Source organism: Pseudoxanthomonas sp. UTMC 1351, assembly GCF_040948865.1.
Classification (GTDB): Bacteria; Pseudomonadota; Gammaproteobacteria; order Xanthomonadales; family Xanthomonadaceae; genus Pseudoxanthomonas_A.
The window spans coordinates 1-230,686 of sequence record NZ_JAVGJT010000009.1 but is presented as its reverse complement, the minus strand read 5'-3'; the positions used below and the strand labels follow the sequence as shown (position 1 = coordinate 230,686).

At 62.2% G+C, this 230,686-nt stretch carries 191 protein-coding genes, 1 tRNA gene and 1 pseudogene (1 of these 193 cut by a window edge); 92 read left to right on the top strand and 101 right to left on the bottom strand.

The annotated features are described in order from the left end of the window. The 11 genes from ubiB to AB6O04_RS08210 all read right to left on the bottom strand — a co-directional run. Window positions 1–1,541 carry the 5' portion of a ubiquinone biosynthesis regulatory protein kinase UbiB gene (gene ubiB / locus AB6O04_RS08260; protein WP_368563369.1) on the bottom strand. Its footprint begins 118 nt before the window's first position, so only the first 1,541 of its 1,659 coding nucleotides appear in the window; it begins with the start codon at window positions 1,539–1,541; its stop codon lies off the left edge, out of view. Next, a complete protein-coding gene (locus AB6O04_RS08255; RefSeq protein ID WP_368563368.1) occupies window positions 1,538–2,191 on the bottom strand; it encodes an SCP2 domain-containing protein in 654 nt (217 codons plus the stop codon). Before AB6O04_RS08255 ends, ubiB begins: the two co-directional genes overlap by 4 nt. A gap of 166 nt (window positions 2,192–2,357) precedes the next feature. Next, entirely contained in the window at window positions 2,358–2,519 is a 162-nt protein-coding gene (locus tag AB6O04_RS08250; protein WP_337343492.1) for a DUF1328 domain-containing protein, read from the bottom strand. Between the two features lie 57 nt (window positions 2,520–2,576). Then, a complete protein-coding gene (oleD, locus tag AB6O04_RS08245; RefSeq protein ID WP_368563367.1) occupies window positions 2,577–3,590 on the bottom strand; it encodes a 2-alkyl-3-oxoalkanoate reductase in 1,014 nt (337 codons plus the stop codon). Continuing rightward, window positions 3,587–4,045 (bottom strand): endonuclease domain-containing protein, encoded by a 459-nt coding sequence (locus AB6O04_RS08240; protein WP_368563366.1) that lies wholly within the window; start codon window positions 4,043–4,045, stop codon window positions 3,587–3,589. The genes oleD and AB6O04_RS08240 overlap by 4 nt, the downstream gene beginning before the upstream one ends. Window positions 4,046–4,173: 128 nt before the next feature. Then, entirely contained in the window at window positions 4,174–5,814 is a 1,641-nt protein-coding gene (gene oleC / locus AB6O04_RS08235) for an olefin beta-lactone synthetase (protein WP_368563365.1), read from the bottom strand. Between the two features lie 145 nt (window positions 5,815–5,959). Continuing rightward, the gene (locus tag AB6O04_RS08230; protein WP_368563364.1) at window positions 5,960–6,847 is read right to left on the bottom strand and encodes an alpha/beta fold hydrolase; all 888 of its coding nucleotides are present in this window, start codon (window positions 6,845–6,847) and stop codon (window positions 5,960–5,962) included. A 105-nt stretch (window positions 6,848–6,952) separates the two neighbouring features. Further along, window positions 6,953–8,035: a Fic family protein gene (locus AB6O04_RS08225; protein WP_368563363.1), complete on the bottom strand. Its 1,083-nt coding sequence runs from the start codon at window positions 8,033–8,035 to the stop codon at window positions 6,953–6,955. Between the two features lie 117 nt (window positions 8,036–8,152). Beyond that, the gene (locus AB6O04_RS08220; protein WP_368563362.1) at window positions 8,153–9,169 is read right to left on the bottom strand and encodes a 3-oxoacyl-ACP synthase III; all 1,017 of its coding nucleotides are present in this window, start codon (window positions 9,167–9,169) and stop codon (window positions 8,153–8,155) included. 129 nt (window positions 9,170–9,298) lie between these two features. Then, the gene (locus tag AB6O04_RS08215) at window positions 9,299–9,622 is read right to left on the bottom strand and encodes a DUF4156 domain-containing protein (protein WP_368563361.1); all 324 of its coding nucleotides are present in this window, start codon (window positions 9,620–9,622) and stop codon (window positions 9,299–9,301) included. Between the two features lie 174 nt (window positions 9,623–9,796). Beyond that, entirely contained in the window at window positions 9,797–12,667 is a 2,871-nt protein-coding gene (locus tag AB6O04_RS08210) for a M16 family metallopeptidase (RefSeq protein WP_368563360.1), read from the bottom strand. A gap of 145 nt (window positions 12,668–12,812) precedes the next feature. Here AB6O04_RS08210 and AB6O04_RS08205 point away from each other — a divergent pair, with 145 nt between their 5' ends. From AB6O04_RS08205 to trmL, 3 genes are all read left to right on the top strand, one after another. Then, on the top strand, window positions 12,813–13,517 hold the full coding sequence (locus tag AB6O04_RS08205; RefSeq protein WP_368563359.1) for an SDR family oxidoreductase: 705 nt from the start codon (window positions 12,813–12,815) through the stop codon (window positions 13,515–13,517). 739 nt (window positions 13,518–14,256) lie between these two features. Continuing rightward, window positions 14,257–14,643 carry a hypothetical protein gene (locus tag AB6O04_RS08200; RefSeq protein ID WP_368563358.1) on the top strand — a complete coding sequence of 129 codons (387 nt, stop codon included), beginning with the start codon at window positions 14,257–14,259 and terminating at the stop codon, window positions 14,641–14,643. A gap of 182 nt (window positions 14,644–14,825) precedes the next feature. Then, window positions 14,826–15,305 (top strand): tRNA (uridine(34)/cytosine(34)/5-carboxymethylaminomethyluridine(34)-2'-O)-methyltransferase TrmL, encoded by a 480-nt coding sequence (gene trmL, locus AB6O04_RS08195; RefSeq protein ID WP_368563357.1) that lies wholly within the window; start codon window positions 14,826–14,828, stop codon window positions 15,303–15,305. 108 nt (window positions 15,306–15,413) lie between these two features. Here trmL and AB6O04_RS08190 read toward each other — a convergent pair whose 3' ends face one another. From AB6O04_RS08190 to AB6O04_RS08170, 5 genes are all read right to left on the bottom strand, one after another. Further along, window positions 15,414–16,703, bottom strand: a complete 1,290-nt coding sequence (locus AB6O04_RS08190) for an NAD(P)/FAD-dependent oxidoreductase (RefSeq protein WP_368563356.1) — start codon at window positions 16,701–16,703, stop codon at window positions 15,414–15,416. Further along, window positions 16,700–17,413 (bottom strand): M15 family metallopeptidase, encoded by a 714-nt coding sequence (locus tag AB6O04_RS08185; RefSeq protein ID WP_368563355.1) that lies wholly within the window; start codon window positions 17,411–17,413, stop codon window positions 16,700–16,702. Before AB6O04_RS08185 ends, AB6O04_RS08190 begins: the two co-directional genes overlap by 4 nt. A 1-nt stretch (window position 17,414) precedes the next feature. Further along, window positions 17,415–18,962 (bottom strand): serine hydrolase, encoded by a 1,548-nt coding sequence (locus AB6O04_RS08180; RefSeq protein ID WP_368563354.1) that lies wholly within the window; start codon window positions 18,960–18,962, stop codon window positions 17,415–17,417. Between the two features lie 105 nt (window positions 18,963–19,067). Beyond that, window positions 19,068–22,091, bottom strand: coding sequence for a TonB-dependent receptor (locus AB6O04_RS08175; protein WP_368563353.1), 3,024 nt, complete (start codon window positions 22,089–22,091; stop codon window positions 19,068–19,070). Between the two features lie 42 nt (window positions 22,092–22,133). Then, entirely contained in the window at window positions 22,134–23,528 is a 1,395-nt protein-coding gene (locus AB6O04_RS08170) for a transglutaminase-like domain-containing protein (protein WP_368563352.1), read from the bottom strand. A gap of 320 nt (window positions 23,529–23,848) precedes the next feature. Here AB6O04_RS08170 and AB6O04_RS08165 point away from each other — a divergent pair, with 320 nt between their 5' ends. Next, entirely contained in the window at window positions 23,849–25,369 is a 1,521-nt protein-coding gene (locus AB6O04_RS08165) for an SH3 domain-containing protein (protein WP_368563351.1), read from the top strand. On the opposite strand, the gene AB6O04_RS08160 is transcribed toward AB6O04_RS08165, so the two are convergent. Next, window positions 25,366–25,590: a hypothetical protein gene (locus AB6O04_RS08160; RefSeq protein ID WP_368563350.1), complete on the bottom strand. Its 225-nt coding sequence runs from the start codon at window positions 25,588–25,590 to the stop codon at window positions 25,366–25,368. The two genes, AB6O04_RS08165 and AB6O04_RS08160, sit on opposite strands and share 4 nt — an antisense overlap. 20 nt (window positions 25,591–25,610) lie before the next feature. Between AB6O04_RS08160 and AB6O04_RS08155 the strand changes: the two genes are divergently transcribed. From AB6O04_RS08155 to AB6O04_RS08135, 5 genes are all read left to right on the top strand, one after another. Continuing rightward, window positions 25,611–26,708: a dipeptide epimerase gene (locus AB6O04_RS08155; protein WP_368563349.1), complete on the top strand. Its 1,098-nt coding sequence runs from the start codon at window positions 25,611–25,613 to the stop codon at window positions 26,706–26,708. A 53-nt stretch (window positions 26,709–26,761) separates the two neighbouring features. After that, window positions 26,762–27,610 carry a MurR/RpiR family transcriptional regulator gene (locus AB6O04_RS08150; RefSeq protein ID WP_368563348.1) on the top strand — a complete coding sequence of 283 codons (849 nt, stop codon included), beginning with the start codon at window positions 26,762–26,764 and terminating at the stop codon, window positions 27,608–27,610. A gap of 126 nt (window positions 27,611–27,736) precedes the next feature. After that, a complete protein-coding gene (locus AB6O04_RS08145) occupies window positions 27,737–28,477 on the top strand; it encodes a L,D-transpeptidase (protein WP_368563427.1) in 741 nt (246 codons plus the stop codon). Further along, window positions 28,474–29,781 (top strand): APC family permease, encoded by a 1,308-nt coding sequence (locus AB6O04_RS08140; RefSeq protein WP_368563347.1) that lies wholly within the window; start codon window positions 28,474–28,476, stop codon window positions 29,779–29,781. The genes AB6O04_RS08145 and AB6O04_RS08140 overlap by 4 nt, the downstream gene beginning before the upstream one ends. Window positions 29,782–29,837: 56 nt before the next feature. Beyond that, window positions 29,838–30,269: a hypothetical protein gene (locus AB6O04_RS08135; RefSeq protein ID WP_368563346.1), complete on the top strand. Its 432-nt coding sequence runs from the start codon at window positions 29,838–29,840 to the stop codon at window positions 30,267–30,269. Between the two features lie 305 nt (window positions 30,270–30,574). Here AB6O04_RS08135 and AB6O04_RS08130 read toward each other — a convergent pair whose 3' ends face one another. Further along, window positions 30,575–30,901, bottom strand: coding sequence for an F-BAR domain-containing protein (locus AB6O04_RS08130; protein ID WP_368563345.1), 327 nt, complete (start codon window positions 30,899–30,901; stop codon window positions 30,575–30,577). 305 nt (window positions 30,902–31,206) lie between these two features. Here AB6O04_RS08130 and rnk point away from each other — a divergent pair, with 305 nt between their 5' ends. From rnk to AB6O04_RS08070, 12 genes are all read left to right on the top strand, one after another. Continuing rightward, complete coding sequence (gene rnk / locus AB6O04_RS08125; RefSeq protein WP_368563344.1) at window positions 31,207–31,638, top strand: nucleoside diphosphate kinase regulator; 432 nt, start codon at window positions 31,207–31,209, stop codon at window positions 31,636–31,638. A 471-nt stretch (window positions 31,639–32,109) separates the two neighbouring features. Next, window positions 32,110–32,802, top strand: coding sequence for an aldehyde dehydrogenase iron-sulfur subunit PaoA (paoA, locus tag AB6O04_RS08120; protein WP_368563343.1), 693 nt, complete (start codon window positions 32,110–32,112; stop codon window positions 32,800–32,802). Then, window positions 32,799–33,749: a xanthine dehydrogenase family protein subunit M gene (locus AB6O04_RS08115; RefSeq protein ID WP_368563342.1), complete on the top strand. Its 951-nt coding sequence runs from the start codon at window positions 32,799–32,801 to the stop codon at window positions 33,747–33,749. Before paoA ends, AB6O04_RS08115 begins: the two co-directional genes overlap by 4 nt. Before the next feature lie 4 nt (window positions 33,750–33,753). Further along, complete coding sequence (paoC, locus tag AB6O04_RS08110) at window positions 33,754–35,967, top strand: aldehyde oxidoreductase molybdenum-binding subunit PaoC (protein ID WP_368563341.1); 2,214 nt, start codon at window positions 33,754–33,756, stop codon at window positions 35,965–35,967. Window positions 35,968–36,280: 313 nt separating this feature from the next. Beyond that, window positions 36,281–38,917, top strand: a complete 2,637-nt coding sequence (locus AB6O04_RS08105) for a TonB-dependent receptor (RefSeq protein ID WP_368563340.1) — start codon at window positions 36,281–36,283, stop codon at window positions 38,915–38,917. Between the two features lie 51 nt (window positions 38,918–38,968). After that, window positions 38,969–40,585 (top strand): alkaline phosphatase, encoded by a 1,617-nt coding sequence (locus AB6O04_RS08100; protein ID WP_368563339.1) that lies wholly within the window; start codon window positions 38,969–38,971, stop codon window positions 40,583–40,585. Between the two features lie 336 nt (window positions 40,586–40,921). Next, complete coding sequence (locus AB6O04_RS08095) at window positions 40,922–41,518, top strand: RNA polymerase sigma factor (protein ID WP_368563338.1); 597 nt, start codon at window positions 40,922–40,924, stop codon at window positions 41,516–41,518. Continuing rightward, a complete protein-coding gene (locus AB6O04_RS08090) occupies window positions 41,481–42,470 on the top strand; it encodes a FecR domain-containing protein (protein WP_368563337.1) in 990 nt (329 codons plus the stop codon). Before AB6O04_RS08095 ends, AB6O04_RS08090 begins: the two co-directional genes overlap by 38 nt. Before the next feature lie 116 nt (window positions 42,471–42,586). Continuing rightward, window positions 42,587–45,847 (top strand): outer membrane beta-barrel protein, encoded by a 3,261-nt coding sequence (locus AB6O04_RS08085; RefSeq protein ID WP_368563336.1) that lies wholly within the window; start codon window positions 42,587–42,589, stop codon window positions 45,845–45,847. A gap of 293 nt (window positions 45,848–46,140) precedes the next feature. Further along, entirely contained in the window at window positions 46,141–47,343 is a 1,203-nt protein-coding gene (locus tag AB6O04_RS08080) for a hypothetical protein (protein ID WP_368563335.1), read from the top strand. Further along, the gene (locus AB6O04_RS08075) at window positions 47,340–48,986 is read left to right on the top strand and encodes an alkaline phosphatase (protein WP_368563334.1); all 1,647 of its coding nucleotides are present in this window, start codon (window positions 47,340–47,342) and stop codon (window positions 48,984–48,986) included. The genes AB6O04_RS08080 and AB6O04_RS08075 overlap by 4 nt, the downstream gene beginning before the upstream one ends. A 61-nt stretch (window positions 48,987–49,047) precedes the next feature. Then, the gene (locus AB6O04_RS08070) at window positions 49,048–49,620 is read left to right on the top strand and encodes an alpha/beta hydrolase (protein WP_368563333.1); all 573 of its coding nucleotides are present in this window, start codon (window positions 49,048–49,050) and stop codon (window positions 49,618–49,620) included. A 47-nt stretch (window positions 49,621–49,667) separates the two neighbouring features. Here the strand turns inward: AB6O04_RS08070 and AB6O04_RS08065 are convergent, their stop codons facing one another. Continuing rightward, window positions 49,668–49,943 carry a hypothetical protein gene (locus AB6O04_RS08065; protein ID WP_368563332.1) on the bottom strand — a complete coding sequence of 92 codons (276 nt, stop codon included), beginning with the start codon at window positions 49,941–49,943 and terminating at the stop codon, window positions 49,668–49,670. Window positions 49,944–50,102: 159 nt separating this feature from the next. Further along, on the bottom strand, window positions 50,103–50,756 hold the full coding sequence (locus AB6O04_RS08060) for a glutathione S-transferase family protein (RefSeq protein ID WP_368563331.1): 654 nt from the start codon (window positions 50,754–50,756) through the stop codon (window positions 50,103–50,105). A gap of 307 nt (window positions 50,757–51,063) precedes the next feature. Here AB6O04_RS08060 and AB6O04_RS08055 point away from each other — a divergent pair, with 307 nt between their 5' ends. Continuing rightward, window positions 51,064–51,765 carry a DUF2306 domain-containing protein gene (locus AB6O04_RS08055; RefSeq protein WP_368563330.1) on the top strand — a complete coding sequence of 234 codons (702 nt, stop codon included), beginning with the start codon at window positions 51,064–51,066 and terminating at the stop codon, window positions 51,763–51,765. Window positions 51,766–51,863: 98 nt separating this feature from the next. Here the strand turns inward: AB6O04_RS08055 and AB6O04_RS08050 are convergent, their stop codons facing one another. The 4 genes from AB6O04_RS08050 to AB6O04_RS08035 form a co-directional block, all read right to left on the bottom strand. Then, window positions 51,864–52,178 (bottom strand): hypothetical protein, encoded by a 315-nt coding sequence (locus tag AB6O04_RS08050; RefSeq protein ID WP_368563329.1) that lies wholly within the window; start codon window positions 52,176–52,178, stop codon window positions 51,864–51,866. Further along, a complete protein-coding gene (locus AB6O04_RS08045) occupies window positions 52,178–52,465 on the bottom strand; it encodes a hypothetical protein (protein WP_368563328.1) in 288 nt (95 codons plus the stop codon). The genes AB6O04_RS08050 and AB6O04_RS08045 overlap by 1 nt, the downstream gene beginning before the upstream one ends. A 61-nt stretch (window positions 52,466–52,526) precedes the next feature. Continuing rightward, window positions 52,527–52,967: a hypothetical protein gene (locus tag AB6O04_RS08040; RefSeq protein WP_368563327.1), complete on the bottom strand. Its 441-nt coding sequence runs from the start codon at window positions 52,965–52,967 to the stop codon at window positions 52,527–52,529. A gap of 257 nt (window positions 52,968–53,224) precedes the next feature. Further along, a complete protein-coding gene (locus AB6O04_RS08035; protein WP_368563326.1) occupies window positions 53,225–53,905 on the bottom strand; it encodes a YitT family protein in 681 nt (226 codons plus the stop codon). A 60-nt stretch (window positions 53,906–53,965) separates the two neighbouring features. Between AB6O04_RS08035 and AB6O04_RS08030 the strand changes: the two genes are divergently transcribed. After that, window positions 53,966–55,417 carry a PLP-dependent aminotransferase family protein gene (locus AB6O04_RS08030; protein WP_368563325.1) on the top strand — a complete coding sequence of 484 codons (1,452 nt, stop codon included), beginning with the start codon at window positions 53,966–53,968 and terminating at the stop codon, window positions 55,415–55,417. 388 nt (window positions 55,418–55,805) lie between these two features. Here AB6O04_RS08030 and AB6O04_RS08025 read toward each other — a convergent pair whose 3' ends face one another. From AB6O04_RS08025 to AB6O04_RS08015, 3 genes are all read right to left on the bottom strand, one after another. Continuing rightward, on the bottom strand, window positions 55,806–57,155 hold the full coding sequence (locus tag AB6O04_RS08025) for a sensor histidine kinase (RefSeq protein WP_368563324.1): 1,350 nt from the start codon (window positions 57,153–57,155) through the stop codon (window positions 55,806–55,808). Then, a complete protein-coding gene (locus tag AB6O04_RS08020; RefSeq protein WP_368563323.1) occupies window positions 57,152–57,892 on the bottom strand; it encodes a response regulator in 741 nt (246 codons plus the stop codon). Before AB6O04_RS08020 ends, AB6O04_RS08025 begins: the two co-directional genes overlap by 4 nt. Before the next feature lie 78 nt (window positions 57,893–57,970). After that, on the bottom strand, window positions 57,971–58,786 hold the full coding sequence (locus AB6O04_RS08015) for an alpha/beta fold hydrolase (RefSeq protein WP_368563322.1): 816 nt from the start codon (window positions 58,784–58,786) through the stop codon (window positions 57,971–57,973). A gap of 280 nt (window positions 58,787–59,066) precedes the next feature. On the opposite strand from AB6O04_RS08015, the gene AB6O04_RS08010 reads away from it, so the two are divergent. The 6 genes from AB6O04_RS08010 to AB6O04_RS07985 all read left to right on the top strand — a co-directional run bounded on the left by AB6O04_RS08010 (window position 59,067) and on the right by AB6O04_RS07985 (window position 64,208). Further along, window positions 59,067–59,807, top strand: a complete 741-nt coding sequence (locus AB6O04_RS08010) for an SDR family NAD(P)-dependent oxidoreductase (RefSeq protein WP_368563321.1) — start codon at window positions 59,067–59,069, stop codon at window positions 59,805–59,807. Window positions 59,808–59,897: 90 nt separating this feature from the next. After that, window positions 59,898–61,226, top strand: coding sequence for an epoxide hydrolase family protein (locus AB6O04_RS08005; protein WP_368563320.1), 1,329 nt, complete (start codon window positions 59,898–59,900; stop codon window positions 61,224–61,226). A 36-nt stretch (window positions 61,227–61,262) separates the two neighbouring features. Then, a complete protein-coding gene (locus AB6O04_RS08000) occupies window positions 61,263–62,282 on the top strand; it encodes an alpha/beta fold hydrolase (RefSeq protein WP_368563319.1) in 1,020 nt (339 codons plus the stop codon). A gap of 104 nt (window positions 62,283–62,386) precedes the next feature. Then, window positions 62,387–62,803 (top strand): organic hydroperoxide resistance protein, encoded by a 417-nt coding sequence (locus AB6O04_RS07995; RefSeq protein ID WP_368563317.1) that lies wholly within the window; start codon window positions 62,387–62,389, stop codon window positions 62,801–62,803. Window positions 62,804–62,940: 137 nt separating this feature from the next. Beyond that, window positions 62,941–63,645, top strand: a complete 705-nt coding sequence (locus AB6O04_RS07990) for a cytochrome c biogenesis CcdA family protein (RefSeq protein WP_368563316.1) — start codon at window positions 62,941–62,943, stop codon at window positions 63,643–63,645. A gap of 2 nt (window positions 63,646–63,647) precedes the next feature. Continuing rightward, window positions 63,648–64,208 (top strand): thioredoxin family protein, encoded by a 561-nt coding sequence (locus AB6O04_RS07985; RefSeq protein ID WP_368563314.1) that lies wholly within the window; start codon window positions 63,648–63,650, stop codon window positions 64,206–64,208. Between the two features lie 143 nt (window positions 64,209–64,351). Here AB6O04_RS07985 and AB6O04_RS07980 read toward each other — a convergent pair whose 3' ends face one another. From AB6O04_RS07980 to AB6O04_RS07965, 4 genes are all read right to left on the bottom strand, one after another. Further along, window positions 64,352–65,743, bottom strand: coding sequence for a hypothetical protein (locus AB6O04_RS07980; protein ID WP_368563312.1), 1,392 nt, complete (start codon window positions 65,741–65,743; stop codon window positions 64,352–64,354). A 213-nt stretch (window positions 65,744–65,956) separates the two neighbouring features. After that, a complete protein-coding gene (locus AB6O04_RS07975; protein WP_368563310.1) occupies window positions 65,957–69,004 on the bottom strand; it encodes a TonB-dependent receptor in 3,048 nt (1,015 codons plus the stop codon). Between the two features lie 181 nt (window positions 69,005–69,185). Further along, window positions 69,186–70,316: a FecR domain-containing protein gene (locus AB6O04_RS07970; RefSeq protein ID WP_368563308.1), complete on the bottom strand. Its 1,131-nt coding sequence runs from the start codon at window positions 70,314–70,316 to the stop codon at window positions 69,186–69,188. Beyond that, the gene (locus tag AB6O04_RS07965) at window positions 70,313–70,804 is read right to left on the bottom strand and encodes an RNA polymerase sigma factor (RefSeq protein WP_368563306.1); all 492 of its coding nucleotides are present in this window, start codon (window positions 70,802–70,804) and stop codon (window positions 70,313–70,315) included. Before AB6O04_RS07965 ends, AB6O04_RS07970 begins: the two co-directional genes overlap by 4 nt. A gap of 461 nt (window positions 70,805–71,265) precedes the next feature. Between AB6O04_RS07965 and AB6O04_RS07960 the strand changes: the two genes are divergently transcribed. Beyond that, window positions 71,266–71,676 (top strand): cupin domain-containing protein, encoded by a 411-nt coding sequence (locus AB6O04_RS07960; protein ID WP_368563305.1) that lies wholly within the window; start codon window positions 71,266–71,268, stop codon window positions 71,674–71,676. Between the two features lie 162 nt (window positions 71,677–71,838). On the opposite strand, the gene AB6O04_RS07955 is transcribed toward AB6O04_RS07960, so the two are convergent. From AB6O04_RS07955 to AB6O04_RS07915, 9 genes are all read right to left on the bottom strand, one after another. Further along, complete coding sequence (locus tag AB6O04_RS07955; RefSeq protein WP_368563303.1) at window positions 71,839–72,996, bottom strand: Gfo/Idh/MocA family protein; 1,158 nt, start codon at window positions 72,994–72,996, stop codon at window positions 71,839–71,841. Beyond that, window positions 72,993–74,045, bottom strand: coding sequence for a sugar phosphate isomerase/epimerase family protein (locus AB6O04_RS07950; RefSeq protein ID WP_368563302.1), 1,053 nt, complete (start codon window positions 74,043–74,045; stop codon window positions 72,993–72,995). Before AB6O04_RS07950 ends, AB6O04_RS07955 begins: the two co-directional genes overlap by 4 nt. A 76-nt stretch (window positions 74,046–74,121) precedes the next feature. Further along, a complete protein-coding gene (locus AB6O04_RS07945; RefSeq protein WP_368563301.1) occupies window positions 74,122–74,637 on the bottom strand; it encodes an NUDIX domain-containing protein in 516 nt (171 codons plus the stop codon). Then, the gene (locus tag AB6O04_RS07940; RefSeq protein ID WP_368563300.1) at window positions 74,603–75,787 is read right to left on the bottom strand and encodes a sugar MFS transporter; all 1,185 of its coding nucleotides are present in this window, start codon (window positions 75,785–75,787) and stop codon (window positions 74,603–74,605) included. Before AB6O04_RS07940 ends, AB6O04_RS07945 begins: the two co-directional genes overlap by 35 nt. A gap of 59 nt (window positions 75,788–75,846) precedes the next feature. After that, window positions 75,847–76,503, bottom strand: coding sequence for a DUF1080 domain-containing protein (locus AB6O04_RS07935; RefSeq protein WP_368563299.1), 657 nt, complete (start codon window positions 76,501–76,503; stop codon window positions 75,847–75,849). Window positions 76,504–76,887: 384 nt separating this feature from the next. Continuing rightward, entirely contained in the window at window positions 76,888–77,715 is an 828-nt protein-coding gene (locus AB6O04_RS07930; RefSeq protein ID WP_368563298.1) for a DUF1080 domain-containing protein, read from the bottom strand. Next, on the bottom strand, window positions 77,706–79,076 hold the full coding sequence (locus AB6O04_RS07925; protein WP_368563297.1) for a Gfo/Idh/MocA family protein: 1,371 nt from the start codon (window positions 79,074–79,076) through the stop codon (window positions 77,706–77,708). The genes AB6O04_RS07930 and AB6O04_RS07925 overlap by 10 nt, the downstream gene beginning before the upstream one ends. Beyond that, window positions 79,076–79,699, bottom strand: a complete 624-nt coding sequence (locus AB6O04_RS07920; protein ID WP_368563296.1) for a gluconate 2-dehydrogenase subunit 3 family protein — start codon at window positions 79,697–79,699, stop codon at window positions 79,076–79,078. The genes AB6O04_RS07925 and AB6O04_RS07920 overlap by 1 nt, the downstream gene beginning before the upstream one ends. Next, entirely contained in the window at window positions 79,699–81,501 is a 1,803-nt protein-coding gene (locus tag AB6O04_RS07915; protein ID WP_368563295.1) for a GMC family oxidoreductase, read from the bottom strand. Before AB6O04_RS07915 ends, AB6O04_RS07920 begins: the two co-directional genes overlap by 1 nt. A gap of 339 nt (window positions 81,502–81,840) precedes the next feature. On the opposite strand from AB6O04_RS07915, the gene AB6O04_RS07910 reads away from it, so the two are divergent. Both AB6O04_RS07910 and AB6O04_RS07905 read left to right on the top strand, forming a co-directional pair. Continuing rightward, window positions 81,841–85,008, top strand: a complete 3,168-nt coding sequence (locus AB6O04_RS07910) for a TonB-dependent receptor (RefSeq protein ID WP_368563294.1) — start codon at window positions 81,841–81,843, stop codon at window positions 85,006–85,008. 61 nt (window positions 85,009–85,069) lie between these two features. After that, on the top strand, window positions 85,070–86,815 hold the full coding sequence (locus tag AB6O04_RS07905) for a glycoside hydrolase family 9 protein (RefSeq protein ID WP_368563293.1): 1,746 nt from the start codon (window positions 85,070–85,072) through the stop codon (window positions 86,813–86,815). Between the two features lie 112 nt (window positions 86,816–86,927). Here AB6O04_RS07905 and AB6O04_RS07900 read toward each other — a convergent pair whose 3' ends face one another. Beyond that, window positions 86,928–87,839, bottom strand: a complete 912-nt coding sequence (locus AB6O04_RS07900) for a sugar phosphate isomerase/epimerase family protein (RefSeq protein WP_368563292.1) — start codon at window positions 87,837–87,839, stop codon at window positions 86,928–86,930. A 174-nt stretch (window positions 87,840–88,013) separates the two neighbouring features. On the opposite strand from AB6O04_RS07900, the gene AB6O04_RS07895 reads away from it, so the two are divergent. The 3 genes from AB6O04_RS07895 to AB6O04_RS07885 all read left to right on the top strand — a co-directional run bounded on the left by AB6O04_RS07895 (window position 88,014) and on the right by AB6O04_RS07885 (window position 91,405). After that, window positions 88,014–89,699: a GMC oxidoreductase gene (locus AB6O04_RS07895; protein ID WP_368563291.1), complete on the top strand. Its 1,686-nt coding sequence runs from the start codon at window positions 88,014–88,016 to the stop codon at window positions 89,697–89,699. Next, window positions 89,696–90,343, top strand: coding sequence for a gluconate 2-dehydrogenase subunit 3 family protein (locus AB6O04_RS07890; RefSeq protein WP_368563290.1), 648 nt, complete (start codon window positions 89,696–89,698; stop codon window positions 90,341–90,343). Before AB6O04_RS07895 ends, AB6O04_RS07890 begins: the two co-directional genes overlap by 4 nt. A 153-nt stretch (window positions 90,344–90,496) precedes the next feature. Next, window positions 90,497–91,405, top strand: a complete 909-nt coding sequence (locus AB6O04_RS07885) for a DUF1080 domain-containing protein (RefSeq protein ID WP_368563289.1) — start codon at window positions 90,497–90,499, stop codon at window positions 91,403–91,405. Between the two features lie 269 nt (window positions 91,406–91,674). Here AB6O04_RS07885 and AB6O04_RS07880 read toward each other — a convergent pair whose 3' ends face one another. Then, window positions 91,675–92,586, bottom strand: a complete 912-nt coding sequence (locus AB6O04_RS07880; protein WP_368563288.1) for a LysR family transcriptional regulator — start codon at window positions 92,584–92,586, stop codon at window positions 91,675–91,677. 72 nt (window positions 92,587–92,658) lie between these two features. Between AB6O04_RS07880 and AB6O04_RS07875 the strand changes: the two genes are divergently transcribed. From AB6O04_RS07875 to AB6O04_RS07860, 4 genes are all read left to right on the top strand, one after another. After that, entirely contained in the window at window positions 92,659–93,594 is a 936-nt protein-coding gene (locus tag AB6O04_RS07875; protein ID WP_368563287.1) for an NAD(P)H-binding protein, read from the top strand. A gap of 189 nt (window positions 93,595–93,783) precedes the next feature. Beyond that, on the top strand, window positions 93,784–94,665 hold the full coding sequence (locus AB6O04_RS07870) for an alpha/beta fold hydrolase (RefSeq protein WP_368563286.1): 882 nt from the start codon (window positions 93,784–93,786) through the stop codon (window positions 94,663–94,665). Between the two features lie 52 nt (window positions 94,666–94,717). Continuing rightward, window positions 94,718–95,296 carry a DUF1579 family protein gene (locus AB6O04_RS07865; RefSeq protein WP_368563285.1) on the top strand — a complete coding sequence of 193 codons (579 nt, stop codon included), beginning with the start codon at window positions 94,718–94,720 and terminating at the stop codon, window positions 95,294–95,296. 327 nt (window positions 95,297–95,623) lie between these two features. Continuing rightward, window positions 95,624–96,499 carry an alpha/beta fold hydrolase gene (locus AB6O04_RS07860; protein ID WP_368563284.1) on the top strand — a complete coding sequence of 292 codons (876 nt, stop codon included), beginning with the start codon at window positions 95,624–95,626 and terminating at the stop codon, window positions 96,497–96,499. A 100-nt stretch (window positions 96,500–96,599) separates the two neighbouring features. Here the strand turns inward: AB6O04_RS07860 and AB6O04_RS07855 are convergent, their stop codons facing one another. Next, window positions 96,600–98,855 (bottom strand): LpqB family beta-propeller domain-containing protein, encoded by a 2,256-nt coding sequence (locus AB6O04_RS07855; protein WP_368563283.1) that lies wholly within the window; start codon window positions 98,853–98,855, stop codon window positions 96,600–96,602. Window positions 98,856–99,014: 159 nt separating this feature from the next. Between AB6O04_RS07855 and AB6O04_RS07850 the strand changes: the two genes are divergently transcribed. From AB6O04_RS07850 to AB6O04_RS07840, 3 genes are all read left to right on the top strand, one after another. Beyond that, window positions 99,015–100,499, top strand: a complete 1,485-nt coding sequence (locus tag AB6O04_RS07850) for a PQQ-dependent sugar dehydrogenase (protein ID WP_368563282.1) — start codon at window positions 99,015–99,017, stop codon at window positions 100,497–100,499. Between the two features lie 59 nt (window positions 100,500–100,558). Next, on the top strand, window positions 100,559–101,044 hold the full coding sequence (locus AB6O04_RS07845; protein WP_368563281.1) for a heme-binding protein: 486 nt from the start codon (window positions 100,559–100,561) through the stop codon (window positions 101,042–101,044). 189 nt (window positions 101,045–101,233) lie between these two features. Next, window positions 101,234–101,692 (top strand): RidA family protein, encoded by a 459-nt coding sequence (locus AB6O04_RS07840; protein WP_368563280.1) that lies wholly within the window; start codon window positions 101,234–101,236, stop codon window positions 101,690–101,692. Window positions 101,693–101,825: 133 nt separating this feature from the next. Here the strand turns inward: AB6O04_RS07840 and AB6O04_RS07835 are convergent, their stop codons facing one another. Genes AB6O04_RS07835 through AB6O04_RS07825 form a run of 3 tightly spaced genes read right to left on the bottom strand, consistent with a single transcriptional unit; the run spans window position 101,826 to window position 105,074 of the window. Beyond that, entirely contained in the window at window positions 101,826–102,794 is a 969-nt protein-coding gene (locus tag AB6O04_RS07835) for an ABC transporter ATP-binding protein (protein WP_368563279.1), read from the bottom strand. Window position 102,795: 1 nt separating this feature from the next. Then, entirely contained in the window at window positions 102,796–103,875 is a 1,080-nt protein-coding gene (locus AB6O04_RS07830; RefSeq protein ID WP_368563278.1) for a FecCD family ABC transporter permease, read from the bottom strand. Then, entirely contained in the window at window positions 103,872–105,074 is a 1,203-nt protein-coding gene (locus AB6O04_RS07825) for an ABC transporter substrate-binding protein (RefSeq protein ID WP_368563277.1), read from the bottom strand. Before AB6O04_RS07825 ends, AB6O04_RS07830 begins: the two co-directional genes overlap by 4 nt. 92 nt (window positions 105,075–105,166) lie before the next feature. Here AB6O04_RS07825 and AB6O04_RS07820 point away from each other — a divergent pair, with 92 nt between their 5' ends. Continuing rightward, window positions 105,167–107,233, top strand: coding sequence for a TonB-dependent siderophore receptor (locus AB6O04_RS07820; protein WP_368563276.1), 2,067 nt, complete (start codon window positions 105,167–105,169; stop codon window positions 107,231–107,233). Between the two features lie 482 nt (window positions 107,234–107,715). Here AB6O04_RS07820 and AB6O04_RS07815 read toward each other — a convergent pair whose 3' ends face one another. From AB6O04_RS07815 to AB6O04_RS07760, 12 genes and pseudogenes are all read right to left on the bottom strand, one after another. After that, complete coding sequence (locus tag AB6O04_RS07815) at window positions 107,716–108,342, bottom strand: class I SAM-dependent methyltransferase (RefSeq protein ID WP_368563275.1); 627 nt, start codon at window positions 108,340–108,342, stop codon at window positions 107,716–107,718. Beyond that, window positions 108,335–108,574 carry a hypothetical protein gene (locus AB6O04_RS07810; protein ID WP_368563274.1) on the bottom strand — a complete coding sequence of 80 codons (240 nt, stop codon included), beginning with the start codon at window positions 108,572–108,574 and terminating at the stop codon, window positions 108,335–108,337. Before AB6O04_RS07810 ends, AB6O04_RS07815 begins: the two co-directional genes overlap by 8 nt. 32 nt (window positions 108,575–108,606) lie before the next feature. Next, window positions 108,607–108,822 (bottom strand): hypothetical protein, encoded by a 216-nt coding sequence (locus AB6O04_RS07805; protein ID WP_368563273.1) that lies wholly within the window; start codon window positions 108,820–108,822, stop codon window positions 108,607–108,609. Window positions 108,823–108,896: 74 nt separating this feature from the next. After that, a complete protein-coding gene (locus AB6O04_RS07800; protein WP_368563272.1) occupies window positions 108,897–109,697 on the bottom strand; it encodes a MipA/OmpV family protein in 801 nt (266 codons plus the stop codon). Between the two features lie 457 nt (window positions 109,698–110,154). Then, window positions 110,155–111,462, bottom strand: a complete 1,308-nt coding sequence (locus AB6O04_RS07795; RefSeq protein ID WP_368563271.1) for an ATP-binding protein — start codon at window positions 111,460–111,462, stop codon at window positions 110,155–110,157. A gap of 31 nt (window positions 111,463–111,493) precedes the next feature. Continuing rightward, window positions 111,494–112,189 (bottom strand): response regulator transcription factor, encoded by a 696-nt coding sequence (locus AB6O04_RS07790; RefSeq protein ID WP_368563270.1) that lies wholly within the window; start codon window positions 112,187–112,189, stop codon window positions 111,494–111,496. Window positions 112,190–112,220: 31 nt separating this feature from the next. Continuing rightward, a complete protein-coding gene (locus tag AB6O04_RS07785; protein WP_368563269.1) occupies window positions 112,221–115,322 on the bottom strand; it encodes an efflux RND transporter permease subunit in 3,102 nt (1,033 codons plus the stop codon). Further along, window positions 115,319–116,488, bottom strand: coding sequence for an efflux RND transporter periplasmic adaptor subunit (locus tag AB6O04_RS07780; protein WP_368563268.1), 1,170 nt, complete (start codon window positions 116,486–116,488; stop codon window positions 115,319–115,321). Before AB6O04_RS07780 ends, AB6O04_RS07785 begins: the two co-directional genes overlap by 4 nt. A 355-nt stretch (window positions 116,489–116,843) precedes the next feature. After that, window positions 116,844–117,776: an alpha/beta hydrolase gene (locus AB6O04_RS07775; RefSeq protein WP_368563267.1), complete on the bottom strand. Its 933-nt coding sequence runs from the start codon at window positions 117,774–117,776 to the stop codon at window positions 116,844–116,846. Further along, window positions 117,773–119,686: a glycoside hydrolase family 97 protein gene (locus AB6O04_RS07770; RefSeq protein WP_368563266.1), complete on the bottom strand. Its 1,914-nt coding sequence runs from the start codon at window positions 119,684–119,686 to the stop codon at window positions 117,773–117,775. Before AB6O04_RS07770 ends, AB6O04_RS07775 begins: the two co-directional genes overlap by 4 nt. Next, window positions 119,683–121,485, bottom strand: a complete 1,803-nt coding sequence (locus AB6O04_RS07765; protein WP_368563265.1) for a glycoside hydrolase family 9 protein — start codon at window positions 121,483–121,485, stop codon at window positions 119,683–119,685. The genes AB6O04_RS07770 and AB6O04_RS07765 overlap by 4 nt, the downstream gene beginning before the upstream one ends. Window positions 121,486–121,541: 56 nt before the next feature. Next, window positions 121,542–121,703 (bottom strand): annotated as a pseudogene (locus tag AB6O04_RS07760) (hypothetical protein); the annotation flags it as partial. Here AB6O04_RS07760 and AB6O04_RS07755 point away from each other — a divergent pair. Continuing rightward, window positions 121,660–122,022, top strand: coding sequence for a hypothetical protein (locus AB6O04_RS07755; RefSeq protein WP_368563431.1), 363 nt, complete (start codon window positions 121,660–121,662; stop codon window positions 122,020–122,022). The pseudogene AB6O04_RS07760 and the gene AB6O04_RS07755 overlap by 44 nt on opposite strands. 19 nt (window positions 122,023–122,041) lie before the next feature. On the opposite strand, the gene AB6O04_RS07750 is transcribed toward AB6O04_RS07755, so the two are convergent. Both AB6O04_RS07750 and AB6O04_RS07745 read right to left on the bottom strand, forming a co-directional pair. After that, complete coding sequence (locus tag AB6O04_RS07750; protein WP_368563264.1) at window positions 122,042–124,264, bottom strand: hypothetical protein; 2,223 nt, start codon at window positions 124,262–124,264, stop codon at window positions 122,042–122,044. Between the two features lie 323 nt (window positions 124,265–124,587). Continuing rightward, a complete protein-coding gene (locus AB6O04_RS07745) occupies window positions 124,588–126,225 on the bottom strand; it encodes an alpha-L-fucosidase (protein WP_368563263.1) in 1,638 nt (545 codons plus the stop codon). A 996-nt stretch (window positions 126,226–127,221) separates the two neighbouring features. On the opposite strand from AB6O04_RS07745, the gene AB6O04_RS07740 reads away from it, so the two are divergent. Continuing rightward, on the top strand, window positions 127,222–129,657 hold the full coding sequence (locus AB6O04_RS07740; RefSeq protein ID WP_368563262.1) for a glycoside hydrolase family 2 TIM barrel-domain containing protein: 2,436 nt from the start codon (window positions 127,222–127,224) through the stop codon (window positions 129,655–129,657). 346 nt (window positions 129,658–130,003) lie between these two features. Here AB6O04_RS07740 and AB6O04_RS07735 read toward each other — a convergent pair whose 3' ends face one another. Both AB6O04_RS07735 and AB6O04_RS07730 read right to left on the bottom strand, forming a co-directional pair. Continuing rightward, window positions 130,004–130,438: an NIPSNAP family protein gene (locus AB6O04_RS07735; protein ID WP_368563261.1), complete on the bottom strand. Its 435-nt coding sequence runs from the start codon at window positions 130,436–130,438 to the stop codon at window positions 130,004–130,006. An 82-nt stretch (window positions 130,439–130,520) separates the two neighbouring features. Beyond that, on the bottom strand, window positions 130,521–130,628 hold the full coding sequence (locus tag AB6O04_RS07730) for a DUF6463 family protein (protein ID WP_368563426.1): 108 nt from the start codon (window positions 130,626–130,628) through the stop codon (window positions 130,521–130,523). A gap of 558 nt (window positions 130,629–131,186) precedes the next feature. On the opposite strand from AB6O04_RS07730, the gene AB6O04_RS07725 reads away from it, so the two are divergent. Continuing rightward, the gene (locus tag AB6O04_RS07725; protein ID WP_368563260.1) at window positions 131,187–133,727 is read left to right on the top strand and encodes a TonB-dependent receptor; all 2,541 of its coding nucleotides are present in this window, start codon (window positions 131,187–131,189) and stop codon (window positions 133,725–133,727) included. Then, complete coding sequence (locus AB6O04_RS07720) at window positions 133,727–134,860, top strand: YdcF family protein (RefSeq protein WP_368563258.1); 1,134 nt, start codon at window positions 133,727–133,729, stop codon at window positions 134,858–134,860. Before AB6O04_RS07725 ends, AB6O04_RS07720 begins: the two co-directional genes overlap by 1 nt. A 61-nt stretch (window positions 134,861–134,921) precedes the next feature. Here the strand turns inward: AB6O04_RS07720 and AB6O04_RS07715 are convergent, their stop codons facing one another. Continuing rightward, complete coding sequence (locus AB6O04_RS07715) at window positions 134,922–135,803, bottom strand: type II toxin-antitoxin system RelE/ParE family toxin (RefSeq protein WP_368563256.1); 882 nt, start codon at window positions 135,801–135,803, stop codon at window positions 134,922–134,924. 111 nt (window positions 135,804–135,914) lie between these two features. Then, window positions 135,915–136,613, bottom strand: coding sequence for an alpha/beta fold hydrolase (locus AB6O04_RS07710; RefSeq protein ID WP_368563255.1), 699 nt, complete (start codon window positions 136,611–136,613; stop codon window positions 135,915–135,917). A gap of 253 nt (window positions 136,614–136,866) precedes the next feature. On the opposite strand from AB6O04_RS07710, the gene AB6O04_RS07705 reads away from it, so the two are divergent. From AB6O04_RS07705 to AB6O04_RS07690, 4 genes are all read left to right on the top strand, one after another. Beyond that, window positions 136,867–137,928 (top strand): sensor histidine kinase, encoded by a 1,062-nt coding sequence (locus tag AB6O04_RS07705; protein WP_368563254.1) that lies wholly within the window; start codon window positions 136,867–136,869, stop codon window positions 137,926–137,928. Next, complete coding sequence (locus AB6O04_RS07700; protein WP_368563253.1) at window positions 137,925–138,659, top strand: LytR/AlgR family response regulator transcription factor; 735 nt, start codon at window positions 137,925–137,927, stop codon at window positions 138,657–138,659. The genes AB6O04_RS07705 and AB6O04_RS07700 overlap by 4 nt, the downstream gene beginning before the upstream one ends. Window positions 138,660–139,010: 351 nt before the next feature. After that, entirely contained in the window at window positions 139,011–139,970 is a 960-nt protein-coding gene (locus AB6O04_RS07695; RefSeq protein WP_368563252.1) for an alpha/beta fold hydrolase, read from the top strand. A gap of 118 nt (window positions 139,971–140,088) precedes the next feature. Beyond that, window positions 140,089–140,508 (top strand): GFA family protein, encoded by a 420-nt coding sequence (locus AB6O04_RS07690; protein ID WP_368563251.1) that lies wholly within the window; start codon window positions 140,089–140,091, stop codon window positions 140,506–140,508. Between the two features lie 75 nt (window positions 140,509–140,583). On the opposite strand, the gene AB6O04_RS07685 is transcribed toward AB6O04_RS07690, so the two are convergent. After that, the gene (locus AB6O04_RS07685) at window positions 140,584–141,459 is read right to left on the bottom strand and encodes a LysR substrate-binding domain-containing protein (RefSeq protein ID WP_368563250.1); all 876 of its coding nucleotides are present in this window, start codon (window positions 141,457–141,459) and stop codon (window positions 140,584–140,586) included. A gap of 154 nt (window positions 141,460–141,613) precedes the next feature. Here AB6O04_RS07685 and AB6O04_RS07680 point away from each other — a divergent pair, with 154 nt between their 5' ends. From AB6O04_RS07680 to AB6O04_RS07665, 4 genes are all read left to right on the top strand, one after another. Then, window positions 141,614–144,832 (top strand): S41 family peptidase, encoded by a 3,219-nt coding sequence (locus AB6O04_RS07680; RefSeq protein WP_368563249.1) that lies wholly within the window; start codon window positions 141,614–141,616, stop codon window positions 144,830–144,832. Further along, window positions 144,822–145,322 carry an SgcJ/EcaC family oxidoreductase gene (locus AB6O04_RS07675; protein ID WP_368563248.1) on the top strand — a complete coding sequence of 167 codons (501 nt, stop codon included), beginning with the start codon at window positions 144,822–144,824 and terminating at the stop codon, window positions 145,320–145,322. The genes AB6O04_RS07680 and AB6O04_RS07675 overlap by 11 nt, the downstream gene beginning before the upstream one ends. 18 nt (window positions 145,323–145,340) lie before the next feature. Beyond that, window positions 145,341–146,108 carry an SDR family NAD(P)-dependent oxidoreductase gene (locus tag AB6O04_RS07670; protein ID WP_368563247.1) on the top strand — a complete coding sequence of 256 codons (768 nt, stop codon included), beginning with the start codon at window positions 145,341–145,343 and terminating at the stop codon, window positions 146,106–146,108. A 322-nt stretch (window positions 146,109–146,430) separates the two neighbouring features. Then, a complete protein-coding gene (locus AB6O04_RS07665; RefSeq protein ID WP_368563246.1) occupies window positions 146,431–146,760 on the top strand; it encodes an HIT family protein in 330 nt (109 codons plus the stop codon). Between the two features lie 68 nt (window positions 146,761–146,828). Here the strand turns inward: AB6O04_RS07665 and AB6O04_RS07660 are convergent, their stop codons facing one another. Then, window positions 146,829–147,620, bottom strand: a complete 792-nt coding sequence (locus AB6O04_RS07660; RefSeq protein ID WP_368563425.1) for an endonuclease/exonuclease/phosphatase family protein — start codon at window positions 147,618–147,620, stop codon at window positions 146,829–146,831. 487 nt (window positions 147,621–148,107) lie between these two features. Between AB6O04_RS07660 and AB6O04_RS07655 the strand changes: the two genes are divergently transcribed. The 4 genes from AB6O04_RS07655 to AB6O04_RS07640 all read left to right on the top strand — a co-directional run bounded on the left by AB6O04_RS07655 (window position 148,108) and on the right by AB6O04_RS07640 (window position 151,428). Next, on the top strand, window positions 148,108–148,605 hold the full coding sequence (locus AB6O04_RS07655; RefSeq protein WP_368563245.1) for an SRPBCC domain-containing protein: 498 nt from the start codon (window positions 148,108–148,110) through the stop codon (window positions 148,603–148,605). Window positions 148,606–148,738: 133 nt separating this feature from the next. Then, a complete protein-coding gene (locus AB6O04_RS07650) occupies window positions 148,739–149,464 on the top strand; it encodes an SDR family NAD(P)-dependent oxidoreductase (protein ID WP_368563244.1) in 726 nt (241 codons plus the stop codon). A 644-nt stretch (window positions 149,465–150,108) separates the two neighbouring features. After that, window positions 150,109–150,960 (top strand): isochorismatase family protein, encoded by an 852-nt coding sequence (locus AB6O04_RS07645; protein ID WP_368563243.1) that lies wholly within the window; start codon window positions 150,109–150,111, stop codon window positions 150,958–150,960. A 57-nt stretch (window positions 150,961–151,017) separates the two neighbouring features. Beyond that, a complete protein-coding gene (locus AB6O04_RS07640) occupies window positions 151,018–151,428 on the top strand; it encodes an ester cyclase (protein WP_368563242.1) in 411 nt (136 codons plus the stop codon). A 267-nt stretch (window positions 151,429–151,695) separates the two neighbouring features. Here AB6O04_RS07640 and AB6O04_RS07635 read toward each other — a convergent pair whose 3' ends face one another. Continuing rightward, on the bottom strand, window positions 151,696–152,049 hold the full coding sequence (locus tag AB6O04_RS07635; protein WP_368563241.1) for a nuclear transport factor 2 family protein: 354 nt from the start codon (window positions 152,047–152,049) through the stop codon (window positions 151,696–151,698). Window positions 152,050–152,431: 382 nt separating this feature from the next. Here AB6O04_RS07635 and AB6O04_RS07630 point away from each other — a divergent pair, with 382 nt between their 5' ends. The 3 genes from AB6O04_RS07630 to AB6O04_RS07620 all read left to right on the top strand — a co-directional run bounded on the left by AB6O04_RS07630 (window position 152,432) and on the right by AB6O04_RS07620 (window position 156,572). Further along, the gene (locus AB6O04_RS07630; protein WP_368563240.1) at window positions 152,432–154,087 is read left to right on the top strand and encodes an acetolactate synthase large subunit; all 1,656 of its coding nucleotides are present in this window, start codon (window positions 152,432–152,434) and stop codon (window positions 154,085–154,087) included. A 106-nt stretch (window positions 154,088–154,193) separates the two neighbouring features. Beyond that, window positions 154,194–155,576, top strand: coding sequence for an aldehyde dehydrogenase family protein (locus AB6O04_RS07625; RefSeq protein ID WP_368563239.1), 1,383 nt, complete (start codon window positions 154,194–154,196; stop codon window positions 155,574–155,576). A gap of 105 nt (window positions 155,577–155,681) precedes the next feature. Next, on the top strand, window positions 155,682–156,572 hold the full coding sequence (locus AB6O04_RS07620) for a pseudouridine synthase (protein ID WP_368563238.1): 891 nt from the start codon (window positions 155,682–155,684) through the stop codon (window positions 156,570–156,572). A 356-nt stretch (window positions 156,573–156,928) separates the two neighbouring features. Here the strand turns inward: AB6O04_RS07620 and AB6O04_RS07615 are convergent, their stop codons facing one another. Then, window positions 156,929–158,896, bottom strand: a complete 1,968-nt coding sequence (locus tag AB6O04_RS07615; RefSeq protein WP_368563237.1) for a hypothetical protein — start codon at window positions 158,894–158,896, stop codon at window positions 156,929–156,931. Window positions 158,897–159,030: 134 nt separating this feature from the next. Here AB6O04_RS07615 and AB6O04_RS07610 point away from each other — a divergent pair, with 134 nt between their 5' ends. Together AB6O04_RS07610 and AB6O04_RS07605 are read left to right on the top strand one after the other, a co-directional pair. Next, a complete protein-coding gene (locus AB6O04_RS07610) occupies window positions 159,031–160,134 on the top strand; it encodes a sensor histidine kinase (protein ID WP_368563236.1) in 1,104 nt (367 codons plus the stop codon). Continuing rightward, window positions 160,131–160,862 (top strand): LytR/AlgR family response regulator transcription factor, encoded by a 732-nt coding sequence (locus AB6O04_RS07605; RefSeq protein WP_368563235.1) that lies wholly within the window; start codon window positions 160,131–160,133, stop codon window positions 160,860–160,862. The genes AB6O04_RS07610 and AB6O04_RS07605 overlap by 4 nt, the downstream gene beginning before the upstream one ends. Window positions 160,863–161,074: 212 nt before the next feature. Here AB6O04_RS07605 and AB6O04_RS07600 read toward each other — a convergent pair whose 3' ends face one another. From AB6O04_RS07600 to AB6O04_RS07585, 4 genes are all read right to left on the bottom strand, one after another. After that, complete coding sequence (locus AB6O04_RS07600; protein ID WP_368563234.1) at window positions 161,075–162,643, bottom strand: serine hydrolase domain-containing protein; 1,569 nt, start codon at window positions 162,641–162,643, stop codon at window positions 161,075–161,077. Between the two features lie 184 nt (window positions 162,644–162,827). Continuing rightward, the gene (locus AB6O04_RS07595; protein WP_368563233.1) at window positions 162,828–164,408 is read right to left on the bottom strand and encodes a M56 family metallopeptidase; all 1,581 of its coding nucleotides are present in this window, start codon (window positions 164,406–164,408) and stop codon (window positions 162,828–162,830) included. Continuing rightward, a complete protein-coding gene (locus tag AB6O04_RS07590) occupies window positions 164,405–164,803 on the bottom strand; it encodes a BlaI/MecI/CopY family transcriptional regulator (RefSeq protein WP_368563232.1) in 399 nt (132 codons plus the stop codon). Before AB6O04_RS07590 ends, AB6O04_RS07595 begins: the two co-directional genes overlap by 4 nt. A gap of 196 nt (window positions 164,804–164,999) precedes the next feature. Continuing rightward, window positions 165,000–165,392, bottom strand: coding sequence for a RidA family protein (locus AB6O04_RS07585; RefSeq protein ID WP_368563424.1), 393 nt, complete (start codon window positions 165,390–165,392; stop codon window positions 165,000–165,002). Window positions 165,393–165,527: 135 nt separating this feature from the next. Here AB6O04_RS07585 and AB6O04_RS07580 point away from each other — a divergent pair, with 135 nt between their 5' ends. Next, entirely contained in the window at window positions 165,528–166,451 is a 924-nt protein-coding gene (locus AB6O04_RS07580) for a LysR substrate-binding domain-containing protein (protein ID WP_368563231.1), read from the top strand. A gap of 40 nt (window positions 166,452–166,491) precedes the next feature. Here AB6O04_RS07580 and AB6O04_RS07575 read toward each other — a convergent pair whose 3' ends face one another. From AB6O04_RS07575 to AB6O04_RS07560, 4 genes are all read right to left on the bottom strand, one after another. Continuing rightward, window positions 166,492–167,214: a lysostaphin resistance A-like protein gene (locus AB6O04_RS07575; protein WP_368563230.1), complete on the bottom strand. Its 723-nt coding sequence runs from the start codon at window positions 167,212–167,214 to the stop codon at window positions 166,492–166,494. Window positions 167,215–167,282: 68 nt separating this feature from the next. Next, window positions 167,283–167,852, bottom strand: a complete 570-nt coding sequence (locus tag AB6O04_RS07570; RefSeq protein WP_368563229.1) for a cysteine hydrolase family protein — start codon at window positions 167,850–167,852, stop codon at window positions 167,283–167,285. Between the two features lie 1,304 nt (window positions 167,853–169,156). Next, window positions 169,157–170,551 carry a DUF1501 domain-containing protein gene (locus tag AB6O04_RS07565; RefSeq protein WP_368563228.1) on the bottom strand — a complete coding sequence of 465 codons (1,395 nt, stop codon included), beginning with the start codon at window positions 170,549–170,551 and terminating at the stop codon, window positions 169,157–169,159. 16 nt (window positions 170,552–170,567) lie between these two features. Further along, entirely contained in the window at window positions 170,568–172,403 is a 1,836-nt protein-coding gene (locus AB6O04_RS07560) for a DUF1800 family protein (protein ID WP_368563227.1), read from the bottom strand. Window positions 172,404–172,756: 353 nt separating this feature from the next. Between AB6O04_RS07560 and AB6O04_RS07555 the strand changes: the two genes are divergently transcribed. Beyond that, window positions 172,757–173,617, top strand: coding sequence for a hypothetical protein (locus AB6O04_RS07555; protein ID WP_368563226.1), 861 nt, complete (start codon window positions 172,757–172,759; stop codon window positions 173,615–173,617). A 155-nt stretch (window positions 173,618–173,772) separates the two neighbouring features. Here AB6O04_RS07555 and AB6O04_RS07550 read toward each other — a convergent pair whose 3' ends face one another. From AB6O04_RS07550 to AB6O04_RS07535, 4 genes are all read right to left on the bottom strand, one after another. Next, window positions 173,773–174,981 (bottom strand): nuclear transport factor 2 family protein, encoded by a 1,209-nt coding sequence (locus AB6O04_RS07550; RefSeq protein ID WP_368563225.1) that lies wholly within the window; start codon window positions 174,979–174,981, stop codon window positions 173,773–173,775. Between the two features lie 106 nt (window positions 174,982–175,087). Then, window positions 175,088–175,312, bottom strand: coding sequence for a helix-turn-helix domain-containing protein (locus tag AB6O04_RS07545; RefSeq protein WP_368563224.1), 225 nt, complete (start codon window positions 175,310–175,312; stop codon window positions 175,088–175,090). Then, complete coding sequence (locus AB6O04_RS07540; RefSeq protein WP_368563223.1) at window positions 175,309–176,130, bottom strand: hypothetical protein; 822 nt, start codon at window positions 176,128–176,130, stop codon at window positions 175,309–175,311. Before AB6O04_RS07540 ends, AB6O04_RS07545 begins: the two co-directional genes overlap by 4 nt. A gap of 138 nt (window positions 176,131–176,268) precedes the next feature. Then, the gene (locus tag AB6O04_RS07535; protein WP_368563221.1) at window positions 176,269–177,291 is read right to left on the bottom strand and encodes a hypothetical protein; all 1,023 of its coding nucleotides are present in this window, start codon (window positions 177,289–177,291) and stop codon (window positions 176,269–176,271) included. 220 nt (window positions 177,292–177,511) lie between these two features. Here AB6O04_RS07535 and AB6O04_RS07530 point away from each other — a divergent pair, with 220 nt between their 5' ends. The 3 genes from AB6O04_RS07530 (at window position 177,512) to AB6O04_RS07520 (ending at window position 180,340) form a co-directional block, all read left to right on the top strand. Then, entirely contained in the window at window positions 177,512–177,940 is a 429-nt protein-coding gene (locus AB6O04_RS07530; RefSeq protein ID WP_368563220.1) for a Dabb family protein, read from the top strand. 790 nt (window positions 177,941–178,730) lie between these two features. Next, complete coding sequence (locus AB6O04_RS07525; protein ID WP_368563219.1) at window positions 178,731–179,705, top strand: PD-(D/E)XK motif protein; 975 nt, start codon at window positions 178,731–178,733, stop codon at window positions 179,703–179,705. 266 nt (window positions 179,706–179,971) lie between these two features. Further along, a complete protein-coding gene (locus AB6O04_RS07520; protein ID WP_368563218.1) occupies window positions 179,972–180,340 on the top strand; it encodes a hypothetical protein in 369 nt (122 codons plus the stop codon). Window position 180,341: 1 nt separating this feature from the next. Here the strand turns inward: AB6O04_RS07520 and AB6O04_RS07515 are convergent. The 5 genes from AB6O04_RS07515 to dtd all read right to left on the bottom strand — a co-directional run bounded on the left by AB6O04_RS07515 (window position 180,342) and on the right by dtd (window position 186,766). Further along, a tRNA-Ile gene (locus tag AB6O04_RS07515) sits at window positions 180,342–180,417 on the bottom strand. Window positions 180,418–180,451: 34 nt separating this feature from the next. Then, window positions 180,452–182,374 carry a glucans biosynthesis glucosyltransferase MdoH gene (gene mdoH / locus AB6O04_RS07510; RefSeq protein WP_368563423.1) on the bottom strand — a complete coding sequence of 641 codons (1,923 nt, stop codon included), beginning with the start codon at window positions 182,372–182,374 and terminating at the stop codon, window positions 180,452–180,454. A gap of 5 nt (window positions 182,375–182,379) precedes the next feature. Next, complete coding sequence (locus AB6O04_RS07505) at window positions 182,380–183,924, bottom strand: glucan biosynthesis protein (RefSeq protein ID WP_368563217.1); 1,545 nt, start codon at window positions 183,922–183,924, stop codon at window positions 182,380–182,382. A gap of 430 nt (window positions 183,925–184,354) precedes the next feature. Continuing rightward, window positions 184,355–186,211 carry an RNA polymerase sigma factor RpoD gene (gene rpoD / locus AB6O04_RS07500; RefSeq protein WP_368563216.1) on the bottom strand — a complete coding sequence of 619 codons (1,857 nt, stop codon included), beginning with the start codon at window positions 186,209–186,211 and terminating at the stop codon, window positions 184,355–184,357. Window positions 186,212–186,325: 114 nt separating this feature from the next. Beyond that, window positions 186,326–186,766 carry a D-aminoacyl-tRNA deacylase gene (gene dtd, locus AB6O04_RS07495; RefSeq protein ID WP_368563215.1) on the bottom strand — a complete coding sequence of 147 codons (441 nt, stop codon included), beginning with the start codon at window positions 186,764–186,766 and terminating at the stop codon, window positions 186,326–186,328. Between the two features lie 196 nt (window positions 186,767–186,962). Between dtd and AB6O04_RS07490 the strand changes: the two genes are divergently transcribed. The 3 genes from AB6O04_RS07490 (at window position 186,963) to AB6O04_RS07480 (ending at window position 190,108) form a co-directional block, all read left to right on the top strand. Then, complete coding sequence (locus AB6O04_RS07490; protein ID WP_368563214.1) at window positions 186,963–187,862, top strand: lauroyl acyltransferase; 900 nt, start codon at window positions 186,963–186,965, stop codon at window positions 187,860–187,862. A 189-nt stretch (window positions 187,863–188,051) separates the two neighbouring features. Beyond that, on the top strand, window positions 188,052–188,591 hold the full coding sequence (locus AB6O04_RS07485) for a PH domain-containing protein (protein WP_368563213.1): 540 nt from the start codon (window positions 188,052–188,054) through the stop codon (window positions 188,589–188,591). Beyond that, on the top strand, window positions 188,591–190,108 hold the full coding sequence (locus AB6O04_RS07480) for a PH domain-containing protein (protein WP_368563212.1): 1,518 nt from the start codon (window positions 188,591–188,593) through the stop codon (window positions 190,106–190,108). Before AB6O04_RS07485 ends, AB6O04_RS07480 begins: the two co-directional genes overlap by 1 nt. Here the strand turns inward: AB6O04_RS07480 and AB6O04_RS07475 are convergent. Further along, entirely contained in the window at window positions 190,097–191,176 is a 1,080-nt protein-coding gene (locus AB6O04_RS07475) for a CDP-glycerol glycerophosphotransferase family protein (protein WP_368563422.1), read from the bottom strand. The genes AB6O04_RS07480 and AB6O04_RS07475 overlap by 12 nt on opposite strands. On the opposite strand from AB6O04_RS07475, the gene AB6O04_RS07470 reads away from it, so the two are divergent. Both AB6O04_RS07470 and asnB read left to right on the top strand, forming a co-directional pair. Beyond that, the gene (locus AB6O04_RS07470; protein ID WP_368563421.1) at window positions 191,175–192,002 is read left to right on the top strand and encodes a glycosyltransferase family 2 protein; all 828 of its coding nucleotides are present in this window, start codon (window positions 191,175–191,177) and stop codon (window positions 192,000–192,002) included. The two genes, AB6O04_RS07475 and AB6O04_RS07470, sit on opposite strands and share 2 nt — an antisense overlap. A 1-nt stretch (window position 192,003) precedes the next feature. After that, on the top strand, window positions 192,004–193,899 hold the full coding sequence (gene asnB / locus AB6O04_RS07465; RefSeq protein ID WP_368563211.1) for an asparagine synthase (glutamine-hydrolyzing): 1,896 nt from the start codon (window positions 192,004–192,006) through the stop codon (window positions 193,897–193,899). A 269-nt stretch (window positions 193,900–194,168) separates the two neighbouring features. On the opposite strand, the gene AB6O04_RS07460 is transcribed toward asnB, so the two are convergent. Further along, window positions 194,169–195,116, bottom strand: coding sequence for a glycosyltransferase family 2 protein (locus tag AB6O04_RS07460; protein ID WP_368563210.1), 948 nt, complete (start codon window positions 195,114–195,116; stop codon window positions 194,169–194,171). A gap of 113 nt (window positions 195,117–195,229) precedes the next feature. Between AB6O04_RS07460 and AB6O04_RS07455 the strand changes: the two genes are divergently transcribed. Further along, on the top strand, window positions 195,230–195,952 hold the full coding sequence (locus tag AB6O04_RS07455; protein ID WP_368563209.1) for a class I SAM-dependent methyltransferase: 723 nt from the start codon (window positions 195,230–195,232) through the stop codon (window positions 195,950–195,952). A 50-nt stretch (window positions 195,953–196,002) separates the two neighbouring features. Further along, window positions 196,003–196,983 carry a glycosyltransferase gene (locus AB6O04_RS07450; RefSeq protein WP_368563208.1) on the top strand — a complete coding sequence of 327 codons (981 nt, stop codon included), beginning with the start codon at window positions 196,003–196,005 and terminating at the stop codon, window positions 196,981–196,983. A gap of 6 nt (window positions 196,984–196,989) precedes the next feature. Here the strand turns inward: AB6O04_RS07450 and AB6O04_RS07445 are convergent, their stop codons facing one another. Beyond that, window positions 196,990–198,678, bottom strand: a complete 1,689-nt coding sequence (locus tag AB6O04_RS07445) for an ArnT family glycosyltransferase (protein WP_368563207.1) — start codon at window positions 198,676–198,678, stop codon at window positions 196,990–196,992. Between the two features lie 52 nt (window positions 198,679–198,730). Continuing rightward, window positions 198,731–199,807: an O-antigen ligase family protein gene (locus tag AB6O04_RS07440; protein ID WP_368563206.1), complete on the bottom strand. Its 1,077-nt coding sequence runs from the start codon at window positions 199,805–199,807 to the stop codon at window positions 198,731–198,733. Window positions 199,808–199,932: 125 nt separating this feature from the next. On the opposite strand from AB6O04_RS07440, the gene AB6O04_RS07435 reads away from it, so the two are divergent. After that, complete coding sequence (locus AB6O04_RS07435; protein ID WP_368563205.1) at window positions 199,933–200,241, top strand: hypothetical protein; 309 nt, start codon at window positions 199,933–199,935, stop codon at window positions 200,239–200,241. Between the two features lie 3 nt (window positions 200,242–200,244). On the opposite strand, the gene rsmB is transcribed toward AB6O04_RS07435, so the two are convergent. From rsmB to def, 3 genes are all read right to left on the bottom strand, one after another. Then, window positions 200,245–201,540: a 16S rRNA (cytosine(967)-C(5))-methyltransferase RsmB gene (rsmB, locus tag AB6O04_RS07430; protein ID WP_368563204.1), complete on the bottom strand. Its 1,296-nt coding sequence runs from the start codon at window positions 201,538–201,540 to the stop codon at window positions 200,245–200,247. Then, window positions 201,537–202,457, bottom strand: coding sequence for a methionyl-tRNA formyltransferase (gene fmt, locus AB6O04_RS07425; protein WP_368563203.1), 921 nt, complete (start codon window positions 202,455–202,457; stop codon window positions 201,537–201,539). The genes rsmB and fmt overlap by 4 nt, the downstream gene beginning before the upstream one ends. Before the next feature lie 124 nt (window positions 202,458–202,581). Further along, on the bottom strand, window positions 202,582–203,094 hold the full coding sequence (def, locus tag AB6O04_RS07420; RefSeq protein WP_368563202.1) for a peptide deformylase: 513 nt from the start codon (window positions 203,092–203,094) through the stop codon (window positions 202,582–202,584). Between the two features lie 131 nt (window positions 203,095–203,225). Here def and AB6O04_RS07415 point away from each other — a divergent pair, with 131 nt between their 5' ends. From AB6O04_RS07415 to AB6O04_RS07370, 10 genes are all read left to right on the top strand, one after another. Beyond that, a complete protein-coding gene (locus tag AB6O04_RS07415; protein WP_368563201.1) occupies window positions 203,226–204,350 on the top strand; it encodes a LysM peptidoglycan-binding domain-containing protein in 1,125 nt (374 codons plus the stop codon). 75 nt (window positions 204,351–204,425) lie between these two features. After that, window positions 204,426–205,598 carry a DNA-processing protein DprA gene (dprA, locus tag AB6O04_RS07410; RefSeq protein WP_368563200.1) on the top strand — a complete coding sequence of 391 codons (1,173 nt, stop codon included), beginning with the start codon at window positions 204,426–204,428 and terminating at the stop codon, window positions 205,596–205,598. Further along, on the top strand, window positions 205,595–206,068 hold the full coding sequence (locus tag AB6O04_RS07405; RefSeq protein WP_337343951.1) for a DUF494 family protein: 474 nt from the start codon (window positions 205,595–205,597) through the stop codon (window positions 206,066–206,068). The genes dprA and AB6O04_RS07405 overlap by 4 nt, the downstream gene beginning before the upstream one ends. 170 nt (window positions 206,069–206,238) lie before the next feature. Then, a complete protein-coding gene (locus AB6O04_RS07400; RefSeq protein WP_368563199.1) occupies window positions 206,239–206,952 on the top strand; it encodes a pilin in 714 nt (237 codons plus the stop codon). 63 nt (window positions 206,953–207,015) lie between these two features. After that, complete coding sequence (locus AB6O04_RS07395; RefSeq protein WP_368563198.1) at window positions 207,016–207,927, top strand: RDD family protein; 912 nt, start codon at window positions 207,016–207,018, stop codon at window positions 207,925–207,927. Window positions 207,928–207,979: 52 nt separating this feature from the next. Beyond that, window positions 207,980–209,035: an RDD family protein gene (locus AB6O04_RS07390; protein ID WP_368563197.1), complete on the top strand. Its 1,056-nt coding sequence runs from the start codon at window positions 207,980–207,982 to the stop codon at window positions 209,033–209,035. Window positions 209,036–209,237: 202 nt separating this feature from the next. Beyond that, window positions 209,238–211,784 carry a DNA topoisomerase I gene (locus tag AB6O04_RS07385; protein ID WP_368563196.1) on the top strand — a complete coding sequence of 849 codons (2,547 nt, stop codon included), beginning with the start codon at window positions 209,238–209,240 and terminating at the stop codon, window positions 211,782–211,784. Window positions 211,785–212,062: 278 nt separating this feature from the next. Next, window positions 212,063–212,626 carry a Sua5/YciO/YrdC/YwlC family protein gene (locus AB6O04_RS07380; RefSeq protein WP_368563195.1) on the top strand — a complete coding sequence of 188 codons (564 nt, stop codon included), beginning with the start codon at window positions 212,063–212,065 and terminating at the stop codon, window positions 212,624–212,626. Between the two features lie 98 nt (window positions 212,627–212,724). Next, window positions 212,725–213,456, top strand: coding sequence for a DUF4124 domain-containing protein (locus AB6O04_RS07375; protein ID WP_368563194.1), 732 nt, complete (start codon window positions 212,725–212,727; stop codon window positions 213,454–213,456). Between the two features lie 4 nt (window positions 213,457–213,460). Then, window positions 213,461–214,111: a DUF4124 domain-containing protein gene (locus AB6O04_RS07370; protein WP_368563193.1), complete on the top strand. Its 651-nt coding sequence runs from the start codon at window positions 213,461–213,463 to the stop codon at window positions 214,109–214,111. A gap of 425 nt (window positions 214,112–214,536) precedes the next feature. Here the strand turns inward: AB6O04_RS07370 and AB6O04_RS07365 are convergent, their stop codons facing one another. Next, entirely contained in the window at window positions 214,537–214,974 is a 438-nt protein-coding gene (locus AB6O04_RS07365; RefSeq protein ID WP_368563192.1) for a rhodanese-like domain-containing protein, read from the bottom strand. A 94-nt stretch (window positions 214,975–215,068) separates the two neighbouring features. Between AB6O04_RS07365 and ftrA the strand changes: the two genes are divergently transcribed. After that, entirely contained in the window at window positions 215,069–216,076 is a 1,008-nt protein-coding gene (gene ftrA / locus AB6O04_RS07360; RefSeq protein ID WP_368563191.1) for a transcriptional regulator FtrA, read from the top strand. Here the strand turns inward: ftrA and AB6O04_RS07355 are convergent. Further along, a complete protein-coding gene (locus AB6O04_RS07355) occupies window positions 216,064–216,840 on the bottom strand; it encodes an SDR family oxidoreductase (RefSeq protein WP_368563190.1) in 777 nt (258 codons plus the stop codon). The two genes, ftrA and AB6O04_RS07355, sit on opposite strands and share 13 nt — an antisense overlap. A gap of 65 nt (window positions 216,841–216,905) precedes the next feature. Between AB6O04_RS07355 and AB6O04_RS07350 the strand changes: the two genes are divergently transcribed. Next, window positions 216,906–217,118 carry a hypothetical protein gene (locus AB6O04_RS07350; protein WP_368563420.1) on the top strand — a complete coding sequence of 71 codons (213 nt, stop codon included), beginning with the start codon at window positions 216,906–216,908 and terminating at the stop codon, window positions 217,116–217,118. 302 nt (window positions 217,119–217,420) lie between these two features. Here AB6O04_RS07350 and sppA read toward each other — a convergent pair whose 3' ends face one another. After that, entirely contained in the window at window positions 217,421–219,319 is a 1,899-nt protein-coding gene (gene sppA / locus AB6O04_RS07345) for a signal peptide peptidase SppA (RefSeq protein WP_368563189.1), read from the bottom strand. Between the two features lie 85 nt (window positions 219,320–219,404). Beyond that, window positions 219,405–220,787, bottom strand: a complete 1,383-nt coding sequence (locus AB6O04_RS07340; RefSeq protein ID WP_368563188.1) for an MATE family efflux transporter — start codon at window positions 220,785–220,787, stop codon at window positions 219,405–219,407. 103 nt (window positions 220,788–220,890) lie between these two features. Here AB6O04_RS07340 and AB6O04_RS07335 point away from each other — a divergent pair, with 103 nt between their 5' ends. After that, window positions 220,891–222,102, top strand: a complete 1,212-nt coding sequence (locus AB6O04_RS07335; protein WP_368563187.1) for a DUF3667 domain-containing protein — start codon at window positions 220,891–220,893, stop codon at window positions 222,100–222,102. A gap of 107 nt (window positions 222,103–222,209) precedes the next feature. Here AB6O04_RS07335 and AB6O04_RS07330 read toward each other — a convergent pair whose 3' ends face one another. Both AB6O04_RS07330 and AB6O04_RS07325 read right to left on the bottom strand, forming a co-directional pair. Beyond that, window positions 222,210–222,815: a DUF3106 domain-containing protein gene (locus tag AB6O04_RS07330; protein WP_368563186.1), complete on the bottom strand. Its 606-nt coding sequence runs from the start codon at window positions 222,813–222,815 to the stop codon at window positions 222,210–222,212. Further along, entirely contained in the window at window positions 222,802–223,770 is a 969-nt protein-coding gene (locus AB6O04_RS07325; protein ID WP_368563185.1) for a hypothetical protein, read from the bottom strand. Before AB6O04_RS07325 ends, AB6O04_RS07330 begins: the two co-directional genes overlap by 14 nt. A gap of 459 nt (window positions 223,771–224,229) precedes the next feature. Here AB6O04_RS07325 and AB6O04_RS07320 point away from each other — a divergent pair, with 459 nt between their 5' ends. Both AB6O04_RS07320 and AB6O04_RS07315 read left to right on the top strand, forming a co-directional pair. After that, window positions 224,230–226,410 (top strand): primosomal protein N', encoded by a 2,181-nt coding sequence (locus AB6O04_RS07320; protein WP_368563183.1) that lies wholly within the window; start codon window positions 224,230–224,232, stop codon window positions 226,408–226,410. Window positions 226,411–226,416: 6 nt separating this feature from the next. Further along, window positions 226,417–227,718, top strand: a complete 1,302-nt coding sequence (locus tag AB6O04_RS07315) for an NAD(P)/FAD-dependent oxidoreductase (RefSeq protein WP_368563181.1) — start codon at window positions 226,417–226,419, stop codon at window positions 227,716–227,718. On the opposite strand, the gene AB6O04_RS07310 is transcribed toward AB6O04_RS07315, so the two are convergent. From AB6O04_RS07310 to AB6O04_RS07300, 3 genes are all read right to left on the bottom strand, one after another. Continuing rightward, window positions 227,691–228,158, bottom strand: a complete 468-nt coding sequence (locus AB6O04_RS07310; RefSeq protein WP_368563180.1) for a DUF1203 domain-containing protein — start codon at window positions 228,156–228,158, stop codon at window positions 227,691–227,693. The genes AB6O04_RS07315 and AB6O04_RS07310 overlap by 28 nt on opposite strands. Before the next feature lie 140 nt (window positions 228,159–228,298). Continuing rightward, the gene (gene rpoH / locus AB6O04_RS07305) at window positions 228,299–229,177 is read right to left on the bottom strand and encodes an RNA polymerase sigma factor RpoH (protein WP_368563179.1); all 879 of its coding nucleotides are present in this window, start codon (window positions 229,175–229,177) and stop codon (window positions 228,299–228,301) included. 115 nt (window positions 229,178–229,292) lie between these two features. Next, window positions 229,293–230,516, bottom strand: a complete 1,224-nt coding sequence (locus AB6O04_RS07300) for a dipeptidase (protein ID WP_368563419.1) — start codon at window positions 230,514–230,516, stop codon at window positions 229,293–229,295. Window positions 230,517–230,686: the final 170 nt, after the last annotated feature.

Below are 230,686 nucleotides of genomic sequence, written 5' to 3'. Positions count from 1 at the left end.
GCGACAATCAACAAGCCGACGCCTAGGACGGCCGCCACCATGCGACGCTGCATGCCTTTCATTATCTGTGCCAGCTCGGCCAGATCCTTCGAGCGCATCGCCAATTCGTGCTTGCCTTGCACCTGCTGGGTCAGCCAGGCGTGTACCAGACGTGGCATATCCGGCGCATGGGTCATGATTTCCGGCAGTCGTTTACGCAGCTCCTGCGCGGCGCGCTGCGGGCTGTAACGTTCCACCAGGATGCGTTCCAGCACCGGCCGGGCTACTGCCCAGATATCCAGTTGCGGGTCCAACTGGCGGCCGACGCCTTCGATATTGAGCAATGTCTTTTGCAGCAGGATGAGTTGCGGCTGCAAGGTCAGCTCATATTTCTGCGCGGTGCGGAACAGCTTCAGCAGCACTTCCGCCAGCGATATTTCCGACAGCGGCCGGGTGAAATAAGGTTCGCAGACCGAACGCGCGGCCGCTTCCAGTTCGTCTATGCGCACGTAAGCAGGCATCCAACCCGCTTCCACGTGCAGCTCGGCGATGCGCCGGTAGTCCTTGTTGAAGATGGCCATGAAATTCTCGGCCAGGTAGTACTGATCTTCCGAAGACAGCTGGCCGGTGATGCCGAAATCCAGCGCGATGAAACGCGGGTTGGATTTGCGCGCCGGGTCGCTGTCCACCCAGATATTGCCGGCATGCGCGTCGGCGTGGAAGAAGTTGTCGCGGAATACCTGGGTGTAGAACACCCGCACACCCTTCGCGGCCAAGGCCGTGCGATCGATGCCGGCCGCATCCAGCGCGGCGATGTCGTCAGACGGAATGCCGTGCACACGCTCGATCGTCAGTGCGCGTTCGGCGCTATGCGACCAGATGATCTCCGGCACGTATAGATCGGGCGAATCTTTCCAGAAGCGCCGCATCACGCTGGCATTGGCGCCTTCGCGTTGCAGATCGAGCTCGGCCGCCAAGGTGGATTCGATCTCCGCGACGATTTCGCGCGGGCGGATCTTGTCCGCGCTGGGATGCGCACGGTCGACCAGTACTGCTACCGATTTGAGCAGCGAGATGTCCGCCGCGATCTGCTTTTCGATGTCTGGGCGCAGCACCTTGACCACCACTTCGCGCCCGCCCGGCAGGACCGCGCCATGCACCTGCGCGATGGAGGCCGAAGCGAGCGGAGTGGTATCGAAGGATTCGAACGCCTCGCTGACCGGGCGCGCCAGCGCCTGCTCCACGATGCATCGCGCAGCCTCGCCATCGAAGGGTTTGACCCGGTCCTGCAGCAGCGAAAGTTCCATCGCCACGTCCGGAGGAATGAGATCGCGGCGTGTCGAAAGAATCTGGCCGAACTTGACGAAGATAGGCCCCAGCTCTTGCAGCGCCAGGCGCAATCTCGCGCCACGCGGCTGTGCGGCGATTTCGACCGAAGCGCGCGGTACGAATGGCCGCCCAAGCTTCAGCCAACGCTCGGCCGGCGTGTCATCCAACAGATCATCCAAACGGTACCTCAGCAGGACCAGACCGATACGGCCGGCGCGCAGTACCGCCCTCATGCGGCACCGTTCGGTGTTGCCAGGCGCTGGATGCGTGCCGCAATGCGCTCGACATCATCCCGCAGCGCATCGACATCATCGTGGAATGCATTGAGCTCTGCGGAGGCCACCACATCGCCCGATTCTTCGGTGACGTATTCGGCGGCGCTTTCTGCCAGGTTGCCGGCCGCCGTTCTGGCCTGCCGCAGTGCATTGCGCGCCGCGTTGGCGATCTGTACGCCCAATATTTCGCCGAACATCGCGGTGAAAGGCTGCTGCCAATCGGGGTCGAAGCGTTCGGCCAATGTCTGCAGCCGGCGGGCCAGTTCCGCGTCGCCGGAAACGCGAACGCGTCCGACTGGGGCACCCTGATCCTTGCGCAGGAACGGCAACTGCGCGAACAACCCGCCCAATGTGCTGCGCACCGCCAGGTCGGGCTCGTCGGCCATGGTGGTGGATCCAGTGCGCGCGGGACCGACCCGCAACTGCCCCGCTTCGACGCTGATCTCCATCGCCAACGCCGGTGCTTCCAGCGTTAGTGCAATGCGCTTGCCATCCAGCGGTTGCAAGGCCGCCTGGGTGTCGGGGTCCAGCGAAAGCGCACGGTTCAACGTCGCCTGGAGCGCGCGACCCGCCAGCGGTTTGAAGGCATCGAAAGGAGAAGGGCTCATAAGCCCCGCATTCTACAAGGCAAACGGCGCCGCCTTGGCTTAGCCGCACCTTGTCATCTTCAGGTGCGGCAACGTCTGGCATCTGGCGGAGTGTAGCTTCGCCGATTCCGCGGGATGCCGGTGACGTTGCCGCTATGGGCCGCTATGGGCTTCTGCCTTACCGAGGCTACGGGACGCTTCGTCCACGCAGCAGGGAAATAATGGCCAGGACCACGAATACGACGAACAGGATCCAGGCGATGTTGCTGGCGGCGCCAGCGATGCCGCTGAATCCGAGTACCGCCGCAATCAGGGCGATAACGAAGAAGATGACGGCGTAACGCAGCATGGGAACTCCCGTGAGAGCGTGCCGGATCGGCGCGATGTCATGGTGGGGAATTCCCGGTCACGGCCGGGTGACGGAGGTGTTTGCTTGAAGTGATTCCTTCAACTTGGTGAGCCCGGCGTTAAACGACACCCGGGGAACGTAGCCGAAATCACGCCGCGCGGGCGCCATGTCGTACCAATGGGAGGTGCTTAGTTGTTCGGCCAGAAAACGGGTCATTGGCGGCTCGCCTTTCAGCGGCAGCACCGTCCACAGTGTTTCGCAGACAACACCTATACGGTAGGCGGCCTTGAAGGACAGCGATTTTTCCACACGCGGTGCGCCGGCCGCATCGAGCAAAGCATTCAGCAGTTCACGCATCGGCAGCGGCTCGCCGTTGGAGATGAAGTACGCTTTGCCCGCGCACGCCGCACCCGGCGCTAGATGATCGAACGCATCGAAATGCGCTTGCGCCGCGTTGTCTATGTAAGTGGTGTCGACCAAATTATTGCCGTCGCCAACGACACGCAAGCGACCGGCCTCGGCACGCTCGACCAGGCGCGGCAGGATCTGATGATCGCCGGGTCCCCAGATAAGCCGCGGTCGCAAGGCTACCGTGGCGAGATTGGCATCGTTCGCGGCGAGCACTGCTTTTTCCGCGATAGCCTTGGTGGTCGCGTACGGCGCTTTGAAATCTTCCCCATAAGGAACGGTGTCGGCGGTGCCGCCTTCCACCGGGTGAGTGGCACGATGAGTGACGCTGGGGGTGGAGGTATAGACCAGCTTGCCGATGCCGTGCGTACGGCACGCAGCCAGCACATTTTCCGTGCCAACCACGTTCGCTTGGTGGTAGCTCTTGTAGCTGCCCCAGGCGCCCGCCTTGGCCGCATTGTGAAAAATCGCGTCGACGCCCTGCGCCGCATGCATGACCGCATGCGCATCGGCGAGATCGCCTTGCACTTGGCCCACGCCCCAATCACTCAACACCGGGTAATGGCCTCGATTGAAGCTGATGACGCGGTGGCCGCGTTCCACCAAACCGCGACAGAGTGCCTGGCCCAGGAAACCGCCACCGCCAGTGACCAGTATTTTCATGTTTTGTTGCCTTTGCTGTTGTCCCCCTCCCTTGCGCGTAGCGCAGGGGAGGGTTGGGGTGGGGTGCCGTTGCTTTGGCTTTGGCTTTGGCTTTGGCTTTGGCTTTTGCCGTCGCTGCTGATCGATATCAATGCCCCCAGAATGTCTTCAAGCACAGCCTCTGTCTGTACAAGCGCATCGTTGTTCCAATAACGCAACACGTGATAGCCATTCGCTTGCAACACACCAGTCCGGCGCTCGTCATATGCGATCTGATCATAGTGCTGTCCACCGTCGAGCTCGATGATCAACTTCGCCTCTGGGCAAAGGAAGTCGGCAATGTAACCGGCAATCGGGACTTGCCGTCGGAACTTGAAACCTGCCAGTTGCTTCAAGCGCAGGCGCTGCCACAGATGATTCTCAGCTTCCGTTGCCGCGTTACGCAGTTCTCGGGCTCTGCGGCGCAGATCATCCATGGCGTGTCGATCTCCCTTTATGGCTGCTATTGCGTTGCAAGATGGAGCAAAGGCAGAAGCAAGAGCAAGAGCACCCCTCCCCGGCCCTCCCCTGCGCTGCGCGCAAGGGAGGGAGAAGAGCGCGGTTCTTATCCATCCGTTTGCTTTTGCGCCCAGACCGCCAGTTTCTCGCGGCCAATCTTGGCATTGTGGCGAATGTCCACTGGAAAGCCCGGATGGCGAAGAAAAGTATCGATACCCACGGTATGCGAATGGCGCGCCGCATGTGCACGTAGCTCCGCTTCGATGCCGGCTTGCGCACCAACGGGAGCGCCGGCTTCAAGTTCGTAGCACAGCACAGGCCGCTGCCGGCCCGATTCGCCTACACCCACCAACGCGGTACGGCGAACATATGGCACGGTGTTGAACACCGGCTCCACCTGCTCGGTATATAGCGGGCCATCGGCGGTTTCCACCCGCTGCGTCTTGCGTCCGCAAAACCACAACCGACCTTCGCTATCGAAATAGCCCACGTCGCCCATGCGGTGGACGATGCGTTCGCTGCCGTCGGCGAGGCGTTCGCGGATCTTGGCCGCGCGGGTGGCGGCGTCGCGATTGAAGTAGCTGTCGGTGGCGGTCGGCCCGGCAACGGTGATCTCGCCGACCTCGCCTTGCGGAACCACATCATGATCCGACCAGTCAGGAATCGGCGCATCGACGATACGGATAATGCGAACCTCGTTGGACGGCACCGGCCGGCCCACACAGGTGCCGGCGCCCTGCTCGGTCGCCTGGCGCGTGCTCTGCAACTCGCGCCCTTCGATCACCGCCACCGGCAGGCATTCGGTCGCGCCGTACGGGGTCCAGAATTGCGCCGTTTCCGGCAGCAGCCTGCGCATTTTCGCCACTACCTCGGGCGGCACGGGTGCACCGGCCGAGGTCACACGCTGCACACCAGGCAGCGGCTCGCCGTGGTCGGCCAGCACTCGCATCAGGGCCGGCGAACCGAACAGCTGGGTAACGCCGAACTGGCGGATCGCGGCGTGCAGTTTGCGCGGGTCGGCACTGGCCGGCCGCGTGGGATCCATGTCGGGAATGACCGATGTCAGACCCAGCGCCGGATCGAACAGGGCGAAGGGCGGAAAGGTCGGCAAGTCCACACCGCCCGGCTGCATGCCAAAGGCTTCGCGCAGCAGTTCGATCTGCGCGACAAAATGCCGATGGCGGTACACCACACCCTTCGGCACGCCGGTCGAGCCACTGGTAAAGAGAATGCCGGCGACTTCATCGGGTTGAGTGTCGGCCAACTGCGCACGGGCACCGGCGCCATCGCGTTCGATCTGCGCCAGCGTGGTACCGCCCCAGCCGAACCTGCGGCCGACCGTCACCACTCGCTTGGCGCTACGCGCCCACCCCAGCAGCAAACGCGCGACATGAGCCAGCGGAATGCCGATGAACGCTTCCGGCTGCGCTTCATCCAGGCATTGCTTCAGCGCGCGTTTCTCGATGCCCGGGTCCACCAGCACCGGCACCGCACCTATCTTGAACAGCGCGAACATCACCAGGAAGAACTCCGCTGTGGGCCGCACCATCACCACCGTGCGTACACCGCGGGCAATGCCGTATCGGCTTAAACCCGCTGCAATCGCATCGCTGCGCGCGTCCAGCTCGGCATAGGTCAGCGCGGAGTCGTATTGACCGCTGCCGTTGGGGCAATGGATGGCGACTTGCGTCGGACGCTCCTGGGCGAGTCGCGGCAGGCTGGCGGCAATGTTGCAGGTTTCGTTCATCCCGCCATTGTCGCCGCTAGACCCCGCTTGCGTCAGCCGCGCCCCGATAGCCGCTCGGTGTGCAGAATGAAGAACGCGCCGCAGCGCGTCCGGATGGCGAACAGTAGGTTTCACTCTGGGGTACACGGTCACGATTGACGTCGTTCTACAGCGGATGCATGTCCAGGAACCGGCGAATCGCCGGCACCAGCACGTCCTGCTTGTCTTCCAGCACGTAGTGGCCGGCGTCTTCGAAAGCATGCACTTCCGCATTAGGCAAAGCCGCGCGAAAACCGGCCAGGAAGTGATGGTCGAACACGAAATCCTTCAGTCCCCACCCAATGAACGCGGGACGGTCGGCGAACTCCAGCAACCGGCGTCCGCTTTCTTCCACCAGCGCCCAGGCTTTGTCGCCCGGCGTTAGCGGAATGTCCTGCATGAAACGCAAGGTGCTGATGCGGTTGGCCCAGGTGTTGTAAGGCGATACGTAAGCGCGGCGTATGTCCGCCGGCATTTTTCTTTCGACGCCCAGGTAGGACGCACCGGAAGAGAACGCATTGAACGCGCGGATGATGAAGGCGCCGAACTTGGAGTCGCGCCCTAGCGAGAGCTGCCAAGGCATCGGTTTCGACGCGGGCAGCGGAAAAGCGGCGGTATTGAGAATCACCAGCCGTTTCACCTGTTCGGCATGCGACAGCGCCCAACCGAAGCCGATCATGCCGCCCCAATCGTGCACCGCCAGCGTCACCGGCCCGGTGATTCCCAAGTGATCGAGCAGTGTTCGTACGTCATCGACGCGCGACTGCAGCGTGTAGTCGTAGCGGCTGTCGTCCGGCTTGTCCGACAGACCCATACCGATGTGGTCGGGCACAATGCAACGATATTTATCGCTCAATCCCGACACCAGATTGCGCCAGTAATAGCTCCACGACGGATTGCCGTGCAGCATCACGACGATCTCGCCATCGCGCGGGCCTTCGTCGAGATAGCTCATCGAAAGGCCGGGGCGGATCTGGAATTTCTTGGGGGTGAAGGGATAGCCGGGAAGGTTCATCGCAAAGACTCGTCAGTGGCGCGTAGCGCCTGAGGAACACGCATTCGCAGGCACGGCGACGAACGCGTTTGTAGATGTTTTTTGACAGGCCGGCTCACAGTCGCGTCATGACCGCAGTCCCGGCGCTTCTCCACTGCCAAGCAAATCAAACAGGGGGCGGTTCACGTAGTAATTATTCCTGCCCATGCGCAGCTTCTGCAGCATGCCTCCGTCCGCAAGCGCGTTGAGATACTTTGTGGCTGTCAATCTTGAGACGCCTAGCTCCCGCTGCACGAATTCGACCCGGGTGTAGGGGTGGTTGAACAGATTGTTGATCAGGTCCTGGCTGTAGAACTTGTAGTTGTCGCGCACCTGTTGCTTGGTCGTTTGCAGCAAGGCCTTGATGCCAAGGATGGTGCTGATGGTTTCGGCCGCGGTGGAGGCCACCGCGTCGAGCATGTACAGCACCCAGTCTTCCCAGGCGTCATCATCACGTACCGCTTGCAGCAGGCGGTAATAATCCGGCTTGGTCCTGACGATGTGGCGGCTCAAGTACAGCACGGGAATATCGAGCAGCCGCTCCTTGACCAGGTACAGCACGTTCAAAATGCGTCCTGTGCGTCCGTTGCCGTCGTAGAACGGGTGGATACTTTCGAACTGATGGTGGATGAGGGCCATCTTCACCAGAGGATCGGCAGCGTACGACGGCTCGTCATGGATGAATCGCTCCAGTTCACCCATCATTCGCAGGACTTCATTCGCGTCCTGAGGCGGCTCATAGATCACACGCCCTGCTCCATCGCGCAGCGCCGTTCCTGGCAACTTGCGAAAGCCCGCCTGATTGCATTCCAGTTGCTCCTGGATATCCAGGATGGCGTTGAGGGTCAGCAATCCGGTATCGCGAACTTGTTCGAATCCGGTGCGCAACGCCTGCCTGTAACGCAGCACTTCCTTGATGGCCGTACCGGTGGCGTCGGCCGGATTCTCCTCGCGGTAGAGGTCGTCCTGCGTGGTGACGATGTTCTCGATGGCCGAACTGTCCCGTGCTTCCTGCAGGGTCAGCGTATTGATCAGGATGTTCTGATTGGGGATGCTGGCCGCGACCCCCTTCAATTCCGCCAAAACACGGCTAGCGCCGTTCAGACGTTTGAGAACATTCGCGGTTTCGAAACGCCGAAAATCCAACGCCTGAAGCGAGGGGATGGGCATCCTTGCATCCTCATGTAAAGGAATGCCTATTCTATATGCACATTGCGGGCGACATGTATATTTTTATAAGAAAAATATACATGTCGCCCGCAATGTGCTCGACTCAGCGTTGTCGTCTTACCAGACCACTTCCGCCATCGAGCAATTCAGGCCTGAGCCGATACCCAGCAGGGCGATGCGGTCGCCTTTCTTCAGGCGGCCAAGCTCCTTGAGCTTGCTCAGCACGATCGGCACGCTGGCCGGGCCGATGTTGCCGTGTTCGCCGAAGATGGTCAGCACTTTTTTGGGGTCGATGCCGAAGGCCTTGATGAAGGCGGCCGTGTGCACCTGGCTGACCTGGTGGATGACGAACTGGTCCAGTTCGTCCACGGCCCAGCCCAGCGCCAGCTTGGCGGCAACGAAGGTCTTCTGCGCCAGCTTCAGGCCTTCGATCAGCAGCATGCGGGTGTCGGTGACCATGCGGTCCAGGTTGCCGCGGCACAGCGAGTTCCACTGGGTGGCGGCCTTGGTCACGCCGCCCTTGTAACGCGGGGCATCGGGCGTCAGTTCGGTGCGCGACATCACCATGGCGGCGGCGCCGCAGCCCAGCGTCAACGTGGCCAGTTCGTTGCGGAACTGCTCCTCGGTGACGTCCGGCGCGGTCATGCGCTCCATGGTCTTCTTGTAGGCGAGATTGGCGGTTTCGCCATCCACGACCAGGGCGTAGTCGATCTCGCCACGCTCCAGCATGCGGGCCGCGATGTCCATGCCGTTGATGAAGGCCAGGCAGGCATTGGCGACGTCGAAGTTCTGGCAGTTCTCGCCCAGGCCCAGGTTGCCGCACACGATGCTGGCCGTGGACGGCTCCAGGTAATCGCGGCTGACCGACGTATTGACTAGCAGGCCGATCTTTTCCGCCGGAACCCCGGCATCGGCCAGTGCCTTTCGCGCCGCCAGCGTGGCGACGTCCGAGGCCAGCTGATCGTCATCCCACAGGCGACGGGCATGAATGCCCGCGATGTCGCCCAGCACGTCGGTCTTGATGCCGAGGCGCTGCAGGGTGGGCTTGAGCTGTTCGTTGATGTCGTGCGACGTCAGCGTATGCGGCGCATCCACGTGCGCCAGTCCCGCGATGGAGACATTCTGGAAGAGCATCGAAGTTAGCGCCAAGGCTTAGGCGAAGGGGTCGACAAGATTACCGGCTTCCGTTCTTCACCGCATCTTTAGATTTGGCGCGGAATCGACCTTGCACGGTAACAAACGTGACGCATATCACATTTAATGTCAACGGCCGCCGCAATGGTAAGCCGCAAAACGCTGTTCGCCGTCGGCGGGATCACCCAACGGCTGGATGGTGTCGGCCTGGATACCCGGCGCCTCGTTGCGGGCCAAGGTCTCCAGTTCGTCGCGGACGCGCAGCTGATTGCGCTCGTAGAAGGCCACGCTGTCCTTGACCGACACCGCTACTTCGCCGCGCTTTTCGCAGCCGGCCGGTGCCGCGCCCGCCGCGACCACCCGGACCTGCTTGGCGCCCGGTGCCAGCTGTACCCAGGTACAGCCGGACAGCGTCAGGACGAGCGCTACGGAAATCGGTATGGCAAAACGCATGGCGAGACCTGGGTGGTTGATGAGATCAGGGGCATTCTGGCCCACGCAAGATGAATGGAAATGTGCGATGACACTCCGTCTCCACGACTGCAGTCCATGGAAAGGAGTTGCAACCGGGCACCGGCGAGTCATCGCCCCGGTACGTTGCGACGCGCTCATCTCCATGACACCGGATCATTCCTCGGGGCGCGACTTGCCATCCGCGTCCAAAACACTGACCTCGCCCAGACCCAACGCGCGGACGGGCTCTTCAATCTTGCTCAGATCGCCCACCACCACCCAGGTCAGGGCACCGGGCTGCAATTTCCTGGCCGCCGCGGTCACGTCAGCCGGCTGAATGGCCTCGTTACGCGCCTTGTACTGCAGGATGTAATCGTCCGGGCGGCCGTAGCGCTGATTGCTGGCGATCTGGCCCAGCACGGACGTGGCGGTTTCGTACGCGCCCGGCAGCTCCAGCGTGTTGCTGGCGCGGATCTTGGCGATTTCCGCCGGGGTGGCGGGCGCTTCTCCCTTGGCGAAGCGGGCGATTTCCGCCTGCAGTTCCTTGGCCGATTCGGCCGTCTTGTCGCTCTGCACCGCGGCGGAGGCAAACCAGGGCCGCTGGCCGAGCGTGTTGGTTGCGTTGCTATAGGAGCCGTAGGCCCAGTGCTTGTCTTCGCGCAGGTTCATGTTGAGGCGCGAGCTGAACTGCCCGCCCAGCACACCGTTGGCGAAATCGAAGTCGATGGTGCCGGCATCCCGCGTCGACGGCACCAACTGGCCGACGTAGATGTTGGATTGGATGGCGCCTGGCTGATTGATCAGGAATACGCGCGGCTTGGCCGGCAACGCGACCGGATCCACTTCCGGCACGGCCGGCGCATCGCCCGCCGTGCGCCAGTCGCCCAGGCGCGCTTCAAGCAGCGGCACGATCTGGTCCAGCGACGTATCGCCCACGATCACGATCCGCGCCTTCTCCGGTTGCAGCCAAGTCTGGTGGAAGCTCTTCAGATCGTCGCGCGTCAGCGATGCGATGGACGCTTCGGTGCCGCTGCCGGTGAACGGAATGGCATAGGGATGGCCCTGCCCGTACAACAGCGGCGGCATGATGCGCATCGCTGCCGTTTGCGGGCGCGCCTTTTCCTGCTTGATGCCGGCGATCCAGGTCGCGCGCACGCGTTCGATCTCGCTGCCATCGAAGGTCGGGCGGCGCAGCACATCGGCGTACAGGTCCAGCGATTCGGCCAATTTATCCGTCAACGCCGACAGACTGACGGAGGCATGGTCCAGACCGGCGCCAACATTGATTTCTGCACCCAGCGCTTCTTTGCGCGCGGCCAATTCCAATGCGCTGTAGTCACCGGCGCCTTCGTCCATCATCTGCATGGCGAAGCTGGCGCGGCCTAGTTTGCCTCCCAGGTCGGTGGTGTAGCCGCCGGGGAATTCCATGCTCATCTGCACCACCGGCGTTTCGTGGCGTTCGGCCAATAGCACCTGCATGCCGTTGGAAAGCGTGGCGCGTTGCACCGCCGGGAATTCCAGATCCGGGAAGCGCTCAGTCTTGGGCACGCCCTGGCTGCGGTCGACGTCGGTCTTGACTGTCTTGAACTTGGGATCGGGCGCGGGAATCGCGGCCGGTGCTGTTGCCGGCGCCGCCAGGACGCGCTCGGGCAATGACGATGCCGGTGTTTCGCTGGGCTGCACCACCAGCGTGTGCGAACCCGTGCCCAGCCAGCGCTGCGCGGCGGTGCGGATGCTGGCCGGCGTGGCGGCGTTCAATTCCTTCAGCTCATCCTGATAGCAATCCGGCTTGCCTTGGTAGACGGCGCAGGAGGCCAGCACGTCGGATTTGCCGCCGAAACCGCCGATGCGCTCGATGCCACGCACAAAGCTGGCGCGCCACAGGGTGCGTGCCTGTTCGACTTCCTCCGTTGTGGGTCCTTCGCGGGTCAGGCGCTGGATTTCCTCATCCAGGATCTTCTCCACCTTGGCCGGATCAACGCCTTCCTTCACCGTGGCGGTGACAAAGAACGTGCCGCTGATTTCACTGCTCCAGGCATAGGCGCTGACCTGGTCGGCCAGTTTGTCCTGGTGCACCAGTCGGGCATCCAGGCGCGAGGATGAGCTGCCGCCCAGCACCTGCGCATACAGGTCCAGCAAGGTCGCATCCGTCGTTCCCATTTCGGCCACCGGCCAGGCGCGGTAGATGCGCACCTGCGGCACGCGGTCGGGCACGATTTCACGCGTGTCCTGCGTGCGCTTGGGAATGTTGGTCTTCATGTCCGCCAAGGTGGCGCTGGCGGGAATGTCGCCGAAATAGCGCGCCGCTTTTTCCTTGGCGGTCTTCAGATCTATGTCGCCCGCCAGCACCAGCACGGCGTTGTTGGGGCCGTACCAGCTGCGGAACCAGGTCTTCACGTCATCCAGCGTGGCGGCGTCCAGATCGGCCATCGAACCGATGGTCTGCCAGCTGTAGGGGTGCCCGGCCGGGTACAACGCTTCGAAGATCTTGGCGGTGATGCGGCGGCCGTAGGGCTGGTTTTCGCCCTGGCGCTTTTCGTTCTGCACCACACCGCGCTGCTCATCCAGCGCCTTTTGGTCGATCGCGCCCAGCAGGTGCCCCATGCGGTCCGATTCCATCCAGAGCGCCATGTCCAGCGCGGTGGTGGGGACGTTCTGGAAATAGTTGGTGCGGTCTTGGTTGGTGGTGCCGTTCTGATCGGTCGCGCCAACCAGTTCGAAAGGTGCGAAGAACTCGCCGTTGTGGTTTTCCGAACCCTGGAACATCAGATGTTCGAACAGGTGCGCAAAACCAGTGCGGCCAGGCTGCTCGTTCTTGCTGCCCACGTGGTACCAGAGATTCACCGCCACGATCGGCGCCTTGCGGTCGGTATGCACGATCACCCGCAAGCCGTTGGGCAGCGTGAACTCCTGGAACGGAATCTCGATTTCCGCGCCCGCGACCGGCTTGGCCTGCGCCGCTTCCGGCAGATACGAGAGGCCGCCCAGTGCGGAGGACAAGGCAATGGCGAGCAGAGCCACACGCGGCCGGCGGAATACGGTCATCAGACACCCCTTTTGCTATCTATTGAACAAGCGACCGCCGATGCTAACCGCTGCATCGGGGTCTTTACACTAGGCCACACGGCATAGCGTCGCCAAACGTCTCTCCTACAGGTTCTCCTGCATACACATATATAAGGAACGGCATATGGATCGTCGGCACTGTCTGGTTACGGGAGCCAATCGCGGCCTGGGCCTGGAGTTCGTCCGCCAGCTGCTGGCGCGGCGCCATCATGTAGTGGCCACCTGCCGCCACCCGGGCAAGGCCACGGCCTTGAATACCTTGGCCGGCGAATATCCCGGACGCCTGCATGTGTTGCCGCTGGATGTGGCGGAACCTCGTAGCCATGCGGAGCTCGCGCGGGAATTGGCGCTGGTCACCGATGGCGAGAAGCTCGACCTGCTGGTCAACAATGCCGGTGTACTGCGCGGCAGCGAACGCTTCGGCCATGTCCAGCCTGCGGATCTGGAGGCGAGTTTCCGCACCAATGCCATGGGGCCGTTTCTGCTGGTGCAGACGCTGGCCTCGCAGATCGCCGACGGCGGCACCGTCGCTAACATTTCTTCGGAAGTAGGTTCGATTGCGTTGCGGCAGGAGTTCCGCACACCCAGCTACGCGATCGGCAAAGCCGCTCAGAACATGGCGACTTCGCTTCTGGCACAGGCGCTTGAATCGCGGCGCATCAAAGTGGTCGCCCTGCATCCGGGTTGGGTGCAAACGGACATGGGCGGCGAACAAGCCGCGTTGACTGCGCAGGAATCGGTCGCCGGGCTATTGCAAGTGATCGATCACCTGGATGAAGACGATTCCGGTGGATTCCTGGATTGGCAGGGTCAGACGTTGCCCTGGTGACGTAGGCAATCGGCTGGCCCGTTGCGTCCACTCGCTCTCGTAGAGCGGAGCTTGCTCCGCTGCTTTTGCTTTTCCGCCTATCGCCCTTCACGAGGCGTGACCGAAGAGCAGCGGAGCAAGCTCCGCTCTACGAGAAGCGCCTTCACGGCTATTCGTTACCGCCCGCCGTTGCGACGGCCTCATTGCTACTGATTCGGTCATATCGCGAGGCGCAGCTCCGCTCTACGAGAGCCTTGTAAAGCCGGCTATTCGCTATCGCCTGCCGTTGCGACGGCCTCATTGCTACTGATTCGGTCCTATCGCGAGGCACAGCTCCGCTCTACGAGAGCAAACCGTGCACAGCACATACGTGCAACCGTTCCCGCCTAAACAGCATCCAAATCCTTGTGTGAGCTTTTTGACCGGAGTTCGGCGCTGGCGGCGTGTCTGAGTCACACATCGCCCAACCCAACGTCTTAGTTCCCACAAGGGCGGCAAGAAGAACGGCAACCCGCCGGACAGTCCGAACGGACAGCGGACACTCCAGATGAAACAGATTCACCTTATAAATTAAATACTTACAGTTGGCACGACTTCTGCGTTAGCCCTGGCGAAAGAAAGAAGCCCTGCCGAAACACTGAACTGCAACTGAACGAAAGAACTAGAAGCACAAGTTCTGCTTGATCTGTCTGATTAGGTGTACTACCTTACTACCACACCACCGCTCCACAACATCAAAACATCACTACAGAGGCCCGACATGAACACCAAGACCCTGCTCCCCCTGACCGCCGCTGCTGTGTTCGCTCTGTGCGCCGGTTCCATGGTCATCTCCGCCACTCACGCCGACAACAACCGCCAAGCTAGCGACGCTTCGGCCGCTACCCACATCGTCACCCTGCCCGCCGTGTCGGTGAAGCCGGACCCGGCCGATCTGGCCTACTTCCAGACCTACAAGAACGTCAAAGTGGTTGACCTGGCCGCTGTGAACGTCCGCCCCGCCGCTGAAGACATGGCTTACTACCTGGCCAACCAAGCGGTGCGCATCGTCGATATGCCGGTCGTGACCGTACGTCCTTCGGCGGAAGACATGCAGGAATTCGCTACGCAGGCCGGTGCATTGGCTGGTCGGTTCGCAGCACGCTGAGCGCTTGAGCAACACCTTCTATCGCTTCACGTTTTTTAGCTTCACGTTTCATGGCAGCGCTCAGCTTCAATGCAACCTGCTCCAATGCAACCTGCTCCAATGCAACCTGCTTCACGTAGCCTGCAGTAGATCTTTCCGCCGGATGTCGTCATGGGCGCATAGCGCCACGTAGAATCCGCGCGATGACACCCGAATTTGATATCGACGTACTGCTGTACCAGCCGGAGATTCCCCCGAACACCGGCAACGCGATCCGCCTTTGCGCAAACACCGGCGCGCGGCTGCACCTCATCGAACCACTCAGTTTCGATCTGGAAGATAAGCAGCTACGACGCGCCGGTCTGGATTACCACGAATATGCGCGACTGCAAGTGCACGCCTCGCTTGAGGCGGCACTTGCCAGCGTCAAGCCGCAGCGCCTGTTCGCCCTCAGTACCCGCGGCACCCAACGCTATGACCAGCCACTCTACCGATCCGGCGACGCGTTTTTGTTCGGTCCGGAAACCCGCGGCTTGCCACAGGACGTGCTGGGTGCGCTGCCCGCCGAGCAGCGCCTGCGTCTGCCCATGCGGCCACAGAACCGCAGCCTCAATTTGTCCAACAGCATCGCCGTGGTGGTGTTCGAGGCGTGGCGGCAGGCAGGCTTTGTGGGTGGCACGTAGCCCTTCCTTGTGGGAGCGATGTAAGTCGCGACCGTAGCTTGTCGACAGACGGGAAAGCATCATGAATCACGTCGATGACGACGGCCATATGACTTTCATCGTCGCGACTTACGTCGCTCCCACAGGGACACGTCCCGCAAACCGCGCCAATCCATATGGCGCCAACGGAATGTCCGTCGCTTCGCCCGCCATCATCTGATCGATCAACTTGCCGGTCACCGGCCCCTGCGTCAGGCCGAGGTGGCCATGGCCGGTCGCCAGGTAGATGTCCTCATCGGGCAACTTATCGATGATCGGTAACGAATCGGGCGTGCAAGGCCGGTTGCCGGCCCACTCCGCTTCGGGTTTGCCGGACAGCGCTGGAAACAACGCACGCGCTTCCGGATCCAGCCGGTGGATCAGGTGGAAATGCGGGTCGCGTCCCAGCGCTGTCAGTTCCTTGATGCTGGTCATGCGCACGCCTCGCTGCATCGGCGACAGCACCATGTAGCGCTCCGCCCACAGCGTCGGGCGCTGCACGACGTCGTCTTGATGGCGATACATCAGGTGATAACCGCGTGCGGGAATCACCGGCAGCTTTGTTCCGAACGGTGCGAGTAAGCGATTGCTCCATGCGCCGGCGGCCAGCACCACCTTGCCGGCGTGCACGCTGTCGCGGTCGGTGACGATCCTATAGCCCCCACCTTCGTTGCGTATCTCCGATGCGGTGGCGATCAACTCGCTTGCGCCTTGCGACACCAGATGGTCGAACAACTGGCGGCAGAATTCGCCCGGGTCGCGCATTGCCAGCGAGTCGCGCTGAAATACCGCATGCTGGAATCTGTTGCCAATGCCCGGTTCCAGATCACGCAGCTGCGCGCCGTCCAGCACATCGAACGCCACACCACGCTGTTGCATCAGTTCGCGTTCCCACGCGCCTTTTTCGAAAGTCGCCGCTTCGCTGTAGACATGCAGATAACCCGTGTGCGCGATCAGCGAGCTAGCGCCAATATCCTCACCAAGCTCCAACCAGGCACCACGCGACGCAGCGTTGATGGCGTGCAACGCATCGATGATGGGCAAGACTTTGCCGCGCTGACCCTGCCGCAGAAATTCCAACAGCCAACGCGCGTAAGCCGGGCTGACTCGCCAGTCCAGCTTCAGCGGCGCCAATGGATTGGCCAGCATGCGCAATGCCTTCCAGACGATGCCCGGCGTGGATTGCGGCATGACATTGCCAACGGATATCGAGCCCGCATTGCCGAACGACGTTTCTCCGGCAGGTCCTTTGGCATCGATCAATACACACGACAAGCCGCGCTTGCGTAGGTAATAGGCGGCCGAGAGTCCAACGATGCCGCAGCCGATCACCGCCACGTCGGCAACACGCGGCGGATTGTTCTGGGATGGGGAGTTCATTGCACGGGAACGTCGTAGGCGGTATGAGGCGTTGGCTCTGGCTGGAACGTGTAGTGCCACCATTCCATCGGATAGTTGCGGAAGCCATGGCGCGCCATGGCATCGACCAGCAGCCGGCGGTTGCTGCGTTGTACCTGCGTGATGTCGGAATGACCGGTGTTGGCGCGCGCGTCGAAGAAATCGAACGCGGTGCCCATGTCCAGTTCCGTGCAGTCGTTACCCACACAGCGCACAACCGTCAGATCCACGGTAGCGCCGCGGCTATGGCCGGAGCTCTCGGCGATGTAGCCACCACCCAGTAGCGAGTTCTTGTCGAGATTGGGGTAGTACATCGGCTTGGTGCGTTGATCGTCCAGGTCCGCTGCCCAGGCGACGAAATGCTTCACCGAACGCACAGGGCGATAGCAGTCGAATATCTTCAGCGCCATTCCTTGCCGACGTAGATCCTGCTCGACTTTCTGCAAGGCTTCGGCTACCGGATGCAACAGATAGCACTTGGGCGCCAGATAGCCATTAACCTTTTCGCCCACGAAATTATCGTGGCCGGCGTAGCGGATATCCAAGCGGATGTCTGGCACCAGCGTCGCGATGTCGACCAGCCCGGCCTGTTCCGGCGTAGTAGCGGGGGAAACCTGCACCGGTTTAGCGGCGATCGCACACGATGACGTCGATACAGCCAGCAGAAACAGGTAGAGCATATGGCGGGACATATTAGCGGCAGTCGCCCACGCGGGTGAAATCGAGATCGGCATAGTCGTAACTGAAGTCCGCATCGGGGTCGACATGCGACAGCTTAAGCCGGACCGGTTGCGACGACTCCACCGCCACGAAATCCAACCAAGGCTCCGCATCCACGCTGACCTCATCCCAATCCACCAACCAGCGTGAACCGACTTGTATGACGGTACCCGTCAGCATCGGCGAACGGGGAGCATGGAAACGAATCTTTCCGCTTTCGGCACAAAGCGATACTTCACCGAACCAGGGGTCCTTGTAGCGTCCGAGCCAACGCTGGAATTCGTCGAGCTTTGCGGCCTTGCGCGCCGAAGTATCCGCGATCGCTCGCTTTTCCTTCTCGGCCGCCTTCTCGCGGGCGAGCGACTCAGCGTAATGCGCCACCGAGACGGATTGCTCCGGCGCCGTGTAGTGCTTGGCCAGCACCTGCCCCAGCACGACCCGCGCCTCATCGCCTTCGCCATTGGTCAGGATCACGATGCCGACCTTGCGGTCCGGCAGCAGGATCACCGAGGAATACATGCCGGCCAGACTACCGGTATGCGCCACCTTCCATTCGCCGTCGACGTCAGAAAGCCGCCAGCCGTAGCCGTAAGCCGAAAAATGACTGTTATCCCATTCGCGCATGCGTTGGGTAACCGGCATCGGCATGTGCGGTGTCCACACGGCCTTGCGTTGTTCGGCCGACAGCCAGGCAGGTTGGCGGTCTGGCGCCAACCACATGCCTACCCACGTCAGCATGTCGTTGAGGCTGCAGCGGATGCCGCCGGCCGCCATCGAAGTGATGTTGGGAACGACATCGCCGTCCTGGCGGATGACACGGTTGCCCGCCGGAGTGCGCATGTGCGGTTGCGCGACGTTACCGACTTTGGCGCGAGTCCATTCGCCGACCTGGCAGCGATTCATTCCCAACGGTTGGAACAGCTCGCGCTTGACCAATACTTCATACGGCTCTCCCGCCGCAGCCGCAGCCACTTCTCCCGCCACAACATACAACAGGTTGTCGTAGGCATAGTGCGAGCGGAAGCTGTGCGTGGGCTTGAGATGCGCCAGCCCGGCAATGATGTCTTTCCGGGTGAAATGGTTCGGCTCCGGCCACAGCATCAGATCGCCCGCGCCCAATCCCAAACCGCTGTTGTGGATCAGCAGACCGCGCACCTGCATCTGCTGCGTGACCCACGGATCGTGCATGCGGAACTGCGGCAGGTACTTGGTGACGGGATCATTCCACTTCAACTTGCCGGCATCGACCAACCGCGCCAGCACGCCCGCTGTCATCGCCTTGCTGTTGGAGGCGATCTTGAACAGCGTGTCGGCGTTGATGTTCTCGCCGCTGCCGGCCACTGTTTCACCCGCGGTACGCGAGTAGACGACCTTGCCGTCTTCGATGATGCCGACCGCCATGCCGGGGAGCTGATAACGCGCATAGGTATCGGCGAATGCCACGTCGGCGCGAGCCGAATCCAACCCGGCGGCGGAAAAAGAAATCCCTGCCAGCAGCAGGCAGGGAAGGAGGGAAATCACGCAATGTCTTGTACTTGGCATATCGGAATCCATGCACGCCCTTCTTTCACGGGCAGTCCGACAGATGTAAGGCGGCCCGAATGTTCGGACCGCCTCATTCTCTACCTAGAAAGTCAACGAAACCACCAACTGCGCGTACCGCGGCGACTGGAAACCATACCCCTGACCGAAGAACCCGTTGTACTCCGTGTGCTGCACTCCGTTTGCATCTGGATCCGTCAAGCCAACTGTAGGCTGCAAATCTTGGTCAACGCGTACTTCCCGCTGATGATTGAGCAGGTTGTACACGGCAAACTTGACCTTGAGGTCGGCTCTTCCAAATGACCGCAGATAAGTCACGCTGGCACCAAGATCGTAGGTCCAGGGCATGCGCCCATAACCGCCTCTCGGAGAATGCTCATAGACCTCCGGGCCGTCATCATCGCCGCAGTTCTGCACGCAGATGTAGTAGCTGTGATACTTCTTTTCATCGTAAGGATTACCCACACCGAATCCGGTGATCGGACCGCCGGATGCTGCATCGAGTGTAGCCCCCACTTGCCAGTGATCATTGAGAGCGTAGGTGCCCCGCAGTTTGATCTGGTGCTCTCGGTCATTAGCCAATGGACCGTAGCCATTAAGATTGACCCAGGGGTCATCAAAGTTCTCGGTGCGGCCGGTATCTGCGAAGTTAGTGTCCGAGTTAACCGGTCCTTCCGCATTACCCTCGCTCTTCGACCAGGTATAGGAGGCGTTGAGCGCCCATTTTCCGTCCCACGCCCGGTCCAGTTGGAGTTCCACTGCCTTGTAGGTGCGCTTGGGCTTTACCCAGCCACGTTGGCCCAGATAGTTGCCCTCGGTGTCGTACATCGCCCAGCCTTCCTTGGACGTATCCACGGTCACCCAGCCATCAGCGTCGCCGTTGCAGTCGGTATCGCCCCACACCGTTACATCTTTTCCGGGATTCGCCATCACCCAGCCAATGTAGCCATCTTCGCCACAAGCGCCGGTCGCGCTGATCTCCATATCATCAATGGCATCGTGCAGGCGGCGATAGATACCGCGCACGCCCCATGACCAAGTGTCGTTGATCATCGACTGGATACCCAGAATTGCCTCGTCCTGGTAAACCGGATCCATATCGCGATCCACTTCGGATCGCAGATCCCCCACCGTGCCGTCACCTTGCGATACGTCGACGGCTCCGATTTGCGGCCCCAACCTCGGATACAAATACTGATTCCCGTTCAGCTCCCGAACTTCCCAGCCGTCAAAGGCGTAGTAGGTTCTTTCATCCAGCAATCCACCCGCTTGCTTGATATTAATGACGTTCGCGACCGGCAGGAAGTAGCGACCGACGTTGCCGAAGATCTTCGTTGTTCCGTCACCCTTCATGTCCCAGGAGAAGCCGAAGCGTGGTGCCCACATATCGTCCATTTTGATATAGGTATTCCCCTCGCCGTCCTTGTTGTCAAACGCCTCGTTGCGCAACCCAAGGTTCAAAACAAGATTGTCGGTGATTGACCAGTTGTCTTCAATATACAGCGCAGAGTTCGTGCTTTCGAAGGTTCCGAATATTTCGTTACGACGCGCACGGACATAGCCGGAGTAGCCGGGCGGAACCACGCCACCAGGAGGGTTGGGAATAGAACTTCCTGCCGCACCGGAATAGATGTTGTAGAAGAGCGCGCCTGGACCTGCGTAATACTGGGAGTGATCAGAGGTATTCACTTCATGATCGACGCCGAAACGTAATAGGTGATCACCAATATTCCATTCGAAGTCGGCACGCATCTGCTCGCGGACATCAGTACGCTCGAATACGGTCGAGTTGGAACTGCATCCCAACGATATGCCTGGCGGTCTTGGCACCGCACTCTGGGCGACAACGCGATTGCACTGCAGATCGAGCAGCGAACGATTGAACGCCTCGCGTTCGTTCTCGCCATACATCAACTTCATCGACAGGTTGTCGGTAAAGTTCGAGGTCCACGTCAGCGCCCAGTTTTCGCCACCGGTATCGCTATACACCTCGTTCCGCTTGTTCCCGATCTCGGAGTTGTCGTAGTCGTACGCGTAAACGTCGCCTAGCGTCTCGTTCTTGTTAGAGAACGCCATCAGGCTCAGGATGTTGTTGTCAGTGACATACCAATCCAACGTGCCGCCCCAGAAGCCGTTGTCGGACTGATTTTTGGTGAGCTGCGCGCCCGCGTCATCGGTGTTCCACGGCTGGTAATCGCGGGTTTCATACATCGCAAAGAAGAACAGTCGGTCCTTGATGATCGCACCTGAGGCCCAGAGATCCAGCTTCGATAGCGAATAGTTGTCGCGGCCTCTCGCCAGGTAGCGCTCGCCATTGAAGTACGCGTCATCGGCGCTGCTTTGCCATGCCCGTGGTTGAAAATCCAACTCGGCGCCGTATCTGAACTCATTGCCGCCTGTGCGGGCTAACGCGTTGACGACACCGCCTGTCGTGCGACCGAACTCCACAGAATAGCCGCCTGTTTTGACCTGGAACTCCTTGTAGAACGCGAACGGAGCCTCACTGAAACCGTTTCGATTGTAGAAGTCGGTGACATTCAGTCCATTGATGTAGAAAGAGTTCTCGGCCACTGACGCGCCGCCAAACGAAATTCCTCCGAATGAAGCATCGCCCTTGGTGACGCCCGGCGCCATCAGCGCGACTGATGTCAGATTGCGATCAATTGGAATGCGAGCGAGTTCCTCGGCAGTAATATTCATCGCCGACTCGGTAGAAGTGACGTCCACCGCGTTTAATACGCGCGCCCCGACCACCTGCACCGCTGCCATATCCACTGCGCCATCGCCACTCAGGTTTACGGTAGTGGCGTTGCCCAGCGACACCGTAACCCGTACCGGCTGCCCGACTGGCTGCCCGCCGCGATTCGCCTGCAGCGTATAGCTGCCAACTGGCAATTGAGCCATGCGGTAGTTGCCGTTGTTGTCCGCGGTGACGGTACGGGTCAGGCCCGTGTCGGTATTGGTGATGGTGATCTGATCGCCCGCGCCCGTGCGTCCCACCACGGAACCCGTAACGTTCTGTGCCGACGCCGTCATCGGCACCAGCGATGCGATGCATGTGCCCAGCGCAATACTGAGCGCCGCCTTACGTAAAACTTTACCGTTCATCCCCGCTCTCTCCTGCTAAGGTTTTGGTTGAGTCCCGCCCGTCTACCGGTTGCTGCTCTTCGATGGCAGCATCGTCCATTCGAACTTGTAGTCCCATTGATCGAAGTAGAGATTGCCGCCGCTCCACTCCGCTTCGCCGCGCTGCGAATCCACGGTTTCCGACCGGAAGTGTTGCTTGGCCGGAACCAGTTCGCGTGAATAGTCGTCGTTGAACGCGATGCGATACGCGTCCAGCCCGCCCAGGTAAAACCACTGCAGCGCGGGGTCTTCGGATTTCAGTTGACCCGTGGTCACATCCATCGGCACCCAGCCGTAAGGCGCCAGGTATAGCCAACCCCAGTCGTGCATGTTGTCGTAGCCGACGGTTTCGTCGGAGTAAGTCCAACCGGATTGCCAGCGTGCGGGAATGCCGTTGAGTCGCAACAGCGCCATCAGCAACAAGGTTTGTTGCCCGCAGTCGGCGTGGCCGGCGTGCAGCGCGTAGTCACTGATGTTGGAAAGCGTCGAGTACTCGCGCGCACCTGCCCAGGGAATGCGATCCACGGCAGCAAACAACTTCTGCGCGATGAGATAGGGATTGGTTTCTTGGCCCACGACTTCTGCGGAAAACTTGCGCAGGGCATCAGTGAAGACGATATGCGGCGGACGCTCGGCGACGTATTCGGCCAGCGCCGGGGTGATTTCCGTGCGCGTTACTTTGCTCGGGTCGATATCGAAGTGGCGACCGGAGACGGTCAGCTCATAGGTAATGGAAAACTCGGTGGGTTGGCCAGCCTTGGCCGGCTTTTCCAGGTATACGGTGCGTTGCAGCGTGGATTCCGGCGCGATTTTCGGCTGCTCCGGTGTGCTGGCGATGAAACGAACATCTTCCTGCTGGCCTGGGATGGCGCGTGGGTAGGGAATCCAGGCGCGAACGGTTTCGCCGACGGGCACTGCGTCGGCATCCACCGTCAGCGATTGGGTGACCTGCAACCGTCGCGGTGCGACGCTGGTGGCCTCTTGCGCCCGTGCCGCGGCCAGCACTTCGGCATGGTGCGGATGAAGTTGCTCGAACGGCCCCGTAGTGAACGGCCGTACCGGCGGTGCGCGGCGCGCGGCAGCCTGAGGACTCAACAGAAACAGATTGGAAACCGACCGCTTGAAGTAGCGCTTTTCGCCATCGATCTGCAGGCGTTCGATCAACCCTTGCGCATCCCAGGCTTGGAACTCTTCCGTTTTCAAATCCGGAATCTGCTCGCGCAGGCGTTGCAGCACATCGTTCTGCGTGAGGGTGAAATCGAGCCGGATGCGTCGTATTCGCTCGCGTTCGAACTCCAGCGTCCGGCGCTTGTCCACCGGCAGGCCGGGCTTGCCCAGGGCCAGTGCGATCTGGCGCTCGGCCTCGCCGAACTGGCCGTCATCCACCTGCGCGGTCACCTGCTCCAGATCGCTCGGCATCGGATCATTATTTGCATCGGCAGCGGCGAATGCCTGTCCGGCCAGGAGTAATATCGGTACCAGCAGGCAACGCCGCAGCGCAGGCCCCGCTCCCCAGCAGGTCCCGCGAAACGGTCTCGATGTCAGGTCCCTGCTGGCTTCCACGTCGCAACACCCCTAGCCGACTGGTCATGTTTGTGTAACACGGCCTGAACTTGTGGTCAATAATTTATTCTTGATTTTTTCGGCTTAAGAAGTAAATATTCCTGGCAACCGGCCGGCGGCTCTCTTCAGACTTGCCAGCTCGGTCGGTTTTTGCCGGCGGCGCGAGGGGAAAACACATGAGCGACACCATTCGGTCCTCCCGGGCCGTGGAATCCGGGAGCGGGCATCCCGCTGCCGCTACGTCAGCAGCCCGGCCTAACGCCCGCTATTGGCGCATCGCATCACGCCGACTGCGCCGATTTATTCCACTGGTGCTCCTGCTGGCGGCAGGCGCTCCCGCTCTAACCCAGCATGTACTCGCCAAGCCACCTACGGCGACCGTCGACAAGGCGCCCGCCGTCATCGGCGTGCGCGACATGCAGCTGAGTGCCGATTACTGGATCAAGCTCCAGGACAAACCGAACCGCGTCATCCTGGACGAGCAAGCGATCGCGGCGCAGAACGCTCGCCTGAAAAGCAGCGATCCTTCCGTGCACGATATCGAGGGCCTGCCGTCTGTCTTCACCGCATCGCAGGTACGCGACTGGGTCGAAAAGATTTCCACGACACCGAAGCGCACGTTGTTCGATGAAAGCGGCTCGGAAGTATCCACAAGCGCGCTGTCCGCCATCGTCGGCAACACCGCGTTGGATGCGATCGCTGCGCAGACCACGGCTCGTCACGGCCTGGTCGTGCACCGGGCCGATCTGCGCACCTTCCCTACCCGCATGCGCGTCTTCAGTACGAAGGGCGATACGGACATCGATCGCTTCCAGGAAAGCGCACTGTTTCCTGGTACACCGGTAGTGGTGATCCACGAAAGCCGTGATGGTGAATGGCTGTTCGTGATCAGCTCCCTATACGCCGCTTGGATCGAAAAGAAATACGTCGCTCTGGGCGAATCCGCCGCGGTCTTCGGCTACGGCCGCAAATCACCGTCGCTGATCGTCACCGGCGCCACCGCGCGTACGGTCTACACGCCCGAGCAACCCCAAGTGTCAGAGCTGCAACTGGACATGGGCGTGCGCGTGCCATTGCTGGCGGGTTGGCCGGCAAATCAAGCGGTAAACGGGCAGCACCCGTACACCTCGCATGTCATCGAACTTCCCATCCGGCGCGAAGACGGTTCACTCGCGCTGGTGCCGGCATTGCTACCCAGGACCGCCGATGTCGCCACCGAGTATTTATCGCTGACACCGGCCAATCTGCTGAAGCAGAGCTTCAAGTTCCTGGGCGAACGCTACGGTTGGGGCCATGCATACAACACGCGCGATTGCAGCGGTTTCGTATCGGAGGTCTATCGCAGTTTCGGCGTGCAACTGCCGCGCAACACGCGCGACCAGGGCGTCAGCCCGGCGCTCAATCGCATCGCCTTCTCTGAAAGCGACAGCCGCGAGAAGCGCCAAGCGGTGCTGAAGACATTGCAGGTTGGCGATCTGATCTACATCCCCGGACACGTGATGATGGTGATCGGCCAGGAGAACGGCGACACCTATCTGATCCACGACACCACCGGCATCACCTATCGCAGCCGCGACGGCGAGCTGGTGCGTGCGCCCTTGAACTCGGTGGCGGTGACGCCGTTGCAACCCTTGCTGGCCAACGGCGAACAGACCTTCGTCGACCGCATCTACAGCATCCAGAGAATTCGTCCCTAGAGGGTGTTATGGACTTTTGGATGAGATGCGTTGCCCGCCAGTGCCGTTGCAGCAAGACGCCCGGCGCCGTCCTTGGGTGGCGTCCAAGGCAAGCCGGGCAACGCGGCTGCGGCGGCGCTGGCGGACAACCCTTCGGGAAGGCCGCTGTTGCGGCGACATGCGGCGTTACTCGCTTCGCGTGGCACCGCAACAGTGGCCTTCGCACTCAACCAAAAGTTCATGACACCCTCCAAGGACCTCCATGAAGATTACCGACATCCAGTTGGGCATGCTGCGCGTGCCGCTGAAGACGCCGTTCAAGACCGCGCTGCGCACCGTCGATACCGTGGAGGACATCGTCGTCATCATGCATACCGACAGCGGCCATGTCGGCTATGGCGAAGCCCCGGCCACGGCGGTGATCACCGGCGACACTCACGGCTCGATCATCGAGGCGATCAGCAAGGTCATCCGCCCGCGCCTGATCGGCCAGGAAATCGCCAACCTCAATCACATCACCCAGCTGATCCAGACCTCGCTGGAACGCAACTTCAGCGCCAAGGCGGCGGTCGAGATCGCGGTGTACGACTTGTTCGGGCAGCTTTACGGTGCGCCGCTGTACAAGATCCTGGGCGGCGGCGACCCGGTCATCACCACCGACATCACCATCAGCGTGGATTACATCGACAAGATGGTGGCCGATTCGATTTCCGCCGTGGAGCGTGGTTTCGAATCGCTGAAGATCAAGGTCGGCAAGGACATCGGCCTGGATATCGAACGAGTGAAGGCGATCTATTCGGCGGTGGAAGGACGCGCGCTTCTGCGGCTGGACGCCAACCAGGGCTGGACCGCCAAGCAGGCGGTGTTCGCAATGAACAACCTGGAAGAAGCGGGCGTGGTGCTGGAACTGCTGGAACAGCCGGTGAAAGCGCAGGACATCGCGGGCCTGAAGTACGTCACCGACCGCGTGCACACGCCGGTGATGGCCGATGAAAGCGTGTTCGGCCCTACCGAAGTGATCGACCTCATCAAGATGCGCGCAGCCGACATCATCAACATCAAGCTGATGAAGACCGGCGGCATCTCCAACGCTATTCGCATTGCCGATATTGCGTCGCTGTACGGTGTGGAGTGCATGATCGGCTGCATGATCGAGACCAGCATCAGCGTGGCCGCCGCGGTGCATGTGGCGGTCGCCAAGTCCAATGTGATCACCAAGGTGGATTTGGACGGTCCGTCGCTATGCCGCTTCAATCCGGTCGAGGGCGGGGTGATCTTCAACGAATCGGAGATCTCCATTACCGATGCCCCGGGCCTGGGTATCCGCGAAATCCGCGGCCTGGAAGCGATCGCCAGCTGATGCTGGCCGGCCGCCGGTTGGTGAGATCAAGGTTTGTGAGATAAGGTCCCGACATGCCGCCCCTGGTGAAAATCCGATCCGAACGCGACCAGATGTCGGCCATCGAGCGCCGCATTGCCGACTTCATTCTGGAGAACGCGCACCTGCTGCGCGACTACTCATCGCAGCAACTGGCCGCCGCACTGGGCATCAGCCAATCCAGCGTGGTCAAGTTCAGCCAGAAGATCGGCTTCAAGGGCTACCCCGATCTCAAGTACTCGGTGGGTGCGGCAGTCGCACGCAATGGCGCTGCAGAAGAATCGGCGCCCGCGCCGGCGGCCGCCAAGGACGACTTCGAGCATCTGGCCGAAAGCCTGCGGCTCGGCAAGATCGCCGCGGAAGAAGAAACGCGGCTACTCAACTCACGCGCTTCGTTGGAGCAAGTCGCCGGCATGCTGGATGGCGCTGGCAAGGTTTTCGTGTGCGGCCTGGGTGAAGACGGTTTGTATGCGCGCGAGTTCGCGCTGCGGCTTTCCCTGCTGGGCATGATGACGGTGCACCATACCGACCCTGTCCTGATGATGGCCACTCTGTCAGCGGTCAGCAGCAGCGACACGCTGCTGGTATTTTCCGAGCACGGCACATTGCCGGCACTGTCGCAGATCAGCCGCCAGTTCCAGCACTGCCACGGCAAAGTCGTCTCGATCACCCGCCATACCGCCAATCCGCTGCGGGCACATGCGGATGCGGCGCTGGTGATCTCGGCGCACGATTCAGTCCCCTACCGCGAACAGATCCTCTACCGATCAGCGCTGCAGCATCTGCTGGACTTGGTATACGTGCTGCTTTGCCAGACCAATCACGGCAGGCGCCAGCAGCTGGATATCAACCTGGAACGCATGCAGCACATGATTCACTCCTAATCGATCCGCAGGACCTTGTCCGAAGAGAGGAATGCTTTGTCGCGCTATCACCTGCTCCATCCGGCTTTCCTCCGCAGGGCGGCTTCTCTGTCCAGGCGCTTCCAGTTCTTCGTTGTCGCTGTGTCGTTGCTCACCGCAAGCGCCGCTGCTTCCGCTTCCGCAGCCGGGCCCGTACCTAACGCATCCCGGCAGTTGGTTGTGGTCACCGTGCCGACCTGGGACAGCGCCGAAGGTCTGCTAAGAAGGTTCCAGCGCGACAGCGCGGATGGCCAATGGGTGGCAGTCGATGCTCCGACCGCCGTCACCATTGGACGTGCGGGCGCGGCCTGGGGCCGTGGCCTGCATCCGGCGCAGCCATCCGGACCACAGAAGAAAGAGGGCGACGGGCGTGCACCCGCTGGCGTGTTCGCGATTGGCGAAGCATTTGGTTATGGCGAACGTGTCGCGACTGGCCTGACCTACTCCCCGATGCAAGCGACGCAGTACTGCATCGACGTGGCGGATTCTCCGCTGTACAACCGGATCGTCGATACGCGTGCGGTGGGCGAAGCCGCCATTGAAGGCTCCACCGAGCCGATGCGGCGCGATGTGCACGTAAATGGCGACGCGCGCTACAAGCTCGGTTTCGTCATCCAGCACAACCCCGACAATGTTGCCGCCGGCGGTAGCTGCATCTTCGCGCATCTTTGGAAAGCACCCGGCGAAGCCACCGCCGGCTGCACCGCCATGGCCGAGCCGGCCATGCGTGGACTGTTGTCCTGGTTGCAGGAGGACCAGTGGCCGGTATTCGTGCTGCTGCCGGACGCGGAGTACGCACGTTGGCAGGCGGCATGGCAGCTTCCCCCACTTGAAGAGGCGCAGCCATGAGCGACCAAACCGCTTCCGCCGCGACTTCTTCCACGCAGCCGGAGCTTGTCCGCGTCGTCAGCCGCTGGCAGATCGTCGGCTTGGCCATTAACGATGTGATCGGCAGCGGTATCTACTTGCTGCCCGCCGCGACCGCCGTGCTGCTGGGACCCGCCAGCTTGTGGGCGGTGCTGCTGGCGGGACTGGCGGTGGCATTGCTGGTGCTGTGCTATGCGCAGGCGGCGAGCTACTTCGATGAACCCGGCGGCAGCTATCTGTACGCACGCGAAGCCTTCGGACCGTTCGTGGGTTTCGAGATCGGCTGGATGGTCTGGTTGACCCGCATCGCCTCGGCAGCGGCATTGAGCAACGGCCTGGCCGATGCGGTGGCGCGCTTCTGGCCGGCTGCGGCCGATGGCATCGGACGCAACGCCGTGATCGTCGGTTCACTGGGCGTGCTGACGTTGATCAACGTCATCGGCGTCAAGTCCGCCGCGCGTACCGGCGTGGCACTGGTCATCGGCAAGCTGCTGCCGTTGCTGTTGTTCATCGGCATCGGCGTGTTCTACATCGATTGGTCGTTCGCGCTTTCCGGAGAACCGCCACCGCTGCGCAACCTGGGCGAGGCGGCGTTGCTGTTGATGTTCGCTTACGCGGGCTTCGAGAATATTCCGGCCGCCGCGGGCGAGTTCAAGAATCCGCGCCGCGATGTGCCGTTCGCACTGTTGACCATGATTGCGACGGTCACGCTAATCTATGCCGCGGTGCAACTGGTGGCGCAGGGCACGCTGCCGGGGCTGGCGCAATCGGCCACGCCATTGGCGGATGCGGCTTCGCGCTTCAGTGGCGAAACCCTGGCACTGATCCTGACGGTGGGCGCGACCATTTCGATCCTGGGCACCAACAGCAACACCATGCTGTTCGGTCCACGAGTGCTGTACGCATTGGCGCAGGATGGTTTCGGCCCGCGGCTTCTGGCCAGCATCCATCCACGCTTCCGCACGCCGGCGGCGGCCATCATCACGCAGGGTACGTTGGCGCTGCTCCTGGCGCTGTCGGGTTCGTTCGTGCAGTTGGCGATGTTGTCGGTGGTGGCGCGGTTGTGCGCCTACATCGGCACGACGTTGTCGGTGCTGGTGTTGCAGAAGCGGCATGGCCGCCGCGAAGGCGCGCTGCAACTTCCGGGTGGACCGTTGATTCCGGTGTGCGCGTTGCTGCTGTCGTTGGGTTTGTTGGCCAGCGCTACGATCAATAACTTGATTGCTGGTGCGGCGGCGTTGGTGTTGGGGGCGGTTATCTATCTCTTTCAGCGCAAGCCTGCTTGAGGTTTCTGCGGATTCTCTAGCTCGTTGGCGCTGGCGCGAACAGATCATCGGAGTTGATGATCTACGCGCTTGCAGCGGGCGTCACTTTGACCAGCCATTCGGCTGTTGAAAAGCGCTTCTTGTGTGGCCAAGAGGTGCTCTTCAACAGCCGAATGGCTGGTCAAAGTAACCAAAAGAAGGCCATCCCTGGCAGCGCGCCCCTTCGGGGTGCGTGTCGCCGGTGGGAATTTTCGGAAGGCACATCCATGTACCTGCCGAAAAAGCCGCGCTTCCTGCGCGGCGCCCCAAGGGGTTGTACCCACCGGCGCCACCGCGCCTTAAAGGTGACCCAAAAAGGCAAGGGCAACAGCGAGAGCAAGAGCGAAAGGCAAGGCATCTGCATTTTTCCTTTGCTCATGGAGTTGCTTTGGCTTTGGCTTTGGCTGTGGCTGTGGCTGTGGCTTTTGATCTTCGGGGCCCCGTTTAGGCGCGGCAAGCGGGACGGGTAAAACCCTGCAGGGGCGACGCACAGGATGTGCGTCGTTTTCGGCAGGCACATGGATGTGCCTTCCGAAAATTCCCGGCCCGATTGCGGACCCCGAAGGGGCGCGCCGCCTGGGGCGTGTTTCTTTGCCTACTTTCTTTGCACGAGCAAAGAAAGTAGGGCCCCGCGGCAGGCGCGTAGATCATCCGTTTCGATGGAACATCCGCGCTAGCGCTAATAGCAAACGGCTACTAGCTAGTAGTAACCCAGCGGCTGGCAGCGGTGCCGAACGAACTCAAATATCAAGAAAACCATGAGCGACCCAACACCCTAATCGTCCCACTCCCGCTCCATCTCCCGCAACGCCTTCGCATACTCGCGATCGTGCTCGGCGCGATCTTTCAACCACTCGCGATAATCCTCGGCTTCTGCCTTGTCGCGTTCCCGCCAATACTCTTCCTCGGCCTTCGCGCTCTCACGCGCGTACTCCGCGTCGCGCTTCCTGGCTTCTCGTTCCCATTCATCCTGGCGCTTCGCATCCTCCCGCGCCCATTCGGCAAACTTCTTTTCGCGCTCGTACGGATCGTCTGCGAACGCGGGAGAAACCCACGACAACGACATGAGCAGCGTTATGGCGACTAGGGGAATTAGCTTCATGGCGATAATCCGGCCGGACTTTGAGCAGATAATCCGTCTGTTCGGCTGAATGACGCCTTGGCGTGAACTCCCATCGCGGCTATCGCCCGCCGCCCTGCCTGACGTTCACTGACGCTCGCGCTTCTACGCGGCGTGAATTTTTTGTGAGCAAATCAAACTTGCCGGTTACTCCGGCTTGTGAAAAGCGATAGCCACCCCGCTTGAACCCATTGCACACACCGGCTACGGTAGACATACCAACCTGACGGGCGACGTGGCAACGCGTCGCCCTTTTCCATGTTTCCACCGCAAAAAAAAGAGACCTCATGAACACTCAACATACCAGCGGCCTACCTCCTTCACTGATCGTGTCCAGCCGTGACTTCGATCGCCTGGAGGCTTTGTTGGAGTCGCCCGCGCTGCGCCAGCAACCCGCCGCCATCGCGTTGATGGACGAACTCAGCCGCGCCGAGGTTCGGCCGCCGGAACGGGTTCCGGACGACGTCATCACCATGCATTCCACCGTCGATTTCATCGATGAGGTGACCGGCGAGCATCATCACCTCACGTTGGTCTATCCCAACGAGGCGGATGTGGAAAAAGGCTATGTCTCGGTGCTCGCTCCCGTAGGTAGCGCCCTGCTGGGTTTGTCGCTTGGCCAGACCATTCATTGGGACGCGCCCGGCAGCCGTCACCTGCAGCTTCGTGTCACCGGGATTCGTTATCAGCCGGAAGCGGGTGGAGAGCTCCCGCGCTGACCGCGCTGATTATGGGGATCGCGGGAGTCCTGCGTTGCGATGCAGGTCTTTCGCGCACATCGCCAGGCGCGGTCTGACCTTCCTCTGCCCTTGTAGGAGCGGCGTCCCGCCGCGAGCTCTTCCATCAGAACTCCCGCGCCATGGGTCGCCTCCTATTGCCCTGCAAACAAGACGTCATGTCTGAGCGTTAACGTAAGGCGCTAGTACGCTGACTTCGGCACCCCGTAGTTCGCTTCCAATTTGACGCTGTCTTTACGATTCAGCCCGGCAGCAGGCGTCTCGGCCAGAGATGCCTCGCGTCGACACCACCCTACGCCAGGCCATGTAGGGTGCCCCGGAAGCGATCAGAAGCGATTCAGGGCTTTCTCGCTCGCGATTCGTGAATTCCATACATAACCTCTTGCGATCTACCGACTAATCTTTGCACTGAGAACGAAGTAGCACCGACCGCACTTGCGGTTCTTGACCGCGATGCCGATCCAGCCAGCCGGGGCGACCCGCCAGCCGAGGAGAGCCATAGACGTGGACAGCAACAGCAACTTCACCATCACGCGACGTGAACTACTTAAAGCGAGCGCCGCGTCAGCGGCAGCGCTGGCAGCACCTTCCGCCGCGCTGGCGCAAGGGGCGGACAGCGCTCCGCAAGCACCGATCATCTCAAAGGTCTCTTTCGAGGTGAACGGAAAAGCCGAAACCCTCGAACTGGATACCCGCACCACGCTGCTCGACGCGCTGCGGGAACATCTGCACCTCACCGGCACCAAGAAGGGCTGCGATCACGGCCAGTGCGGCGCCTGCACGGTGATGGTCGATGGGCGGAGGATCAACGCGTGCCTCACCCTGGCAGTCATGCACGAAGGCGCGCGCGTCACCACCATCGAGGGCCTGGGTACTCCCGACAAGCTGCACCCGATGCAGGCCGCCTTCATCAAACACGACGGCTATCAATGCGGCTATTGCACGCCGGGGCAGATCTGCTCTGCGGTGGCGGTGCTGGACGAAATCAAAGAAGGCATTCCCAGCCTGGCCAGCACTGAGCTCACTACCAAGCCCAAGATCACCGAAGATGAAATCCGCGAACGCATGAGCGGCAATATCTGCCGCTGCGGCGCCTACTCCAACATCATCGAGGCGATCACCGAAGTAGCCGGGAGGACCGCATGAAGGCCTTTACCTACGAGCGGGCGCGTTCGCCGGCTGAAGCCTCCGCGGCAGCGGCGCGCATGCCTGGCGCCAAGTTCATTGCCGGCGGCACCAACCTGCTGGATCTGATGAAGCTTGAAGTCGAAACGCCCCGCCACCTCATCGATGTGAATGGCCTGGCGCTCGACAAGATCGAAGCCGCTCCCGAAGGCGGGCTGCGAATCGGCGCGCTGGTGCGCAACACCGATCTGGCCGCCGACGAGCGGGTACGCCGTGACTATGGACTCGTGTCGCGAGCGTTGGTCGCCGGAGCCTCTGGACAGTTGCGCAACAAGGCGACTACCGCAGGCAACCTGCTCCAACGCACACGCTGTCCCTATTTCTACGATACGAATCAACCTTGCAACAAGCGGCTACCGGGTAGCGGGTGCGGCGCGATGGGCGGCTTCAGCCGCCAGCATGCGGTAGTCGGTGCCAGCGATGCCTGTATCGCCACTCACCCCAGCGACATGGCCGTTGCCATGCGTGCCTTGGACGCTGTCGTCGACACCGTGCGGCCGGATGGCTCTACACGGAACATCCCCATTGCCGATTTCTACCGTTTGCCTGGCAACACGCCGCACCTGGAGAACGTGCTGGACAAGGGCGAGTTGATCACCACGGTCACGCTACCCAAACCGGTAGGCGGTACGCAGATCTACCGCAAGGTCCGCGACCGCGCCTCTTATGCGTTCGCGTTGGTATCGATAGGCGCGGTGATCCAGCGCGACGGAACCGGGCGCGTGGCCGTGGGCGGCGTCGCGCATAAACCATGGCGGGTGGAAGAAGCGGAAGCGGAGCTGCCGCGTGGCGCGAAAGCAGTGACGGATCGCCTGTTCGCCGATGCCACGCCATCGCCGCAGAACGAGTTCAAGCTGCTGCTCGCACAGCGCACGCTTAGCGCGGTTCTGCTTGAGGCAAAGGGGTGATGCCATGAAATTCGATACGCCTGCCACCAAGAACCCGATCGACCAGCTGAAGATCATCGGCAAGCCGACGGATCGCATCGACGGTCCGCTCAAGACCACGGGCATCGCTGCGTATGCGTATGAGCAACGCGATGCCATTTCCAATCCCGCCTATGGCTATGTCGTGGGTTCCGGTATCGCAAAGGGCCGCATCGCTTCGATGGAACTGGACGCGGCCAAGCGCGCGCCGGGCGTGCTCGCCATCGTCACCGCGGCGAACGCCGGTCCGCTCGGCAAAGGCAACTTCAATGTTGCGACGCTGCTGGGCGGTCCGGACGTCGAGCACTATCACCAGGCCATCGCCCTGGTCGTTGCGGAGACGTTTGAGCAGGCGCGCGCCGCCGCATCGTTGATCCGGGTGAACTACGAGCGTGGCCGCGGTGCCTTCGATCTGGCGAAATCCAAGGATTCTGCTGGCGTCGCCACCGATCCCAATTCGAAGGATTATCAGGCCGATACTGCCGTGGGCGATTTCTCGGGTGCGTTCGCTGCCGCGCCGGTCCAACTGGATGCCACCTATCACACGCCCGACCAGTCGCACGCCATGATGGAGCCGCACGCGTCCATCGCCGCCTGGGAAGGCGAGAGGCTGACGTTGTGGACGTCCAACCAGATGATCAATTGGGGCCGCGGCGATGTGGCCAAGACACTCGGCATTTCTACGGAAAACGTCCGCTTGATTTCGCCATACATTGGCGGCGGCTTCGGCGGAAAATTGTTCGTACGTTGCGACGCGCTACTGGCGGCGCTGGGTGCACGCGCCGCCAAGCGGCCGGTGAAGGTCGCGTTGCCTCGGCCGCTGATGGCGAACAACACTACGCACCGTCCCGCGACCATCCAGCGCATCCGCATCGGCGCGAATCGCGACGGCAAGATCACCGCCATGGGCCACGAGAGCTGGTCCGGCGACTTGCCCGGCGGCGGACCGGAGAATGCGATTCAACAAACCCGGTTGCTCTACGCGGGCGCGAACCGCATGACTGCCACGCGGCTGGCGGTGCTCGACCTGCCTGAAGGCAATGCGATGCGCGCACCGGGAGAAGCGCCCGGGCTGATGGCACTGGAAATCGCCATCGACGAAATGGCGGAGAAGCTCAACCTCGACCCCGTCGAGTTCCGCATCCTCAACGATACCCAGGTGGACCCTGAGCATCCCGAGAGGCCTTTTTCGCAGCGTCAACTCAACGAATGCCTGCGCAGCGGCGCCAAGCGCTTCGGCTGGAGCAAGCGCAATCGCGAGCCCGGGAAAGTTCGTGACGGGCGCTGGCTGATCGGCATGGGCGTGGCGGCGGGATTTCGCAACAACCTGGTGATGAAATCCGCGGCGCGCGTGCGGCTGGACCCACGCGGCATCGTCACGGTGGAGACCGATATGACCGACATCGGCACCGGCAGCTACACGATCATCGGGCAGACCGCGGCCGAGATGATGGGCGTGCCTTTGGACCGCGTGGTGGTACGCCTTGGCGATTCGGATTTTCCCGTCTCTGCTGGTTCGGGTGGTCAATGGGGCGCGAATAGTTCCACCGCGGGTGTCTACGCGGCCTGCATGAAACTTCGACAGGCGATTGCACAGAAGGTTGGCTTCAACGCGGAGGACGCTACGTTCGCCGATGGTCGGGTATCGGCCAGCGGTCGCAGCGTGCCGCTTGCCCAGGCGGCGGAGACCGGCGAAATCATGGCGGAAGACGTCATGGAATACGGCGATCTGACCAAGAAATTCCAGCAATCCACGTTCGCCGCGCATTTCGCCGAGGTCGGCGTTGATATAGCGACCGGCGAATCGCGAATTCGTCGCATGCTGGCGGTTTGCGCGGCGGGTCGCATCCTCAACCCGAAAGCGGCGCGCAGCCAGGTGATCGGCGCGATGACCATGGGCATCGGTGCGGCGTTGTCGGAAGAACTTGCCGTCGACAAGCGCCTGGGCTTCTTCGTCAATCACGACCTGGCCGGTTACGAAGTCCCTGTGCACGCGGACGTCCCGCATCAGGAAGTGATCTTCCTGGATGAGGCGGATGCTGTTTCTTCGCCGATGAAGGCAAAGGGCGTAGGCGAGCTGGGTCTCTGTGGCGTCAGCGCCGCGATTGCCAATGCGATCTACAACGCCACCGGCGTGCGAGTTCGCGAATATCCGATCACGCTGGATAAGTTGTTGGCGAAGTTGCCTGTGATGGTTTGATATGGAAGGCAAGAGCTCGCGCCGGGGACGGCGCTCCGCGCCCCGATAACCACTCGGGATGCGCGATCGATAACGCGCCGCAGCGCGTCCAGATGGCGAACAGCCAAGCTCCATCGCGATCTGAAAGGAGCGCTCGCGGCCAGAGGCCGCTCCTACAATGACACAGCGCGTCGCCGCTACATGTACACGCCATCAGCTTCGTCTTTCAAATACAAAATGTCGCATTACTGAAAAGAGGATGAAACACATCACCCGCTAGCATGTTTGTTCGCCACCGCCGGGTGGCTTTTCTTTATCTGCTGACGGGATTTTGATGAATCGCATTACGTGCAACAGGAACCGGCTGTTTGCCTTCATCTCTGGAATTTTGGCACTCACCTCAGCGAGCCAAGCCATCGCGAACGAAGAGGTCGCCAGTGCGGACGCTTCGGTCAACACACTCGACGCGGTTCGGGCGGTGGCGGACTACGGCTACCAGCCGGTCGATGTGAAGAAAGACGCCGCCACTATTGTCGATTCGGTCACGTACAGCGATATCGAAGCGCCGACCGGCGATAACTCCATTGCTTCAATGCTCATCCAGGTTCCGGGCGTCAGCTACGAAGGCGACGGCGATGAGCCGCGCTACATCACTGTTCGCGGCATTTCCTCGGACTTGAACGTCACCACGCTGGACGGGCTGACGCTGGCCACCACCGGGGAGAACGGAAGCGGCACGCGCCGGGTCAACCTGCAGTTGGTGCCGAGCGATATCTCCGAGCGCGTGGACGTGTTCAAAACCTTCACCGCCGAGCAGGACGCGGCCGCCATCGGTGGCGCCATCGATATCGTCACGCGCTCGGCGTTCACCATGTCCAGCCCGTATTTCCTGGTCGACGGGTATGGCATCTATTCCGACTTCAGCGGCCCGGAAGGCGAGAATGCCGGCGGAGCGACCAAGTCGCACTGGGGCAAAGGGCTGAAGACCGCCTTCGCCCAGCGCTTCGGTGCGGATGATCAGTTCGGCTTGGTATTCACCGGGCGCTACCAGGACCGTGTGCGCAACTCCAACAAGAACTGGCCCGACACGCGCACCTACTTCAACAGCGCCGGCGCACCGATTGCCAGCCCCGACCCGGCGCTTGGCTGGGATGGCAGGAACTCGCTTACCAAGTTCGCCTACGGCGACTACAGCAACGTGATCACCAACAAGGGAGCCTCGCTGAAGTTCGAATGGCGGCCGCGCGAGGACATTTCATCGTTCCTGATGGGCTATGCGTACAACCGGCGCGAGTCCTCCACGATGAACTCCACCGATCTGATCGGCAATCCGCGTGGCGTCACGGAGCGCACCCAGAATACCGGCACAGTCGAGGTGAACTACATCCAGTCGACACTGCGTTACAACCAATGGGACCGCACCGCCAGCGGCGCGATCTCCGGCCTGGACTGGCAGTTGTCAGACCTGTCGGAACTCTCTTTCCGTGCCGGCTACACCAAGGAAACCTACAGCGATCTGGAACCCTACGCGCAGGTGCGCACCACGCCGGACGATCAGTACTACACCTATCGGATGGATCAGCTGCCGCAGATGACGTCGTACCTTGGCAACACCTTCACCAACCGGTACTCGCTACGCGCGGCGCGCATGACCGACAACCACGCGCAGGAGAATGTGCTGGACGCGCGCGTGGACTACGCCTACAACGTCGCGCCGGGCGCAATGGGCTTCGGCCTGAAAACCGGACTCGAATGGCGCCGCCTGCGATTGGGCAAGGACATTGACAGCTTGCGCTACGCCATCGGCGGCGATGTCACTGGTTACATGTACGACCCGGACTACTCGCATTACGGCAGCAATGACCTGCGCGTGCCATGGCTCAACTACGATCGCTTCTGGAGCAACGGCGTGTCTGGTCTGGCCATCGACCAAGCCGCCACGCGCCACAACAGCAGGATCGGCGACTACTACTACGAGGAAGATGTCGCCAATGCGTATGTTTCTTTGCACTACGCGACTGACGCCACCCACTACATCGCAGGCTTGCGCTACGACGACACTTCCTTCGATGGCCGCACGCCGCTGACGGTCAACGGCGTACTCAGCGACCAGTACGCGCGACCAAGCGGGGAATACAAGAGCTGGCTGCCTTCGTTCAACGTTGTCCACGACTTCAACGACTACTGGAAGGCGCGCGCGGGTTTCAGCCGCACGATCGGCCGCCCAACGCCGGGCCATATCGCGCAAGCCGAAAGCGAAACCTGCGGCGAAGAAAGCACCGGTTGCACCATCACCCGTGGCAACCCCGATCTGAAGCCGCGCCGCGCCAAGAACTACGATATGGCACTGGAACGCTATTTCGACGGCAGCAACGCGTTGATCGCGTTGACGGCGTTCCGCAAGGAAATCGCCGACGACATCTTCACCCTCACCGTCGAGCAGGAAGAAGACGGCGTGGTGAACCGCATCAGGCAACCGATGAATGCCGATGAGTCGACGGTGCGGGGCCTGGAGTTGTCGCTGGTCAATCGTTCATTCGCCTTCCACCCCAACCTGGGTGCGTCGCTCAACGTCAGCCGGTTGGAAGGCGAGATGAACTACGTCACCGACACCGATCGCCGCACCATCGAGCGGATGCAGCACCAGCCCGACTGGATGGCGAACCTGACGCTGACCTACACCATCCCGCAAATCCGCGGCACGGCGCGGCTTTCTGCCAACTACCAGGACGACTATCTTGCTTCTATCGGTTCCAATCAGTGGAACGACAAATTTTTCCGCCATAAGACCACGGTGGACTTGTCGTTCTGGCATCAGGTCGGCGACCGCTGGACGCTGAAGTATGAGTTCGACAACGTATTCGATTCCAAGCCGCAATGGTTCTACGGCCGCGATGTGGACGGAACCATTTCGCAGGAGGACGAATACGGCCAGAGCTTCTACGTGCACGTCATCTATGCGCTCGACTGACCCTAACTCGCGCAACGCCGTCTTACGGCGTCGCGCCACACGGACAAGCACATGACCGATTCGCAACGTCGCCGCCTGCTTCAGGCACTGGGCATTGGTACCGCTGGCGTTGTGCTCGGAAGCGCACTCCTCGCACCGTCCGCATTTGCGCAGACCGCTCCGCGCAATCTACTTACCCGTCCGGTCTTCGACACCGATCCTTTCCAGCTGGGCGTGGCGTCGGGCGAACCCGAAGCCGATGGCTTCGTGATCTGGACGCGCCTGGCGCCGAAGCCGCTGGAGCAAGGCGGGGGCATGGTTATGCGTCCGATGCCGGTCACGTGGGAGCTTGCGGAAGACAACGGCTTCCGCAAGGTCATCAAGCAGGGCAGCACGCTGGCCCGCCCGGAGCTGGCGCATTCGGTGCACGTTGAGATCGAAGGTCTGCCGCCGGCGCGTCCCTACTGGTATCGCTTCACGGTCGGTGAGGCGATAAGCCCCGTCGGCCGCGGCGCGACCTTGCCACTGGCAAGCGCGCAGGTGGATCGCGTCCGCTTCGCCGTGGCCGGCTGCCAGCACTATGAAGAAGGCCACTACACCGCTTGGCGCCGCATCGCCGAGGAGCCACTTGATTTCGTGTTCCATTACGGCGACTACATCTACGAAGGCCCCGACACCGGACCGGGCGAGCGCAAGATGGGTGGCCGACCGTTCACCAACCTGCGTCGCCACGTCGGCGGCGAGATCTATTCGTTGGACGACTATCGCCGCCGTCACGCCCAATACCGCAGCGACCGCGACCTGCAAGCCGCCCACGCCTCCGCGCCGTGGTTCGTCAGCTTCGACGACCACGAGATCGACAATAACTGGGCCTCCGAGATCGACCAGGACGGTACCCCGCCGGAACTGTTCATGCTGCGTCGCGCCGTCGGCATGCAGGCCTACTACGAACATATGCCGCTACGCCTGCGCTCGATGCCGCACAACGGTCGCATGCAGATGCACCACCGCGCCGGCTGGGGCGACCTGCTGCAGGCGCACTTTCTCGATTCGCGCCAGTACCGCAGCGACCAGGTCAACGGTGACCGCGATGGCCCGCAGAACGCGGCGGCGGCCGACGCCGAGCGCAGCATGCTGGGCGCGCAACAGGAAGAATGGCTGTATGACGGTCTGCAACCGGATCATCACCGCTGGCATGTCCTCGCCCATCAGGTCGGCCTGGCCAACTTGGCGATGAAGCCTCGCGATGGCGGCGACGGCGTCATCCACTCAATGGATCAATGGTCCGGTTATCTGGCCAGTCGCCGCCGTCTTCTGGGCCATATCCAGCAGGCCGGGATGACCAACGTGGTCAGCGTCTGCGGCGATGCGCATCGCCACTACACCAGCGACCTGCTGCAGGACCACGAAGATTCTGGTGTGATCTGCAGCGAGTTCCTCGCCACATCCATTACTTCCGGAGCGGACGGCATGGGCGAGGACGATGATTTCACCCGCACAACCCGCAGTCTCAACCCACACCTGAAGGCAATGATCGACAAACGCGGTTATGTATTGTGCGACGTCACCCGCGACCAGTGGCACGCGGACCTGAAGATCCTGGACCGGGTGATGGTGCCGGATGAGAAGATCAAAACCCACGCCAGTTTTGTTATTGAGCGCGGGCAGCCGGGGTTGCAGGCAGCGTGACGTTCCCCGGATGAATTCCTTGTGGGAGCGACGTAAGTCGCGACCGGAAACATCAACGTCGCGACTTACGTCGCTCCCACAAGGAGTTTATCCGCGCTTCTACCCGGCTCTTGCCTCCTACATAGGGTCTAACGGAATTGAGGAGGATTTTTCCTGGCCTCATCCGCACGATCTTCCAAGTTCCCGGACCGCAGGTGGTGCAAGCGTAGCTTTAGGCGACTGCAACACACCTGTCATCCGAGCCGAATAGCATCTCCCGACATTTGCCGAGGTGGCGGATGGTGGGGAACCTGGGTGCCTGATCGAACAGAAGGTGAGGGCGACACGGATTGCGCCTTGGACGATGTCGAAAGGACGCGTTGGTTCATGCATCACATCCTGCCGCACGAGCCAGCACTCAGGGGCTGGTTGTCGCGCCGCGCGCCCACAGCGTTCGACATCGATGACATCGTGCAGGAAAGCTACGCGGTACTGGCCGAACGCGAGATCGTCAGCGACATTCTGAACCCGCGCGCCTACCTGTTCCAGGTCGCCCATTCTCTGGTGGTCCGCAACATCCGGCGGGCACGCATCGTGTCGATCCTCGCGGTTGAAGACCTCGGCCAGATGGACTTCGCCGATGACGCGGCCACCCCGGAGCAAAGTGCGATCGCCCATGACGACCTGCGCCAGCTGGCCAAGGTGATCGCCAGCATGCCGGGACAGACGCGCGAGGCCTTTGTTCTGCGTCGGGTCCGCGGATTGTCCCAGCGGGATATCGCTTCCCAGATGGGGATTTCTGAGAATACGGTCGAGAAACATATCGTCCGTGGCATCCGCTGGCTGGCAGATTGTTTCGCCAGTGGCGGAAACCCACCCGCTAAAACCTCTAGTCAGTTGGAGCGGGAAAAAAGGCGTGCCAGTGGAAGAACGCGAAACCAGCCGGGACATTGACCGGATCGCCGCGCAATGGGTGGCGAGGATGGATCGTGCGCCTCTGTCCGCCACCGAAGCCGGGGAATTGAAGCAGTGGCTGGCAGGTGATCCGCGGCGGCGCGGGGCGTTCATGCGCGCCAAAGCCGTATGGATGCGCAGTGAGTCCGCACGCGCATTGGGTCCGCAATACGATCCGGCGGACTTTCAATCCGTGCCCACCCTGCCCCAACCCCCTGCAAGGCCGCGCCGCCGCGTGATGGAATGGGGCGGCGCCCTGGCCGCTTCGCTGGTGCTGGTCGTGATGCTGGCGGCAACGTTGCAGATGCCGACCGCCTATGCCACAGCCAAGGGGGAAATGCGCATGGTGCCTCTGGGTGGCGGCACCATGGTGACGCTCAATACCAACACCCGCATCAAGGTGTACGACGAGGAAGGACAACGACGGATACGCCTCCTGCGAGGCGAAGTGCTGATCGAGGGTGCTGAAGCGGTGCCGACGCTGGTCGAAGTCGATGAGGCGCGTTTGAAGGCTTCATCAGCGACGTTTGTCGTGCGCAAGCTGGCGGGCCAGCCCACGCAGGTGCTGGTGCAGGATGGCCATGTCGTGCTGGCTGGCGTGACGCAACCCATCCGGATTCCTCTGGCAGCGAATACCGGATTGTCCTTGCCGGAAGGAAAGCAGAAGGCGTGGAAACCCGCATCGCTTTCGTCCGGACAAATGGGCCGCGAGTTGGCCTGGCGCGAAGGCAAGATCGCGCTTCAAGGCGAAACCCTGGCCGAAGCGGCGGCCATCTATGCGCGCTACAGCGATACGACCATCGTTATCGCAGACGCGGACCTGGCACGTATGCAGGTCACCGGGCTATTCGCCGCCAATAATCCGCTTGGCTTCAGTCGCGCCGTCGCGGAGGTATTCGGCGCCGAAGTGCGGCAGGAGAGCGGCCGGATCACCGTGACCCGCACGCACTGACGCCTCACATCCAAATCCCCACATTAATTTTTTTTGACAGGTAGCGGAAAGCGCATCCATCAGGACTCTTGTTTTCAATGCCGCTCTTTCTACGCAGCTCGTTGAGAACATAGACCATGAATTCTTACAAGAAAGTCCTGTTGGCCTGCGCGATTTCCGTTGCATTGGCGTCCACGCCCCAGGCAATGGCGCAACAGCGCAAGTTCGAAGTGTCCGCGCAGCCTGCCGTCACCGCCATTCCGGAGCTCGCCCGGCAGGCGCAGCTGCAGATCATCGCGCCCGCGGGATCACTGGAAGGCATCAGCACACCGGAGATCGCCGGCGAAATGGACGCCCGCGAGGCACTGCGCACGTTGCTGGAAGGCACCGGCCTGGAAATCAAATCCGATGAGGGCAATGTCATCCTGCTGCAGAAGGTGGGCGGCGACGCCGTGCGCACGCCATCGGATCAACAGACGGGCAGTGGTGTCCTGCGTGGTCGCGTCCTTAATACCGCAACCGGCGAGTACGTGCGCAACGCGGAAATCCGTGTCGAAGGCACGCAGATCGTCGCCTACTCCGAGGATGGCGGCCATTTCCGCCTCACCGGCGTTCCCGCCGGCGAGGTTACCGTCGTGGCCAGATACACCGGCCTGCAGGAATCGAAGGCGGTCGCGAGCGTCAATGCAGGCCAGGCAACGGCGGTGGATTTTGAGTTGAAGGTGCCTTCGTACTCCGGCGGAGGTTCGAATGGCGATGCAGTCGAGATGGACATGCTGATGGTCACCGCCAAGCGCGAGGGCCAGGCCAGCGCCATCATGGAGCGCCGCGCCGCGATGAATGCGAAGAATGTGGTCGCCGCCGACAACTACGGTGCGCTCACCATGGGCGATGTCGGCGAGTTCATGAAGTCGATGCCGGGTATTTCCCTCGACTACACGGAGGTGGACGCCACCGCCGTGCGCATCGGCGGCCTGGACCCGAAGTACTCCACCTTTACCGTGGACGGCGCCCGCATGGCTACCGCCACTTCCAACAACAATAGCGGCCGCCAGAACTCCTTCGAACAGATGTCCATCACCGGCATCGAGTCGATCGAGCTCAACAATACGCTGACGGCCAGCATGGACGCCGACTCCCCAGGCGGCCAGATCAATCTGCGCAGCAAGTATGCGTTCAACCGAACTGGCCGCCAGATCGTTGCCCAGCTTGGCGCGGTCGGTACATCCGACTCCACTTTTTCGCGGAAGTATTTTCCCGACGACAAGAAGCACTCGACCATCTATCCGTCCGGCCAGTTCGGTTTCGCTGATGTGTTTATGGAAGGTCGCCTGGGTGTCGAGTTCAACACCAGCTACAACGCCAACTACGTGCAACAGGACCGCATCCAGACCGACTGGTCGTACCTCGCCGATGGCCGCGTCATGCCGTATCGCGTGATGTGGCGTCCGGGCCCGAAAATGACCAGCCGCACGGCCGCCAACCTGAGCACGGACTACCAGCTGACGGACGAACTGGTCCTCTCCCTGCGCAGCACTTATTCGTTCTACGACGTCGAGTACTTCAACCAGTACACGTTTCTTTATTTCGGTACTCCCACCCGGTCTTACGCCACGCCGGAATCCACGCCCACTCATATCGTGGTGAATCCCAACGGGACCAACACCCGCCTGAGAACGGAGTATTCGCACCGCTACGCCGGAACCCCTACCTACACCATCGCGCCGAAGCTCGAATTCAAAAGCGATACCTTGGAGGCGACGCTACGTGGCAGCTATTCCCGGTCCGAGTTCAACTTCCGCGATAACAGCGAAGGGTTCTTTCAGCGCACGGATAGTTGGCTGACCGGTATCGGTTTCACGCTTGATCGTCCGTCCGAGAGTTCGAATGCCTGGACGATCGCGCAAACCGCCGGCCGTCCCTGGGGCGACCCCACCAACTTCAATCGCGACGCGGATATCGGCAACAACGTCCGTACCTCCGAATCCGATGCCGTCAACGATCAGTACGGCGGCTATCTGGATCTGAAGAAACACCTCACCTTCCAGGAACTGCCGGTCACGCTGATGGGCGGTTTTGGTAGCCGCAAGAACGACTGGAGGACCAACGAGGGTTCCTGGCAGCAATTCCAGTACGTCGGCCCCAACCGCGACATGACCCAGCGAGACCCCGCGGCAGTCATTCCCTGGACGCAGAACTACCCGTTCGAAATCAACGGCTTCAACGCCGGCAACATGAATGACCAGAACTGGCGCGCGGACAGCCACTACGCCATGTACGACATCTACAAGGCGCATCCCGAATACTTCGTCCCCGACACCGTTGGCAACCTGAAGCGCCAGCTCAGCAACAACAAGCGCATCCAGGAGGAGATCGATGCCGCCTATATCGAGGCCCAGACGCGTGTCGGCGAAGCCCGCTTCGATCTGGGCCTACGCTATGAAAAGACCAAGACAGCCTCGCGGGTCGCGAATATCCGCCCGGTGAGCGAGGTGACCGCCGCCGGTCTCTCCGTCAATACCGTCGAGGGCCTGTTGTACCAATACAACAATGGCGCCTATTCCACCCGCACTGGCGAATACGAGGACTGGTTCCTCAGCGGCGGCATGAAGTACGACTTTAGCGAGAAGCTGGTCGGCCAACTCGCCTTCAGCGAATCCATCCTGCGTCCGGACTACGGCAATCTCGGCGGTGTTGTTTCCGTTAACGACGACACGATGATCGTTTCGGTGCCGAATCCAGAATTGAAGCCCGAGCACTCCACCAAGTACTTCGCGAGCCTGCAGTACTACCTCGAACCCTCCGGCATCATTGGCCTGTCTTACTACAAGCTCGACATGAAGGACATGCAGGTCACCGGCATCACGGTCGAGCCGGAGGATGTCGGCTTCGATCCCAACGAGTACGCCGGCTATACCTTCCGCAGCGCGCAGAACGTCCCCGGCACCAGCACCAACGAAGGCCTGACTTTCGAGTACAGCCAGCAGCTCACCTTCCTGCCGGGCGCGTTCAAGGGGCTGAGCCTTTATGGCTCGATCACCTCGATCAATCCCGATGGCGAGCGCCAGAACGTGCCTGAGCAGGTGTCGAACTGGGGACTCCGCTACAACCACGGCCGCTTCGATTTCCAGATCAACGGCAACCGGCAAGGCAAGTACCGCGTCAGCGCGTTGAGCAACACGCCCACCACCGCGAACAACGGCATCCTCTACCACACCGAACGCGAGCTATGGAATATCAGCGCCAGCTACAAGTTGACGAAGAACGTCGAACTGCAACTCGCGGGGCGCAACATCTTCAACGAGCCCGACATCATCTATTCCAATGTTCCCGGCCGTGTTCAGCAGTACACGATCTATGGCTCGATGTGGAATTTCGGGATCAAGGCGAAGTTTTGAATTGGCGTAGAGTTGGTTGATTCGATCCCCGTTGCTGCTGTTCGGCTCCGCCGCCGTGGGTCGTTCTTTTCAGACGAGATATTAGAACGCTCTTGGTCTTTCTTTTCCTTCTCCCTCCGGGAGAAGGTGCCCAAAGGGCGGATGAGGGAATGGCAACGACTCGCTAGAAGAGTTCGTTACAAGCGGACACTTCATTCCCTCATCCGTCGCTGCGCGCCACCTTCTCCCGAAGGGAGAAGGAACCTTAGGCTCGACGCCAATCGGTGGATCCCTGTTCTCGTACCGACGACACCATGACCACTTCGATTGATTCCAACCCTAGCAGTGCACAGGTTCTATTGAGTGCCTTGCGGATACTCGGCGTCCTCGTTGCCGCGGGGACGCTGCTCGTCTCCACTTCTACGGCGATAGCACAGCCCACCACCATGTCGACACCCCACCTGCCGCTCAAACAAAACGGCGGCACCTGGCCCTCCGGCCACGTGCAGGGCATAGCCGTTGACGTACGGGGCGGCTACATCTATTACTCATTCACCAACCTACTGGCGAAGTACGACTTCAGCGGCAAGCTCATTGGCACGCTGGTCGGCTGGACGGGCCACCTGGGCGATCTCGATTTCAATCCAGCCGACGGAAAGGTTTACGGCTCGCTCGAGTACAAGGAAGACAAAGCCTTCTACATCGCTGTAATCGACGTGGACCGGCTCGATCGGGTGGGCACCGAGGCGAGCAAGACGGAGATATTCCGCACCGTCTACCTTCCGGAAGTAGCCGCCGACTACGCCGCGGATATGTACGGTGACGGAAAATTCGACGGCAACCTGGCTGTTACACGGGATCACCGTTACGGCTGTTCTGGAATCGATGGCGTAGGTTTTGGCCCTGCATTCGGCCGTGTTGATGGCCCGCGCTATCTCACCGTCGCCTACGGCGTCTACAGCAACGCCGAGCGCGCCGACAACGATCATCAAGTACTTCTTCAGTACGACATCGGCGACTGGGACAAGTACGCCAAACCGCTGACCGAGGTGGATCCGCACCACAGCGGCCCAAGCACGCCGCAAGGAAAGTACTTCGTCCGTACTGGCAACACGAGCTACGGTGTGCAGAACCTTTCCTATGACGAAACGCTGCAACGCTGGTTCATGGGCGTCTATCCGGGTAAGAAAACATCTTTCCCCAACTACTCACTATTCTCGGTTGATGCACGCACTCAGCCGACGATGAGCGATCTGATCGGCGTGCCCAGCGTGGACGGTTGGGAGCAAGGCCAACTGCTCGCTCTAGCCGAGGATGGCTTGAAGGATGCCCCTACTAGCGTGCGTGGCTGGCATCAGAAAGCAGATGTGGGGTTCCAACCGGTCGGACATGGTTTGTTCTATCTCTCAATGAACTCAGGCACCAAAGGCGCGCAAACCTCCAACATCACTTTGATGCGATGGACAGGAGATGCGCAGGCGCCATTCGCTCCCGTGAAAGCAGAGGAAATTCCATGACGGTGAACATCGAACGCCGGCGGCTGGTCGTTGGCGGCACGCTTGGCTTGGGGGCACTGATGCTTCCGATAGGTCGTGGTCTTGCTGCCGAAATCCTGGCAGCCAAGGGTTTCACGCACAACGTCGCCAGTGGCGAACCAGGCCCTGATTCCATGCTGCTGTGGACGCGTTATGTACCCGCCGCGGGCGTCGATGAAGTTCGCTTGGAGGCGGAAGTTTCGCTGGACCGCGATTTCACGCGCGTGGTGTCCGGTGGAAGCATGCGCACCGGTGCGTATCGCGATTGGACGGCAAAGGTGATCGTCGACGGCCTGCAGCCCGGCACGGCTTACTGGTATCGCTTCGTTGCGCCTGATGGCGGCAAATCGCCCGTTGGCCGCACCAAGACATTGCCGGTCGGCGATGTCGATAGCTTCGGACTGGGCTTGTTTTCCTGTTCGAATCTACCGATGGGCTGGTTCAATGCGTACGCCCATGCGGCGGAGCGCGATGATCTGGATTTGTGGTTGCATGTCGGCGACTACATCTACGAATACGGCATCGCCTCATACAAGAACAACGATCTTGTCGCCGGCCGGGAGACCATGCCGGCGCATGACCGCGAGATGATCAGCCTGCTCGATTATCGCCTGCGCTTTGCCTGCTACCGGGCCGATCCGGATCTTCAGAAGCTGCACCAGATGGCGCCGATGATCGCGCTCTGGGATGACCACGAAATCACCAACGACAGTTGGGAAGGTGGCGCGGCGAATCATCAGCCAGCGACCGAAGGGGATTGGAACACTCGCCGCGCGGCCGCGATGCAGGCCTACCGCGAGTGGCTCCCCGTTTCAGAAGAGCCCTGGAAGGCGTACCACATCGGCACGCTGGCCACTCTGTACCGCACCGAGTCACGCGTGCTGGCGCGCACGCGGCCCGCATCGGCGGAATTGACCAAGGCGCACCAAGCCAGCAATCCGGACGTGGCCCTAGCCAGTTTCCGTGACGGCGCCTGGCGCGATCCGACGGCCACCATGCTCGGCTCGGAGCAGGAATCCTGGCTGGCACAGGAACTGAAGCGCAACGCGGCCGCTTCCACCTGGCAAATGGTCGGCATGGGGACGATCATCGGACGCACCTTGATGCCGGAAGAAACGCCGGGCTGGGTCCGTCCCGAAGCGGGCGAGGCCGCCGTGAACAAATTCAAGCGCGATGTGCGTGCGTCCAAGCTCGGTCTACCGATGTGGATGGATCGCTGGGATGGTTATCCGGCCGCGCGTTCGCGTCTGTTGAATGCGGCTCAACAAGCGGATGCGGACCTGGTGATGCTGTCGGGCGATAGCCACAATGCCTGGGCGTATTCGTTGGCGGAAGACGGGCGGCCCGCAGGCGTCGAATTCGCCTGTCATGCCGTGACGTCCCATGGCATCGAAGGGCAGTTGGGAAAAGACCCGAAGAATATCGCCGCCGCTTTTGTCGCCACGAATCCGGAGCTGGTCTGGGGCGACACCCGCCATCGCGGCTACATGATGATCGACGTCAGACCGCAACGCATCACCGGCGAATGGTTGTTCCTGCAGACGGTGAAGGCACGCAGCACAGCCTTGGCGGGTGTTCACCGCATGTCCGCCGAGCGCGGGCGGCGCGAGTTCTCTACCGATTAGAAGCTCACCCAGGGGGTTAGACTCGCGGGCGTGTCATCTGCACCCATTGCCGGTGAATGCCATGAACGGATCTGTGCTTGTTATCCAAGGCGGAGGGACGGGTGCTTACGCGGCGGATCGAGTGCTCGCCGATTCCCTCGAACGCGCGCTGGGCGCCGACTGGGAAGTGCAATACCCGCAGATGCCTGACGAGGAGAATTGCCCGTACCCGGAGTGGAAAGCCGAGATAGATGCGCGGCTCGTTTCGATCAAGGGCTCGGTGGCGTTGGTCGGGCATTCGATAGGCGGCTCGGTGCTGTTGAAGTACTTGTGCGACCCGCCGTCGCCGTTATCCATCCTGGGGTTGTTCGTCGTCGCCGCGCCATACTGGGGCGCGGATCCATCGTGGCGCTGGGAGGAGATGGCATTGCCCGCTGATGCCGCCGCACGGCTAGCCGGCGACTGGCCGCTCTTCCTCTATCACAGCCGCGACGACGAGATCGTTCCCTTTTCACACCTGGCGCTATACGCAGCCAAGTTACCTCGCGCCGCTGTTCGGGAGTACGACGGACGTGGCCACCAGTTCGGTGACGATCTTGCGGATGTTGCCGCGGACATCATCCGTATCTCAAACACACAGACGGCCCTGAAGTAAAAAGCCCAGCCAAAGCTGGGCTCGTGCAGGTAGAGTTTCCACCATTCTTACGGAAGGTCGCATTTCATTTTTGCGTCGACGTAGTATGGTTTTGGTACATCCGGGTTCGGGCTCGTTTTCTCGAATACCACCTCGAATGATTCGGGATCAGGCGTGCCTCCACGCTCTTTGCAAGCGGCATTCAATTTTTCCTTCACCGCGGAAATTCCGCTGTCCCGATCAGCGCCGTCCGCGCTGTTCGTCATATTGACCACTTCTGCAAACGCTTCCTGGCTCAGGCCAAGAGCGAAGCCCATCAGGGCGATCACATACAACTTCTTCATCACCTTCTCCTTTTTATGGCTGTCAGCGGTGCCTGGTGATGGTACTGCGGCGAGCAACTGCGATGCCATCGCACACCGGCGGACACTAGCGCTCACTGATCGGCTCGCCGACCAGGATGATCAGCGGATCCGTCTGCTTCCAGCCCCTATAACCAATCATCAGCCGGCTTGCGGCTTGGCGGCGTTAACCGCCAGCTGTGCGGCGAAAGCACGCTTGTATGCGGAACGCGCTTCGCCGCGGGCGACATAGGCAGCCAGCTTTGGAAACTCGTCCAGAATTCCTGACGGTCTCAGCCTCAGGAGCACCGACACCATCATCAGATCGCCCGCACTGAATGCACCATCAAGCCAGTCGGCATCACCCAGGCGAGCAGAAAGCTGGACCAGCCGATGGCGGACGCGATCTTCCACCAGGGGCAAGCGCTCCTTGCTCCATGGCTTGTCACTCTCAGCGATCCTGGTGTTGGACAAGTCCAGGATCGGCGGCTCCACGGTGTTGAGTGCGGCGAACATCCAGGTGACCGCACGCGCCCGCGCGTTGGCGTCGTCCGGCAACAAGCCTGGGTGGCGCTGGGCAAGGTGGAAGACGATCGCACCCGTTTCGAACAAGACGAGATCGCCTTCCTCGTAGGTGGGAATCTGACCGAAGGGATGCAGCGCTATGTGCGCGGGTTTCCTCATCGCACCGAACGAAACCAGGCGAACGTCGTAAGGTTGGCCCACTTCTTCAAGCGCCCAGCGGACGCGTGTATCGCGCGCCAGTCCCTTGCCGCCGTCGGGCGACCGTTCAAAGGCGGTAATGATGACGGTCATCGTGAGCCACTCCTGGTGAAAATCGGTTGCGAGGTTTTGGTGTGCTGATGTCATTGGACATTCATCACTACGACGAACAGCCGGACGCGAGTTCGACATAGGTCGGGCAAATTTGCGCATGAACGCACATCTGCAGGAGCACGGCGCTCGCGTTCGGCCGAAGCGTGCTTTATCGACAACCGAGCCCACCAAAGAAAGTGATCGACCGGATCAGCCAAGAATCAACATAGATCGGCGCGGTGGGGCCCGGTTCAATCAGATGGCCGCCCCCGTGTATCCTTGGGCCCGGCACCAGCCTGAGGCGCCTATGGGCCACGCGATCCAGGACGTTGTTTCACCTATCCGCATGCGCCTTGCTCAGCGTATTGGTTGGGCCATCGTGTGGCTTGCCCTCGCGGCGATCAGCATCAACTTCCTGCTGACCGTCCATGGCAAGTACAGCCATCTGGATCCCAGCGCCTACACCATGTTCTGGTCGCGACGCGGTTGGCTATGGACCCACCTGGGTGGCGGAGCACTGACCGTTGTCCTGGGGCCGCTCCAGTTCTTGACCCGGTGGCCGCGAGCCTTTCCGCGACTGCATCGCTGGACGGGCCGGATCTATATGGTCGGCATGCTCATTGCGTGCGCAGGCGCCACCGGGCTGATCGCTACTTCGCCTGCTCCGTTCGAAATCCGCTCGGCGTTTGCCGCCACCGCTTTGACATGGCTGACGACTGCCCTGGTGGCACTGATCGCGATTCATCGCGGGCGAGTAGCGCCGCACCGGAACTGGATGACCCGCAACTATCTCGTGACGCTCTCTCCGATCACGTTCCGGATATTGCTTCAAGCTCTGATAGCCCTGGAGTTGCCGCCGTCGCCAACAACGATCGCGATATTGCTTTGGCTGAGTTGGCTGCTTCCGCTGCTTGTCTATGAAGGGGCTTATCGCATCGTCGATCTGCTGCGCGTGTCACCCGCGCATCCCGCACGAATGGGAGCACGCTCTAGCCCGGCTTCGACATAAGGTCTCTCAGGGTGGAAGCGGCCACCTTCGATCCATCGCACAGAACGAGCTTACTTCGGCTCAAACCTCAGCGAACGACATGCATCTCGCCAGCCACTTCAATCGATCTTTTCTCCGGCACCCTGGCTGCTAACGCCCTGAAATGTGCGAATAGCACGACTGACCAGCCAGCCCGATAGATACAGTGCAATAAGCGTGAGTGATCCGATGACCGAATAGGCAACCGGCCAGGATGCGCGGCTCAGCAGCGAACCGAGTCCAAGCCAATCGAGAAAGCCAAGCTGAAGGGCCAGCGGCAACTGAAGTAGGACAAAAGAGCCCTTGGGGTCGCCGGCGGACTCCCACGACGCCCATATGCAAAGCCCAGCGAATGCCAAGTAAAAAAGGCACAAGGTGAGGCCTATCTTGCTCATTATTGAAGCGTGCCGCCATGCATCGCGAGCCCGAGCATGAATACCAGCACGCCGATGGCGCCCACCGCTATTGACCAGTGCGTGAGTCGTTTCGTGGGATGCTGTCGGTGATAGATGGGAACAGTGATCAGCGCCCAGCCGACGCCGCATACGACCAGCCCAGGTCTATCCGCGAGAATGCCAGAGCCAAAGAAAGCTCCGGCAAACAGTACACTGAAGGAAATAATCAACGCCGATGATAGCCAGTGCGCGGCTTTCAGAACTTTCGCGACGGCGGCCAGCGTCATAACTCCCCGATCTTTGATCGAGTTCACGGGAAACTGATTCGGCTTGAATGAATTGTTGCCGTCATGGCCGCGACTGACTTAGCTCTTCAAGAATGCCGGGACTCCCGTCGCCACAATCGCCGACGAGCAAAGAGACTGGACTCGAATACTGTTTTACTACGGAATAGCGGACAGCCGTAATCCGAAATCCAACATTCTCCGGGGTAAATACGACGTCGGAATAGGTACTGTAATCACCTTTGGCCTGAGCCAACGGCATGGCCGCGCGAATGAGCTCTTTGTATTTTGGCGCGGGCAACTCAAGCGTACGCTGCTGTCCATCCGGGTAAGTGCGTACGTTGCGGATAACTGCCGTATCGCAATACAGATCAGCGACGCCAGCGTCGAAGGCCTTCGCGCGAGATTGGTACTGGGCGAAGATCGATTTCACCTGAGTCTGGTCTTGAGCCGCAGCGGGAGCGGCCACAAGAAAGCACAGGAACAGAATGGTGTTGTTCGTCATGAGTTTCCAAGGGTTGACTAACGATCTGCGAAGCGATCTCAGCTTTGATGAGTTATAGGCTGCATCGCAATCCAAGACTGCCATTCTGGGAGACCAATATCCCCATCTTTCATGATGCCCGCGTCGCGCTCCCCGATTGGAGCGAGCTTATGCAGGTACAGTCAGGCAATCAAGCCGCTTGGAGCGTGCACTGCCAATGTTGGATTGGAGGGGCCAATCTGGGTCTGTCGCACAGCACGAGCGGATGTCGGCATTAATCAAGCTTCGCCCGGCAACGCGCCGCTGCTGGGCGTATCCAGTCGCACCACCAGATAACGCAGGAAGAACTGCGTCGCCGGCCCAACACCCAGGGCGAAAACCACGGTGCCAATGCCGACGGTTCCGCCCAGCGCCACGCCTACGGCAAGCACGCCGACTTCGATGATGGTGCGGACGCGCCGGATGGACCAGCCGGTCCGGCGCGCCAGTCCGGTCATCAATCCATCGCGCGGTCCGGGCCCCAGCTGGGCGCCGACGTACAGTGCCGTCGCCAATGCGCACACCAGCACGCCGCCCAGCAGGTAGGCGCATCGCACCGGCAAGCTTTCCGGCGTGTCGAGCAGCGCAAGATTGATATCCGCGAACGGTCCCAGCAGTAGCGTGTTGGCCACCGTGCCCAAGCCCGGCATTTGGCGCAGCGGAATCCAGGCCAGCAGCACGACGACCGCTACGATGATCATGACTACGCCAAAGGACAACGGCACGTGCCGCGCGACACCCAGGTGGAAGACATCCCACGGCGAGGCGCCGACGGCGCCTTCGATCATCAAGGCGATGGCCACGCCGTACAGCCACAGGCCCAACAGGAGTCGCAGCAGGCGCTCGGGCAGGCGCCCGGCTTTGAGTTGCGCCAAGGGGCCCAGATTGGCCAGCCCGGAGGAAGATATGTTCGTTTTCATGAGGCCACCATCGCGTCGATTGGCTCTTTTCCATAGAGCCAATCGTGCGATAGTGGCCTTATGAACCGGTCCATCGCCCCTGATCGCCTTGCCGCGCTCGTCAGCGGTTTCAATCGCTCGCCCGCCTACCGCGGCCTGCGGCAGGCGTTGCAGGAACTGATCGGCGATGGCCGCATTCCCATCGGCACTCGCCTGCCCAGCGAACGCGCCGTCACCGAGGCGCTCGGCGTTTCCCGCAACACCGTTACCCGCGCGTACGCGGATCTGATCGCCGCCGGATTCGCTACGGCGCGGCAAGGCGCAGGAACCTACGCGACTGTCCCGATCGACCTGCGCCGCGCACATGATCATGCGTTGCACTCGCTCGGCGCGACGGCGCCATCCGAAGGCGCGATCGATCTCAATTGCGCGGCTGGCGCGGCAACACCAGGCGTCGCCGCCGCGTACGAACGCGCCCTCGCCGCCTTGCCGTCCTACTTGGCCAGCGACGGATACCTGCCGTCGGGATTGCCAGGCTTGCAGGCGGTCATCGCCGAATCGTACGTACGACGCGGGCTGCCCACGACGCCCGGGCAGATCGTCATCACTTCCGGTGCGCTTTCGGGCATTGCCATCATTGCCCGCGCACTTTCCCGCCCGGGCGATCGCATCATGATCGAGTCGCCGGTCTACTCGAACGCTATCGAGGCTTTGCGGCTCGGTGGCGGCCGCTTGATCAGCTCGCCGCTGTCCGACTCGCTGGGTGACGAAGGCTGGGACATGGATGGCATCGAAGCCACGCTGCGGCAGACTTCGCCGCACCTCGCGTACCTGATTCCCGATTTTCAGAACCCCACGGGCCTCCTGATGAACGACGCGACGCGGGCGCGATACGCCAGCGCCCTGCGTGCGACGCGCACCGTCGCCATCATCGACGAATCATTGCAAGCGACCGGCCTGTCCGACGACCCGATGCCCGCGCCCTTCGCCGCACATGCGGCCGACGCCATCACCATCGGCAGTGCGTCGAAGATGTTCTGGGGTGGATTGCGGGTAGGTTGGATCAGGGCGCCGCGCGAACTCGTCAGCCGGATCATCGCTGCACGCGTGCAGATCGATCTGGGCAGCTCACTCTTCGATCAACTTGTGATCGCTGAACTGCTCAGCGCCGCCGACATCCTCGCGGTTCGGCGCGAACAACTGCGGCAACGCCGGGACGCGCTGGCGTTGGCCTTGGCGGAGCATCTGCCGAGTTGGCGTTTCCGGCTTCCTGGCGGCGGCCTGACGTTATGGGTGCAGTTGCCTCATGGCAGCGCAACGCGATTGGCCGCCGACGTGGAGCGCGCCGGCGTCTATCTGGCGCCAGGCCCGGTGTTCAGTGTCGAAGGCGGCTCCGATGCGCGATTGCGGATTCCGTATGCCAAGCCCGAGGAACAATTGGTGGAAGCCGTCAGACGCATCGCCGACGTGTGGTCTGAGGCCCCGCCCGGGCAGCGCAACCGCCGGGAATCCTCCAGGCTTTTGATTGCGTGAATCAAGATGGCAGACCATCTTCGCCAACGGCGGCATTGTTTAAACACGCTCATAGCTGAGCAACGCCCTTCCCGCGATCTCACCCAATGCCCACGTTCCTGCGGGTATACACATTGATCTGACAGAAATGGCTCGCGGCGGGACGCCGCTCCTACAAAGCGAGCCATCTTGCCGAATTCGCACGCACTTGTAGGAGCGCCGTCCCGGCGCGAGCTCTTCGCATTTATCGCGGCGTGACGGAAAGGCTCGCGGCGGGGACGCCGCTCCTACGGGTATGAAGCTATCTGACAGTAAGAGCTCGCGGCGAGACGCCGCTCCTACGGATATACATCGCCTGTCACCGGCCTCATTTCCATCGCAGGCCGAGCTGACAGGGACGCGTGCGAGTTCAGTCCTTTGTGCCGGCAGCGAGCTGATCGGCTGCCAACGCGACCGTGGCGCACAGTCCGCCGCCTTCGCGATTGCTCAGCCGCAACGCTCCACCCAGCGATTGCGTTAGTTGCTGCGCAATTGCCAAGCCTAGTCCGGTACCTCCGCTGCTACGGCTGCGCGAAGACTCCAGTCGATGAAACGGTTGCAGCACCGCTTCCAGCTGATCTTCGGGAATACCAGGACCTCGATCCATTATGTCGATGCACACGCGGCCATCGGCATCGATGCGCAGCGTGGCCTCGGCGCTGCCACCGTAAGCCAACGCGTTGTCGATCAGGTTCTGCACGACGCGGCGCAGAACCTGGGGATGCGTCTGCAGTGAGGCATGATCGCCCTCAATGCGTTGGACGGGCTTTCCCGTATCTTGATAATCGCCCACCACACTATCGAGGAAAGACGGCAAATCCAGCCGCACCGAAGCTCCCGTAGCGACGTTGGCGCTACGGGCGTAGTTGACGCCTTCGCGCACAAGCTGGCTGATCTGGTCTACATCGTCCATCAGGCGTGCATGCGCCGGATTTTCATCCAGGGACTCGAGCCGCAAGCGCATGCGCGTGATCGGCGTCTGCAGATCGTGCGAGATCGCGGCCAGGATTTGCATGCGCTCGGTGACGTGCGCGGACACGCGCGACTGCAAGGCATTGAGTGCACGCGCGGCCTTCGCCACCTCTGCGGGTCCTTCCTGCGACAGCGGTGGTCCCGCCTGCGCGGGATCCAGCCGTTCGGCGGCGTCCGCCAACCGTGCCAGTGGCCGCGTGACCAACCGCACCGCCAGCCACGCGCATGCCAACAGCAAGGCCACTTGGGCGGCCAGCATCCACGGCAGCCAGCGCGCGATGGGCAGCAGCGATGGCGTTACCTCAATGGTCAGCGGCTGCCCGTCGGCCAACGTCAGTTCCACTTCGTAGCGCTCGGGTGATGCGGAGACAGCACGCGGACGCAGTGGGTAGCGGTGCCGCAGCGCATCGTCGACCAGCGCCGTCACCTGTTGCGCGCGATCGCTCGCCAGCGGCGTGCCCGGTTGCGCCGGGCGCAACAGGTAGCGATAGGTGCGGCGTTCCAGCCGCGGTAACCATTGCATTCTTTCCTCGGGCGACAGGTGTTCGAGCAAGGCAACGCTTACTGGAATGTCCTGCTCCAAATTGGTGAGCATCATCGAACGCGTGGCGGTGGCGCGTTCGTAGAACAACAAGGCGAACGACAACGCGTGCGCCAGCAGCAAGCCGCCTCCCAGAATCAGAAGAACACGCGCGGCCAGCGTGCGCGGCAACAGGCTAAAACCCGATGCGCGCACCTCTGGCCTCATGCTTCTTCCCCGATCAACGTGACTGGCTGGGAGAAAACATAACCTTCGCTGCGCACCGTCTTGATATACGTTTGCTCGCGTGGGCCATCACCCAGGCGCTGCCGCAGTCGGCTGACCAGCAGATCGATGGAGCGGTCGAACACTTCCGCATCGCGTCCTTGAGTCAGGTTGAGCAGCTGATCGCGGCTCAACACACGCTGCGGATGATCGATGAATACGCGCAGCAGGCGGAACTCGGCGCCGCTGAGCGGATAGGCGGTGCCGTCCTCGTCCAGCAAATGACGCGCGGTGGTGTCCAGTTTCCATTGGCCGAAACCGATCATCCGCGACGCCTCGCTCACCTGCAGATTCGGTGGCAGCATCCGCGCGCGGCGGATGACCGCGCTGATGCGCGCCAGCAGTTCGCGTGAGGAGAATGGCTTGACCACATAATCGTCCGCACCCATTTCCAACCCAATGATGCGGTCGGTCTCGTCATCGCGGGCGGTCAGCATGACCACCGGGACCGCGCGGTGCTTGCCAGCGCGCAGGTTGCGGCACAACGACAGGCCGTCCTCGCCGGGCATCATCACGTCCAGCACGATCAGATCGATGTCGCTCGTGTCCAGCGCCGCACGCATCTCGCGCCCGTCCGCGGCCAGCGTGACACGCAAGCCGTTGCGGAGCAGGTAGTCGCCGACCATCTGGCGGATATCGCGATCGTCGTCGACGACAAGGATGTGATCGGTGTGGGACATCATGGTTCTCCGGTGCTTGGATCATGCGGACCGACTTGGTTGTCATGGGAATAGTAGCGTCGAGGCGCGCCCTGCAACTCAACCGCCATCGTCGGCACCGGGCGCCGGGTCCGCCTGCTTCAGGCCAGCGGCTTCCAAAATGGCGTCGCTTACCTCACGCGGAGCGGACAATGGCGAAACGTGCCCCGCATTGACCGACCGCAATTTCGCGCCGATGCGCACCGCGGCCGCCACCTGCAGCTCAGGCGACAGCATGCGGTCCTTGCGCGAGACGACGTACCAGCTGGGCAGCGAACGCCATGCGGCGAAGCCGACGGGCTCGGACAATGCCGCCGCCTTCAACGGCAGCTGGTGTGCGCATACCTCTCGCACCAGGGCCGGCTTCAGGTCCTGAGCGAAATCGCTGGCGACCGTTTCCGCCGACAACGACAGGAAGCCGGCGGTTTCGACCAGTTTCTGCAAACCGGGTGCGAGCGGAAAACCCTCGCCCTGCTGCGCCGAGTTCTGGCCCACGTCCGGCGCGAAGGCCGCCACATACACCAGCGCCTCGACCTTGGGGTCGCGGCCGGCTTGGGTGATCACGGTGCCGCCCCACGAATGGCCGACCAACACGACCTTGCCAGGTGCGGCCGCGATGGCGCGCTGAGTGGCAGCCACATCGTCGGCAAGCGAGGTCAGCGGATTGTCCACCGCTATTACCGGAACGCCGTGCTTTCGCAAGCGTTCTGCCACCTTGTTCCAACTGGAAGCATCGGCAAAGGCGCCGTGCACCAGGACGACCGTCGGCGCATCCGGATCAACCGCAGGGGTTCGCGCCTGGGCGGCGACGGGTAGCACGGCAGCCGCCGTCAGTAGGACCAGCAAAGGGAAACCTGGTCGGCGAGCGGATTGCATGGTGAAACTCCGGTTGGTTGTGTGTGGCCATTGCAACGTCCTGCTGTATCCGCGCCTTGTCGGCCAGCGGCCGGATTCGTATCCCAACGCGTAGGCGGCGGCTGTGGATACATTCCGATACAACTCCCCCGCTTTTGTAAGCGTCTGTATCCAACGGCGTATCCACGCGGTTTGCTGACAAATCTCCCTGATTGGCGACACGTCGGCGACAAGTCCGCAGCGTGCAATGGCTCCATCGCCAACGGCACCTCCGCTGGCAGGACTCCCCAGAGGAAACGCCATGCACACCCCATCTTCCACACCCCAGAAAGCGGCTCTCGTCTTCGGCGGCTCTCGCGGTATCGGCGCTGCCGTCGCGCTGCGGCTCGCCCGCGAAGGCCATGCCGTCGCATTGACCTATGTGACCCGTCCGGACAAGGCTGCCGAGGTGGTCGCCACCATCGAGGCCGCTGGCGGCAACGCGCTCGCCATTCAAGCCGACAGCGCCGACGCCAACGCCATTGCAGCGGCCGTCGAACAATCGGTCGAACGCTTCGGTCTGTTGCACGTGACCGTGGTGAATGCCGGCGTCTACCGGGGCAGCCCGCTGGAACAATTCCCGCTGGAAATGCTGGACCAGTTGCTGACGGTCAATGTGCGCGGCGTGTTCCTGTCGATCCAGGCAGCCGCGGCACGCACGCGCGATGGTGGTCGCATCATCACCATCGGCAGTAACACGGCGGTGCGCAGTGGCAGCGTGGGCGGCAGCGCATACGCAATGACCAAGGCCGCCGTGGCAACGCTGGCTCGCGAACTGGCGCTGGATCTCGCACCGCGCCGCATCACCGTCAACAACATCCAGCCGGGCCCGATCGAAACCGACATCACCGCCGACATCCTGGACATGGTGGCCCAGCGCAGTCCGCTGCAGCGGGTCGGCCGACCAGAAGAAGTCGCGGCGTTGGTCGCCTACCTGGCCGGCAACGAAGCCGGCTACATGACCGGCGCCAGCCTGACCCTCGATGGCGGCTGGGTGATCTGACGCGCTGCGCTACTCGCCACCTTTCGAATCACCTCATCCGTCCGTCTCGCGCCTTCTCGCGCAATTCATCCAACTCAAGAGGAGCAGTTCATGTCCACTTTCGACCCCAACGAGATCATCAACTTCAAACGCCGGCACCTGATCGGTTCGACCGCGCTGGCCGCGGCGTCGATCGGCGCGCTCAACCTGTTGCCCTCCATCGCCGCGCAGGCAAAACAGAAGCATGGCGGCAATGACATCCGGCCTTTCCAGGTACACGTGGCCGAGCGCGATGTGCAGGACCTGCGTCGGCGTGTGCAGGCCACGCGCTGGCCGGATCGCGAACTCGTCGCCGATGATTCCCAAGGTCTGCAACTGTCCAAGCTGCAGGCGTTGGTCAACTATTGGGGCGGCGACTACGACTGGCGTCGGCTGGAAGCCAAGCTCAACCATCTCCCGCAGTTCATCACCACCATCGACGGCGTGGACATCCATTTCATCCACGTGCGTTCGCGGCATCGCAACGCGCTGCCAGTAATCCTCACGCACGGTTGGCCCGGTTCCATCCTGGAGTTCGTCAACACCATCGAACCGTTGACCAATCCAACTGCGTTCGGCGGCCGGGCCGAAGATGCCTTCGATGTCGTGATCCCTTCCATTCCCGGTTATGGCTTCTCAGGCCGCCCGACCGAACTGGGCTGGGGACCGGATCGCGTTGGCCGTGCGTGGCACGTGCTGATGCAACGGCTTGGCTACGATCACTACGTCTCGCAGGGTGGTGATCACGGTTCGGTGATCTCCGACGTGATGGGCCGGCAAGCGCCATCAGGTTTGAAAGGTATCCACCTGACCATGCCTGCGACGGTCCCTTCCGAGTTGGTAGGCGCCATCAACAGCGGCGCGCCGGCGCCGGCGGGGCTGACGCAGGTCGAACAAACCGCTTTCCAGACGCTGAGCCGCTTCTTCGGTCGCAACGCCGCCTACGGCGCAATGATGGTCACGCGCCCGCAGACGATCGGCTATGCCTTGAACGATTCGCCCGCGGGCATGGCGGCATGGATGTACGACAAGATCGCGCAGTGGACCGACAGCAATGGCGTGCCGGAGAACGTGCTCGGACGCGATGCGATTCTGGACGACATCAGTCTGTACTGGCTCACCAATACGTCGACTTCGGCCGGGCGCTTCTACTGGGAAAACAACAACAATAACTTCAGTGCCGCCGCGCAGAAGACCCACGAGATTTCCGTGCCGGTCGCGGTATCGGTGTTTCCTGGCGAGATCTATCGCGCGCCGCGCAGCTGGACCGAGCGCGCCTATCCGACGCTCTACTACTTCAACGAAGCCGAGAAGGGCGGCCACTTCGCCGCCTGGGAACAACCGCAGTTGTTCAGCGCCGAATTGCGCGCCGCCTTCCGGCCGTTGCGCAACGCCAAGTGATCCAACACCGACCTCATCCTTATCAGGAGCACGCTCATGCAAACGATCAAGTCCCGTTCCATCATTCGGTTATTGCCGTGGTTGCTTTCCGCGCAGTTCGCGTTCGCCGGCATCGCCAGCGCTGCATCGCCAGAGGCCACTCACGCCGCCATTCCAGCGGTATTGGTGGCAGACAGGCAGATCGACGCCAGCGACCTGAGCATCGGCTATGCCGATCTGGGTCCTTCCGACGGCAAGGTCATCATCCTGCTGCACGGATGGCCATACGACATCAACAGCTACGCGGAAGTGGCGCCGCAACTGGCGGCGCGCGGTTATCGCGTCATCGTGCCGCACCTGCGTGGCTACGGCAGTACCCGCTTCCGCTCCGCCGACACGCCGCGCAATGGCGAGCCCGCCGCGCTGGCGTCCGACGTCATCGCTTTGATGGATGCGCTGAAGATCCAGCGTGCCACCATCGCAGGCTTTGACTGGGGCGCACGGTCGGCGGGCATCGTGGCGGCGCTGTGGCCGGAACGTGTCACGGCACTGGTGTCGGTGAGCGGCTACCTGATCGGCAGCCAGGAGGCCGGCAAGCAGCCGTTGCCGCCGGAAGCTGAGCTGAAGTGGTGGTACCAGTACTACTTCGCCACCGATCGCGGTCGTGCCGGTTATACGAAATACACGCACGACTTCGCCAAACAGATCTGGCAGTTGGCTTCGCCGCAGTGGAATTTCGACGATGCCACCTTCGACCGAAGCGCCGCCGCTTTGGACAACCCCGACCACGTCGCGATCACCGTGCACAACTACCGCTGGCGCCTGGGCTTGGCCGACGGTGAGCCGAAGTACGCCGCGCTGGAGCAACGCCTGGCGCAGGCACCGACGATCAGCGTGCCGACCATCACCATTGAAGGCGACGCGAACGGCGCACCGCATCCGTTACCTGCCAGCTACGCGAAAAAATTCACCGGCAAGTACGAACACCGCACTTTCACAGGCGGCGTCGGCCACAACCCGCCGCAGGAAGCGCCACGCGAATTCGTGCAGGCGGTGATCGACGCCACTCGGTTGTGATGAGGATTCTCCGCGCCGCACGCGTGAAGGATCGCGACACGTTTTCACCCGCCTGGCGCCCGTGAGCGTCCGGCTTCCAATCCCGCAAACTCCAAGGAGTTCCCATGACTACTCTCGACAAAGTTCTCTACACCGGAAAAACCCACACCGTTGGCGGCCGCGAAGGCCATGCACGCAGCAATGACGGTCAACTCGACGTCATCCTGTCGCCACCCGGCAGCAACCGCCCTGGAACCAACCCGGAACAATTGTTCGCCGCCGGCTGGTCGGCCTGCTTTGAAGGCGCAATGGGTTTGGCTGCCCGCAAGTTCAAGATTGCGATTCCGGCGGATGCGGCTATCGATGCAGAAGTGGACCTGGGCCTGGTAGGCGACGGTTACCAGTTGCAGGCGCGCTTGAATGTGTCGCTGCCGGGCCTGTCGCGCGAACAGGCGCAAATGCTGGTCGACGAAGCGCATCGCACGTGTCCGTATTCCAAAGCCACGCGCGGCAACATCGACGTGCAGATCCGGTTGGTCTGACACCCTTTTTGTAACGCAGTGTCGCCAGCGCCTCAGACCGCACTCGCCGTTACAAAAACCCTGTTGCCGGCACACACCCCGGTGACATCCGGGCGGTGGAATGGCCATCCATCCACCGCACCGCAGGCATCGCCCCCATGATCGAATACGCATTAGCCATCGCCGCTGGCATGGCCACCATTCTCTCTCCCTGCATTCTTCCCGTCCTGCCGATCGTGTTGGCCACCAGCACCGGCCGTCGCCGCGAAGACCCGCTGCTGGTGATCGCCGGTTTCGTGGCGACGTTCGCCGCTGGCGGAATCCTGATCGGCATCCTCTCGGCATCGTCAGGCGCGTTGCAGGACTTCATCCGCAGCGCGTCCATCGCTGTGCTGTTGGTCGCCGGCCTGGCATGTTTCTGGCCGGCGCCCTTCGACTGGATCGTCGACCGGATACGTCAATGGCGCGCATCGGGTAAGACGGCATCGACACATCGGCTCCCCGTCGGCGGTCGAATCGGCGTCTTGCTGATCGGTGCTTCGCTAGGACTGGCATGGACGCCCTGCGCCGGACCCGTGCTCGCTTCGGTGTTGTCGCTGGCGGCTAGCGCACAGGAGCCAAGCCGAGCGACCGCTTTGCTGGCGCTCTATGCGGTAGGCGCCGGTATCCCGATGTTGTTCATCGCCTATGGCGGTCATTGGGTGACCTCGCGCCTGGTTTTCTTTCAACGCCATGCAGGTGCACTGCGCCGCATCTTCGGTGCATTGGCTGTTGCCGTCGCCGTTCTTCAATTGTTCCAGTACGACGTCTTGGTGTCGGCCTGGGCAACCCAATGGCTCCCCTCCGTTTCGCAAGGACTATGACCATGAAGCTGATCAAACCCGTCGTTACACTGTTGGCCGCCTGCCTGTTCGCCTCCGCTTGCTCGCCGAGCGTGGCTTACGATCCGGTCGAACCTACCCGCACCTCGCCCGCACCCGTCGCGCCGGAGTTCACAGGCATCGGCCAGTGGCTCAACAGCCAGCCACTGACATTGCAGCAGCTGCGCGGGAAAGTGGTGCTGGTGGAGTTTTGGACCTATTCCTGCATCAACTGTATTCGCGTTCTGCCGCACACCAAGGCATGGCATGAAAAGTACAAGGACCAGGGCCTGGTGGTGGTGGGCGTGCACACGCCCGAGTACGGCTACGAAAAACAGCTACCGAACCTCAAGGCCGCGGTGAAGCGATTCGGCATCACCTATCCCGTCGCGCAGGACAACGACTACCGCACCTGGAATGCCTACGGCAACCGGTACTGGCCGGCGTTGTATCTGATCGACCAGGACGGCCGCATCGTCTATCAGCACTTTGGCGAAGGACAGTACAAAGCCACCGAAGCGAGAATCCAGCAACTTCTTTCGGCTAATCGCAACACTGCTAGATGAGAACGCCGCCCATCTTTGCTCACCATCCCGTCGCGCATGCAACGGACAACCAGCACGCCTGTGGGCGTGCTGGTTGGGTGCCCAAGAGTGATTAGAAGATGCTAGTTCGTTCTCTTCGAACAAGCGCTCGCCGCGTCCAGGCACTACGGCGCAGCGATCTCGACGAACACCGGATTGGAGTAGAACCATAGGTCCTGCCAGGGATCTTCTCCGGGAGAATCCGCGAGCGGCACTACTTCTGACGTAGTTGATCCGCGCGCACGCACGAAGCCTCCGTGCCGCGGCACCGGCAACTCCCAGGACAACGATTTCCACTCGCCTTCGCTTTTCCACGCGTCACGACCGAAACGCTTCGCTTCCATCCTTGGTCCTGGGCGGTCGCCGCCGCGGCTTCCCACGATGAGTTCGACGTGATCCAACACCGGCCGCTGACCATTGAAGTTCGGCTGAGCAGGTTGGCGAATCCTCAGTTCCACTCGCATGGTTGCTTCCGCCGAAAGCACCAACGCACCGCCCATGCCAGCGCTCTGGTTCGGCTTGTCGGCTACGCGCACGGTCAGCTCCATCGCATCGATCAGATCGCCGGTCACCGCGAACATTCTTCCCTCACGCATGCCATCGAGGATGTCTCCGGCTTCGTGTCGCGCCCAGACGTAGGTCTTGCTGTACTGGCCAGGATCAAAATCGCGGCCGCCGTCGCGCACATTCACATGCGAGTCCGAGGTCGCGGTGATCCAGAACCGCCGGCCTTCCGCGAGCATGGTGTCCCACACGCCGCCGACCTGCGCGGTCATCTGATCGAATCCGCCGAACGTGGGCGCGCCGGCGTTTCGATAAAGTCCGCGATGTGCCGGAGCGGCCTGGTGACCGGGCGCGCCTTCCATGCCTACCAGCACCCGCGGTGCGGCATCGTGCCAGGCGCGCAGTTCAGCCGGCTCTACTTCGCCCCATTGGCCGATGCCGGTGGCGGTGCGGGAGGGATGATTGATGAGCATCAAAGGCGGCGATGGCAGCGCACGTATATGTGCCAGCGCAGCGAGCATCCACTTACCATCGTCTCGGGTGTCGGGTTCCAACGGCTCACTGCGACCGTATTCACGCTCGATCGTGACCAGTTGATCGCGCTCGTCTGCACCCGGCGCGATGATCAGCGATGCATGCTCAGCGGCCGGAACGTCGAACTCCATTCCGTTGAATTGAATCAACGCCGGCACCTCCCGTCGCGCCTCCAGCAGCGCAGGCCAAGCGTGGTCGTGCGTCACCCGCGAGTGGCCGGGGCCGCCGTGATCGGTATGCACCATCCAGGTCAGGCCATGCGCCAAGGCTTGTTGCGCATTGCGGGTGCGTGTGTAGGGTGAATCTCCGCCACGGATCGGTGTGGGCGGAGAAGTCGATCGATCCCAGTCGACACTCCACTCGCTGTGCACATGGTGGTCGCCGGCCTGCCAGCTCCGGCCGTCGTCCCGATCGGAAGCCTGGACCACGCATGGCCAAGCTATCAGTGCCACGATCGGCAGGAGCCGCAAGATAAGCATCGGATTCTTCCTTCTTTTCTAAGAACCTGTTCACGATCTCCTGCCATGCGACGTAGAGCGGAGCTTGCTCCGCTCTTGGCGCGCTGGATTCGAGCAAGAGCAGCCGAGCAAGCTCGGCTCTACGATAGGTGCATGTCAGCACCCGCAGAAACGACCGCAAGGAATAGCCGTGGTGGCGGCAGGCCACCACGGCGAGGCAACGAGCGGTCGGGCTTAGAAATCAGCGCGTATACCCAGGCTGATGCGGCGACCCGAGCGCTCGTACATGGTCGGGAAAGAGGGATCCATGGTGTAGCCCGTGGTTTCCTCATCGGTCATGTTGATGCCTTTCAGGCTGAGCTTGATGTTGTCGGTCAGCCGGTAGCCGATGGAGATGTCCAGTTGTCCGTACGCATCGCGCCAGATCGGGTACATGTTGTAGCCGATGGATTCGACGTATTCATCCTTGTGGTTGTACGACACGCGCGCATCGAAACGGTCGTTCTCGTAGTACGCCGTGAAGTTGTAGGTTTTTTCGGACAGGCCGGGCATCGGCGTGGTGATGCCAAGATCGGACTCGCCAGCCAGCGAGCTGTCCAGCATCGTGTAGTTGGCGTTGATGCCGAACCCTTCCAACGCACTGTGCAGCACGCTCAGCGGCAGCTGGGCGTTCAGCTCGATGCCGTCGACCTCGTAGGACCCGTCGGCGTTCACCGGCTGGTAGACGTCGAAGTCGTAGTGGCCGTTGAGCGTGCCATTGGCGTTGTACACCGCCACGTTCTCGACCACGCCGGTCAGCGAATTGACAACGACGCCGTCGATTTTCTTGTAGAAGTACGAAGCGGCCAGCAATCCCCCGTTGTCGAAGTACTTCTCCAGGCCGATTTCCCATTGCTTGGCATAGGTCGGCAACAGGTCCGGATTGCCGTCGGTGAATCGGAAAGAACTCCAGCTGGCGGTTCGCTTGTACGCGATATCGGTCAGCGCTGGGCGGATAAGCGTTTCCGAAGCCGCTGCGCGCAGCAGCAGGCCGCTGGACAATTCAGCGGTCATGTTGAAGCTGGGCAGGACATCCTTGTAGCTGCCTTTCTTGGACACCGGCGTGTCGGTATAGCCGGTAGTGCCGTCCGCGTTCTGGACAGGGTGGTAGCCGAACGACAGCACCGACGTATCGACATAACGCGCACCCGCGTTGATCGATACCGGCACACTGCCCAGATCGAAGGCCAGGTCGGCCATCGCGTACAGACTGGCCACTTCCTCGTCCACGCGGTAGTACTGGCCGTCGTCGAACGGCGTGGCGAAGCCGGCATAGCGGAACGTATTGCGGGCGTAGTCATTGGAGACCTGCTGCCAGTCCAAGCCCTTCATGCTGTAGGCGCCGCCGGGGACGATGTCGCTGATCCACTGCAACGGGCTGTCGGCCAGCGTGCGCGTGTTCACCCACGAGCTGTCGCCGGCACTCGGTCCGGTGATCTTGATTTCGCCGTAGTCGCGCTCCTTCGACTTGTCCGTATAGCGCGCACCGAACTGCAGGTTGCGCAGCGCCGGTAGAAAGGCAAGGTCGAGCGCCTTGTTGAAATCCAGCTGTGCGGCGTATTTGTCGTCGGTGATCTTTTCCAGCGTGGTTTCGTAGGCCTCGAACAGATACCGGCCCGGCGAGCTGTACATATCGAAGCTGGCCGGATTGGCGCTGGGGATGGTCTCGCCGCTATGGCCGTTCCAGCGCGTGCGCGAAGGCGCATAGGCCACGTGCTTCAAGTTGGCATGGTCCAGGGTCTTCTCCGCGCCGGAGTAGCCCACCATGGCATCGAGATCCCAGGTGTCGCCTTTCCAATCCAGCGCCAGGCTGTACTGGTTGAAGTCGGTCTTGTTGATACGCTCCTTGCTCAGGAACTCATGCTGGGTGGCGGTGTAGGACACGTCGCGCAGCACGACCATGCCGTACTCGGACAGCGTGGTGGCATCGTATTCATGGATGGTTTCCAGCGTGCTGCGGCTGGAGGCGGAATAAGCGGCGGCGTCGTATTCGTCCTCGGTGCTGTCGTAGCCGCCGACCAGCGCGTCGAAGGTCAGGCTGAAATTGTTGCTGGGCTTGTATTGCAGCGATGCGGTGGCACCCCACTTTTCCTGATCGTTCAGATAGACGCGGTCGCCGACTTTGTCCTGGAACACGATCAGATTGGTCTCATCGGTGTTGGTGCGGCTGTCGATGATCACGCCGGCATCGCGCTCCAGGACGGCTTCGGCCTGTGTGCCGCGGGTACCCGATGCGCCAAGGAAGCGCGACATCGACCGGAAGTTGATGCCGGAAGTGGAATCGGTGCGGTTGGTACGCTCCGCCCTGGAGAACGACACCAGCGCACCCCAGTCGCCCCAGGTGTCGCTGGCCAGGAACGAAAGCTTGGGATCGATCTCTTCGGAAATGGAGTTGTGCGCGCCTTCCGCGGAGACCACCAGCTTGCGCCCGCTGTAGTCGAACGGGCGAGCGGTCGAAATCTGCACGGAACCCGCGATGCCGCCCTCCTCATCCGCGGCGGTGGGCGACTTCTGCACCGTCACCTGCTGGATGATTTCCGACGCGAAGATGTCGAACTCCACGTCACGCCCGCCACTGCCGGAGGCCGTCGCCAGGTCGTTGATGGAGACATGGGTGTATTCGGACGGCAGCCCGCGCACGTTGACCTTGCTGCCCAGGCCCTTGCTGCGTTCGATGGTCACGCCTGGCATGCGCTGCAGCGCCTCGGCCAGATTCTGTTCCGGAAAATCGGCCACATCGGTGGCAACGATAGAGTCGGAGAAACCGATGTTCGACCGTTTGATGTCCACCGCCTGTTCGAGGCTGCGGCTGTAGCTGCCGACCACTTCAACGCTCTCCAGCTCCTGCGGGGCAACGTCGGCCTGCGGAGATTCGGCGGCGGCTGCCGGCGCCTGGACAGCAGGCGTCAGTACGGCGGGTGCGCCCAGCGCCGCGTCCGCCTCGATGGTTACCGTGGTGGTGTTGAGATAGCGGTAGCGCAGTCCGGTGCCGGCGAGCAGTTGCTGGAGTACTTCTTCGGCGGGAAGGCCTGCAGGAATGGAACGCGTGCGTGGGTTGCCGGCGGCCTGTGCGTTGTAGACGAACTGCAGACCTGTCTGGCGCGACAAGGCATTGAGCGCGCGGTCCAAAGGTTGCGACGGAATGGCCTCGGTGGCGACGCTGGCCTCCTGCGCGGCGGCGGTAGCGATGGTGGTAGTCGCCTGCAGGGCAAGGGCGATCGAGAGAAACAGAGTTCGGCGCATCGTAAGGTCCAGTGGGGTGATGATGGTCGTCGCGAAACGTGATCGTTCGCGCTTGCCTGGAGTACGACGGCGCTAGAGGAAGGTCGGGCACCTTTTTTTGATGAATTTTTTCTGACAGCGCCAGTGGGGTTGCCGCCACAGGCAACGATTCGAAGGGGAAACGCTGTCGCGCGCGGTCGTGCTACCGATTCCCTGTGCTGGTGCCTTCCGGGCTGCGCGCACTGATCCTGATTTCGTTCTCCGTGACGGTCGTCGTAAGCGCGGGTTGTTCGTCGAGGAAGACGCGTAACGAGTCCAGATCGTCCGCACTCAGGTTCCCCGTCAGACGCAAGGCGCCTGCCGCCGCATCGTCGATGCGCAGACGGACTTTGTTCAAACGGTTGAACTGCTCGGCCACGTCCCGGAGGGGCTCGTCGCGAAACACGATGCGCCGCTTCCACCATGCCGTCATCGTGTCGACATCCTCCTGACTTATGCGGACGGCATGATCTCGATAGTCGACACGGGCGTTTTGACCGGCACGCACGTCCGCTAGCAGCCGGCCTTCACCGGCGTCGCTGATGATGTGCACGCGACCTTCGGTCACGCCGATCCGTGCCTGCTCGCGTTGTAGCGAGACGTCGAATGTCGTGCCTATGTCCTGTATTTCCAGGCCTGCCGCATGTGCCGTGAAGGGGCGGCGATCCTCCGCCACAATGAAACTCGCCTGCCCGCGCGATAGTTCGACGCGGCGGTGGAACAAACTGAAGCGCGTGGACAACGTGCTCTCTGCGTTCAAATGCACGACGGTGCCGTCGGGGAGCGCGAAACTGCGCGGCGCGCCATGCGCGGCGACGTAGTGTCCGGACTGTGGCAAGGAAGCCTGCACTCCGATTCCCAGGCCAAGGAGCAGGACCGCTGCCGCCGCGATTCGCGGCGAGCGTGCTTTTGACGAACGTGCTTTTGACGAGCGAGCTTTTGGCGAACGCGCTTGTGGAGAGCTTGCTCGTGGCGAATGTGAGCGGTGGGGCGCGGCCTTCAATGGAGGGAGCGAACTTCTGACAGGAAGTGCGACCACATTGTCGGGCGTTGACGGCGTGGACTCATCGCTTATCAGCGCTTCCAGGTCGATCGACATCCCGCGCATCGCATCGCCCAGCTCGCCTGCCACCCGGCCGATGGCCAGGTATTCACGCAGGTGTTCCGGCGAGACCACCAGCCAATCCATGAACTGAGCCTGCTGAGTGGCGTTCAACGGCCCCTGGCGTTGCAGCGCATGCCAATGCGCCGCTTCACGCGTGATGTGCGCCTGAAGGTGCCTGGACTCGCTCACCACGCCTCCGCCACATCGCCCAATGCCTGCCGGCAAAAGGACAGACCGCGCACCACGTGCTTCTTCACCATGTGCGGCGATACGCCCAGCCGCTCGGCGATCTGCTTGTAGGTCAGGCCATCGCGGTACTGCATCACCAGCACCGCGCGGGTGCGGCCCGGCAGGCTGCCCAATAGTACCTGCAGCCGTTGCCGCCGCTGTGCGCGCTCAGTTGCGTCCTCGACGCTTTCCTCGGAAGCGAACAGCGTCACGATGTTCTCCAGTTCATCGATCGGTAGCAGTGATCGCTGGCGGCGTACCGCCTGTTCGCGGGCAAGGTTCAGTGCGACCGTAAAGAGATACGCCTCCGGGTTGGCGATCGCTTCGCCCTGGCAATGATGCGCGCGGAGCAGACGCAGGTAGGTTTCCTGCACCAGGTCCTCGGCGTCGTCGTTCGCGCCGCGGCGCACGAAGAATCCGCGCAGCACCGGCCCCTGTTCCGCGAACATGCGCGCCAGTCCCCTTTTTGCCTGTTCGGCCAATGTACCGCCCTGCCCCTGGAGTGCGCGGCACGGTACGGGTACTCCATGACGTTACGGTGACGGTCCAAGTATTTGGAGCGCGCTTCGCGTAGAAAAGGCGCCTTTTTGGCGGAGGGGCGGTCCCTCACCCTGTCTCAGCGCGGTGGCCGCCCCCGGCCCTTCAATCTGCTGTATCCGCATTGGCGCCACGGCGCGCCGCGCGTACCTGCCTTCGTTGACTTCCTGCTGTAGTCGCTGCGCAGAAACGCGTGGTCCGGACCCGGCAGGTCGGCGACCCTGACTTCCCCAGGCGGCGCGGGCACCGATTTCGTCGCGGCCTGTATCCACAGCGGCACCGGATACACACGCTTACACAGTGGCGTGTGCCTCGACACACGCGGGGTACATGCAAGGCGTCTCATGACGTACCAAACACAGGAGATGAAAAAATGAAAAAGACGCACATCCTCGCAACTGCATCGCTGGCCGTGCTGGCAGGCGTGGGGCTACTGACGGCGAACGCCCAATCGTCAGGCATCGGGCGCCATGAAGCCTTGCGGCACGATCTGGACGTTCCCGGGCGGGAAGTGGTCCAGGTGCGAGTGGACTTCGCGCCGGGTGCCGCTTTCGGCATGCATACCCATCCGGGTGTCGAGGTGGCTTACGTGTTGGAAGGCACGGTGGAGTACTCGTTCGAAGACAAGCCACCGGTCACGCTTAAAGCCGGCGAATCGCTGTACCTCCCGGCGGGTACGCCGCATGCGGCGCGCAACCCAGGCCAAGGTCCGGCTGCGGAGCTTGCCACTTACCTGGTCGAGAAAGGCAAACCGATCGTGGTGCCGCATCCTGCGACGCATTGAGCCATAGTCGGCGTCGAAAGCGGCGTGTATTGCAGGTGCCACCGCCCCACAGCGTCATCATTGAAGAAGCGTTTCGGCGCTTCAAATATCGTTCGAGAAATCCATGAACACACCACTGAAACGAAACGCCATTGCCGCGACTCTCGCTGTCAGAAGCAATGGCTACGCGGCGACGGGCACCCAAACCGCGCCTTGTCGCGCGCTGGCCACCGCGGCCTCGATGAAGGCCATGCCGGCGATACCGTCGTCGATGCCGGGGAGATCGAGATCATCCGGGGGCGACCCGCCCGCGACTTCAGCGCCGATCGCGCGGAAAGCCTCCCGATACAGGTTGGCGAACGCTTCCAGGTAACCTTCCGGATGCCCGGCCGGTATCCGCGTGACGCCTTGCGCGACCTCACCGACATAGCCGTTGCCGCGGCGCATGATTTCGCGCGGGCGGTCCGGGTATTTCACGATCAGTTCGTTGGGATGTTCCTGCTGCCACTCCAGCGAAGCCTCAGTGCCGTACACGCGCAGGCTCAGGTTGTTCTCTTCGCCAACCGCAATTTGCGAGCTGTGCAGCACACCGCGCGCGCCGCCTTCGAAGCGCAGCAACAGGTTGCCGTCATCGTCCAGGCGACGGCCGGGCACGAAGGCGGTGAGGTCGGCGCACAGTTCGGTGATGCGCAAGCCGGTGACGTAGCGCGCCAGGTTTTCCGCATGCGTGCCGATGTCGCCCATGCACCCGGCCGCGCCGCTGCGAGCCGGATCGGTGCGCCACGAGGCCTGCTTCTGGCCGCTGCTTTCGATGTCGCGCGCCAGCCACCCTTGCGAATACTCCACCACCACCTTGCGCAGCGTGCCGAGGGCACCGCTGCGCACCAGCGCGCGCGCCTGTTTCACCATCGCGTTGCCGGTGTAGTTGTGGGTCAGCGCGAACACCTTGCCGCTGCGCGCGACCGTCTCGCGCAAGGCGCGCGCTTCCGCCAGCGTCAGCGTGACCGGCTTGTCGCAGACCACGTTGAAGCCTTGCTCCAGGAACAGCGTCGCAGCCGGGAAATGCTGGTCGTTCGGGGTGACGATCACCACGAAGTCCAACCGTTCACCAGGCGGGCGCGCCGCCTCGGCCTCGGCCATCTCGCGATAGCTGCCGTATGCGCGTTCGCTGGGTACGAACAGGTCGGCTGCCGAATCGCGCGAGCGTTGCGGATCCGATGAGAACGCACCGGCGACCAGTTCAGCCTGCCCATCCATCTGTGCGGCGATCCGGTGCACGGCGCCAATGAAAGCACCGCGGCCGCCGCCGACCATGCCGAAGCGTAGCTTGCGTCCGATCACACCATTCCTCCGCGGCCACGGCCCTCGAATGCCGCATCGAACGCGACCGCACTGGGCGGGAAATCGAGCTGGCGCACGAAGGCCGCGGCCTCGGTAGCGCCGTGCACGCGATCCATGCGCGCGTCTTCCCATTCCACCGACAGCGGGCCGCGGTAACCGATGTCGTTCAACGCGACGATGATGTCCTGGAAGCGGACATCGCCGCGCCCGACCGAGCGGAAGTCCCAGTTGCGACGTGCGTCGCCGAAGTCGGTATGGCCGCCGAACACGCCCACGCTGCCGTCGCCGCGTCCCCACCAGACGTCTTTCATGTGGACATGATAGATGCGGTCGCCAAAGGTGCGCAGGAAGCGGATGTAGTCCACGCCCTGGTAAGCGAAATGCGAGGGATCGAAGTTGAAACCGAAGCGCGGGTGATGGTCGACCGCTTCCAGTGCACGTTGCGCGCTGGCGATGTCGAACGCGATCTCGGTGGGGTGCACTTCCAAGGCGAAGTTCACGTTGACCGCGTCGAAGGCGTCGAGGATCGGCCGCCAGCGCTTTGCGAAATCACCGAAGCCTTTTTGCAAATAATCCTGCGACGTCGGCGGAAAGGCATAGACCGCATGCCAGATCGACGAGCCGGTAAAGCCGGTGACCACCGCCGGGAAATCGATCGCCGCCGCACCCGGCCGCGCATCGAAGAAAGCCCGCGCTGCCTTGGCGGTATCGATCATCCGCGCCGCAGCGCGCTGGCGCACGCCTTCCGGCTCGCCGTCGCCCCAGATCTCCGGCGGCAGGATCGCCTGATGACGCTCGTCGACCAAGTCGCAGACCGCCTGCCCGACCAGATGATTGGCAATCGCATGACACGCCAACCCCTGGGATTGCAAAACGCTCCAACGCTGACGCACATAGTCCGGCGAAGCTAGCGCGCGTTCGACATCAAAGTGGTCGCCCCAGCACGCCAGCTCCAGACCGTCGTAGCCCATGGCAACGGTCTTGCTGGCGAGTTCGTCGAGCGTGAGGTCGGCCCATTGCCCAGTGAACAGCGTGACGGGACGTGGCATATGCGAAGACTCCTGTTATTCGTGTGCTGGCGCTTGAACGTACCAACCCGCAGGACAGGCCGACTCAGAACGCACGCTACACATAGTAGGAAAGCAAGGCTTTATCAATGGCTGAAAATTCTATCGGCAGTCTGGATGCAGGCCAGAAGCCGATAAGGTCTATTTCACTGTTGCTTACGAAAAGATTGGGCGCATCAATGTCTGCACAGTACACCGCGCCGTAGATGGTATTTGTCTTGGTGCCACATGGAACTTCGATCTCCAAGGCTGCCCGCCAGCGCAGGTCCGTGACATGCTGCCCAGACTCCTCTTTCAGCTCTCGCGTAGCACATTGTCTTGCAGACTCCCCAGCGTCAATGAATCCACCGGGCAACTCCCAAATATCCCTTTGTGCGTTATGCACCAACAAGTAGCCAGAGCTGTGGCGTCCAATAACGAGTGAAAAAGTAACGGGTAGAGCTTCAGCGGCAGGCTCATCAATCTCTTTGATCGAGAGAAGGCGTTCTCCTCGTTCGTTCTCTATCGGAGCCATGGTGAGAAAGTGTGCCCTAACTCGTTCATGCACCAACGCGTTCGATGCGATAGCCGCCACGGGCTCGATCGATCAGATGGAGGATGCCGAAGATCAGCGCGATCAGGACCGGCAGCACCGCCCATATGGGCAATACGTTAGCGGCGCCGTAGGTGTTGTTGATCCAGCCCATGACCGGCCCGGCCACCGCGGTCGAGAACGCACCGGCGGCGCCGACCATCGCCAGCGCCAGCGCACCGCCGCGCGGAAAGCGCTCGGAGGTCAGCCCCAGCATCGTCGGCCACCAGAACGCAGTGCCCACTGCGAGCAATGCAGCGGCGGCGAACGCCAGTACCGGCGTATCGGCACGCCCGAACAGCCACAACCCGATCGCCGCGATAGGCGCGGTCACCGCGACCAGCGTCACCGGCGAGAACCGATGCGCCAAGCCTCCACCGAATTGCCGCAATGCGTACATGATGCCGTTGATCCACACCAGCAGCAGTACGCCGGCCTGCAGCGTGCTGTGCATGACTTCGTTGAAGATGTTGCTGACCCATTGGCCCGGGCCGAGCTCGGTGGCCGCGGTCAACCACATGCAGACGAACACCACCAGGAACAGCGGGCGCTTGAGTTCGCCATACATGGCAGCAGTGGAAACGCCCGCCGCCTTGCGTTCGGTCTCGGGAAAGCGCTGCGCGAAGAACATCGCCGCGTAGATCGCCGACGGCAGCAGCATCAACAGCATCTTGGCTTGCCAGCCCAGGCCGATCTGGGTGAAGGCGAAGGCGAGTACGCCGCCAATTACGATGCCGCCCGGGAACCAGGCATGCAGCTTGACCAGCCGCGCGGTCTTTTCTTCGCGGTATAGCGTGGCGATGAGCGGATTGATGCCGGCCTCGACAAAACCATTCGCGATGCCGATGACCACGGTGGCGGCGAACAGCATGGTGAAATCGGTGGCGAACACGGTGAGCAGCACGCCGGCGATATGACCCACGGCAGCCAGCTTCAGTATTCGCCCCATGCCGAGCAGATCACACAGCGTGCCGCCGAACAGGATCGACAGGCCGAAGCCCCAGAACGCGGCGCCGCTGATCCAGCCCAACTGGACCTTGTCGAGTCCGAACACGAGCTCCAACTCGCCCATGATGTCGCCGCGGATGGCGAACGACATCGCGGTGGCTAGCAGGGCAATACAACTGGCGACGAACAGGCGCTGCGGGTTCATACGTTATCTCCGCGGATGGGACGAATGTTTCAGGGCAACGCACTTAATAGCAGCATGCTTCATGGCAACACACGCACCTTGATGTTGCGGTAGCGCACTTCGCTGTCCGGGTCGTGCGCCTGCAGCGCGAAGGTGCCTGAGGATAGCACCCGGCCACTCATGTCGGCCGGCCGCTCGGGTTGCTCGGGCTGCGTGTAGTCGGCGATCAGTTTGTCATCGACGAAAGTGCGAATGCGGTTACCCTCAACGCGCACGCGCAGCGTGAACCAGACGTTGTCCTTGACCGGCGCCTGGAAGTTGTCCTTGACCGCGTACAGGCCGCCGGTGCGCTTGGGGTCGCTCTGGCTGTTGTTGACCTGCACTTCGTAGCCTTTTGCCGGCCAACCTTGTTCCTGCCAGGCGGTATGGAAGTAGACGCCGGAGTTGGCACCGGGCTTGGTCATGACGTCAAGCTGCAATTCGAAGTCGCGGAAATCGTGACCAGCCACATCGCCGACGTAGAACAGATGCGAACGAGGACCGCGTACCACGATCGCGCCATCGCGCACGTTGAACGAACCCGGCGCCTCGCTGGCGCGCCATCCATCCAGCGTCTTGCCGTCGAACAACGGCTGCCAGGCCTGATCCGCCTGCTTTTGACTGGCCCGTTCTGCAGCGTGCGCGCTCATGCCACTGGCCAGTACCAGGACGCAGGCGCCGAGTAAACGAAAGTACATGCGATTTGTTCTCCAAGTAGACCGGCGCGAGGCCGGCATGGGCGCTTTTCCCTTCTCCCCCTGGGATGAAGGTATGCGGCTTACGACCCATCGGGTCGTGCATGCCTGAATGCCCTGCGTGCTACGCAGGGCCGGGGCGCGAAGCGAGGTGGCGCGCAGCGACGGATGAGGGAATGGCGTGTCCGCTTGTAAAAAAACCTGCTGGCGAGTCATTGCCCTTCCCTCATCCGCCCTTCGGGCACGTGCACTCGCCACATCCATGTGGCTCGCCCTGCGGGCGGCTTCGCCGTGCAAATCGGCAGTCCTGCCGATTTGTCTCCCGGAGGGAGAAGGGAGGGGTCCGTCGGCTCCAGATGACAGAGAAGGATAGAAGCGGCATCACGCTCATTTCGTCACCGGCCGCGCGATTGCGCGGACCCAGATATTGCGAAACGCCACCTGATCACCGTGATCCTGCAACCGCAGCGGCAGCTGCGCGGCATGCGCTTCGTATCTGGGCTGGCCCTGGTAGACGGTTGGCCCGCGCAACGCCACGTCGTGCTGCACCAGCACGCCGTTGTGCAATACGGTCATGCGTGCCGGTGCCAGCACGCTGCCATCGGCGGCGAAGCGCGGGGCAAGAAACAGCACGTCGTAGCTTTGCCACTCGCCTGGCGGCCGACTGGCGTTGACCAGCGGCGGGTACTGCTTGTACACCGAAGCCGCCTGGCCGTTGACATAGGTGGTGTTGCGATACGAGTCCAGCACCTGCAACTCGTAGCGCTCCATCAGGAACACACCGCTGTTGCTGGCGCCCTGCCCCTCGCCCTTGGGCTGCGCCAGCGTGCGGAACTCCAGGTGCAATTGCACATCGCCGAACACCTCGCGCGTGCGGATGTCGCCGCTGCCTGGCGTCACTACCAGCGCGCCGTCCACCACTTTCCAGCGAATCGGCCGGCCGCCTTCTGTCTTTCCTGGGTCCGGTTTCTCGCTTGCATCCACACGCTCCCACGCATCAGTGTCCGTCCCTGCGAACAACACCGTGGCATCGCTAGGCACGCCATTGGCAGGCGCATCGACCTTCGGCGGCACTGGCTGCCACACCTCGGTCTCCTCTGGCGGCGGCAGTGCTTTTTCGCCGGCCGCGGCCGACAGCGCGCAGGTCAGCACCACGGCCGAACACGCTGGACCAGCCAAGCGCCATCGTTTGTTTGAAGCAGGTTTCAGAACCATCCCGGCCGATACTCCTTGTTCAAATACCCATTGGCCTCGGGCACGTTGCTTACGCGAAGCGCCTTGGCATCCCACTCCAACCGCCGTTGCATGCGCTGCGCCAGCACGCCGAGCAGCACCGTCTCGGTGAACGGCCCCGCGTAGTCGAAGTGCGAGCCGGGTGTCGGTCCGCCCTTGCAGGCGCGCGCCCACTCGACGAACGGGCCGCCCAGGACGCGCGGAATGCTGGGTGCCGGCAACGCGATCTGCTGCGCCTTGGCTTCGGGCACGATCCGCACATCGTCGTAGTAGAAACTGCACAGCGCGGTCGCCTTGCTACCGACCACCAGCGTACCCGCTTCTTGATCCAGCATGCGTCCGATCTCGATCTCCGGCGGCAATACCGGCTGGATGCCGCCATCGGACCAGACGTATTTCACCGCTGGCAGTGCACCGCGTTGCGGGAAATGGAACGTCACCACCGATGCGGTCGCAGTACCTTCGGCGGTCGCACCGGCCACCATCGCTTCGACTGCGTCCGGCGCGCCCAAATCCAGAGCCCAGTAAGCACCGTCCATGATGTGACAACCGACGTCGCCCAGCGGTCCGGTACCGAAGTCCCACCAACCTCGCCACTTCGAAGGCGTGTAGGCGGGATCGTAAGGACGCGGTGGCGCCACCCCGAGCCAGGCATCCCAGTTCAGCGTCGCCGGCACCGGCGGGGCGCCCTTGCTGTGGTCCGGCCGTGTCTTCACGGCTGGCCAAAAGTTGCCCGGGCGATCCGTCCAGCTATAAATCTCGCGCACCTCGCCCAGCACACCGGCCTGGACCCATTCACGCAGGCGGCGGCAACCCTCGCCGGCGTGGCCTTGGTTGCCCATCTGGGTAACGACACCCGCCTTGCGGGCGGCGCGCGTCAGTTCGCGTGCTTCCCACACGGTATGCGTCAGCGGCTTCTGGCAATAGACATGCTTGCCCAGCGCCAGCGCGGTCATTGCCGCGGGAAAGTGCATATGGTCGGGTGTGGAGATCACTACCGCATCGATGCGCTTGGCCAGCGCGTCGAACATACGCCGGTAGTCGTTGAAGCGGCGCGCATCCTTCATCCGCGCCCAGCCTTCAGGGTCCTTTTCCGCCGTGCGCTGGAATTGCTTGTTGGCCTGCACCTCGTCGACGTCGCAGAACGCAATGATGTTTTCATCTCGCAACGCGTTGATGGCGCTGCCGCCGACACCGCCCACACCGATCATCGCGATGTTGAGCCGATCATTCGGCCCGAGCCGCCGCACGCGCGGCGCCGCTACGGCGGCACCAAAAGGAGTCGCCAGAACCCCGGCAGCCGCCGCAGCTGCGAGAAAATCGCGGCGCGTGACCGGCGGCATCAGCCCACCCCCACGAGTTTGAGCACTTCCGGCGGCGGGCCGTCGAAACTCGTCAACGGCACGTTGCCGACATAACCCAGGTATTGCCGTCCCTGTGGCGACGTGCAGAACCCACCGATGGTCAGGTCGCGATAACGAGCGAAGAATCCCGCGGCCTCCTTGAACTCGGCGCGTGCCCGGGGCACATAGGCGATGTCGTCGCAGATCTCGGTGCGCTGAACCACGCTCGATCCGGCGAAGCTGCGCGAAAAGCGCTGGTCCGCCTGTGCATCCAGCCAGTCGAATCCGGCCAGGATCACCTTGCGATCAGCCGCTTGTTGCGGATACGGCGCGCTGACCCATTCGTTGATGAAAGCGACCACACCGACCGCGACCGCGCCCGGCGCATTCGCGTCGGCCGGGACGATGAGGTCGCACAGCGCGGTGGCGGTGGCGCGCTGCCGTTCGCTCAGCGTCAGTGGCCAGACCGAATCGGGCCCATAGACCTTGAGCAGGTCCGGGTCGGTGCCGTAGCCCACGCCTGAGGGCAGCCTGGGTGGCGGCTCGGAACTGCAACCGGTCAGGTGCACCAGCGGCAGCGCAGCCGCGCTCAACATCCACTTCAGCGTAGTGCGGCGATCCATCAGAGCTCCTTGCGGCGCATGCGCGCCAGGATGTGATCGGAGGCGCGCCAGGCCAGCGCCATGATCGTCAGGGTCGGGTTCTTGTCGGCATTGGATGCGAAGACTGCACCGTCGGTGATGTAGAGATTGTCCACGTCCCAGGTCCGGCACCACCGATCTGTAACCGAGGTCTTCGGATCGGCGCCCATGATCGCGCCACCCAGTTCATGGATGATCGAACCGCCGGGATCGATCGCCTTGGCGCCGTCGGTCTCGACCTTGCCGCGCACGGTTCCGCCCATGGCCTCGATGATGTCGGCGAAGGTGCGTTGCATGTGCACGGCTTGGCGCCTCTCGTGTTCGGACCACTGCCAGTGGAAGCGCAGCACCGGAATGCCCCACTTGTCCTTCACCTGCGGGTCGATCTCGCAGTAGGAATGCTCATTCGGGATCATCTCGCCGCGGCCGGCGAAGCCGACGAAGGACCCGTAGTAGCGGCGCGCGTCCTCCTTGAACTTCTGGCCGTAGCTGCCGCCGGTGAGCGACTCCAGCCCCGCGGCAGTGTACAGGTCGGGCATGCGCCGGCCGCCGCCGAACTCGATGTGGTAGCCGCGCGCGAAACCGAGCTTGCCCGCCTGTTGCTCCTTGTAAAGCCACCACGGCGAATACATGTGACCGCCGTCGGCACCGTCCTCGTTGTGCAGCGGCAGGTTCTCCAGCAACGGCACCTGTCCGGTCAGGTCGGTGCCGACGGTATCCATCAGATACCGGCCGACCTTGCCGCTCGAGTTCGCCAAGCCGTTGGGGAACGAGGTGGATTTGGAGTTGAGCAAGATCCGCGCTGTCTCGCAGGCGCTGGCCGCCAGCACCACGACGCGCGCGGTAGCGGTGTATTCGTTGCCGCTGGTTCTGTCGATGAAGCGCACGCCTTCGGCCTTGCCATTCGCACCCAGCACCGTCTCGCGCACCATCGCATCGCAGACGATGTCCAGCCGGCCGGTCGCCAATGCCGGGGGAAGATGCACGGTAGTCGACTGATAGTTGGCACCGGTCGAGCAGCCGCGGCCGCAGGGCGTGGCCCACCAGCAGGCCGCGCGGCGCAGCATCGATTCGCGCAGGATCCGCTGTGCTTCGGGGTTGCCCGGATGCAGCTTGGCCGGCAGGTTGTCCGCATCCAGACGACGCGTCAGCACCGCGCGGTGGCCGGCGATCACCGGAACTCCCAGGCGCCCGGCGCGCTGCTTTACCAGCAAGTCGCTGACCTTGGGCTTGGGCGGTGGCAGCAATACGCCGGGAGACGAATCGGGCGTGTTCTCCAGGCCGTCGTTGTCGCCGTACACGCCGATCAGCATCTCGACCTTGTCGTAGTACGGCGCCACGTCGGCGTAATCGATCGGCCAGTCGAAGCCCAGGCCGTCGCGGCTGTAGGGTTTGAAATCATAGGGACCGTTGCGCAGCGATATGCGGCCCCAGTGATTGGTGCGGCCACCGAGCATGCGCGCGCGCCACCAGTCGAACCGGCCGGCATGATCCTCGCTTGCGTTGACGTACGGTTCGCCAGGTACCTGCCAGCCGCCGTCGACGGTGGCGTCGTAGAAACCGAAGTTCTTTTCCGGCGTCGAGGTGCCGCGTAGCGGTGCCTGGTCCGGGGTCTGGAACATCGGCGTTTCGGTTTCCGGCTTGTAGTTGCGCCCGGCTTCGAGCATCAACACTCGGGCGCCTTCCATGCACAACGTGTAAGCGGTCTGGCCGCCGGCTGCGCCGGAGCCCACCACGATGACGTCGTAAATCGGCTCCAGCTTTCCTGCAGTGACAAAGGGCATTAAGCGACCTGGCAGCGGCGGGGTGACGTTACCTTACGGCACCGTTGCGTGCGGCCGCAACGGGGCGTTCAGCGAGCGCAACTGGCCGGAGCAAACATACGCCGTGCGCCCAAGGGGTGGCCCGGGGGAGTAAGACAGGGCGATTGGATGCAACGCGATCAGGCCGAAACGGGTGTTCACTAATTCCCATATCCGCGCCGTTATCCGAATTTCGCCCACTCCAAAAGGGGAGTGCGCCGCAAAGAAGATAGCGCTACCATCGAGCGACCCCCGGCCAAGAGGCCGGGGAATAGCAGGTATCCAATCGCAGCATTCAAGTGCCCTGGGGAGGGAACTGTAATGTCGAAGCATTCGGTTTGTGTCGCCCGCCAAAGTGCGGCGCGTCTGTCGCGTCGCTCCCAACCTTCCACATTGGCACTAGGCGTTGCACTGGCACTGTGTGCCGGCGTGGCGCACGCGCAGGACCCAAGGGAACCGCAGGAGCAGGAGGCAAGGCGGACGGACCAAGCCGTCGACTTGGATGCCGTCGTCGTCACCGGCGTACGCGGCAGCGTGATCCGCGCGCAGGAAATCAAGCAGGACGCCGAACAGATCATCGACTCGGTCACTGCCCAGGACATCGGCGCGATGCCCGACCGCAGCGTCACCGAGACCCTCAAGCGCATCAGCGGCGTCACCGTCACCGGCTTCGCCGCCCGCGACGATACCGACCACTTCTCTGCCGAAGGCAGCGGCGTGATGATCCGCGGCCTGACGTTCGTGCGCGGCGAACTCAACGGGCGCGACGTGTTCACCGCCAATGGTGGCCGCGGCATCAGCTTCGAGGAAGTATCGGCGGAACTGATGGCGGGCGTGGACGTGTACAAGAATCCCTCGGCCGAGATCATCGAAGGCGGGCTTGGCGGCACCATCAACCTGCGTACCCGCATGCCGTTCGACGAGCCGGGGCGCAAGATCGCCGGCAGCGCCGACTACAACTACGGCGACAAGGCCAAGGACGCCCGGCCGTCCGCCTCGTTCCTGTTCAGCGACCGCTGGCAGACCGGCGTGGGCGAGATGGGCTTCATGGCCAATGTGTCCTACTCCGAACTGGCCACGCAGTCCGACGGCATCCAGATCCAGCCTTATTCCCGTCGCGGCCGCATGCCTGCCGAACAGCCGGAAGGGCTCGAATGGGTCTACGACTGGGAGCAGGAAGAATGGGTGTCGTCCGACAGCCAGCGTGACCTCCTGCTGTCCGGCACCGACCGCGACCACGTATTCGTGCCTGGTGGCGTCAACTGGCGTCGCACGGATTTCGACCGCAAGCGCCAGGGCGGCGCCTTCGCGTTCCAGTGGCGGCCCAATGACGACACCGAGATCTACACCCAGTTCATCACGTCCAGGTACGACATGACCTGGCGCGAGCACTTCATGGAGTACACCGGGGCGGGCGAGGCCAACAACACAGATAACTGGACTGGCGACCCCAACTACTTCGGGAATGCCTACGACGGCGGCGATGGCCTGGCGGACCGCACCAACAAGCTCATCCCGATGCCGGGCACGCAGTTCGAGTATGACGAAAACGGCCGGTTCCTCCGGGGCAGCATTCGCCTGGGTGGCTGGCGCGGGCAGCCGGGGGACAACTCGAACGGCATGTACCAGGGTCCGGGCATCCAGTTCGCGGCCGGCAATCGCTACAACGTGCAGTCCTCGAAAACCACCGACTGGTCGGCGGGCTTCAGGCACTTCATCACCGACAACTTCATCGTGCGCGGTGACTTCCAGTACGCGAAGGCCACCAGCGATCAGGTCGACTTCTCGGTCCACACGTCGACCCTGCTCGAAGGCATCCACCTGGACCTGACCGGCAAGTATCCGTCGGTGACGCTGGATCAGCCGGACAGGGCCTTGCAGCAGGACAGTTACTTCTGGCGCTCGGCGATGGACCACCTGGCCGACAACGAAGGCCACGAGCGTGCCGGACGCGTGGACTTCGAGTACAACTTCCAGGACAGCAACTGGTTGCGCATGGCCCGTTTCGGCGTGCGCGTGGCCGACCGCGAATACACCAGCCAATCCACCACCTACAACTGGCAGCCCATCAGCGACGACTGGAACAGGATCGAGAACCCGGATCCGACCCGGCCGCCCGTGGCATGGCTGGATCAGTTCTACCCCTCCGCGTCGACGCTGTATTCGATGAACGACTTCTTCGGGGGGGAAGCCAATGTCCCGACCCGGTTCTGGGCGGCGCAGGACGGCTTCGTGGATATCTCCCGGGTCAACGCCACGTTGGCGACCATCCCCGGCGCACAGTGGAGCCCGGTTGGCTTCACGCCCGATGCCATCAACCAGCAGCGTGAGCGCACCCAGGCCGGCTACGGCATGCTGTACTTCGGCAATGACGAATTGCGCAATCCGATCGACGGCAATGTCGGCGTGCGCGTAGTCAAGACCAGCGTCAAGAGCGTGGGCGGCGGCCTGATGCCGGACATGGTCGGTTCCTACGTGGAAGATGTGGTGCCCGAAATGGACGAGCTCTTCCATGGTCAGGCGTTCACCAGCCAGGTGAGCACCTCATACACCGACGTTCTGCCCAGCTTGAATCTGCGCGTGCGCTTCGATCATGGGCTGCAGTGGCGTTTCGCGGCGTCCAAGGCCATCGCACGGCCGGAATTCCGCCTGATGCAGAACTGGATCACCCTGTCGGCCAACGCGGCAGGATGCGCCCAGGCCCGCGAGGATGGACTGCGCACCGAGTTGTGCGGGCCGGATGACCTGGCCTACAGCGGCAGCGGCGGCAATCCCGAACTGAAGCCGATGCGCGCCGATCAGTTCGACACCGCACTCGAGTGGTACTTCGGCCCTGCCAACAGCGCGTACATCACGGTGTTCCGAAAGGACGTGAAGGATTACTTCGCGACGTCTCTGGGCACCGAGATCATCGACGGGCGCACCTACCAGATGACCCGTACCCGCAACCTGGATGAAGGCAGGATCCGCGGCTTCGAGCTGGGATATTCGCAGTTCTTCAATTTCCTGCCCGGTCTCGGCGTGCAGGCGAACTACACGTTCGTGGACAGTTCGGGCGGCACCAACGTCGACGTCAGCCCCCCCGACGGGGCGCCGATGCCCAGCGAGGTTGCGCTAGATCTGCCTCTGGAGGGCCTGTCCCGTCGCAGCTACAACCTGATGGGCATCTACGAGCACGGCCGGATCTCGTTCCGCCTGGCGTACAACTGGCGCTCGCGGTACCTGCTGACCAGCAGCGACGTGATGCCGGCGATGCGCCAGCCTGTGTGGAACGACGACTACGGCCAATTGGACGGTTCGTTCTTCTTCAACCTCAACGACAACATCCAAATCGGTCTCCAAGCGAACAACCTCACCAACAGCACCACCAAGCTGTTGATGGGCCCACGCGGATACAGGCGCGACGGTTTCGTCGACGAAACGCTGTACAACCGCGCCTGGTTCGAGAACGATCGCCGCTACTCAGTCGTACTGCGGGCCAAGTGGTGATGCCGCGGGATTCGCTGCAATCGTGGCGAAGCGGATGACCGGCGTACGCTGGAGGGCCCGCATGCAGCGGGGCCTGCTCACCTCGCTCCTGCTGCTGTGCTTGCCGCTGCTCGCCCATGCCGGCGACGCCGCGGTGGCGGTTATACAGCTCAACCAGATCGGCTACCTGCCCGCCGCCCACAAGCTGGCGGCGGTGCCGACGGATGCCGATGCCGAGGCGCGCTTCGTCGTCGAAGATGCCGCCACGGGAGAGCCGGCGTTCGCCGGCGAACTCGGTGCTGCGGCAACATGGCCGCCGTCGAACCAGCGCGTGCGCATCGCCGATTTTTCCGCGCTGGAGACTCCGGGGCGCTACCGTCTGCGTATCCGGGGTCTGCCGCCGTCGGACGAGTTCGTCGTGGGCGACGATGCCTACGCCGCATTGGCGGCGGCAAGCCTGAAGGCCTTTTATTTCAACCGCGCCAGCATGGCGTTGGAACCGCGATACGCCGGGCGTTTCGCCCGCGCTGCCGGGCATCCGGACAACCGCGTGCGCGTGCATGCGTCGGCGGCATCTGAAGCGCGGCCCGAAGGCACCCTGCTGTCCGCCCCGAAGGGCTGGTACGACGCCGGCGACTACAACAAGTACATCGTCAATTCCGGTATATCGACCTGGACCCTGCTCGCCGCATGGGAAGCCTTCCCGCAGGTGTTCGCCGCCCAGGATCTGGGCATTCCCGAAGGCGGCGATGGCGCCGCCGACCTGCTGCACGAGGCGTGGTGGAACCTGGCGTGGATGCTGGACATGCAGGATTCCGCAGACGGCGGCGTGTATCACAAGCTCACCACTTTGCAGTTCGCTGGCATGGTCATGCCGGCCGACGCGCGCGCGCCGCGCTACGTAGTGCAGAAGAGCACCGCGGCCGCACTGAATTTCGCCGCGGTCATGGCCCAGGCCAGCCGCGTGTACGCGCCGTTCGATGCGCAATTTCCCGGCGCCTCGCAACGGATGCTGTTGGCGGCGCGCGCAGCCTGGGCATGGGCACAATCCTACCCGCAGGCGTTCTACCGGCAGCCAGCCGACGTAGCTACCGGCACCTACGGCGACGACCGGCTGGACGACGAATTCGCCTGGGCGGCGACGGAACTCTACATCGCCACCGGCGAGGACGCGTTCCACGATGCCTTCGCGAAGCGCAGGGTGAAGGCTGGCGTGGCGTCGTGGTCCAGTGTCGGCGGCCTGGCATGGATTTCGCTGGCCGCACATCGCGAACGCTTGACGCCGCGCGCGTCGCGGGCGGAGATCGAGCGCGAGGTGGAAAGCGCGGCCGCGGCGCTGCTGCGCCAGTGGCAGGGTTCCGCCTATCGGCTGGCGATGCGCGAGGAGGATTTCGTCTGGGGGAGCAACGCGATGGCGTTGAACCAAGCCATGCTGTTGGTGGAGGCTTATCGCCTGAACGGCAAGCGCGACTACCTGGATGCCGCGCAATCGCAGCTGGACTACGTGTTGGGCCGCAATCCGTTGGCGCGATCATATATCACCGGTTTCGGCGCCCGCCCGCCGATGCACGTGCATCACAGAGTGTCCGAAGCCGATGGCATCGTCGACCCGGTGCCCGGTTGGTTGGCCGGCGGCCCGAACCCCCGGCAGCAGGATGCGAAGGACTGCAGTGGGCACCCCTATCCATCGAAGATGCCGGCGCTGTCGTACATCGACGCTGTCTGCAGCTATGCCAGCAACGAAGTGGCGATCAACTGGAACGCGCCGCTGGTGTACGTTGCCGCCGCCTTGCAAGCGCTGACAGCGCGACAAGGGGATGACCCGTAGTCACCGGCGCGAAACACGCCTCACTCGCATGCCGCGGTCCGGACAACAGGCCACCATGGCGATCGCATCGACGACGGTCGAGCGTACGTACCCAGGCTGCCCCGTCAGCGCGTCACGCTTTCAGACGGCGAAGGTAATCGAAACTCAGCTTCACGCTTTCCAGCGGCGGCCGCTCGAAATTTTCCTGCTCCACGAAGTGGTGGCGGATGCGCTGCGGATCCATCGCGGCGAACAACTTCGGCCAATCCACGCGGCCATTGCCGATTTCGGTGGTCTGCGCATCGACGCGATCGAGCACTGTCTTGGCGTCCTTGCGCACGTCCTTGATGTGCAGCAATGAGATCCGATCGGCATGTTGCGTAAGCAACTGCAACGGATCTGCACCGGCCGCGACGACCCAGGCGATGTCGAGTTCCATCGTCACCAGCTTCGGATCCGTCAGCCGCAACAGTTCGTCATAGGCCACCACGCCGTCGTACGCGCGGAACTCCATGTTGTGGTTGTGGTAGCCGCAGGTGATGCCCGCCTTGCGCGTGAGTTCGCCCAAGCGGTTGAGCTGCTCGGCATTCCATTTCCAGTCATCCAGGGTCATGCCGGCGGCGAGCGCATTGCCATCCTTGAAACGCTCATCCGCAGTCGACGGAAACGAGATCACGATGTATCGCGAACCGATGGCCTGCGCGTAGTCGATGCGCTGCTGGAAGTCCTTCTGCGCATCGGCCATGCCGCAGTGCATGCTGGGCGCGGTCAGGCCGTTGTCGCGAAGCATGGACAGCACCTCGGTGGTGGTCGCTTTTGGTATGCCCGCGAACTCGACTTCGCCGTACCCGATCGCACTGACCGCCTTCAGCGTGGCCGGCAGGTCCTTCGCGACCTCGTCGCGGAGTGTCCACAACTGCAGTCCGATCGGTTTATTCAGGGGTCCGAGGCGCGGTTTTGCGGCATTCGCGGCAAAGGCATCAAGGGAAGTCATCGCGGCAAGCGCCAGTGAACTGCGTTGGAGAAATGCACGTCGGGTCAACATGGTGTTCCCTTGCCCCTTCAAAAAATGTATCGGTTGATATCCATCTAGCAATGTTGCATTGCGACAACTTCATCGCGCCGCCCGTTGTCTGATGTTCGTTTTGATTCGGCGTTGCGATATTACTCACTTTTCGCGGTAGAGTCGTACTGAGCGTGGGCTTGAGGAAGCGAAGGTATGGCGGCTGAGAATAATTCTTTTGATGCAATCGTGGTCGGCACCGGCATCAGTGGTGGATGGGCTGCGAAAGAACTGACCGAGAAGGGATTGAAAACCCTGGTGCTCGATCGCGGGCGGATGGTGGAGCATGGCGATTACCCCACCACCTCCGATCATCTCTGGGAGCTGCCGTATGCCGGCCGCCCCACGCAGGAAGAAGGCCAGCAGCAGATGGTCGCGCAACGCAGCGGTGCGCTCTCGCAAGCGACCAAGCATTGGTTCGTCAACGACGTCGATCATCCCTACGTTGAAAAGCAGCCTTTCGCGTGGATACGCGGCTATCACGTCGGTGGCCGTTCCATCATGTGGGGCAGGCAGTCGTACCGCTGGAGTCCGATGGATTTCGAGGCCAACGCGAAAGAAGGTATCGGCGTGGACTGGCCCATCCGCTATCAGGAGCTCGCACCGTGGTACGACCACGTGGAAAGTTTCATCGGCGTGAGCGGACAAGCAGAAGGCTACGAGCAACTGCCCGATGGAAAATTCCAGCCACCGATGGCGATGAATTGCGTCGAGCTGCACTTGAAGCAGGCGATTGCCGACAAGATGGGGCGCGCGATGACCATCGGCAGGACCGCCAACCTCACCGCACCGCTCGCACACAGTCCCCAGCGCGGCACGTGCCAGTATCGCAACCTGTGCATTCGCGGTTGCCCTTTCGGCGCTTACTTCAGCAGCAACTCCAGCACGCTTCCCGCGGCGGAGAAAACCGGCAACATGACGCTGCGGCCCAACTCGATCGTCTACGAACTCATCTATGACGCCAAGAACGACCGAGCCAGTGGCGTGCGTGTGCTGGATGCTGAAACCAACGAGCAGATGGAATTCCACGCCAAGGTGATCTTCCTGTGCGCGTCCACGTTCGGCTCCACGCAGATACTGATGAATTCCGTCTCCAGCCGGTTTCCGGAGGGGTTCGGCAACGACAGCGGCGAGCTCGGCTGCAACGTCATGGATCATCACCTGGGCGTCGGCGCCTCGGCGATGGTCGAAGGCTTCGAGGATAAGTATTACACCGGCCAGCGCCCGAACGGCATCTACATTCCGCGCTTCGTCAATATCGGCAACGACAAGCGATCCTACCTGCGCGGCTTCGGTTACCAGGGCGGCGCGGAGCGAGCCGGATGGACCCGACTGCTCAAGGATTCCACGCTGGGTGCGGACCTGAAGACGAAGGCCGCGGAACCCGGACCATGGCGGATGGGAATGATGGGTTTCGGCGAAACTCTTCCGTATCACGACAATCGCGTCACCCTCGATCGCACGCGCAAGGACAAGCATGGGCTTCCCGTGCTGGCGTTCGATGCCGTGATGCGCGAGAACGAACTGAAGATGCGCAAGGACATTGCGTCCGAGGCCGCAACCATGCTCGAAGCCGCGGGATTCAAGGATGTCAACGAATTCCATGGTGGCGACCAGCTGGGCCTGGGCATCCATGAGATGGGCACCGCACGCATGGGCCGGGATCCGAAAACCTCGGTGCTCAATGCCTGGAACCAGATGCATGCTTGCAAGAACGTGTACGTCACCGATGGTTCCTGCATGACGTCTGCGGCCTGCCAGAACCCATCGTTGACCTACATGGCGTTGACGGCGCGCGCCGCGGATCACGCCGTCCAGGAACTGAAGCGGATGAACATATGAAGACCGACATGAACCGCCGCGAGGCGATACGCCGCGTTGCCTTGCTGATGGGCGGCGCGGTTTCGGCGCCGGCCATTCTTGGCGTGCTCAGTGGCTGCTCGGCCGAGCCCGACACGGACGCCGCAGGCAAGAAAACCGAATGGAAGCCGGTGTTCCTCACCCAGGCGCAGGTCGCATTGGTGGCGGAAGTCGCCGAGATCATGATCCCGCGCACGGATACGCCGGGCGCGAAGGATGCCGGTGTTCCGGCCTTCATCGACAAAATGATGAAGGACGTCTATCCGAAGGAGGATCAGACGCACTTCCTTGCCGGGCTCGCGGATTTCGAAACACAGGCGAAGCGCGAGCACGGGCGCGCATTCCTTGAGCTGGAGCCGGCGCAGCGCGCGGCGATGGTAAAACAGTTGCACGATCCGGCCGTCGAGGAGGAGCGAGAGGCGACACTTCCGCTTTCCGAACGGCGGCGTCCTTTCATTCTCATGATGAAAGAACTCACGATGCTCGGCTATTTCATGTCCGAACCCGGCGCCACCCAGGTATTGCAGTACCGCCCGGTTCCCGGCGCGTATCACGCGTGCGTGCCACTGAAGCAGGCGGGAAAAGGGGGCAGGACGTGGGCCACGGAGACGAGCTGGCGGTTTTGATCTACTCGCCGGAGTGCCGACATAACCATCCTTGTGGGAGTCGCACCGGCATGCCGGTGCGGGTGAATCGCGACCGGAAACATCAACGTCGCGACTCACGTCGCTCCCACAAGGAATGACGCCATTGCCTCGCACGATAATTGGGACTGACAGATGAATCCGCAACTCACGCGCATCACACGAGCTGGCCGCTGCATTTTCCTTCTGGCTGCATTGTCTGCAGGCAGCGCTGCGGCGCAGACGTCCGCTGAAAAAGAGGAATGGATCTCGCTGTTCAACGGCCGTGATCTCGACGGGTGGACGCCGAAGATCGCCGGCCACGCACTCGGGGATAACTTCGCCAATACATTCCGCGTCGAAGACGGACTGCTCAAGGTGAACTACGACCAGTACGAATCCTTTGGCAAGAAGTTCGGGCACCTCTTCTACAAGGATCCGTTCTCCTACTATCGCCTGGTGATGGAATACCGCTTCGTCGGTGAGCAGGCGCCGCATGGTCCCGGTGTCTGGGCGTTGCGCAACAGCGGCGCGATGCTGCATTCGCCGCATCCGCGCACGATGGGGCTCAATCAGGACTTCCCCATTTCCGTCGAAGTGCAATTCCTCGGCGGCCTGAGCGATGGCAAAGCGCGCTCCACCATGAATCTATGCACGCCGGGAACGGATGTCGTGTATGAGGGTTCGATCTATCCCGAACACTGCCTCAGCTCCGCGTCGAAGACCTTCGACGGCGACCAATGGATCCGCGCCGAGGTCCTGGTGCTGGGCAGCGGCCAGATCACTCATGTCGTCAACGGCGAGGAAGTGCTCGAGTACGCATTGCCGCAGTTCGGTGGCGGCGCGGTGGCGGATTTCGATCCCGCCGACAAACCCGACGGGAAGCTGATCGAAGGCGGCTACATCTCGTTGCAGAGCGAATCCCACCCAATCGAGTTCCGCAAAGTGGAACTGCTCAACCTGGCCGGCTGCATGGACAACACCGCAAGCAATTACAAGCGCTATTACGTCAAATCCCAGCCTGAAAGCTGTGTGTATGCGAAAGGTGTGAAGCCTGCGAAATAGCGCCGCCGCGTAGCAAGAGCTCGCGCCGAGACGGCGCTCCTACAACGGCAACAGCAGCTTCTGTAGGAGCGCCGTCTCGGCGCGAGCTCTTGCTTCGGAGAGCGCCCCGGGTGCGCTGCGCTTACCCTGGCTACGGGAGAACATGCATTTGGAAGGGGCCACGGGGATTTGCTGCTGCATCTTCGTTCTTAAGAGCAAGAGCAAATTCTCCTTGGTCCCCCTTTTAAAAAGGGGGAGTGAAGCGCGCCACCTATCTCCCGACGAGCGTCCTACCTATCACCGACCGAGGTGCGTACGGCTTCCTTCGCAAGATCGATGAAGGCACGCGTTTTGGCGGGTGCGGCGATGTTCCCGGGATACGCCGCATGGAGAAACATCTTCCTGCTCGTCCAGCCAGGAAAGAGACGAACCAGGCGTCCTGCTTCCACCTCGGCGCGCAGGTCGGCCATGCTCGGAAAGAAAGAGATGCCTGCGCCCTGCATCACCAATTGCATTACCGCGTCGGTACTCGCCACCGATATCGCGCCGCGCAGCTTCACGCGCAGCTTGCGTCCGCCGCGCTCGAGATCGAGCGACCAAGGCGTGGGCAACAGCGACAGCGCGATCCACTCGTGGCGCGCAAGGTCAGCGGGCTTGCGCGGGGTGCCATGCCGTGCGAGGTAGCTGGGGGCCGCGACGGTCCATATCTGGAGTTCCTCAAGCACCACCGCGCGAAGACTGGAATCAGCCATCGGGCCAATGCGGATCGTGAGATCGAAGTGTTCGGCGATCAGGTCGAGCTTGCGGTCCGTGGGCACATAGTCGACGCGCATCGCGGGATAACGTTCTCGATAGCTTGCGATCCATCGGGCGACCATGCTGGCCGCTCCCTGAGGGCTGGTAAGCCGCAACGTGCCCGAAGGCTGCGCGCGCCCTGTGCGTGCGCGCTCCATCGCAGCCTCGGCGCCGGCCAGCAGCGCGCGGCAGTCGGCAAGGAACGATTCACCGGCTTCGGTGATGGCGAGCTTGCGCGTGGACCGCTGCAGCAACTGCGCACCCAACTCGCGCTCGAGCAGCGTGACGGCCTGGCTGACGGCGGACTTCGTCGTATTCAGGCGTTCTGCCGCGGCGGTGAACGATCCCGCCTCCGCCACGGCAACGAATGCCGCCAAACGGCTCAAGGAAATAGCGGGAGCTCTCATCTGGGTCGTTCTCCTTAACTGAACAATGAATTATTGCCCGGACGCTTTTTCGAAACAATTCTGGCGCGCAGCATGGCACCTATCGACTCAACCACTGACAAGGGTGCTGCCATGTACGTACTGCTCGGCTCGAACGGAAACATTACCTCCAAACTCGCCACGCTTCTTCTTGCGCAGGGTGCCGCGGTCCGCGTCGTCGGCCGCAACGCAAGCTCGCTCGGTCCACTCAAGGCCGCCGGTGCAGACATTGCCGCCGGCGATGTCGCTGATGCGGACTTTCTCGGCAGTGCTTTTGCAGGCGCCACGGCCATCTACACCATGATCCCGACCCCGTATTCCGCGCCCGACCTGGACGCTTCGCTGGACCAGATCGGAACGGCGATCGCACAAGCGATCATCGCGGCCGGTGTGAAGCGCGTCGTCAACCTCAGCAGCACCGGCGCACATCTGAGTTCCGGCACCGGACCGATCGCCGGCCTGCATCGCCAGGAGCAGCGCCTCAATGCGCTCGCCGGCGTCGACGTGCTGCACGTGCGTCCCGGCTACTTCTTCGAGAACCATCTTCTCGCGATCGATATGATTCCTGCCATCGGCGTGTATGCAGACATGACCGCAGCCGACACACCGCTACCCATGGTGGCTACCGCCGATATCGCGCAGGTCGTAGCGCGCGAGCTGCTCACGCCATCCGCCCCAGGCAAGCGCGTACTTCACCTGCGCGCGCCGCGTCTCTACTCGATGCGCGAATCCACGGCGTTGCTCGGCGCGGCCATCGATCAACCCGATCTGGCGTACGTGCAGTCCGATCCGCAAGAAGGCAAGGCGGCGCTGATGGAGCACGGTTTTTCCGCGAGTACCGCCGCGGCGTTGGAAGAAATGAGTTTCGCCTTCTCTAATGGACTCCTGAACGGTGAGTACGAGAAAGGCCCGACGGAGATCATGCCGACGACGTTGGAGGATTTCGCGGCCAATGTTTTCAAGTCCGCGTACAAGGCTAGCGTGGGCTAGAGCGCTTTCGAGTCAAGTGTTTACAGCGCCTCTTTACTTCGTCACTCCCGCGAAGGCGGGAGCCCAGCGCCTGAAGAGTTATGCAGAGTATCAACACGCTTCTTCGACCGCCTCGCTGGGACGATTGACTCTGCGTAGACACGACGGGTGATCCATCAGTGAGGTTGTTCAAAGTAGAGGAGAGCTGACATGAACCACGCGACCCGACAGCGACTTCGGCTATCTGGCGGCACGGAGTTATCGTTCACCACGGCAGGGGAAGCGTCCAAGCCCGCCGTGCTGCTCCTGCATGGGCTTCCCAATTCCTCGCGAATGTTTGAGGAAGTCATGCCTGAGCTGTCGCACGTCGCGTACATGATCGCTGCCGACCTGCCTGGCTTTGGTGAGTCCGACGTGCTGCCCAAGCCCTCGTTCCCCGCGTACGGCCGAGCCATATCGGAGCTGCTGGACCGGCTCGCGGTCGGACCGCGCTACCTCTACCTCCATGACTACGGAGCGCCGGTGGGGTTCCATATCGCGATGCAGTCGCCGGAGAAAGTGCTTGGCCTCATCGTCCAAAACGCGAACGCGCATCGAAGCGGATTCGGGCCGCAATGGGAGCAGACGCTGGCCTACTATTCGAAGCCAACCCCGGAAAACGAAGCGGCGGCGACCGCGCACCTGACATGGGAAGGTGCGCGGGCTCAGTATATTTCCGGTGTTCCATCGGACGTGGCGGCGCGGATTCCGGCCGAACGCTGGGAGGAGGATTGGCGAGTGATGAACCTGCCCGGCCGGATGGATACGCAGCGAGAGCTCCTCACCGACTATGGAAACTACATCGACCGGTTCGACGCCATCGCCGATTATCTCGCCCGCTGGCAACCGCCCGCGCTGATGATCTGGGGAAGGCATGATGCATTCTTCGATCTCGCCGAAACCCTGTCGTGGATGCAGGATTTGCCCAGGATGGAAGCTCATGTCTTGGACGGCGGCCACCTGCTGCTCGAGACGCACTCCACGACAGTGGCTCCGCTCATGCTCGACTTCATCAGGCGCACTCAGGGAAAGCAAGACAACACAAAAGCGTGAATGGCGCCGACCCACATTGTTTGCAGGTTGCTGACGATCAGAGGATCACACCATGAAGAGCTTCCACGTAAGCCTCATTGCCGCACTGTTGGCGCTCGCATTTAGCTCGATTTCTCCTGCGCACGGCCAAGACAGCTCCGAGGTTCCGCAGGTGGCCGGCGGCAACCAATCAGGCGTGCACGGTTTCGATTTTCAGGTGGGTGAATGGCGCGTCCATCATCGTGTGAAGCGTGCGGGCCATTCGCAATGGCAGGAGTTCGAAGGCACCAGCACTAATCGCAGCCTGATGGATGGCGCCGCCAACGTGGAAGACAACACGTTCTTCAAGCCAGATGGCGTCACCCGCGGCGTCGCATTGCGCGCCTATGATCCCAAAACCGACGAATGGGCGATCTGGTGGGTCGACGGCCGCAATCCGTTGGGTGCCTTGGATCCGCCGGTCAAAGGCCGCTTCGCCGATGGCGTGGGCACCTTCTATTCGGACGGAATACTCAACGGCAAGCCGACCCGCACGCGATTCATCTGGTCGCTTATCACGCCGACCTCCGCGCGCTGGGAACAAGCTTATTCATCCGACTCCGGAAAGACGTGGGAAACGAATTGGATCATGGATTTCCAGCGCGTCCAGTAACGGGTTCGATCTGAATCGGATTCGCCCCGTTCTTCGACTTTGTTGCCGGATGGAAACTTGGCGAAGCGCGAGATGCGTGGACGATTTCCTCTGCCTAAATATTGCGGTGATCAGTTAGCCAAGGGAAGTATGAAGAATTATCGTCATGACCAGCCATTCGGCTGTTGAAAAGCGCCTCCCGCGAAGGCGGGGATCCAGCGACTTCAACGCCTTGAAGGAAAGACGCCGGGTTCCCGCCTTCGCGGGAGGCGCTTTTCAACAGCCGAATGGCTGGTCATGACGAACAAAAGTAAGTTGTTCAGATCTTCCCGAGGAAGGAGCTTTGATATGAATCCAGCGAACCGACAACGCTTTCGTCTGTCCGGCGGCACGGAACTGTCGTTCATCACCGCAGGCGAGGCGACCAAGCCGGCCCTACTGCTCTTGCATGGATTTCCGAGTTCCGCGCAAGAGTTTCGGAACGTCATACCGGAGCTGTCGCAAGCCGCCTATGTGGTCGCGCCCGACCTGCCGGGCTTCGGCCAGTCCGATGTGCTGCCGTCGCCATCGTTCTCGACGTTCAGCGATGCGATTTCCGAACTGTTGGACCACCTGGCGATAAAGCGCCGCGTTATCTACTTGCACGATTCGGGGGCGGCGGTTGGCCTGTTGATTGCGATGCGTGCGCCTGAGCTGGTTTCAGGCCTCATTGTCCAGAACGCAAACGCGCATCGAACCGGCTTCGGCCCTGTATGGGATGCCCAACTGAGGTTCTGGTCGGAACCGACTAAAGAGAACGAAGCGGCGGCCGCCGTCGACCTGACCTTCGAGTTCATGCGCGAGCAATATCTCGGCGGACTACCGGAGAACGTGGCTACCACGGTCAGCGGCGAACCCTGGGTCGAAGACTGGAGGGTGATGAATCTTCCCGGCCGCATGGAAACGCAACTCGCGCTGATTGCCGACTATAAAAATCACGCCGCGCGTTTCGGTGCGATCGCCCAGTACCTGGAAAAAAGGCAGCCGCCTGCGCTCATGCTGTGGGGCCGCCACGATCCCTACTTCGACATCGCCGAAACGCTGACCTGGATGCAGGACCTGCCGCGCATGGAAGCGCACATTTTCGACGGCGGCCACTTCCTGCTGGAGACGCACGCGGCCGCTGCCCTGTCGCTGATGCTCGCCTTCATCAAGCAAATGCAACGTGACGGACACCATGCATGAGCGACCGCTACGAGGCGGGCCGGTTTGCTCCTACCAACCACTCAGCGGTTCCGGCATCCTGCCTTGTCTGCTGACTGGAATTCGAAGCACACGCCGCTGGCTACCGCGGAACCGCCAGCCGCAGATCGCTTTCCAGCATCGTCACCTCGGAAAAGATGAGCTGGGTTCCGTCCGGGGACAAGTCGAATCCCCATCCTTCGAAAGATGGCGACAGTTCGGTGATATCGGTGGTGGAGGAATTTGCGTGATCGAGCAGCGACAGGGTGGGTGTGCCTTCGGTGGGGCGGCGAACGAAGTAGATGCCGTTGGGAGAAGGTGCCCAGTTGGCACCGTCTTGCGGGTCGAGTTCGGCGATGAGTAGTTCTTCCGGTTGGCTGGTGATTGCTTTGCGCCAGTCCTCCCGCGGTCGCTGCCATAGTCCTGGCGTGCCGGGTTTGCTGTAGAGAAGCCGCTCGCCGTTGGTTGATTCGCGGGCGTTGATGGCCGGGCCGGTGGTGACTGCAATCGGTGCACCGCCGGTGGTTGGCTGTGCGTAGATTCGCCATTCGCCGCTGCGGTTGGATTCGAAATAAATCCACGCGCCGTCGTGCGACCAGGTGGGGTTTCGGTTGTCGCCTTGTCCGTCGGAGATTCGCTGCGGGGTGCCGCCTTCTGGGGATACGGTGAATATCTCGGTCTTGCCTTCGGGGCTGCCGTCGAATGCGATCAGTGCGCCGTTGGGTGACCACGCGGGATTGTCCATGAAGGCGCCACCGAAATCGGCGATCTGCACCGCGCCGCGTCCGTCGCGCTGACTAACCCAGACGCCATGGGGGCCGCTGCGATTGGAGGCGAAGGCGATCCGTTCGCCGTCGGGCGCCCAGGCCGGATTGGAGTCCCAGCGGGTCGACTGCATGTATTGGCCGGCATCGGCTTGCATTCGCCGGGCGACATCGATCTGCCGCAGTTGTGAGCGGTGCATCCATTGCTCGAAGGCGATGGCGTCCACGCCCGCCGCCGTTGCAGGCTGATGCACGTTCTCGTTGCCCAGGGAAATCTGCCGCAAGTCGCCACCGTCCGGGTCGACCGACCAGAGGCCGTACGTGCCGGAACGGGTTGAAGTGAAAAGAAGCCGTTCGCCGTCGGGCGACCAGGCGAGCCCATTTATCTTGCGGTTGTCGGAGGTCAGGCGGGTCGGCTCGCCACCGCCCAAGTCTGCATGATAGACATCCTTGGTGACCTCGTTGATGGCACGAATAAACGCGACCGACTGGCCGTCGCGCGAAAAACGCGGGTCGATATCGCCAAGCGAACCTGGTTCCGGATTCGACACGCTCCGCTTTTCTCCGTTGCTCAACGTGGCCAGGAAAATCCGGTAAGGCGAGGTGGCATTTTCGCGGCCGGCGTAGGCGATCCGCGTGCCGTCGGGCGACAAGCTCATGCCGCGAATATCGGCTGCTGTTTCGTCACCGAACACGCGAGTCACGCCACCACCCAATGCGGAGATGCGCATGATCGCGATTCCGGTGTCGTCCCGACGCGAGAACAACACACTGCGTCCGTCCGCAGACCAGACCGGGAAGCGCTCTTCGGCGGGGCTGTTGGTCAGATTGAGGACGTCCTCGCTGCCGATCGTTTTCACGTACACGTCGAAGGCGTCGCTGCCGCCGTCCCAGATGAAAGCGACGCGGCTTCCGTCCGGCGACAACGCAGGTTCGAATTCGCGGCCGACGAAGCTCGTCAGCGGAAGCACGTTGTAGTTTTCGGCGATGCCGGAGCTGTCTCCCAGCATCTTCGGGCCCAGCAGAAAAACGGCGGCGGCTGCGGCAATGACACAGGCAGCCAATCCGTACAAGACCGGCTTGCTTCGGAAGATGCTCGGCGCTCCCGGCGCGGGCGGGGCTATGACGGGCTGTGCGGGAGATTGCGATGCAGCCGCCACAGTTTCGCCAGGAGCTGTGTCGTCCGGAGCAGGCCTGGCAACCGCCGCGGCGACTTTGGCCGGCGCGATCGGGGCAATGAGGCGATAGCCGCCTTTGCGGATCGTTTCGATGTACCGCGGCGTCTGCGGGTCGTCGTCGAAGATCTTCCTGAGTTCGGACACCGCGCGGTTGAGCAGGTAGTCGTCGGCGACGGTTTCGGCCCACACGGTATCGAGGAAGGTCTCCCGGGAAATCACGGTGCCCGGCCGCTCCGCCATGAGGACCAGCACCTGCATGACCTTCGGCTCCACCTGCGCGATGCGCCCGTGGATCGAGATCCGGTTGAGCGAAGGCTGGATGAGCGCTTCGCCCGCGGTGAAGTTCGCAGGCCCCCTGCGGGCCGCCCGTTCTCCGGACGCCTCCTCGATCTTCCCGATTGCCTTGTGTTCGTCCACTCCACCCACCGTCCGAACTTGCGCTCTCCCGGCAGTGCCGGCCTGCGTCGGCAGCCAATCTATAGCAAAACCATAGCTTCCCTCCATTCAAGCAGCAGGCGATTCATCCTCTCCTTACATCGCCCGATCCGAGTGATCGCTTTCAGGAGGATGTGATCCATGCCCGGTTCCCGTACTAGAACGATTGCCTATGCGGCGGCTTTGCTGGTCGCGACGGCCGCCGCATGGGCGCCGGCAGCCGCCCAGACGGCGGCGGCAACGCTTTACCAGAGGAACTGCGCGTCCTGCCACGGTGCCGAACGGCAAGGCACCGGGCTGGGACCGCCGCTCTCCACCCAGACCTACCGCTACGGCGGCGCTCGCACCGACCTGGCCCGCGTCATCCGCAACGGCATCGCGTCGCGGGGCATGCCGGCCTTCGGCGGAATACTCTCACCGGAGGAAATCGACGCACTCGCCAAATTCCTCCCTGCCCGCGACGCCGAACCCAAACCAGAGGAAGCGCCGGCTGCGGAGGCCAAACCGCGCCAGTTCGACGCGGTTCCCGGCGTGGTCGATACGCTCGACTACGCCGTCCGCGTGGAACGGTTCGCCGAGGGGCTGGAAACGGTATGGGCGATCGCATTCGTCGATGCGCAGACAGCATTGGTCAGCGAACGCCCCGGTCGGCTCAGGACCATCCGCAATGGCGTGCTGCAGGCGCAGCCGGTGACCGGCACGCCGCAGGTCTATGTCAGCAGCCATAAATGGAACCAGGGCGGCCTGCTGGATATCGCGCTGGACCCGGACTACGGGCAGAACGGGTGGATCTATCTCTCCTATAGCCACCGGCTGGACCAGACCGGGCCCGAGGGCAAACCGCTCGCCATGACCCGCATCGTGCGTGGCCGCCTCCGCGGCAATGCCTGGGTCGATCAGCAAGTCGTGTTCGAAGCCGACCGCGCCGCGTATGGCGAAGCGTTCTGGCACTACGGTGGCCGGATGGTGTTCGACGGCGAAGGGCGGCTGCACTTCTCCGTTGGCGATCGCAGCGGGAAGGAACTGGCGCGTGAGCCAGGACACCCCGCGGGCAAGATCCATCGCCTGACGGCGGATGGCTCGGTACCGACGGACAACCCGTTTCGCGATCGCGACGGCGCGCTGGCTTCCCTCTACAGCCTGGGCCACCGCAACCCGCAAGGCATGGCGATCGAACCATCGAGCGGACGCATCTGGGCCACCGAGCACGGTCCGCGCGGCGGCGATGAGCTGAACATCATCGAGCCAGGCGCCGACTACGGCTGGCCGGTCGTGTCCCACGGCATCAACTACGACGGCACGGTATTGACACCGGACGTGCGTGCGCCGGGCATCAAGCAGCCGGTGCATTATTGGCGACCTTCGATCGGCGTTTCGGGGCTGACCTTCTATGGCGGCAAGGAATTCCCGTTGTGGGACGGCAAGCTGCTGGTCACCGGCCTGGCGCCGCGCGATCTGCGCCTGCTCACCCTCGACGGCGACCGCGTCCAGCACGAGGAGATCATCTTCAAGGCTGAAGGCCGCCCCTACGAACCGGTGATCGGGCCCGACGGCGCCATCTACCTGGTGACCGCCGAACCGGGCCAGATCCTCCGGCTGACGGCGCAGGAAGAGCGCCGCCAGTAAGCGGACCGGCTTGAGGCATTCTTTGCATGTCGTTTCCACAACAACACCAGGAGAGCAGGATGAAATCGAACGTTTTCGCAGGACTTGTCGCGATGGCCGCATTGTTCATGAGCACGGGATTGCAGGCGCAGACGATGCGGCCATTCCTAGACTTCAAGACCGCCGACGCTATCCGCGACCATTGCCTGGCCAGTGCCGATCAAGCCGGGCATGCGGTCGCCGTCGCGGTCTTCGACGATGGCGGCGACTTGATGAGCTACTCCAACCATGGCGCCTCGCCGGCCGCCGCCGCCGTGGCGCAGTGGAAAGGACGCTCCGCGGCGGTCTATCGCAGGGCGACGCGCGAGACCGCCACATGGAACGCACCGACCGCGCCGATGATCGCCACCATGGAAGGCGGCGTGCCGATCTTTGCCCAAGACGGCACGGCGATCGGCGGCGTCGGCGTCTCTGGCGCGTCGTCGGAGTTCGATGCCGCATGCGGAACCCGGGCGACGGAGGCGGCGAACCTGCTGGTTACGCGTCCAGCATCGAAGTCGAAGTAGCAACGACGCTAATCCGTTGCTGCGGAAGATCGGAACGCAAAGGCGCTGGGTCCCGGCCTGCGCCGGGACGACGTTCGATTATCTATCGCGCGCAAGCACGTGAAACGAAAAATGTTCCAAGCGTTATATCGCCGCAACCAAGGCCAGCATCGACAGCGATGCGGCCCAGACCAAGAGGATCATGCGCAAGTGCGAGCCAACATCTCCTCAGGATCCGCGCTTGAATCCACCGCCGGCTTTTCCCGCGCGGTCCGCATAGGCGATCTGCTGGCCGTTGCCGGCACCGCTCCTATCGCGCCGGATGGATCGGTGGCAGCGCCCGGCGATGTGTATGGACAGACCAAGCGATGCCTGCAGATCATCGCCACCACGTTGAGCGCCGCGGGCCTGGGCATGAACGATGTCATCAGGACGCGGATCATGCTCACCGACATTCAGACCTGGCGCGATGCGGCAAAAGCGCATCGAGAGTTGTTCGCCAAGTTCAAACCAGCCTGCACCTTTGTCGAAGTGTCGCGCTTCATCGATCCTGGCTGGCTAGTCGAAGTCGAAGCTGATTGTGTTGCTCTCCGCAGCGCCTCAGTGCTTGAACCGAATCCGCTTGATCGACCGTTTTTCCATGGCGTGCATGGCGTCAGCGGACTTTGAGCCCGAAAAAAGCGGCGTCAGGGTCAACCCGGATGGACAAAGCGCCCATCTGCGCCGTGCGTTCGCGCCGGCGATTCACCGGCATGTCCGTCATGCTTCGATCCGCTTGGTTTCAGTCGTAAGCCGCCATGCACTACTGCACCTTGAGAAGCTTCAACGCCTCCGCGATCGTATCGGCTTCTTGCTGTCCGCCTAGCCTCCACCGGCCTGGAGACACGGTGGCTATGCAGTGATCCGCTTGGTTCGGATCGGTGGCGAGGCCATAGCCGCGACGGCGCAAGGACCGCATCAACCATGAGGTTGCTACGTCATCGCCTTCAACATAGATGGAGCGACTGGCGACCGCGGAACTTTCGAAGCGCCCCGATTCCAGTGAGAACACCAGGTTCTCCTGATCGAATGCATCGCCGACCGCTCCGGAGAGCGCGACATCTTCAGGCGTACCGTCGACGAAGCGTCCCTGTCCTGGCAACAGCCACAAGCGATCCGCAGTCTGCAGCGAGAGTTCCAGGTCGTGGCTAGACAAGATGATCGTCATGCCCTGCTCGGCGGCGATGCGGCGAAGCATGTCGATGATGGTGACGCGGCTGGGCAGATCGAGAAACGCGGTGATCTCGTCGAGCAACATCAGGTCGGGTTGCTGCGCCAATGCGCGCGCGATCATCACCCGCTGCCGCTCGCCGTCGCTGAGGCTGTCGACGGTGCGACTAGCCAAATGCGCGCCGCCGACTTGTTCCAACGCCATGGCCGCGATGCGGCGATCCTCTTCGGTCAACACGCCCGCCCAGCCGGTGTAGGGCTGGCGACCCATCTCCACCAGGTCCATCACGCCCAATGCACCCACCTGCGGACGCTCGGTCAGCACCACGGCGATGCGGCGCGCCCGTGCGACGCCACGCAGCTCACGCACCGGCGTGCCATGTAACATGACCTCGCCTGAAACTGGCGCCAGGAATCCGCCCAGCGTGCGCAGCAGCGTCGACTTGCCCTGGCCGTTGCGGCCCAGCAAGCAGACGAATTCACCCGCCTCGACCGTGGTGGGCGGCAATGTCACCAGCGCCTTGTGGTGATAGCCGATACGCAGATCATTCAACACCAGCATGTCAGGCTCCCGCCGCGCGCAAGCTGCGCGATTTCAACAACAACGCGATCACCACCGGCGCGCCAAGAATCGCCAGGATGGCGTTCAGATGCAGGAAGTGCTGGCTCCAGGGCAGGTGCACCACGAAGTCGGCAGCCAGTGCCAATAACCCGCCCAGCAGCAGCGTGGCCGGGATCAATGCGCCGATGCGCGCCGAGCCGATGAGTCCGCGCGCCAAGTGCGGAGTAATCAGACCGATGAATGCCACCGGTCCGCAAAACGCAGTGACCGGTGCGGCCAACAAGATCGTCGCGCCCAGCACCAAACGGCGCAGGCGCGTTACGTTCACGCCGAGGCTTTCGGCATAGGTCTCGCCCAGCAAAAGCGCGGTCAACGGCTTGGCCAGCCATACCGCCAGCGTCAGTCCGATCAACAGCGGCGGCAACAGGGTGGCGAAGTCGGGCCAGACGATCGATGCGAACGTGGCGTCATTCCACGACGAGAAGACGCGCGACTGCGTGCGGCTGGTGAAATGCAGCAATACGCTGATCAGGCCTTGCGCCAAGAATCCCAGCATCAAGCCGAGCACCAGCAAGGTGACCGTGTGTACGTGGCGCGCCATCGACACCATCGCCAGCGCGACCGCCAAAGTACCCAGCGCTGAGCCGGCCACGATACCCAGCCCCGCCAGGCCGGTGATCAACTCCAATGCGGCAGGGCCAACCACCGCACCTGCTACCACCACCAGCGCCGCACCGAACTGTCCGCCCGCCATCAGGCCCAGCGACCAGGCATCGGCGAGCGGATTGCGGAACAAGGTCTGCATCAGCAGTCCGGCCAGGCCGAGCGCACCGCCGCCCACCACGGCGGCCAGCACTCTTGGCAGACGCAATTCGAAAACGATGCGCGACTCGGTGGAAGTCGAGCCGAACTCGGCCAATCCACGCAACACTTGCGCCGGCGACAGCACCACTTGGCCAATGGCCAGGCTGGCAACCAATGCGGCAATCAGCGTCAGCAGCAGTGCGGCGATGGCGAATAGAGGCAGCGTGGCGCGGCGGTCAATCAACCGTGTCGCCATCACGGGCTCGGCGCGGCTCATTGGTATTGCCCCTGCGGCAGCGGCTTCAAGAATCGGAACGGCTCATCCACCAGATCCGGGTGCAGCGCTTTGACGAAATCGGACAGGACCCAATCCGGCCGAACCAAGCCGGTCTGATACCAGTCGTAGGCATTCTCCGCCGCGACCGTGCGCCCGGTATTGCCGAACAAACGCTGCTCGCGCCAGGCGCGGAAGCTGCGTTCGATCGCAGGGTTGCGCGGCGCTACCGCGTGGATGTCACCAATCAGCCAGACATCGGCTTGATCACCGAAAGGCAGGATCGCTTCGGTGGAGATGGTTTCAGTAGGGTACCGATTCGGATCCTCCGTGCGCGCCAACAGATTGATGCCGCCGGCATCGGTGATATAGCTGCCTTCGGGCCCGCGTACGGTGGCGATCCAGCGGTCCGCGCCGTTCGGATAGGCCCACAGCACCTTGGCCTTGGGCCGATCCGCCACTTTGGCTTTCAGTTCGGCAACGCGCGCTTCCACTTCAGCGAAGATCTGTTCGGCGCGCGCTTCAGTGCCAGTCAGAATGCCGTAGAGCCGAATCCATTCGGCGCGTGCCAGATAGCTTTGCTCTTCTTCGGCCAAGGTCGGCAACACTGCCAACCCCAATGCTTGCGCGCGTTTCAGTACCGGTGTGTGCGCCGGGTCGCTCAACCGCATCAGGAACACATCGGGCCGCGTCGCCAGCAACACGTCCAGATTGGGCGGCGAGTGCCAGTTGTAACCCACTTGACCGATCTCGCCGGCCTTGGCCTTGCGGCGGATGTCGTCGTCGTAGGAAGCCAATCCGCCCACGGCCACCAATCGGTCCTTGATGCCCAGTTGGCCGAGGAAAGCTTCGTCGGAACCGGCGTTGGCAGCGATGCGACGCACGGGCGTGCGGATCACGGCCGCATCGCGCAGATCGCCACGCAGCTCCGGTTCGGGACCGTCGGCCGGAGCCAATACGATGGTCGCCGACCGCTCCTGCGCAGCGCCTTGTTCGTTCGCCATTGGGCCTTTCAGACGCGCCACGACAAAGCCACCACGACGCTCAAGCGTCAGGTAGCGCGCGTGCCGCAATGGGATCGGCTGGCCCACCTCAGCGACAGCGACAGCGACGGAATCGGCAGCCGGTTCGGTGCGTTCGCATCCGGAGAGCGCGAGGCTCGCCGCGAATGCCGTGCCCAGAAAAAACAAACGGTAGTTCATCGGATGCCCCAGAACGGTGGAAAAGTGAATCATGTGAGTAGAATGTTATATTGTTTCATTTTCAACTTCGACCCTTTTTGAGCCCTTCTTCCATGCGAAAACATCTGCCGGCGGCCCTCGCGCTCGCGCTCGCCACCACGTCAGCCGCGGCCCAGGAATCGGCCAACCTCGGCACCGCGACCGAACTGGACGCGATCACCGTTTACGGGCGCCCGCTCGGCCGCATCCCTGGCGAGACCGCCACCAAATCCGGCGCACCGGTGCTGGAAACTCCGTTCACGGTGAACATCGTTTCGCGCGAACTGTTGGACCTGCGCAACGTCTCCAACATCGGACAGGCGGCCGAGACCATCAGCGGCGTTCAACGCACCATCGGGTTCTCGGGCAACCAGCGCTTTCGCATACGTGGCTTTCAAGCCATCAGCACGCTGCGCGACGGTTTTCGGCAAAGCGTCTCGCAACCGGAAATCGACCTGCAGGGCGTCGAAAGCATCGAGGTATTGAAAGGGCCGGCATCGGCCTTGTATGGCCGCTTCGAACCTGGCGGCGTGATCAATTTCGTGTCCAAGCAGCCCGAAGAAAAGTTTGCCGCCGAAGCATCCGTCATCGGCGGCTCCGATGACTATGCGCGGTTGGGCGTGGACCTGACCGGCCCAGTGAATGACAACGGCACGTTGTTGGGCCGCATCAACCTGGCCCACGAGGATGCCGGAAGTTTCCGCGATGGCATCGACAACCGGCAGACCTTCGTCTCGCCCGTCGTTGAGTGGCGGCCGGACAACGACACCAGCGTGATAGCACGGCTGGAATATCTAAACCGCGATGCCGCGTTCGACCGCGGTTTGGGCAACAACCCATTGTTCCTGCAGGTCCCCCCGAGCCGCAACTACGGCGAGGATTTCATGCGCATCCGCAAGGAACAGTGGACCGGCAGCCTGGAGTTCAATCGCTCGCTCAACGCCGACTGGCGCCTGCGCCTGGGCGCCTTCTGGTCCGACGTCACGGTGCCCGAGGAGGAGTTCTTCAATTACGGGTTCCCTACCCTGTCCGGCACTACCGTCAACCGAAACTTCGTCAGCTATCGAGAGCGGCAGAAGGATGCCACCGTACAGGCCGAGCTGTACGGAAACGTCAGCACCGGCCCACTTCGACACCGGTTGCTGATCGGCACGGAACGCAGCATCGATCGGCTGGCCTACATCGATGGAAAGATATCCTTCGGCAATCCAATCGACCTGTACCAGCCCGTGCGCAGCGGCCGGCCGAACAATTATGTGTCCAGTGGCGACAGTCGCTACGAGTTCGAAACCACAGCGCTCTATATGCAGGACGAGATCGCGTGGAACCGCTGGCGTCTGCTGCTGGGCGGACGCTACGAACGGACGGATACTTTGTCGTTCTACACTGGCGGCATCGATCCGGCGATCACCCGCCGCGACCATCCGTTCTCACCGCGCGCGGGCCTGACTTTCCTGGCCACACCGGATCTTTCCTTCTACGCCAGCTGGGCGCGCTCGTTCCGCAATGAGGCGGATGCGGGCACGCTGGAAAGTGGGATCACTCCCAAGCCCACGCGCGGCGATCAGCTGGAAGTAGGCATGAAGTCGATCCTGCTTGACGGCCGCATGGAGGCAACCTTGGCCGCATTCGACCTGCGCAAGACTGATGCGGTGGTGGCCGATCCGGTGGACTGGAACCACGTTATCCAGACCGGCGAACTGCGCTCGCGCGGCGTCGAAGCCGAGGTATCGATGCGCCCGGTGGACGCCTGGACGCTGGTGGCGTCATACGCCTACGCCGATGCCACCATCATCGAAGACACGAATGCCCTGATCGTCGGCAACCGACTGGCCGGCGTGCCGCGCCACCAGGCAAGCGTGTGGACCTCATGGACTTTCGACGGTGCGCTTTCCGGCCTGACGGTGGGTGGCGGGGTATTCCACGGCAGCGAGCAGGCGGCGACCACCGCGAATAGCTTCTTTCTGCCGTCGTACACACGGCTGGACCTCAATGCACGCTATGCCTTTGGCAATCAGGTGGAAGTGCTGCTCAACGTGGACAACGTGACCGACGAGCGTTACTACATCACCGGAGGTTTCTCGCAGATTTATCCGCAGCCGCCGCGCTCGGTCCGGCTGACGCTGACCAAGCGCTGGTAGCAACCGCAAAGTCGACGGTTTGCGTTTGAACGCATGGCGCGGTGCGGCGACCGTTGGCTCTTGTAGGAGCGCCGTCCTCGGCGCGAGCTTTTGCTTCTATCGCGACCTGAAGGAAGAGCTCGCGGCGGGACGCCGCTCCGCGCCTCGATAGCAGCTCAGTGCTGCGATCTATAACGCGCCGCAGCGCGCCTTGATGGCGAACGGCGGGCTTCGATCGCTCTTGGCTTTGCTCGATCTGATGGGAAGAGCTCGCGGCGGGACGCCGCTCCGCGCCTCGGTATCCATCAGCGCTCACAATCATGAGCGCGCCGCAGCGCGTCCATATGGTGAACGGCGGGCTTCGATCGCTCTTGGCTTTGCTCGACCTGATGGGAAGAGCTCGCGGCGGGACGCCGCTCCTACAAAGGCGGGGATGGCTGGCGGCCTTTGCTCTTGCAGGAGCGCCGTCTCGGCGCGAGCTTTTCGCTTTTCCGCGAGAGCTGTCAGACCATATCTGACGCCGTGCGCGAAAGATGCGCGTCGTAGTAATGGTTCCCGCCCTCGTCCTCGTACTCGCCGACCAGCGTGAGGCCTGCTTCCAACAATGCGGTCTTGTATTCATCAACGCCAAGAGAATGCGACTCCCTATCCGTCAACACATCCTTCCAAACGCATCGCTGCGCTGGTGAGGTGAACAGAAATCTGCCGTCGGGGTTCAGCGCCAAAGCAATCTTGCGAATGAGTTTTCGTTGCGCATCGGGCGCAAGTAGAAACATCAACCCAACCGCGATCACACCGTCGAAGGTCCGATCAAAAAAGCGTGAATCCTCGATCGATTCGCAAGCCACATGCGCATGAGACAGCCGCTCACGAAACGCAGCGGTCAAGCTTGCCGAAGCATCTATGCCATACACCACCAATCCTTCATTGCTTAGCGTCGCCGAGATCGGCACACCGGATCCGCAGCCGAGATCCAGAACCGTACCGCCCCGCGGGAGCAAGCGAGACCACAGCCGGACGGTCTCGACGCCGATGACCGACTGCTCGCGCCGGCGCATGAATTCTTCGGCGGCCGCCTCGTAGCCGTTTGATGGATCTTCAGCAGCTGTATTGTCGGTCGCTTTACTCACGATTCTCTTTGCAGCCTTGCGTCTCAATCAACCAGCGCTGGGGCAGTACCGGGTCTGCATCATCGGGGAACGCTTCAATGATTTCTAGCGGCGCCGCTTCCACACTCCTGGACCGCCCGCTGCCCGAAGGTATCGCCGGGTGCGGCGCGGCATCCGCAACGCCGTTGTCTCCGGCAGGCCTGACGCGCTCATGCGAAACGGACGCACATCCCACCAGCATGGCGATGAACATGAGGCAAGAACACCGGATGGCTCTGTGCGCGATCACGGTAGCGCGATGCCCGGATGCGCCCACGCGGATCGCACGATCAACGCCAGAGAAATCAGTACGAAGACCACCGCTACGCGCCGCAACCAGGCGTTGTATCCACGCCCTCTGCGCTTGCGATCGAGTGGCGGCAGGTCCGGAAGATCCCTCAGAGCGAGGAATCCCTCGCTCTTGCTGGGTCTGTTTTGGTTCTTGGCGTTGTCGGCGTGCATCGTCGTTCCTGCGGAGTGATGTTTCGCGGCCAGTTCCGCCGTGCTACGGCGTCGCCTGTGCGGCTTCCGGCGCGTCAAAATCCGCGGGAAAATCCGATAAACACCGACGCGGCACCGTCCGTGTCCGGTTCGATGAACGGGCTATCGCTGATCTCGTCGGGCAACACGCTGTACTTGACGAATCCAATCACCGACCAGTTCTCTCCGATCGGCCGAAAGTAGGAAACGCCTACGTGGGGAATGGTCACCGAGCCGGGTTTGTAATCCACGACGCCTCGGGCAACTTCTTCATCCAGCGTGCCGTAGTAGTAGTTGGCCATATCCTTCGATAGCCAGGTAACGCCCACGTTCGGGGTGAGCCGCCCTTTGCCGACGTCGAATGGATAACCGTAGTCGAGAGATACCTCCTGGCCACCGCTCGCATCGATAGCATCAGCCAGAATCTCAGCTTCGATCTCACCCGCCGCACCGCTCCACTTTGCGACCAGTCCCAGATCCAGGCCGTCATCGCGGTCCTCAAGCAGTCGATAGTCCAGGCCGTTGGCAGCCAGTTCCCGCCTGCCCAGATCGTCCACATCGAACCCATCGGGTCGGAACTTGGCGATTGCCGAGAGCTCGAAGGACTCTCCACCGATCAGCTGCCAGCCCGCCGTCAGACCGCGAAAGTAGAACCTTTCGCCCTGAAAAGTGATGAGCGGAATAGGCCGCACCTGTGTCCCCTCGCCGGCGTAGGGACTGTTCTTGATCATCGCCGCTATGCCCAAGCCCCAGCGAGGCGGGCCGTCTTCTGGCATTGCATCATCCACATCCGACGTCTGCGCCATCGCGCTGAAAGACAGAGTGGACAACAACACCGGCAACAGGAGTTTCTTCATGGGACGCCAAACCTCTTTTAGTGGGGGGATTCATCTGCGGAGCCCGTTTTACAGACGGGCTGTTGCAAACAACCACCAGAGTGATTTGGCTATGTCGCCTAAATGTCGCGCGCGGTGCCGAACGACTGAATGAACGCTGTATCGCGGCTAACAGCGTGCCCCGTGAACCTTGCCCGGAACTCATGGGCGACACAACACGTTCTACACCGCCTCTCGTAGAGCCAAGCTTGCTCGGCTCTACAAAGGCGGGATAACGTCCTTGTGGGAGCGACGTGAGTCGCGACCGGAAACATCAACGTCGCGACTCACGTCGCTCCCACAAGGACGCTATGCCGATGCCGCTGCCATAACGAGTTGACAGGCGACATATGATTTCGGCTGCTCTTATCACCGTGTGCAAAGAGCTAAAGCAGCGGAGCAAGCTCCGCTCTACATCGCTCGAGATCGTGGATGGATTCTAAGGCTCGATGACGCTGGATCCGACATCCAAAGCGGCACGTGTACCACCGGCCGCTGCTGGTTCAATGGAGAGCTTCCAACCGAATCGATCGCAGATCCGGCCGATCAGGAACAACCCCAGTCCTTGCCCGCGGATGGGAGCCGAATGCTGCAAGCTTTCACGATATCGCCGAGCCGCTTCGACAGGATTGAATCCACTGCCGGAGTCGGCGACCGAAATAACGCCGTCGCGAAGCACCAACTCCACGTGGCCGTCGTCGGTACTTTCAATCGCATTGCGTATCAAGTTGCTCACCGCAATGCGGACCATCGCCTCGGGCGCTGCGATGAAGATCGGTTCCACTTCCCCGATTCTCAGTTGGGCCGATTTGTCGCCAAGCAGATGTTCGTGGTCGGCCACCAGACGCGGCAGCAGGTCGTGAAGCACCGTGACGTCGACGGGATCGGCTTCCGGGCTTGTTTCCCTGGACAGATACAGCAATGCCACCATGGTTTCGGAAAGATCATGGACAGCGTGCTCGATGCGGCCGAGCACGGGCTTTGAAGCATCAGGAAGCGAGAACTGCTTGAGCACATCCACCGCACCTGCGATGACCGCTATGGGCGTTCTGAACTCATGGCTGGCTTGGTCCAGCAGACTGCGTTCCCGCTGGATGAATTGCTCCACGCGTTCCAGGTGCGCATTGCTGGCTTGCGCTATTACCTGTATCTCTTCGCGACGGTAAGTTGTGGGAAGGCGCGCGCCTGCCGTTCCTGGAACGATGGCCTGCATGCGGTCGGCCAGATCCCTCACCGGTCGAACAAGATTGGCGTGCAGCCAGACAATGACGCCACCGATGAAGATGACGAGGACCCCGGCCCAGATGCCGCTTTGTATGGCATCTCGATTCTGCTGGTCATCAAGTTGCTCTATGTCAATGGTCGTTATGAGCCTGCCTGGCGGAAGATCGACCACAAGCGCATGAAAGCTGTCCAGATGGTCAAAAAGATCGCTTTTCTCGGTAAATACTCCTCCATACGCCGCCTCTGTCGAATAGAGTCCGGGCGGGAGATTAGCCAGATGACCGGGCGCATGCGAAGTTCCACGCCCGCTCTCGACATACCACGATCGAATGGTTCCGTCGGCAGGGAGCGAATTCACCTGACCTGCTCGCACCCGCGCCGCATGGTCAGCGGATGTGGACCTGAGCATGTCTGCCCATAGTTTGTGCTCGATCAGTTGCTGACTGCTAAAGGCTTGTATGCTCAATGCGACGACCATCGCGAGTCCAAATACGATCAACGCCACACTGATCCACCAGTGCACGCTGCGAGGTTTGCTTATCAGTGTCGCGAGCCTACTCACTTTCGCAGATCCTGTATCCGGAGCCTGGCACCGTGTGCAGGAGCGGCTTCTCCGATCCCAGTTCGATCGCCCGGCGCAACACATACATGTGCGAGCGAAGAAGGTCCGTGCCAGGCACTATATCGCCCCACGCGGCTCGTTCCAGGCGGGCGCGGCTCACTACATTCGGACTCTCTCGCATCAGCAGTTCCAGCAGGCGGCGCCCGATCCGGGTGAGTGCGATGCTTCTTTCGGCGCGGCTGATCTGCATCGTGCGGATATCGAAGTGTAGATCGCCCACGGCAAGTACATCGTCGATGGCGGCGGATTGCTTGAGGCGTGCGACCAGGGACCGCAAACGCACTTCGATCTCCGGCAGCGCCACGGGCTTGACGAGATAATCGTCCAAGCCCGATTCGAAGCCATCCAGCTTGTCCGCCAATTGATCGCGCGCGGTCAGCATGATGATCGGCACCTTCTTCCTGGCTTCCTGCCGTAGCCTGCGCAGCACCGTCAGGCCGTTGAGCCGGGGAAGATTCCAGTCCAGGAGAATCGCGTCGTAATCCTTGGAAGATGCAAGGTGCAATCCCGAAAGGCCGTCGGGTGCCGCATCAAGGCTGTGTCCGCAGGCCGCCAAGTAGTCGTAGAGGTTCGCCGCCAGTTGGGCGTTGTCCTCGATGATCAGAATAGAAAGAGATTCTTTGTTCATGATCGTGCTGCCGCCAGAAGCGTGTTCGTGCTCATACCATGTTTCCGGACCCGCCGATCGCAACCGGTTCGGTACGCCACTTTACGTGGGATTTGATTGCCTCGATGGCATCGTCCGTATAGCTGTAAACGACCGGTATCACCAGCAGGCACAGGACGGTCGAGGTGATGAGTCCGCCTATCACACCAATGGCCATGGGGGATCTGAAACTGGGATCGGCGCCCAGGCCGATCGCGATGGGCAGCATGCCGGCGCCCATCGCTATCGTAGTCATGACGATAGGACGGGCTCGCTTGCGGCACGCATCGACGATGGCATCCCGCCTGCTCAATCCATGATCCCGGCGGGCAATGATGATGTAGTCCACCAGCAGGATGGAGTTCTTGGTGGTGATGCCCATCAGCATGATCAGGCCGATCATGGACGGCATCGACAGTGAGGAACCGGTGACAAGCAGCGCGAGGAAAGCTCCGGGCACCGAAAGCACCAGCGCCACCAGCACGGTCAGCGGCTGCGCGAAATCCTTGAGCAACAGCACCAGCACCATATAGACGCAGAGCACGCCCGCGAGCATCGCCACGGCAAAGCCTGTCGCCAGCTCACCCATGGCTTCGGCGTCCCCGGTTGCCGCCACGGTGACGCCCTTGGGAAGATGTTGCAGGCTGGGGAGCGCAGCCGCCGCGTTCTCGATTTCACCCAGCGGCTGACCATTGAGTTCGACTTTGAGATTGACGTTGCGTGTCCTGTCGTATCGAGTGAGCTCGGAGGGACCGCTCAGAATCTGAAGATCGGCAACGCTTCCCAGGGGAACCGGCCCGCGCGCGCCTGGCACCGGAAGCCGACGAAGTGTTTCCAGGTCATTGCGGCCTCTGTCTGCAAGCCTTACCACGATCGGAATCTGCCGCTCGCTCAAGTTCAGCTTTGCCAGGTCCTGGCGGTAGTCGCCCGAAGTGGCAATCCGCAGCGTTTCCGCGATCGCCGCGGATGTCACGCCCAGGTCCGCAGCCCGCGCGAAATCGGGGCGGACAACCAGTTCCGGCCGCACGAGACTGGCCGACGACGTCACCGCGCCGATTCCTGGAATGCCTCTCAGCGCCCGCTCAACGACGCTGGCATGTTGGGCGAGCAGCTGCGCATCTTCCGAGGCCAGCACCAACTCATAGCCTTCGCTGTCGCCGCCGTTTCCCACGCTGACGCGCGTCCCAGGCAGCAGCGAAAGTTCTTTCCTGAGCTGTTCCTCGATGCGCTGCCGGGTCACACCGTCGCGTTCGCGGCGCGGCAGCAGGTTCGCCGTAAGCATGGCGGTCGTGATGCCTGAAGGCGCCGCCCCTTCATCAGGTTCGGCAGACGCCGTGCCCGCACCAATGGAGGTGTACACGGACACGACGTTGGGATTCTTTATCATCATCTGCCGCGCGCGCTCCGCCAACGCGCGCGTATCCGAAAGTCTGTTGCCGGGTGGCAGCGAGATCGCCACTTGTGTCCGATCGCCATCATCGGCAGGAATGAACTCGCCCGGCAGGCTCAAGGCAATCGCAAAGCCGCCCAGGATGAGCGCGGCGGTCGCGCTCAAGGTGATGACCCGGTGCCGCATGCCTACCTGCACGCAACGAAGATAGAACGCGATCCACCTGGGGCTGACGGGTTCCTTGCTGGGTGCCTTCAACAGGTACGCCGCCATCGTTGGCGTCAGCATGCGTGCAACGACCAGGGAGAAGAACACCGCGACGGCCGCGGTCCACCCGAACTGCACAAAGTATTTTCCCACCATGCCACCCATCAGCGATGTCGGCAGGAACACTGCAATCAATGTGAAGGTGGTCGCCACCACGGCCAGTCCGATCTCGTTGGCTGCTTCAATCGCAGCGCGAAATGGCGGCTTGCCCATCAGCAGATGCCGCTCGATGTTCTCGATCTCCACGATCGCATCGTCAACCAACACGCCGATCACCAGGGACAATGACAGCAGCGAGACCGTATTGAGAGTGAATCCCATCAGGTGCATCACGGCGAACGTCGGAATGGCCGAGAGCGGCAGCGCGACCGCGGCGATGACCGTAGCCCGCCAATCGCGCAGGAAGAAGAAAACAACGAGCACCGCCAGCGCCGCCCCTTCCAGAAGCAGCGTCATCGATCCGCGATAGTTCTCAACGATGGGATCAACGGAGTTCACCGCCTCGTTGAACTCGACCTCGGGGTGCGATCCCTTCAGTTCTTCCATCACCGCGCGGGCGGCGTCCGCTACGTCGATCTCGCCAGCGCCGCGCGCGCGGAGAACGTCGAAGCCAACCGCTGACTTGCCATTGAACAGGGCAAGCGATCTGGGTTCCGCCGACGTATCCGAGACGGTAGCAACCTGATCCAAACGAATCCTGCGCCCATCGCTGAGCGACACATCCATGGTGGCGATGTCTTGCGCGGACGCGACGGTCGCGATGGTACGGACCGATTGCTCCGCGCCGCCCATCTCCACGCGTCCACCGGACGCCTCCTGCTGGAGCTCGCGAATCTGCCGGGAGATATCCGCCGCCGTCGCCTTCAGCGCCAAGAGCTGATCCGGGTCGAGTTCGACGCGCACTTCTCTGTTCACCCCGCCCACGCGCGATACGGCGCCAATACCGGGCACCGCCAGCAATCGCTTGCGAACACGGTTGTCGACAAACCACGACAGCGCCTCGTCATCCAGCCTGGATGAGGTAACCGTGTAGGTCATCACCGGCGTGCTCGCCAGGTCCATCTTGGTGATGACGGGGTCCCGCAGATCCGCGGGCAGGTCGGCGCGCGTGCGGGATACGGCGTCGCGGACGTCGTCCATTGCCTCCTGGACGGGCTTGTCTAGATGGAACTCGGCCGTGATGGTCGCTGCCCCGTTGATAAGGGAGCTGTTGATGTGTTTGATGCGCGGGATGTTCGCCAGCGCATCCTCTATCTTTCGCGCCACGTCGCTTTCGAGCTGCGGCGGCGATGCGCCGGGCAGCTCCGCCGTCACCGTGATGATCGGGAAATCGATGTCCGGGAAGTTCTGCACTTTCATCGCCAGGAAGCCGCCAATCCCGGCGATCGTCAGCAGAACGAACAGAAGCGTAACGGCGACCGGATTGTGGATCGACCACGTGGACACATTGAGGTTCATGGCGCAGCACCGGTCGGCGCCTCGGCGTTCGGGGCTGCGGGATAGGTGGCCGGTGCTGGCTTGTTGTCCGCCGGCCCGCTGACAACTCTGACCGTGTCGCCTTCGCTCAGGAAGCTGAGTCCTGAAGCGATGATGGCTTCGGAGTGAGTGAGTCCTCCGGTTATCTCGATCCGGTCGCCCACGCGCCTTCCCACCAAAACCTTCGTCATCATGACGGTCGATTTTTGGCCGACGCGCATGACGTAGTTGAACCCGTCTCTCAGAAGCACCGCGCCCTGGGGCACCGTCAGCGTTTGGCCTTGGCCGATGTCGAAGTATCCGCGCGCGAATGCGCCCGCATGTACCGCGCTGTCAGGCGGCAGGTCGACATAGACCAGACCCTCATGCGTCAGCGTATCGATGGCGGGCGCCACCATTCGAAGTCTGCCTTGGATGGGCGGCTGGCCGTGGACCGTGATCTCCGCTGTCTGGCCGGGCATCAGCTTGTCCATGTCCGACATGGCGACGGCGGCGCGCCATTCCAGGCGACCGTCCTTGATCAAGCGGAACAGCTCTTGCCCGGCAGGCATGACGGCCCCGACCGTCGCGGTGCGCGAGGTGATGATGCCGTCGCTCGGCGCAAGCACCTGCGTCTGTGCGATTCGCAAGCGGTTTCTCGACTCGACTGCCCGCGCGGCATCCAGTCTGGCCCGGGCCGTCCTGGCGGCGGCCACATACTGATCCACCTGCTGCGCCGACATCACGCCCGAGGCGTCCAGACTCTTCGCGCGCCGCGCGTTGGCGTCGGCTTCCATCGTCTGCGCCGCAGCTTGTGCGACCGTTGCACGGGCTTCGGCCAGCTCGGCGGCCAACATGTCCGACTTGAACCGGGCCAGGACCTGGCCGCGCCGGACGATATCGCCAACGTTGGCGTTTACCTCTGTGAGCCGAAGACCTTCGACCTCTGTTCCCACACTGGCCTCTTGCCACGCGCTGATGTTGCCCGTCGCCGGCACGCGAATCGGAAGCATCGACCGTTGCGCGCGCGTCACGACAACGGACAGAACAGGCGTCGGCGGCGTATCGGTCTTCTGTACTTCTTCTTTACCTCTGGTGTTCAGAGCAATCAGAACGATTGCGATCACTACGATCGCCGCACCGGTTGGAGCGATTCGGCCCAGCTTCATTCAAGATTTTTCCTTAGCGTGTCGCCGCGCGCCGCGCGCCGCGTTCTGCGCGATGCGGCATCGAGTGTTCAGTCGATGATCTGCTTCGGATGTCGTGGAAATGTCGCGCGCCGCGGGATCGGGCGCTGTTTCGGCCGCAGCGCGTCCAGATGGTGAACAGCAGGCTTCAATCGGTTTCGTTTCTATCGCGATCTGATGGGAAGAGCTCGCGGCGGGACGCCGCTCCGCGCCCCGATAGCCGCTCGGTGAGCACGATCCAAAACGCGCCGCAGCGCGTCCAGATGGTGAACAGCAGGCTTCAATCGGTTTCGTTTTTATCGCGAGCTCTTCTCCGCCCCGTCAGCGATGCGTCAGCTCAGCGGAAGATTCGCTGTGCGAAGTGATAGAGGTTGTTGGCCCAACTGTCGCCGTCGTGGCCATGGTCGTCTACGTTCCAGACGTGCGGAATGTCGTGCTGCTTCAGATAGGCATGCACACCTTGTGAGACGCTGATCAATCCGTCTCGATTGCCGCATGACAGGTACAGCAGCGCGACTTGTTTGCGCGCTGCCTTGAGATCGGGCAGCAAATCCTCCGGTGGTCGGGTGTTGGGGGCTGGAGAGAAAGCGCCAACCCACCCGAACGTATCCGGATGGCCAAGGCCAAAGTTCAACGCCTGCCCGCCGCCCATCGAAAGCCCGGCGATCGCCCGATGTTCGCGATCGGCATAGACCGAATATTTAGCCTCCACCGCTTGGATGAGGAAATCCAGCAGGTCGCGTTCGAACTTGGCGAACCCGGCCGCGTTCTCCGGAGTGAACACCTTCCCCTCCGGCGGACTGCGGTCATCCGGCAGCGCGCGGCCGTTGGGCATGACGACAATCATCGGCACCGCTTTACCGTCGGCGATCAGGTTGTCGAGGATCGCGGATGCTCGCACGTAGCCCCGCCATTCGTCCTGGTTGCCGCCGATGCCGTGCAGCAGATAAAGCACCGGGTATTTGCGGTCGGGCGAGTAGCCCGCGGGCAAATAGATCTGCGCGCGCCGGAGCGTGCCGGTGATGCGCGACTCGTAGGTCAACTCCTCCACTTGTCCCTGCGGTACGCCGGCGCGTGCGTCTCTGAAGCCCGATGGCGCATCGGGAAACGCGCGTACGTCATCCGGGCCGAGTTCAATGGGCCGGGCGAAGTTGGCGCGCGCCCGTTCGGGAGTGACCTGCTCCTGACCATGCGCGAACGACGCGCTGGTGAAGGGGAACAGAAAGATGCAGGCCAGGGCGGCGATCATCTTGCGAAACTTTGCGTTCATTGGTCCGCGGCCTCCAGAATCACGGCAGCGCCACCGGCCACCGACAGGCGCAGCGCAAGCGTGTCGCGCGAGTTGACGATGCGTTCGCTGCGCTTGACTTGGTCGGGCGCATCGCCGTCTTCCCATACGGTCGCGCGGTAGTTGCCTGCAGGCAGAAAGCTCAGCGGCGTGCGCACGGTCCGTGCTTCGTCAGCGGTCATTGCGCCCACATACCAAGTTGCACCCGAGCGCCGCGCCAGCACGATGTCGCGGCCCGGCTCGCCCGAGAGAAAACGCGTTTCGTCCCAGGCCGTGGGTACGCGACGAACGAACTCAAAACCCTCCGCACCCCGGTACGCCTCCGGAGCGTCGGACACCATCTGCAACGGACTGTCGTAGACCACGTACATCGCCAGTGCCTGGCCGCGTGTGGTCTGCGTCAGCGGCATCTGGTCGCGTACTTCGAACTTGGCTGGCGCGACATGGCGGAAGCCGCCCGGCGTGTAATCCATCGGCCCGGCCAGCATGCGTGTGTACGGCAGCATCAGGTTGTGCTGCGGCGTGACACGCTTGTCCATCTTGTTCCATTCGGCGCCCAGCACACCTTCCTGGGTGATGTAGTTGGGATAACTGCGTTGCAGCCCGGCCGGCACGTAGGCGCCGTGCATATCCAGCAGCAAACGGCGTTGTGCGGTACCGGCGGCGAGGCGTTGATAGAACGCGACCATCTCCTGATCGTCGCGATTCATGAAATCGACCTTGATGCCTTGGATGCCCCAGCGCGCGTAGGTATCCAGCACTTCGTCCATGCGCGGCGCCAAGTGTTCCCAATGCGCCCACAGCAGCAGCCCCACGCCTTTGTCCGCGGCGTAGCGGACCAATGCCGGCATGTCGATGCCTTCCGCGGCGCGTGCAATGTCGGTCGTGGGTAGCGCTTCGCAGCATGGGCCTGCACCCCAGGACCAACCCGCATCGATCAGGTAATACGGAAACTCCGACTCCGCCGCGAAGTCGATGAAGCGCTTGTAGGCGGCCATGTCGGGCTTCATGCCCACCAGAGGCCCCGACCACCAGTCCCACGCTGCCTTGCCTGGCTTGACCCAGCTGAAATCGCCTTGCGGTGACGGGTTGAGATTGCCGATCAGATGCGAGGCGATCATGTCGCCGGGCCGGTCGGCCAGCATCACCACGCGCCACGCGGAGCGTAGGCCTTTCTCGGAGACATAGGCGGGCCCTTTCTTGTCGGGCACTGCTGACAGCTGCATGCGCAACGCATCGCCTTTACGCTGCAGCGATGCGCCGGCGTAGCCTTCCAGGTGCGCCTGCGCGATTGCCAGGGATGCGCGGCCCGAGCGGCTGGTGCAGACCAGCGGCACGTCGTAGCGCACATCTTCGGAAAGCTGCGAAACCTTGAGACGCTCGAATGGCATCTCGTGCGCCGGCTCGAACTTGGTCGCCAGGCACTCGGGATCGTCGGGCAGGACGAAAGCGGTCCGCTCACCATCCAGGTGTATCGGCATCGAATCGTCGATGCGATAGCGAAATGCGACGCCGTCATCGTAGGCGCGCACGTCGATGATGAGCCTACGCGCGGCGGTGCCGGCTTCACGGAACGTCAGCGTCGCACCCCGGTAGTGGTCGCGCGCCACCGATGCCTTGGTTGCGATCAGCGGAATGTTGTGGTCGACCTCACTGTCTTCGCGGCGTTCGAGCATTAGAGCGCCGAACGCGGGAGCGCCATCGAGTTCCAGCCCCAACGGTGAAGCAGCAACGACGGTTTCACCACGCCACAGCACCGAGAACTGGCTGGCGTCGTCCTCGATGCGGATCTCCGCCTGGCCGGCCGGCGACGGAATCGCCAGCTGCCCCGCGAAAGCCGAACCTGCTGCCACCGCGCAGGCCGCAGCCATCATTCCCGCGAGTAGTTTCATTTGCGCTCCGTCTTGTATGGGAGGGACCGGTCACGCGACCGTAGCCGTTGCGACGCGCTGTTAGGTGCTGTCTGCGGACGCACGGCGGTGCGCTCCTTCGACACCTGCGACGGCGACACCTGTGAAAGCCCCGATACCTGCGGCGCGGTCACATAGCGCGCCAGCAGCCGGATATAAGCGGTCTGGTAGCCGTTGGAGTTCTCGGTGACCGACCACGAATTCAGCGGCCAGCTGTCGTTGAAGTCCTTGTATGCCTTCTGCCCCGGTTGACCATACGGCGGCGAGGGTCGCGCCGAGCCGCACTTCGGCGATATCGAGGGGCAGCGTTCGTCCCAGTCGTACTGCGTGCTGTTGGCGCCTCCTACCAGGAAGCCGGGCGCGGGGCCGTACTGCGAGTCCCGCACGCTGTCCCACGCGGTGCCGTCGGCGAACCACGAGTGGAAGAACTGATCCACTGAGTTCTCTGCGCCGTACGCGCCCATGTTTGACAGGTACGCCTTGCCCAGCGGATTGACGCCGTGCAGGTAATGCAAATAGGCCGCGCCCGCGTCGGCGATTTCGGCGGAACTGTGCTGGCTCAGGCCGTACAGCGCTTGGTCGGCGAACATGCCGCCCATGAGCCCTTTTATCCCGTTGCTGCCCCAATGGTAGGAGTCGAGATGCGCGCGATAGGGATCGCGCTGATCCGCGATGGCGCCCCAGCCGGCATAGTCCGGGCGCTCCCACAGTTCCGTGTAGCGGGTGCGGATGTTTTGCGCCACGCTGGCCGTCGCACCGGGCAGCGATGCGTAATACAACAGCGGACGGTTCACACCGCCGTCGTAAGGCGACAGCCACCACGAACTCATCATGGGTACGTCGGTGTAATGGCTATCGACGTAGCTGCGATAGGTCGCATTGCCGGTCAGTGCGTACAGATAGATCGCCGCCGCCAAGCGCAAATTGGCACGGCCGGTGTCATCGGTTTCCTGCTGACCGGCGCCCAGGCCCTGGGTGCCACGGGAAGCATCGTTGTTGTAGAAGAGCACGTTGGGATTGGCGTTGGCCCACACCCAGGCGCGCTCCGCACGCAGCTTCAAATCAGCGGCGTAGGCATCGTAGGCCGGTGTGTTCAACGAGGCGTACACCTGGGCGCCATAGGCGTAGGCCGCCGCGGATGCCAACGTCGCCGAGGTATTCGCATCGCCATACCGGCTTTGTCCGGTGGCGGCGGAAGGCCGGCCGCCGCCGTCGGCCGACGCCAGCCCTACGATGGACAGCACGGAACCATCGTTGTTCTGCATCCGCACCAGCCAGTCCAGGCCCCACTTCACCTCATCCAGGATGTCCGGTACGCCGTTGCCGGATTCGGGCAGCTTGAAGTCGTCCGTCCACACCGGTTCGTTCTCGGTGTAGGCATGCAGCAAATCGATGACGTAGGCGGCACCCCAACTGGTGTACTTGTTCAAGTCGCCGGCGTCGTACCAGCCGCCACGCAGATCGCGCTGAGTCGATGCATCGCCAGTCGCGTTGTAGCGGCGCGCCTGACTGTCCTGCAATGCGCCGAGGTGGCTCGCGGTATCGGCCCAGTTGGCGCCCGCGTATTGCGCCGCCTTGGCGTGACCGGCGCGCTGGTAGAAGAACGTGCGCACCGCCTGCACCAATACCGGCCGGTAAACATTGGCGCCGATTTCGAACCGCGCCGATCGTAGGTTGCGCGCCGCGTCCACCACCTCGTAGGTACCGGGTGCGGTGACGGCGCTGAAGTCGAAGTGCCAGGCGCGATCGCCGGACGAAGTGCTATGGCGCTGCTCTTCCATGGCGTGGGCGAACCGCGGAATACCACCGTGTTCGTCGCCGTATTGACCACCTGCAGCGTCGCGCTCGGCCGGTACTGGTTCGCACTGTCGAAACCTTCTGCCGGGTCGCGCAGCACTGCCACTTTCTTCAGGCCGGGCAGATAGCCGAACTGATCGACCACGATGAACGGGCCGTTGCCCACGACCTCCTTCAGCCTGGCGGGAAGTGCGCCGCCCATTGCCTGCGGTATCGCAGCAGCGGATACCGCTGCGGATGCGGTTACGGCGATGGGTGCGGATGCGGGCGGAGACGAGGTTGCGCCGCCAACGCCGCAGGCCGGCAGGCCGGCCACCATGGCCAACAGACCGGACAGAGTTACGGTACCCCTTGAATATCGTTGCGCCACTGTTTACTCCACATCGTTCCTGGGTGCGTTGGTTGATGAGGGTGGAGGCCTGCCGACAGGGCGGCAGGCTGCTCCGTCATTCGCTATGGCCGCGAATGAACGACATCAGTTTGGTTGCGTACAACAGGCCGCGCCGGTGCCGCTGAAGTAGATCCGTCCATGGAAATGAACTACATGGGTTTGGTTGCGTACAACAGGCCGCGGCCGGTGCCGCTGAAGTAGATCCGTCCATGGATGCGCTGATCCGCCGCCATCACGCCGATGCCGCCGTACTGGTGAGCATCGTCGTTGAAGCGCGTCCAGGTGGCACCGCCGTCGTTGGAGCGGTACACGCCCCACACGTCATTCACCACGCCCACCACGTAGACCGCGGCCGGGTAGGTCGCGCCTATCTCCGCCTTGCCCAACGCCACTATGCTGGCGCCCTGCACTTCGGGATAGGACCACGTTTCGTGGTCGCCCCAGATCGACGCAAAGGCGTTGAGCCTGGTCCAGGTCGCGCCCGAATCCGTCGAGTGGTACACGGCGTTGCCGTCGGCCAGCCAGATGTCGCCCTCGACGTTGGGGTTGACCGCCAGCGAGGTGTTCCCGAAATAGTTGGGGGCCAGCCCCGCGTTCACCGAACCCTGGCTCAGCGTGAAGGTGTGGCCGCCGTTCGTCGACACGTACACCTTGCCCGGCGTGCCCCACCAGTGGCCGCCGGAATCGTAGGCATAGACCTTGTTCGGGTTCTTGCGATCTACGACCAGGCGGTAGGCGCGCGGGAAGATGGTGTTGATCGCGGGCAGATTGGTCGGCACCCAGGTGGCGCCGTTGTCCGTGGTGTAGGACGGCACCGAGTTGCCGGGGGCCCAGATCGCCCTGTTGCGCGCGGTGATGGCGATGCTCGCTTCCCCACCCTTGTTGTCCGCGACGCCCGTCGGGTACGTGGCGAACTGGGCCCAGGTGTTGCCGCCGTCGCCGGACCACACGCCGTAGCCGGTGCTGGTGCCCAGGACCACGCCGATGGTGGCCATGTACTGCGGGTCGGACCACGCCATGTCGGCGGCGAAGCCGTTGCTCCAGCCAGTGGCCGGCGTCAGCGTCGGCTTGGTCGCGAGGTTGGTGTGCACCCAGGTGCCGACGTCTCCCATACCATTGATCACGGTGTACGTGGCGCTGGCCGGCGGTGTGGCCAGACCCAGGACGGCAGTCTCCTCGATGCCGTCGTTCAGCTCGATCCAGCTCGGCGTGGCCGAGGATGCGTTGCGCGTTTCCCAGATGCCGCCGCCATGGCCGTACAGGATGTGATCCCGGTTGGCGGGATTGATCTCGACGTCGTCGGGCCAGCCCCAGAAGGACGCGTCGGCCGGCGTATGCGGCATGGTGGCCGCGATCTCGCGCCAGTTGCGGCCGGCGTCGTCAGACAGCCGGATGATTTGCTGGCCGCTGAAGCTGCCCCAGGTGTTGGTCACACCCAGCGCAATGCGCGTGGTCCCGCCGGTGCCGGAGACGGACACGCCGCCGTAGCCGGCGGAGTCGTTGCTGTTGAGCAAGGTCCAGTTGCTGCCGTCGAACTTGTAGAGACGGGCGGGACCACCGGCGCCCGGGCCGGTCTCCTTGGTGAAGACCACATAGAACATGCCGTCTGCGGCGCGCACCATGTGGGGGATGTGATAGCCGGAGATCGGCACCGCGACCGGCGTCCACGAGGCGCCGCCGTTGCTGGACTTGTACAGGTTCGAGGCCAGGCCTGCTGTTTGGACGTAGTCCGGCGCGATGGGCGCGTAGATCGTCTGCGTGGCCGTGCCGCTGCCCTTGGTGCCGGTGTCGTAGACGACCGTCTCGACGCCCATCGCACTGTTGATGCCCAAGGCATTGACCTGGTCCTGGGTCAACTTGGCGGACGACAGCGACGTGACCTGCGCCCAGGTGAGGCCCGAGTCGATGCTCTTCCATAGGCCGGCCGTGCGTGTGGCGTAGAACAGCGTCGACGGCTTATTGGGGTCCACCATCAGGCGTTCACCGATGGCCCGGCCGGGATTATTGCCGCCGAGCGGGAAGGGCAGGGCGACGTAGGTCCACTGATCACCGCGGTTGCTGGAGAGGTACAGGCGGCCGTTGCCTTCGGTCGTGTACATGCCGGCGCCCATGTAGACGAGCTGGTCGTTGTTTGGATCGACGGCCATGCTCTCGACGCCGTGGAAACGGCTGTCGGCCGCACCAAAACCCAGGCCATCGGTGATGGCCACCCAGGATGACGTCGCCTGGTGCCAACGGTAGGCGCCACCGATGTCGGTGCGCGCATACAGCAGGTTGGCGGTGGCCGGATGGAAGACCAAGCCGCTGACGTAGCCGCCACCGCCGAACTTCACGCTGTTCCAGGTCTTCCTCGCTGGGAGTGGGCCTGCCATTACTTGCAGCGGCGTCGCAGCGGCTGCGGCTGCGGCTGCGGCTGCGGCTGTGGTTGTGGTTGTGGTTGTGGTTGTGGTTGTGGTTGTGGCTGTAGCTGTAGCTGCGGCTGCGGCTCTGGGCGTGGGCGCGGGAGGTGGCGACGTTGTGCCGCCACCGCAGGCCGCCAGGCCGAACAGAACGGCCAGGGCCATGCCCCGCAGATATTGTTGTGTCATCGCTTACTCCACTTCGATGCAGGGATCGGTAATCGTCTTGAAGAGATGACATTGCAGACGGTTCCCGCCGCAGCGGCAATCAAGACCCGTGTTTTCATCTGCATTCTTCATGTCAGGCCGTTGCCGCGAATCTTCAGTACGACGGCGATCGAGCCGGCGAGCCCTTCAGGCAGGCGCACTTCCAGTCCCTTGCGGCTGCGCTGGAACGGCAGGCTTTCCGTCGAACCCAACGCCTCGATGCGGTCGATGGCGCCGGGTGCCAGCGCCGATTCCTCCGCCAGCGTCTGGATGCGCAGCACGCCGTCGGTGGGCCAGCCGAGCGCGGCGGCATACAAGACGCCATCCTTGGTGGTGAAGCGAATGTCCTCGGCGGTGAGCGGCTTGGACGCGCCCTCGCTGAACATGCCGCTGCCCACTCGCGTCGGTCCTTCGCCGAACGTGCGCCACGGGCGGGTGCCGTAGATGGCTTCGCTGTTGCGTGCCATCCAGGCGGCGATGTCTTCCAGGATTTTGTGCTCGTCGGCATCGATGCTGCCGTCGCCGCGCATCGGCACCGACAGCAGCAGGTTTCCGTTCTTGGAGACGATGTCGCACAGGCGATGGATCACCGTGCTCGCCGGCTTGTACTCGTGGTTGTCGAAGAGCGAACGCGCATAGTGCCAGTCGCCCAGGCAAGTACAGGTCTGCCACGGCAGCGGCTCGATGCTTTCGCGGAAGCCTCGCTCTACATCCTCGACCACGCCCGCGCGCCACTCCGTCGGCAACACCTTGGCGTTGACGACGGCCTCCAGCTTGCCGCCATTCCACGCCATGCTGGCGTTGTAGTAGTGCGCGGTCATGTCCAACCCGGCCTGGCCGAGCGGCAAACCGTGGTTGTCGAAATACACGAGGTCGGGCCGGTAGCTGTCGATCAAGTCGCGGCAGCGCAGGAACCACTGGCGGGTGAAAGCCGGGTTGTGCAGCGGCGGCTTTTCGTCCCAGAAAGCCGTCTGGCTTTCCTGCCAGGCTTCGACGCTACGAATGGTCTTGAAGCCATCGGGCATGACGATATTGCGGCCGGTGTAGAGCTGCTGCGGGTCCAGGCCCTCCCACCATTTGCCGCGGCCATCGGCCTTGGTCAGGTGGAAGGCGTCGTAGCGTTTGCCGGCGTGCGGGCCTTCGGGGTCGTAGCCATAGGCGGGCTGGTACCAATGCCACGCGTGCGCGCCATGGTTGCTGACACCGAAGCGCAGTCCGCGCGCGCGCGCCGCCTTCGCCCAGATACCGACGATGTCCTTCTTGGGACCCACGCGCATCGTGTTCCAGCCGTGGTACTTGGAGTTGAACGCGTCCTGGTTGTCATGATGGTTGGCCAGCGCGACGAAGTACTTGGCGCCGGCCTTCACGTAGAGATCCAACAGCGCGTCCGGGTCCCAGTTCTCCGCCTTCCAGCGGTTCTGGATCTCCATGAAGCCGACCTTGGTCGGGTGGCCGTAATGCTTGACGTGATGGTCGTACTGCCAGTTGCCCTGGATGTACATGCGGCGCGCGTACCAGTCGCCCATCTCGGGCACGCACTGCGCGCTCCAGTGCGCCCAGATGCCGAACTTCGCATCGCGGAACCAATCGGGCGTCCGGTAGCCGTCAACCAGCGAATCCCAGGTCGGCGAGAAGGTCGGCGCAAGCGCCGCGGCCTTCGCACCTAAAAATGGAATCGAAGCGACCGCGGCCGTGGATTGGATGAACGATCGTCGGGATAGCTTCATGGTTCTGTAGCCGGCAGCAGAGAGTGATCCGAGCTTCCGGTGAAAGTGCATCGGTCGGAAGCAGCGACGCGCTCGATTCTGCGGGCCGCAGGCATATGTCACAAATACATGAAACACCGCTGTTGATATACGAATCGGTATAGGGACGCGGTGACACCGGTGGTATTGCTGGGGCAAGTATTGCGGCGGCAGCAGCCTGGTTTTCCCTTGTAGGAGCGGCGTCCCGCCGCGAGCTCTTCACCGGACCCCGAACAGATCAAAGCTCGCGCCGAGACGGCGCTCCTACAAGAGCAAAGGCCGCTGCAGCCTCCCCGCCTTTGTAGGAGCGGCGTCCCCGCCGCGAGCTCTTTCTGTCAGGTCGCGCGAAAGCGAAGAGCGATTTAAGCCCGCGGTTCCCCACCTATGCGCGCTGCGGCGCGTTCTTGATCGCACGCGCTGAGCAGCTATCGGGGCGCGGAGCGGCGTCCCGCCGCGAGCTCTTCACCGGACCCCGAACAGATCAAAGCTCGCGCCGAGACGGCGCTCCTACAAGAGCAAAGGCCGCTGCAGCCTCCCCGCCTTTGTAGGAGCGGCGTCCCCGCCGCGAGCTCTTCCCACGGGGTCGCGAATAAGTCAAAAGCTCGCGCCGAGACGGCGCTCCTACAAAAAAGCACATGCGCGCCTTCGCCCATAGGGGAGTTGATATTCGGCGCTGATAAAGCGCAACTCCATATCCGAACAGATATCGAAACCGCCGATATTGTGATTTTTGAAGCATCAGTATGTCTTGTAGCATCGCGCCATAAAGCGTCGCAGTGCGATCAGACATTCCGGTCGCCGCTTCCTTTTCCGAGGGACCGCTTCCTCCATGGATGCACCCGAAAAGCCGCTCCGACGTAGCCGGACTCAATCCACTGGCAAGCAGGGTTTCCGCCTCAAGACCTGGGTTACTCCGCATGGCGTGTTCGACAAGCGCCCGTCGATCGGCATTCGCAACACAGAGGGAGGAGACCTACTTTGAGAACGATTCCGGCCACTAAACGATGCCTCGCCGCGGCACTGCTCATGGCGATCAGCGCATCGCCCGCCTGGGCGGAAGTTCGCAGCCTGTCGCAAGACTGGCGCTTCCACGCCGGTGAAGCCACAGGTGCGGAGCGGACCACCTTCGATGATCGCTCCTGGCATCAGGTGGCCGTGCCCCACGATTTCTCCATCATGGACAAAGCGGATGGGCAGCCACCGTTCGACCGGGACACGCCCAGCGGCCAGGATTCGGGCTATCTGCCGGGCGGCACCGGCTGGTACCGCCGGGATTTGGTTCTCACGCCCACCGAGGCTTCCCGCATCGTCCGGCTGAACTTCGAAGCCGTGTACATGGACGCCGACATCTGGGTGAACGGCGAACACCTGAAGAAGCACCGCTACGGCTACACCGCCTTTTCCGTCGATCTGACCGGCAAGGTGCGCGCCGGCAGCAATGTCATCGTCGTGCGCGTCGACCATGCCGATCCATCGTCGCGGTGGTACGCCGGCTCGGGACTGATCAGGCCGGTCGCGTTGGAGCTGCTCGATACGGTCCACATCGAATCGGAGAGCGTATTCGTCTCAACACCGGTCGCGGCCAAAGACCGAGGCGTGGTCGCGGTGAGCGCCGCCATCACCAACCGATCAAACAAGGCGCAGTCCGCCGAATGGGTGGCGAAAGTGGTTGCGGCCAGTGGCGTGACGGTTGCCGAGGCCAGGCAGACGCATGCGGTACCCGCCGGCGCGCGCGCGGAACGCTCGCAGGAACTCATCGTCACCCATCCGCGGTTGTGGTCTCCGGAATCCCCCGAGCTCTACACACTGGTGCAGGAGATCCGCGTCGATGGCGCAACCGTCGATGAGCGGCGGACCCGCTTCGGAATTCGTTCGGTTTCCTTGGATGCCACGAATGGTCTTCGCATCAACGGCAAGCGAGTGCTGCTGCGCGGCGGCAACATCCATCACGACAACTACATGATCGGCGCCGCAGGTGCGCCCGACGCGGAGGTTCGCAAGGTCGCCCTGATGAAGGCCGCCGGCTACAACGCGATTCGCAGCGCACACAACCCAGCCAGCCAGGCCACGCTGGACGCAGCGGACGAACTGGGCATGCTGGTCATCAACGAAGCCTTCGACAGTTGGAACAAGAGCAAGAAACCGCAGGATTATTCGCGTTTCTTCGCCGAAGACTGGCCGCAGGATATCGACAGCATGGTCATCAGCGGCCGCAATCATCCCAGCGTGCTGTTCTGGAGCATCGGCAACGAGATCCCCGAAGACGGCACGCCCCAAGGTGTCGAGACCGCCCGCAAGCTCGCCGACCGCGTGCGCAAGCTCGACCCGACACGGCCGGTCACCCAAGGCATCAACGCCGACCCGCCGAAGAGCACCAAGCAAGCCGCGGAATTGGATGTCGTCGGCTACAACTACCACGCTCACATCTTCGCCAAGGAGCATGAACAGCTTCCCAAGCTGACCATGTACACCTCCGAGTCCCTGTCGAAGGAGCTCTTTTCTTACTGGCGCGCGGTCGAAACCCAGCCGTGGGTGATCGGCGATTTCGTCTGGACCGCCGTCGACTATCTGGGCGAATCCGGCATCGGCTGGATGGGTTACAGCCAGGACTGGCAGAAGCTTGGTCCCTATCCTTGGCACTTGGCGTACTGCGGCGAGATCGATGCCACAGGCCGGCTGCGTCCGGCGGCCTACTACCGCCAAGTCGTCTGGAAGACCGGCATCACGCCGATCTCCGCCTTCGTCCGCCAACCCAAGGGCACCGAGGATCTGCCCGACCGCCACCTGTATCCGATCACGCCGCCGCACCTCGACTGGTCGCTGGAAGACGTCCATCCCAGCTGGACGTGGCCGGGACAGGAAGGCAAGCGCCAGGAAGTGCTGGTCTATTCCGAATTGCCGGAAGTGGAATTGTTCCTCAACGGTAAGAGCCTAGGTCGCAAAACCGTCAGCGTGGAAAGTGAATACAAGGTCGCCTACGACGTCCCTTACACGCCGGGTCGTCTGCTCGCCGTGGGCTATCGCGACGGGCGCGAGGCCGCGCGTTGGGAACTGCGCACCGCAGGCCAACCCGGCGCCGCCGCGGTGTCGGTGGACCGGTCGCAGCTCACCGCCAATGGCGAGGACCTGGCCTACGTCACGGTGGAACTGCACGACGCCGACGGCACGCCCGTCTATGCACGCAAGGACGACAAAAAGGTCCGCGTGCGTGTGAGCGGAGCGGGAACATTCGCCGGCATCGGCAACGGCAATCCGGTGGATATTTCCAGCTTCCAGTCCGGCGAACGGATGACCTTCCACGGCCGAGTAGTCGCCGTTGTCCGCGCCGGCAGCCAAGCCGGCCCGATCGTCATTGATATCGAAACCGAAGGCCTGCCTTCCCAGCAAGTGCGACTGAACGCGGTTGCGCCGTAGCCCTTCCTGTAGGAGCACCGTCTCGGCGCGAGCTTTTGCTTCTACCGCGACCTGACAGGAAGAGCTCGCGGCGGGACGCCGCTCCTACAAGGGTTCATTTGGCAAGCAGCCCGGGCAAGTGTGCAGCCAGTAGCCCGGGTAAGCGCAGCGCACCCGGGGAATGCTTGAACGTTCTACGAACTTTCCGGTCGCGCCGCATGCGGCGCGGAAAGTAGCCCGAATGGGACGTAGCGATCGCCGAACCCTCTTCATTGCGGTTATAGATGCGCTTCAGTGCGAGTTTTTGATGGATTAGGCCGAGCCGCAAAGCGGCTTCGGTTAAAAGAGTTGTTACGCGGCGTACGACTCACCGCGCGGAACATGCCGGGCTATAAGACACACGGACCAATGGTTGGCCATTGGCTTCCCGAACAAGCTCCCCGCTCTCCGCAGCGGTCTGCTTTTTTATGTCGATCCATTCCTGATCTGCGAGAAATTCGCTCCAGCGCGAATCCATGGTGGCTTGGTCCGGCCAGGTGAGAAGATATACAAACTCAATCTTCTCACCCGTATCGCTTTCCCACATATCGATTATCTTGAAGCCATGTCGCTTCATGATGCGCAGAGCATGATCTTGGAAGCGCCTGTGAAAGGCATCCTTGTTGCTGCGATTGATCTCATAGATCCGTAGCTGCTGAATCTCGTTGCCATTGCTTGAACAGACGTAGCGACCATCTTGTGCATTGGTCGCACCGGGCATGGCAGCCAGCGCGAGAAATGCAAGAGCTGTAAAAATGCGCATGTTGTACCTCGCAAGTTAGTGACATCACCCGCCAAATGCCTCAATCGAGCCCGGACGCGCGAATCGCAGCCCGAAATTTCGCTCACGCACGCGAGTGAGTACCCGATCTTCTTGCCACAATGCCATTCGCGGGCGGGAATACCAGCCAGAAGCCCGACACCGGCACCAAAACCGCACCGACAGCGGCCAGAACGAGCAGGCACGGCCAAGCGCCTTAGGGAAGGTCTGAATAATTCGGCTTTTGCTCGTCATTCCCGCGAAGGCGGGAACCCAGTGCCTTTGCTTTCAATGGTTTAAGTCGCTGGATCCCCGCCTTCGCGGGGACGACGACAATTATTCAGAGGTTCCTTAGGTAGCGCCGCGCCGGACCTCTCAAGAGCGGAGACCGCCAAACCACCGATGAAGGCGACTGCACCAAAAGCGGCTCGATATTAGGACGGTTGCATCGGGCTAACAAGCGCGCGCATAGCAGGATCGAATAGCCAGCTCACTGCGAATCCGAAGGTTGGCACCGACGTTATACCGCCCACAACATCCATGCCTCCATGGTCAGAAACCAAGGTACCCAGGCGTGCGATGGCGCGCGCGTGCTCAGCCTCCGTGGATCGCACGTCCTAGCCAACAAAACCGAGATTCAGAGAAAGAATTAATCAATCGTTACGCACGCTTGTAATGAACCCTTCGGATAATGCTCGGCTGCTGCATTGCGACACTCGTGCTTTTTCACTCATCGAAGGGTCTATTGCTCATGCGCTGTCCTCGTTCCTATTCCTGTAATCGCCTGGCCAAGGCCGTTGCGGCTGCGATTGTGTTTGCTGCTCCGTTGGTATCAGCCGCGCAGGAAGCGCCAGAAGCTCAGCCTGAGACGAAAGAGACGCCCGCTCCGCAGGAAAGCGCGAAGGTCAGCGAGCTGGATGCGGTGGTGGTCACGGGTTCGGCCAGGACCCAGCGTCGTTTCGATGCCTCCTATGCGGTCAACTCGCTGACCGCGGAGGAAGTGCAGAAGCTGGCGCCCAAGAGCTATGCGGATCTGCTGGGCAACGTGCCCGGCATCCATGTCGAATCGACTGGTGGCGAAGTGCAGAACATCACGCGTCTGCGCGGCATTCCGACCGACCGCGGCTACATCATCTTCCAGCAGGATGGCTTGCCGCTGTTCCATGAAATCGACGGGCACTTCTTCAACTCCGGCGAAGGCATGCATCGCTTCGATGTGATGAACCAGCGCGTCGAAGTGGTGCGTGGCGGTCCGGCGCCGATCTACGCCAGCGGTGGTGCGGCCATCGTCAACAACATCCTGGCCGAGGGCGGCGACGAGACGAAGGGCAAGGCCCAGCTCACGCTCGGCGATACCGGTCTCTACCGTGCCGAGGCCTATCAATCCGGCGCCATTTCCGAAGACACGTACTACGCGGTCGGCGGTTTCCTGCGTCACCACGACGGCTATCGCGACAACGGCTTTCCCAACGATCAAGGCGGCCAGCTGCGTGCCAACATCAAGCATTACATGGAAGACAGCTGGATAAAGTTCAGTGGCACTTTCGTCGACGACCACAACGTCTTCTACCTGCCGATTCCGATTGCCGATCCGCGAGATCCTTCGGTGTCGCTGGATCCGTACCTGGATTACTTCGAAGGCACGATGAACTCGCCTTCGCTGCGCAACGTGAACCTCAAGTACCTGGATTCCGCGGGTGTGACGCAAAGCCTGCGCCGTGATCTGGCGGACGGCCGCCATATGCGTTTCAGCAACATCGGCTTCCAGTACGAGAACAACGCCGGCGACTGGGTCGTCTCGTTCAAGTCCGGCTACACCAAGGGCAAGCTGAGCTTCGATGCGCTTTATTCCACCACCAACCCGGTCGATGGAAACACGTTCGCCAACAGCTACCTCGCCCGAGCGCGGACGGCTTTCGGCGCCGATGTGGCGTCGATGGGCTATGCGCTGGCCGGCACGAACGGCGCCACGGCCTACGACCCCTACGCGGCTTCCGGCCTGGTGATATCCGCACAGTATCGCGCCATCGAGTCGGAGTTCTATTCGGCGCAGGCGGACCTCAGTGCAGCTCGCCGGTTCGAAACCGGCTTCGGCGCGCACGATCTCAATATCGGTATCTATACCTCGTTCTACGGCACCACCGCTTTCACCGCTTTCCAGGACATGCTGCTGGAAGTGGCGGGCAAGCCGAGGACGCTGGACCTGGTGGCCTATTCGGCGCAAGGCGCGCCGCTGGGCTACGTGACCGACAACGGCGTGTTGCGCTACACGACCACGCTCAACAACGGTGAAGTGGATGCGAAGATGTTCGCGGTGTACGCCAACGACACCTGGGAAATCACCGACAAATTCAAACTGGACGCCGGTATCCGCCACGAGCGATACAGCTACGACGGCTATGCCGAGCAGACCGAAGGCGCCAACCTGGGCGATGCCGACACGCTGGCCGACGACACCACCCGGCGCTTCAGCGGTGGTACGCAGACGCACAACCTTGATCCTTCGGTCACCAACTGGACGGTCGGCCTGAACTACGACTTCAATTCCAACTTCGGCGCTTACGGCCGCGCCTCGCATGTGGAGATCGCACCGCAGTCCAGCGTTGCGCGCAGCATCAATCCAACTATTGTCGAGACCAAAACCGATCAGTACGAACTCGGCTTCAAGGCGACCTTCGATCGCGCCTATCTGTACCTGACGGCTTTCTACACCAAGTTCGATCCGCTCAATGCCTCGTTCGTGGCCTACAACCCAGTGACAGGTCGCAACGACCAGTCGGTGCCCTTCATCGGTACGGCAGTGTCCAAGGGCGTCGAGATGGACGGCATGTTCAGGGCGTCTGATTGGTTCTCGCTGGCGGGTGCGGTGACGCTCAGCGACCCGCAATACGAGAATCTGCAGAACAGCGCCGGCGCGGATCCCAGCGCGGTGAACGGCAACCAGATCGTCCGCGAGCCGAAGCTCTACGGCAACATCCGCCCGACTTTCAGCTTCCTGTCCGGCAACGATGAGATCGAGGCTTATCTTCGTTACGATTTTGTCGGCAAATCCTATGTCGATCTGTTCAACCGCACCGCGTTGCCGTCCTACCAGACACTGGGCTTCGGCGTCTCCTGGAAACGTGGTTCGTGGGGCGTGCAACTGGTGGGCGACAACCTGACCGATGAGAAAGGCTTGACCGAAGGCAATACCCGCACCGATGCATTGGCGGGCCAGGGTTCCAGCGAGGCGATCTACGGCCGCCCATTGTTCGGCCGCAATTTCCGCCTGGTATTGAGCCGGAGTTGGTAATGCGCTTCGCGCTGTTGCTGTGCATGGCCGTCGCCGCGATCCAGCCGGTGTTCGCGGTGACGGCGGAAGACAAGCTAATCGCCGCGCTCGGCAAACGTCTGTTTCCGGTGGTCACGGCGATGGACGCATCGCAGGCGAGCGCTGAAGTTCGCACGATGCTGGCCGATCGGGGTCGCCGTCTGGCGGCATGCGCGGACAATGCGGTTTGCAAGATCGATGCGTCGGCGTGGAAAGAAGATGAGATCGGCTTGGTCTCGAAGACGGCCGCGCACGATCGCTCGTCTGCCGAGGCTCGCGAGTATCAGGAGGCCGTCCGCCGCGAACTGGCGGGGCTCAACGCCATCCTCGACGTCTACGGCAAGGGCGGCACGCCGCCCTACCCCGAGATCGACGGCCCGATCGGGAAGAAGGGCAGCCAGCGGCTCGCTGCCGACGTAGCGGTGGCGGCTTCCATCAGCGAGGTAAGCCGCGATGAAGCGGTTGCCACGTTCGATCCCAGCATCGGCCTGGCGCTGGCGCTGATGGACGTGAACGATCGGCTGGATGCGATCGCTTTCGAGCCCATCGATGAAGGGCTCAATTCGGAAGCTTTCCAGCATGCGCGGAAGCTGGACTGGTCGCGCTACCGCTACACCGCAATCATCGTGCTCGGCGCCGGGCCGGAAGATCTGCTGACGCCGCTGAGCGCGCGTGGCAAGCTGCACGTCAAGGTCGCCGCCCAGCGTTACTTCAGCGGGCTGGCGCCTTTCATCATCGTCAGCGGCGCTGCCGTGCATCCACGTGATACGCGTTTCGTCGAGGCTGTCGAAATGCGCAACGCACTGATCGAACGCTACGGCATGCCTGCGCATGCGGTCGTGATCGAACCTTATGCGCGGCATACGACGACCAATCTGCGCAATGCAGCGCGATTGCTGATGTCGATGAAGGCGCCGATGGATCGCGACGCGCTGGTCCTGAGCGATCCCCGCCACATCGATGCCGTGGAAAGCACCGAATTCGTCGCGCGCAACCAGCGTGAACTCGGCTACCAGCCCGGCAAGATCGGCAAGCGCACCTCACCTTTCGATATTGTTTTCCGTCCTTCCCCGGATTCCGCACGAGTCGATCCGCTCGACCCGCTCGATCCTTGAACCTACGGACACGTGCAGGGCGCGAACTGCAATGGAGTCCGCGCAGCCGCGCCCGGTGAACTCATCTGTAAGGCCCCGGGCCACGCCAGACCAATTCACCTTGCTTGTAGACCTGCAGCATGGTGACGACCTTGCGCGCGTCGCCGATGGTTGCCATCTCCGGCGAGTTAGGCTCGAGCGCTCGGCATTTGCCGGAGCCGCGCTTCAGCGCGATCTCCAATGAGCAGATCATGTAGTACCGCGTGCCAGGCAAAGGAATGAAGAGTTCCTTGATGCCCTGGTCGGCCCAGGCGCGCAGCTTGTCTTCGCTGAGTACCTCGTAATAGACCAGATAGCCGCCCAGTTCCATGCTGGGCCCGGCGGCGGTGACATCGCGTCCGCGGCCGTTGTTGATGGCTGGGCTGTTGGTCAGCCCCGCGTTCTCAGGAGCGGCATCTTCCTCGATCATGCCCGGCGGCCGCCCCGTCCAGGTCTCGGGACGGCGCCGTGCCGAGGGTGGCGGACTGGTGGCGGGCTTCTGTGCCTGACTAGGCGCCGGGTCGTCCTGCGGGCTGGGTGGCTGCGGTTGTGGCTCGCTCGGACGCGGGATTGGCTCCGATATGTTGGGCGCGTCGGGCGGTACCGGATTGTCGGTGTGCTCGACCAGCGTGGACTGCACGCGCGAGGCGGCAGGCGTTGGCGGGACGGGCGCTTGCTTGGGCGGCGGATTCTGCGGTGCCTCTATGGGCTGCTCGGACTGGCGCGGCTCGCCGATGAAGTCCACTTTCACCCTGCTGCCACCGGCCGCGCTTTGCGACGTCGTCACAATGGGCTTGGAGGCATACAGCAGGATCAGCAACATCAGCAGATGGAGCAACGCGCTGAAAAGCGCGGCGATCCACGGCTGCAAGCGTTCGATCCTGGGTTCGGGCCAGGTTTCCACACGGGTCGAGGCGATGCTCATGCCGCCGGAGGTGCTTCGGGGGTGTGGGCCTTCATGAAGGGGAATCGACAACGTGCGGCGTGGGGAGTTCCGCATCGTAACGCGTCAGCAGGCCGAGGTACTTTCTCTCCATTAAACGCGGTCATTCAGGGATCTCGCATCCCTTCGACAAGTATCCCTGCCAATCGATCCTTCCAGTGCCGTACGCCAGCCCCACGTGGCCGACGCACGCGGCGTTTGATTGCCAGGAAACGCTACGCTTGGGTAGGAGCGGCCTCTCGCCGCGAGCTCTTGGTGCCAGACCACATAGAAGCAACGAGCTCGCGCCGGGGACGGCGCTCCTACCACAGCGGTGGCGCTTCGCAGCGGATGGTGCGCGGCCATCAGCTGTGCGATGCCGGTCGCGTTGTCATTGGCGACGATGTCGGCATCGGCTATCTCCAGGCGATCGAGCAAGTCGATCACCATCGCGGTCTGCGCCGCGGGAGATAGATCGGCGTCCGCCGCGACGTCGGTATAGCCAAGCCCCATCAGATCGGGCGCAAGGCATCGCCGCTCTGTGGCCAGCGCCGCCATGGGTGCGCGCCACTGATAGCCGTTCAGTGGATAGCCGTGCAGGAACAACGCAACCGGCCCGCTGCCGCGCTCCACGAATGCAATCTTTCCCTGCGGAAGGCCGGCGAAGCGCCGGGCAGCATGAAATTGCGCGGGGCTCCAGACGTCCGTGTTTTTCTGATTCGCTGCGGCCGCGTTTAGAGGCAATGCCAGACGGGACGCCATCGAAGCGACGGCCGCCGCGGTTAATGTTTGAAGGAATTCGCGCCGGAACATCCGATCGACCTTTCGGTGAGGGGTGGTGCCGGCAGTTAACCGGCGTCCCCTATCCGACTCAATGACCTAATAGGTCATATTCCCTGGCAAGTCGCTTATGACAAACTCCCGGCCGCCGGCGCCCTTGTCCCGCACCTTGCACTGGAACCAAAGAGTGGGAGTGCCAAGCTACGCGCCCAGTTGCCTGCGTCACCTGCAGTACGGAGTCGCGCTTTTCGCTGGCCAGGAAGTCCTCGATCGGAAACAATCCGCTATGCAACGACAAACGACCTTGACATGGCTTTGGGTGAGCGCCTGGTGGCTGCTCACGGGACTCGTGTGGACAGGGCAGATGTATGAAGCCTTTTCCGGGCAGGTCACCTCGTCCTATCTGCTGCGCACGGAAATGGCCAAAGCGGTGCTGTGGATCCCATTCACCCTGTTTCTTCTCTGGTGGGTAGGTCGCCATCCCATGGAGCGCGGCACCCTGCTTAGGTCGATTGGGTGGCTGACATTGGCGGTTGCGGGAGTCATCGTGATGCGCGCACTGTGTACTGCGGCGTTCAATCCCTGGATAGGCTGGCATGAACAGTTGCCAAGCTGGACCGCGCTGCTGCGCACGAGCTTCCTCGGCAATCTGCTTACCGCCTGGATGATTATTGGCGTGGCGCATGCGCTCTTTTACGCACAGCGCGAGCGGTTGCGCCAACGACAACACGCCGAGCTGCATTCACAGCTGTCGCAGGCGCGCTTTGAAGCGCTCTCGGCGCGGCTCGATCCGCACTTCCTGTTCAACGCGCTGCACTCCATCAGCGAGGTGATGCATCGCGACGTGGCGTCCGCCGACCGCATGGTGGTGGGGCTGGGAGGTCTGCTGCGGCAAAGCATCGACGGCGGATCGACGCAACAGACCACTCTAGGCGACCAGATCGAATTGATAGAAAACTATGTGGGCATCGAGCAAGTCCGGTTGGGGCCGCGGCTTCGCTTCTATCTGGATGTGGACGAATCACTGTGCTCGGTCGCGGTGCCACGGCTCTTGTTGCAGCCCCTGGTCGAAAACGCAATCCGATATGCCGTAGCGCCACGCATGACGCCTGGCAGCATCCGAGTTACGGCACGAAGCCATGACAATCGGTTACTTCTTGAAGTTTCTGATGATGGAAGCGGCGAAACTGCCGCGATCCCAGGACACGGCGTGGGGCTGGCGGGCACGCGCGCGCGGCTGCAATGCCTCTACGGCGACGACTTCCGTTTCAAGGTGGAGACATCGCCAGCGAGCGGAACCTGCGTTCATATCGACCTGCCCTTGCAACGACTTCCGGAGGCCGCATGAGCCAGCGTATCCGCGCCATCGTGGTGGATGACGAACCGATGGCACTGGCACGCCTATCGCGCTTGCTGAGGGAAGAGGCCGGTGTGGAGGTCATCGCTGAATGTGGAGACGGCGCTTCCGCCATAGCGGCGCTTCGCTCGCACTGTCCTGATGTCGCCTTCCTCGATATCCACATGCCGGAAATAGATGGACTGCACGTTTCGGCGAACGCCGTTGCAGGCGACACATGCGTCGTATACGTGACCGCCCACTCCGAGCATGCTGTTCGTGCGTTCGAGACGGATGCTGTCGACTACCTGCTTAAGCCGTTCACCGTGCGGCGCTTGCAGGCCACGCTTTCGCGCCTACGGATGCGTGTGACCGCACGCAAGCCTGCTTTTCCCGAGCGCCTGTTGTTGCAGGCGGGTGCGCGCATGCGGCTGGTGCCGGTACAGACCATCGACTCGCTGATCGCCAGCGCCAACTACGTCGAGGTGCACTGCGGACATGAGCGTCTCTTGACGCGCGAAACATTCACTGCGCTCGAGGCCAGGCTAGATCCCACGCAGTTCGTGCGCATACACCGTTCCCGCGTGGTCCGGATCGGTGCGGTGCGTGATGTGGAGTTGTTGCCATCAGGACAGTATCTGCTTCGCCTGCACAACGGTCAGAAGCTATCCGGTGGGCGGAGCTATCGCGATCGGTTGCGGAAGGCAATTGGGATGGCGGGCCTGAACGCCTCTAAAGTCTGATGGTTCTGGGACCGGCGTTGATGTGCGATCGCTATCCTGAACGGCGCCGTTGCACCATTTCGGCAGATGCCGGCATAGCGTCCTTGTGGGAGCGACGTGAGTCGCGACCGATGACATCAACGTCGCGACTCACGTCGCTCCCACAAGGAATTCACCGCGCTTTCTTAGAGTCGATCTGCGCCCCGCGATAACGCCGATCAGTAGCAATGAGGCGTCGCAACGGTCGGGGATAAATGCGCATCCGACATTCGCGCCCGAGTTTCTGTCGTTCGTCCCAGATGCCTTGCCTGAGTGGGAAGCCGCTGTATCAATACAGCCGCTATCTAGCGCCGCAGCGGCACAGGATCTGAAATGAACCGACGAAACTTTCTGGAGACCTGCGCGGCAGTTGCCGGCATAGCCGCCGTCTCGGCTTGCCGCGTGGCGCCGAGCAGGGAGAAGATTGCACTGGATCCGGCGGCGTTCACCGCACTTCGCCGCTTTGCCGAAACGCCTTTCGGACGCATCGCGTATGTGGAACAAGGGCGCGGCGCGGCGGCGTTGTTCCTCCACGGCCTGCCCTTGAATGGGTTTCACTGGCGTGGATCGCTTGAGCGCCTGTCGCCCCATCGCCGATGTATCGCACTGGACTTCTTGGGGTTGGGATATTCGGACGTTCCAGAACAGCAGGACCTTTCTCCCCAAGCGCAAACCGACATGCTTGCGGCGTTCCTCGATGGCTTGGCTATTCCCGCTGTCGATCTGGTCGCTAACGACAGCGGTGGAACCATTGCACAGCTTTTTGCGGTGCAACACCCGGATCGCGTCCGCACGATGCTCCTGACGAACTGCGATGTGCACGAAAACTGCCCGCCCCCGCAGATGCGCAATTCGATCAACGCTGCCAAGGCCGGCACGTATGACCAGAAGATGCAGCGGCACTTGGATGATCCTGTCTACGCCCGCTCGGACAAAGGCATCATCGGCTCCGCCTACATGAACCCGGCGAACGTCACGGATGAGGCGATTGAATACTATTTTAGGCCACTCGTCGCATCGCCTCTACGCAGATCGCAGCTAAATGGGTACCTGGCGGCGCTCGACCCTAATCCCCTGCTCGCGATCGAGCCAACGCTCCGTCGGTTGAACACGCCAACACGCATGGTGTGGGGAACGGCAGACCCGCTTTTCCCCGTCGTGTGGGCGACGTGGCTCGACAATATCCTGCCCGGTTCCCGCGGCATTCGGCTGGTCGAGGGCGGAAAGCTGTTCTGGCCGGAAGAGATGCCCGAGGTGGTCGCCGAAGAGGCGAGGACGCTCTGGGGCGTCTAAATGGGCGGGCTGGGAACCTTAGACAATCTCACCTTCGCTGGAAAGAATTCGGTGATGACTTGGTAGAGTTTGGCAGTACGCGGATCTGCACAACAGCACCCAACAACAGGAGCATGAAATGCCCAAGAAGCATTATCAAGGCAGTTGTCATTGCAAGGCAGTCCGCTACGAAGCTGATCTTGACCTGGCCAAGGGCACCCAGCGGTGCAATTGCTCGCTCTGCTGGAAAGCCAGGGCATGGTTTGCCTTCGCTGGCGACGACGACTTTAAGCTTCTCACCAGCCCTGAAGAAATGGGCGAGTACCGCTGGACGCCTGCCGGACATCCGGCGCCGTTTCTCACCTATGCCTTTTGCAAGCAATGCGGCGTTCGCATCTATGCGACCGGCGACCATGAATCCATGGGCGGACGGTTCTATGCGCTCCACATTCCGACACTGGACGTGGACAGAGATGAGTTGGTCGCCGCACCGTTGAAGTTCTACGACAATCTGCACGACAGGCCGGATCGGGAGCCCGAGGACATAAGGCTGCTGTAGATCCGGTTCTGGCAGTTTATTCAGGCCGACCTGCTTCGCGAGTCTGCTTGGTTCAAGCGAACGCCAACGAAAGCGCTAGCTGGATTCGGACGACATCCGCTCGATCAGGCGCAATACGGATGACCGATCCTCATCGGCGCGGGTGACAATCCAGTGACTGGCTTTGTTGTGGATGACATGGTCGCTGACTGGGACCAGCCGTCCGGAAGCAAGCGCCGACACCGCGAGCGGTGCACGCAGCAACGCGATGCCGAGACCGGCCTCGGCAGCGGCCAGTACAAGATCGTAATCCTCGAAGCGCCGATCGCGCGCGCGCGGGCGATAGCGCTGTCCACAACTCTGCAGCCAAGCACGCCACTGCGTGGTGTCCGAATCATGCAGCAGCGGCTCCTGGGCAATCCGCTCGGCCGATGCCCGCGGGCCAAGACGTTGCGCAATGTCTGCCGCCGCCACCGGAAACAGCGTTTCGCGCATCAGCAGATGAGTGCGTAGCCCCGGCCACACGCCTGCGCCGTAGCGGATCGCCAGGTCGGCCTCGCGGCCTTCCAGATTCACCAGGCGATGTTCGACCAACAGTTCGATGCGCAGCTCGGCTGGCGCGCCCTGCAGCGCGCGAAGCCGCGGCAGCAGCCACAGCTTGGCGAATGAAGGCACCACGCTGATACGTACGGTTTCCAGTTCACGCCGCGGCCGCCAGTGCTCGGCCGACTGGCTGATAGTCGCCAGTGCTTGCTCGACTTCTCGCGCGAAACGCTGACCGGCAGGTGTGGCGCGCACGCCGCGTGCATGGCGTTCGAACAGCGGCGTACCCAGCCAGCGCTCAACGGATTGGATGCGGCGGCTGACCGCGCCGTGGGTGAGACCGAGCTCATCGGCGGCAGCGGTGAAGGAGCCGGCACGGATCGCAGCGAGCACCGCAGTCAGGCCGTCGAGTGGCGGCAAGGTCGTCATGCTGTGAGTTTATCGCACAGCTGGGTGGCGAACGGTGTTCTACCTGGGCGGCTGGATTCCGCCCACGATTACGGTCCTGTCCATCTCTGCCGACGTTTCCATGCGCCTACCCGCGACCGCCATAGCCGGATCCATAAGCGCTTACCACTGCTGGTTGTCCCCCGCCCATAAGTGGTTCGCGGCGCTGCTTTCGCTACGCGCGCTTTCGCTGTGCGTGCTTTCGCTGTGCATGTTCGCGAGCTTCGCCGCACACGCGGGCGACACGCGCCTATTGCGTTTCCCCGACATCTGCGGTGATCAGGTGGCGTTCGTGCAGGCTGGGGATCTGCACGTCGTCGCAGCCTCCGGCGGCGTCGCCAGACGGCTCACTTCGCACCAGGGCCAGGAGCTTTACCCGAAGTTTTCCCCCGACTGCCGCCGGATCGCGTTCTCGGCGGAGTACGACGGCACGCGACAGGTGTTCGTGATGCCGGCTGACGGTGGCGAGCCGCTGCAACTCACCTGGTACAACGATGCCGGTCCGCTGCCACCACGCGGCGGCACCGATTACCGCGTGCTCGGCTGGACGCCGGATGCGCAGCACGTGCTGGTGCTGGCCAACCGCACGCCACACGGCAACCGCAACGCGCGGCCGTATCTGGTGCCGGTTGCCGGTGGCATGGAGCGACCGCTACCGATGCCGGAGTCCGGCGGCGGCATGCTGTCGCCGGACGGCCTGCAGTATGTCTACACGCCGATCGACCGCGATTTCCGCAGTTGGAAGCGCTATCGCGGCGGACGAGCGCCGGACGTGTGGATCTACGACCTGGAGCACGATGCCGCGCGGCGGCTCACTGATCACCGAGCCAGCGACGCGCAGCCGATGTGGCTGCACGACACGGTCTACTTCGCCTCCGACCGCGGTGGCGTGGTGAATCTCTACAGGTTGCCCGGCGGCGGCGGCGAGCCTGAGCAGGTCACCCATTTCGACACCATGGATGTGCTCTGGCCGAGCGCGGGCCGGGATGCGATCGTGTTCGAACGCGATGGCTGGCTCTGGCGATTCGATCCGGCCAGCGGGGAGGCGACACGCATCCCGATCCAGGTACCTGATGCGTTTCGCCATGCCGCTGCGACTTCGACGCCGGTGGCGAAGCACGTCGAATCATTCGCAGTGGACGCGCATGGCGAACGTATCGTATTCGGCGCGCGTGGCGAAGTCCTGAACCTGCAGACCGCAAGTGGCGTCGTCGAGAATCTGACCGCCACCGCGACGGTGCGCGAGCACGGCGTGGCGCTTTCGCCTAGTGGGCGAGACATCGCCTATCTCTCCGATGCGAGCGGGGAATACGAACTCTACGTACGTTCACTGGCCGACCGCACCGCGAAGCAACTGACCCGGGGCGGCAACGTGTGGCGTTTCACTCCGGCTTGGTCGCCGGATGGAAGATGGCTTGCGTTCGCCGACCACTCGCGCCGCCTGCACATCGCCGAAGTCGCCACAGGCCGCGTCCTCGAGGTGGATCGCGACGACTTCGCCGACCTGACCGATCACGCCTGGTCGCCTGACGGCCGTTGGCTGGCTTACACGCGGCGCAACGCCGCACGGCTCGATCAAGTCTGGCTGTATTCGGTCGAAGATGGCTCACGGTACGCGGTCACCGAACCGACCTCCAGCGCATTCGGCCCTGCTTTCGATCCGCAAGGACGATGGCTGTACGTGCTCTCCAAGCGCGACATCCGGCTGACGATGAGCGCTTACGAAGAGAATTTCGTTCCGACTGCCGCCACCCGCATATACGCGATCGGGCTGACCGGCGAGGCGCCGGCCTGGGCGGAGGCGAAAGCCGCGCATTCTTCGCGTGTTCGGATCAACCAAGACGTGCGCATCGATCCCGTTGGGATGATTGATCGCGCGCAGGCAATTCCAGTGGCCTCCGGCGATTATCGGACGTTGCGTGCGACCAGCGAAGCTTTGTACTTCCTATCAGGCAGCGAAGACGATGCCGAGGCCGGCGCGCTGACCCTGCGTATGGTCGACATCGGCGCCACGCAGGACGCCACCGTTACCGAACGCGTCAGCAGCTATGCGCTTTCCGGAGATGGCCGCCGCGCGCTGGTGCGCCGTGACGATGCGTTTGCGCTGATTGCCGCGCGTCCGCAGCAGGATTTCTCCGCCGCCGCGCTCGATCTTTCAGGACTCAAGGTCCTGTTGCAGCCCCGCGAAGAGTGGCGCCAATCCTTCGACGATTCATGGCGCATCGTGCGCGACTGGTTCTACGATCCCGATATGCACGGCGGGATGGCGCGCTGGCGCGCGCTGCACGCCAGCTATGCACCCTGGGCGGAGCAGATCGCGCATCGGGCGGATCTGGATTATGTGCTGCACCAACTCGTCGGCGAACTCAACGCCAGCCATCTCTACGTCAACTCGGGCGACCAGCCTAAGTTCCCGCGGCGCGACGGCGGCTTGCTCGGTGCGGAGATCGAGGTCGACCCCTCCGGCTACTTTCGTATCGTACGCATCTTTCCAAGTGAGCCCTGGCATGAGAACACGCGGTCGCCACTGGCAGGAATAGCGAGCGAGGGAGACTACATTCTCGCTATCGACGGCGTGGACACCCGCAAAGCCTCGAATATCTACCAGCTGTTGCAGGGCAAAGGCGGCGAGCATGTCCGTCTGCGCATCAATGCGAAGCCCAGCGAAATCGGTGCAAGCGATGTGACGCTGCGGACCATCACTTCGGAACATGGCCTGCGCAAGCTTGCGTGGGTGCGCGAGCGGCGCGCGCTGGTCGACCGATTGTCCAACGGACGCATCGGCTACATCCACGTCCCCAACACCGGCGCATCCGGTTACGGCGCATTGCTGTTGGGGATACAGGCCTATGGCCATAAGCAAGCCTTGATCATCGACAACCGCTACAACGGCGGCGGCCTGGTGCCTGACCGCATGATCGAGCTCCTGGCGCGACGGCCCATGAAGCATTGGAAGCGCCGCGACCAGCCGCTGCAGTCCACACCCCAACTCACCCACACCGGACCGAAGGCGATGCTGATCAATGGCCATTCGGCATCGGGCGGCGACACGTTTGCCCACTATTTCCGGCAGCTCGAGCTTGGCCCATTGGTCGGTACCCGCACCTGGGGTGGGACCATCGCGGTAGACGGCAACCCGAAGCTTGCCGATGGCGGCGAAGTGCAGGTAGCCAGTGCCCGCAGTCTTGGCCTGGACGGTCGTTGGGTGATCGAGAACGAGGGCGTGGTACCGGACGTCGAAGCGATCGATCGGCCGGACATGCTGGCGGCCGGCCACGATCCGAGTATTGAGGCAGCGGTATCCCTGCTGCTGGAGACGCTGGGCAAATCCGGAACGCAGCAGCATGGCCATTGATGAACTCTGTGCCCGCTGCCCGTGGTGGCGATACAGCGGCCTGTCGATTTCGCCGTGCGTCATTCGTCATCCAAGCAAGGAGATGCGAAAAATGAACAATGACGAAGCTGAAATCCGTGTGCTGATCGAGTGCTGGGCGCAGGCGGTGCACGCCGCCGACATGGACGGGGTCCTTGTCGATCACAGCGATGACATCGTGATGTTCGACGTGCCGCCCCCGAACGAAGTGCGAGGCAAGGCGGCCTATCGGGAAACCTGGCCGCCCTTTTTTGAGTACCAGAAACAAGGCGCTGTATTCGAGATCGTCTCGCTCGAGGTTACCGCCGGGAATGATGTCGCGTTCGCGCACGCCCTGCTTCGTTGCGGAACCGACGAGGAGCTCAAGAAGGATCCTGGCAACCGCCTGCGCCTCACCGTCGGACTTCGAAAGCTGGACGGCCGTTGGGTGGTCGCGCATGAGCACCACTCGTTTCCACTGCCATCAACTTAATAGCCAGAGGAAATCACCATGCTGCTGACTAATAAAATCGCTGTGATCCATGGCGCGGGAGGAGCGATTGGTGGCGCCGTAGCGCGAACCTTTGCCCGTGAAGGCGCCAAAGTCTTTCTTAGCGGACGCAACGCCGAGCCGGTCGAGGCTGTGGCGAGGGATATCGTTGCGGCCGGCGGTGAAGCTGAAGTGGCGCAAGTCGATGTACTCGATGAGGACGCGATAGAGAAATACACGGCCAAGGTGATCCGGAAGGCCGGTCGCATCGATGTCGTCTTCAACGCCATCGGCTTTCGTGTCCTGCAAGGCGTCCCGTTGACCGATCTAAAGCGAGACGATTTCATTTCCCCGATCGTGTCGTGGACGACCACGCAGTTCCTGACATCGCGAACCGCGGCGCGGCACATGGTGCAAAAGCGCTCCGGCGTCATTCTCACGCTTTCGGCTTCACCCGCGCGGTTGGCGGTGGCTTCGACAGCCGGATTTGGTGTTGCCTGCGCGGCAATCGAAGGACTGACACGCACGCTGGCGGCCGAGCTGGGACCGCAAGGCGTACGTGTCGTGTGCATTCGGCCACATCGCATTGGCGACACCCTGGGGCCAGATCCCGATTTTCCTGTCGGTGAGGCGGAAGAGTTCCGGAGCTTGATCGAAGGCTGGACGCTTCTCAAACGGCTGCCGTCGTTGGCAGATGTCGCCAGCACGGCGGCGTTTCTGGCTTCGGACCATGCCGACGCGATGACGGGAACGGTAGCAAACCTGACTTGCGGCATGAGCGTGGATTAGCGCGCGATCTTCCGCGGTGCCACCTCTTTCTGCCACTACCAGCGGCCTTGTGCCGCATCGGCCCAGGACGGTGCGCCGGCGCGCCTGCGGGCGCTGGCCATTTCCGGACGATCGTTCTTGCAAGCAATGCGGCGCTCGCATCTATGCGACCAGCGACCGTAGATCCATGGGCGGGCGGTTCTATGCTCTCAACACGCCAACATTTGAACCGCGTGGATAACCAGACGATAAAAGGTTGCTGTAGATTCGTCTAGCGACTCGCCAGGGCCGAAAGCCGCCTCGCGGCTCGGCACAACTCGGATGTTCGGCTGGGATTCGATCAATGACTAGCGATTTCTACTGTGACGAAGCGTTGAGTGGCCGAACTCCGATTGATGTCGTGCGGGAAACGAAGAATGTATTGGCATTTCACCATACGAGACCCTACTGGCAGATCCACATCGTCGTGGTTCCGAAGGTTCACATCCCATCATTGACCGATCTCGCCGGTCACGATGTGTCGCTGGTGTACGACCTGCTCGACGTCGTTCGAGACGTGGCCGCGGAAGTCGAAGCCCAGTATGGCGCCTGCCGCGTGGTGACCAACCTGGGCAGGTATCAGGATTCAAAACATTTGCACTTTCACGTTGGATTCGGGGAACAAAGAAAATGAAGATGAAGGCACCATTTGGGCGGCATGCGGCAAAGCCGTTGCGCCTTCAACTAGCGATGAGCGTGCTCTCACAGCTCCAATAACAAAGGACGATGGTCTGAAACTTCCGGGAAAGCGATGACGTCGAACGAAACCGGACTAACCAACGCATTGATCAACATGTAGTCGGCATATCGACCAGACTTCCCATAGTGAGAGGTACGTGTGCCGTCGAAACCTCTCGACGTCACCAAGTCGACCAGTCCAAGCTCGGCCAAGGTTGCAAATGTCCTGCTCGACGGCTCCACATTGAAATCGCCACACGCGATCAGGCGATCTCCGCTCTCCATGACGGAAGTACAAATGTCAGCGAACCTTCGGCTTTGCGCGTCACGCTCTGGCGTGTCCATTTTCCCTGCCATGTCGCGAAGCCCGTGCATATGCGCGATGCAGACCGGCCAACCGCGTTCAAAATCATAGACCCGGATTGCATGCGCGGTCCGCGACCTTGGATGCTCGCCATATCCGTCCGACGAGAACGTCTTGTGAACGAAGCCCTGGTGTTGCGCGATGATGGGAAGAGACTTCCGTACGAATGTCGCCAATCCCCATTGCGAGGGGATCTGCTCATCGCCATCCCAGAGGGTTCCTTGCGCAGCCGGGGCGAAGATGCCCACGTGATCTGGCAACGCCTGGCAGACATCCCGGTATAGGTTGGCTCGTTGCGGAAGCACGTGAGCGCCATCGCGATATATCAAAACGTCCTTGTCCGACGCTGGGGTGTGCACGACTTCTTGCAAGCACAACATATCGGGAGAAACTTCGCGTAGATACTCGATGAGCGGCTCATACAGCTTTCCGCCCCATCCATTCAAGCACATGACTCGCAACTCGGATTCCTCTTGCCGGCTCGGAAGGCCGCATGGACACGATCGGCCGTTGCTTTAGTGTAAGGGCTAGCACGAGCACCTTGGCGAGCTAGCGGCGGTTTCCACCGCTTGAAGCCATCGCGCAGCCAATCTACCGGAAAGCTGTCGCGGGGTCGCGCGTGCCTTCGCCAGATCAACACGCAAGCCGGCCGGCTTCCGGAGGCGCGGCCTGCGTCCGCTGCGGTGGCGCGCTATGTCGCGCTGTTCAACCACCGGAACTGGGACGGCCTGCGGGCGCCCCTGGCCCACAACGTGAAACTCAAACAGTCCTCATATTCGCTTCGCATCGGCTCCGCGGATGTCGGCCCCTTCTTCAGCACCTACGCCAAGATCGTCCGATCGCCGCACCAACTCATATCACGCCACACTTGTTACTCCCGCTATTCGCCGCGCGGTCCCAATCTTGTTTACGACCGCTGGAGATGAGGAGCTTGAAAAAATGCCAAATATTCATCACGAGCTGCTGATTGGAGCTACGGCGGAGAAAGTTTACGCCGCCATTACCAGCCAGGAAGGATTGTCGGCGTGGTGGACGCCCGACACAAAGGCAAAACCTGAGCGTGGCAGTTTTTCACGTTTTGCATTTGGCCCCGTTTACTTCAAAGAAATGAAAGTCACTGAGTTGAAACCGTCCGAGCAGGTCAAATGGACTTGCATGACAGGTGCCGACGAATGGATAGGGACTACTATTTCTTTCGAGCTTCATGCCAGCGATAAAGAGAGCCTGTTAATTTCTAATCCGGAAGCGATTGACCAGATACAACAAACAAGGAATGGTGATACAGCAACACTCTTGACCCTCCATCACGATGATTGGAAGGAATACACGTCGATGTTCGCTGAATGCAACTACACGTGGGGGCAGTTCCTAAGGAGCCTGAAATTACTGTGCGAAACCGGCAAAGGTCGGCCGTGGCCGCATCAGCATGCTTCATGACCATAAGGCATAGGTCGCACAACTGTTCCGCCATTTCAGCGAGCTATCACGAGCGCTGCCTTAAGAGCAGCGCATTCCGATGCGCAAGGGCAAGTTCTGGCGCGCCTGCCGATAACCAATTGAGGATACTGAAATGAAGATCACGGACAGAGTAGTGCTGGTCACCGGGACCAATCGCGGCCTCGGACAGGCACTGGTCGAGGAAGCCTTGAGGCGGGGCGCAAAGCGGGTATACGCCGGTGCGCGCCAACCCTCCGTCCACCCAGACCGCCGTGTCACGCCGTTGACACTGGACATCACCGATGCCGCGCAGATTGATGCAGCTGTCAAGACGGTCGAGGCGCTCGATATCCTCGTCAACAACGCCGGCCTGTGTCATTTCGAAGATTTCAGCGATCGTTCCATGCTCGAGCAGCATCTTGCGATCAATCTGTACGGCGCCTACGACCTCACCCAGGCCGCCTTACCGTTGCTAACGCCCTCTCGAGGCGCCATCGTCAACGTTCTATCGTTGTCGTCTCTTGCCCCGTCGCCGTTCAATCCGGCTTATTCAGTCTCAAAGGCGGCCGCATTCTCCATGTCACAAGCGCTACGCGCTCTCTTGGCTAGCCGGGGCGTGAGCGTACATGTCGCCCTGCCCGGACCCATGGATACCGATATGACTCGGGATCTGGACATACCGAAGGCCTCTCCGGAGTCTGCCGCGCGGGCTATCTTCGACGGCGTGGAGAAGGGAGAAGAGGAAATATTTCCCGATCCGATGTCAGAGGCAATGGCGGAGGGCTGGCGCAGCAGCGCAGTTAAAGCACTTGAACGCCAGATGGCGGCGTATGTGGATGCAACACCTGTCAGGTCATAAACAAAGGTGCGTCATCAAGCGTCGCCAGGGCTAACAGTCTTCGGACCGCCGCACTGGAGAATATTGTGCTTGTTGACGAGGAAGGATGCGAATTCTCGACAGGAACAGAGAAGATGGATTCGGTTGATTGCATCTTCAGAGCGGAAAACTTGAACCCTGATCCGACGCATCACTACTTCAATTTGCCGGCATCACACACCAGCGACCGCGTTGGATTCTCGGTGAAAATGGTCAGATCGATCGGTCCCGGATCCGATGACGATATCAACTTGGTCCAGAGCAACGTGTATCGCCATGGCGTTTTCTTTCGCTCGCGGCGCTGGGCGCCTTGGGTCTGATTCTCGGTTTTGCGACACGTTGGATCGCCCTGCTCTTAGGCTGCTCTTGGGCATCGCGGTAATCGTGGCCGCAGCCGGGACGCAGTTGCCTCAGCAATTGCTCTTGCTCGGCCACCTCGGCGGTTGCGCCGCGCTCGCACTGATGGGCCCGGGCGCCTACTCGATCGATGCTCGGCGCCATGGTCGGCGCGTCATCCAACTCCAACCGAGGCCCCCAGATCGAGGGGGCAAGGACTGACCTGATCGGGGCTGGCCGACGCGAAACGGCGCAAGCAGCCTCAACGAACCCCAACCACCGAGGCCGCCATGTCGACCCACCTTCCCTTCAACACCGTCGGCCCATCCATGCCTTCGAAGCATGTGGGCATCAACGCGGCGCAAGACGCACCGCCCACTGGCGCCGAGGCGCCGTCGCTGACGATGTCGCGTCGAACGGTCCTGGCGGCCGCGGCGGGGATGGCGGGTGCCGCCATGGTCGGCAGCGCATTCGCGCAGTCGTCCGGCGCCGCCAGCGGGACCGGCAAAGCCAGCTATCGGTCGCAGCCCCGCTCGCCTCAGGGCGGCGTCTGGAACCATGACGAAGTTGCCTTGGTGCTGATCGATTACCAAGTCGAGATGTTCAAGCAGATTCGCTCGGAGACGCCGGCGGAACTGATCGATCTCAACACGCGGTTTCTCATCCGCATCGCCAAAGCGTTCGACATTCCCGTGATCCTGTCCACCGTCGGCGTGGAGATGGGAGTCAACGGCCCGACTCGCGCCTCGATCGCAAAAGAACTCCCGGGCGCTCACATCATCGATCGCAGTTCGATGAACGCTTGGGAAGATGAGCCCTTCCATGCGGCAGTCGCGGCGACCGGCAAGAAGCGCCTCATCTTCGGTGCGCTCTACACGGAGATCTGCTTGGCGTTCCCGGTGGTCGATGCGATCAAGGAAGGCTATGAGGTCATGATCGTGGCGGACGCCGTCGGTGGGCAGTCGCAGATTGCCCATGCCACCGCACTCGACCGCCTCGCCCACGCCGGCGCGATTCCGAATACCGCGCTCGCCTTGAGCACGGAGTTGTTCCGCGATTGGAAGTCCGCGCAGGCCGAGCGCGCCCGCCCGATCATCATTTGGTACCTGGGCGAGCTGAAAAAGCGAGGCTCTCAAGGCTGATCGTATCGCGGCCGCCACCCCAAGCATCGAGTCAACCCACCACGAAGGAGAATCCCCATGTCTTCGCAGACTGACGCCAACAAGGTCCTCGTTCGCCGCTTCTTCTCGGCGATCGAGAGCGGCGACCTGTCGGCCTTCGACGAGATCGTGGCCGAAGATTACGACGACCATCTGCCGGGGCAAACCCGCGGCCGAAGCGTCCTGCGTACGTACTTCACCACGCTGCGAACAGCGTTCCCGGATCTGCAGCTTCCCATTCACGACATGGTGGCCGAAGGCGATCGCGTGGCCGTGTTTAACAGCGTCACCGGCACCCATCGCGGCGAGTTTCCCGCGTTGGGACTTCAGGCGACCGGGCGTCGCATCGATGCGATGGCGTTCCAGCTCTATCGGATCGAGAACGACCGCATGGCCGAGCACTGGGAAGTGGCGGACTTCGCCACGCTGCTGCGGCAACTGACCGGTTGAAACACGAGCCCTCTCCCCGAAGCGTCGATTACGCGCGTTAGCCCAAGCACGAGTCCACGCCGATTCCGTCTCAAGGAGACGTCACGATGAACGCCCTGCCCCTACTGCTCGCCGGCATGCTCGCCGCTACGACGAATGCCCTGGCCAGCGACACTCCCGCGCCGTCCATATCGCGTGCCCGCGCTGTTTCGAACCTCTGGCCTGGTGATATTCAGCGCGCCGCAGCGACCAACACCTGCGCCTGCACGGGCGCCACGTGCTGTCCGCTCAGTCCGCGTTCTTGGGGACGACAAAGGCGCGCAACTCGGCCATTTTTCCTTGACGGAACCGCCACACATCGCAATAGGCATGGGCGACCGGAGCACCATCCACTTCGATTTCGATTGTGCCCAGCGCTGCGACAAGGTCGCCCTCGGCAATCATTTCATCAACGGTGAAGTGTGGTGGTCTTGCGTAGTTCTCACGCATCCATCCGCGCACCGCGGGCTTACCTCTCAGGCTGCTTTGCCCGACCGTGGTCCACACCAGATCTTCGGCGCAGTACGACAGGAAGCCCTCATTGTCGCCGGCCTTGACGGCGGAATTGGCCTTTGCAAGCGTCGCCTTGTTCTGGTCGAACATCAATGTCTCTCCCAAGATGATGCCTCGGAGTAGAACAAACTGGATGTTGCTGCTGCGTGCAAGCTACGAATGTTCGCGGCCTAGTCCATGCATTTTTGGACGACTCAAATCCGCCAATCGATCTATTTGTCATGCGAATTCGGGCCTGTCGTTGACATGCACGAACCAGAAGACTTTCCATCCGCGCATGAAGCTAATGTCCGCTTCCTGCCACTCCCACCCATCTCTGGCGGTGCTGCCCGAACCAGGGATCATCGCTGACGCGTTTTCCGGGTAGCGTCAGGTCCCCGCGCAGTTAACGTATCGCTTGCTAGACTCGTCCGCGAATAAGAATAACGTTCGTCCCAGTTCTGTCCAATTCACTCCCATGAAGGTCCGAACAATGCGCAAGGGCTCTGCCTTGTTGGTCGACGCGCTTGAGAACGAAGGCGTGGACCGCATTTTTGGTGTACCGGGCGAGGAAAACCTCGACTTCCTGGAGTCGCTGCGGACTTCGCGCATCGAACTTGTGCTGACGCGCCATGAACAAGCCGCCGCCTTCATGGCAGCGACGCATGGAAGGCTCACAGGCAAACCCGGGGTCTGCCTCGCCACGCTGGGCCCGGGCGCGCTGAATTTCTCTACAGGCGCGGCCTATGCCCATCTCGGGGCCATGCCGATGATCCTCATTACCGGACAGAAGGCCGTGATGAGCGCCAAGCAGGCCCGCTTCCAGATCGTGGATATCGTCGCTTCGATGAAGCCACTGACCAAGATGACGCGCCAGATCGTCAGCGCGGCGGCCATTCCCGCGACGGTAAGAGACGCTTTCCGCGTTGCCATGGAGGAGAGGCCGGGACCGGTGCACTTGGAGCTGCCGGAGGACGTCGCAGCCGAGGAGGTCGAGAACGCGTCCGTCATTCCGGTCCACCCGCTTGAGCGCCCGCTCGCGCATCCCGCCGCGCTCGACCGGGCTGCGGAAGCTATCCTCGCTGCCAAGCGACCGTTGGTGATGATCGGCGCCGCCGGAAGCCGGCCTTGGCTCGCCGAGGCGCTATCGACGTTCGTGGTGCGCACCCGGCTGCCCTTCTTCAACACGCAGATGGGCAAGGGCGCGGTCACGGGCGGATCCAATCTCTACATGGGCACCGCCGCGCTCTCGGAAGGCGACTATGTCCACGAGGCCGTCGCGCGCGCCGACCTGATCGTCGCTATCGGCCATGACACGGTCGAGAAACCGCCCTTCCTGATGAACAACGGCGGCGGACCGCACGTCGTCCACGTCGGCTACCAGTCCGCCACGGTCGAGCAGGTCTACCATCCGGACATCGAGGTGATAGGCGATATCGGGACCTCTGTAGAAGCGCTTGCCGAGCGGCTCGAAGGCCGGCTGTCCCCCGATGAAGGGATGATCGAACTGCGCCAGAAGATCCTCGCTCGCCTCAACGACCGCGCTAAGGAGGATCGCTTCCCGGTCACACCCCAGCGCCTCGTCCACGACGTGCGCAAGGTCATGCCGGACGACGGCATCGTCTGTCTCGACAATGGCATGTACAAGATCTGGTTCGCCCGCAATTACCGCACGCATGTGGCCAACACCTTGCTGCTCGACAATGCGCTCGCCACGATGGGCGCCGGCCTGCCTTCGGCGATGATGGCGGCAATGCTCTACCCGCATCGCCGCGTCATGGCGGTCTGTGGCGACGGCGGATTCATGATGAATTCGCAGGAGATGGAAACGGCGGTGCGGCTCCGGCTGAACCTGGTCGTGGTCATCCTCAACGACAGTGCCTACGGCATGATCCGCTGGAAGCAGGCGGTCGATGGCTTCGCGGATTTCGGCATGAGCTTCGACAATCCCGATTTCGTGCGCTATGCCCAGGCATATGGCGCGAAGGGGTCGCGAGTGACGGCGGTCGAGGATCTCGTGCCGACGCTCGAAGCCGCGTTCGCTGGCGGCGGGGTCCATCTGGTCGACGTGCCGATCGATTATTCCGAGAACACCCGCGTGCTGGTCGATGAGTTGCGCAATCGCGCGCCCGGCCTGGAGTGCGCGTGAGCGAATATGTCGCGACGCCATCGGTCGTCACCGACCGCTTGCAGGGCCGCACAGGAAATGACGCCCCACTCCTCCCTCAAGCACCTGATGTGCGAGGAAACCCACCATGTTGAACGTCGTGCAGGCCTTCGATCGTGCACCGATCGCAGAAATAGAAACCGATGATGCCGCGGCACTGGAGCGCAAGCTGCACGCCGCAGAACGCGTTTTCAAGGATCGCGACGGCTGGCTCAACCCCCATCAGCGCATCGCCATCCTGCGCAGACTCGCCGCCCTGATGGAAGCCAAGCGCGAGCATCTGGCAATGCAGATCGCACGTGAGGGTGGCAAGCCGCTACCTGACGCTATCGTGGAGACCAACCGCGCCATCGATGGCGTCCACAATGCCGCTGACGAACTGCGGAACTTTGCCGGACGGGAAATCCCGATGGGTCTGTCCGCGGCCGCGGAGAACCGCTGGGCATTTACCACCAAAGAGCCCATCGGCGTCGTGGCGGCGATCTCGGCGTTCAATCATCCTCTGAACCTGATCGTCCACCAGGTCGCGCCAGCCATCGCGGTTGGCTGCCCGGTCATCGTCAAGCCCGCGGGCACGACGCCGCTCTCGTGCCTCGAGTTCGTCGCGCTGGTTCATGAGGCTGGCCTGCCCGAGCCCTGGTGCCAGAGCTTCGTGCCGGAAGGCAACGAACTGGCCGAAAAACTGGCGACCGACAAGCGGGTCGCCTTCCTGAGCTTCATCGGCTCGGCCAGGGTCGGCTGGTCGCTGCATGCCAAGCTCGCCCATGGGGCGCGCTCGGCGTTGGAGCATGGAGGCGCCGCGCCGGCCATCGTCGATCGCAGCGCCGACCTCGACAAGATCATCGAGCCGATCGTGAAGGGCGGGTACTACCATGCTGGCCAGGTCTGCGTGTCGACGCAGCGCATCTACGTCCACCATGACATCGCCGACGACTTCACGCACAGGCTCATCGCGCGCGTCGAAAGATTGCGTACCGGCGACCCCACGGTGAAGGACACCGAGGTCGGCCCATTGATCCTGCCGCGCGAGGCCGACCGGGTCGCCGAATGGATAGCGGAGGCCGTCGAGGGCGGCGCCAAGCTCGCCACCGGCGGGACACGCCTCTCGGCGACGACGCTGCAACCGACGGTGCTGCTCGATCCCGCTGTCGACGCACGGATATCCATGCAGGAGATCTTCGGCCCGGTGGTCGCGGTCTATCGCTATGGCGAACTCGACGACGCGATCGCGCGCGCCAACGCCCTGCCCACCGCCTTCCAGGCCAGCATTTTCGCTCAAGATATTGATATCGCCATGCGTGCGGCCAACCGTCTCGATGCGTCCGCGGTGATGATCAACGACCCCACCGCCTTCCGGACCGACTGGATGCCTTTCGCAGGCCGCAGGGAATCCGGATACGGCACCGGCGGCATCCCCTACACCATGCGCGACATGACGCAGGAAAAGATGATCCTTATGCGTAAGAGCTGAGCTTTTCCAGAGGCCGGGGAGCTGGGGGGTGATGTCGGCTTCCGGCCAGAAGCGGACTTTGACGTCGGCATTGATGCAAACCGCACATGGCGAGCACACTGCCGCATGCGAAAACGTCCCCCCAGTATTGATGGACTCGGTGCTAGCACACTGCAATTGCCGCCGGGGGCGTGGCCGACGGTGCTGGACTGCCTGTGTGAACGGTTCCCGGCAGTGGCGCGCTTGCAATGGCTGGAGCGAATGGCGCGAGGGCGAGTCGTGGACAGCAATGGGCGATGGTTGACGCCGGAAACGCCGTATCGGGTCGGGCTCGAGGTCCATTACTACCGCGAAGCTTCCGACGAACCGCCGATCCCGTTCCATGAAGTCGTGCTGCACGCCGATGCCGACTTGCTGGTGGCGGACAAGCCGCATTTCCTGCCGGTCACACCTGCCGGTGCCCACGTCCATGAAACCCTGCTGGGCCGGCTGATCCGCCGAACCGGAAACCATTCGCTGGTGCCACTGCATCGAATCGATCGCGACACCGCCGGATTGGTGTTGTTCTCGGGCAACCCGCAAAGCCGCGCGTGTTACCAGGCCTTGTTTCGCGAGCGACGGATCGAAAAAGGTTACGAGGCGATTGCGCCAGCGTTGCCAAACGTCGAATTTCCGTGCATCCGCTCCAGCCGGATGGTCGCCGGCGAACCGTTCTTCCGCATGCAGGAGATCGAAGGTCCGGCGAACAGTAAAACCCGGATCGACGTCGTCGCGCGCTACGATGGGTACTGGCGTTATGCGTTGACGCCGATCACCGGGTGCAAGCACCAGCTGCGTGTGCACATGGCCGCGCTGGGGGCGCCGATCGCCAACGATGGAATGTATCCGACACTGTTCCACCGCGCGGCAGGCGATTACTCGGCACCATTGCAATTGCTGGCTAAACGGCTGGCGTTCATCGACCCGCTGCGTGGCGTCGAGCGCAGGTTCTTCAGCGATTTCCTGCTCCAGACCTAATCTACGAACGATAGCGAACGTCTGCTTTGGGTCGAAAGCTGCCGTTCCAACCCTCACTTAGGGAAGCTCTGAATAATTCGGCTTTTGCTCGTCATGACCAACCATTCGGCTGTTGAAGAGCGCTTCCCGCCTTCGCGGGGACGACGACAATTATTCAGAGGTTCCTTAGACGTCCGCCTCCGGCCAGTAGCGGACATGTACCCATCTGATCGACCGCGCGGCGCGAAGGTGCTCGGTGATGAGGACTACTGCGCGGTGGGCAGCGCCGCCGCATGATGCAGGAATGGCCGGGCATCGTGGTGCGGATTGCCGGTTATACCGAAGCCACAAGGCCGTCAGTTTTCGCGCGGAGCATCCTATTCTTTTGCGCCAAGGGCGACTGTGAGCACCGCTCGCACGGTGGGCGGCGGGACGGGCGAAAGGAGCCCGGATTGCGCGACAAGATAGCCCTCGGCCCCGAGGAGGTTCGAACCCAGGATACGCAGGTCGGCGCGGCGACCGCCGAGCATGAAGCCATGGCGCAGGCCCAGACTTAGTGTCGTCACGGCCGGCGCCTTGAAGCTGTTCGCCGTGTCGGCCCAGCGCTCGCCCATGTAGCTGACGGTCGCATCCAGCGACCAATCTCTTCCGAACCGGCGCACTATTGTGGCGTTCGCGACGTGCTGGGATACGCCCATATCATGCGAGCCGACCAAGCCGGCATCCACAAGCGCTCCCGACAGCTCGGACTCGAAGGCGACGACGCCCGCCAGGATGCTGGTCTCGGGGGTGAGCTCCCCCGCGATCGAGGCCTCGAAGCCGCGATGGCGAACCTCGCCAACAACACCGAACGAACCGTCGAGACGAAACCCCTGGCTGGGCTTAGAAACATCGAAGAGCGCGGCGATCAAGGTCAGCCGCGGAGAAATTGCGTGGCGCGCGCCCAGCTCGAACTGCTCGGTTTCCACCGGCGGCAGGACTTCCTCGCGGTTGATCGCGGACGCGGGCGCCGACCCGCTCTCTTCCAGCCCCGTCACCCAGCTCCCGAACACTGCGGTGCGATCGGTCAGGTTGACGACGGAGGAAACGTTGTAATGCGTCGTGTCGCTGAGGCGCTCACTCGTTACGCCGGACGTCGAGCGTACCGCTTTGTCGTAGCGCGTCCGGTGCACCCCGAGGCGCAGTTGCACGCGATCGAGCCAGGTCAGGCCATGGCCCGCCGAGACGGTAGTTTGCTTGACGACGTCTTCGCCGCGCGTGCCCGACCATGGGCGTTCGGGCACCTCCGGCGGATCGCCGGTGACGAGCTCGAAAGCGCCCAGCGGGATGGCGAGGCTGGAGGCGAGCTCGGTGGTGGTGTGCCGGCCGCGCAGCGACAGCGTGATGTGGTTTCCAAAATCGTCCGTTTCGAACGCGCGCCCCAGCCGGACTTCGCCGGTGTTCGAGACCTGGTAGTCGCGCTTCGGGGTCCGCAGCGTGGTGGCGGTGGCGTTCCCCTGCGCGTCCGATGAGATCAGCGTGTTGTCCGCATTGTCGAGGGAGAAGACCGAGCGGAAGGCCGATGCGTCGACGGTGAAACCATGGAGCTCACCGCGGTAGAGGAGGCCAAGGTTGGTGGTCGTGCCCACGGTCCGCGCCCAGTCCGGCGAGTATTGGTGCAGCGTCCGCAGGTTCGGCGGGATCGCACCCGCGCTGGGGATGACCGCATAGTCGCCGTCATATTCGCGGTCATTGATCGATCCGAACGCTCGCAGACGGTGACCGGGCGCGAGGTTCCAGCCGACTACGGCGCCGCCATTGATGCCCGAGCCGCGCTCGCCTTTCGCGAGACGCCACACAGGGCGCCACACGACGCCGCCGGCGAGGCTGAACGCCCCTGCACGCCACGAAACGTCGCTCTGGACCACACGCGTGCCGAAGTCGCGAAAGCCCGCACCGACCCGCAGCTCGTTCGTTGGTCCGGCCTCGCGCAACCGATAGTTCACGACACCCGAGGGCGCAGGGTAAGGGAGACGTGCGGCGTTCACTCCAACGCGCACGCTCACGCCCGCCAGGACCGTGTCGTCTGGCGCCTGGGCACGACTGAAATAGGCGTCGTCGATGCGATAGGCACCGCTGTTATTGAGATCGAAGCCGCGTACCTGGCTCTCGGTATACAGACCCGATTGCTCGATCCCGGCGCGCTCGCCAAACGCGTCGGCAGCGCTGGTAACGGCGTTGTCCTGAGCGGCCGCCGGCGCGGCGGCGGCGAATGTCAGAACGATCCCTCCAATTCTTGACAGTAGTGCGATGCCATCAGCGCGCAGGGCGGACTGTGAAGACAACCAGGGGTGCGCGTCGTGCATGAAGTGCTCCTCTCGCCATTGCAGCGCCCAGCCTAGGGGCGCCGATCGCGCAGGCGAAGGCAGCTCGCTGCAGCCAGCTGGCGTTTCGCTGCATCGATGACGTGCTTTTTCTGACTTGGACTAATATCGCCGGCATGACTCACCACACCGCTCCTTCCGCGCAAAACGTCAGCTGGCGATGGATCGCCGTGTTCTGGTCCGCCGGCGCGGTGTTCGAGGCCACGCAGTCCGTCTTCATCCAGCATGCGCTGGGAATGAGTGGCGGAGAATTTCTGCTCTTCGTGACCGAAGTGGCCGCCTGGCTGCCTTGGGCGCTGGCCACCCCATTCGTCATCAAACTGGCCAGGCGCCATCCGATTACTCCCGCCCCGACAGCGCGAGGCATCGCTGCTCATCTCATGGCGTTGTTAGCGATCACCGTGGCGGCGGAAGCGTGGTCTGCGGCACTCCAGATGCTCTTCAATCCCTGGAGCCATCGGCAGGCGCCGGAATTTTTTGACGCATTGAGCGCAACGCTGGTTTTTCATGGGCTGATCTGCGTATTCGCCTATGCACTGATCCTGGCCATCACCTATCTTGTGGACTCGCGGGACAAGGTTGCACGCAAAGTGACCGAGGCCGCGCAGCTCAACGCAGAGCTTTCGAAAGCCCAGCTCGCGGCGCTGACCCGCCAGATGGAACCGCACTTCATGTTCAACACGCTCAATTCCATCGCCGGGCTGGTGCGCGATGGTCGCAACGCGGCGGCAGTGAGCATGATCGTCGGCCTCAGCGAAATACTTCGCCGCGCTTCCCAGGATTTTCACAGGCCGGAGGTGACGCTTGCGGAGGAGGTCGAGTATCTTCAGCGCTACATCGACATTCAGAAGATCCGCTTCGGAGAGCGCCTCGGGTACAGCGTGGATATTCCGGAAGCACTGATGGGCGCACAGGTCCCGAGTCTCCTGCTTCAGCCTCTTGTGGAAAATGCGATCAAGCATGGAATCGCGGAGCGGGTGGCGGGCGGAGAGATCCGCGTTGCGGCAGCGAGAAGGGACGCGACTCTGTGTCTCAGCGTCTATAACGACGGCTTGGACTTCGCGGACGATTGGGAGTCGAATAGCGCCGGCGTCGGCCTAGCAAATCTGCGTAGGCGACTGCAGATCATGCACGGCGACGCTGCCGATCTTCTCGTCAGGAACGTGGAGGGCGGCGGTGTTGAAGTGGTTGTCATACTGCCACTGGCCGGTGCCGCATGACGCCGTCCAACCCCTGCGTTGCGCCAATCAGCACCCTCGTCGTCGACGACGAGCCCCTCGCCCGGCGCAATCTCACGCTCTTGCTACGCCATGACCCCGACATAGGATCGATCGAGGAATGCGCCTCGGGAGCGGCGGCCGTCGAGGCCATTCGACACCGGAAACCGGATCTGGTGTTTCTCGACGTGCAGATGCCCGAGTGCGGGGGCTTCGATGTCCTGGAATTACTGGGCGCCGACCTGCCCCAGACGATCATCTTCGTTACTGCCCACGATGAACATGCACTGCGTGCCTTTGAGGCTGGCGCGTTCGACTATCTGCTGAAGCCTTTCGATGACGCGCGTTTCATGAGGGCGCTGACCCGCGCGAAGGAAAAAATCGCGCACTACGCGTCACATCGGCAGACGCCGCGCCGGGTTGTCGTCAGATCGCCGGGTCGGCTGCTTTTCGTCGATGTGTCGGACATCGATTGGGTGGAAGCCGCGAGCTACTATGCTTGCCTGCACGTCGGGCGGGAGACGCATGTGATCCGCCGCACTTTGTTGGAACTCGAACGGGATCTCGGCGACACCTTCATCCGCATTCACCGCTCGACCATCGTGAACCTTGAGCGCGTCCGCGGGCTTGAGCTTCAAAGTTCGGGAGAATATGCGGTCGTTTTGCGCACCGGCGTCGAACTGCCGGTGAGCCGACGTTACAGAAAACCGCTGCACGAGCGTTTTGGCTAACAGAACGTCGCATCAGGGCCTGTTAACCCAAGAAGCGTTGAGGAAGCACTACGTCAGATCGCGGGGGTGCTTCGCGATCCACTGACGCATCGCCAACGAACGTGTTGATGATGCGCAGGCAAGCGCCGTGAGTGTCGATCCGGACCCGGCCGACGGTTGTGTGCGCGAACGCGTTGCCGATCAGGTTGGAGGTCGGCTTGTTTTTTACCGACCTACTCGCGGCGAGTGTAATGGGCCCTGGCGGCTCCGTGCTCGATGCTCAATGCGTTTACCCGGCCTTGCGCATTCCTGTGGAATTCGAGCTCCAGCGAATCGATGTCCGGTGAAACGAAGCGGTTCGGCGTCAATGGCAGCATCTGCGATGTGCGGTTCCGCCCGGCCACACCTACCCTAACCTCACCATCAGCGACCTTTACCTCCAGCGCCTCGATATCGAAGAAGTCGGCCAGGGCACGGCGGTGATCCATCGGCACTGCGGAGTCGATCACGAATGTCCCGGCGTAGTCGGCATACGCCGGTTCCTGCAGGTCCAGGGCGATCGCCCGCACCGGCGGGTTGACTCCGCGCCCGACGGCGTCGGACAGCGCATTGCGGATTTCGGTACTCAGCGCGCCGCCATTCTCGCCGTTCGTCAAGATGACGAAACCGTCGCCAGTTTCCAGGTAGCCCTCGATCCAAGCGCGATAGCTGTCGTTGGAACCGCCATGGTGGAATATCCGTGTCGTGCCGGCACCATCCAGGCGCGGACCCAGGCCATGCCAGCTGGGCGAGACTTCGGTCATCATCTGGGTCGCGATGGGTCGGGGGAGGAAATTGCCGTTGCCCCGATAACTGCCGATCACACCGGCGACGAACGCTCCCAGGTCGTTAGCACTGCTCCACAACCCCGATGCGGCTTGCTCCGGAAATGATTGCCAGCCTCGTGGCAACGCGGTGACTGCGCCGTTGCCGTCATGAGCCTTGGCGATGTTGCCCGCGCTGGCCGGCAATGGATTGGCGAAGGTGCTGCGGCGCATTCGCAGAGGATCGAAGACCTGCATGCGCGCAATGGATTCCAAGGGCAAGCCGGTGGTCTCTTCCAGCACTAACTGCTCGACCATGACGCCGCCACCGGAATAATCACCGCGCTCACCAGGCGGGTGAACAAGCCGCACTGGATCGTTCTTGGCAGGAGCCTTGCCGTCCAGTATCTGCAACAACGTCGGCATGGCTTCGCCAGGCAGGTAATCGGCGAAGCCATGCACGCCCAACCCAGCGGTATGCGACATCAGCATGCGCAAGGTCACCATCGGATGGGGCGCCTTGGGCGAAGCGATTATCTGCCAGGATTTCAGATAGGTATTGACGTCGCGATCCAGCGCCAGCTTGCCATCGGCCACCAAGCGCAGCGTCGTGGCAGCAGTCACTATCTTGCTGACCGACCCCACCGAGAACAATGTGTCGCCATCCACCGGATCGTGCGTGCCAGCTTCGCGGGTGCCGTAGCCCACGCTGTGCACCACCTGTCCGTCCCGAAGCACGGCGATGGCCACACCCGGTACATGGTGATGGGCCATGCGCTCCTGCAACGACCAGTGCGGAAGCGCCTCACCGGCATGGAGCACCGTCGGCCGTAGCCCGGTTGCCAATGCCGTCCGCGTGGAAGCATCTTCCAGCGCGGTCGCCGCGGCGGCGGTGCCGGCGAAAGTCAGGAGCGCAAAACCCAGTGCGCTCCCCAGCAGTTCTGCGCACAGTGGGCGGTGCTTCGCTGTTTTCATGTTGTGGATGGTGGTCGCATTCATGCGGCGCCTCATTGAGTGGGAAGAGTACGTGTGCGTTTCTCAGATTCCAGGTCGCGAATCTGGACCGCCGAAACGTGGATCGACAGGCAGTGCGGCTCCATCGGCGGGCCGGAGAGCCACCGTTGTATGCGATCGCCAAGGAGCTCCAGCCCTACTGGGCCAGAGGCGAGGCGGCTTTACCGGCCTAAGGCTTGCCGGCTACGGCCCCGTGCTGCACCAGGTAGTTCCAGACGCGGGGATTGCGCGCCTGATTCAGCGGTGAACGCCACCGCCCCCGATCCGCCACGACACCGAGATTGACATCGGCGCCCTGCTCCACCAGATACGTCACGACAGGCAGGTGCCCCGACCGGGAAGCGTTGATCAGCGGCGTTTCATCGTAGGTCACCACGCGATTCACATCGGCACCCGCGGCGACCAGCCGTTCGACTATGTCCAGGTGGCCGCTCCTGGCTGCGGCGATCAAAGGATTGCCATCACCCCAGACGTGGCGATCGGGTTGCGCACCCAGGGCCAGCAACTCATCGACCATCACTGACTGTCCATGCCTGGCGGCCCCGATCAGCGCGGTCCCTTCGCCATCGACCTGCGAGTCGACATCCACGCCACGGCGCACCAGTTGCCGTACTTCATCCAACCGTCCCGCAGAGGCGGCGGCGATCAGTTGCTCTGCTTGCGCTGAGGAGGTGCCGGTTTCGGTGCTGGCCGAAGACGGTGCCGACATCGTGTTGCGTCCCAACCGCGGCGTCGCGGCCAGCGTTATACCGACATGGGCAACCAGTGCCATCGCGCACAGAACGACCCACGCCGCATGCACACCGCGCCTTGCCGCCTTGCCCTCCATGCTCAGCAGGCTGTCCACGCGCCGGGCCAGATCGCTACGGTGGCCGAAAACGCCGACCGCGAGCAACGCGTCACGATCAGGTGGCGTCAGCAACTTACTGACGCCGACCAGCAGCGAACCCGCGTATGCGCGGCCGCCGCCCGATCGCAACGCCGCACGCTCATCGCAGGCCATTTCCCGCATCAGATCCAGGCGTCGCCCGATGATTCGCAAAAAGGGGCTCCACCAATAGAGGCTGAGGACCAGACGCTGTGCCGCCGACAGCCATAGATCCCGGCGGCGGATATGAGCAATTTCGTGCAACAGCAGATCGGCCATCGCCGCAGGCGTCAGCGACTTCGCCAATTCTGGCGGAACCAAAATGCACGGCCGCACTAGACCGATCACCATCGGCCCAACAGCCGCGTCTGAAAACGCTATCGCTGCGTTGTGCGGCAGCTCGGAGCCCATCAGGCGTTCCAATTCCAGAGCACGGCTCGCTGATCCGCGCAGGCGGCGGGCTTGGTACCAGCCCATCAGCATGCGCGTCAAACTCCATAGCGTTCCCACGAACCAGATCAATGCCAAGAATTTCAGTACTGCCGGAGATCCAATCGACAAGCCATTGACCGCCACCTCCTGAGACAGCGTCTCTCCCTGTGGCGTGGTGGCGTTCGCACGAACCAGTCCCGGCGCGCCAGCTTCTGCAGCGGCGGACTGTGCAAAGGAAACATCGATGAGAGGACGTTCATCACCCGGAAGGAGAATGGCCAAAGGTGAAGCGGCAGCTAGCGCGAATGCACCCAGCAGCATCCAAGAGCGCACCCCCGCACTGAGCTTGTCCATGCCCGAGACGAGTACTGCAAACACCAACAACAGCAGGCTTTGCCACAGATGCTGCGCGCCTAGCGTCAGTAACGCCTGGGTCCAGTGACCGATCATTTCTTCTTCCCCTTTGCCGGTGGTGGGGCAGCCACTTTTTCCTGCAGCGCCTTGAGTTCTTCAGGGTCGATACCGTGTTCGCTGATCAGGTGTTGCGCCAACACGTTCGACGAGCCGTTGAAGAATTGCTTCAGCAGATTCTCCAATGCTTGCCTACGCGCATCGCTGCGGCTGATTGCGGCACTGTAGATGAAGGCCCGGCCTTCGGTTCGATGACTGACCAGACCTTTCTTGTCCAGTATCTTGAACATGGTCAACACCGTGGTGTATGCCACTGGCTTCTTCTTCGACAGTTCGTCGGTCACCTCGCGTACCGAGGCTTCCTTTTTCTTCCACAACACTTCAAGAATCACGCGTTCGGCGTCGGTCAGAGCAGGAGAGGTGGGGCGGGCCATGGCGTCCTTACTACTATGCAATTAGTAGACGATCGCACGTTACGCCCAGCCCGTCCCGGCTGTCAACTATGTAATTAGTAATGGTGAGGATCTTGTTATCCAACGCGGTTGCTTCTCGTAGAGCGGATTAATTCCTTGGGCTACACGAGACGCAGGGCTGATGATCAGCAATCTATTCGCGATGCCGCAAAGAGTTTCAGCGCGGAATCCGGGCGATGACCTTGATCTCGAAGTCGAACCCCGCGAGCCAGTTGACGCCGATCGCCGTCCAGTTCGGATAAGGCGCTTCCGGAAAGACTTCGCTTTTGATGGCCATGACCGTGCCGAACTGATTTTCGGGATCGGTATGAAACGTGGTCACGTCGACGATATCGTCAAGCCCGCATCCACCGGCTTGCAGGGTCGCCTTGAGATTGGCGAATGCCAAACGGACCTGCGCCTCGAAATCCGGCTCGGGCGAACCATCGCTGCGACTTCCGACCTGACCGGATACGAACAGCAGATCATCCGATCTGATCGCTGCGGAATAGGCATGTGCTTTGTAGAGGTCATGCCGACCGGCGGGGAAAACGGCGTCACGGGATGTCATGGGGATCTCCTTGCGGGGCCGGCGGCCCCAGTGCGTGGCGACCACTCTAGGCAACCGTCCCGGCGGGATAAACACGCCATTCGCGGGATCACTGTTTGTAGAATCCAAACAATCCCGCCCGCCTTTGGAATCCACATGGACCGTATCGATGCGATGCAGGCCTTCGTCCGCGTCGTGGAAACCGGCAGCTTCACCAAGGCCGCCGAAACGCTGCAAGCGAGCAAGACACGCGTGACGCAACTTGTGCAGCAGTTGGAAACGCATCTGCGGGTGAAGCTGCTCCATCGCACTACCCGCAAGGTCAACACGACCGCCGATGGCGCCGCCTACTACGAACGCGCCGTGCGCCTGCTGGCTGACCTGGACGATGCCGAGACCAGCCTGTCGGCCGCCTCGGAAGCCCCACGCGGGCGATTGCGCGTGGATGTGCCCGCGCCACTGGCCAGCTTGGTGCTGGTGCCTGCCCTGCCCGTCTTCCATGCACGTTACCCCGACATCCAGCTGGACCTGGGTGCGAGCGATCGCAAGGTGGATCTGATCGACGAGAACGTGGATTGCGTGGTGCGCGGCGGCGAACTCACCGAGTCGTCGCTGCGCGCGCGCCATGTCGCGGACCTGCCGCTGGGCGTATACGCAGCGCCTGACTACCTCGCCCGCGCTGGCATGCCGGACCATCCGCAGGCACTGGAAGACGGCCACCATCGCATCATCGGCTATCGCGGTTCGCGCACTGGGGCCCCGCTGGCCCACCTGATGCGTCGCGGCGACGAACAGCTGCGCATACACGGACGCCACGTGCTGTCGGTGGATGATGGCAACGCGTATCTGGCTGCCGGTGTGGCGGGCCTGGGTGTGCTGTGGCTGCCGCGGTACATGGCGCACGCACCGCTGGCGCGCGGCGAATTGGTGCCACTGTTCGAAGACTGGCAACTCGACCCGATGCCGTTGTACGTCGCCTTTCCGCCCAGCCGGCACGTCAGCCGCAAACTACGCGTGTTCATCGACTGGATCGTCGAACTGATGGCGCAGCACGCACCGGCGATTCAGCCTCCGCGTTGAGTTACTCGGCTTAGGTCCTTCGCGGACCTTGACTGAGTTGTTAGCGCAAGCCAATCAGGGCAGTCAAATGGAATGCGACGTTTGCAAAACTGTGCGCCAAGATAGGGAAGAGCAAGCTGCCACTGTGGAACCGCAACCAGCCGCCGGCAATGCTGCCGATGAACGGGAACAAGGCGGACATTGGATCGAACGAGAACGTAGCATCCGAATAGCCCAGCCCGTGCCAGATGCCAAACGCAACAGCGGTGATGAGCACTACGGCCCAAGGTATGCCTTGCGAAGGTTCTTTGCCACGAATGAGACCGAGCAAGAGAGCTGGCGCGATACCGCGATACACCAACTCTTCCACAATGCCGGGCATCGACGCCTGGAACGCGAGCGTCTCTACAGACGGGACTGAGGGTTTGAAGAGAAGCCCGAGTGAGAAACCCCATAGGATGAAGAGAAACAGAGCGATCAAGGATGCTTTGAGGTTTCTTTGTGACAGGGTAAGGCCAAGCGATTTCGGTTTAATCCCGAGTCCGAGCACCACCACGAGGGACAGCAGTAGGCTGTAGATCTTTCCAGACCAATTCCACTCTCCGCCGATCAAGCTAAATGCAGATGAGCCGGACGGCAAACCAGTTACCAGATCATCAAGTCCTAGGTAGGCTGCGAACAGCAACCCAAAGCTGATGGTCAAGCGCTTGTCGAAGTGCTTGAACGCAAGAAAGATCAGAAAAGCAGCTGCAGTAAAGCTAAGCGAGAAAATTACTGCTTCCATTTGCGACATATCTCCAGTTGGCATCCAAGTCCCGAGTAAGCCGACCCGCGAAGCGGGTTCGGCTTGAATTAATTGTTCGGCGGCGCCTGCGCTAGCCAGGCAGTAATTTGCTCATTGGTCATGCCACGGCCGAACTTGCCATCCATGTAGCGCCAACTAATGTCGTGATGCGCCTTGTCGTGCGACGCGATGCAATCACTGGCCAGGATGATCGCGTAATCGCGCTGGTATGCGTCAACCACAGTAGTACGGACACACGCATGCGTGTTGATGCCCCCAACTATGAGTTGGGTGCAGTTGAGATGAGCCAGGATAGTGTCCAAACGGGTGCCGAAGAATGCACTGTAGCGCTTCTTCACAAGCACGTGGTCCGATGGACGTACGTCGAGTTCCGGGAGAATTGATGCTCCGGGGGTGCCGGCAATGACAACGCTGATCTTTCGGCTTCTTACCTCAAGCGTGGCGTCGCTAAGGTCAGGCGAGAACTCCTGCTTTATCCACACGACAGAAGCTCTAGATTCCCGTGCTGCGGTTACCAAGGTGTTGGTGTGCGCTACAAGATCAGCTTTTTGCCTTGAAAGGAGCTCATGGGCAAAGAAGTCAATCTGCATGTCGATGATCAATACTACTATCGCCATGAAAGTATCCGTGCCGTAACGCCTGAACTAAGTCGATCCGCGAATCCGGTTCGGCTTGAATGAGTTGTTGGATGGCTGCGGTCGGAAGCTAATTATGATCAGATAAGCGCCAGCCAGTGCGAGCAATCCAACAAAGAGGAGAAGTACCACGAACACGGGCGTCTGCAAGAAAACCGGTAGTGGTTCATAGGAAGAGCGCACGCTAACGACGAACCCTCGGAAAACGATCAAGAGCCAGGTGGCCAAGCCTGACGCCAAGAAGAGCGCCGCTCCGATGGCGCCGATGATCGCCCTTGAGAAGCGGCCGGTAGCTATGAATCGGTTTAGCACTCCAGACAACTTCATGATCTCTCCCTGGCACCAAACTACCTAAGGAACCTCTGAATAATTGTCGTCGTCCCCGCGAAGGCGGGGATCCAGCGACTTAAACCATTGAAAGCAAAGGCACTGGGTTCCCGCCTTCGCGGGAATGACGAGCAAAAGCCGAATTATTCAGACCTTCCCTAATGACCCCACAGCGGCCCGGATGGAGCGCTATCCCCTTGATACTGTTTGATCTTAGGGCGGAGGCGTCCGGCTAACAAGGCTGCGATAACCGGACCAGGAAGACGTTAGGCAATGAAACACCGGCGGAACGATATCGGCAAACTGTTGCGTCGATCGGTTGAATCCAAGGTGGAAGTGGACATCATCGAAAAGTCGTCAGAAGCAATTGTTACAAGGTCAAACGCGGGTCGCATTGGTCCCACGTAAGAAGAGCGAGGCTATCCATTCACCGAGCATATTCCTGGCGTTAGAACCCGCTACCGAAGGTGAACTGCAGTCGTTCAACTTCGTCACTGTCCTGCTTGCGCAACGGTAACGCAGTAACGGGCCTTCACTTGCAAAATGGCTGCCCGTCTACCAATCGCGACTTGTCAGCAAAAGACGAAGGTAGTCACTCTAGGGAAGGTCTGAACAATTGTCGTCATCCCCGCGTAGGCGGGGATCCAGCGACGTAAGCTTTTGAAAGCAAAGGCACTGGGTTCCCGCCTACGCGGGAATGACGAGCAAAAGCTGAGTTGTTCAGACCTTCCCTAGGTGTATGTCAGCTTCCAGCCTATTCTGTTGAAAAACTCTACTGCCACTGGTTCAACAGGACATCTTTTAACACCGACGCGTGCAGGAAAGGCAGTAGCCAAAGCTGACCCGCATGCTGCAGGTAGCCGGGCAAACTCTTCGTAAGCGAATGGCTGTGATGGAATCCTGGAAGGCAGGCCAAGACCCGCCCGACGTCGGCTGATCGGGCCGCCTGGACGACATGGCTACACCGCCATGAAGCCCAGATCGCGGGTGGCGAAGTTTCCGAGGTTGGGAAACACCACATCCAATTCGGTTCCGCTGACACCGAACCAACGCGCAAGCGTCGCTGCGTACTGGTCGACCGAGGTGGTCGGGATCATGCGGCCGGCCTCTACGTCGTCGGGTCCGCCGTTGCGTAGTTCCGGCATGCGGCCGTAGAAGCGGCCACCGCGGACGGCGCCGCCGATGACGAAGTGATGGCCACCCCAGCCATGGTCCGAGCCATCGCCGTTGGACGACAAGGTACGGCCGAAGTCGGATGCGGTGAACGCTGTGACCTGCTCGGCCACGCCCAGTTCCACCGTGGCGTCGTGGAAGGCTTTCAACGCCTGGGAAAGTTGCGACAGCAGCCGCGGATGTTGTGTGAGTAGGCCATCATGGTGATCGAATCCGCCCAGCGAAACGAAGAAGATCTGTCGTTTCATTCCAAGTGCGGCGCGCACTTTGATAAGTCGCGCGACCATCTTGAGCTGGGTCGCCAGGTTCTCGTTCGGAAATGGCGTGGCGAGCGGTGACGTTTCCGTCAGCGCGATGTCGACGCTGGAAGCGGTCATGCGCGTGCGCCGGAACGACGCCGCGAAGCTACGTTCGAAAAGCGATGCCTGCAGGTCGTCGGCGTGCAATGCCAGATAAGCCTTGCGGACATCAGGGTCCCATTCCAGATAACTGAACTGGCGAGCGCCTTCGTTGCCGATCACATACTGGTGACCACCCTGGGACCGCAGCAGGATGCTTTCGTAGTTCAACGAAGTGCCCATCGGAACAAACGCATCCGGATTGGCGGCATGCAGCACGTCGGCGATGCGCCCGGCCCAGCCGGTATCGCCGCCGCGGGTGCTGGACACCTGCCAGTAGGCCTGCTGGTCGTTGTGGGAGAACAGCTGCGGCGGTACCTCGACGCGGTTGGCCAGGTAGTCGGTCTTGGTCGTGGGCCGGATCAACGTACCCACGTTGCCCACGATGGCCGCCCTTCCTGTGTTGAACAGCTGCTGCAGGCCGCTGGCGCCCACCGTATCCGTCGCGTCGGTGCTGGCCTGGATCGCGTAGCGCACACCATCGGAGGCGCCGCCACCGGCCTGCGTGGTCAACGGCAACAGATCCGCGTGCGATACGGCCAGCGTGGCGCGTGCCTGCCGGTACTGCTGGTACGCCGCGTCGTCGTAGGGGATCACCGTGTTCATGGCGTCGTTGCCGCCATTCAAGAACACGCACACCAGCGCCTTGTAGTCGGTGAAGGCGCTGGCGCCGTAGGCGCGTGTCGCCGCTTCGACCAGGCGCAGGTTGCCCAGCGCGGTGCAGATGCCGGCGCCGCCTAGCGCCGCGTAGACGCCTTTGCGCAGAAATTGTCGGCGTTTCATGATCATTGCGGCGTCCTCATTTCTGCACGACGTATTCGGGGGAATTGACGATCAGGTACAGCGCGTTGCGCACGCGCTCCCGTCGTCCATCGACGCTGGAGCCCGGGATCGTCTGCAGATGAGCGACCAGGGTGTTCTGCATCTTCGGCGACATGCGACCGGACAAAAACAGCAGGTTGTAGCGCGCGACCAAGGCGGGCGCGTCGGCGGCCAGCGGCATGTCGCGACCCACGTTGACCGCGAACGTTCCGGTGGCGTGCGGCGGACCTTCGACCGTGTGATCGACGGCGCGCCGGAAGAAATACGCCTCGTGGCTGGGCAACAAATAATCGGTCGCCAGCTGCAGCTCAGGCGCCACCAGGCCGGCATTGGCCAGCAGTCCAGGCGGCATGTAGCGGGGACTGAAGAAGTTGAACACCGATGGCGCCGACATCGGCATTTGGCCGAGGTCCGACGACAGGGTCCAGAACTCTTCCATGTGACCGGTGCCGGCGCTGGCATCCGTGGCGCGCAACAGATGCGTCAGCCGCAGCAACGGTTCGCGCACCTTGCCGAAGTTGGCGGGCGGATTCGCCTGCCGGGCCTCGCTGTCCAGCAGGATCGCCCGCACCACGGCCTTCATGTCGCCGCGCACACCGCTTCCATTGTTATTGAATACTTGCGCAACGCGCTGCACGTAGGCGGGACTGGGATTGCTGGTGACCAGTCGCTGGATGAGCTGCTTACCGATGAACGGACCGACGTTGGGATGGTGAAAGATATTGTCGAGCGCGGCGTCCAGGTTGCTCTCGGGTGTGCCGCCACCTGCCAGCACGCCGCCGGGCAGCGCACTGCCCGGATACACGAGAAGTTGCTTGGCTTCTGCGGACGCGTGGTATGGCGGATAGCTCTTCATCGGGCGGACCCACGCCGGATTCGTCTTGTCGTAGGCGTAGCAGCCGCGGAATCCCCACGGGCAATCGGAGAACGACCAGCCGGTGAAGACGTGCGCGAATCCCTTGACGGTGTCCTGGCCGTAGCTGGGGTCCGGCCTGCCATCCCCGTTGCGATCGAGCGGCGCGCCATCCGGCCCAAGCATGACGGTGCCGACACTGAAAAGCTGAAGGACCTCGCGCGCGTAGTTCTCGTCGGGACGAATATTGTTGGCGGCGTCCGGTTTCTCGTTCCCCAGCATGGACAGGTAGACGCCCATCACCGGATGCAGGGTGACGTTCTCGAGCAGATCGCGGAAGTTGCCGAACGCACCCCGTGCCAGCGTGTCGTAGTAGTCCGTCATGCCCTGCGGGGCGCCACTCAGACTGTCGGACGTCGCATCGGAAACGACGAAGATCTCGCTCAACGCAAAAGCGACGCGTTGGCGAAGCTGGTCGCGGTGGATCATGTTGGGATCGAACGGATCACGCCCGCCCAGCGCATGCGTGAACCAGGCGTCCAGTCGCCACTCAGGTTCGCTGGTGGCACCGGCGGCGCGCAGAAAGCGCAGCTGCGATGACATGGGGTGAGCTACCTGCTCGTCGATCCAGCCGACGTAGCCGAGTTGCTTGACCCGTTCGATGTCCTCAAACGTTGGGCCAAAAGTAGCCTGGGTCAGAAAGCGCGCACTGTCCTGCTGGCTGATCGGCATTCGACGCGCCGGCAAATTGCCGCCCGTCACCTGCACGTGTGCAGCCGACACCGCCGCCGAAGAGGCCTGCCTTGGCAGCGCCGATCCGGATAACGCGGTGCGCGCCGGCGATGCGGCTTGGGATGCAGGCACTCGCACGTCCTGACGCAGCAAGGACGCGAACACCATCAGCACAAAGAACAGGCGCCATAGCGGCGACGCGAACAGCGACAGGTACCAGAATCTCATGATGTCCCCTTTCATCCCTTTGCCCTTCCCCGGGTCGAACACGGCGTCCGTGCGCGAGGCCATCAAGGCGCGCGCCATCATCAATGCGGCACACGCGCCGCACCGTGCTCAGCGTCTCAGTTTCGCCATCATGCCAAGTCGTGCACGTAGGCGGGCCCGGTCTTCGAGCGTACCGATGTTTCCGGTCGCCGCCTGCTCGCTTATCGGCCCGGCGCTCTACGGCAGGCACCAGACAGCACCTATAGCTAATCCATAGCAAACCCGTAGCAAACCCGTAGCTGTCCTCCATTCCGGCAAGCGGCGGATGGGTTTTTGCTTAGGCAAACCCTGACCCTGCTTGGAGGTACATTCTCATGATTCGTATCAGCCTATTAATCCTCGCTCTGGCCGCCGTGTCCCCCGGCATCGGCATGGCGCAACCCGGCGTCGAGCTCGCCGCCGAGACGGCACTCCGCGGCGACGCGGGGGATGCTTCGCGCCTGCTGGCACGGCTTTCGCCGGACAAGCTGCAGACCAAGGACCGAACGTTCCGGCAGTGCATGGTCTCCCGGTTTGGCTCGCGCAAGCCAGAGCCGCTTTCACCTGTCCCCAGCGATCCATTTGTTAGAGGCGTGCTATCCGCCTATCAGACGTATTGGCATTCAGCCTTGCGGAATCCGAAGACGGAGCCAAGGGCCCGCAAGCAGTTGGGCGCTCGACTGGTGCGCTTGGCTGGGATCGATACAAGCGATGCCGACCGGCGCGCACTGCGGGATTTGTCTTACGCCGAATATCAAACGCTGCGGACGCTTTCTCTCCCCGGCGGTGGAGCGGGAGACCCTGGCTTCGATCTGCCGTCTTACGCGGATCTGACCAAGCGTTCGTTGGCGCAGGAGAAGCAGGCAAGCGAACATGCGGGCAGCACACTGGATGCGCTCAGCCCCGTCATACGGCAGAGGCTGTCGGATTTGGGCTATTTCTCGATCGAACGCGAGGCAGGAAGCCTGCGCGACCTGATCCTGTGGGGTAAACAGACCACTGGGTTGCAGGAAGTCCAGATCGCCAACGACCTGCGCGAGGTTACCGTGGTCTATATGGACGATATCTACAGCCTTGGATGGAAGGACTACGCCACCTGTAGCCGCAGTGCGTCCGAGGGCTGGCTGGCCGAGGACTCACTGTACGTGGCTGTTGGCTGGCCCCGCGCCATGGCCAACCAAACTTCATCCCCATAGGTAGTACCACTTTCGTCTTCGCCACACCTTCCGTCAGAACGGCCATCCTGGCCGATCAAGTTCTCAGTGCGGCAGAAGACCCATGATCCATCACCGCAGAAAGGCGAGCGACCGCTTCCAGCCAGGAGCGGTCGCCATGGGTGGGATCCAGCCACTCAGCGGGTGGCTGCTGGACCGGCTTGCGCTGCACCGGCCTGCGCTTCCAAATTGCGGATGATGGCGGCGACCACATCGCGGGTGGATTGCCAATTCATGCCGGTGATGAGCCGGCCATCGATTTCCACATGCGACGTGTTGCGGACGCCGTGACGGAACAGGCCTTTGCGTCCTAGCAAGCGCTGTTCGATCGAAAATGGAAAGGTCTTGTAGTAGTCCGCCTCCTTGTTCTCGAAGGCATCGGGATAGCCGGTGACGCGCTTTCCGCTGACCAGGGCGGAACCGTCTGACAGCGTCAGGTCCACCAGTCCGGCGCTGCCGTGGCACACCGCAGAAACAATGCCGCCTTGTTGCTCGTAGATGCGTACTGCCAAGGCCTGCAAGCCGGGGTGATCCGCGACGCCGTACATCGCGGCGCTGCCACCGATATACATCAGCGCAGCGTAGTCGCCGGCGTTCACGTCCTCGGGTTTGCGCGTGTTGGCCAAGGCCCACATGAAGTCGCTGTCGTAGACCTGGGTCTTGTGCTCGGGGTTGCTGGTGTCGATATAGGCCAGCGGTACGGCACCGCCTTCGGGGCTGACGAACTGCACGCCGTAGCCGGCCTCGCGGAACGCGGTATAGGCGTGGATCAGTTCGGCAAAGCTGTTGCCCGCGCTGAGTTGGGTGCCGGGCATCGTGTCGACGTTGGACACGGCCAGCAGCACCTGCCGGCCATGGCTCGGTGCGGAGTAGCGGGTGGCGGTCTTGCTGATGATCTGCCAGTGCCCGCCAAGCTTCTTCAGCAGGAACAGATCGACGAAGCGTGCCTGGTCCCTGCCGACCAGGACCTCTGCCTTCGCGGTCGCGATGTTGCCCTCGACCTGCGTGCCGAGCAGACGGCCGATACGGCCAGTGAACTGCCCCGGTTTCTTGCTGAACCAGCTGGCGTACTCGGCGATGCTCACCTCGCGCATGCCGTTCGTTGCGTCGTCCAGGTACAGGCGTGCCTCGGGATGAAATGCGCGCTGGAGCTGATCGGCGCGGCTGTAGGAAGTGCCTTCCAGGTAGTCCAGGATGACGGCGGCGACCTGGCGATCATCTGTAGCCGCCTGGGCATACGCACGGCCACTGAACAACAGCGCGAAGAGGGTGATTCCAAGCAGCAGGAGGTTTGGGTACAGCGGCGACGCACCGACAGTGGCCGGCTGGGATGGTGTTCCTGACATGGGCGAGCCCCGTTGATGGAAGCCCCGCACTTTGCTGGATACCCTTGTGGATCAATATGCTGGAGCGTGTTTCCAGACTCCCGGAACACGTTTCAGGAGCCGTGCGTCAGGGGCAGGAATTCACGAGCGGTTGCGCCTGCCGCCAGGCGGCCGGAGTGGTCCCTTCCATCTTCTTGAAGCTGTTGTAGAAGCTGGACATGGACAGGAAGCCGGAGGCCTCCGCGACTTGTTCCATTGGCACCGGTGCCGGCGCGCGCAGCAACTCCTTGGCAGCCTCGACCCTCAGTTGCGCCAGGTACTGTTTGAAGGCGGTCTTGTGGTTGTCGTTCAACAACTGCGACAGGCGCGCCGGGGCACGTTGAGGCGCCTTGCCAGCTTGGGCAGAGTCAGGCCGGCATCCTTGTACAGGTGCTCTTCGGCCATGAGTTTGTGCAGCGACTGCAACGCCGCCTCGGCTTCGGTCGGTGCGATCTTGCGGTGCTGATAGGGTTCGGCAACGGAGCGTGGCCTGCGCCGGGCGAGTGCCACGATGCCGCTCAGGTACAGCACGACCGAGAACGACAGCGCCCCGACGATGTACGAAGTCAATCCGGCGGTGACATAGGCGAGCCAGACCACCGCAACGCCTACGATGACGGCCGCGACATGGGCGCTGGTCAGCGCATCGGGTGCCCCATGGGCGTGACGCTCCCGGGTGGCGCGTAAGAACAGTCCTGCTGCGATCAGCAGGCAGGCCAGCCAGCCCATCTGGATGAAGCGCCAGACCGGCCCGCCCCACAAGCTCACGTTGTCGGTATAGGGCCAAGCCACGCCAAAAGCGATGGCAAGCACCAACAGACCCAAGGCGAACATCGAATCTTTCCGGGTGTGCCGACGTTGGGGGTCGGCCCATGCACGCACAAAGCCGATCAGGCAAACGCCGATGAGGAAGCAGGCGGTCAGGCCGATCTGCAGAACCAGCTTCGAGATCTCGGGCCAGAAGTAGAACAGCACAGACTTTCCAGTGCGCACGCTGAGCATCAGCACCAGCGCAGCCAACCACCGTTGCGCCGGCGTGACCGGTTGCCGCAATAGCAGGTACATGGACAGCGCCAAACCATTGAAGGTGCCCAGGCCGGCAAAGAAGAACAGCAGATAGGACTCGAACATGGATGACGGTGTCAGCGAAGGAAGCCTAAGGAAGCAAACCGGTTTTAACTGAACTCAGCGCTCGGGATTATGTCCGCTTTGGGTCGGAGCGGGCATTGGTCCGTAGATGGCGGCCCGGCTGGAAGCGCAGGTTAAGTCCTACTTGAGGCGCGGCTTCAGGCCCAACACGTCGGCTGCGAATGCCTGGGCGGAAAATCCGGGTGGGCCGCAGTAACGACCTGTCTGGCTGTCCAGGACATAGCTCGCACTGGCAAGCAGTGAATCGTCGCGCCGATCCTTGACCATGACAGTCTCGCCCCACAACCCCAAATGGAAGGGTAAGTCATGTGGCTGCGTCAGCACGGCATACACACTCTGCAGCTGCTGCACGGGGCTACCGGCCAAATCGCCTCGCCCGAACCGCAGGATGTCCTGCTGGCCCTCAGTTACAGCCGACTCCACGTACTCCAACTTCCCACTGCGCAGGAAATCGTTGCGCATGATCTTGCCATCCGTCCGATATCTCAGTTCCGTTGTGCGCAAAGATCGCTGCCCGATTGTCCAGCTCCAGTCCGGGTCAAGGAACACACTGCGTACGCCCTCGACACGCCGCAGGACACGCATGCCTGCGGTGGCGCAGCTGGCCTCGAACATGCGCTCCCGCTCGTTCGTGTACGCGTGGAGTCCACCGGCACCCGAGGCAAGATAGATCCCGTGGGCCACCAGCACCAATCCACCGGCCAGCAGTGCTGTCAGCGCAGCGAAGCCGTCACGTGCGCCGCGCACGCGGGCCAGCTGTCCTGCCGCGAACAACGCCATGGACGTGACCCACAACGCATATCCCCAGCCGTAAGCGGCGACCGGCGACCGCGAGGAGATCTCGTGCACACGCACATACCCGTAAAACGGAAACGAGAGTGCGAGGACAAGTGCCACACTCGCCAGTGTCGCCGACATCCGCGGGCGCGATCTTGCCAGACACACTGCCGCTGCCAAAGCCGGATTGGCGAACCAGCCAAAATTCAGTTCCAGAGCCGCAGCCCACCCCATTAGTAAGAGACCCAATGGCGACTGCGGCTCGAAGCTATCGCCGACGTAAATAGCCGGAAAAAAGAAACAGGCCAAGTAACAGATGATGGCGAGAAGAACGTGGAAGTCCCGCAGATATGGTCTATGGATCATGCTCAGCCCACCAGCAATCCAAAGGGCTCGCGTGGATATTGAGCTGGGTGGCATTTTCTCTGTCATTGCTGCCCTTTAAGACCCGCATGAATTTTATCGCTGCCTGGCAAGCATCCATTGATTCCGGCAATCGCCAGATCAGTTACCTCCGTCCCCTATCGTCCGACGATACCGCCCTATACTCGCAGGCCCGCAGGCTATTAACCGAAGGACCTGGATCATGACCGATCGCTCGCGCCGAGACATCATCGTCGCCGCCACCGCTCTGGCTGCCGGCATGGCCACCACCGGCTCCCGCGCAGCCGCTTCCATGCCCGCCAGCAAGGCATCGTTCCCGCCGGTTGTGCACCACGTGTTCTTCTGGCTGAAGAATCCGGATTCCAAAGAGGATCTCGCCAAACTGCTCGCCGGATTGCGAACGTTGGCGGGCATCGACACCGTGCGAGGCATCCACATCGGCGTGCCGGCGGATACCGAGCAGCGCGGCGTGGTCGACGGCAGCTACAGCGCCTCGGAAATCCTGTTCTTCGATGATGTCGCCGGCCAGAACGCCTATCAGGTCCATCCCATCCATAAACAGTTCATCGCCGACTGCGAGCACCTATGGCAGCGCGTGGTGGTGTATGACGTCAAGGCCGTCGCGCCGTAAGTCATTTGCTCCAAAATGGAGTCTTAAAACAGGGTCTAAAACCGGGGTCAGCGTGCACTTTCTTGTCATCGCATGCGGAAAGCGACTCTGACCCCTGTCTTGACCCGGAAAGCGACTCTGACCCCTGTCTTGACCCCTGTCTTGGGTATGAAGCGAGCTAGGAGGGCGTATGCAGGGGAGGCCGAGCATGGCCACACGCAATATCGATCTGAGAGATGCGATCAACGCGCTACCTAACAGCAGCGCGAAAAGATTGCGCTGCCTGCGAAATTTGGGCGATCCAGGTGTCAACGAGGTGTCCACCAAATGCAGGTAACTCCAGATGTGGGCTCTTAGCGTGTGAGATCGTACGGTGCTATATGAGGTATTCAGCCAGAAAAAGGCACATAATTTTATGTGTGCTACACATAAAATTATGTGTATTATTTACGAATGACTTATATCGAGTTTCGACGGCAGTTGCGAAGAACTGGAGTGTCGGTCCCGACTTGAAGACCGACGTATTCCTGATGAATGGCTTGGTGCCGCAGTACCGCACGCGTGCTGCTGGTCGCGGCTTTCCTGCTGGACATCCGAATGCGCCTATCAATCAGTACTTCAGTCAAAGCGCTGATGTGGTAAATGACCGAGGGATGCTTTCAAAAGATCGGATTAGTCTCCAGTTGCGAAGATTTGATCTTGGTACAAAGGCAAGAGACCCGGATAGCGCTGACATTCGTAATGTAACGTGGTTCGCTCTGCATATCCCGAGTGTGTTTAGCCGAGATCTCCACATTGAGGATCGAGGGGCGTGAATAGCCTATTTAGCTCTTTTCTGGAACTACCGTCGTCCACGTCTTCCGGCGAACTTAAGGCACTTCCCCTGAGTGCTAAGAGAAAGGATTTCCTTGCGAAAAATGAGAATGGGGCTCCGATATTCTTGTTGCATGACTCAAGCGAGGCAAAATATAACCCAGGGATAAACTTTCGACATCTGTCCGCAGAATTTCACACCACATGCCGAATCCACCTAGGCGCAACCATCCTAGAAGATCAATTCTGTCTTGTAGGGTGTGATGCTGCAGCACCAGAGCTGTACGAACTATTCGTCCGTTGTGTAAGCGCTGCGATCGAAGAGTTGCCTGAACTCAGTGCGACAAGAGAGCTTGAGGCCTGTATCTCGCGATTGGGTGACCTTTTCCGAGTTCTTGGTCAACCGAGTGGACGAGAAATTTCAGGCATTTGGGCTGAACTGTTTGTAATAGCGAAGTGCGGAAACCCCGCGCATGCGCTGACTCTCTGGCATGACGATCAATTCGACAGATTCGATTTCTCTAGCGAGATCATGTGCCTGGAGATTAAATCAACGGTTCGAGGACTTCGCGCACACGAGTTTGCACTGGAGCAGCTTCATGCTCCAGAAGGCGGAGAGGGGTTTGTGGTATCAATATTGCTTCAGCCATTGACAGGCGGCCTGAGCGTTTTGGATCTTGCGCGTGAAGTTGAAAGTTCAGTGATTAGCAACTCACGGCTCAAGCAGAAAATCTGGCAAAACGTTGCCAAGGCATTGGGCGCCGACTTCTCGGATGGGCTCGATAGGCGGTTCGATCCCTCTTCCGCTACTCGCAGCTTAGCTGTCTATTCGATGGCGGACATCCCGCAGCCGGGCACTCCGAATGACACAAGAATCACTGCGCTCCGGTTTGTTTCGGATCTGACTTCAGTTACTACGTCTCTAGTGGGAACCCCAGCTACGATTTTGGCTCGGTGCTTTCTTGCCAGTTGACACGCCCTCCAGAAATCCGAGAGAAGCGTTCGTACTAGCGCCTGGTGTTGAAGAAAAGACCTTCTCTGGCGTTTGCTGCAGGTGTGAAATCCCAGCCTAGATTGCCGGACACAATCGGACCAGGCGGCTCACCTCTATTCGCTAGAGGCTTCTCATTTCTCCGCCATGACTCTCGATTGCTGTCCGCATGCTCCGTGCTGATTTCTGCGCCGCGAGCGAAGCCGAGACGGAACGTCCATGCCTACGCCGAGCGCCTAGGTATCAGTGTGCAGCGCCTGGCCGACCTCGCGCATATACATCGCACGACTCTCCTGTGTGCTCCGGAGTCGGAGAAGCTGCAGGACTACATGCGGGACTCGGTCAGCGTGATCGTCATGCTTCTCGATTCAGCGGGGGCGATGCTGAGCATGCGATCTACTGGTTCCGCAACGTGCCGCACCGAGTTGGGCGGCAAGACCGCCGAGTATTACGTGGCCAATGGCAAGGCCGAGGCGATTCGCCTCTACGTCACTAACCTGTCTGCAGGAGCAACGGGGTATCCCATCTGGGTGAAGTTCCATACCTATAGCGCACAGACGGTAACTCCGCTAAGCGGCCAACTTATGGTTGCTCCACAAAAAGTTACAACGAAATAGTTGGTGGGCCCACCAGGACTCGAACCTGGAACCAAAGGATTATGAGTCCTCTGCTCTAACCATTGAGCTATGGGCCCGTGGCGTAATTGTAGCGGGACGCTGGTGGATCCGTCAGTGGTTGCCTGGGTCGCTGAGTGGCGACAGTGCGTGGGATTCGCGTAGTTCCAGCGCGCGTGCGAGTACAGGGGGCGGTGTGGATTCTTCGGGAATCCTGAGCAGGCCGATGCGGCGCAGCCCTTGGCCGACGCTTGTGGAAGATGTCAGCAGATTGAGCGGAATGGCCAGTACCAGGCCCAGGATGACGGGGCCCATCCAGGCGGCTAGTGCGGGCGAGATGGCGTAGGCGGCGGCGCCTGCCAGTACGCCGGCCAGGCTCAGGCCACCGTAGCTGCGGACCAGGCTGGACAGCGGCAGGCTGCCGTCGTCGCGGCGTTGTGTTTCCCAGCCTGAGTCCTTTCCGGCCAGCACTTCCGCCACGCCGCGCGATTGACGGTACATGGTGATGGGCGCCATCAATGCGGCCAGTACGGTTTCCAGCAGCATGCTGAAGAAAATGCGAATGGCGCCGCCGCAGCCGCGCCGGGTTTCGGTGTCCGCCAATGTGGCCAGGTAACCCATCAGCTTGGGTGCAAGCAGCACGGCCATGGTGAAGGAGAACACCCAGAGGAAGCGTTCCGGATCGCCGCCGCGCCAATAGACGGTGGGGGTGAAGCCTTCGATGCGTAGTTGTTCGAGATTGATGCCTGCTTGCTGCAGCGGGATTGCCAGGCCGATCAGCATCAGCATGGCCCACATGGGCGCGGTGAAGTAATGGCCAATGCCGGTGAGCAAATGCACGCGGCTGATCCAATGCAGTCCGGGAGCGGCGAGTACCGCGCCGTGTTGCAGATTGCCTTGGCACCAACGCCTATCGCGCACCAGCATGTCGGTCAGCGAAGGCGGGCCTTCTTCGTAACTGCCACGCAATGTCGGCACCATGTGCAGCGCCCAGCCGGCGCGCCGGAGCAAGGCGGCTTCCACGAAATCATGGCTCAGCACGGTGCCGGAGAATGGTTTGTGGCCGCGTAGTTCCGGCAGGCCCGCATGCGCGGCGAATGCGCGTGTGCGGATGATGGCGTTGTGGCCCCAGTAGTTGCTTTCCGCGCCATGCCACCAGGCAACGCCGCGCGCGACCACCGGGCCATAAACGCGGCCGGCGAACTGCTGCATGCGCGCGAACAGTGTGTTGCCGTTGACGATCATCGGCAGTGTCTGGATAAGGGCAACATCGTCGTGCTGCTCCATGGCGGCGGCGAGCCTGACGATGGTGTCGCCGGTCATCAGGCTGTCCGCATCCAGAATCAGCATTTGCGGGTAAGCCCCACCGAATCGCCGCACCCATTCGGCGATGTTGCCGGCCTTGCGTTCGGCATTGGTCGTGCGGCGGCGATAGAACAATTGCTGCGTGTCGCTCAGGCGTTCGCGCAGCGCGGCGAACGCGGCTTCTTCGGCCTGCATCACTTGCGGACGCGTGGTGTCGCTGAGCACGAAAAAATCGAAGTGCTCCAACTGTCCGGTTGCCGCGACGGATTCGTAGATGGCTTGCAGTCCGGCCAGCAAACGCCCGGGGTCTTCGTTGTAGGTGGGCATCAGCAGCGCGGTGCGACTGGTTACCTGCGGCAACGGGCCTTCATTGGAAAGGCCCAGGCGCTCCCTGCCTTGCGCGATGGTCAGCATGAAGCCGGCGAGCGAGCTGATGAAAGACAACGCGATCCATGCGAACAGCGCAACGAACAGCAACAGCAGCAATGCCTCCAGCACGCCGATGCCATCGCGCCCCAACACCCACCAGATTTGATAGACGGCAAGCAGCGTCAGCGCCGCGGCACCGCCGAAAGCGATGGCGCGGCGAGTGCCCATGCCAGTCGGTTCGCTGGCGATGGGGGTGGAACTCAGGCTGCCTTCGCTAAGCGATTGCAGCGGCATCGGCAGGGGCGATTCCGGTGGCAGCTGCGGTGCCGATGCGTAGTGGGACACGGGGATTCGTACATCCATTGCGTCTAGGGCGTCCATCGGTACAGCCAGGTTTCCGAAAGCCGTCCCTGCGCGTCGTACGCGTGGGCGTGCAATTCCGCGTCGCGGCCCGGTTCGAGCTTGAGTTCGAAGCTCATGCGCCAACCGCCGGTTTCGGGGTTGGCGTATGCCACGGCGTTGGAAATCTTTCCGTGTGATGCCCAGACTTCGGTGTCGACGCGAGCGTCGGCTTTAAGCCGGCTCATGCGACCACCTACCAGATCGATCACTATCAGCTTTTTTGTCGGGTCCACCGGCTCACCGACGCCATGCGGCACAGTGCCGATGCGCGTGGCCATGACGGTGGCGAGTTCGGGTTGCCACGCGTGATCCTTGCACCAGTGCAGGCGATAGTCGAAGCGGTGCTCGCGGCCCGCAGCCAATGGCTGGGCCGGCCGCCAGAACGCGACGATGTTGTCGTTGTATTCGTCCGCGGTGGGGATTTCGATCAGCGTCACCGCACCTTCGCCCCAGTCGCCCACCGGTTCCACCCACGCGCTGGGTCGCTTCTGGTACTGGGCTTCGGTGTCGGCGAAATCGGCAAAGTTGCGCTTGCGCTGCATCAGTCCGTAGCCACGCGGATTGCGGTCCTGGAAGCCGCTGAACTGAAGCGCGGCCGGATTCTTGAGTGGCCGCCACATCTGTTCGCCGCTGCCGGTCAGCATGGCCAATCCATCGGAGTCGTGCACCGCGGGACGGAAGTCGTCCACGCCCACGCGGTCGGCGGAATCGAAGTAGTACATGCTGGTGAGCGGCGCGATGCCGGCGCGATCCAGATCCACGCGCGGGTACAGCCGCATCTGGATATCCATGAGGGTTTCTTCGCCGGGCTGTATGACGAAACGGAAGGCCGCCGCCGCGCTTGGGCTATCAAGTAGTGCATGCACCACGATGGCTTTGGCGCCGGCTTGCGCGCGCTCAATCCAGAATGCCTTGAACACCGGAAACTCTTCCGGGCCGGGATCGCCGGTTTTCAGTGCCAACCCGCGCGCGGAAAGGCCGTAGTGCTGTCCCTTGGCGACCGCGCGGAAATAGCTGGCGCCCAGGAATGCGCAAATCTCGTCGAAATAATCCGGGCTGTTGAGCTGCGAATGGATGCGGAAACCGGCGTAATCCAGGTCGCTTTCGGTCGGCGTTGGCGCACTGCCGAAGGTGAACTGCTTGGGCGAATAGACCACGGGTGCGGCGCGGCCATCTTCCACCAGGGAGATATCCACCCGCTCCTTGAAAAAGAAACCGCGATGGAAGAACTGCAGCTGGAATGGCGATGACGTGCCGCGCCATATCGCGCGTTTGGGATCGTAGCGGATGTCGCGGTACTGGTCGTACTTGATCTTCTGCAGCGAAGACGACAATGCGCTGTCCGGTGGACGATAGGCACTGGCCGCCAACGTGCGGGCCAGGTTGGCGACGGTGTCGGCATCGAAAGGTGTAGCGCGCGCTACGGCCGCGAGAGCGATGAACGGCAAGCTACCCAATCCACCAAGCAGGGGCAACGAAAAACCCGCCTTAAGCAATTTACGGCGATCCACATTTTCTCCAGCGACAGGGTTCCCGACGCGAGTCTAGTCGATTACATGTAAGTGTCATGCATACGGCTTGAAGCGACCGAGTTGGGAATGGTTCCCTTGTGATCTTCGAGCCTATGGCGGGGTGGCTTACCGTAGGCCCAACGCGGATGCGGGGGTGAGGCCGATTGGCGTCGAGTGCAAGTTGTATTGTCTCTGCGACATTCCGTCGGGCGCTGGGATACGGCTGAGGCTCTTAGGCCGGCGCCAAAAGCAGCGGAGCAAGCTCCGCTCTACGAAGGCGCGATGAATTCCTTGTGGGAGTGGTGCCGGCATGCCGGCACCACTCCCACAAGGATGGGGCACAGGCGAAGGAACCCGTGGCATCGCAAAAAAAACGGCCCGGATAACCGGGCCGCTTTTTTTTGTCTTCAGCGGCAGGCCGCGGCGTTGCTTACTCGATGTCGAGGAAGCTGCGCAGTTGTTCCGAACGGCTGGGGTGACGCAACTTGCGCAGGGCCTTGGCTTCTATCTGGCGAATGCGTTCGCGGGTGACATCGAACTGCTTGCCGACTTCTTCCAACGTGTGGTCGGTGTTCATGTCGATGCCGAAACGCATGCGCAGCACCTTGGCTTCCCGCGGGGTCAGGCCAGCGAGTACATCGCGGACGGTTTCCTGCAGGTTGATGTTGGTGGTGTTCTCGATCGGGGACTCCACGTTGGTGTCCTCGATGAAGTCGCCCAGATGCGAATCCTCGTCGTCGCCGATCGGGGTTTCCATCGAGATCGGCTCCTTGGCGATTTTCATCACCTTGCGGATCTTGTCTTCCGGCATGTCCATTTCTTTCGCCAGTTCTTCCGGCGTGGCCTCGCGGCCGTACTGCTGGAGCATCTGGCGAGAGATGCGGTTGAGCTTGTTGATGGTCTCGATCATGTGCACCGGGATACGGATGGTGCGCGCCTGATCGGCGATGGAACGGGTGATCGCCTGACGGATCCACCAGGTGGCGTACGTCGAGAACTTGTAGCCGCGGCGATATTCGAACTTGTCCACGGCCTTCATCAAACCGATGTTGCCTTCCTGGATCAGATCCAGGAACTGCAGGCCACGGTTGGTGTATTTCTTGGCGATGGAGATCACCAGGCGCAGGTTGGCCTCGACCATTTCCTTCTTGGCCTTGCGCGCCTTGGCTTCGCCATAGGCCATCGCACGGCTGATTTCCTTGATCTCGGCCAGGCTCAGGTGCATCGCCTGTTCGATGGCGATCGTGGCTTCCTGCTCGGCGATGATCTGGTCCTTCACGTCGCGCAGACCGGAAGACCATTTCTGCTTGCGCTTCAGGACTTCGTCCACCCAGCCCAGGTTGGTCTGGTTGCCTTCCCATGCACGCAGGAAATCCTTGCGCGGCATCTTGGCGACGTTGGCCGACAGGTGCAGCACACGACGCTCGTGATCCTTGACCTGTGCAACCACTTCGCGCAGCTTGCGCACCAGCGTATCGGTCAACGCCAGCGGCAGCTTCAGGGTGACGAAAACTTCGCCCAGGTCGGTGCGCAACTTGGCAACGGCCTTGTTGTCGGTGCCATTCTTGGCGTACGACTTCTTGAACTTGGTGTAGCCGTCGGCCAGCGCCTGCATGCGGCGGGCGACTTCTTCCGGATCCGGACCGGTGGGGCCGGTTTCTTCGGCGACTTCGTCGGCGGCTTCTTCTTCGTCATCTTCGGCTTCGGCGTCGGCATCGACTGCTTCGACCGGTACCGGAACCTCTTCAACAGGTTCTTCGATGTCGTTGAAACCGACTACGATTTCAGCCAGGCGCTTCTTGCCGGCCTTGTGCAGTTCGTATTCTTCCAGCAGCAGTTCGATGGACCACGGGAAGTTGCCCAGCGAGGCCTGGACCTGGCTCAGGCCTTCCTCGATGCGCTTGGCGATGGCGATTTCGCCTTCGCGGGTCAGCAGCTCCACCGTGCCCATTTCGCGCATGTACATGCGCACCGGGTCGGTAGTGCGGCCACCTTCTGTGTCCAGCGAAGTCAGCGCGGCAGCGGCTTCTTCCGCAGCGGTCTCGTCGACTTCGCGGTTGCCGGTGTTGCCGTCGGCCAGGAGCAAGGTTTCGGCATCGGGTGCAACTTCGTGCACATCGATACCCATGCCATTGATCATGCCGATGATGTCTTCGATCTGCTCCGGATCGACGATATCGTCGGGCAGGTGGTCGTTGACTTCGGCATAGGTCAGATAGCCCTGCTCAAGGCCCTTGCTGATCAGTAGCTTGATGTCGGATTGTTGGGCAGGACGTTCAGTCGCCATGGGTGATTGCGCCACCGGCAGGAAAGGAGTAAGGAACCTAGCATTATACCGCACCGGACCCTCCCAAGTCCCTGAAAATGGCCATACCGCCGAATAGGCGGCAAAGCGGTTGAATCAGGGGCGTAGCAGGAAGGTCACAGGGCCGTCGTTCACCAGGCTGATCACCATATGGGCACCAAAGCGCCCCGTTTCCACCCCTGGTGGGTGTTTTTGCCGGCATATTTCCAATAGACGGTTGAAGCCATGTTCAGCCTCGGCCGGCGGAGCCGCGGTGGTGAAGCTGGGCCGCATGCCCGAGCGGGTGTCGGCCGCCAGGGTGAACTGGCTGACCAGCAGCAAGCCGCCGCCGGTGTCGGCGAGGGACCGATTCATCTTGCCCGCTTCATCGGCGAATACCCGGTAGCCGAACAGGCGGTCGGCCATGCGGGCGAATTGGGCTTCGCCATCGCCTGGCTCCACTGCCACGAGTGCAAGCAGGCCTGGGCCGATGCTGCCTATGACTTGGTTGTCGACGGTGACTGAGGCTTGGGTGACGCGTTGGATGAGAGAGAGCATGGGGGGGTAGTAAGCGGGGAACGGGGAACGGGGAAGCATTTCGCTTTTGCCCCCTTGACCAGCCGTTCGGCTGTTGAAGGGGGAGGTGAAGCAGAGCTCCTCGGCCGGCTCACCGCCGCTCCCCGATGTCGAGTAAGCAACTGCGACAAACATGCCCTGGAACCGCGCGTCAGACTGACCCGATAGACTTGGCCGCATGAAACCACAAACCCTGGCCAATCTGGCCTACCGTGCCGCAGCCCTGCTCGGGCGCCTGCCCTGGCCATGGCTGCACAAGTTGGGCGATCTGATCGCTTGGGTCTGGCTGAAGGCGGATGCTCGGGAAAGCCGGGTCGCCCGCCGGAACCTGGAGCTGGCCTACCCCGATCTGTTGCCGGGACAGCGGCAGGCACTGCATCAGGCCATCTTGCGCACCACCGCGCGACAGGCGCTGGAGACGCTGCGCTTCTGGACCCGGTCGCCCGCCGAGAATCTCACCCGGCTGCGCGAGCGTCATGGCGAGGCGCTGTACGACCAGGCGCTGGCTTCCGGCAACGGCGTCATCGTTGCCGCGCCGCACTTCGGCAATTGGGAGTTGTTGAACCAGTGGCTGTCTTCGCGCGGCCCCATCGCTATCGTTTACCGTCCACCGGAATCGCCCATCGGCGATGCGTTCCTGCTGCGCGTCCGCGGCGCCGACAACGTCCGCCAAGTGCGCGCCGAAGGCCCTGCGGTGCGGCAGCTGTGGAAAGTGCTGAAGGATGGCGGCGCGGTGGGCATCCTGCCCGACCAGCAGCCCAAGGCGGGCGATGGCGAATTCGCGCCGTTCTTCGGCGTGCCGGCATTGACCATGACGCTGGTATCGCGGCTGGCGGAACGTACCGGCGCGACCGTTCTTTTCGCCTGGTGTGAGCGCATCGGCCCGGGCCCGGACTTCGCGCTCCATGTGCGGCCAGCTCCCGAGGAAATCGCGGACGCCGACGCCATTGTCGCCACCACCGCGCTCAATGCCACGGTGGAAAGCATCGCCCGCCGTGATCCAGCGCAGTACCAGTGGACCTACAAACGCTATACGCTGCGACCGTCGGGCAATGGCGAGGACAATCCTTACCGCTGACGTATCGCGCACCGCACGGAGAGCGCACGGGGATATGGCACGGTGCGCCTGGCGGCTTGCACGCAGACGCGGTTCGATGAGCTTCTGCCGATGGTAAAGCACCTCAGCGCATGCTCAGCGGCTACGAGAAGGGCAGGATGGCGTGCCGGATCACAACACAATGGACGAACTGGGAACAGGCAACCTCTGATGACCGATATCGATACTGATCCCGCGCCGCAACTCCCTGCAGAACCGGTTCCTCCTTCACCCGCCGTGGTCGACGACAACTGGCAGCCGCTGCCCCGCCGCGGCGCTGTGTTGGCCGGCATTGGCGGTGCGATGGCGCTGGTGTTTCCGTTCGGCTTCGGCGGTTTCTTCCTGGCGCGGGCGACGGGGCTTGCTTCTCCCTGGTTGGTGGTTCCCGTCGCTGTCGCGCTGACAGCCGCGGTCGGCGCCTGGCTGGCGATCAAGCGCCATCGCCGCACCTTCTGGAAGCTGGACGCCGAAGGTTTCGCTCTGCGCCGCGGCAACTGGTGGCAGGTTGAAAGCCGGGTGCCTATCTCGCGCGTGCAACATCTTGATCTGAAACGTGGCCCGCTGGAACGCAGCCTCAACCTGTCCACATTGGTGGTCCACACCGCCGGCACCAAAATGGCCGCGGTGTCGGTTTCGGGATTGGACGCCGCGGACGCGGAACACTTGCGCGATCTCCTGGCGCATCAACTGGATCGCGACGACGCCCTGTGATGGACGCCACTGAAGAGACCTTCCTGCGCGAACGCCGACTGCACCCCTGGTCATGGTTGTTCGTGCTGCTGCAACAGCTCAAGCAGTTCATTCTTCCGCTGGTGGCGCTGGTGGTGTTCGGTGGGCGCGGCGACAATGGTTACGGCGGTTTCTGGGCTGATATGGCACCGGTGATCGCCATCGCCGTGCTGGTGTGCGTGTCCATCCTGCAGTACTTCACCTACCGCTATCGGGTGGGCCGGGATGGCCTGAGCGTGCGCGAAGGCTGGCTTCACCGCTCGCTGCGCGAAATCCCCTTTGCTCGTATCCACAACGTAGTGGTGCATCAATCTTTGCTGCACCGAGTCTTTGGTGTGGCCGAAGTACGCCTGGAATCGGCAGGTGGACGAAAGCCGGAAGCGCAGATGCGTGTGCTGAGCCTGGACGACGCACTGGCGCTGGAAAACCTGATCAAGCACCGCGGGCACATCGACGATCAGGCCGATGGCGATACGTCCGCGCCGGAAAGCGACACGTTATTGACGCTCTCCACTGGCGAAGTGATCCGTCTGGGGCTGATATCCAACCGGGGAATGATCGTGGTGGCGGCGGCCGTCGGCGCGGCCTGGCAGATCCTGCCGGAAAAGATGATGGGCAGGTATATCGAGGACTTTTCGCGGCAGGCCTTCGGTTATGCCGATCACCTGCAATGGGGCACGGCAGCCAGTGCCGCTGCTGCGCTTGCGTTGCTGCTGTTCGTCTTGCTGTTGGTGCGCGCATTGTCGGTCGTGCTGGCGCTGTTGCAGTTCCATGGCTTCCGCTTGAGCGAAGACCCGCGCAGGCTGATGGTCGAACGCGGCCTGCTGGCGCGGCTGAGGACCAGCGTGGCGAGGCGGCGCATTCAATCCTGGACGCTGCACGAAGGCCTTCTCCACCGGCTGCTTGGGCGGCGCACCGTGCGCATCGACACCGCCGTGGCCGAAGCCCCGAACCCCGGCGAGCAGCGCGCGTTGAAGGAAGTCGCGCCCGTGGCCACGCCCGAAACTTGCGACGCACTGATAGCACACCTGCTGCCGCACGCCGAGTGGCCCCGGCAGCGCTGGCGCCCGTTGCCTGTTGCCGCCTGGTGGCGGTTGTTTTTACCGGTCGCGATTTTCGTCTCTTTGCTTACAGCGGTGCTGATGTGGCGGTTCGGACCGTGGGCTGCCGGCCTGCTGCTGTGGCTGCCTATCGCCGCCTACGGCGCGCGGCAGCAAGCGCAACGCGCGGGATATGACGTGGATGACCGTTTGATCGCGGTACGCGGCGGCTGGTGGTCGCGCTACTGGCGTTTCGCCGAGATCGACAAACTGCAAGCCTTGCGGATGACGCGGTCGCCGCTGGATCGGCGGCTGGGGACGGCTTCGCTATGGCTGGATACCGCGGGCGCCACTGGCATGGTGCCGCCACTGCGGCTGCGCTTTCTTCCCGAAGCCGAAGCGCAGGCGCTCTATGAGCGTCTGGTGCGAGCACTGGCGCATCGGCGGCTACGCTGGTGATCCGGGTGGCGCTGAGGACCGTCCCCAATAGCGCAAATCCCGGCGGATCTGCAGCGCGCGCAGCCACGCGCCGATAGGTTTTGACCGTAGCGGGCCCAGTTCGCCAGTGAGCAGGCGTTCGGTGGCGTCGATGACTCGCCCTGAGGAACGGCCATCGCGGTAAGGATGGATCGCGTCGGCGTAGGCGGCCAGTTCGGATTGCAGCGCTGCCGAAGGCGCAAACGCATGCTCCAGCATCGTCGGCAGCGCGCTGGGTTCGGCAAAATCCAGCATGTGGGGTTTAGGGGCGCGGTTCCGAAACGTGACAACCGGTTTGCGTTGAACCACGAACTCGCTGACCACCGACGTAGTGTCGGCCACCAACACGTCGGCCGCGCGCTCGGCGCTGATCAAGTCCTCGGTTTCCAGGAAGACCGCGTTGGTGCCGGCCAGCGCGCGATAGCGCTGAAACAGTTCTGGCGCACATTTGGGGTGCAGCGTCAGTAGCCAATAGCGTTCGCCGGTTGCGATCTGCGCGGCGATGGCTTCATACAGATGCGGCGCGGCGCTCAAGCGCTCGGTGAAAGTCGACGCGAACATCACTATCGGCCGCCCATCGGCCTGCTCGCGCAGCCGGGCTACCAGCGGGTCTTCTGTTCCGAATAGCGGATCGAGCTTGGGCCAGCCGGTTTCCACCACCTTGAAATGACCCATATCCGCGGCCATGGCCTGGAATGGCGTGGTGGTGGCGGGACCTTGGGTGCAATAGAGATCGAACAAGCCGCGTACCCGGAAATGGCCGCGCGCTGCGTCTCGCTTTTCCACGTTGAAGCCATGGAATAGCTGGACCTTCGCACCCGAAACGAAAGTGGGCACCCAATTGGCGGCACTGAACACGGCGCGGGGACGCAACGCCACCGCCTGCTGCGCATCGGAGATCATCCGCACCGGTGCCGGCAGGCGCGAACCCGCGGCATTGCCGACGAGCCAGGCATGCACCCCATGACCGGCGGCTTGCAGCGCATCCGCCAGCGGTTGCAAGATGGGCAACGCATAACGTTCCGTCGCAAACAACAGGTAATCCGCCATCAACTCTTCCTCGCAGCCCGTCAGGCCTCCCATCTCAGCCTGCATTATCACGTTTAACGAGGCTGATCGTATCGGCGATTGCCTGGCTTCGCTGGCGTTTTGCGATGAAGTCGTAGTGGTCGATTCGTACTCCACCGACGCCACCGTGGCGATCGCCGAGGCGGCAGGCGCACGCGTACTGCAGCGGCCTTTCGAGGGTTTCCGGAGCCAGAAGCAGTTCGCGATCGAACAGGCCCGCCACGACTGGGTGCTGTGCCTGGACGCCGACGAACGGGTGAGCGATGTGTTGCACAAGTCGATTGAAGCAGCGCGCGATTCGGGCTTTGGCGATGCCGGCGGTTATCGTTTTGCGCGGCTATCGGATTATTTCGGCCGCTTTCTTCGCCATGGCAACGCCTATCCGGACCGAGTGCTGCGCCTGTTCGATCGCCGCCGCGGTGGTTGGCGCGGCAAGCGCGAAGTCCACGAGGCCGCTAGCGTCGATGGCCCGGTGCGTACGCTCGCGGGAGACCTGATCCACTACCCCTACCGCTCGCTCGAACAGCAACTCGGCAAGACGCAGCGCTATGCGCGAATGATGGCCGAACATGATTTCGCCCGCGGCAAGCGCGCGACTCTCGCTAAACTGGTGTTGTCGCCCGCGTGGCGCTTCTGGCGGGGTTACCTGCTGCGTGGTGGCTTCCTGGATGGCTGGCATGGCTTGGTCTATGCCTACGTTCGCGCCAACTACGTGCGGCAGAAAACCATCATGCTTTGGCTACTGCAAAATCAGCAGCCGGTCGTGACACCTTCTTCTACGCCTTCCGATACCGGACAGGAGCGCTAGCATGTGCGGTATCGCTGGCGCTTGGTCGCCTGTTCCGCACGATAGTGCGGATGAGTTGCATGCGTTGGGACGACGCATGGGGGAAACCATCGCGCATCGCGGGCCCGACGATGCAGGCACCTGGATCGAACCGCAGGCTGGATTGGTGCTGTCGCACCAGCGCCTGTCGATTCTTGATCTCAGTCCGGAAGGGCATCAGCCCATGGTGTCGACCAACGGCCGCTGGGTGATCGCCTTCAACGGAGAGATCTACAACCATCGCGAACTACGCTCCGAGTTGAGCGCGCTGGGACACGCCTTTCGCGGTCACTCCGACACAGAAGTGCTGCTGGCGGCTATTGCACAGTGGGGCGTGCAGGCAGCGTTGGAACGCGGCAACGGCATGCTCGCGCTGGCAGCCTGGGATCGACAGGAGCAAGTGCTGTGGTTGGCGCGCGACCGCGTTGGCAAGAAGCCGCTTTATTACGGCTGGGCATCGGATGGCACGTTCCTGTTCGGCAGCGAGCTGTCGGCTTTGCGTGCATATCCTGGCCTGCGCCCGCAGGTGAATCCCGACGCACTCGCTTTGTTGCTACGGCTGGACTATATCCCGGCTCCTTATTCGATCCTGCAAGGCATTTACAAACTGCCTGCCGGCGCGCTGCTACGCCTGGATGCTGCTGCGGTTGGCGCCGCGGATGCCGATCATCCGGTCACCTATTGGTGGAATGCCCGCGAGCGGCAGGAAGCGGCGATCGCACAAGGTTTCGATGGCGACGAAGAAGCCGCGCTGCATGCACTGGACGGTCTGTTGCGCGACGCGGTCGCGCTGCGCATGGAAGCCGATGTTCCGCTGGGCGCGTTCCTGTCCGGCGGTACCGATTCGTCGCTGGTGACCGCGATCATGCAGGCGCAGTCATCCCGACCGGTGCGCAGTTTCTCGATCGGGTTCGACAATGTGGTGCATGACGAAAGTGCACATGCGGCGGCGGTGGCGCGGCATCTGTGCACCGACCATACCGAACTTCATGCCGATGGTCGTGCCGCACTGGATCTGGTACCGCTGATGGCGCGCATGTTCGACGAGCCTTTCGCCGATTCCTCGCAACTACCCACCGCATTGTTGTGTCAGTTGGCGCGGCAGCACGTCACCGTTGCGTTGTCCGGTGACGGGGGCGACGAACTGTTCTTCGGCTACGGCCGGTATGCGCGCGCACTCAATAACAACGCGCGGTTGGAACGGCTGCCACGGCGATGGTTGGCACGCATGGCGGGCGATCCGGGCGAACGTGCGCGACTGGGCGGGCTGGCCGCCTTGCGTGCGGAACTGGCGTCCGGTGATCTGCAGGGCATCGCCCGAGGCCGCGTCAGCCGCTGGCGGCAGCCGGAAAAAGTGGTGCTTGGCGCGAAGCGTGTGCTGACCGCATACGACGATCCCACTGCGATGCCGCGCACAGGCACGGCCGCCGACGCGCTGATGGCGCTGGATTTCGCCTGCTATCTACCGGAAGACATCCTGACCAAGGTCGACCGCGCAAGCATGGCGGTCGCACTGGAGGCGCGTGCCCCCCTGCTGGATTGGCGGGTGGTCGAGTTCGCCTGGTCGCTGCCGATGTCGATGAAGCAGCAGGGCGGCACGCTGAAGTATCTTCCCAAGCGGCTGCTCGCCCGCTACCTGCCCGAGTCGCTGGTGCAGCGCCCCAAGTCGGGCTTTGGCGCACCGGTGGGCGATTGGTTGCGCGGGCCACTCCGCGATTGGGCCGAAGCACAGCTGGATGAGAGGCGACTGCGAGAGGAAGGCCATCTCGATCCAGTGCGAATCCGGGCGATCTGGCAGGAGTTCCAGGCAGGGCAACGCAAATGGCACACGCACCTATGGGGCGTACTGATGTTCCAGGCGTGGCGGGAGACGCTTTAACGGCGGAGCATCTGGCCGGACGCGGAAGTATTTCGACGGCGACCGGGATTGCGCACCATTTCGTAGTAACGCGCTCGCTCGTAGACCGCTCGCGCGCTTTCAACTCCGAATAGCGCAGAAGCTTGAGTTCCTTGTGAACCAAGGTCGGATTGTGTAGATGATTGAAGAGTGTCTTAGATTCTGCCGCACTACCGTCGAAACGCAGCGATTCATGCACTCGGGCATCCGTCCAGCTAACACGGTCGCGATTTGCCGCGATGCAGTTTCCGTCAGCGGAACGACCACAGATAGTGTTTGACTATCGAAAACCAGTGCTCTATGCGCTTGCGTAACGGCAACGGCGATCGCCAGAGCAGCCAGGAGTAAGCGCGAAATTCGAACAAGGTCGGCTTCTGCTTGGTCCGAAACTCCGCCTTGGCCAAGCGGGTCCAACCATAATCGACACCGGCAAGGCGGCGGTAATGATCCAGCATCCGTTCGCTGCGGACCATGTAATGGTAATAGGCGACGGGCGACCGCCCGTATTCGCTAAGTGCATTCTTGCCGTGTTCCCGATGCAGCACCAGCGGTTCGCCAATGTAGTATTTTCTTGCCCCGAGAATTTCGCTGCCGTACGACAAACAGTCGTCGGGTCGCGACTTCCATTCGGACGCCAGTTCCACCGGCAACTCGAATACCCGCGCCAACAGCTCACGGCGCAAGCTGATCGCGGAGGTGGCACTGGATTGCCAGCGCTGCACGAAGGCACCCATGAGCATCGAGTAACCCAAGTCCCGGTCCGGCCCTGCGGGCAGCATCATGTTGTCCTGCTGACCAAAGCGGCGCATGTTGCAGTACACGAAATCGACGTCCTTGCGCGCCATATAGATGTCGCGAATTCGGCTTAAATACCGCGGCTCCCACAAATCGTCGGAATCGAGGAAGGCCACCACATCGCCGGCGGCATATCGGAACGCACTCACCCATGCGGAAAGCTGCCCGCTATTGGATTGCGTGAGAAGAGTAACTGTGGCTTCACTCCCAAAGGCATGCCGCAAGACTTCCATCGACTCATCCGTCGATCCGTCGTCAACGACGATTACTTGCTGCGGCGGTTCATCCTGCGCCAGTGCGGACCGCACAGCGTCAACGACGTACTGCGCATAGTTGTAGCTGGATACCAGCACACTCACCGTAGGTCTTTCGCCGGAAGTGGTTGCGGGACTGCTTTCGCGCATGGGCAAAACACCTGATGTATGAATCATTATAGTGCACCCCTTACGAACAGGCGCCGCGAATCGCTGACCTGCCGCCCACCAGATCGTTGGCCAGGCCTGTACGCGAAGGCCGAATGGGCTCATCGTACGGGAGTTCATTAATTCTCGGCGACGCGACCTGCCGACAACAGGAGAAAACCCACGTGCAGAACCCGACGGAAGATCCTGACCGCCACCTCGACCTCGGTTGCGGCCGCTTCCCCCGCAACCCCTACGCGCGCGGGCATCTTTGCGGGGTGGATATTCGCCCCCTCCAAGATTCCGAAGGATTCGATTACCGGGTGGCGAATCTCATACTGGAACCCATTCCGTATCCAGACAATAGTTTCTCGTCCGTGTCCGCTTTCGATTTCATAGAGCACGTGCCCCGCGTGTTCCCCGGCGATGGCGGCACCATTTTCCCCTTTGTACGACTGATGGATGAGATCTGGCGCGTACTCGCGCCGCGTGGCCGGTTATACGCATTGACTCCCGCCTTTCCCGCGCCAGAAGCGTTTACCGATCCGACTCATGTCAACATCATTACCGACAAGACCCACGAATACTTCTGCGGCGAAAGGCCGATGGGGAGGATGTACGGCTTCCGAGGCGGATTCAAAGTACTGCGCTGCGAATGGGTCAGCCTTGCCGAACACTACAGCACGGTGCCGGGATCACCGGAGAACAGGAAGCCGCGCACGGGTGTCAAACGGGCGGCCGAGATCATGCGCAACCTGATCCGGCGGATTTCCGGGAGATCCGCTGCCGCCCGGAAGCGATATTTGCTGTGGGAGTTCGAAGCATTGAAGGATGACTGAGGCCGTGCTGATCTATATCGGAACGCCATGCAACTCACTATGACGGCGCCATGACCACACCGCTGATTTCGATCGCACTTGCGACGCATAACGCCGGTTCTTACTTGAAAGAACAGATGGCCTCGCTGCAAGCGCAAACGTATCCCAACATCGAAATCGTCGTCTCCGATGATGCGTCTACTGACGGCACTTATGAGTGGCTGTGCGAACAGGCCCTCCACGATTCCCGCATCCGCGTGCTTCCGCAGTTGGTCCGCGCCGGCTTCAACCGCAATTTTGCGCGTTGCTTTCAGGCGTGCGAAGGCTACCTGATCTCGCCCTGCGACCAGGATGATCGATGGTCGGTGGACAAGACTACGAAGCTGGCAGCGGCGTGTCCGCCAGGAGGCATCGTTTACTGCGATTCGCGCTTCATAGACGAAGCAGGGGATCCGTTCGTTGGGCGTCGATCGCGCATGTCCTCCATTAAGCGGATGAGCGACAACCCACCATTGCTCGCGCTGCTACAGGGAAACGCGATCTCCGGGCACGCCATGATGTTTGATCGTGATTTGCTTGACTCGCTGTCGGACCTTCCGGATATCGCCTTCTATGATTGGTGGATAGCGCTCACCGCCTCCGCGCAGGGTAGGCCATTGAAGTTCCTCGACGAACCATTGGTCGACTATCGCCGCCACCGCGGTGCGATTACATCAAAGTCGTCAAAAACCACCAGCAAGGTGGCCGGCTTGCAGCGGGCGCTGCAATCTTCAGAAATTCTCGCTGCATTGCCGGGCACGCTGCGAGTCGACGTGCTCCGACAGTACGTCGGAGCGGTGCAAACATGGTTCGGTTCATGGGTATCACCGCCCGCGTTCTTGTTCTTTTGGCGGCACCGCCATTCCCTGTTCTGGTTCGACGCTCCAAGGGTTGCACCGGGAAAGCGGGCCGTGCAATTCCTGTTCGGCTATCGGCTGTGGCACCTGCTGCGGCCGACTCGCTATCCTCGTGTCGAGCTCGGAGAAACGGCTGTTCCCATGGCTCGCGAATGAGCCGGCTCAGCGGCAAGAAGCCGTCGAGTGGTCCTTCACCAGCCACCAGCTACGGCGATTCGCCACTCCCAGCGGGTGGGCGCTTTCCCGATCCACGCAAGCGGGTAGCAGACCCGCTTGGATCATCAGTGCACGGTCGCCCGGACGTTCTCGCAACCAGGCCAACCCTCGCTGCCATTGCAGTTTTGTTGGCGCTTTGAAGCCAAATTCCTCCACTGGCCCGAGCGCTTGAAGCAGTTGCTGTTCGCGCCAACCCACTAGCCCTATCGTCGTATCGGCGCCGGCTTCCACGCGCGCCTGTTGCATCAGGTCACGCCCTGAGCTCTCGCCATCCAGTTGCGGCGCCACCAACACGCCGTAACCGATCCATAGGATGGCCACCATGGCCAGCATCAACGTCACTGCTCTGCGAGCACGTGTCCACACCGCTGCGACGAGGATCAGCGCGCCCATCGCGGCCACCGCCAACCAAAGATGGTCGGCACCGGTGCCGGTAAGACCTCTCTGCGCTTCCAATTTCAGCTCATAGCCCGGGTCGGCCAGCAGGGCCGCCAAGCCCGCTCCCAGAAACAGAACCCCTATCAATGCGGCTAACGAAAGCAGAAGCCAGCGCAAGCCCCTGCGCTGCGCGATTGCGGCCATGAAAGGTGCGGCCGACAGTGCCAATGCAGGAAGCGCGGGGAGGATATACATATCCCGCTTTCCCGAGCTGGCGGTGAAAAAGACCAGCACCAGTAACACCCACAATAATGGCCACCACACCCTCGCATCACGTTGGCGCCACGCGTCGCGCCATCGCCCGATCAGCCACGGAATAAACAGGGAAAACGGCAACCAGAACAACAGGATGACTTCCCCGTAGTACCAGAAAGGTTGATGGTGATGCCAAGCACTGACATAGCGGGTCGCGGTTTGCCGGAATAGCAGATCGTCCAGGTAAGCGCGGTGCTCGGGGTCGCCACTCGTCAGCGCGACAACCACCATTGGCACCAGCCAGAGCGCTATCGCCCCCAAGAAGGCCAGACCACCCAGTAACCAGCGCCCGGCTTGGCCAGCGGCTATAGAACTAACGCCGTGCCACGTGTCGCCTCGATTGGTACGCCACCGCATCCATACATAAGGCAGCAGGGCCAACAGGGCGAGGAACCCTACCCCTTTGCTGATCACACCCAATCCGGCGGCAAAACAGCCGAGCCAATACCATCGCCAGTTCGGTCCCGTCGACAGCACGTGCCGGCCGATGCCGTAGACGCCCAAGGTAATGAAGAACACCACCGTCGGATCGATCTGGGCGCGCTTGGCCTGGTAGGCGAACTGAAAAGCGCACAACACCGCACCCGCAGCCCAAAGCCCAGCACGCCGGTCCCATTGCCGGCGCGCGAAATCGTAGGTCAGCGCCAGCGTACCCAAAGCCGCCAGCAAAGAAGGAATTAGAAACGCCGCGTCCCAGTTCCGCACTAGCGCGTAAGCGCCCGCCAGCAACCAGAAGTAAAGCGGCGGTTTGTCTGCATAGAGTTCATGGCCGCGATGAGGAAACAGCCACTCGCCGGACTCCCACATCTGTTTGGCGACCAACACGAAACGCGGTTCGTCCGCCGGCCACGGCGACCGCAGGCCCAAGCCCGCGCCAAGCACCACCAGCGCGAACAGCATGAACCACCAGAAGTACCGCGCGTCCCCGTTTTCTTGATGCATTCGATCTGACCTGGAGGTATGGCGTGATGCCGCGAGCTTTCGTCCCGCCGAGCTAGGCGCGGGAACGGTCGCCGGGGCTCGGTTCTTTGAAACGAGACTCCAAGAACGCCATCCCGAGCAGGGCGCCGACGAAGACCGCGTAAGCGTTGGCGATCAGCGCATGCGCGAACATCGACTGCGTCAACCCGGAGAGGAAGCAAACCACTATCACCATGGCGCCTGCCCAAGCTGCTCCCCGGGTTGTGTGCTGACCCGAGCGGCGGATCAATCGCACAAACAACATCAGCGGCACCACGTACACCGCCAGTATGGCCAGCAAGCCAGGAATACCCATGGTGGCCGCCCATTCCGCAATGTCGTTATGCGCGTGATCCAACACACACATTCCCAGGCCCTGTCCCTGACATGCCGGCAACGCATCGACCATGGTGCCGAACCGGTCTATGCCCACCCCCATCCAGGGATTCTCGGCGAAGGTGCGGCCGGCCAGCGACAGCAACTTCAGCCTTGCGCCGATGGGGGTGTCCACGTCGCCTTGCGCGTACCGCGCCAGATCCGAGTTAACCACCTCCAGGCGCGTCTGCGAAGACAGGCCGGGGAGGCTCCACATGGCCAAGAGCAACAAGGCCGGCGCGGCCAGAGCAGCCGCGAGGCGCCACCAGCGCGCCTTTCCCGTTCCTCCCATCAACGCCACCAGCAGCAGTGCCGTCACTCCCGGAAGCGCGCCGCGGCTCCCGGTCAGTACGATGGTAGCCACACCCAATGCCAACACCGCGGCCAGCAGGATAACGGTCCATCTACGCCGCAGGGCGGGGCGAGCATAGATCGCGATTGCCAGCAGCATCAGCACCACGTTGGCGAAGACGATGGGATTGCCTCCGCCAGCGGCCCTGTCCAACCCACCTGATACCTGCCATCCGGCGACCCCGAACGACAGCAGAAGTCCGGCAACCGCACCGGCCCACAGACCGAAACGCGACACGCCCACCGCGTACACCAACGCAGCGCACCAGGGCATCACCAGGAGGCGGGAAACATTGTCCACCGTCCGCCACTCTTGCCCGGAGAACGCCATCGAGACGATGCAAACCAGCAAGACCGCCAGCGTGAGCCATGTGACCGCTTTCACCGGCGAATCCGGTCTGGACCAACCTGCCAATATCCTATCGGGCACCAGGAACGTCGAGACGACGAGCAGCACGCCAAAAACCGCGAGCCCTTTGGGGACCACTACCAAAGCAGTGGCGCACGCCATTGCCAGGAAAACGCATCGACGAGCTGCCGCGTGGCGCCAACTCCTCCCTGAAGGCATCGGTACTTCCCTTGTTGACGATTTTGAGTCGATTTCCACCAGCGAGCGATCCGAGTATCACATTGAGTGCCGCGGGTAATCCCATCATTCAGGTGCTTTCGACTTGGCAGGAAAAGCCCTGGTCAAATGCTCTGAAGATATTTAAACCTGACGGCGCAGTTGAAAGAAGACAAAAAAAAGAATGCGGCAGCCGGGCTTCACTCGGGGTGAACCGCACCTGGCACGAACAAGATTTTTGGCATGTTCTCTAGATATCAAACTTGTTTGACGATACGCGCATAAAAGAACCCGTCCATTCCATCCTCACCGGGCAGGCGCTGCCGCCCAGCGCCAGAAAGGCGGCCGAAATTGGTATCTAGTTGATCCGCTTGCGCGTTGGGCGCGCGTGCCAGGAACGCCGCGATCTGCGCCTCGTTCTCTGCCTTCAGCAACGAACAGGTCGCGTAGACCAGAACGCCACCGGGTTTCAGCGTTTCCCATGCGCCATCGAGCAATCGCGCCTGCAGCGCGATCAGCGCGGCGATATCGTCTGGGCGCCGGTGCAGCAACACATCCGGTTGCCGGCGGACGATGCCGGTGGCCGAACAAGGGGCGTCCAGTAGCACCGCGTCGAAAGGATGGCCGTCCCACCATTCGCTCGGATCGCCAGCGTCGGCGGCCAGGGTTTGCGCGTCCACGCCCACACGAGTCAGTGTCTCGCGCACACGAGCAAGCCGGCGCCCGTCCACGTCCAATGCCAGCAAGCGGAGCGACGGGTCGCGTTCCAGTAAATGGGCGGCTTTTCCGCCGGGTGCCGCGCAGGCGTCCAGTAAATAGGCCCCTGGTGGCAGCAAAAGCGCATCGGCGACCGCTTGCGCCGCGCCATCCTGGACGGAAACCTCGCCCTCAGAAAATCCTGGTAGCGCGGCGACCGAGACGGGAGTGTCCACACACACGGCATCCGACAAAAAAAGCGACGGCGCGGCCTCGATGCCAGCTTCGGCAAGCCGCTTCAGATAATTCTCGCGTGTGCCCAGGCGCCGATTGACGCGCAACCACAACGGTGCCGCCTGAGCGCTGGCTGCGAAGATAGCGTCCGCGTGTTCGGCCCAGTCATCGACTACTTGCTTGCGCAACCAGGTCGGCCAGAGCGCAGCCGGGTCGACTGGCGGGAAACTTTCGCGCTGCGCGCGACGCAACACCGCATTGACCATGCCCGCCTGATGCGCGCGACCCAGCGCGCGCGCCGCTTCGACGGTGGCCGATAACGCTGCATGCGGGGGCAACTGCAAGACATCGATTTGCGCGAAACCAGCGAACAACAGCGCGCGTAGCTCGCCATCGCGCGGACCCGGCGGCTTCTGCAGCCATGTGCGCAATGCAGCGTCATAACGTGCGCGCTGGCGAAGGGCCGAAAAACAGATTGCCTCCAGCAATGCCCGATCGCGCACGTCAGCGATCTGCGGCAATGTGGACGCCAACTCCGCCTTCAGCGATCGTCCGCGATGCATGACCGCGTCCAACGTACGCGCCGCCAATACTCGTACAGCGACACCGGCCAAACTGCTCATGACGTAACCAGGTCACGTCTCGCGTTGAGGTAGTCAGCCGCTGTGATGGCTTTGCCGCCTTCGCGCTGGATCACCCGCAGACGAAGCACGCCTTCACCGCAGGCGATATCCAGCCCGTGCTTGCTCGCGGTCAAAAGCGTGCCGGGATCGGCGGTATGCGCCTGCTCCAGGGCGACCGCGCCGTGTATTCGCAAACGTTCTCCCGCTACCACGGCTTCGGCGACCGGCCAAGGCTCGAATGCGCGCACTTTGCGCGCCAGCACAGGGGCCGGCTGCGACCAATCCAATCGTGCTTCGGCTTTATCCAACTTGTGCGCATAGGCCACGCCGTCTTCCGGCTGCGGCTGCGGGACCGGTCGGATGCCGGCACGCAACAGGCCCAAGCCATCGCTCAACACCGCCGCACCCATCTCGGCCAGACGGTCATGGAGCTGTCCGCCGGTCTCTTCGGCACCTATGGCTGTGCGCTGCGACAGCAGCACCGGACCGGTATCGAGTCCGGCCTCCATCTGCATCAGGCATACACCGGTTTCAGTGTCGCCCGCTTCGATGGCGCGCTGGATCGGCGCCGCACCACGCCAGCGCGGCAGCAACGAAGCATGCACGTTCCAGCATCCGTACCGCGGAATATCCAGCACGGCCTGCGGCAGGATCAGCCCGTAGGCCACCACCACGATCAAATCCGGCGCCAGCTGGCGCAGCGTCTCCTGCGACGAGGCGCGCTTCAATGAAACCGGCTGCAGGACCGGAATGCCACGCTGCGCCGCTTCCAGCTTGACCGGCGACGCCGTCAATCCACGTCCGCGCCCGGCCGGCCGGTCCGGCTGCGTATAGACGGCCACTACCTCGTTACGCGCATGCGCGGCGCAGAGACTGGGGACAGCGAAAGCCGGCGTGCCGGCGAAGACGATTCTCATAGAAGCGGGTAACAGGGAACAGGGAACGGGGAATGAAAGCACGCCACAACGGCGACAACGGGACCGCCCAGGTAGTAGGGAACCTTCATTCCCGGTTCCCTGTTCCCCGTTCCCGCTTTCGCTTCTACGCTGCGTTCTTGCGTTGCTTGGCCAGCTTCTTGCGCACCATTTCGCGCTTCAGCGGCGACAGATAGTCGACGAACAGCTTGCCGTCCAGATGATCCATCTCGTGCTGGATGCACACGGCCAGCAAACCGTCGGTGCTGATCTCGCTCGGCTGGCCGTCGCGGCCGATGAAGCGCACCGTGATCTCATTGGCGCGGCTGACGTCGGCAAAGATGCCAGGAACGGAAAGGCAGCCTTCCTGGTAAATCTGTTCGCCGGCTTTCTGGACGATCTCCGGATTGATGAACACCCGAGGCTCGTTGCGCTCTTCGCTGACGTCGATGACCATGAAGCGCTGGTGCACGTCGACCTGGCTGGCTGCCAGGCCGATGCCCGGGGCGTCGTACATGGTCTCGAACATATCGTCCAGCAGACGCTGGAATTCGGGTTCGGTGACCCGCGAGGGCTCCACCGGCACGGCTTTCGTGCGCAGGCGGGGGTCCGGGAATTCTAGAATGGGGAGCAGTGCCATGGTCTGTTTTAGGTGGGGGCGCCAGTGGAATCCGGCAAGGCCTCACGAATTCTAACGCCGGCGCTTGCTTTGCGTCAGAATTTAAGCAGTATAGGTGTGACCACCTGTCGGGGAATCAGGTAGATATCACCATGTTTAAAAGTTTTCGTACGGTTTTCGCCGTGGCGGTCCTTACCGTCGCGACCTATGCAGCTGCCGCCGAGATGGCGGGCAGCCACCCCGACACCTATGTGGTGAAACGGGGCGACACGCTGTGGGACATCTCGGCCCGCTTCCTCAAGAAGCCGTGGCTGTGGCCTGAGATCTGGCAGGCCAACCCGCAGATCAAGAACCCGCACCTGATTTATCCGGGCGATGTGATCAGCTTGGCCTATCTGGACCGCGTGGCGGTTCAGGAAGGTCCGCGTGAAGAGGCGCCGCTGAACGCCATTCCGCTGGCGGATATCGAGCCGTTCCTGAAGGACCTCCGCGTCACCGACAGCTTCGAGCACCTGCCCTACGTGGCGGCGCTGGAAGAGGACCGGCTGCGCAGCGTATCCGGCCAAGCCGTTTATGTTCACGGCCTGACGGATGGCCAGGCCGGGCAGCGTTATGCCATCGTCCGCCCGATTGTCCGTTACGCCGCCAATCCGCGCGGCGACGACCTGGATGCACGCGGCAAGACCACGGCTGGTGACGCCGACATGTGGCGCGACATGATCGCCCAGACCGGTAGCAGCGAATTCCTGGGCTATGAACTGAAGCAAGTTGCCCTGGGCACGGTGGTCCGCGGCGTGGTGCCCGGTACCGAAACCAGCACCCTGGCAGTCGATGCGGGTGGCCATGAGGTCCGCGCGGGTGATCGCCTGATTCCGGTCGAAGCCCAGCCGTACGATCTGCATTTCTTCCCGCATCCACCGGCAGCCCAGGTCGACGACAAACTGCGCGTCCTGGCCGTGGCCGACGCCCTGACCGCGGGTGGTCCGCGCGATGTGGTGGCCATCTCCGGCGGGACCCGTGAAGGGCTCGACAACGGCACCGTGCTTTCCGTCTGGCGCAAAGGCAGCCATACCGCCAACCGCATGAAATATCCCAATTCCTCGCGGATCAGCGAAACGCCGCAAAGTGGCGCGGGGCGGATTGCGCTTCCGGACGAATACGCCGCGCACATCATGATCTTCCGCACCTTCGACAAGGTGAGCTACGGCCTGGTGATGGAAGGCGTCAAACCCGCCAAAGTGGGCTACGCGCTGAAGCATCCGGACGCCACCTACTGATCCTCAGATATTTCCTACGCACCATAGAGACGGCGCCTTAGGGCGCCGTCTCTGTTTCAGCGCTAGGCTGCTCGGATGTCCACCGAATCCCTCGCCCTATTGAAACTCGCCGCCGCCGGCGGCGCCGTCGCTCCCCGCCGTGCGTTGCTGGATATGCATGGCACCGCCAGCGCGGTGCTGGCCGCTCGGGCGTCCGCATGGCGCGCAGGGGGGTTGAACGACCAGCAAATCCAGCGATTGCAAAGCCCCGACGAAACGGATCTGCAGCGGACGCTGGCATGGCTCGAATCGCCCGATCACCATCTGATTGGCTGGCAGGATGCGGATTACCCGCCCATGCTGCGCCGCATCGCCACCGCGCCTCTGGTCTTGTTCGTCGAAGGCGACCCGAACCTGCTCTGGCGCCCCGCAGTGGCGGTGGTCGGTAGCCGCTCGCCCACCGCCGGTGGGCGGGACAACGCCTACGCATTCTCGCGGGCATTGGCAGCGGCCGGCATCGTGGTGGTCAGCGGCATGGCCGCAGGCATCGACACAGCCGCGCACGAGGCTGCCCTGGCTGCGCCGGACGGCGCCACCGTCGCGGTATTGGGTACTGGCCCCGACGTGGCCTACCCACCGTCCAATGCAGGTCTGCGCGACCGTATCGCCGCGCACGGCGCGCTGGTGAGCGAGCACCCGCCCGGCACCAAAGCCATACAGTCCCATTTTCCCAGTCGCAATCGGATCATTGCCGGATTGGCGCTGGGAACCGTGGTGATCGAAGCGGCGGAACGCTCCGGCGCCCTGATCACCGCGCGCCTGGCCGGCGAGAGCGGACGCGAGGTGTTCGCGGTTCCCGGCTCCATTCATAACCCGCTGGCACGCGGGTGCCATCGCCTGATCCGCGAAGGTGCGGGCCTGGTCGAAAGCGCGCAGGAAGTGATCGCCGCTCTTGCGCCGCTGGCCTCGGAGTTGGCGTTCGCATTGCGCACACGACTGAATGAAGCTGAACCTGGACCCGTTCCCGGCGCGCGAGCAGTGCCGGGCGAACTGGAGCCCGAATACCAGAGGTTGTGGGAAGCGCTGGGCTTCGACCCTACGGGTATGGATCAGTTGGTTTCACGAACTGGATTGACGGCTGCCGAGCTGTCCTCCATGCTGCTGGTCATGGAACTGGATGGACGGATAACGGTCGAACATGGCCGTTATCAACGCAAAACTGGTTTCTTTACCTCCACAGCGTCATCGACGCAGGCCGAGGGGCAATGAAAGAGAGCATCCTGGATGTACTGCTGTATCTGTTCGAACACTACTTCACCGAAGACGCCGACCCCGTCCGCGATCGTGATTCGCTGCAAACTGGTTTGATCCAGGCCGGTTTCAGCCCTGCCGAAATCAGCAAAGCCTTCGACTGGCTCGATGCCTTGGCCGAACAGCGGCCTGCCGCGTCCGAACCCCGTGTGGGCGGACCTACCCGGGTTTTCCATGGCCCTGAGCTGGAGAAGCTCGATGTGGAATGCCGCGGCTTCCTGCTGTTCCTGGAGCAGCATGGCGTCATCGATGCGGACCAGCGGGAACTGGTGCTCGACCGTGCCCTGGCGCTGGACCAGGACGAACTGGACCTGGACGATCTGAAATGGGTCGTATTGATGGTGCTATTCAACCAGCCCGGCGCAGAAGCCGCGTACGCCTGGATGGAAACACAGATGTTCACCGACGAACCAGAGCCGGTACACTGAGAACCTGATCACGCTCCTGCTGCGCTCGGCAGGCGACCCGCGTGCGGTGCTCGCAATCCTTACGTATTCCACATACGCTGCGCTTGCTCCGCTCCGTTACGGGCCGCCTGTGTTCGCTCACGACGGATCGTAAATAGGTTCTGAGTCGTTGATTCGCTTCAGGGGGAAGCATGACGCAGTGGTATTACGCCGGCCGTGACAGGCAACGGCTCGGGCCGGTTTCGGCTGAAGAACTGGTGGCTCACTATCGTTACTCGCGCATTGCGCTGGACACATTGGTCTGGCGCGAAGGCCTGGAGCAATGGCAGCGACTTGGCGATTTCGCGGATGAGCTTGGGCTACTGACCGCCCCTGAATCCCCGGCGGCCACGCCCCCGCTGCCGCCTCCACCGCCTGCCGCCGACGCACCTTTCATTCCTTCCTCCCCGGCCCCGCGTCCAACGGGAATGTCGCGCGGAAAAATTCTGCTGATCGTCGCCGCGGTCATGGTACTGCCGTGCCTGGGCATCGTCGGCATTCTGGCTGCGATCGCCATACCTGCCTACAACGACTACACGCTGCGCGCCAAGCTGACCGAAGCTGTCGCAACCGCCAGTCCTTTGAAGACGTCGGTGGCCGAACATTACGCCAGTGCCGGCACCTGCCCCCGCAATGACACCGATGGTTTTGGCGCTGCGGAAAGCTATGCCGGCCGCTATGTCTCGCAGGCGACGATCGGCGAATTCGACGACGGTACCTGCGGGATCGAACTGGCCGTCGTACACATCGGCAACGTCAACCTGGACGGCAAGAAGATCTGGTTCGAATACGATCCCGACGACGGGTCCTGGGTCTGCTCTTCTGAGATCGACGACCGTTATCTGCCGGTCGCCTGCCGAGGTTGACGCCCGACGGCCGTGCTCGCACGGTCGCGCCGAAACCGCCACACACGTTAGGGAAGATCATCGATGTCCATTTGGTATTACGCCGATGCCGAGCGGCAAAGGCAAGGTCCATTCAGCGGCGAAGAACTGACCGGTCAATTCCGCGATGGCCGCATCACTCCGGAAACGCTGGTCTGGCGTGACGGCCTGAGCGAATGGCAGCGGCTGCATGATTTCGTCGACGAGTTGAACCTGAAGGATGGACACGGCGCGGATGACAACGCGCTTCCAGCTGCCGAACCTGTGGCCTCCACCGCCGACGCATCGCCCGATGCATCGCCCTACGCACCGCCCATGGCGATCGTTGCCGCTGAAGAAAGTTTTGTTGCCGGCCATGAGGTGGTGCACATCGGCTTCTGGAAACGCGCGGCAGCGTTGTTCATCGACTCCATGGTGGTCGGTTTTGCCTACTACATCGTGATGTTCATAGGCATGCTCGTGGTGGGTGTCGGTGCGTTCACGATGATCGGCAACGACTCGACCGCGGGCGGCGCAGCGCTAGTGGGAATGATGGGCTTGATCTATCTGCTGTACCCGGTCGTCAGCGCGGCCTACTACGCCGGATTCGAGTCCTCCAGCAAGCAGGCCACGCTGGGCAAGATGGCCGTGGGTATCAAGGTCGTCGATCGTGACGGTCGCCGGCTCAGCCTGAAACATGCGCTGGGTCGTTGGCTGTCGGCGGGCCTCAATTACCTGACGTTGTACATCGGTTATCTGATGGCCGCGTTCACCGATCGCAAGCGCGGCCTGCACGACATGGTCGCAGGAACGCTGGTGGTGGATCGCTGGGCGTATACCGCGCATCCGCAATGGCAGGTGCGCGGACTGGGGACGGTGGCCAAGGTCATCCTGATCGTCATGGGGGTTCTATACGGCCTGATGTTCCTGGCGATTGGCGCGGCAATCCTGATTCCCATGGCAATGCAAAACCAATGACAGATCCCGGCGCGGCAAGCGCCATAAGTGCTGACAGGCCATAGGAGGCCGCATGAATCAGTGGTACTACGTCGATAGCAACCAGCAGCAACAAGGGCCCGTGGATCAGGAGCAACTGGTGCAGCAATATCGTCTTGGGAACGTTGCCCTGGATGCGTTGGTATGGCGCGACGGTATGGGGCAATGGCAGCCATTGCGCGACATAGCGACGGAGTTGGGATTGTTGGCACAAGCGGCGGCGCCGCTTGAGCAACACGACGTCCGAACAACGGAACAGACGGAAGCCGCTCTGCCGCCCCGTCGCGCCGACACCGAAACAACCGAGGAACGGCCTATCACTGGCCGCGCGGTATTCACCGCGCGCGAGCCATCGTACGCGCAGCATGCCGCTCCCCACGCCAGTCAGGCTGAAGCCGTCGCAGCCGCCGCGGTGGCACAGGCCTCTGCCAGCAGCGGTTTCGATTCTCCCTATGCTCCGCCTGCAGCCGCGCTGACGGGACGTACACGCGTACTCGACGGTGGTCCGGTCGTCTATGCGGGATTCCGCAAACGCGCGGCCGCGCATTTTATCGACAGCCTGATCATAGGCGTTATCGGCGGCGTGATCGGCATGGTCATCGGCGGCATCATGGGCGCGGCACTGGGATTCGGTGGCGAGACTTCAGCCGGCGCACTTATTGCGATCCAAGTCGTCGTCCAGCTGGTTTCCCTCGGACTCACCGCCGCCTACTACGCGGGTTTCCATGCGTCCCGCTCAATGGCCACGCTGGGCAAAATGGCTATCGGCATCAAGGTGGTTCGAACCGATGGCGACCAGATCACGCTGGCACGTGGCGTCGGCCGCTATTTCGCCACCATCATCAGCGGCTTGACCCTGCTCATCGGTTACCTCATGGCGGCGTTTACCGAGCAAAAGAAGGCGCTCCACGACATGATCTGCGACACCTTGGTCGTCGACAAATGGGCCTTTACCGATCATCCCGAATGGCAGCGGGAAGAACTGGGCACGGTCACGGTGGTGGTGCTGGTCCTGTTCGGTCTGCTCTTCGTCGGTTTCATAGCGGTCTTCGCCTTAGTGGGAGCCCGCCTGGCCGCGTTCGGCGCGTAGCTGAAACCGGCGAATGGCCCGCAATTCCGGGCCGCCGAGCGGGCGGTAGCTTGACAGCCGCCCCTCCGGCGTGATTCCACTATAAATAGAACAAATCTGAACGCCCGGCGCCTCGGCCCCGGGCGTCGGCTTCTCTGCCACCCCGATTTGAGCCACCCTAGCCGGCCGCTGAATGGCCGAAACCTGAGTCCAAGCCCCACCCATGTCCAAACACCTGCTTATCGTCGAATCGCCGGCCAAGGCCAAGACGATCAACAAATATCTCGGCAAGGACTTCCATGTCCTGGCGTCCTACGGTCACGTCCGTGACCTGGTGCCGAAGGAAGGTGCGGTGGATCCGGACCAGGGCTTCGCGATGTCCTATGCGCTGATCGAAAAGAACGAGAAGCACGTGGATGCCATCGCCAAAGCAGCGAAGGTGGCCGAAGACATCTATCTGGCGACCGACCCGGACCGCGAGGGAGAAGCGATCAGCTGGCATATCGCCGAGATCCTGAAAGAGCGCGGCCTGCTGAAGGGCAAACCGCTGCACCGGGTGGTGTTCACCGAAATCACGCCGCGCGCGATCAAGGAGGCCATGAGCCATCCACGGCAGATCGCCGGCGATCTGGTCGATGCGCAGCAGGCCCGTCGCGCGCTGGATTATCTGGTCGGCTTCAATTTGTCGCCGGTGCTGTGGCGCAAGGTGCAGCGCGGCCTGTCCGCCGGCCGTGTGCAGTCGCCAGCGCTGCGCATGATCGTGGAGCGCGAGGAAGAGATCGAAGCCTTCATCGCGCGCGAATACTGGAGCATCGAAGCCGAGTGCGCGCATCCGCGCCAGGCGTTCACCGCCAAGCTCACCAAGCTGGACGGACAGAAGTTCGAACAATTTACCGTCACCGACGGCGACACCGCTGAAGCCGCACGCATGCGCATCCAGCAGGCGGCGCAAGGCGCGCTGCACGTCACCGACGTCGTCAGTAAGGAGCGCAAGCGCCGTCCGTCGCCGCCGTTCACTACTTCTACCCTGCAGCAGGAAGCCTCGCGCAAGCTGGGCTTCACCACGCGCAAGACCATGCAGGTGGCACAGAAGCTGTACGAAGGCATGACGATCGGGGATGAGGGCACGGTCGGCCTGATCAGCTATATGCGTACCGACTCGGTCAGCCTGTCCGCCGAAGCACTGTCCGAAATCCGTGACGTGATCGCACGCGACTTCGGCACGCAAGCCCTGCCGGACAAGCCCAACGTATACGTGACCAAGTCCAAGAATGCGCAGGAAGCGCACGAAGCCGTGCGACCGACCAGCGCGCTGCGCACGCCTGCGCAGGTGGCTCGCTACCTGACCGACGACGAGCGCAAGCTGTACGAATTGATCTGGAAGCGCGCCGTCGCCTGCCAGATGGTTCCCGCCACATTGAATACCGTCAGTGTCGATCTCGCCGCCGGCAGCGCGCACAGCTTCCGCGCCAGCGGCACCACCGTGATCGATCCCGGATTTCTGGCCGTGTACGAGGAAGGCAAGGACACCAAGGCGGCTGAAGACGAAGACGAGGGCCGCAAGCTGCCGCCCATGCAGCCTGGCGACCGTATCCCGCTGGACCGCATCCACGCCGATCAGCATTTCACCCAGCCGCCGCCGCGCTTCACCGAAGCGGCGCTGGTGAAGGCGCTGGAGGAATACGGTATCGGCCGCCCCTCCACCTACGCCTCGATCATCCAGACGCTGCTGTTCCGCAAGTACACCGAGATGGAAGGCCGCGCATTCAAACCTACCGATGTGGGCCGCGCGGTATCCAATTTCCTCAGCGGCCACTTCACCCAGTACGTCGACTACGACTTCACCGCCAAGCTCGAGGACGAGCTGGACGCGGTCTCGCGCGGCGAAGAAGAGTGGGTGCCGTTGATGGAGAGGTTCTGGGGCCCATTCAAGCAACTGGTGGAAGAAAAGAAGGAATCGGTGGACCGTAGCGAAGCCACCGGCGCGCGCGAACTGGGTACCGACCCCAAGACCGGCAAGCCGGTCAGCGTGCGACTGGGTCGTTTCGGGCCCTATGCGGCCATCGGCAGCACCGCTGAGGACGAAGAGGAAAAGCCCAAGTTCGCCTCGCTGCGTCCTGGCCAGAGCATGCATACCATCACGCTCGACGACGCGCTGGAACTGTTCCTGATGCCGCGCAAGCTCGGTGAGGACAAGGGCGAGGAAGTCAGCGTCGGCATCGGCCGTTTCGGCCCATTCGCCAAGCGCGGCAGCGTCTACGCCTCGCTCAAGAAGGAAGACGACCCCTACACCATCGACCTGACGCGCGCGGTGTTCCTGATCGAAGAGAAAGAAGAAATCGCGCGCAACCGCATCATCAAGGAATTCCCCGGCAGCGATATCCAGGTATTGAACGGCCGCTTCGGTCCGTATATCAGCGACGGCAAGCTCAACGGCAAGATCCCGAAGGATCGCGAGCCGGCCTCGCTCACCTTGGAAGAAGTGCAGAAGCTGCTGGAAGAAACCGGCAAGCCGGCACGTCGCGGGTTTGGCGCCAAGAAAACCGCTGCCAAGGCCGTGAAGAAAACTGCGGCGAAGAAAGAACCCGCCGCGAAGAAGGCGCCTGTCGCCAAGAAGGCCACGAAGAAATCGGCTGCCAAGAAAGCTCCGGCGAAGAAGGCTTCCTTCATTGCTGCGCCAGAGCCCGCCAAATCTTTGCTGACGCCGGCCAAGGTTGAGCCGGGCAAGAAGCGAGTAGCCAAGAAGACTAGCGGCGACGCACCGTTCTGACGACCAGCCAAGGTAGAGCGGAGTTGCACCCTGCGATAGCGAATGGCCGTTTTTCGTAGAGCGGAGCGCGCCTCGCGACCTTTTCGTGGCACTGGCAATGAGGCCGTCGCAACGGCAGGTGATAGCGACTAGCTGCGTTTCGTAGAGCGGAACTTGCTCCGCTGCTTTTAGCTTCTATGCACACGGATCGAAAAGCAGCCGAGCAAGCTCGGCTCTACATAAAACATCAACCTCCCATCCTCACTGCAACAACACTGACGATGGCAGAATGCGCCTCCATGGTCACACCGCTTTCCATCGAAGACGCCACCGATCGGCTACAACACGGCGGCGTCGTCGCCTACCCCACTGAAGCTGTTTGGGGGTTGGGCTGCGATCCCTTCAACGAACGCGCGGTGCATCGGCTGCTCGCCATCAAGCAGCGGCCGATGGAGAAAGGCCTGATCCTGATTGCCGCCGAACTGGATCAATTGCGTCCCTGCCTGGATCTGGCCGCGTTACCCGCAGAACAGCTGGGGGAAGTACTGGCCAGCTGGCCAGGCCCCCATACTTGGGTGATGCCGGCCGGTGAACGGGCGCCCGCATGGATTACCGGTGCACATACCAGCCTGGCCGTGCGCATCAGTGCGCATCCCACGGTGGTGTCGCTATGTCGCGCCTTCGGTGGCCCCTTGGTCTCCACCAGCGCCAATCTCAGTGGCCAGCCGGCGCCGCTCCAACGCTCGGGGTTGGACCCTGTCCTGCTGGCGCGACTGGACGGCGTGACCGAAGGCGAAACAGGCGGCCTATTGCGTGCCACGCCTATACGGGACGCACGCAGCGGACAGCAACTGCGCGACTGACTGCCGCCGCGGCCCACGCTAGCGACTGCCGCTGGCGGCGCAATATGCGAACAGCCCAGCCGCTTCCCCCGCGCGGCTGCGGCGCGCATCATGCGCACATGTGGTTTCGTCTCTCCTTCGCCTTGATTGCCGCCTGTGCCGCGTACAGCGCCGGGGCGGCCTTGGCACAAGACGTGACGATCTATCGCTGCGTAGGCGCGGACGGCCGATTGACGCTGCGCGATTCGCCTTGCGAAAAGGGCGAAACCCAGCAGACCCGGACCATGCAGCGGCCGAAGGATCCGCCACCGCGCGCGGAGCTGCCGACGCCCGCAGCCACGTCGGTTTCGACGCCGCGAGAACCGCCGACCCGCGTCGTGTACGCCACACCGCCACGACCGATGTACGAGTGCATCACCCCGGAAGGAGAGCGCTACACCAGCGACAGCGACGAGGGTAATCCGCGCTGGCAGCCGTTCTGGACACCCGTTTATCCCGCTTATCCGGTTTGGCCGCATGGCGGCGGAGCCAGCGTGTCGGGCAACCTGTCGATCGGCAATGGCAACCTGTCCTTCAGCAGCGGCAGTCCCACACCGCTGCCTCCGCGCCCACCTCACCCGGGGCATCCCGGCCCTCGTCCTCCCGGCCAAGGCGTCGTTCTGCCTGCTGGCGGTACCTGGATACGCGACCGCTGCCATCCCCTGCCGCAACAGGAAGTGTGCGCACGCCTGTCGGATCGGCGCTATGAGATCCTCCGCCGCTACGGCAGCGCCATGCCGAGCGAACGGCGCGAGTTGGACTTGGAACAACGCGGCATCGATGCCCGCATCGCCAACGATTGCGTAGACTAACCAGATGCGTAACCGCCTCCTGTTGTTGCTTTCCCTTCTGCTTGCACCTGGTGCGGTATCCGCCGAAGAAGTGGTGATCTACCGCTGTACCGACGCCGCGGGTGCGTTGACAGTGCAGAACATGCCTTGTCCAAAGGGGCAGAAGCAGGAAAAGAAAGCGATGCAAGGCATCACCACCGTGCCGATGGCACCCGCGACGACGCGTACTTTGATGCCTGCTCCACCTGCGCCCTCTCCCGCGCCGACACCCGCTGCGACACTTGCCGCGCCGATGTCCGCTGAGCCCACGGCGGACGCGTCAACCAAAATCGACGACGCAAAACGGCTGCCGCCACCCGTTCTGTTTCAGTGCACCACCCACGACAACGACAGTTACCTCACCGAAGACTCCGTGGCCCAGTCGCGTTGCAAGACGCTGAGAACGGTTGGCTTGGACGGCAACCCGCAAACCGGTGCTGGTCAAGCCTGCGAAGTGGTCCAAGACCGCTGCGCTCGCGTTCCCGATGGAGCGCTATGCGACGCATGGAAAAAACGCCGCGACGAAACCGAAGTGGCATGGCGTTTTGCGCGGCCGGAAAACATCGACAAGAACAAGGCCGACTTCGATCGCGTTGCCCGGATCGTCAACGAAACCTGCAGCGCGGGCAGCCGATAATAGATTCTGCTTTTCAGCCGTTGTGGGTTTGTCGTAGAGCGGAGCTTGCTCCGCTGCTCTTGGTTCTATGCCCATAGATCTATGAACAGCCGAGCTCCCCAAGGATACAAAAAAACTCTCACGAGGCGCGGGTGAGTTCCTTGCGGGAGTGATGCGGACATGCCGACGCCGAACGTAGCGACCGGAAACATCAACGTCGCGACTCACGTCGCTCCCACAAGGATGCTGCGCCGATACTCGCCATGACGGATTCACATAGACATAGGATCTCCGCTCTACATCGTTTTTGTGCATGCGGGTCAGGCTGGTTTCTTCGGCGCAATAGCTCTGGTAGAGCGGAGCTTGCTCCGCTGCTGTTTGTGTGACGGCTACGGAGACAATCAGCCGAGCAAGCTCGGCTCTACGTGGAAATCGCGGACCGGTGCTTAGGCCGACTGCGAGGCAATCTCAGCAACACCATAAGCCGCTAGTCCGCGTTCCAGCTCGAAGCCCTCATCCTGCCAGCCGGTGATGCCACCGATCATCAGCTTCACCGGCCTTCCCAACCGCGCCAAGCGTATCGCGGCCCGGTGTGCGCCGTTGCAGTGCGGCCCCGCGCAATAGACAACGAAAACCGTATCGGCGGAATATGCCGACAGTTTCGAAGCGACGATCTTCGCGTGCGGCAAACTGATTGCGCCCGGTACATGGCTCAGTGCATACAGCTCGTGGCTACGCGCGTCCAGCAGCACGAAATCCTGCTGACCGCGTGCGATCGCATCGTGTACGTCCCAGCAGTCGGTTTCGACGCGCAGCGATGACTCGAAGTGATGCAGCGCTGCCTCGTGATCGGCGGCGGGAATAGTGGTGACATGCGATGGCATAACGTCGTCGTTCCGTAGTGGAGTGCGGACATTGTTCGTTCTTGTCGTTGATCACGACAGTGGCAGAAACGACATATTCCGGTAACATCCCGCCATGCCTTCTCCACTGGTCGCAATCCTCGCCTACGACCGTCTGTGCACGTTCGAGTTCGGCTGCGCGGTGGAGCTGTTCGCGCTCGAACGACCCGAACTGGACGTGCCGTGGTACCGCCATGCAGTCTGCGCGGCGGAGCCGGGGCCGCTGCGCGCAGCCGGCGGTGTCCGTATCCAGGCGCCCTATGGGTTGGGTAAATTGCAGCAGGCGGACATCATTGTCGTTCCGGGCTGGCGCAGCCCGGACGAACGACCGCCGGAGAAGCTACTAGCCGCGCTTCGCCGCGCTCATGCACGCGGTGCGCGTCTATGTTCCATTTGTTCAGGCGTTTTCGTGCTGGCGCATGCCGGTTTGCTGGAAGGAAAGCGCGCAGCAACGCACTGGCGATATGCATCCCAGTTGGCGCAGCAGTTCCCTGGAATTACAGTCGATGCATCATCGCTGTATGTGGACGAAGGGCAGATCATCACTTCGGCCGGTTCCGCGGCGGGGTTGGACATGCTGCTGCACCTGGTACGCCGCGACTATGGTGCACGCGTCGCCAATCGCGTCGCGCAGCGGCTGGTGATGTCGCCGCATCGCGAAGGCGGCCAAGCGCAGTTCGTACCCAGGCCGATGCCCTCCGCCGACAACAGTCCCATCGCAAGTCTGATGGACTGGATCCGCGCGAACCCGCGCGTCGATCATTCCGCGCGATCGCTGGCGGAGCACGCCCGCATCAGCGAACGCACGCTGCATCGCAAGTTCAAGGAATGCACGGGTTTGACGCATAACGGATGGGTCATCCGCGAGCGCGTCGCCATTGCCAAGGAGCTGTTGGAAACACGGCACGAATTGGACGTGGAATCGGTCGCCGACCTGGCTGGATTCGGTTCCGCCGAGTCGTTGCGTCGGCACTTCCGACTGCACGGACTGACTTCACCCCTGCACTATCGCAAACAGTTTGGTGCGTTACCCAATATAGCCTCGCCGCCCACGAAGTCGGCACGGCGGCATCAGAATCCGTAGCGCAGAAACCCCCCGTCGACCGCGATGCATTCACCGGTGATGTAGCTGGCCGCGGGCAGGCACAGGAATCCCACCGCGGCGGCGACTTCTTCCGGCTCACCGATACGGCGCATCGGCGTACGGTCGATCACTTCTTCGTAGTAATCCGGGTCCGAGAGCGGACCGGAAGTGCGGCGCGTGCGGATGTACCACGGTGCGACCGCGTTGACGCGCACGCCGTCCTCGGCCCATTCCGCCGCCAGATTGCGCGTCAGCTGATGCATGGCTGCCTTGGCCATGCCGTAGGGCGCGCCGCTGCGCACGGCGACCATGCCGGAAACGCTGCCAACATTCACGATGCTGGATACCGCATGGCGGGTCAGCAGCGGGTGGGCGTAGCGCGACAGCTCGAACGCAGAAAACAGGTTGGTTTCGAAGATGCCGCGCCACTCGTCCTCGGTGTAGTCCACCGCAGCCTTGGTGACGTTGCCGCCAGCGTTGTTGATCAGGATGTTGATGGCTTCGGAATGGTCCTCGACCCAGTCGAGGATCGCGCGACGGTCTTCGTCGTCGGCTACGTTCGCGGCCAGGCTAAGGATGTCCCGGTCCGGAAATTCATCGGCCAGCTCGTCGCAGGCGGTTTCCAGCGCTGCCGGATCGCGCGCCACCAGCAGCACGTCGGCACCAAAGGCCAACAGTTCGCGGACGATCGCCAATCCGATCCCGGCGCTGGCCCCGGTTATCAACGCAGTTTGGCCATCCAGCCGCCAACGGTTCGTCGCCACAACTCTCTCCTTCGTCATTGGGCGTAGCATAACGCCACCCATCATCGAGGGACGCACGCATGAACATGGCACTTCGTTCCGCTCTGTTGGCCGGCATGATTGGTCTATGCGTCGCCTGCCGGCCCGAGCCGCCACCCACCGATGACCCGCCGGAACCGCAGGCCACCGCGGCGGCCACTGAGCTGCGCGACACCATCCAGGCGCCGATCGACAAAGCCAAGGCGGTGGAAGAAGACGTGCAGAAGGCCGCTGACGCGCGTGCGGAAGCGATGCCTTGATGGGGGCCGGGAAACGGGAAAGGCTAAATCGTCTCGTATCGAATTATTCGGGACGGTAACTATCGTCGTCCCTGTGTAGGTCGGAGATGCTCTTCAACAGCCGAATGCTCGACGACTGTATTGCATGAGGAACGCAAGGCGCTGGGCCCCGGCCTGCGCCGGGGTGACGTATCTGCCGCGGCTGAGCCGAAGACTGAATCAGGCGCCCTCTCGCCGATCAACAGCGAGTGGCGAGCATCGAGAGATAAGAAAAATCGTGGCGTACGGCTTCCTTCCGACCGGGAAGGAAGCCGCGTGATGCATCAATAACCGCAGAAGCAATACGCCAGCGCTTTCACCGGCGCACCGTTGCGGTCGTGGACGGCTTCGTCGACAAAGCGCAGATGCGCTTCCATTTCAGGCAGGCTGCGGGCAAGCAGACTGCGGGCAAGATCGGAATCCTTCAGCATGGCGGCACCGATGTGGCTGCCAGCCAATCCGCTCATGAACTGCGAGAACGGCGAAGCTTCTTTTTCGATATAGCGCACGCGGTACTTGTCGGGCTCACCCAGCTTGGCGCGCTTGGCTGCGTCGGTCAGCGCGGCTTCCAAGCCACCCAGCTCGTCGACCAAGCCACGTTCCTTGGCCTGTGCACCACTCCACACACGGCCGCGGGCGACGGCATCGATTTCTTCCACGGACCGCTTGCGTGCATCCGCCACCTTGCCGGTGAAATCGGAGTAGCCCTTGTCGATGATCGACTGGATCACGCGACCCACCGCCGGATCCAGCGGGCGTGTGATGTCGAAGGCACCGGCGAAACGGGTGGTTCCCACGCCGTCGGTACGTACGCCGATCTTTTCCAGCGTGCGCGGCACCGTGGGAATCATGCCGAAGATGCCGATGGAGCCGGTGATGGTGGAGGGATCTGCATAGATCCGATCAGCGTTCATCGAAATCCAGTAACCGCCGGATGCCGCCAGATCGCCCATCGACACCACGACCGGTTTACCTGCGGCCTTGAGCGCGGCTACTTCGCGGCGGATCTGTTCGGAGGCGAATACACCGCCGCCGGGCGAGTCGACGCGCAACACCACCGCCTTCACGTCATCGTCATCGCGCGCTTCGCGCAATAGCGCGGAAGTGGACTCGCCACCGACACGGCCGGCTGGCTGATCGCCGTCGGTGATTTCGCCCTCGGCCACCACCACCGCCACTTGCGGGCGTTGACCCAGCGCCGGGCGCCTGCTATCCAGTTGCAACAGATAGCCGTTCAAATCCACTTCGCGGAATCCGCTGTCGGCATCTTCATCCGCCACGCCGCGCTCGGCCAGCAAGTCTTCCACTTGCTCCTGCGTTTTCAGGCCGTCCACCAGCTTCTGCTGCAAGGCGAACTTGGCCAGGTCACCGCCCGCGGCAGCGATGCCTTCGGGCATCGTGTCGATGCCGGCAGCCAGCTGTGCTGCCGTCACTTTGCGCGCCTTGGCGATGTCATCCAGGAAGCGCTGCCAGACATCACTCATCCAGTACAGATCGGCTTCCTTAGCTTCCTTCGAAGCCGCGTCCAGCACGAATGGTTCGACCGCGGACTTGTATTCGCCCACTTTGAACACGTGCACATCCACGCCCAGCTTTTCCTGCAGACCCTGGCGGTAGTACTGGCGGTAACGTCCCAAGCCTTCCAGGATCAGCGCGCCCATCGGGTCGATATAGACTTCGTTAGCTTGCGCGGCCAACAAGTACTGACCCTGGCTCATGTTCTCGCCGAAGGCGACGATCTGCTTGCCGGACTGGCGGAACTTTGCCAGCGCAGCCGCGACATCGCGCAGCGATGCGTAGCCGCTGGGTTCCAGCTTATCCACTCGCAACAGCACGCGTTCGATCTTCTTGTCCGTGCGCGCCGCTTCCAGTGCGCGCAACAGATCGCGCAGTTGTACTTCATCGCCACTCTTGTCGCCCAGGGCCTTGGCGAGCGCGCGCGTCGCCGGATCGGCGGTGTACTGCTCCACCAAACGGCCTTCCGGCGCGATCACCAGCGTCGTGCGCTCGGTCAGCGGCTTGACTCCACCGCCACTGCCCACTGCCACCACAAAGATGATCAGGAACAGGAACAACAGCCCGAAGAACAGCAAGTTGAGGATCAGCTTGCGGGTGAAATTCATCACGTCCCACAAACCCACGAAAAACGTGGCGATGGGTCCGCGTCGGACAGGTTGGTTCATGGTCTACTCCGTATGGCTGAAGCCACTTTAGCGCGTATGGCCGCAGATTTTCATGCCCCGTTAGTCACCATGCCGTCACGCACCGTCAATGTGACGGGGGCTGTCCGGCAACCTGCACCGACCACCGGCGGCTGCTACGGCGGAAGCGCCAGCTCATCAACACCGCCGCCGCGGTCAACCCCAAGATCAGTCCCAGCCACATGCCTGGCGGACCCCAGCCCAATCCCAGGCCCAAACCAGCGCCCAGCGGCATACCCAGGCCCCAGTACGAAAATGCCGCCAGCCACATGGGAACCCGCGTGTCCTTCAAACCACGTAGCGCGCCGGCGGACAGCACCTGGATGCCATCCGGAAACTGGAAGGCCGCCGCGAACAGCAACAATGTACCCGCCATTCCCGCCACCGCCAGATCCCGCGTGTATAGCGACACCACCGCGTCATGCCCGATCAACAACGCCAACGCCGAGAGCGTTTGCGTGCCCAGCACGATTACGTAGCCGGCGTATGCCGCGAGGCGAATGCCGTGCGGATCCTTCGCACCTACCGCATGCCCCACCCGCACCGTCGTGGCTTCCGCCACGCCCATCGGAATCATGAAACACAACGCCGCGACATTGATGGCGATCTGATGAGCGGCCGCGGGTGTCGCCCCGAGCCGTGCGATCAGCAACGCGGTGACGATGAACAGGCTGCCTTCCATCAGCACCGTGATGCCGATCGGCAGGCCTGTCTTCAGCAGTTGCCCGATCGGCTGCCAATGCGGCGGATCGAAACGGTGAAACAGCTGCAGGTGAGCGAAGCGTTTCGCATTCCACAGATAGATGGCGAATGCACACGCCTGCATCCACATCATGATGGCCGAAGCGACGCCCAGACCTCCCGCACCCATCTCCGGCATTCCGAACTTGCCGAAAGCAAGCACATAACCCAGCGGCGCGAGCACCAGCAAACCGCCGAATCCAAGCAACATCGTGGGCAACGTCCAATGCATGCCTTCGCTCAGATAGCGCATGCAGAAATACAGCGTCAGCGCCGGAACGCCCCAGCGGATACCGTGCAGGAAGGCGGTGGCGCCGGGCACGATTTCCGGCGCTATTCCGAATTTGGCCAACCCATAAGGGACAACGCTCAGGAAGACGAACATCAGTGCGCTCAGCCCTAGCGACAGCCATAGCGCCTGCCGGAACAAAGGTCCGATTTCGTCGCGGCGACCCGCGCCATTCAACTGCGACACCGACGCGGTCAGCGAAATCAGCGTCCCGATAGGCACCATCATCGGCAGCCAAAGCAAAGCCGTACCCACAGTGACCGCGGCAAGCGTCTGCGTGCCGTGGTGACCGGCGATGACGTTGTCGACGAAACCGATCAGGCCGGTGGAGACATGGCCCAGCACAAGCGGCAATGCGAGCGTGGCGGTGGCGCGCACTTCGTGGCCGAACCGCGGGGACGGGGATTTTGAGGACGACATGGGATCCGAAACAGCGCAACTGCGGTCGCGCGGTCGCGCGCTGGCACCGGGTCGCGGCAGAGCGGTATCTTAACCGCTTACGCCAGGGGACCCTTCACCGCTTATGAACCAGATCACCGAACATGCGCACCCAAGCGCATGCGAGAACTGCGGCACACCGCTGCAGGGCGGCTTCTGCCATCTCTGCGGACAAAATGCCCACAATCCGCTGCGCCATGCGGGCCATGCGCTGGAAGAGTTCTTCGAATCGTTCTGGCATTTGGATGGCCGCATCTTCCGGACGTTGCGCGAACTGCTGTCGCCAGGCCGCCTTGCCAATGCCTATCTTGCCGGTCACCGCGTGCGCTATGTCGCGCCATTACGATTGTTCGTGATCCTCAGCGTGCTCACCTTCTTCGTTGCGCAGTACGCGATCCGTATGGACGGCAGCGCTGATCTACCGGCCATTCCCGTGCCGCCCGGGCAGGTGGCTGCGCCTGGCAACAAAGACGCCGGAAGCGTGGATTTCCAGCACCTGAAAACGGCGGAAGAAGTACTCACGCTGCGTGACAAAACGATCGACGGCCTGCTCGCCGCCCGCGCCACGCTTCCCGCGGTGCTTGCGCATCCGCGGCAGCAGATCGAGGAAAATATCCGCGCCACCCAGGCACGTGCCCGGCAGCGCATCGTGGAGTTGCAGCCTGATCATCCCATGCTGCTGAAGCCGGACCCGATACCTGAAGGCCAGCCGCTGCCGGATCCGGATCAAGGGTCGCTATTTTCCATCGGTGGAAAGCACTGGCATCCGACCGATAATCCGGTGCGCGTTACCTGGTTACCCGATCTGGCAAATCGCTGGTTGAACAGAAAACTCGCTCGTGCGCAGGAAAACCTTCCACGCATGCAGAAAGATCCCGAGCTGTTCAAGGAAGCTTTCATCGGCGCGGTGCCTTCGGCGCTGTTCGTGCTGGTGCCGGTGTTTGCGCTGCTGCTGAAGCTGGGCTACCTGGGAAGCGGCCGTTTTTATCTGGAACATCTCGTCGTGGCGCTCTACAGCCATGCTTGGCTTTGCCTGGCGCTGATGAGCGCCTTCGCGTTGAGCGGTCTGAGCGACGCGATCGCGCCATATGCACCTTGGCCCGGCATGGCGGCAGGCTTGGCAGTGTCGCTGATCGTGATGTGGATGCCCCTTTATCTATTGCTGATGCAGAAGCGTGTCTATCAGCAAAGCTGGTGGATCACGCTTCCAAAGTACCTGGTGCTTGGCAGCCTCTATTTCACCATGGTGGTGTTCGCCGGTGCGTTGCTTGTCGTGACCAGTTTCGCCGCCGGATGAGAAGGCTCATTTCTGCTCCGCCCAGCGGCTAAGCATCGGTGCCGAAGATGGAGCGGATTCGCACAACCGCTTCAAGGCAGCCGGCGCATTCTGCAGATGCCAGATGACTACCTATCGCGGCGGGAACGCAGCCAGGTACTGCGTGTCGCCGCCGGAACGGCGAGGAGTTCTTGCCGGAAAGCGGCCCGCTCTTGCGGCGGAATGCGTTGCGCTAACACCGCCAGATCATCGCGCTGTTCGGCGTCCAACTGCCGCAATAGCGAGATTGTGGCATCTCGTTCGGCTTCCGCCACAAAACCGAACAACGGCTGCAAGCGAGGATAGTCCGCACCCAGCACGGGTCCCAACCGCCAACCCCGGCGTTGCATGTCATCCAGGGCATCGAAACGCGAGCGGAGCTCCGCCTGCTGTTCGACGGGCAAAGCATGTATCTCTACGGCTGCGGCGTGCACACGCATCCGTTGGAGTTCATCCAGCTCCCGCCACGCCGCGTAGCGCGCACGTCGGTCCTCGCGCTCCTCGCGCGGCAATGCGTTCCAAACGGTCATCCGCTGCACGAATGCGGCACGCTGTGGAGGCGATAAGGCGTCCAAGCGCCAGCGTCGTTGCCGCAGCGTATCCTGCGCATCGGACGATAGTGCCGGCAGGCCGAAGACGGCCGCGACCAACGACAAAGCGATCGCGAACCGTAGCAACCCACTAGAACTCCGCATCGGTGGACTCCGGATGCGTGTTTCCATCCGCGCTCATGCCGGTGGGGGCATCAGCCAAACCGCCTGCTGCGTACCAGGCATAGAAGTCGGCTTGCTGAGCGATGGCCTCTCCTTCCGGGTCGGACAACAGGTCGAAATCCGGGTGCGACAACTGCGCGAAGGCGGCGTCATAGCGAGCGGCGGGTGGAGATGTAGGCAACGCTTCAATGGCAATGGAAGGCGCATTCAACGTATTGGCTTCCGCACCTGCAGAGGGATCAGCCGGTGCAGGGAGCCAGGTGAACATCTGCGGCCAGAGATAAGTGGCGGCGACGGCGCCCCCACAGATCGCCAGTACCAGTAAGGCCCAACGCCAGCGGCGCGCTCCACGCGGTTGCGGGGGAGCCCAGGACGCAGGGACAGCCGGTGGCGGCCGGACGGAAGTTCCGGCCACGGTGCTTTCACGCAATCTTGCCAGGCGCGCCAACCGATCCGGCGGCAGGTCCCGCAGCTGTTGCTGGGCGGCCTCCGCCAGCCGGCGCCATCCCTCCGGGTCTGGCCGGCCTGCGGAATCTTGCGGACACGCCGAAGTCAGCGCCTGCCGGTAGCGAGCTTGATCCAGGCCAAGCACGACAATGGCATCTTCCTCCGCCAAGCCTGCGACCAACCGCGCCAGTAGCGCGGCGCGTACGGGCGGATCCAGCACGCCCAAACGCTGGAGTGCCAATGGCCAATTCGCCGCCGCGGCATTCTGGCGTAGTCCTGGCGAAGCGATCAGGAGCGTCCAGAAACGGCGTGGCCAGTCAGCCATCGGCGCGCTGGCGGCGTGATTGCGGAATGCCCGCATGGCGGCCAGGAGCGCCACGTCGCCGACCTCGGGATTCCCGGACTGCAGCTGGGCGAACAGAACGGCTCGCCGCTCCACTCCGCGCAGGAAGGCGGACAGCGCCGCAGGCGTCTCGCCGGTCTCGTTCATGGCGAAAATTGACGGTAGATCGTGTTCATTGCCGTCGCATCATAGCTAGCCGCCGTGCTGTTCTGGTGCTTGACAGACCGCCAAAATCTGCTCTCCACGGCAGGGCAAGGCTTTCGGGCAAAACGCGTTGTGCACAGCGGTCATAGATTCGTCACGGAGATACCGGGGCGAAAGCGCGCGGACCATATTTCAGCTTTGTTTCACATCTATGTGATTGATTTAAATAGTAAATCTCTCTTTGGCGTTTTTTTCACCAAGATGGAGAGGAGGCTTGTAGCAGGCTCGTTCCGGCGTGGAGCCAGCCCGCCATACACAGATTTATCCACAGACGATGTGGATAAATCCGAATCCCTTTTCATAACCGGCACTTGCGTGATTTTCGTCAATAAATTGACAGCTTGTCGACGCAACTGAAGTGACGTTCACGGCCGGGCAGCCGGGCCGCTAAACTGGCGGCGAATGCCCTCAGACGACCTGCTCAGAATCGCCCTGCCGTTGCCCTTGCCGCGGGGTTTCGACTATCTGCCACCACCCGGTCATGCCGTTTCTCCTGCGGACGTGGGACGCCGGGTACGGGTGCCATTCGGTTCGCGCGAGCTGACCGGCGTGGTAGCGGAGATAGTCGCGCCCGGCGATCACGACCACGAGCTCCGCCACGTGTTGGCCATTCTCGATGCTGCGCCACTTTTCCACGGCGAGTTGCTGGATTCATTGCAATGGCTGGCGCGCTACACCCATGCGCCGCTGGGAGAGGTTTTCGCTACTGCGCTACCGGCACCGCTGCGACAGGGCGAACCCGTGCCGGAGTCGCATGCCTGGGCATGGCGGTTGACTCACGATGGGGCAGCCAATGCCGATCGCTTACGTCAAGGCCGCCCACGCCGGCTGGCCGAACTGATCCAACCCGGGCCGCTGGGGGAGGACGCTCTGGACCTCCGGATGGAGGACTGGGGTGGTGCCGCTCGCACGCTGCTCAAGCGTGGATACGCCGAACGCATAGCCGTCCCCGCCAGCGTGCCTATACCCCAGCCCCAGGCGGGTCCGACGCTCAACGAAGAGCAGCACACGGCGGTCGAAAGCATCCTGGCAACGGATGGCTTCTTACCGCTGTTGTTGGACGGCGTTACCGGCAGCGGCAAGACCGAGGTCTATCTGCACGCCATTGCCGATTGCCTGCGGCGCGGCCGCCAAGCGCTGGTGCTGGTGCCGGAGATCGGCCTGACTCCGCAGACCTTGGCGCGGTTCCGTGCCCGACTAGGCGTACCGGTGCACGCGCTGCATTCGGGGCTGAACGACAACGAGCGTGCGCGCACCTGGGCTGCCTGCGCACATGGGGAGGCGCGAGTGGTGGTGGGCACGCGGTCGGCGGTGTTCACGCCACTGCCTGAAGCGGGCTTGATCATTGTCGACGAAGAACACGACGGCAGCTACAAACAGCAGGATGGCATCCGTTACCACGCCCGCGACTTCGCACTGGTGCGCGGCAAGGCCTTGGCGGTGCCCGTGGTGCTGGGCAGCGCCACACCGTCGATGGAATCGCTGCACAACGCTCACAGCGGCCGTTACGCACACCTGCGGCTGTCGCACCGCGCCGGCGATGCCAAGCCGCCTTCGGTCAGAGTGCTAGACGTCCGCAAGCGTTCGCAACAAGGTGGTTTGTTGCCCGAGATGGTCCAGGCGATCCGCCGAGCGGTGGACGCCGATGGCCAAGTGCTGGTGTTCAAGAATCGCCGCGGATATGCGCCCGTGTTGCTCTGCCACGATTGCGGCTGGAGCGCGCGGTGCAAGCGCTGCGATTCGCCCATGACCGTGCATGCCGGCGGCAAACGCCTGCAATGCCATCACTGCGGCGCACGCCAGGCAGCGCCTCCGGCCTGCCCCGACTGTGGTGGCCTGGCATTGCAGCCCCAAGGCATCGGCACCGAACGGCTGGAGGAGACCTTGTCGGAGATCTTCGTCGATGTGCCTGTACTGCGCATCGACCGCACCACGACTCAGCGCCGCGACGCGCTGGCCAAGCATCTGGCATCGCTCGGCGATCGGCCCGGCATTTTGGTAGGCACGCAGATCCTGGCCAAAGGTCACGATCTGCCGCACTTGACGCTGGTCGTCGTGGTGGGCGTGGACGAAGGCTTGTTCTCGACGGATTTCCGCGCCGGCGAAAAGCTGGCGCAACAACTGATCCAAGTGGCTGGACGCGCGGGCCGTGCGGAGAAGCGGGGTGAAGTCTGGCTGCAGACGCATCATCCGGATCATCCGCTGCTCAACACGCTGATCAATGGCGGCTACCACGCCTTTGCCGAAGCCGAGCTACAGCAGCGCGAAGCGGCGGGTTTTCCTCCATTCGCCCATCTGGCGCTGCTGCGTGCAGAAGCGCAGCAGAGCGACGCTGCAATGAATTTCCTGCAAGCTGCCAAACAGCGATTGCGCACCCAGGACCCGACACTGGAAATGCATGGGCCGTTGCCGGCGCCGATGCCAAAACGTGCCGGCATGCATCGCATGCAGTTGTTGCTTTCGGCTCCAGACCGGCGTCTGCTGCATCGTCTGCTTGATCACACCATGCCTGCCTTCTACGACCTGCCTGAGGCGCGCAAGACGCGCTGGTCGTTGGACATCGATCCCATCGATCTCTATTGAATCCTTATGACTTCCTCGCACTCATCGGTTCCCCACGTCGTCGTTCTCGGCGGCGGCTTCGCTGGCCTCTGGGCTACTCGCGCATTGGCGAATTCATCGGTACGCATCACGCTCGTCGATCGCCACAACCACCATCTTTTCCAGCCGCTCCTGTATCAGGTAGCGACCGCCGGCTTGTCGGCGCCCGACATCGCCGCACCGTTGCGGCACATCTTGCGCAAGCAGACCAACGTAGAAGTCCGGTTGGCGGAAGTGCGCACGATAGAACCATCGCAAAAGCGGGTTACGCTGGACGATGGCAGTGCGCTGGCCTTCGACTATCTCCTGGTCGCCACAGGGGCCACCCACGCCTACTTCGGCCACGACGAATGGGCACGCCACGCACCAGGCTTGAAGACATTGAACGACGCGCTGCAATTGCGTCGCCACCTGCTGCTGGCATTCGAACGAGCGGAAGCGGAGATGGATCCTGCACGACGTGCCGCTTGGTTGAACTTCGCTATCGTCGGTGGCGGCCCGACTGGCGTGGAACTGGCCGGCACGCTGGCGGAGATTGCGCGGCATACACTGAAGAACGAATTCCGTAACATCGATCCTTCAGAAGCGCGAGTCCGCCTGATCGAAGCCGGGCCTCGGGTATTGGCGTCGTTTCCGGAATCGCTATCGGAGAAAGCGCGCCAGCAGTTATCGAAGCTGGGGGTCGAGGTGTCGACCGGCGTACCGGTCACTGACATCAACGAAGACGGCTACCGCTTGGGTGACGAGCTGATAGCGGCGAAAACCGTTGTATGGGCCGCCGGTGTGGCGGCTTCACCATTAGCCAGATCACTGAAAGTGCCGCTGGATCGCGCGGGCCGTGTGCTGGTGCAGCCGGACCTCAGCGTGCCCGGCCATCCCGATATCTTCGTCGCCGGCGACTTGGCGGCGGTCACCTCGGACGGCAAGCCGGTGCCCGGGGTAGCGCCCGCCGCAAAGCAGATGGGGCGACATGTAGCGGGGACTATCCAAGCACGTCTTGCCGGGACCGCGACAGCGCCATTCCGGTACAAGGACTACGGCAATCTCGCCACCATTGGACGCATGGCGGCGGTGGTGGATTTCGGACGACTGAAATTCTCGGGCGCGCTAGCTTGGTGGTTCTGGCTGGCGGCGCACGTCTTCTTTCTCATCGGTTTCCGTAATCGGATTGCGGTCCTGCTCAACTGGGCATGGGCATATTGGAGTTACCAGCGCGGTGCCCGGATCATCCTGGGTGACCAAGGCAAAACCGGCGAAGACGATCAATCACGATCTACACGGGAGGCATAGCAGCCTGGCCGCGCATTGTGGATGTGCAGGTAGGCGATCTCGTCGCGTTCGAAGAAGCTGGTGATGCTCGCTTCCATATCCGTTCCTTCCACCACCTCAGCCGCGTGCATCCACCCGCTTCGATCATAAGCGCGCACTGAAAGCAGGCGGTGCAGGAAGAATGGCGGAATGCGATCCTGGAAGCTGACGGCAGTGGTCGCTTGTTGTCTGATGAAGATCGGGCCGCTGGCGCGGTAGGGACCATCCACATCATGGTGCTGATGGGGAAGCAGCAGCAAGGTTTCGCCAACACCGGCATCCTGCAACGAAATTCGACACGGAAAGCCGCGATCGCTATCCGCCACGACACGACGCGTGTTCAGTGCGGCAAGCGCGTCGTCTTCCATTGACCAAAGATCTTTGAATGGTTCCGGGGACAAGCCAATTATGCGGTAGGCCATGATGTGCTCCTGGTTTTAAGGTGAGCACATCCTGCTGTTTCCTGGCCCCAGCCGATATCCGAATCTTGCGAACGAAAAACGGCTCCGTTTCCGGAGCCGCTTTAATGTTTTGCCAATTGCCAGTTCTACGCGTGCCAGTTCTACGCGGCGAACAGCGCCTTCATCTTCTTGAGTGCATTGGCCTCGATCTGACGGATACGCTCCGCGGACACGCCATATTCGTCAGCCAGTTCCTGCAGCGTAATTTTGCTCTCGGCATCCAGCCAGCGGCGCTTGATGATGTCGCGCGAACGCTGATCCAGACCGGCGAGGCCTTCACGCAGCAGCTCCAACTGATTGTCGGCGCTGTCGGCACGTTCGTAGGCTTGCGACGGGTCTTCGTCGTGCGCTACCAGATAGCTAGCTGGCGATGGCGGAGTGTGGTCTTCGTCTTCATCCGCGGGAGCGTCAAAGCCGATGTCACGGCCTGACAGACGCGACTCCATCTCGAGCACTTCGCGCTCGGAGACGTTGAGGTCTTTGGCCACCGCGCTGACTTCCGCCGCATTCATCCATCCCAACCGGGTTTTGGACTTGCGCAGATTGAAGAACAGCTTGCGCTGCGCTTTGGTGGTAGCGACTTTGACGATGCGCCAATTCTTGAGGATGAATTCATGCATCTCCGCACGGATCCAGTGCACCGCGAAGCTCACCAGGCGCACACCGATTTCCGGGTCAAAGCGCTTCACCGCCTTCATCAGGCCGATGTTGCCTTCCTGGATCAGGTCGCCCAGCTGCAGGCCGTAGCCGCTATAGCCGCGGGCAACATGCACCACGAATCGTAGATGCGAATGCACCAGTTCGCGCGCGGCATCCAGATCTTCTTTCTCGCGATAACGACGCGCCAGTTCCTGCTCATCATCTACCGTCAGCACCGGTATCTGATGCACGGCACTGATGTAGGCGTCCAGCGAACCGAGCGCACTAGGAATTGGGAGGTTGTTGGCCACCAAGGCGGTGGCGGGGGAGGTCTGGTTCATAGGCACCATATTAGCAGTCGGGAGATTCGACTGCTAACCCGCGAAATAGTTCCCCATCGTCCTGCAGATGGAACAACTATCCATCTTGTTTACCCCAAGTTTATGTTTTTATTAGCTATTTACTTCCTACTCCATTTGTCGGACGTTGGACGGCGCGCAGCACTCTTAGCAAGTTGCCGCCCCAGATGTTGCGGATGTCCTGGTCTGTATACCCGGCCTGCCGTAGTCGTTCCGTGATCTTCGGTAGCGCCGAAACATCCTCAAGACCTGTGACGCCACCACCGCCATCCCAGTCCGCACCGATACCCACGTGTTCCGGGCCTGCGACCTTCAGGATGTGCAGAAGGTGGCGCATGTAGTCGTCCAAGGTGGCTCGTGGAACGGGATATTGGCGGTCTATTGCTTGCCGTTCCTGCAAATAGGACTGGATTTGCTCCGGGCTCAAACGGCTCTCGGACCCGTACTTCTCGGACAAGGCAGACAGCGCCCGCTCGCGTGCGGGGATACTAGGTACGTCAATTAAGTAGCCGCCGTAGGCATTGACGTGGATCACCCCTCCCTTGGCCGCCAACTTGCGGATCCGGACATCGTCGATGTTGCGGGGATGGTCGTATATGGCGTCGGCACTGGTGTGCGATAAGACGATAGGAGCCTGAGAAAGTTCCAGCACCTGGTCGAACACATTGTCGCTGGCATGGGAAGCATCCAACACGATGCCCAGCCGGTTCGCTTCTTTCACCAGTTCACGTCCCTTCGGACTCAAACCATCCCACTCCGCGCCTTTCGCGTCGGTGGATGAGTCACCGAAGTCGTTGTTCAGCACATGGCTAATGCCCAGCATCCGCAGTCCGAGGCGATGGTACGCACTCAGCAATGTGGGATCGGACGCCAATGGCGACGCATTCTCCATGCTGATAAACACTACGCGCTTGCCTTCGGCTGCAATCCGCTCCGCATCGTCGGCGGTCAATGCGAGTTGGAAGTCGGCGGCATTGGCCGCCAGCATTTTGTGGATGACGACCAGTCGTTCCAACGCATGGTCCCGCGCTTCGCGATTGCCGGCAGGATCGCGGGGCCCTTGCCCGGTGTAGATCACCCAGAAGCCGCCATCCAGACCACCCGCTTTCATGCGGGGCAGATCGACCTGAGCGAGGTCCGCGTCGTGTGCATGGCTGTCGGCGATACGCCAACCGGGCCGGGAGAAATTGGCCGGCGTGTCGAGATGCGTGTCCAGAACCAGTATCTCGTCGTGCAGTTGCCTGGCGCTGGCGCTTGCCGAGATTTTTTCCTCCGCATTTGCGGCCGGAACCGCAGCAAGAGCGAACATCAAACACATCATCAACAGCTGCGGCTTCATTGCAGTAATCCCCAATACTGGCCAGTGCTCGATTGTTCGCCAAACCAAGGCAATAAAAAACCCCCCATCTCTTACGAGATGGAGGGTTTGGGGTAAAGCCCCTGGCGATGACCTACTCTTGCATGGCTTAAGCCACACTACCATCGGCGCGG

Bases quoted from the DNA above. Each gene is read 5' to 3' on its own strand.
- asnB (WP_368563211.1), top strand. From the start codon at position 192,004: ATGTGCGGTATCGCTGGCGCTTGGTCGCCTGTTCCGCACGATAGTGCG.
- AB6O04_RS07695 (WP_368563252.1), top strand. From the start codon at position 139,011: ATGAACCGACGAAACTTTCTGGAGACCTGCGCGGCAGTTGCCGGCATA.
- AB6O04_RS07590 (WP_368563232.1), bottom strand. From the start codon at position 164,803: ATGGCCCGCCCCACCTCTCCTGCTCTGACCGACGCCGAACGCGTGATT.
- dtd (WP_368563215.1), bottom strand. From the start codon at position 186,766: ATGCTCTCTCTCATCCAACGCGTCACCCAAGCCTCAGTCACCGTCGAC.
- AB6O04_RS07965 (WP_368563306.1), bottom strand. From the start codon at position 70,804: ATGTTCGCGGAACAGGGGCCGGTGCTGCGCGGATTCTTCGTGCGCCGC.
- AB6O04_RS07485 (WP_368563213.1), top strand. From the start codon at position 188,052: ATGACCGATATCGATACTGATCCCGCGCCGCAACTCCCTGCAGAACCG.
- AB6O04_RS07770 (WP_368563266.1), bottom strand. From the start codon at position 119,686: ATGAAACTACTCGCGGGAATGATGGCTGCGGCCTGCGCGGTGGCAGCA.
- AB6O04_RS07925 (WP_368563297.1), bottom strand. From the start codon at position 79,076: ATGCCGCCGGTCACGCGCCGCGATTTTCTCGCAGCTGCGGCGGCTGCC.
- AB6O04_RS07900 (WP_368563292.1), bottom strand. From the start codon at position 87,839: ATGTTGACCCGACGTGCATTTCTCCAACGCAGTTCACTGGCGCTTGCC.
- AB6O04_RS07365 (WP_368563192.1), bottom strand. From the start codon at position 214,974: ATGCCATCGCATGTCACCACTATTCCCGCCGCCGATCACGAGGCAGCG.
- AB6O04_RS07335 (WP_368563187.1), top strand. From the start codon at position 220,891: ATGAACCAGATCACCGAACATGCGCACCCAAGCGCATGCGAGAACTGC.
- AB6O04_RS08070 (WP_368563333.1), top strand. From the start codon at position 49,048: ATGAACGGATCTGTGCTTGTTATCCAAGGCGGAGGGACGGGTGCTTAC.
- AB6O04_RS07460 (WP_368563210.1), bottom strand. From the start codon at position 195,116: ATGCGCGAAAGCAGTCCCGCAACCACTTCCGGCGAAAGACCTACGGTG.
- AB6O04_RS07690 (WP_368563251.1), top strand. From the start codon at position 140,089: ATGCCCAAGAAGCATTATCAAGGCAGTTGTCATTGCAAGGCAGTCCGC.
- AB6O04_RS07800 (WP_368563272.1), bottom strand. From the start codon at position 109,697: ATGAAGAAACTCCTGTTGCCGGTGTTGTTGTCCACTCTGTCTTTCAGC.
- AB6O04_RS07660 (WP_368563425.1), bottom strand. From the start codon at position 147,620: ATGTGCTTGAATGGATGGGGCGGAAAGCTGTATGAGCCGCTCATCGAG.
- AB6O04_RS07580 (WP_368563231.1), top strand. From the start codon at position 165,528: ATGGACCGTATCGATGCGATGCAGGCCTTCGTCCGCGTCGTGGAAACC.
- rnk (WP_368563344.1), top strand. From the start codon at position 31,207: ATGAACACTCAACATACCAGCGGCCTACCTCCTTCACTGATCGTGTCC.
- AB6O04_RS07585 (WP_368563424.1), bottom strand. From the start codon at position 165,392: ATGACATCCCGTGACGCCGTTTTCCCCGCCGGTCGGCATGACCTCTAC.
- AB6O04_RS07300 (WP_368563419.1), bottom strand. From the start codon at position 230,516: ATGATGTGTTTGATGTTCGCTCTTGCTGCGGTTCCGGCCGCAAATGCG.
- AB6O04_RS07615 (WP_368563237.1), bottom strand. From the start codon at position 158,896: ATGCACGACGCGCACCCCTGGTTGTCTTCACAGTCCGCCCTGCGCGCT.
- AB6O04_RS07725 (WP_368563260.1), top strand. From the start codon at position 131,187: ATGCGCTGTCCTCGTTCCTATTCCTGTAATCGCCTGGCCAAGGCCGTT.
- AB6O04_RS07875 (WP_368563287.1), top strand. From the start codon at position 92,659: ATGGCACCTATCGACTCAACCACTGACAAGGGTGCTGCCATGTACGTA.
- AB6O04_RS07710 (WP_368563255.1), bottom strand. From the start codon at position 136,613: ATGTTCCGGCGCGAATTCCTTCAAACATTAACCGCGGCGGCCGTCGCT.
- AB6O04_RS08015 (WP_368563322.1), bottom strand. From the start codon at position 58,786: ATGCAATCCGCTCGCCGACCAGGTTTCCCTTTGCTGGTCCTACTGACG.
- rpoH (WP_368563179.1), bottom strand. From the start codon at position 229,177: ATGAACCAGACCTCCCCCGCCACCGCCTTGGTGGCCAACAACCTCCCA.
- AB6O04_RS07825 (WP_368563277.1), bottom strand. From the start codon at position 105,074: ATGAACTACCGTTTGTTTTTTCTGGGCACGGCATTCGCGGCGAGCCTC.
- AB6O04_RS08240 (WP_368563366.1), bottom strand. From the start codon at position 4,045: ATGGATGATCTGCGCCGCAGAGCCCGAGAACTGCGTAACGCGGCAACG.
- AB6O04_RS07480 (WP_368563212.1), top strand. From the start codon at position 188,591: ATGGACGCCACTGAAGAGACCTTCCTGCGCGAACGCCGACTGCACCCC.
- dprA (WP_368563200.1), top strand. From the start codon at position 204,426: ATGTCCACCGAATCCCTCGCCCTATTGAAACTCGCCGCCGCCGGCGGC.
- AB6O04_RS07880 (WP_368563288.1), bottom strand. From the start codon at position 92,586: ATGAGAGCTCCCGCTATTTCCTTGAGCCGTTTGGCGGCATTCGTTGCC.
- AB6O04_RS07315 (WP_368563181.1), top strand. From the start codon at position 226,417: ATGACTTCCTCGCACTCATCGGTTCCCCACGTCGTCGTTCTCGGCGGC.
- AB6O04_RS07595 (WP_368563233.1), bottom strand. From the start codon at position 164,408: ATGATCGGTCACTGGACCCAGGCGTTACTGACGCTAGGCGCGCAGCAT.
- AB6O04_RS08085 (WP_368563336.1), top strand. From the start codon at position 42,587: ATGAATTCTTACAAGAAAGTCCTGTTGGCCTGCGCGATTTCCGTTGCA.
- AB6O04_RS08210 (WP_368563360.1), bottom strand. From the start codon at position 12,667: ATGACCGTATTCCGCCGGCCGCGTGTGGCTCTGCTCGCCATTGCCTTG.
- AB6O04_RS08065 (WP_368563332.1), bottom strand. From the start codon at position 49,943: ATGAAGAAGTTGTATGTGATCGCCCTGATGGGCTTCGCTCTTGGCCTG.
- AB6O04_RS07820 (WP_368563276.1), top strand. From the start codon at position 105,167: ATGCGAAAACATCTGCCGGCGGCCCTCGCGCTCGCGCTCGCCACCACG.
- AB6O04_RS07995 (WP_368563317.1), top strand. From the start codon at position 62,387: ATGACTACTCTCGACAAAGTTCTCTACACCGGAAAAACCCACACCGTT.
- AB6O04_RS07640 (WP_368563242.1), top strand. From the start codon at position 151,018: ATGTCTTCGCAGACTGACGCCAACAAGGTCCTCGTTCGCCGCTTCTTC.
- AB6O04_RS07960 (WP_368563305.1), top strand. From the start codon at position 71,266: ATGAAAAAGACGCACATCCTCGCAACTGCATCGCTGGCCGTGCTGGCA.
- AB6O04_RS08020 (WP_368563323.1), bottom strand. From the start codon at position 57,892: ATGTCCCACACCGATCACATCCTTGTCGTCGACGACGATCGCGATATC.
- AB6O04_RS07645 (WP_368563243.1), top strand. From the start codon at position 150,109: ATGTCGACCCACCTTCCCTTCAACACCGTCGGCCCATCCATGCCTTCG.
- AB6O04_RS07865 (WP_368563285.1), top strand. From the start codon at position 94,718: ATGAAGAGCTTCCACGTAAGCCTCATTGCCGCACTGTTGGCGCTCGCA.
- AB6O04_RS07675 (WP_368563248.1), top strand. From the start codon at position 144,822: ATGGCCATTGATGAACTCTGTGCCCGCTGCCCGTGGTGGCGATACAGC.
- AB6O04_RS07310 (WP_368563180.1), bottom strand. From the start codon at position 228,158: ATGGCCTACCGCATAATTGGCTTGTCCCCGGAACCATTCAAAGATCTT.
- AB6O04_RS07325 (WP_368563185.1), bottom strand. From the start codon at position 223,770: ATGAACGAGACCGGCGAGACGCCTGCGGCGCTGTCCGCCTTCCTGCGC.
- AB6O04_RS07685 (WP_368563250.1), bottom strand. From the start codon at position 141,459: ATGACGACCTTGCCGCCACTCGACGGCCTGACTGCGGTGCTCGCTGCG.
- AB6O04_RS08190 (WP_368563356.1), bottom strand. From the start codon at position 16,703: ATGAACTCCCCATCCCAGAACAATCCGCCGCGTGTTGCCGACGTGGCG.
- AB6O04_RS07750 (WP_368563264.1), bottom strand. From the start codon at position 124,264: ATGGCAGGCCCACTCCCAGCGAGGAAGACCTGGAACAGCGTGAAGTTC.
- AB6O04_RS07835 (WP_368563279.1), bottom strand. From the start codon at position 102,794: ATGCTGGTGTTGAATGATCTGCGTATCGGCTATCACCACAAGGCGCTG.
- AB6O04_RS08165 (WP_368563351.1), top strand. From the start codon at position 23,849: ATGAGCGACACCATTCGGTCCTCCCGGGCCGTGGAATCCGGGAGCGGG.
- AB6O04_RS07705 (WP_368563254.1), top strand. From the start codon at position 136,867: ATGCAACGACAAACGACCTTGACATGGCTTTGGGTGAGCGCCTGGTGG.
- AB6O04_RS07455 (WP_368563209.1), top strand. From the start codon at position 195,230: ATGGGCTCATCGTACGGGAGTTCATTAATTCTCGGCGACGCGACCTGC.
- AB6O04_RS07380 (WP_368563195.1), top strand. From the start codon at position 212,063: ATGGTCACACCGCTTTCCATCGAAGACGCCACCGATCGGCTACAACAC.
- AB6O04_RS08150 (WP_368563348.1), top strand. From the start codon at position 26,762: ATGCCGCCCCTGGTGAAAATCCGATCCGAACGCGACCAGATGTCGGCC.
- def (WP_368563202.1), bottom strand. From the start codon at position 203,094: ATGGCACTGCTCCCCATTCTAGAATTCCCGGACCCCCGCCTGCGCACG.
- AB6O04_RS07385 (WP_368563196.1), top strand. From the start codon at position 209,238: ATGTCCAAACACCTGCTTATCGTCGAATCGCCGGCCAAGGCCAAGACG.
- AB6O04_RS07885 (WP_368563289.1), top strand. From the start codon at position 90,497: ATGAATCCGCAACTCACGCGCATCACACGAGCTGGCCGCTGCATTTTC.
- AB6O04_RS08135 (WP_368563346.1), top strand. From the start codon at position 29,838: ATGATCTACGCGCTTGCAGCGGGCGTCACTTTGACCAGCCATTCGGCT.
- AB6O04_RS07780 (WP_368563268.1), bottom strand. From the start codon at position 116,488: ATGAAGCTGGGCCGAATCGCTCCAACCGGTGCGGCGATCGTAGTGATC.
- AB6O04_RS08075 (WP_368563334.1), top strand. From the start codon at position 47,340: ATGACGGTGAACATCGAACGCCGGCGGCTGGTCGTTGGCGGCACGCTT.
- AB6O04_RS07475 (WP_368563422.1), bottom strand. From the start codon at position 191,176: ATGGCGGATTACCTGTTGTTTGCGACGGAACGTTATGCGTTGCCCATC.
- AB6O04_RS08050 (WP_368563329.1), bottom strand. From the start codon at position 52,178: ATGAGCAAGATAGGCCTCACCTTGTGCCTTTTTTACTTGGCATTCGCT.
- AB6O04_RS08230 (WP_368563364.1), bottom strand. From the start codon at position 6,847: ATGAACCTTCCCGGCTATCCCTTCACCCCCAAGAAATTCCAGATCCGC.
- AB6O04_RS07445 (WP_368563207.1), bottom strand. From the start codon at position 198,678: ATGCATCAAGAAAACGGGGACGCGCGGTACTTCTGGTGGTTCATGCTG.
- AB6O04_RS08105 (WP_368563340.1), top strand. From the start codon at position 36,281: ATGAATCGCATTACGTGCAACAGGAACCGGCTGTTTGCCTTCATCTCT.
- AB6O04_RS07790 (WP_368563270.1), bottom strand. From the start codon at position 112,189: ATGAACAAAGAATCTCTTTCTATTCTGATCATCGAGGACAACGCCCAA.
- AB6O04_RS07620 (WP_368563238.1), top strand. From the start codon at position 155,682: ATGCGAAAACGTCCCCCCAGTATTGATGGACTCGGTGCTAGCACACTG.
- AB6O04_RS08220 (WP_368563362.1), bottom strand. From the start codon at position 9,169: ATGCTCTTCCAGAATGTCTCCATCGCGGGACTGGCGCACGTGGATGCG.
- AB6O04_RS07950 (WP_368563302.1), bottom strand. From the start codon at position 74,045: ATGCCACGTCCCGTCACGCTGTTCACTGGGCAATGGGCCGACCTCACG.
- AB6O04_RS07600 (WP_368563234.1), bottom strand. From the start codon at position 162,643: ATGAATGCGACCACCATCCACAACATGAAAACAGCGAAGCACCGCCCA.
- AB6O04_RS07975 (WP_368563310.1), bottom strand. From the start codon at position 69,004: ATGCGCCGAACTCTGTTTCTCTCGATCGCCCTTGCCCTGCAGGCGACT.
- AB6O04_RS08040 (WP_368563327.1), bottom strand. From the start codon at position 52,967: ATGACGAACAACACCATTCTGTTCCTGTGCTTTCTTGTGGCCGCTCCC.
- AB6O04_RS07400 (WP_368563199.1), top strand. From the start codon at position 206,239: ATGACGCAGTGGTATTACGCCGGCCGTGACAGGCAACGGCTCGGGCCG.
- fmt (WP_368563203.1), bottom strand. From the start codon at position 202,457: ATGAGAATCGTCTTCGCCGGCACGCCGGCTTTCGCTGTCCCCAGTCTC.
- AB6O04_RS08185 (WP_368563355.1), bottom strand. From the start codon at position 17,413: ATGTCCCGCCATATGCTCTACCTGTTTCTGCTGGCTGTATCGACGTCA.
- AB6O04_RS08045 (WP_368563328.1), bottom strand. From the start codon at position 52,465: ATGACGCTGGCCGCCGTCGCGAAAGTTCTGAAAGCCGCGCACTGGCTA.
- AB6O04_RS07405 (WP_337343951.1), top strand. From the start codon at position 205,595: ATGAAAGAGAGCATCCTGGATGTACTGCTGTATCTGTTCGAACACTAC.
- AB6O04_RS07990 (WP_368563316.1), top strand. From the start codon at position 62,941: ATGATCGAATACGCATTAGCCATCGCCGCTGGCATGGCCACCATTCTC.
- AB6O04_RS08005 (WP_368563320.1), top strand. From the start codon at position 59,898: ATGTCCACTTTCGACCCCAACGAGATCATCAACTTCAAACGCCGGCAC.
- AB6O04_RS07805 (WP_368563273.1), bottom strand. From the start codon at position 108,822: ATGCACGCCGACAACGCCAAGAACCAAAACAGACCCAGCAAGAGCGAG.
- AB6O04_RS07655 (WP_368563245.1), top strand. From the start codon at position 148,108: ATGCCAAATATTCATCACGAGCTGCTGATTGGAGCTACGGCGGAGAAA.
- AB6O04_RS08215 (WP_368563361.1), bottom strand. From the start codon at position 9,622: ATGCGTTTTGCCATACCGATTTCCGTAGCGCTCGTCCTGACGCTGTCC.
- AB6O04_RS07895 (WP_368563291.1), top strand. From the start codon at position 88,014: ATGGCGGCTGAGAATAATTCTTTTGATGCAATCGTGGTCGGCACCGGC.
- AB6O04_RS07870 (WP_368563286.1), top strand. From the start codon at position 93,784: ATGAACCACGCGACCCGACAGCGACTTCGGCTATCTGGCGGCACGGAG.
- AB6O04_RS08225 (WP_368563363.1), bottom strand. From the start codon at position 8,035: ATGCCCATCCCCTCGCTTCAGGCGTTGGATTTTCGGCGTTTCGAAACC.
- AB6O04_RS08055 (WP_368563330.1), top strand. From the start codon at position 51,064: ATGGGCCACGCGATCCAGGACGTTGTTTCACCTATCCGCATGCGCCTT.
- AB6O04_RS07775 (WP_368563267.1), bottom strand. From the start codon at position 117,776: ATGAACGCAAAGTTTCGCAAGATGATCGCCGCCCTGGCCTGCATCTTT.
- AB6O04_RS07490 (WP_368563214.1), top strand. From the start codon at position 186,963: ATGAAACCACAAACCCTGGCCAATCTGGCCTACCGTGCCGCAGCCCTG.
- AB6O04_RS07555 (WP_368563226.1), top strand. From the start codon at position 172,757: ATGATTCGTATCAGCCTATTAATCCTCGCTCTGGCCGCCGTGTCCCCC.
- AB6O04_RS07650 (WP_368563244.1), top strand. From the start codon at position 148,739: ATGAAGATCACGGACAGAGTAGTGCTGGTCACCGGGACCAATCGCGGC.
- AB6O04_RS07930 (WP_368563298.1), bottom strand. From the start codon at position 77,715: ATGGTTCTGAAACCTGCTTCAAACAAACGATGGCGCTTGGCTGGTCCA.
- AB6O04_RS07370 (WP_368563193.1), top strand. From the start codon at position 213,461: ATGCGTAACCGCCTCCTGTTGTTGCTTTCCCTTCTGCTTGCACCTGGT.
- rpoD (WP_368563216.1), bottom strand. From the start codon at position 186,211: ATGGCGACTGAACGTCCTGCCCAACAATCCGACATCAAGCTACTGATC.
- AB6O04_RS07630 (WP_368563240.1), top strand. From the start codon at position 152,432: ATGCGCAAGGGCTCTGCCTTGTTGGTCGACGCGCTTGAGAACGAAGGC.
- AB6O04_RS07390 (WP_368563197.1), top strand. From the start codon at position 207,980: ATGAATCAGTGGTACTACGTCGATAGCAACCAGCAGCAACAAGGGCCC.
- rsmB (WP_368563204.1), bottom strand. From the start codon at position 201,540: ATGAGCAGTTTGGCCGGTGTCGCTGTACGAGTATTGGCGGCGCGTACG.
- AB6O04_RS08130 (WP_368563345.1), bottom strand. From the start codon at position 30,901: ATGAAGCTAATTCCCCTAGTCGCCATAACGCTGCTCATGTCGTTGTCG.
- AB6O04_RS07375 (WP_368563194.1), top strand. From the start codon at position 212,725: ATGTGGTTTCGTCTCTCCTTCGCCTTGATTGCCGCCTGTGCCGCGTAC.
- AB6O04_RS07625 (WP_368563239.1), top strand. From the start codon at position 154,194: ATGTTGAACGTCGTGCAGGCCTTCGATCGTGCACCGATCGCAGAAATA.
- AB6O04_RS07575 (WP_368563230.1), bottom strand. From the start codon at position 167,214: ATGGAAGCAGTAATTTTCTCGCTTAGCTTTACTGCAGCTGCTTTTCTG.
- AB6O04_RS08100 (WP_368563339.1), top strand. From the start codon at position 38,969: ATGACCGATTCGCAACGTCGCCGCCTGCTTCAGGCACTGGGCATTGGT.
- AB6O04_RS07605 (WP_368563235.1), top strand. From the start codon at position 160,131: ATGACGCCGTCCAACCCCTGCGTTGCGCCAATCAGCACCCTCGTCGTC.
- ftrA (WP_368563191.1), top strand. From the start codon at position 215,069: ATGCCTTCTCCACTGGTCGCAATCCTCGCCTACGACCGTCTGTGCACG.
- AB6O04_RS07830 (WP_368563278.1), bottom strand. From the start codon at position 103,875: ATGAGCCGCGCCGAGCCCGTGATGGCGACACGGTTGATTGACCGCCGC.
- AB6O04_RS07980 (WP_368563312.1), bottom strand. From the start codon at position 65,743: ATGCTTATCTTGCGGCTCCTGCCGATCGTGGCACTGATAGCTTGGCCA.
- AB6O04_RS07785 (WP_368563269.1), bottom strand. From the start codon at position 115,322: ATGAACCTCAATGTGTCCACGTGGTCGATCCACAATCCGGTCGCCGTT.
- AB6O04_RS07920 (WP_368563296.1), bottom strand. From the start codon at position 79,699: ATGGATCGCCGCACTACGCTGAAGTGGATGTTGAGCGCGGCTGCGCTG.
- AB6O04_RS08170 (WP_368563352.1), bottom strand. From the start codon at position 23,528: ATGCCGAGCGATCTGGAGCAGGTGACCGCGCAGGTGGATGACGGCCAG.
- AB6O04_RS07905 (WP_368563293.1), top strand. From the start codon at position 85,070: ATGCAGCGGGGCCTGCTCACCTCGCTCCTGCTGCTGTGCTTGCCGCTG.
- AB6O04_RS08080 (WP_368563335.1), top strand. From the start codon at position 46,141: ATGACCACTTCGATTGATTCCAACCCTAGCAGTGCACAGGTTCTATTG.
- AB6O04_RS07890 (WP_368563290.1), top strand. From the start codon at position 89,696: ATGAAGACCGACATGAACCGCCGCGAGGCGATACGCCGCGTTGCCTTG.
- AB6O04_RS08205 (WP_368563359.1), top strand. From the start codon at position 12,813: ATGGATCGTCGGCACTGTCTGGTTACGGGAGCCAATCGCGGCCTGGGC.
- AB6O04_RS08155 (WP_368563349.1), top strand. From the start codon at position 25,611: ATGAAGATTACCGACATCCAGTTGGGCATGCTGCGCGTGCCGCTGAAG.
- trmL (WP_368563357.1), top strand. From the start codon at position 14,826: ATGACACCCGAATTTGATATCGACGTACTGCTGTACCAGCCGGAGATT.
- AB6O04_RS07635 (WP_368563241.1), bottom strand. From the start codon at position 152,049: ATGTTCGACCAGAACAAGGCGACGCTTGCAAAGGCCAATTCCGCCGTC.
- AB6O04_RS07570 (WP_368563229.1), bottom strand. From the start codon at position 167,852: ATGGCGATAGTAGTATTGATCATCGACATGCAGATTGACTTCTTTGCC.
- AB6O04_RS07765 (WP_368563265.1), bottom strand. From the start codon at position 121,485: ATGGAAGAGCAGCGCCATAGCACTTCGTCCGGCGATCGCGCCTGGCAC.
- AB6O04_RS07935 (WP_368563299.1), bottom strand. From the start codon at position 76,503: ATGTACTTTCGTTTACTCGGCGCCTGCGTCCTGGTACTGGCCAGTGGC.
- paoC (WP_368563341.1), top strand. From the start codon at position 33,754: ATGAAATTCGATACGCCTGCCACCAAGAACCCGATCGACCAGCTGAAG.
- AB6O04_RS07850 (WP_368563282.1), top strand. From the start codon at position 99,015: ATGCCCGGTTCCCGTACTAGAACGATTGCCTATGCGGCGGCTTTGCTG.
- AB6O04_RS07915 (WP_368563295.1), bottom strand. From the start codon at position 81,501: ATGCCCTTTGTCACTGCAGGAAAGCTGGAGCCGATTTACGACGTCATC.
- AB6O04_RS07550 (WP_368563225.1), bottom strand. From the start codon at position 174,981: ATGTCAGGAACACCATCCCAGCCGGCCACTGTCGGTGCGTCGCCGCTG.
- AB6O04_RS07985 (WP_368563314.1), top strand. From the start codon at position 63,648: ATGAAGCTGATCAAACCCGTCGTTACACTGTTGGCCGCCTGCCTGTTC.
- AB6O04_RS08115 (WP_368563342.1), top strand. From the start codon at position 32,799: ATGAAGGCCTTTACCTACGAGCGGGCGCGTTCGCCGGCTGAAGCCTCC.
- AB6O04_RS07450 (WP_368563208.1), top strand. From the start codon at position 196,003: ATGACCACACCGCTGATTTCGATCGCACTTGCGACGCATAACGCCGGT.
- AB6O04_RS08255 (WP_368563368.1), bottom strand. From the start codon at position 2,191: ATGAGCCCTTCTCCTTTCGATGCCTTCAAACCGCTGGCGGGTCGCGCG.
- AB6O04_RS07810 (WP_368563274.1), bottom strand. From the start codon at position 108,574: ATGTTCATCGCCATGCTGGTGGGATGTGCGTCCGTTTCGCATGAGCGC.
- AB6O04_RS08010 (WP_368563321.1), top strand. From the start codon at position 59,067: ATGCACACCCCATCTTCCACACCCCAGAAAGCGGCTCTCGTCTTCGGC.
- AB6O04_RS07665 (WP_368563246.1), top strand. From the start codon at position 146,431: ATGACTAGCGATTTCTACTGTGACGAAGCGTTGAGTGGCCGAACTCCG.
- AB6O04_RS07415 (WP_368563201.1), top strand. From the start codon at position 203,226: ATGTTTAAAAGTTTTCGTACGGTTTTCGCCGTGGCGGTCCTTACCGTC.
- AB6O04_RS07735 (WP_368563261.1), bottom strand. From the start codon at position 130,438: ATGCGCATTTTTACAGCTCTTGCATTTCTCGCGCTGGCTGCCATGCCC.
- AB6O04_RS08025 (WP_368563324.1), bottom strand. From the start codon at position 57,155: ATGAGGCCAGAGGTGCGCGCATCGGGTTTTAGCCTGTTGCCGCGCACG.
- AB6O04_RS07610 (WP_368563236.1), top strand. From the start codon at position 159,031: ATGACTCACCACACCGCTCCTTCCGCGCAAAACGTCAGCTGGCGATGG.
- AB6O04_RS07715 (WP_368563256.1), bottom strand. From the start codon at position 135,803: ATGAGCATCGCCTCGACCCGTGTGGAAACCTGGCCCGAACCCAGGATC.
- AB6O04_RS07560 (WP_368563227.1), bottom strand. From the start codon at position 172,403: ATGAGATTCTGGTACCTGTCGCTGTTCGCGTCGCCGCTATGGCGCCTG.
- AB6O04_RS07940 (WP_368563300.1), bottom strand. From the start codon at position 75,787: ATGAACCCGCAGCGCCTGTTCGTCGCCAGTTGTATTGCCCTGCTAGCC.
- AB6O04_RS08250 (WP_337343492.1), bottom strand. From the start codon at position 2,519: ATGCTGCGTTACGCCGTCATCTTCTTCGTTATCGCCCTGATTGCGGCG.
- AB6O04_RS07670 (WP_368563247.1), top strand. From the start codon at position 145,341: ATGCTGCTGACTAATAAAATCGCTGTGATCCATGGCGCGGGAGGAGCG.
- AB6O04_RS07845 (WP_368563281.1), top strand. From the start codon at position 100,559: ATGAAATCGAACGTTTTCGCAGGACTTGTCGCGATGGCCGCATTGTTC.
- AB6O04_RS07530 (WP_368563220.1), top strand. From the start codon at position 177,512: ATGACCGATCGCTCGCGCCGAGACATCATCGTCGCCGCCACCGCTCTG.
- sppA (WP_368563189.1), bottom strand. From the start codon at position 219,319: ATGAACCAACCTGTCCGACGCGGACCCATCGCCACGTTTTTCGTGGGT.
- AB6O04_RS08140 (WP_368563347.1), top strand. From the start codon at position 28,474: ATGAGCGACCAAACCGCTTCCGCCGCGACTTCTTCCACGCAGCCGGAG.
- AB6O04_RS08000 (WP_368563319.1), top strand. From the start codon at position 61,263: ATGCAAACGATCAAGTCCCGTTCCATCATTCGGTTATTGCCGTGGTTG.
- oleD (WP_368563367.1), bottom strand. From the start codon at position 3,590: ATGAAAATACTGGTCACTGGCGGTGGCGGTTTCCTGGGCCAGGCACTC.
- AB6O04_RS07860 (WP_368563284.1), top strand. From the start codon at position 95,624: ATGAATCCAGCGAACCGACAACGCTTTCGTCTGTCCGGCGGCACGGAA.
- AB6O04_RS08200 (WP_368563358.1), top strand. From the start codon at position 14,257: ATGAACACCAAGACCCTGCTCCCCCTGACCGCCGCTGCTGTGTTCGCT.
- AB6O04_RS08175 (WP_368563353.1), bottom strand. From the start codon at position 22,091: ATGAACGGTAAAGTTTTACGTAAGGCGGCGCTCAGTATTGCGCTGGGC.
- AB6O04_RS07745 (WP_368563263.1), bottom strand. From the start codon at position 126,225: ATGAAGCTATCCCGACGATCGTTCATCCAATCCACGGCCGCGGTCGCT.
- AB6O04_RS07535 (WP_368563221.1), bottom strand. From the start codon at position 177,291: ATGATCCATAGACCATATCTGCGGGACTTCCACGTTCTTCTCGCCATC.
- AB6O04_RS08030 (WP_368563325.1), top strand. From the start codon at position 53,966: ATGAACCGGTCCATCGCCCCTGATCGCCTTGCCGCGCTCGTCAGCGGT.
- mdoH (WP_368563423.1), bottom strand. From the start codon at position 182,374: ATGGATGTACGAATCCCCGTGTCCCACTACGCATCGGCACCGCAGCTG.
- AB6O04_RS07350 (WP_368563420.1), top strand. From the start codon at position 216,906: ATGGCACTTCGTTCCGCTCTGTTGGCCGGCATGATTGGTCTATGCGTC.
- AB6O04_RS08060 (WP_368563331.1), bottom strand. From the start codon at position 50,756: ATGACCGTCATCATTACCGCCTTTGAACGGTCGCCCGACGGCGGCAAG.
- AB6O04_RS07565 (WP_368563228.1), bottom strand. From the start codon at position 170,551: ATGAAACGCCGACAATTTCTGCGCAAAGGCGTCTACGCGGCGCTAGGC.
- AB6O04_RS08160 (WP_368563350.1), bottom strand. From the start codon at position 25,590: ATGAACTTTTGGTTGAGTGCGAAGGCCACTGTTGCGGTGCCACGCGAA.
- paoA (WP_368563343.1), top strand. From the start codon at position 32,110: ATGCCGATCCAGCCAGCCGGGGCGACCCGCCAGCCGAGGAGAGCCATA.
- AB6O04_RS07395 (WP_368563198.1), top strand. From the start codon at position 207,016: ATGTCCATTTGGTATTACGCCGATGCCGAGCGGCAAAGGCAAGGTCCA.
- AB6O04_RS07540 (WP_368563223.1), bottom strand. From the start codon at position 176,130: ATGTTCGAGTCCTATCTGCTGTTCTTCTTTGCCGGCCTGGGCACCTTC.
- AB6O04_RS07700 (WP_368563253.1), top strand. From the start codon at position 137,925: ATGAGCCAGCGTATCCGCGCCATCGTGGTGGATGACGAACCGATGGCA.
- oleC (WP_368563365.1), bottom strand. From the start codon at position 5,814: ATGAACGAAACCTGCAACATTGCCGCCAGCCTGCCGCGACTCGCCCAG.
- AB6O04_RS07720 (WP_368563258.1), top strand. From the start codon at position 133,727: ATGCGCTTCGCGCTGTTGCTGTGCATGGCCGTCGCCGCGATCCAGCCG.
- AB6O04_RS07330 (WP_368563186.1), bottom strand. From the start codon at position 222,815: ATGCGGAGTTCTAGTGGGTTGCTACGGTTCGCGATCGCTTTGTCGTTG.
- AB6O04_RS08035 (WP_368563326.1), bottom strand. From the start codon at position 53,905: ATGAAAACGAACATATCTTCCTCCGGGCTGGCCAATCTGGGCCCCTTG.
- AB6O04_RS07910 (WP_368563294.1), top strand. From the start codon at position 81,841: ATGTCGAAGCATTCGGTTTGTGTCGCCCGCCAAAGTGCGGCGCGTCTG.
- AB6O04_RS07320 (WP_368563183.1), top strand. From the start codon at position 224,230: ATGCCCTCAGACGACCTGCTCAGAATCGCCCTGCCGTTGCCCTTGCCG.
- AB6O04_RS07340 (WP_368563188.1), bottom strand. From the start codon at position 220,787: ATGTCGTCCTCAAAATCCCCGTCCCCGCGGTTCGGCCACGAAGTGCGC.